Annotated in this window: 198 protein-coding genes, 1 tRNA gene and 2 pseudogenes (1 of these 201 only partly in view); 106 read left to right on the top strand and 95 right to left on the bottom strand. The window is 71.7% G+C overall.

Translation table 11 applies throughout. The features are described 5' to 3' along the window. From ACF062_RS15405 to ACF062_RS15380, 6 genes and pseudogenes are all read left to right on the top strand, one after another. Window positions 1-384, top strand: a pseudogene (locus ACF062_RS15405) (ABC transporter permease); the annotation flags it as partial. Next, a complete protein-coding gene (locus ACF062_RS15400; protein WP_223776370.1) occupies window positions 381-782 on the top strand; it encodes a cytidine deaminase in 402 nt (133 codons plus the stop codon). The pseudogene ACF062_RS15405 and the gene ACF062_RS15400, both read left to right, overlap by 4 nt. Before the next feature lie 136 nt (window positions 783-918). Continuing rightward, window positions 919-2,196 carry a thymidine phosphorylase gene (locus tag ACF062_RS15395; protein WP_392138373.1) on the top strand — a complete coding sequence of 426 codons (1,278 nt, stop codon included), beginning with the start codon at window positions 919-921 and terminating at the stop codon, window positions 2,194-2,196. Between the two features lie 184 nt (window positions 2,197-2,380). Then, window positions 2,381-2,965 (top strand): Uma2 family endonuclease, encoded by a 585-nt coding sequence (locus ACF062_RS15390; RefSeq protein ID WP_392138371.1) that lies wholly within the window; start codon window positions 2,381-2,383, stop codon window positions 2,963-2,965. Window positions 2,966-3,297: 332 nt separating this feature from the next. After that, window positions 3,298-5,199 carry a DUF4157 domain-containing protein gene (locus tag ACF062_RS15385; RefSeq protein WP_392138369.1) on the top strand — a complete coding sequence of 634 codons (1,902 nt, stop codon included), beginning with the start codon at window positions 3,298-3,300 and terminating at the stop codon, window positions 5,197-5,199. A gap of 37 nt (window positions 5,200-5,236) precedes the next feature. Continuing rightward, window positions 5,237-5,605, top strand: a complete 369-nt coding sequence (locus ACF062_RS15380) for an STAS domain-containing protein (RefSeq protein ID WP_392138367.1) — start codon at window positions 5,237-5,239, stop codon at window positions 5,603-5,605. Here the strand turns inward: ACF062_RS15380 and ACF062_RS15375 are convergent. Both ACF062_RS15375 and ACF062_RS15370 read right to left on the bottom strand, forming a co-directional pair. Continuing rightward, on the bottom strand, window positions 5,516-6,499 hold the full coding sequence (locus ACF062_RS15375) for a sigma-70 family RNA polymerase sigma factor (RefSeq protein WP_392138365.1): 984 nt from the start codon (window positions 6,497-6,499) through the stop codon (window positions 5,516-5,518). The two genes, ACF062_RS15380 and ACF062_RS15375, sit on opposite strands and share 90 nt — an antisense overlap. Window positions 6,500-6,638: 139 nt before the next feature. Beyond that, window positions 6,639-7,925 carry an MFS transporter gene (locus ACF062_RS15370; RefSeq protein WP_392138363.1) on the bottom strand — a complete coding sequence of 429 codons (1,287 nt, stop codon included), beginning with the start codon at window positions 7,923-7,925 and terminating at the stop codon, window positions 6,639-6,641. 62 nt (window positions 7,926-7,987) lie between these two features. Between ACF062_RS15370 and ACF062_RS15365 the strand changes: the two genes are divergently transcribed. After that, window positions 7,988-8,947 carry a LysR family transcriptional regulator gene (locus ACF062_RS15365; RefSeq protein ID WP_392138362.1) on the top strand — a complete coding sequence of 320 codons (960 nt, stop codon included), beginning with the start codon at window positions 7,988-7,990 and terminating at the stop codon, window positions 8,945-8,947. Window positions 8,948-8,966: 19 nt separating this feature from the next. Here ACF062_RS15365 and ACF062_RS15360 read toward each other — a convergent pair whose 3' ends face one another. Continuing rightward, on the bottom strand, window positions 8,967-9,728 hold the full coding sequence (locus tag ACF062_RS15360; protein WP_392138360.1) for an alpha/beta hydrolase: 762 nt from the start codon (window positions 9,726-9,728) through the stop codon (window positions 8,967-8,969). Between the two features lie 102 nt (window positions 9,729-9,830). On the opposite strand from ACF062_RS15360, the gene ACF062_RS15355 reads away from it, so the two are divergent. Continuing rightward, complete coding sequence (locus ACF062_RS15355; protein WP_392138358.1) at window positions 9,831-11,000, top strand: adenosine deaminase; 1,170 nt, start codon at window positions 9,831-9,833, stop codon at window positions 10,998-11,000. Between the two features lie 149 nt (window positions 11,001-11,149). Beyond that, window positions 11,150-11,536, top strand: coding sequence for an ATP-binding protein (locus tag ACF062_RS15350; RefSeq protein WP_392138357.1), 387 nt, complete (start codon window positions 11,150-11,152; stop codon window positions 11,534-11,536). Between the two features lie 58 nt (window positions 11,537-11,594). Here ACF062_RS15350 and ACF062_RS15345 read toward each other — a convergent pair whose 3' ends face one another. From ACF062_RS15345 to afsQ1, 5 genes are all read right to left on the bottom strand, one after another. Beyond that, window positions 11,595-11,795, bottom strand: a complete 201-nt coding sequence (locus ACF062_RS15345; RefSeq protein ID WP_356575362.1) for a PspC domain-containing protein — start codon at window positions 11,793-11,795, stop codon at window positions 11,595-11,597. 90 nt (window positions 11,796-11,885) lie between these two features. Continuing rightward, window positions 11,886-12,434: a VanZ family protein gene (locus tag ACF062_RS15340; protein ID WP_392138355.1), complete on the bottom strand. Its 549-nt coding sequence runs from the start codon at window positions 12,432-12,434 to the stop codon at window positions 11,886-11,888. A 51-nt stretch (window positions 12,435-12,485) separates the two neighbouring features. After that, the gene (locus tag ACF062_RS15335) at window positions 12,486-13,097 is read right to left on the bottom strand and encodes a hypothetical protein (protein WP_392138353.1); all 612 of its coding nucleotides are present in this window, start codon (window positions 13,095-13,097) and stop codon (window positions 12,486-12,488) included. Then, a complete protein-coding gene (locus tag ACF062_RS15330) occupies window positions 13,094-14,779 on the bottom strand; it encodes an ATP-binding protein (RefSeq protein WP_392138885.1) in 1,686 nt (561 codons plus the stop codon). The genes ACF062_RS15335 and ACF062_RS15330 overlap by 4 nt, the downstream gene beginning before the upstream one ends. Next, window positions 14,677-15,354, bottom strand: coding sequence for a two-component system response regulator AfsQ1 (gene afsQ1 / locus ACF062_RS15325; RefSeq protein ID WP_030779097.1), 678 nt, complete (start codon window positions 15,352-15,354; stop codon window positions 14,677-14,679). The genes ACF062_RS15330 and afsQ1 overlap by 103 nt, the downstream gene beginning before the upstream one ends. A gap of 214 nt (window positions 15,355-15,568) precedes the next feature. Here afsQ1 and ACF062_RS15320 point away from each other — a divergent pair, with 214 nt between their 5' ends. Further along, complete coding sequence (locus tag ACF062_RS15320) at window positions 15,569-16,309, top strand: SigE family RNA polymerase sigma factor (RefSeq protein WP_392138351.1); 741 nt, start codon at window positions 15,569-15,571, stop codon at window positions 16,307-16,309. Between the two features lie 149 nt (window positions 16,310-16,458). Here the strand turns inward: ACF062_RS15320 and ACF062_RS15315 are convergent, their stop codons facing one another. From ACF062_RS15315 to deoC, 4 genes are all read right to left on the bottom strand, one after another. After that, window positions 16,459-17,097: a uridine kinase gene (locus ACF062_RS15315; RefSeq protein ID WP_392138349.1), complete on the bottom strand. Its 639-nt coding sequence runs from the start codon at window positions 17,095-17,097 to the stop codon at window positions 16,459-16,461. A gap of 95 nt (window positions 17,098-17,192) precedes the next feature. Then, on the bottom strand, window positions 17,193-18,077 hold the full coding sequence (locus tag ACF062_RS15310; protein ID WP_392138348.1) for an aldehyde dehydrogenase family protein: 885 nt from the start codon (window positions 18,075-18,077) through the stop codon (window positions 17,193-17,195). Then, window positions 18,070-19,509: an aldehyde dehydrogenase family protein gene (locus ACF062_RS15305; RefSeq protein WP_392138346.1), complete on the bottom strand. Its 1,440-nt coding sequence runs from the start codon at window positions 19,507-19,509 to the stop codon at window positions 18,070-18,072. The genes ACF062_RS15310 and ACF062_RS15305 overlap by 8 nt, the downstream gene beginning before the upstream one ends. Window positions 19,510-19,512: 3 nt before the next feature. Beyond that, window positions 19,513-20,451 carry a deoxyribose-phosphate aldolase gene (gene deoC / locus ACF062_RS15300; protein WP_320590116.1) on the bottom strand — a complete coding sequence of 313 codons (939 nt, stop codon included), beginning with the start codon at window positions 20,449-20,451 and terminating at the stop codon, window positions 19,513-19,515. 88 nt (window positions 20,452-20,539) lie between these two features. Here deoC and ACF062_RS15295 point away from each other — a divergent pair, with 88 nt between their 5' ends. After that, on the top strand, window positions 20,540-21,175 hold the full coding sequence (locus ACF062_RS15295; protein ID WP_392138344.1) for a PH domain-containing protein: 636 nt from the start codon (window positions 20,540-20,542) through the stop codon (window positions 21,173-21,175). Between the two features lie 17 nt (window positions 21,176-21,192). Here the strand turns inward: ACF062_RS15295 and ACF062_RS15290 are convergent, their stop codons facing one another. The 4 genes from ACF062_RS15290 to ACF062_RS15275 all read right to left on the bottom strand — a co-directional run bounded on the left by ACF062_RS15290 (window position 21,193) and on the right by ACF062_RS15275 (window position 25,820). Next, entirely contained in the window at window positions 21,193-22,398 is a 1,206-nt protein-coding gene (locus ACF062_RS15290; protein WP_392138342.1) for a hypothetical protein, read from the bottom strand. A gap of 147 nt (window positions 22,399-22,545) precedes the next feature. Next, a complete protein-coding gene (locus tag ACF062_RS15285; protein WP_392138340.1) occupies window positions 22,546-24,189 on the bottom strand; it encodes a phospho-sugar mutase in 1,644 nt (547 codons plus the stop codon). Between the two features lie 254 nt (window positions 24,190-24,443). Beyond that, complete coding sequence (locus ACF062_RS15280) at window positions 24,444-25,268, bottom strand: purine-nucleoside phosphorylase (protein WP_320590114.1); 825 nt, start codon at window positions 25,266-25,268, stop codon at window positions 24,444-24,446. A 114-nt stretch (window positions 25,269-25,382) separates the two neighbouring features. Beyond that, window positions 25,383-25,820 (bottom strand): gamma-glutamylcyclotransferase, encoded by a 438-nt coding sequence (locus ACF062_RS15275; protein WP_223776395.1) that lies wholly within the window; start codon window positions 25,818-25,820, stop codon window positions 25,383-25,385. Between the two features lie 119 nt (window positions 25,821-25,939). On the opposite strand from ACF062_RS15275, the gene ACF062_RS15270 reads away from it, so the two are divergent. Together ACF062_RS15270 and ACF062_RS15265 are read left to right on the top strand one after the other, a co-directional pair. Beyond that, the gene (locus tag ACF062_RS15270; protein ID WP_223776396.1) at window positions 25,940-27,388 is read left to right on the top strand and encodes an NAD(P)H-quinone dehydrogenase; all 1,449 of its coding nucleotides are present in this window, start codon (window positions 25,940-25,942) and stop codon (window positions 27,386-27,388) included. 119 nt (window positions 27,389-27,507) lie between these two features. Next, a complete protein-coding gene (locus ACF062_RS15265; protein ID WP_392138338.1) occupies window positions 27,508-28,476 on the top strand; it encodes a DeoR/GlpR family DNA-binding transcription regulator in 969 nt (322 codons plus the stop codon). Window positions 28,477-28,504: 28 nt separating this feature from the next. Here ACF062_RS15265 and ACF062_RS15260 read toward each other — a convergent pair whose 3' ends face one another. The 4 genes from ACF062_RS15260 to ACF062_RS15245 all read right to left on the bottom strand — a co-directional run bounded on the left by ACF062_RS15260 (window position 28,505) and on the right by ACF062_RS15245 (window position 32,476). Beyond that, on the bottom strand, window positions 28,505-29,122 hold the full coding sequence (locus tag ACF062_RS15260) for a TetR/AcrR family transcriptional regulator (RefSeq protein ID WP_392138336.1): 618 nt from the start codon (window positions 29,120-29,122) through the stop codon (window positions 28,505-28,507). Between the two features lie 59 nt (window positions 29,123-29,181). Beyond that, entirely contained in the window at window positions 29,182-29,379 is a 198-nt protein-coding gene (locus ACF062_RS15255) for a hypothetical protein (protein WP_392138335.1), read from the bottom strand. A 2-nt stretch (window positions 29,380-29,381) separates the two neighbouring features. After that, a complete protein-coding gene (locus ACF062_RS15250; RefSeq protein WP_392138333.1) occupies window positions 29,382-30,257 on the bottom strand; it encodes a hypothetical protein in 876 nt (291 codons plus the stop codon). A gap of 443 nt (window positions 30,258-30,700) precedes the next feature. After that, window positions 30,701-32,476 (bottom strand): acetyl/propionyl/methylcrotonyl-CoA carboxylase subunit alpha, encoded by a 1,776-nt coding sequence (locus tag ACF062_RS15245; RefSeq protein WP_392138331.1) that lies wholly within the window; start codon window positions 32,474-32,476, stop codon window positions 30,701-30,703. Window positions 32,477-32,833: 357 nt separating this feature from the next. Here ACF062_RS15245 and ACF062_RS15240 point away from each other — a divergent pair, with 357 nt between their 5' ends. After that, complete coding sequence (locus tag ACF062_RS15240; RefSeq protein WP_392138330.1) at window positions 32,834-33,280, top strand: hypothetical protein; 447 nt, start codon at window positions 32,834-32,836, stop codon at window positions 33,278-33,280. Here the strand turns inward: ACF062_RS15240 and ACF062_RS15235 are convergent. From ACF062_RS15235 to ACF062_RS15220, 4 genes are all read right to left on the bottom strand, one after another. After that, a complete protein-coding gene (locus ACF062_RS15235; RefSeq protein WP_392138328.1) occupies window positions 33,261-33,869 on the bottom strand; it encodes a nucleoside triphosphate pyrophosphatase in 609 nt (202 codons plus the stop codon). The genes ACF062_RS15240 and ACF062_RS15235 overlap by 20 nt on opposite strands. A gap of 43 nt (window positions 33,870-33,912) precedes the next feature. After that, the gene (gene mmpB / locus ACF062_RS15230) at window positions 33,913-34,041 is read right to left on the bottom strand and encodes a morphogenic membrane protein MmpB (protein WP_263303355.1); all 129 of its coding nucleotides are present in this window, start codon (window positions 34,039-34,041) and stop codon (window positions 33,913-33,915) included. Between the two features lie 86 nt (window positions 34,042-34,127). Next, window positions 34,128-34,334 (bottom strand): acyl-CoA carboxylase epsilon subunit, encoded by a 207-nt coding sequence (locus ACF062_RS15225; protein ID WP_392138326.1) that lies wholly within the window; start codon window positions 34,332-34,334, stop codon window positions 34,128-34,130. Window positions 34,335-34,344: 10 nt separating this feature from the next. Beyond that, window positions 34,345-35,928 carry an acyl-CoA carboxylase subunit beta gene (locus tag ACF062_RS15220; protein WP_223776404.1) on the bottom strand — a complete coding sequence of 528 codons (1,584 nt, stop codon included), beginning with the start codon at window positions 35,926-35,928 and terminating at the stop codon, window positions 34,345-34,347. A gap of 124 nt (window positions 35,929-36,052) precedes the next feature. On the opposite strand from ACF062_RS15220, the gene ACF062_RS15215 reads away from it, so the two are divergent. The 5 genes from ACF062_RS15215 to hutH all read left to right on the top strand — a co-directional run bounded on the left by ACF062_RS15215 (window position 36,053) and on the right by hutH (window position 42,158). Next, window positions 36,053-36,922, top strand: a complete 870-nt coding sequence (locus ACF062_RS15215; RefSeq protein ID WP_392138324.1) for a biotin--[acetyl-CoA-carboxylase] ligase — start codon at window positions 36,053-36,055, stop codon at window positions 36,920-36,922. Window positions 36,923-37,193: 271 nt separating this feature from the next. Then, window positions 37,194-38,378 (top strand): adenylate/guanylate cyclase domain-containing protein, encoded by a 1,185-nt coding sequence (locus tag ACF062_RS15210; protein ID WP_392138322.1) that lies wholly within the window; start codon window positions 37,194-37,196, stop codon window positions 38,376-38,378. A gap of 98 nt (window positions 38,379-38,476) precedes the next feature. Further along, complete coding sequence (locus tag ACF062_RS15205; RefSeq protein WP_392138321.1) at window positions 38,477-39,274, top strand: enoyl-CoA hydratase/isomerase family protein; 798 nt, start codon at window positions 38,477-38,479, stop codon at window positions 39,272-39,274. Between the two features lie 60 nt (window positions 39,275-39,334). Then, window positions 39,335-40,498: a diguanylate cyclase domain-containing protein gene (locus ACF062_RS15200; RefSeq protein ID WP_392138319.1), complete on the top strand. Its 1,164-nt coding sequence runs from the start codon at window positions 39,335-39,337 to the stop codon at window positions 40,496-40,498. Window positions 40,499-40,619: 121 nt separating this feature from the next. Continuing rightward, on the top strand, window positions 40,620-42,158 hold the full coding sequence (gene hutH, locus ACF062_RS15195; protein WP_392138883.1) for a histidine ammonia-lyase: 1,539 nt from the start codon (window positions 40,620-40,622) through the stop codon (window positions 42,156-42,158). On the opposite strand, the gene ACF062_RS15190 is transcribed toward hutH, so the two are convergent. Next, window positions 42,155-42,739, bottom strand: coding sequence for an AAA family ATPase (locus tag ACF062_RS15190; protein WP_392138881.1), 585 nt, complete (start codon window positions 42,737-42,739; stop codon window positions 42,155-42,157). The two genes, hutH and ACF062_RS15190, sit on opposite strands and share 4 nt — an antisense overlap. 38 nt (window positions 42,740-42,777) lie before the next feature. Further along, window positions 42,778-43,071: an LPXTG cell wall anchor domain-containing protein gene (locus ACF062_RS15185; protein ID WP_392138880.1), complete on the bottom strand. Its 294-nt coding sequence runs from the start codon at window positions 43,069-43,071 to the stop codon at window positions 42,778-42,780. 128 nt (window positions 43,072-43,199) lie between these two features. On the opposite strand from ACF062_RS15185, the gene ACF062_RS15180 reads away from it, so the two are divergent. The 3 genes from ACF062_RS15180 to ACF062_RS15170 all read left to right on the top strand — a co-directional run bounded on the left by ACF062_RS15180 (window position 43,200) and on the right by ACF062_RS15170 (window position 48,714). After that, complete coding sequence (locus ACF062_RS15180) at window positions 43,200-43,598, top strand: hypothetical protein (protein WP_392138317.1); 399 nt, start codon at window positions 43,200-43,202, stop codon at window positions 43,596-43,598. 295 nt (window positions 43,599-43,893) lie between these two features. Further along, complete coding sequence (locus ACF062_RS15175) at window positions 43,894-45,159, top strand: Ig-like domain-containing protein (RefSeq protein WP_223776410.1); 1,266 nt, start codon at window positions 43,894-43,896, stop codon at window positions 45,157-45,159. 216 nt (window positions 45,160-45,375) lie between these two features. Continuing rightward, window positions 45,376-48,714, top strand: a complete 3,339-nt coding sequence (locus ACF062_RS15170; protein ID WP_392138878.1) for a S8 family serine peptidase — start codon at window positions 45,376-45,378, stop codon at window positions 48,712-48,714. Between the two features lie 10 nt (window positions 48,715-48,724). Here ACF062_RS15170 and ACF062_RS15165 read toward each other — a convergent pair whose 3' ends face one another. Beyond that, window positions 48,725-49,111: a YybH family protein gene (locus tag ACF062_RS15165; RefSeq protein ID WP_392138315.1), complete on the bottom strand. Its 387-nt coding sequence runs from the start codon at window positions 49,109-49,111 to the stop codon at window positions 48,725-48,727. Window positions 49,112-49,136: 25 nt separating this feature from the next. On the opposite strand from ACF062_RS15165, the gene ACF062_RS15160 reads away from it, so the two are divergent. Genes ACF062_RS15160 through ACF062_RS15150 form a run of 3 tightly spaced genes read left to right on the top strand, consistent with a single transcriptional unit; the run spans window position 49,137 to window position 50,851 of the window. Beyond that, window positions 49,137-49,529, top strand: a complete 393-nt coding sequence (locus ACF062_RS15160; protein ID WP_223776413.1) for a helix-turn-helix domain-containing protein — start codon at window positions 49,137-49,139, stop codon at window positions 49,527-49,529. 38 nt (window positions 49,530-49,567) lie between these two features. Continuing rightward, a complete protein-coding gene (locus ACF062_RS15155) occupies window positions 49,568-50,023 on the top strand; it encodes an ASCH domain-containing protein (RefSeq protein ID WP_392138313.1) in 456 nt (151 codons plus the stop codon). A 6-nt stretch (window positions 50,024-50,029) separates the two neighbouring features. Continuing rightward, window positions 50,030-50,851, top strand: coding sequence for an alpha/beta fold hydrolase (locus ACF062_RS15150; protein WP_392138311.1), 822 nt, complete (start codon window positions 50,030-50,032; stop codon window positions 50,849-50,851). Here the strand turns inward: ACF062_RS15150 and ACF062_RS15145 are convergent. Next, entirely contained in the window at window positions 50,833-51,216 is a 384-nt protein-coding gene (locus tag ACF062_RS15145; protein ID WP_356575317.1) for a VOC family protein, read from the bottom strand. The two genes, ACF062_RS15150 and ACF062_RS15145, sit on opposite strands and share 19 nt — an antisense overlap. A 196-nt stretch (window positions 51,217-51,412) precedes the next feature. Beyond that, a complete protein-coding gene (locus ACF062_RS15140) occupies window positions 51,413-52,465 on the bottom strand; it encodes an NAD(P)-dependent alcohol dehydrogenase (protein ID WP_356575315.1) in 1,053 nt (350 codons plus the stop codon). 121 nt (window positions 52,466-52,586) lie between these two features. Between ACF062_RS15140 and ACF062_RS15135 the strand changes: the two genes are divergently transcribed. Both ACF062_RS15135 and ACF062_RS15130 read left to right on the top strand, forming a co-directional pair. Continuing rightward, window positions 52,587-53,516 carry a helix-turn-helix domain-containing protein gene (locus ACF062_RS15135; protein ID WP_392138309.1) on the top strand — a complete coding sequence of 310 codons (930 nt, stop codon included), beginning with the start codon at window positions 52,587-52,589 and terminating at the stop codon, window positions 53,514-53,516. 108 nt (window positions 53,517-53,624) lie between these two features. Continuing rightward, complete coding sequence (locus ACF062_RS15130) at window positions 53,625-53,999, top strand: helix-turn-helix domain-containing protein (RefSeq protein ID WP_392138876.1); 375 nt, start codon at window positions 53,625-53,627, stop codon at window positions 53,997-53,999. A 19-nt stretch (window positions 54,000-54,018) separates the two neighbouring features. On the opposite strand, the gene ACF062_RS15125 is transcribed toward ACF062_RS15130, so the two are convergent. Both ACF062_RS15125 and ACF062_RS15120 read right to left on the bottom strand, forming a co-directional pair. Next, window positions 54,019-54,627, bottom strand: coding sequence for a ClpP family protease (locus ACF062_RS15125; RefSeq protein ID WP_392138307.1), 609 nt, complete (start codon window positions 54,625-54,627; stop codon window positions 54,019-54,021). Between the two features lie 16 nt (window positions 54,628-54,643). Continuing rightward, on the bottom strand, window positions 54,644-55,303 hold the full coding sequence (locus tag ACF062_RS15120; protein ID WP_223776419.1) for a ClpP family protease: 660 nt from the start codon (window positions 55,301-55,303) through the stop codon (window positions 54,644-54,646). Window positions 55,304-55,489: 186 nt separating this feature from the next. Here ACF062_RS15120 and ACF062_RS15115 point away from each other — a divergent pair, with 186 nt between their 5' ends. Beyond that, complete coding sequence (locus ACF062_RS15115; protein WP_392138305.1) at window positions 55,490-55,627, top strand: hypothetical protein; 138 nt, start codon at window positions 55,490-55,492, stop codon at window positions 55,625-55,627. A 198-nt stretch (window positions 55,628-55,825) separates the two neighbouring features. Here ACF062_RS15115 and msrA read toward each other — a convergent pair whose 3' ends face one another. Both msrA and ACF062_RS15105 read right to left on the bottom strand, forming a co-directional pair. Continuing rightward, window positions 55,826-56,530, bottom strand: coding sequence for a peptide-methionine (S)-S-oxide reductase MsrA (gene msrA / locus ACF062_RS15110; protein WP_392138303.1), 705 nt, complete (start codon window positions 56,528-56,530; stop codon window positions 55,826-55,828). A 107-nt stretch (window positions 56,531-56,637) separates the two neighbouring features. Further along, the gene (locus tag ACF062_RS15105; RefSeq protein ID WP_392138301.1) at window positions 56,638-57,756 is read right to left on the bottom strand and encodes a hypothetical protein; all 1,119 of its coding nucleotides are present in this window, start codon (window positions 57,754-57,756) and stop codon (window positions 56,638-56,640) included. Between the two features lie 101 nt (window positions 57,757-57,857). Here ACF062_RS15105 and ACF062_RS15100 point away from each other — a divergent pair, with 101 nt between their 5' ends. Continuing rightward, window positions 57,858-59,021, top strand: a complete 1,164-nt coding sequence (locus ACF062_RS15100) for a cystathionine gamma-synthase (RefSeq protein ID WP_392138299.1) — start codon at window positions 57,858-57,860, stop codon at window positions 59,019-59,021. A gap of 18 nt (window positions 59,022-59,039) precedes the next feature. Here ACF062_RS15100 and ACF062_RS15095 read toward each other — a convergent pair whose 3' ends face one another. From ACF062_RS15095 to ACF062_RS15085, 3 genes are read right to left on the bottom strand one after another with little or no spacing between them, the layout of a single operon-like run. Beyond that, on the bottom strand, window positions 59,040-59,294 hold the full coding sequence (locus ACF062_RS15095; RefSeq protein ID WP_392138297.1) for a hypothetical protein: 255 nt from the start codon (window positions 59,292-59,294) through the stop codon (window positions 59,040-59,042). A 37-nt stretch (window positions 59,295-59,331) separates the two neighbouring features. Beyond that, complete coding sequence (locus tag ACF062_RS15090; RefSeq protein WP_392138296.1) at window positions 59,332-59,814, bottom strand: sigma factor-like helix-turn-helix DNA-binding protein; 483 nt, start codon at window positions 59,812-59,814, stop codon at window positions 59,332-59,334. A 42-nt stretch (window positions 59,815-59,856) separates the two neighbouring features. Beyond that, on the bottom strand, window positions 59,857-60,375 hold the full coding sequence (locus tag ACF062_RS15085; RefSeq protein WP_392138294.1) for a MarR family winged helix-turn-helix transcriptional regulator: 519 nt from the start codon (window positions 60,373-60,375) through the stop codon (window positions 59,857-59,859). 157 nt (window positions 60,376-60,532) lie between these two features. Between ACF062_RS15085 and ilvA the strand changes: the two genes are divergently transcribed. Next, window positions 60,533-61,762 (top strand): threonine ammonia-lyase, encoded by a 1,230-nt coding sequence (gene ilvA / locus ACF062_RS15080; RefSeq protein ID WP_392138292.1) that lies wholly within the window; start codon window positions 60,533-60,535, stop codon window positions 61,760-61,762. Between the two features lie 100 nt (window positions 61,763-61,862). Here the strand turns inward: ilvA and greA are convergent, their stop codons facing one another. Together greA and ACF062_RS15070 are read right to left on the bottom strand one after the other, a co-directional pair. Further along, window positions 61,863-62,360, bottom strand: coding sequence for a transcription elongation factor GreA (gene greA, locus ACF062_RS15075; protein WP_223776428.1), 498 nt, complete (start codon window positions 62,358-62,360; stop codon window positions 61,863-61,865). Between the two features lie 178 nt (window positions 62,361-62,538). Then, window positions 62,539-62,961 (bottom strand): DUF4307 domain-containing protein, encoded by a 423-nt coding sequence (locus ACF062_RS15070; protein ID WP_392138290.1) that lies wholly within the window; start codon window positions 62,959-62,961, stop codon window positions 62,539-62,541. 124 nt (window positions 62,962-63,085) lie between these two features. On the opposite strand from ACF062_RS15070, the gene mca reads away from it, so the two are divergent. Together mca and ACF062_RS15060 are read left to right on the top strand one after the other, a co-directional pair. Then, window positions 63,086-63,967, top strand: a complete 882-nt coding sequence (mca, locus tag ACF062_RS15065) for a mycothiol conjugate amidase Mca (protein WP_223776430.1) — start codon at window positions 63,086-63,088, stop codon at window positions 63,965-63,967. A gap of 19 nt (window positions 63,968-63,986) precedes the next feature. Further along, on the top strand, window positions 63,987-64,238 hold the full coding sequence (locus tag ACF062_RS15060; protein ID WP_392138875.1) for a hypothetical protein: 252 nt from the start codon (window positions 63,987-63,989) through the stop codon (window positions 64,236-64,238). A gap of 152 nt (window positions 64,239-64,390) precedes the next feature. Here ACF062_RS15060 and ACF062_RS15055 read toward each other — a convergent pair whose 3' ends face one another. Further along, on the bottom strand, window positions 64,391-67,597 hold the full coding sequence (locus ACF062_RS15055) for a tetratricopeptide repeat protein (RefSeq protein WP_392138288.1): 3,207 nt from the start codon (window positions 67,595-67,597) through the stop codon (window positions 64,391-64,393). An 83-nt stretch (window positions 67,598-67,680) separates the two neighbouring features. Continuing rightward, a pseudogene (locus tag ACF062_RS15050) lies at window positions 67,681-67,758 on the bottom strand (Uma2 family endonuclease); the annotation flags it as partial. A 181-nt stretch (window positions 67,759-67,939) separates the two neighbouring features. Here ACF062_RS15050 and ACF062_RS15045 point away from each other — a divergent pair. After that, the gene (locus tag ACF062_RS15045; protein ID WP_392138286.1) at window positions 67,940-69,958 is read left to right on the top strand and encodes a thioredoxin domain-containing protein; all 2,019 of its coding nucleotides are present in this window, start codon (window positions 67,940-67,942) and stop codon (window positions 69,956-69,958) included. Between the two features lie 81 nt (window positions 69,959-70,039). Here ACF062_RS15045 and ACF062_RS15040 read toward each other — a convergent pair whose 3' ends face one another. Continuing rightward, entirely contained in the window at window positions 70,040-71,671 is a 1,632-nt protein-coding gene (locus tag ACF062_RS15040) for an MFS transporter (RefSeq protein ID WP_392138285.1), read from the bottom strand. A 107-nt stretch (window positions 71,672-71,778) separates the two neighbouring features. Beyond that, window positions 71,779-72,252 (bottom strand): MarR family winged helix-turn-helix transcriptional regulator, encoded by a 474-nt coding sequence (locus ACF062_RS15035; RefSeq protein WP_392138283.1) that lies wholly within the window; start codon window positions 72,250-72,252, stop codon window positions 71,779-71,781. Between the two features lie 151 nt (window positions 72,253-72,403). Between ACF062_RS15035 and ACF062_RS15030 the strand changes: the two genes are divergently transcribed. Further along, window positions 72,404-73,492: an NAD(P)-dependent alcohol dehydrogenase gene (locus ACF062_RS15030; RefSeq protein ID WP_392138281.1), complete on the top strand. Its 1,089-nt coding sequence runs from the start codon at window positions 72,404-72,406 to the stop codon at window positions 73,490-73,492. A 21-nt stretch (window positions 73,493-73,513) separates the two neighbouring features. Here the strand turns inward: ACF062_RS15030 and ACF062_RS15025 are convergent, their stop codons facing one another. From ACF062_RS15025 to ACF062_RS15005, 5 genes are all read right to left on the bottom strand, one after another. After that, window positions 73,514-73,762, bottom strand: a complete 249-nt coding sequence (locus tag ACF062_RS15025; RefSeq protein ID WP_223776439.1) for an SCO4226 family nickel-binding protein — start codon at window positions 73,760-73,762, stop codon at window positions 73,514-73,516. A 76-nt stretch (window positions 73,763-73,838) separates the two neighbouring features. Beyond that, entirely contained in the window at window positions 73,839-74,582 is a 744-nt protein-coding gene (locus ACF062_RS15020; RefSeq protein WP_392138279.1) for a Mut7-C RNAse domain-containing protein, read from the bottom strand. A 48-nt stretch (window positions 74,583-74,630) separates the two neighbouring features. Continuing rightward, entirely contained in the window at window positions 74,631-75,272 is a 642-nt protein-coding gene (locus ACF062_RS15015) for a TetR/AcrR family transcriptional regulator (RefSeq protein ID WP_392138277.1), read from the bottom strand. Continuing rightward, the gene (locus ACF062_RS15010) at window positions 75,269-75,679 is read right to left on the bottom strand and encodes a hypothetical protein (protein ID WP_392138275.1); all 411 of its coding nucleotides are present in this window, start codon (window positions 75,677-75,679) and stop codon (window positions 75,269-75,271) included. The genes ACF062_RS15015 and ACF062_RS15010 overlap by 4 nt, the downstream gene beginning before the upstream one ends. 191 nt (window positions 75,680-75,870) lie before the next feature. Continuing rightward, window positions 75,871-76,587: a hemolysin III family protein gene (locus ACF062_RS15005; RefSeq protein ID WP_392138274.1), complete on the bottom strand. Its 717-nt coding sequence runs from the start codon at window positions 76,585-76,587 to the stop codon at window positions 75,871-75,873. 294 nt (window positions 76,588-76,881) lie between these two features. Between ACF062_RS15005 and ACF062_RS15000 the strand changes: the two genes are divergently transcribed. Next, window positions 76,882-78,729 (top strand): phosphoenolpyruvate carboxykinase (GTP), encoded by a 1,848-nt coding sequence (locus tag ACF062_RS15000; protein ID WP_392138272.1) that lies wholly within the window; start codon window positions 76,882-76,884, stop codon window positions 78,727-78,729. Between the two features lie 136 nt (window positions 78,730-78,865). On the opposite strand, the gene ACF062_RS14995 is transcribed toward ACF062_RS15000, so the two are convergent. After that, entirely contained in the window at window positions 78,866-79,276 is a 411-nt protein-coding gene (locus ACF062_RS14995; protein ID WP_392138271.1) for a hypothetical protein, read from the bottom strand. Between the two features lie 89 nt (window positions 79,277-79,365). Beyond that, window positions 79,366-80,577 carry a pyridoxal phosphate-dependent aminotransferase gene (locus ACF062_RS14990; protein ID WP_392138269.1) on the bottom strand — a complete coding sequence of 404 codons (1,212 nt, stop codon included), beginning with the start codon at window positions 80,575-80,577 and terminating at the stop codon, window positions 79,366-79,368. 165 nt (window positions 80,578-80,742) lie between these two features. On the opposite strand from ACF062_RS14990, the gene ACF062_RS14985 reads away from it, so the two are divergent. Continuing rightward, the gene (locus tag ACF062_RS14985; RefSeq protein ID WP_392138267.1) at window positions 80,743-81,594 is read left to right on the top strand and encodes a serine protease; all 852 of its coding nucleotides are present in this window, start codon (window positions 80,743-80,745) and stop codon (window positions 81,592-81,594) included. 244 nt (window positions 81,595-81,838) lie between these two features. Here the strand turns inward: ACF062_RS14985 and ACF062_RS14980 are convergent, their stop codons facing one another. The 3 genes from ACF062_RS14980 to ACF062_RS14970 all read right to left on the bottom strand — a co-directional run bounded on the left by ACF062_RS14980 (window position 81,839) and on the right by ACF062_RS14970 (window position 83,270). Beyond that, a complete protein-coding gene (locus ACF062_RS14980; RefSeq protein ID WP_392138265.1) occupies window positions 81,839-82,237 on the bottom strand; it encodes a DUF2267 domain-containing protein in 399 nt (132 codons plus the stop codon). A 94-nt stretch (window positions 82,238-82,331) separates the two neighbouring features. Continuing rightward, window positions 82,332-82,754 carry an Hsp20/alpha crystallin family protein gene (locus tag ACF062_RS14975; RefSeq protein WP_392138873.1) on the bottom strand — a complete coding sequence of 141 codons (423 nt, stop codon included), beginning with the start codon at window positions 82,752-82,754 and terminating at the stop codon, window positions 82,332-82,334. A 138-nt stretch (window positions 82,755-82,892) separates the two neighbouring features. Continuing rightward, window positions 82,893-83,270, bottom strand: a complete 378-nt coding sequence (locus ACF062_RS14970) for a hypothetical protein (protein WP_320590096.1) — start codon at window positions 83,268-83,270, stop codon at window positions 82,893-82,895. Window positions 83,271-83,673: 403 nt separating this feature from the next. Here ACF062_RS14970 and ACF062_RS14965 point away from each other — a divergent pair, with 403 nt between their 5' ends. From ACF062_RS14965 to ACF062_RS14950, 4 genes are all read left to right on the top strand, one after another. Then, window positions 83,674-84,021 (top strand): MerR family transcriptional regulator, encoded by a 348-nt coding sequence (locus tag ACF062_RS14965; protein WP_223776448.1) that lies wholly within the window; start codon window positions 83,674-83,676, stop codon window positions 84,019-84,021. Window positions 84,022-84,315: 294 nt separating this feature from the next. Continuing rightward, complete coding sequence (locus ACF062_RS14960) at window positions 84,316-84,519, top strand: cold-shock protein (RefSeq protein ID WP_030788646.1); 204 nt, start codon at window positions 84,316-84,318, stop codon at window positions 84,517-84,519. 280 nt (window positions 84,520-84,799) lie between these two features. Further along, window positions 84,800-86,320 (top strand): DEAD/DEAH box helicase, encoded by a 1,521-nt coding sequence (locus ACF062_RS14955; RefSeq protein ID WP_392138262.1) that lies wholly within the window; start codon window positions 84,800-84,802, stop codon window positions 86,318-86,320. 96 nt (window positions 86,321-86,416) lie between these two features. After that, window positions 86,417-86,710: an SCO5918 family protein gene (locus ACF062_RS14950; protein ID WP_356575255.1), complete on the top strand. Its 294-nt coding sequence runs from the start codon at window positions 86,417-86,419 to the stop codon at window positions 86,708-86,710. 14 nt (window positions 86,711-86,724) lie between these two features. Here ACF062_RS14950 and ACF062_RS14945 read toward each other — a convergent pair whose 3' ends face one another. After that, window positions 86,725-88,344, bottom strand: a complete 1,620-nt coding sequence (locus ACF062_RS14945) for an amidohydrolase family protein (RefSeq protein ID WP_392138260.1) — start codon at window positions 88,342-88,344, stop codon at window positions 86,725-86,727. Between the two features lie 539 nt (window positions 88,345-88,883). Then, window positions 88,884-90,212, bottom strand: a complete 1,329-nt coding sequence (locus ACF062_RS14940) for an amino acid deaminase (RefSeq protein WP_392138259.1) — start codon at window positions 90,210-90,212, stop codon at window positions 88,884-88,886. 127 nt (window positions 90,213-90,339) lie between these two features. Here ACF062_RS14940 and ACF062_RS14935 point away from each other — a divergent pair, with 127 nt between their 5' ends. The 4 genes from ACF062_RS14935 to ACF062_RS14920 all read left to right on the top strand — a co-directional run bounded on the left by ACF062_RS14935 (window position 90,340) and on the right by ACF062_RS14920 (window position 94,240). Continuing rightward, entirely contained in the window at window positions 90,340-91,431 is a 1,092-nt protein-coding gene (locus ACF062_RS14935) for a sugar kinase (protein ID WP_392138257.1), read from the top strand. Then, window positions 91,428-92,186: an IclR family transcriptional regulator gene (locus ACF062_RS14930; protein WP_356575247.1), complete on the top strand. Its 759-nt coding sequence runs from the start codon at window positions 91,428-91,430 to the stop codon at window positions 92,184-92,186. Before ACF062_RS14935 ends, ACF062_RS14930 begins: the two co-directional genes overlap by 4 nt. A gap of 10 nt (window positions 92,187-92,196) precedes the next feature. Continuing rightward, a complete protein-coding gene (locus ACF062_RS14925) occupies window positions 92,197-92,634 on the top strand; it encodes a RidA family protein (protein ID WP_392138254.1) in 438 nt (145 codons plus the stop codon). Between the two features lie 115 nt (window positions 92,635-92,749). Further along, window positions 92,750-94,240 carry a GntP family permease gene (locus ACF062_RS14920; RefSeq protein ID WP_392138253.1) on the top strand — a complete coding sequence of 497 codons (1,491 nt, stop codon included), beginning with the start codon at window positions 92,750-92,752 and terminating at the stop codon, window positions 94,238-94,240. 194 nt (window positions 94,241-94,434) lie between these two features. On the opposite strand, the gene ACF062_RS14915 is transcribed toward ACF062_RS14920, so the two are convergent. Further along, complete coding sequence (locus ACF062_RS14915) at window positions 94,435-95,778, bottom strand: M14 family metallopeptidase (RefSeq protein ID WP_392138251.1); 1,344 nt, start codon at window positions 95,776-95,778, stop codon at window positions 94,435-94,437. 198 nt (window positions 95,779-95,976) lie between these two features. Here ACF062_RS14915 and ACF062_RS14910 point away from each other — a divergent pair, with 198 nt between their 5' ends. Next, window positions 95,977-97,308 (top strand): Nramp family divalent metal transporter, encoded by a 1,332-nt coding sequence (locus ACF062_RS14910; protein ID WP_392138249.1) that lies wholly within the window; start codon window positions 95,977-95,979, stop codon window positions 97,306-97,308. A gap of 85 nt (window positions 97,309-97,393) precedes the next feature. On the opposite strand, the gene ACF062_RS14905 is transcribed toward ACF062_RS14910, so the two are convergent. Then, the gene (locus ACF062_RS14905) at window positions 97,394-98,401 is read right to left on the bottom strand and encodes a chitinase (RefSeq protein ID WP_392138247.1); all 1,008 of its coding nucleotides are present in this window, start codon (window positions 98,399-98,401) and stop codon (window positions 97,394-97,396) included. 228 nt (window positions 98,402-98,629) lie between these two features. Between ACF062_RS14905 and ACF062_RS14900 the strand changes: the two genes are divergently transcribed. The 13 genes from ACF062_RS14900 (at window position 98,630) to ACF062_RS14840 (ending at window position 109,546) form a co-directional block, all read left to right on the top strand. Continuing rightward, on the top strand, window positions 98,630-99,553 hold the full coding sequence (locus ACF062_RS14900) for a hypothetical protein (protein WP_392138245.1): 924 nt from the start codon (window positions 98,630-98,632) through the stop codon (window positions 99,551-99,553). Between the two features lie 95 nt (window positions 99,554-99,648). After that, entirely contained in the window at window positions 99,649-100,359 is a 711-nt protein-coding gene (cpaB, locus tag ACF062_RS14895; RefSeq protein ID WP_392138243.1) for a Flp pilus assembly protein CpaB, read from the top strand. 10 nt (window positions 100,360-100,369) lie between these two features. Continuing rightward, window positions 100,370-101,995, top strand: a complete 1,626-nt coding sequence (locus ACF062_RS14890) for a CpaE family protein (protein ID WP_392138241.1) — start codon at window positions 100,370-100,372, stop codon at window positions 101,993-101,995. Beyond that, window positions 101,992-102,408, top strand: coding sequence for a TadE/TadG family type IV pilus assembly protein (locus ACF062_RS14885; RefSeq protein ID WP_392138240.1), 417 nt, complete (start codon window positions 101,992-101,994; stop codon window positions 102,406-102,408). The genes ACF062_RS14890 and ACF062_RS14885 overlap by 4 nt, the downstream gene beginning before the upstream one ends. Before the next feature lie 34 nt (window positions 102,409-102,442). Continuing rightward, the gene (locus ACF062_RS14880) at window positions 102,443-103,780 is read left to right on the top strand and encodes a CpaF family protein (protein ID WP_392138238.1); all 1,338 of its coding nucleotides are present in this window, start codon (window positions 102,443-102,445) and stop codon (window positions 103,778-103,780) included. 127 nt (window positions 103,781-103,907) lie between these two features. Further along, on the top strand, window positions 103,908-104,855 hold the full coding sequence (locus tag ACF062_RS14875; RefSeq protein ID WP_392138237.1) for a type II secretion system F family protein: 948 nt from the start codon (window positions 103,908-103,910) through the stop codon (window positions 104,853-104,855). Between the two features lie 28 nt (window positions 104,856-104,883). Continuing rightward, a complete protein-coding gene (locus ACF062_RS14870; RefSeq protein ID WP_392138235.1) occupies window positions 104,884-105,774 on the top strand; it encodes a DUF5936 domain-containing protein in 891 nt (296 codons plus the stop codon). A gap of 236 nt (window positions 105,775-106,010) precedes the next feature. Further along, on the top strand, window positions 106,011-106,229 hold the full coding sequence (locus ACF062_RS14865) for a hypothetical protein (RefSeq protein ID WP_392138920.1): 219 nt from the start codon (window positions 106,011-106,013) through the stop codon (window positions 106,227-106,229). After that, entirely contained in the window at window positions 106,226-106,834 is a 609-nt protein-coding gene (locus ACF062_RS14860) for a pilus assembly protein TadG-related protein (protein WP_392138233.1), read from the top strand. The genes ACF062_RS14865 and ACF062_RS14860 overlap by 4 nt, the downstream gene beginning before the upstream one ends. 25 nt (window positions 106,835-106,859) lie before the next feature. Further along, entirely contained in the window at window positions 106,860-107,450 is a 591-nt protein-coding gene (locus tag ACF062_RS14855) for a hypothetical protein (RefSeq protein WP_392138231.1), read from the top strand. 3 nt (window positions 107,451-107,453) lie between these two features. Then, a complete protein-coding gene (locus ACF062_RS14850) occupies window positions 107,454-108,149 on the top strand; it encodes an OmpA family protein (RefSeq protein WP_392138229.1) in 696 nt (231 codons plus the stop codon). Between the two features lie 87 nt (window positions 108,150-108,236). After that, complete coding sequence (locus tag ACF062_RS14845) at window positions 108,237-109,031, top strand: class I SAM-dependent methyltransferase (RefSeq protein WP_392138227.1); 795 nt, start codon at window positions 108,237-108,239, stop codon at window positions 109,029-109,031. Between the two features lie 50 nt (window positions 109,032-109,081). Next, window positions 109,082-109,546, top strand: coding sequence for a winged helix-turn-helix transcriptional regulator (locus ACF062_RS14840; RefSeq protein ID WP_392138225.1), 465 nt, complete (start codon window positions 109,082-109,084; stop codon window positions 109,544-109,546). A 210-nt stretch (window positions 109,547-109,756) separates the two neighbouring features. On the opposite strand, the gene ACF062_RS14835 is transcribed toward ACF062_RS14840, so the two are convergent. After that, window positions 109,757-110,119: a DUF192 domain-containing protein gene (locus ACF062_RS14835; RefSeq protein ID WP_392138871.1), complete on the bottom strand. Its 363-nt coding sequence runs from the start codon at window positions 110,117-110,119 to the stop codon at window positions 109,757-109,759. A gap of 341 nt (window positions 110,120-110,460) precedes the next feature. On the opposite strand from ACF062_RS14835, the gene ACF062_RS14830 reads away from it, so the two are divergent. Beyond that, complete coding sequence (locus ACF062_RS14830; protein WP_392138223.1) at window positions 110,461-110,937, top strand: hypothetical protein; 477 nt, start codon at window positions 110,461-110,463, stop codon at window positions 110,935-110,937. 46 nt (window positions 110,938-110,983) lie between these two features. Here ACF062_RS14830 and mgrA read toward each other — a convergent pair whose 3' ends face one another. Beyond that, the gene (gene mgrA, locus ACF062_RS14825; protein WP_320590079.1) at window positions 110,984-112,021 is read right to left on the bottom strand and encodes an L-glyceraldehyde 3-phosphate reductase; all 1,038 of its coding nucleotides are present in this window, start codon (window positions 112,019-112,021) and stop codon (window positions 110,984-110,986) included. Window positions 112,022-112,152: 131 nt separating this feature from the next. Between mgrA and ACF062_RS14820 the strand changes: the two genes are divergently transcribed. The 4 genes from ACF062_RS14820 (at window position 112,153) to ACF062_RS14805 (ending at window position 117,133) form a co-directional block, all read left to right on the top strand. After that, complete coding sequence (locus ACF062_RS14820; protein ID WP_223776476.1) at window positions 112,153-112,914, top strand: isoprenyl transferase; 762 nt, start codon at window positions 112,153-112,155, stop codon at window positions 112,912-112,914. A gap of 330 nt (window positions 112,915-113,244) precedes the next feature. Continuing rightward, the gene (locus ACF062_RS14815; protein WP_392138221.1) at window positions 113,245-114,567 is read left to right on the top strand and encodes a PhoH family protein; all 1,323 of its coding nucleotides are present in this window, start codon (window positions 113,245-113,247) and stop codon (window positions 114,565-114,567) included. Window positions 114,568-114,947: 380 nt separating this feature from the next. Next, on the top strand, window positions 114,948-115,685 hold the full coding sequence (locus ACF062_RS14810) for a transglycosylase SLT domain-containing protein (RefSeq protein WP_392138220.1): 738 nt from the start codon (window positions 114,948-114,950) through the stop codon (window positions 115,683-115,685). A gap of 134 nt (window positions 115,686-115,819) precedes the next feature. Next, window positions 115,820-117,133 (top strand): AI-2E family transporter, encoded by a 1,314-nt coding sequence (locus ACF062_RS14805; protein WP_392138218.1) that lies wholly within the window; start codon window positions 115,820-115,822, stop codon window positions 117,131-117,133. 56 nt (window positions 117,134-117,189) lie between these two features. Here ACF062_RS14805 and ACF062_RS14800 read toward each other — a convergent pair whose 3' ends face one another. Together ACF062_RS14800 and ACF062_RS14795 are read right to left on the bottom strand one after the other, a co-directional pair. Further along, complete coding sequence (locus ACF062_RS14800; RefSeq protein WP_392138217.1) at window positions 117,190-117,720, bottom strand: alkyl hydroperoxide reductase; 531 nt, start codon at window positions 117,718-117,720, stop codon at window positions 117,190-117,192. A 15-nt stretch (window positions 117,721-117,735) separates the two neighbouring features. Continuing rightward, window positions 117,736-118,290 (bottom strand): peroxiredoxin, encoded by a 555-nt coding sequence (locus ACF062_RS14795; RefSeq protein WP_127909977.1) that lies wholly within the window; start codon window positions 118,288-118,290, stop codon window positions 117,736-117,738. A gap of 132 nt (window positions 118,291-118,422) precedes the next feature. On the opposite strand from ACF062_RS14795, the gene ACF062_RS14790 reads away from it, so the two are divergent. Continuing rightward, window positions 118,423-119,388: a LysR substrate-binding domain-containing protein gene (locus ACF062_RS14790; protein WP_392138215.1), complete on the top strand. Its 966-nt coding sequence runs from the start codon at window positions 118,423-118,425 to the stop codon at window positions 119,386-119,388. Between the two features lie 36 nt (window positions 119,389-119,424). Here the strand turns inward: ACF062_RS14790 and ACF062_RS14785 are convergent, their stop codons facing one another. Genes ACF062_RS14785 through ACF062_RS14775 form a run of 3 tightly spaced genes read right to left on the bottom strand, consistent with a single transcriptional unit; the run spans window position 119,425 to window position 123,046 of the window. After that, window positions 119,425-121,839, bottom strand: a complete 2,415-nt coding sequence (locus tag ACF062_RS14785; RefSeq protein ID WP_392138213.1) for an FtsX-like permease family protein — start codon at window positions 121,837-121,839, stop codon at window positions 119,425-119,427. After that, complete coding sequence (locus tag ACF062_RS14780) at window positions 121,836-122,522, bottom strand: ABC transporter ATP-binding protein (RefSeq protein WP_392138211.1); 687 nt, start codon at window positions 122,520-122,522, stop codon at window positions 121,836-121,838. The genes ACF062_RS14785 and ACF062_RS14780 overlap by 4 nt, the downstream gene beginning before the upstream one ends. After that, on the bottom strand, window positions 122,519-123,046 hold the full coding sequence (locus ACF062_RS14775) for a PadR family transcriptional regulator (protein WP_223776482.1): 528 nt from the start codon (window positions 123,044-123,046) through the stop codon (window positions 122,519-122,521). The genes ACF062_RS14780 and ACF062_RS14775 overlap by 4 nt, the downstream gene beginning before the upstream one ends. Before the next feature lie 238 nt (window positions 123,047-123,284). Between ACF062_RS14775 and ACF062_RS14770 the strand changes: the two genes are divergently transcribed. Continuing rightward, the gene (locus tag ACF062_RS14770) at window positions 123,285-125,546 is read left to right on the top strand and encodes a transglycosylase domain-containing protein (RefSeq protein WP_392138209.1); all 2,262 of its coding nucleotides are present in this window, start codon (window positions 123,285-123,287) and stop codon (window positions 125,544-125,546) included. Window positions 125,547-125,684: 138 nt separating this feature from the next. Here the strand turns inward: ACF062_RS14770 and ACF062_RS14765 are convergent, their stop codons facing one another. From ACF062_RS14765 to ACF062_RS14750, 4 genes are all read right to left on the bottom strand, one after another. After that, window positions 125,685-127,715, bottom strand: coding sequence for a SpoIIE family protein phosphatase (locus ACF062_RS14765; protein ID WP_392138208.1), 2,031 nt, complete (start codon window positions 127,713-127,715; stop codon window positions 125,685-125,687). Between the two features lie 62 nt (window positions 127,716-127,777). Next, on the bottom strand, window positions 127,778-128,419 hold the full coding sequence (locus tag ACF062_RS14760) for a methyltransferase domain-containing protein (protein WP_392138206.1): 642 nt from the start codon (window positions 128,417-128,419) through the stop codon (window positions 127,778-127,780). A gap of 116 nt (window positions 128,420-128,535) precedes the next feature. Further along, a complete protein-coding gene (locus ACF062_RS14755; protein ID WP_392138204.1) occupies window positions 128,536-129,225 on the bottom strand; it encodes a DUF402 domain-containing protein in 690 nt (229 codons plus the stop codon). 91 nt (window positions 129,226-129,316) lie between these two features. After that, window positions 129,317-130,738 (bottom strand): class II fumarate hydratase, encoded by a 1,422-nt coding sequence (locus tag ACF062_RS14750; RefSeq protein ID WP_392138202.1) that lies wholly within the window; start codon window positions 130,736-130,738, stop codon window positions 129,317-129,319. A gap of 123 nt (window positions 130,739-130,861) precedes the next feature. Between ACF062_RS14750 and ACF062_RS14745 the strand changes: the two genes are divergently transcribed. Next, complete coding sequence (locus ACF062_RS14745; RefSeq protein WP_392138200.1) at window positions 130,862-132,403, top strand: ricin-type beta-trefoil lectin domain protein; 1,542 nt, start codon at window positions 130,862-130,864, stop codon at window positions 132,401-132,403. Window positions 132,404-132,499: 96 nt separating this feature from the next. Here the strand turns inward: ACF062_RS14745 and ACF062_RS14740 are convergent, their stop codons facing one another. After that, the gene (locus ACF062_RS14740; RefSeq protein WP_392138869.1) at window positions 132,500-134,167 is read right to left on the bottom strand and encodes a fumarate hydratase; all 1,668 of its coding nucleotides are present in this window, start codon (window positions 134,165-134,167) and stop codon (window positions 132,500-132,502) included. Window positions 134,168-134,371: 204 nt separating this feature from the next. On the opposite strand from ACF062_RS14740, the gene ACF062_RS14735 reads away from it, so the two are divergent. Together ACF062_RS14735 and ACF062_RS14730 are read left to right on the top strand one after the other, a co-directional pair. Then, a complete protein-coding gene (locus ACF062_RS14735) occupies window positions 134,372-135,067 on the top strand; it encodes a DUF1707 domain-containing protein (protein ID WP_392138198.1) in 696 nt (231 codons plus the stop codon). A gap of 125 nt (window positions 135,068-135,192) precedes the next feature. Beyond that, entirely contained in the window at window positions 135,193-135,564 is a 372-nt protein-coding gene (locus ACF062_RS14730) for a WhiB family transcriptional regulator (RefSeq protein ID WP_223776491.1), read from the top strand. Between the two features lie 79 nt (window positions 135,565-135,643). On the opposite strand, the gene glpX is transcribed toward ACF062_RS14730, so the two are convergent. Next, on the bottom strand, window positions 135,644-136,675 hold the full coding sequence (glpX, locus tag ACF062_RS14725; RefSeq protein ID WP_205039026.1) for a class II fructose-bisphosphatase: 1,032 nt from the start codon (window positions 136,673-136,675) through the stop codon (window positions 135,644-135,646). 173 nt (window positions 136,676-136,848) lie between these two features. Between glpX and ACF062_RS14720 the strand changes: the two genes are divergently transcribed. Further along, window positions 136,849-137,373 carry a DUF4245 domain-containing protein gene (locus tag ACF062_RS14720; protein ID WP_392138196.1) on the top strand — a complete coding sequence of 175 codons (525 nt, stop codon included), beginning with the start codon at window positions 136,849-136,851 and terminating at the stop codon, window positions 137,371-137,373. Window positions 137,374-137,501: 128 nt separating this feature from the next. On the opposite strand, the gene ACF062_RS14715 is transcribed toward ACF062_RS14720, so the two are convergent. The 4 genes from ACF062_RS14715 to ACF062_RS14700 form a co-directional block, all read right to left on the bottom strand. Beyond that, window positions 137,502-138,092, bottom strand: a complete 591-nt coding sequence (locus ACF062_RS14715; protein ID WP_392138194.1) for a malonic semialdehyde reductase — start codon at window positions 138,090-138,092, stop codon at window positions 137,502-137,504. A 123-nt stretch (window positions 138,093-138,215) separates the two neighbouring features. After that, window positions 138,216-138,494, bottom strand: a complete 279-nt coding sequence (locus ACF062_RS14710) for an exodeoxyribonuclease VII small subunit (protein WP_392138192.1) — start codon at window positions 138,492-138,494, stop codon at window positions 138,216-138,218. A gap of 10 nt (window positions 138,495-138,504) precedes the next feature. Then, window positions 138,505-139,713 carry an exodeoxyribonuclease VII large subunit gene (gene xseA, locus ACF062_RS14705; protein ID WP_392138190.1) on the bottom strand — a complete coding sequence of 403 codons (1,209 nt, stop codon included), beginning with the start codon at window positions 139,711-139,713 and terminating at the stop codon, window positions 138,505-138,507. A gap of 183 nt (window positions 139,714-139,896) precedes the next feature. Next, on the bottom strand, window positions 139,897-141,282 hold the full coding sequence (locus ACF062_RS14700; protein WP_392138188.1) for an APC family permease: 1,386 nt from the start codon (window positions 141,280-141,282) through the stop codon (window positions 139,897-139,899). 87 nt (window positions 141,283-141,369) lie between these two features. On the opposite strand from ACF062_RS14700, the gene ACF062_RS14695 reads away from it, so the two are divergent. Together ACF062_RS14695 and ppgK are read left to right on the top strand one after the other, a co-directional pair. Continuing rightward, the gene (locus ACF062_RS14695) at window positions 141,370-142,362 is read left to right on the top strand and encodes a 4-hydroxy-3-methylbut-2-enyl diphosphate reductase (protein WP_392138186.1); all 993 of its coding nucleotides are present in this window, start codon (window positions 141,370-141,372) and stop codon (window positions 142,360-142,362) included. Window positions 142,363-142,384: 22 nt separating this feature from the next. Then, entirely contained in the window at window positions 142,385-143,128 is a 744-nt protein-coding gene (ppgK, locus tag ACF062_RS14690; RefSeq protein ID WP_392138185.1) for a polyphosphate--glucose phosphotransferase, read from the top strand. 58 nt (window positions 143,129-143,186) lie between these two features. Here the strand turns inward: ppgK and ACF062_RS14685 are convergent, their stop codons facing one another. Then, a complete protein-coding gene (locus ACF062_RS14685; RefSeq protein WP_392138183.1) occupies window positions 143,187-143,840 on the bottom strand; it encodes a DUF6542 domain-containing protein in 654 nt (217 codons plus the stop codon). A 225-nt stretch (window positions 143,841-144,065) separates the two neighbouring features. Between ACF062_RS14685 and ychF the strand changes: the two genes are divergently transcribed. Continuing rightward, a complete protein-coding gene (gene ychF, locus ACF062_RS14680) occupies window positions 144,066-145,154 on the top strand; it encodes a redox-regulated ATPase YchF (protein WP_392138181.1) in 1,089 nt (362 codons plus the stop codon). 511 nt (window positions 145,155-145,665) lie between these two features. Continuing rightward, window positions 145,666-145,908 carry an RNA recognition motif domain-containing protein gene (locus ACF062_RS14675; RefSeq protein WP_392138179.1) on the top strand — a complete coding sequence of 81 codons (243 nt, stop codon included), beginning with the start codon at window positions 145,666-145,668 and terminating at the stop codon, window positions 145,906-145,908. A gap of 65 nt (window positions 145,909-145,973) precedes the next feature. On the opposite strand, the gene ACF062_RS14670 is transcribed toward ACF062_RS14675, so the two are convergent. Beyond that, the gene (locus ACF062_RS14670; protein WP_392138177.1) at window positions 145,974-146,144 is read right to left on the bottom strand and encodes a hypothetical protein; all 171 of its coding nucleotides are present in this window, start codon (window positions 146,142-146,144) and stop codon (window positions 145,974-145,976) included. A 505-nt stretch (window positions 146,145-146,649) separates the two neighbouring features. On the opposite strand from ACF062_RS14670, the gene ACF062_RS14665 reads away from it, so the two are divergent. From ACF062_RS14665 to ACF062_RS14645, 5 genes are all read left to right on the top strand, one after another. Beyond that, on the top strand, window positions 146,650-146,961 hold the full coding sequence (locus ACF062_RS14665; protein ID WP_392138176.1) for a hypothetical protein: 312 nt from the start codon (window positions 146,650-146,652) through the stop codon (window positions 146,959-146,961). A 232-nt stretch (window positions 146,962-147,193) separates the two neighbouring features. After that, entirely contained in the window at window positions 147,194-148,573 is a 1,380-nt protein-coding gene (locus ACF062_RS14660) for a hypothetical protein (protein WP_392138175.1), read from the top strand. Window positions 148,574-148,665: 92 nt separating this feature from the next. Then, the gene (locus ACF062_RS14655; RefSeq protein WP_392138173.1) at window positions 148,666-149,625 is read left to right on the top strand and encodes a phytanoyl-CoA dioxygenase family protein; all 960 of its coding nucleotides are present in this window, start codon (window positions 148,666-148,668) and stop codon (window positions 149,623-149,625) included. An 85-nt stretch (window positions 149,626-149,710) separates the two neighbouring features. Beyond that, a complete protein-coding gene (locus ACF062_RS14650; RefSeq protein WP_223776503.1) occupies window positions 149,711-149,953 on the top strand; it encodes a phosphopantetheine-binding protein in 243 nt (80 codons plus the stop codon). Beyond that, window positions 149,839-150,768 (top strand): thioesterase II family protein, encoded by a 930-nt coding sequence (locus ACF062_RS14645; RefSeq protein WP_392138867.1) that lies wholly within the window; start codon window positions 149,839-149,841, stop codon window positions 150,766-150,768. Before ACF062_RS14650 ends, ACF062_RS14645 begins: the two co-directional genes overlap by 115 nt. Here ACF062_RS14645 and ACF062_RS14640 read toward each other — a convergent pair. Then, window positions 150,701-151,945, bottom strand: coding sequence for an MFS transporter (locus tag ACF062_RS14640; RefSeq protein ID WP_392138171.1), 1,245 nt, complete (start codon window positions 151,943-151,945; stop codon window positions 150,701-150,703). The genes ACF062_RS14645 and ACF062_RS14640 overlap by 68 nt on opposite strands. Before the next feature lie 17 nt (window positions 151,946-151,962). Further along, entirely contained in the window at window positions 151,963-153,153 is a 1,191-nt protein-coding gene (locus ACF062_RS14635) for an acetyl-CoA carboxylase biotin carboxylase subunit family protein (protein WP_392138169.1), read from the bottom strand. Between the two features lie 257 nt (window positions 153,154-153,410). Here ACF062_RS14635 and ACF062_RS14630 point away from each other — a divergent pair, with 257 nt between their 5' ends. Together ACF062_RS14630 and ACF062_RS14625 are read left to right on the top strand one after the other, a co-directional pair. Then, a complete protein-coding gene (locus ACF062_RS14630; RefSeq protein ID WP_392138167.1) occupies window positions 153,411-154,217 on the top strand; it encodes a hypothetical protein in 807 nt (268 codons plus the stop codon). An 82-nt stretch (window positions 154,218-154,299) separates the two neighbouring features. Beyond that, window positions 154,300-155,913: an amino acid adenylation domain-containing protein gene (locus ACF062_RS14625; RefSeq protein WP_392138165.1), complete on the top strand. Its 1,614-nt coding sequence runs from the start codon at window positions 154,300-154,302 to the stop codon at window positions 155,911-155,913. Between the two features lie 4 nt (window positions 155,914-155,917). Here ACF062_RS14625 and ACF062_RS14620 read toward each other — a convergent pair whose 3' ends face one another. Continuing rightward, entirely contained in the window at window positions 155,918-157,138 is a 1,221-nt protein-coding gene (locus ACF062_RS14620) for a hypothetical protein (RefSeq protein WP_392138164.1), read from the bottom strand. A gap of 314 nt (window positions 157,139-157,452) precedes the next feature. Here ACF062_RS14620 and ACF062_RS14615 point away from each other — a divergent pair, with 314 nt between their 5' ends. The 16 genes from ACF062_RS14615 (at window position 157,453) to ACF062_RS14540 (ending at window position 175,109) form a co-directional block, all read left to right on the top strand. Beyond that, window positions 157,453-159,948 carry a PEP/pyruvate-binding domain-containing protein gene (locus ACF062_RS14615; RefSeq protein WP_392138162.1) on the top strand — a complete coding sequence of 832 codons (2,496 nt, stop codon included), beginning with the start codon at window positions 157,453-157,455 and terminating at the stop codon, window positions 159,946-159,948. Then, complete coding sequence (locus ACF062_RS14610; RefSeq protein WP_392138160.1) at window positions 159,941-161,155, top strand: hypothetical protein; 1,215 nt, start codon at window positions 159,941-159,943, stop codon at window positions 161,153-161,155. Before ACF062_RS14615 ends, ACF062_RS14610 begins: the two co-directional genes overlap by 8 nt. Then, window positions 161,149-161,946, top strand: coding sequence for an HAD hydrolase-like protein (locus tag ACF062_RS14605; protein WP_392138158.1), 798 nt, complete (start codon window positions 161,149-161,151; stop codon window positions 161,944-161,946). The genes ACF062_RS14610 and ACF062_RS14605 overlap by 7 nt, the downstream gene beginning before the upstream one ends. Further along, complete coding sequence (locus ACF062_RS14600; protein ID WP_392138156.1) at window positions 161,943-163,574, top strand: alkaline phosphatase family protein; 1,632 nt, start codon at window positions 161,943-161,945, stop codon at window positions 163,572-163,574. Before ACF062_RS14605 ends, ACF062_RS14600 begins: the two co-directional genes overlap by 4 nt. Further along, on the top strand, window positions 163,571-164,617 hold the full coding sequence (locus tag ACF062_RS14595; protein WP_392138154.1) for a hypothetical protein: 1,047 nt from the start codon (window positions 163,571-163,573) through the stop codon (window positions 164,615-164,617). Before ACF062_RS14600 ends, ACF062_RS14595 begins: the two co-directional genes overlap by 4 nt. Continuing rightward, complete coding sequence (locus ACF062_RS14590; protein ID WP_392138153.1) at window positions 164,614-165,189, top strand: hypothetical protein; 576 nt, start codon at window positions 164,614-164,616, stop codon at window positions 165,187-165,189. The genes ACF062_RS14595 and ACF062_RS14590 overlap by 4 nt, the downstream gene beginning before the upstream one ends. Further along, a complete protein-coding gene (locus ACF062_RS14585; protein ID WP_392138151.1) occupies window positions 165,186-165,734 on the top strand; it encodes a deoxycytidine triphosphate deaminase in 549 nt (182 codons plus the stop codon). The genes ACF062_RS14590 and ACF062_RS14585 overlap by 4 nt, the downstream gene beginning before the upstream one ends. 1 nt (window position 165,735) lies before the next feature. After that, complete coding sequence (locus ACF062_RS14580) at window positions 165,736-166,695, top strand: fatty acid desaturase family protein (RefSeq protein WP_223776516.1); 960 nt, start codon at window positions 165,736-165,738, stop codon at window positions 166,693-166,695. A gap of 30 nt (window positions 166,696-166,725) precedes the next feature. Next, window positions 166,726-167,790: a DUF6001 family protein gene (locus ACF062_RS14575; protein ID WP_392138149.1), complete on the top strand. Its 1,065-nt coding sequence runs from the start codon at window positions 166,726-166,728 to the stop codon at window positions 167,788-167,790. A 49-nt stretch (window positions 167,791-167,839) separates the two neighbouring features. After that, on the top strand, window positions 167,840-168,412 hold the full coding sequence (locus ACF062_RS14570) for a DUF6031 family protein (protein WP_392138147.1): 573 nt from the start codon (window positions 167,840-167,842) through the stop codon (window positions 168,410-168,412). Continuing rightward, window positions 168,409-169,641, top strand: a complete 1,233-nt coding sequence (locus tag ACF062_RS14565; protein WP_392138145.1) for an aspartate aminotransferase family protein — start codon at window positions 168,409-168,411, stop codon at window positions 169,639-169,641. Before ACF062_RS14570 ends, ACF062_RS14565 begins: the two co-directional genes overlap by 4 nt. Before the next feature lie 12 nt (window positions 169,642-169,653). Continuing rightward, complete coding sequence (locus ACF062_RS14560; RefSeq protein ID WP_392138144.1) at window positions 169,654-170,100, top strand: type II toxin-antitoxin system RatA family toxin; 447 nt, start codon at window positions 169,654-169,656, stop codon at window positions 170,098-170,100. Then, entirely contained in the window at window positions 170,097-171,179 is a 1,083-nt protein-coding gene (locus ACF062_RS14555) for an SDR family oxidoreductase (RefSeq protein WP_392138142.1), read from the top strand. The genes ACF062_RS14560 and ACF062_RS14555 overlap by 4 nt, the downstream gene beginning before the upstream one ends. 33 nt (window positions 171,180-171,212) lie before the next feature. Beyond that, window positions 171,213-172,556, top strand: a complete 1,344-nt coding sequence (locus ACF062_RS14550) for a hypothetical protein (protein ID WP_392138140.1) — start codon at window positions 171,213-171,215, stop codon at window positions 172,554-172,556. Window positions 172,557-172,781: 225 nt separating this feature from the next. Beyond that, complete coding sequence (locus tag ACF062_RS14545) at window positions 172,782-173,675, top strand: phytanoyl-CoA dioxygenase family protein (RefSeq protein ID WP_392138865.1); 894 nt, start codon at window positions 172,782-172,784, stop codon at window positions 173,673-173,675. 66 nt (window positions 173,676-173,741) lie between these two features. Then, window positions 173,742-175,109 (top strand): MFS transporter, encoded by a 1,368-nt coding sequence (locus tag ACF062_RS14540; protein WP_392138138.1) that lies wholly within the window; start codon window positions 173,742-173,744, stop codon window positions 175,107-175,109. On the opposite strand, the gene ACF062_RS14535 is transcribed toward ACF062_RS14540, so the two are convergent. Continuing rightward, a complete protein-coding gene (locus tag ACF062_RS14535; protein WP_392138136.1) occupies window positions 175,021-175,842 on the bottom strand; it encodes a hypothetical protein in 822 nt (273 codons plus the stop codon). The two genes, ACF062_RS14540 and ACF062_RS14535, sit on opposite strands and share 89 nt — an antisense overlap. Window positions 175,843-175,960: 118 nt before the next feature. Here ACF062_RS14535 and argF point away from each other — a divergent pair, with 118 nt between their 5' ends. Next, window positions 175,961-176,944 carry an ornithine carbamoyltransferase gene (gene argF, locus ACF062_RS14530; RefSeq protein WP_392138134.1) on the top strand — a complete coding sequence of 328 codons (984 nt, stop codon included), beginning with the start codon at window positions 175,961-175,963 and terminating at the stop codon, window positions 176,942-176,944. A gap of 65 nt (window positions 176,945-177,009) precedes the next feature. Here argF and ACF062_RS14525 read toward each other — a convergent pair whose 3' ends face one another. From ACF062_RS14525 to ACF062_RS14505, 5 genes are all read right to left on the bottom strand, one after another. After that, a complete protein-coding gene (locus tag ACF062_RS14525) occupies window positions 177,010-177,201 on the bottom strand; it encodes an acyl-CoA carboxylase epsilon subunit (RefSeq protein ID WP_392138132.1) in 192 nt (63 codons plus the stop codon). A 37-nt stretch (window positions 177,202-177,238) separates the two neighbouring features. Further along, window positions 177,239-178,783, bottom strand: a complete 1,545-nt coding sequence (locus ACF062_RS14520) for an acyl-CoA carboxylase subunit beta (protein WP_392138130.1) — start codon at window positions 178,781-178,783, stop codon at window positions 177,239-177,241. Between the two features lie 43 nt (window positions 178,784-178,826). Then, a complete protein-coding gene (locus ACF062_RS14515) occupies window positions 178,827-179,258 on the bottom strand; it encodes a hypothetical protein (protein WP_223776528.1) in 432 nt (143 codons plus the stop codon). A 193-nt stretch (window positions 179,259-179,451) separates the two neighbouring features. Next, window positions 179,452-180,249: an AfsR/SARP family transcriptional regulator gene (locus ACF062_RS14510; RefSeq protein WP_223776529.1), complete on the bottom strand. Its 798-nt coding sequence runs from the start codon at window positions 180,247-180,249 to the stop codon at window positions 179,452-179,454. Window positions 180,250-180,796: 547 nt separating this feature from the next. Further along, window positions 180,797-180,891, bottom strand: a tRNA-Arg gene (locus ACF062_RS14505). A gap of 187 nt (window positions 180,892-181,078) precedes the next feature. On the opposite strand from ACF062_RS14505, the gene ACF062_RS14500 reads away from it, so the two are divergent. From ACF062_RS14500 to fabI, 6 genes are all read left to right on the top strand, one after another. Continuing rightward, complete coding sequence (locus tag ACF062_RS14500) at window positions 181,079-182,071, top strand: DUF2156 domain-containing protein (protein ID WP_392138128.1); 993 nt, start codon at window positions 181,079-181,081, stop codon at window positions 182,069-182,071. Between the two features lie 60 nt (window positions 182,072-182,131). After that, a complete protein-coding gene (locus ACF062_RS14495; protein WP_392138126.1) occupies window positions 182,132-182,296 on the top strand; it encodes a hypothetical protein in 165 nt (54 codons plus the stop codon). 178 nt (window positions 182,297-182,474) lie between these two features. Next, the gene (locus tag ACF062_RS14490; protein WP_392138124.1) at window positions 182,475-183,593 is read left to right on the top strand and encodes a fatty acid desaturase family protein; all 1,119 of its coding nucleotides are present in this window, start codon (window positions 182,475-182,477) and stop codon (window positions 183,591-183,593) included. Beyond that, window positions 183,593-185,041 (top strand): MFS transporter, encoded by a 1,449-nt coding sequence (locus tag ACF062_RS14485; protein WP_392138122.1) that lies wholly within the window; start codon window positions 183,593-183,595, stop codon window positions 185,039-185,041. Before ACF062_RS14490 ends, ACF062_RS14485 begins: the two co-directional genes overlap by 1 nt. A gap of 35 nt (window positions 185,042-185,076) precedes the next feature. Further along, window positions 185,077-185,400, top strand: a complete 324-nt coding sequence (fdxA, locus tag ACF062_RS14480; protein ID WP_356581735.1) for a ferredoxin — start codon at window positions 185,077-185,079, stop codon at window positions 185,398-185,400. Further along, window positions 185,397-186,170 carry an enoyl-ACP reductase FabI gene (gene fabI, locus ACF062_RS14475; protein WP_392138120.1) on the top strand — a complete coding sequence of 258 codons (774 nt, stop codon included), beginning with the start codon at window positions 185,397-185,399 and terminating at the stop codon, window positions 186,168-186,170. Before fdxA ends, fabI begins: the two co-directional genes overlap by 4 nt. Window positions 186,171-186,260: 90 nt before the next feature. Here fabI and serS read toward each other — a convergent pair whose 3' ends face one another. The 11 genes from serS to ACF062_RS14420 all read right to left on the bottom strand — a co-directional run bounded on the left by serS (window position 186,261) and on the right by ACF062_RS14420 (window position 196,980). Continuing rightward, window positions 186,261-187,538: a serine--tRNA ligase gene (serS, locus tag ACF062_RS14470; protein ID WP_392138118.1), complete on the bottom strand. Its 1,278-nt coding sequence runs from the start codon at window positions 187,536-187,538 to the stop codon at window positions 186,261-186,263. A gap of 134 nt (window positions 187,539-187,672) precedes the next feature. Further along, a complete protein-coding gene (locus ACF062_RS14465) occupies window positions 187,673-188,893 on the bottom strand; it encodes a beta-ketoacyl synthase (RefSeq protein ID WP_223776536.1) in 1,221 nt (406 codons plus the stop codon). After that, window positions 188,893-189,126: an acyl carrier protein gene (locus ACF062_RS14460; protein WP_127911495.1), complete on the bottom strand. Its 234-nt coding sequence runs from the start codon at window positions 189,124-189,126 to the stop codon at window positions 188,893-188,895. The genes ACF062_RS14465 and ACF062_RS14460 overlap by 1 nt, the downstream gene beginning before the upstream one ends. Before the next feature lie 76 nt (window positions 189,127-189,202). After that, window positions 189,203-190,225 (bottom strand): beta-ketoacyl-ACP synthase III, encoded by a 1,023-nt coding sequence (locus tag ACF062_RS14455; protein WP_392138116.1) that lies wholly within the window; start codon window positions 190,223-190,225, stop codon window positions 189,203-189,205. Continuing rightward, window positions 190,222-191,205: a VlmB-like protein gene (locus tag ACF062_RS14450; RefSeq protein WP_392138115.1), complete on the bottom strand. Its 984-nt coding sequence runs from the start codon at window positions 191,203-191,205 to the stop codon at window positions 190,222-190,224. The genes ACF062_RS14455 and ACF062_RS14450 overlap by 4 nt, the downstream gene beginning before the upstream one ends. Further along, window positions 191,202-191,756: a flavin reductase family protein gene (locus ACF062_RS14445; protein ID WP_392138113.1), complete on the bottom strand. Its 555-nt coding sequence runs from the start codon at window positions 191,754-191,756 to the stop codon at window positions 191,202-191,204. The genes ACF062_RS14450 and ACF062_RS14445 overlap by 4 nt, the downstream gene beginning before the upstream one ends. Further along, window positions 191,753-192,295, bottom strand: a complete 543-nt coding sequence (locus tag ACF062_RS14440; RefSeq protein ID WP_392138111.1) for a hypothetical protein — start codon at window positions 192,293-192,295, stop codon at window positions 191,753-191,755. The genes ACF062_RS14445 and ACF062_RS14440 overlap by 4 nt, the downstream gene beginning before the upstream one ends. A 21-nt stretch (window positions 192,296-192,316) precedes the next feature. Continuing rightward, the gene (locus ACF062_RS14435) at window positions 192,317-192,799 is read right to left on the bottom strand and encodes a type II toxin-antitoxin system RatA family toxin (protein WP_223776541.1); all 483 of its coding nucleotides are present in this window, start codon (window positions 192,797-192,799) and stop codon (window positions 192,317-192,319) included. A gap of 2 nt (window positions 192,800-192,801) precedes the next feature. Then, window positions 192,802-194,121 carry an aspartate aminotransferase family protein gene (locus ACF062_RS14430; protein ID WP_392138109.1) on the bottom strand — a complete coding sequence of 440 codons (1,320 nt, stop codon included), beginning with the start codon at window positions 194,119-194,121 and terminating at the stop codon, window positions 192,802-192,804. Between the two features lie 42 nt (window positions 194,122-194,163). Continuing rightward, a complete protein-coding gene (locus ACF062_RS14425) occupies window positions 194,164-195,303 on the bottom strand; it encodes an acyl-CoA dehydrogenase family protein (protein ID WP_223776542.1) in 1,140 nt (379 codons plus the stop codon). Between the two features lie 36 nt (window positions 195,304-195,339). Then, window positions 195,340-196,980 carry an aldehyde dehydrogenase gene (locus tag ACF062_RS14420; protein ID WP_223776543.1) on the bottom strand — a complete coding sequence of 547 codons (1,641 nt, stop codon included), beginning with the start codon at window positions 196,978-196,980 and terminating at the stop codon, window positions 195,340-195,342. A 253-nt stretch (window positions 196,981-197,233) separates the two neighbouring features. Between ACF062_RS14420 and ACF062_RS14415 the strand changes: the two genes are divergently transcribed. The 3 genes from ACF062_RS14415 to ACF062_RS14405 all read left to right on the top strand — a co-directional run. Then, a complete protein-coding gene (locus ACF062_RS14415; RefSeq protein WP_392138107.1) occupies window positions 197,234-197,554 on the top strand; it encodes an acyl carrier protein in 321 nt (106 codons plus the stop codon). Window positions 197,555-197,587: 33 nt separating this feature from the next. Next, the gene (locus ACF062_RS14410) at window positions 197,588-203,329 is read left to right on the top strand and encodes an SDR family oxidoreductase (RefSeq protein ID WP_392138105.1); all 5,742 of its coding nucleotides are present in this window, start codon (window positions 197,588-197,590) and stop codon (window positions 203,327-203,329) included. 88 nt (window positions 203,330-203,417) lie between these two features. Further along, window positions 203,418-203,751 carry the 5' end (the start) of a fatty acid--CoA ligase gene (locus ACF062_RS14405; protein ID WP_392138103.1) on the top strand. 1,331 nt of this gene lie beyond the right edge of the window, so only the first 334 of its 1,665 coding nucleotides appear in the window; the start codon lies at window positions 203,418-203,420; its stop codon lies off the right edge, out of view.

Below are 203,751 nucleotides of genomic sequence, written 5' to 3'. Positions count from 1 at the left end.
AGCTACATCGGCCTCGCCGCGATGATCTTCGGCAACTGGATGCCGGGCGGGCTCGCGCTCGGCGCGGGCCTGTTCGGTTACACCGACAGCCTGAAGCTCCGGGGCGGCGGCACGAACGTCCACGCGCTGCTGCTGCTCCTCGCGATCCTGCTGGTCATCGGCGCGGCCTACCTCGCCTGGCGCAAGCGGTACGTCCCCGCGGTGCTCACCGCGGCCGTCTCCGCGCTGATGTTCCTGTGGTACGGCTTGACCGACGAGGTGCCCAACCAGGTCGTCACCGCCACCCCGTACGTGGTGACCCTGCTGGTCCTCTCGCTCTCCGCCCAGCGGCTGCGGATGCCGAAGGCGGACGGAATGCCGTACCGAAGGGGACAAGGAAAGTGACGACTGCCGCCGAGGACACCGACTGGGACGCCCTGCGGGAAGCCGCGCGCGAGGCGATGTCCCGTGCGTACGCGCCCTATTCGGGGTTCCCGGTCGGCGCCGCGGCCCTGGTCGACGACGGCAGGACGGTCTCCGGCTGCAATGTGGAGAACGCCTCCTACGGCCTCGGCCTGTGCGCCGAGTGCGGCCTGGTCTCGCAGCTCCAGCTGACCGGCGGCGGCCGTCTCACCCACTTCACGTGCGTGGACGGCAAGGGCGAGATCCTCATGCCGTGCGGCCGCTGCCGCCAGCTGCTGTACGAGTTCGGGGGAGCCGAGCTGCTCCTGGAGACGTCGTCGGGCGTGCGGACGCTGGGCGACATGCTGCCGGACGCGTTCGGGCCGCAGCACCTGAACTGAACGCGGGCCCCGCACTCCTGAGATCCGGAGAACTCCGATCTTGGGTGCGGGGCCACCTTCATCTCGCGCGTCTATGCGCGTAGAGTCACGAAAGTACTGACGTACGTACGCCGTTGTACTGCTGGAAGGACATGCCATGGACGTCATCTCCGTCATCCGCACCAAGCGTGACCGGGGCGAGCTGAGCGACGAGCAGATCGACTGGGTCATCGACGCGTACACGCGCGGCGCGGTCGCCGACGAGCAGATGTCGTCCCTGGCGATGGCCATCCTCCTGAACGGCATGAACCGCAAGGAGATCGCCCGCTGGACCGCCGCGATGATCGCGTCCGGCGAGCGCATGGACTTCTCCTCGCTGTCCCGCCCGACCTCCGACAAGCACTCCACGGGCGGCGTCGGCGACAAGATCACGCTGCCGCTCGCCCCGCTGGTCGCCGCGTGCGGCGCGGCCGTCCCGCAGCTGTCCGGCCGCGGCCTCGGCCACACCGGTGGCACCCTCGACAAGCTGGAGGCCATCCCCGGCTGGCGCGCGCTGCTCTCCAACGAGGAGATGCTGAACGTCCTCGACGGCGTCGGCTCGGTGATCTGCGCGGCGGGCGACGGCCTGGCACCGGCCGACAAGAAGCTGTACGCGCTGCGCGACGTGACCGGCACGGTGGAGGCGATCCCGCTGATCGCGTCGTCCATCATGTCGAAGAAGATCGCCGAGGGGACGGGCTCGCTGGTCCTGGACGTGAAGGTCGGCACCGGCGCCTTCATGAAGAACCTCGACGACGCGCGTGAACTGGCCGCCACGATGGTGGAGTTGGGCACGGACAGCGGCGTCCGCACGGTGGCCCTCCTTACGGACATGTCGACGCCGCTGGGCCTGACGGCGGGCAACGCACTCGAAGTCCGCGAGTCGGTCGAGGTCCTGGCGGGTGGCGGCCCGGCGGACGTGGTCGAACTGACCCTGGCCCTCGCCCGCGAGATGCTCGACGCGGCGGGCCTGAAGGACGCCGACCCGGCGAAGGCGCTGGCCGACGGATCGGCGATGGACGTGTGGCGCCGCATGATCGCGGCGCAGGGCGGCGACCCGGACGCGAAGCTGCCGGTGGCGCGCGAGCAGCACGTGGTGACGGCGCCGTCGTCCGGCGTCCTGACCCGCCTGGACGCGTACGACATCGGCGTCGCCGCCTGGCGCCTCGGCGCGGGCCGCGCCCGCAAGGAGGACGTCGTCCAGGCGGGCGCGGGCGTCGAACTCCACGCGAAGCCGGGCGACACGGTCGAGGCGGGCGCCCCGCTGCTGACCCTGCACACGGACACGCCGGAGCGGTTCGCGTACGCGCTGGAGTCGGTGGAGGGCTCGTACGACATCGCTCCCGCGGGGACGGACTTCTCGGCGACGCCGATCGTGCTGGACCGGATCGGCTAAGGGGTCGGGGCTGCGGGGCGCTGTGCCGACCGCGGGTCGGTGGGGGCTGGTCGCGCAGTTCCCCGCGCCCCTTCGGGGGCGCCCCCTGGCCAGGGCTTACTCGTACGGGTGAACGGGATCGGTGGACCGCCGCCGGTCCCATACGGCGTGTTGGGATCGGGGCGCGCCGAGAGAGGAGACCGTAATGAGTGCGCTTGCCGCCGATCACGAGGCCGGTCAGGGTTGGGGCGACCTCGTCCGGCTGCGGGAAGAGATGGCCTGGCCCGACGGCAGCCGGGTGGAGATCATCGAAGGGATCGTCACGGTAGCGCCCCCTCCCACCAACCAGCATCATGCGATCGCGAATACGGTGCAGCGCCGCCTCTGCTCCGTTCTGCCGGACGACCGGGGCGTCCATCAGAGGCTGTCCCTCGTCGTGCCGTCCAAGCGCGGCATGTTCATGCCCGACCTCGTCGTGATCCCCGAGACGGAGGTCAAAGGGGCCGGAACGTATGTTCCGGCCCGCGCCGCCGAACTCGTGGTCGAGGTGACGTCACTCCGCAACGGCCGCCACGACCGCGTCAGCAAGCCCGCTGCCTACGCCGCCGCAGGCATCCCCCTCTACCTCCTCATCGACCGCTGGGCCCCCGGCGGCCCCACCACCACCCTGTACGGCGAGCCCGCAGGTGATGGCTACCGGGTCCTCCAGGCCTGCAAGTTCGGTGAGACCGTGCGCCTCCCCGAGCCCTTCTGCCTGGACCTCGACACGAGCGCCTTCCCCCAGGACTGATCAGCGCCGGGCGCCGAACCTCCCGTGATCCGACTTGACCCGTCCCCCGAGGGACGGGTTTAGCGTTCTGGCCCTCGTTCTGCGCGGCGCCACCATCGAGCACGTCTTCTATCCGGTTCTATCCGGTCTTCCCGCCGGACACCCACGCCGACGAGGTGGCGCAGTGGTTCCGGGACCACCGAGACGCCTGACCGGCCAAGGCGGGAAGCACCCGGCGCGCCGGGCCGGTTCTGCCCGTCCGGTCGCGGCTTTCTGCCCTCGCGTACCTGGCCCCGCCGCCCCGCACCCCGTATGCAGGAGGGGAGTCGCAACCTGCGCGGGGAGAGGTCACCTTGCACCAGCACGACCACACCGGAACGACCGGGGCCGAGAAGGGCCGCGGCCCGGCCCGCAGGCCTGCCGCCGGGGGCGCGACGTCGCCGGCGGGGCTCCTCGGTCTCCAGGCCGCCGCCGGGAACGCCGCCGTCGTGCAGATGCTGCGCCAGGCCGCCCACCCATGGTCCCAGGAGGCGCACCAGCACGGCGCCGAGCAGCCGCAGGTGCAGCGCTCCGCCGTCCACGACGTCCTGCGCGGCGCGGGAAAGCCGCTGGACGACGCGGTCCGTACCGACATGGAGTCCCGGCTCGGCGCCGACTTCTCCGACGTACGGGTCCACGACGACGCCGCGGCCAGGGCCTCCGCGGCCGAGGTGGGCGCCCGGGCCTACACCTCCGGCAGCCATGTCGTCATCGGGGCGGGCGGCGCCGATCCGCACACCCTGGCCCATGAGCTGACCCACGTCATCCAGCAGCGGCAGGGCCCGGTCGCGGGCACCGACAACGGCGCGGGCCTGAAGGTCTCCGACCCCTCCGACCGCTTCGAGCGCGAGGCGGAGGCCAACGCCCGCCGCGTCATGACGGGTGCCGCCGCCCCTCGGACCGAGCAGACCCCGGCGCCGGAAGCCCCCGTCGGCACCGGCATCCAGCGGTACGTGTCGGGGAACGTCAAGGGCCTGGCCAACGAGCAGAGCGACGAGCCCTTCTTCCAGTCGCAGTCACCGCAGGGCGTCCTCATCCCGGACCCCGAACGGCTCTCCAAGCACTCGGTGGACCACGTCGGAGGCCGCACGCACGACCCGTTCCGGCAGGACCTGCCCAAGGAGCAGCAGCAGGAGCTGGACCAGAGCGACGGGCCCAAGGGGCTGCCGCTGAGAGTCGCGGGTGACGGCACCCTGGCGGTGCACGACACCGAGCGTGAACCGAAGGAGTTCTACGCGACCGAGGCGGTCCTTGCCGCGAGCAACGCCGCTCTGGCGGGCGTCGACAGCACCTATCACCTTGTGGGGCGCGGCCAGAAGATCACCGTGCAGAACCCGGCGAACCCGGCTGCCTCGGTCAAGCTCGAACGCATACAGCCCTTCCCGGTCGGGACCCCCCCGGAAGCCGTCTCGGGCTTCGCGAACCTGTTGAAGCACGAGTGCATCGACGTGGCCAGAGAACTGATGGGCGGAGGCAAGAAGACAGAGGTCGTCCTTGAAGGCCGGGAGCCCATGCCCTGGCAGGACAGCACGGTCGACTCCGTGGCGAACAACCTCGCCGACCAGGTCGACGCGCCCCAGGGACCGACCCCGCAGAGGTACGGCGGCGCCCTGCGCGACCACCCCGCGGAGATGGACGCGGCAGCCGGGGCACTCGGCGTGAACAAGGCGGCCGCCCCCGTGGTCGGCGAGGGCTATACGACCGTCTCGCTGGGGCAGAGCGACAAACTCGACTACGCCGACTCCGCCACCCCCGAAGCGAGGCCCCAGGACATCTGGGGCTTCCACTTCGCGGGCGTGGCCGCGATGAGCGCCGACGGCCAGGACCGCGTCACCCTGGAGAACTACACGCGGACCGGGAATTCGGGCGACGCGCTTTATGAACTGCTCCCCCGGCTCGTGGAGGAGTTCAAGAAGAAGACCGCCATCCCCCTGCTCCGGCCCGGCGGCAAGACCCCGCCCGAGTCCGCCTTCGAGATGGACCGGCTGAACAAGCTGCTGGCTGGGCTGTCCGGAAGTGCCGCGAAGGCCGCAGAGGAGTTCAAGCGGCTCTCGGAAGCGAAGAACGAGTGGAACAGCAAGTGGTTCTTCCGCATGTACGGCTCCGGGGCGGGCCAGACCTTCCACGAGCAGCAGTACAACAACGGGCGGGGAGATTTCGTGAACCCCCTGACGCTGCGGGTGCGCAAGTCGCGGACGCAGGAGGCCGCCTCCTGAACCGATGAGTTCCGCCCGCTCCGCGAGTCCACCCTGCGTGGCCGATTCCGAAGCGAACCTCATCCATGTCGTGGGGCCCCTGCGCCCGGGCGACGTCCCGTCCCTGTGCGAGCAGGTCACGGCCGCCCGCCACGGGCCCGGCCACGACGTGATCTGTGACGTCGGCGGCGTCACCACCGCCGACCTCGCGACCGTCGACGCCGTCGCCCGGCTGCACCTCGCCGCCCGCAGGGCCGGGGGCCGGATCCGGCTCAGGAACCCCACCCCCGCCCTGCTGGCGCTGCTCGGCCTCGTCGGTCTGACCGAACTGCTCGGGCTAGTCGTCGAGATGGAGGGGCACCCCGAACAGCGGGAACCACCGGGGGGTGTCCAGGAAGCAGTGGAAGCCGGCGATACGGCCCTGTGAGATCTCGATGACCTGGATGCACCACGGCATGAAGCCGCCGTTGTCCGGGTCGGGCTTGTACTGGGCGAAGCCCGGCGTGCCGTTCACGTTCACCGGCAGGAGGCGGCCGTTGGCACAGGCGGCGCCCATCGTGGACATGAAGCCCGTGATGTCCGCCGTGCCGCGCAGCCACAGGTCGAACGGCGGCATCGTCATGACGGCGTCCTCGGCGAGCAGCGCCGTCAGCGCCGCCATGTCGTACCCCTCGAAGGCTGCGACATAGCGCTCCAGGAGCTTCTGCTGCTCCTCGTCGAGCGGATCGGAGACGGCCGTGTCGTCCTCCGGGCGCTCGGCGAGGGTGGCGCGGGCCCGCTGGAGCGCGCTGTTCACCGAGGCGACGGAGGTGTCGATCAGCTCGGCGACCTCACTGGCCTTCCAGGCGAGCACCTCGCGCAGGATCAGCACCGCCCGCTGCTTGGGCGGCAGGTTCTGCAGGGCGGCGACGAACGCCAGGCGCACCGACTCCTTGGCGACGGCGGCCTCCGCGGGATCGTCCGGGGTGGGCAGCACACGGGCGTCCGGCATCGGCTCCAGCCAGGTGTTGTCCGGGCGGGGGGTGAGCGCCGCCTGCGCCAGCGGGGCGGCGGCGGTCAGGTCCATGGGGCGGGCGCGGCGGTTGCCCGCGTTCAGCATGTCCAGGCAGACGTTCGTCGCGATGCGGTAGAGCCAGGAGCGGACGCTGGAGCGGCCCTCGAACTTCTCGAAGCTGCGCCAGGCCCGCACCATCGTGTCCTGCACGGCGTCCTCGGCCTCGAAGGCCGAGCCCAGCATCCGATAGCAGTACCCGGTCAGCTCGACCCGGTATTTCTCCAGCGTGACGTCCAGATCGGTCGTCGTCCCTGCGATGTCGCTCATCCCCACCCACCCCTGCGGCTTCCGAGAAGGGCCCGACAGTGGGGCCCGACACACCGGAAGCTACCGCAGCCCACTGACAACGGCCCCCGGAGTGGGAAAACCCGCAGGTGGAATCAGCGGCAGCGGCAAATGCGGTACCTCAGCAGGAGCGCACGACGAGCCCGCGCCGCCGCTCCGTCCGCGCCGCGTGAGAGCCCCACACCGTCACCGACACGACGCCGAGCACCGCGAGGAGACCGAGCCCCACCGTCCCGGCCCAGCCGCCCGCGTGGAAGGCGACCGCGCCGAGCGTGCCGCCCGCGCTGGACCCCAGGTAGTACGCCGACTGGTAGAGCGCCGATGCCTGCGCCCGCCCGGTCGTGGCCGTACGGCTCACCGACGACGACGCGACCGCGTGCCCCGCGAAGAACCCGGCGGTGATCAGCACGAGCCCCAGCAGGACCAGGACCAGCGAGGACGACAGGGACAGCAGCAGCCCGCCCGCCGTCGTGCCCACCGCCAGGTACAGCGCCCCGCGCCGCCCGAGCCGGGCCACCAGCTTCCCGGCGGCCGCCGAGGAGACCGTACCGACGAGGTAGACGAGGAAGATCGAGCCGATGACGCCCTGGGGGAGCGAGAACGGCGCCTCGGTGAGCCGGTAGCCGATCACCGTGTAGACCGCGCCGAAGACGGTCATGAACAGCGCCCCGATCGCGTACAGCCGGCACAGGAGCGGATCCGACAGGTGCGTACGGACCGTCCGCGCCAGCGCCTTGGGGTTCAGCGAGCCCGGCGTGAAGTGCCGCGGCGCGGGCAGCAGCGCGCGGAAGGCGACCGCGCACAGCACCGCGACGACCCCCACGACGGCCAGCGCCGCGCGCCAGCCCCAGGCCTGCGCCACCCAGCCCGTGATGATGCGGCCGCTCATGCCGCCGATGGAGTTGCCCGCCACGAACATGCCGATCGCCGCGACCAGGGCCTTCGGCCGCACCTCCTCGGCGAGGAACGCCATCGCGGACGCCGGGAGCCCCGCGAGGGCCGCGCCCTGCACGGCGCGCAGCGCGATGAGGACCTCCACCGACGGCGCGAAGGGGACGAGGAGCCCGACCGCCACCGCGACGCTCAAGGACGCCGTCATCATCGCGCGCCGCCCGAAGCGCTCGCTGAGCGCGCTCAGCGGAAGGACGAAGAGTGCCAGTGCGCCCGTGGCCGCCGAGACCGTCCAGCTCGCCGTGCTCGCGCTCGCGCCGAAGTCGGCTGAGACCAGCGGCAGCAGGGCCTGCGTGGAGTAGAGGAGGGCGAAGGTGGCGACGCCCGCGAGGAAGAGCGCGAAGCTCATCCTGCGGTAGCCGGGACCGCCCGGCGTCAGACGGGAATCGGCGACAGGGGACGACGGAGTGAGGGCGACCGCATGGGTGGCGGACGCCCCGCTACTGGCAGGAGGCATGCCACGAACGTACGGCCGGTTTTTTGATGCGTCCAATGCATGGAAACGCCATAATCGTTCCCATGCAGCATCAGCAGAGGTCACAGCCGCGCCTGTCACACGACAGTGACGTGGAGGACATCGTCACGCTGCTCGCGCCACGCCTCGCGTACTTCGCGGGTGTCGCCCGCACCGAGCACGTCACGCGCGCCGCCCAGGAGATGCAGATCCCCCAGTCGACGCTCTCCCGCGCCCTCGTGCGGCTCGAACGGGACCTCGGCGTCGGCCTGTTCACGCGCCGCGGCCGCACCGTCTCGCTCACCCCGGCCGGCCGCACCTTCCTCGCCTCGGTCGAGCGGGCGCTCGGCGAGGTGGAGCGCGCCGCCGAGTCCGTGCGCGCCGACGCCGACCCGGCCTCCGGCAAGGTCGCCTTCGGGTTCCTGCACACCATGGGCTCCGAGACCGTGCCCGGCCTGATCCGCGCCTTCCGCGCCGACCACCCGAGGGTGCGCTTCAGCCTCGTACAGAACTACGGCGAGGCGATGCTGGAGCGGCTGCGCGCGGGCGAGCTGGACCTCTGCCTCACCTCGCCCGTGCCGGACGCCCCCGACCTGGTCGCCCGCCGCCTCGACGAACAGCGCCTGCGCCTCGTCGTGCCCGACGACCACCGCCTCGCCGCCCGCAAACGGATCCGCCTCGCCGAAGCCGCCGACGAGGCCTTCGTGACCCTGGAGCCCGGCTACGGCCTGCGCCGCATCACCGACGACCTCTGCCAGGAGGCGGGCTTCAAGCCCCGCGTGGCCTTCGAGGGCGAGGAGGCGGAGACCCTGCGCGGCCTGGTCGCGGCAGGGCTCGGCGTCGCCCTCCTGCCGCCGCCCGCCGTGCCCCGCCCGGGCGTCGTGGAGCTGACGGTGACGGGCCAGCGGGCGGTCCGCGAGATCGGCGTGGCGTGGCTCGCGGGGCGCCCCGACACTCCGCCGGTCGCGGCGTTCAAGGAGTTCCTGCTGAGCAGGAAGGGAAAGCTGCTGCAGCAGTCGACGTGAGCGTCCCGGCGGGCGGGTCTCACCGACGCGACGCCCGCCCGAAGCCGCAGGCAAGCGGCATGCGCAGTCCCAGCGGCGGCGGCGCCGCGAGCGCGTCCTCCAGCGGCCGCGCGAAGTCCGTGCCGAAGAGCGTGCCCCGCACGAAGTCCGAGGCCAGCGCCTGCACTTCGTCCTGGTGCTGATGGAGCCGGTGGCCGTCCGAGTGCACCTCGAACCGGCACACGTCGCGGTTCGCCTTCTTCGCGCGCTCCGCGAAGCGGAACGACAGCTCCGGGTCGGTCCGCTCGTCGTTCGTGCCGTGCACGATCAGCACCCGCCGCCCCACGAGCTGCTTCACCGGCTCGGGCGGCGCCGCCACATCGTCCTCGGGCAGCCAAGGAGCGATCGCAAGGACGGAGGTGACCGCCGGGTGCCCGCCCGTACGCAGTGCCGCCCGGCCGCCCATGTCCACGCCGGCCAGGCAGACCGGGACATCGCCGTAGCGACGTACGACCTCGTCCGCCGCCCACGCCGTGTCCTCGGCCGGCTGTGCCTGCGCGCCGTTCCAGCCCCGGCAGCGGTAGTGCACGACGTGCGTGGCGAGACCCGCCTCGCGTCCGTCCTGGGCCAGCCTGCGGCCCAGCGCGCGCACCGTCCCGGCCGCCAGCGGCCAGGGTCTGCGGGTGGACGTCTCGCAGCCGCCGGGCAGCAGCAGGACCACACCGCTCACCGCCGAGGGCGCCGTCCCGATCACGCGCCCGAGCCTGGGACCCGCAGGCCCCGCCGTCCCTTGCTGTGCCATGACAGAACAGTGTCAGAAGCCATGGTGTACGCCACCCGTCCGCCGGGTCACTGTTACGTATCGACCCATGAGTTCTACGCGCGTAGGCGTTAGAGTGCCGAAATGACGAGCCAGACCATCACGGGCGGTCACACGGACCGCGACACGCCCAGCGCCGACCAGATCCGCCGCGCCCCCAAGGTGCTCCTCCACGACCACCTCGACGGCGGCCTGCGCCCCGGCACGGTCGTCGACCTCGCCCGCGAGTGCGGCTACGAAGGCCTGCCCGAGACCGACGCCGACAAGCTCGGCATCTGGTTCCGCGAGGCGGCCGACTCCGGCTCCCTGGAGCGGTACCTGGAGACCTTCGCGCACACCTGCGCGGTGATGCAGACGAAGGACGCCCTCAAGCGCGTGGCGGCCGAGTGCGCCGAGGACCTCGCCGAGGACGGCGTCGTCTACGCCGAGATCCGCTACGCCCCCGAGCAGCACCTGGAGTCCGGCCTCACCCTCGAAGAGGTCGTCGAGGCGGTCAACGACGGCTTCCGCGAGGGCGAGCGCCGCGCGAAGGCGAACGGCCACCGCATCCGCGTCGGCGCCCTGCTCACCGCCATGCGGCACGCCGCCCGCGCCCTGGAGATCGCCGAACTCGCCAACCGCTACCGCGATCACGGCGTCGTCGGATTCGACATCGCGGGCGCCGAGGCGGGCTTCCCTCCCACCCGCCACCTCGACGCCTTCGAGTTCCTCAAGCGCGAGAACAACCACTTCACGATCCACGCGGGCGAGGCCTTCGGCCTGCCCTCGATCTGGCAGGCCCTCCAGTGGTGCGGCGCCGACCGCCTCGGCCACGGCGTGCGGATCATCGACGACATCGAGATCGCCGAGGACGGCAGCGTCAAGCTGGGCCGCCTCGCCTCGTACGTACGCGACAAGCGCATCCCGCTGGAGCTCTGCCCGACCTCCAACCTCCAGACGGCCGCCGCAAGCTCCTACGCCGAGCACCCCATCGGCCTGCTGCGCAAGCTGCACTTCCGCGCCACGGTGAACACCGACAACCGTCTGATGTCCGGCACCAGCATGAGCCGGGAATTCGAGCACCTGGTCGGCACCTTCGGCTACACGCTCGACGACATGCAGTGGTTCACGGTCAATGCGATGAAATCAGCGTTCATTCCATTCGATGAACGCCTCGCCATGATCAATGACGTGATCAAGCCCGGCTACGCCGAGCTGAAGTCCGAGTGGCTGTTCCGCCAGACCGTCTCGACCAGCGCTTCTGCCGGTAACTGACGGCGGTTCCGCGTCCTCGCGCGACGCTTCGGCGGCCGGGTTCTTCTCACCCGGCCGCCTTTTCGCCGTCCGGTGCCCGTGATTTGTGGTGTGCGCGGTCGTTGAACCGCGCAGATCCCCGTCATCGACATCACAAGGACGCATTGACGATGAAGCAGTCTGCTGCCAAGACCCTCGGTGTCGCCGCTCTCGGTGCCGCCTTCGCCGCCGCCGGTGCCGGCGCCGCGAACGCCGCCCCCGGCGTCCCGGACGCGGCCGCGGCCCTCGGCCAGGTCGCCTCGGTCCTCCCCCTGGAGCAGGCCGCCAAGACGCTGCCCGCGGGCAGCCCGGAGGCCGTGGCCGCCGGAAAGAGCGTCCTCGCCGGTGGTCTTCAGGCCGCGGGGAACGCCGACAGGGCCCAGGCCGCGGCACAGCAGGCCGACGGCAAGGGCGGCAAGGGCGGCAAGGGCGGCGGCAAGCCGGCCTCCCCGCTCAAGGGACTGCTCGGTGGCGTGCCCATCACGGGCAGCGGCCTCAACGGCCTGCCGCTCGGCTGACCCTCGCGTACACACCGATGGGGCGCCCCTCCACCCGGAGGGGCGCCCCATCGCGTCGTCACCAGGACCGGCGGGCCTTGTCCTCGGAGGGCAGCAGCACCCACAGGGCTATGTAGAGCAGGAACTGGGGGCCGGGGAGCAGGCAGGATGCCACGAAGATGACGCGCATCGTGGTCGCGGAGGTGCCGAAGCGCTGAGCCAGGGAGGCACACACTCCGCCGATCATCCGGCCGTGGGTGGGGCGGGCAAGGGCGGTCATGGCGGGCTCCTTAACGAACCGTGGGGAGAGGCCTCTGCGTGTGCCTCGATGTCTTCACGCTACGGCTACCAAGTACCCCAAAGCATCGCTCTATGGTGCGATCCCGACCCTGGGAATCGTCGGGGTCGCCCCCTGAGGGGCCTCCTCCCGCAGAAGGGCCGTGACGCGTCGCGGATCACCATGGCGGCGGAGCCTCGCCCTGGCCGCGGGCACCACGGCGACATGCGCGAGGGCCACCCCGAGGGTGTTCAGGAGCAGTGAGTCGATGTCGACGACCTGCCCGGGCACCCCGGTCTGGAGCAGTTCGATGCCGAGCGACAGCAGCGCCCCCGCGGCGACCGTGCGCACCAGGGAACCCCACGGCGAGACGACGAGCCGGCCGCCGGCCAGGGGCAGCAGCACACCGAGCGGGGCGAGCAGCAGCAGGGCCTCGCCGATCCGGCGGGCCGCCTGGAGGCCGCCGAGCGCCAGATCCGCCTTGATCCCGGCGAGCGGCCGCAGATTCGCGGCGCTCACCCAGGGCACGTCCAGCGGACGCAGCGTGATCCATCCGACGAGCAGAAGGTGCGCGACGAGGAGGAATCCTCCCGCCGCGCGGAAGCGGATGGCGGCAACGCGGCCGCCCGAGCCATGACGCACGCCCCTCAAGACGTCAGAGGCGGCAGGATCGGTTCCGCGTACCGGCGGCGGTTACCGCTCGGGCTTGACGGTCTTGGCGGGCGGCGCCACCGTGCCGGGCCGGGAGCGGACCTCCGGAGTGCAGGCGTAGCGCCGCAGGGGGTCGTCCGCGGGGCCGCCCATGATCACCGTGTGGTCCTCCGCGGCCGCCGCGCCGCCGGCCAGCGTGCAGACGATCTGGGCGAGCGCGAACGCGGACAGCTCCTCCGGCGGCTCACTGAGGCGCAGCGCGTCCTCGGGGTCGCCCTCGGCGGGACCGGAGACCGTGGTGCCGCCGCGTACGTCCGTGGCGAAGCCCGCGTCCTTCTCGGAGTCCGATGGAGGCGTGGCCAGCTCGTCGAGGAGGGCCTGCGCGATCGCCACGCGGTCGGTGTCCGCCTTCTCCCCGGGGATCCGCACCGTCCGGTCGACCGTCACCAGCTGGGCCGCGCACACCAGGAAGACCTGCGCCGGCACCCCGCTGCCCGACTGCGAGGCGATGCTGGAGCCCGACATGACGCACGGCACCCGCGACGGCGCGGGCCCGAAGTCCGTCGGCACCTCCGTCGACCTGATACCGCACCCGGCGAGCGTGGCCGCCAGCAGGGAGGCGGCCACCGCGCCACGCATCCGTCGCCCGTTCACGCCTGGCCTCCCTCGGTGCAGCCGACGGCGTCATCGCTGTCATGGCCCCCGCCGCCGTCACCCTCACCGTCGCCGTCGCTCTCGCACGGCAGCCACAGCGTGAAGACGGCGCCGCCGTCGGGGCAGTTGGCGGCGGTGATCCCGCCGCCGTGGATGTGCGCGTTCTCCAGGGCGATGGAGAGCCCGAGCCCGCTGCCCTCGGACCGCGGCCGGGACGCGCTCGCCTTGTAGAAGCGGTCGAAGACGTGCGGCAGGACGTCCTCCGGGATGCCGGGTCCGTGATCGCGTACGGCGATGACGAGCCGGGCGTCCGCCAGGCGCACGGAGACCTCCACCGGGGAGCCGCCGTGCTTGAGGGCGTTGCCGATGAGGTTGGCCAGGATGACGTCGAGGCGGCGCGGGTCGAGGCGGGCGGTGATGCCGCGCTCGGCGTCCAGCTCGACCGCGTCCAGCCAGGCGCGCGCGTCGATGCACGCCGTGATCTGGTCGGCGATGTCCACGTCGTCCAGGACGAGGCGCGCGGTGCCCGCGTCGAAGCGGGTGACCTCCATGAGGTTCTCCACGAGGTCGTTGAGGCGCCGCGTCTCGCTCACCACGAGCCGGACGGCCGGCTCGATCATCGGGTCCACGGAACCGGTCTCCGCGTCGAGCTCCTCCTCCAGGACCTCGGTCACCGCGGTGATCGCGGTCAGCGGCGTACGCAGCTCGTGCGACATGTCGGCGACGAAGCGCCGGGACGCCTCCTCGCGGGCGCTCATGTCGGCGACCTTCTTCTCCAGGTTCTCGGCGGTCCTGTTGAACGTCCGGGAGAGGTCGGCGAGTTCGTCGGTGCCTGAGACGCGCAGCCGGGTGTCGAGCTTGCCCTCACCGAGCCTGCGCGCGGCGACGCCGAGCCGGTGCACGGGTTTGAGCACGGTCGTGGCCGCGGCCTGCGCGAGCAGCGCCGAGCCGATCAGCGCCAGGGCCGTGGCGATGGCGAGGGACCAGCCGAGCGAGCTGAGGTCCTTGGCCTCGGGCTCCAGCGACTTCAGCATGTAACCGGTCGGGCCGCCGCCGATCACCGTGGCGCCCCCGATCAGGTAGGGGGTGCCGTGGTCCACGGTCCGCTGCCAGTACAGGTGGTGGGCGGCGTCGTTGCCGGAGGTGAGCGGCTGCTTCTTGAGCACGGCCTTCTGGAGCGCGTCCGGCACCTTGGCGAGGGTGAACGCGTCCAGGTCGGAGTACCCGACGATCCGGCCGCCGTCCTTCTTCTCGGCGACCAGGAGCACGCTGTAGCGCTGGCTGCTGTTCGCCATCTGCCCGGCGGCCGCCTGGAGTTCCTCCTGCGACGGGTTGGGCCGCAGCGCGCCCACCCGGGTCTGCATCTGCTGGCGGAAGTCCTTGAGCGCCGCGTCCTGGGCGCGCGTCAGCACGGCCTCGCGGTTGAGCCAGTACGCGATGCCGGACGCGGAGACGGCGGCGGTGAGCGCCACCAGGCCGAACACCACGACGAGCCGCAGCCGCAGGCTCGTGAAGCGCAGCCCGGCCAGGGCGGCCTTGCGTGCCGCGGGCAGGCCGCGGAGCTTGTCGTGCGCTTTGGTCACTGAGGGGTGTCCAGCCGGTATCCGACCCCGCGCACCGTGCGGATCAGCGTGGGCGACGAGGGGACATCCTCGACCTTGGCGCGCAGCCGCTGCACGCAGGCGTCGACGAGCCGCGAGTCACCGAGGTAGTCGTGCTCCCACACCAGACGCAGCAACTGCTGCCGCGACAGGGCCTGCCCGGGCCTGCGGCTCAGCTCCAGGAGCAGCCGCAGCTCGGTCGGGGTGAGCTGGAGGTCCTCGCCGTTCTTCGTCACGGTCATCGCGGCCCGGTCGATGACGAGCGAACCGAACGTCGCCGCGTCATTGGCCTCCCGCTCCCCGCGCCGCAGCACGGCCCGGATCCGGGCGTCGAGGACCCGCCCCTGCACGGGCTTGACCACATAGTCGTCGGCGCCGGACTCCAGGCCCACCACCACGTCGATGTCGTCGCTGCGCGCGGTGAGCAGAATGATCGGCAGCTGGTCGGTGCGCCGGATGCGACGGCACACCTCGAACCCGTCGATGCCCGGCAGCATCACGTCCAGCACGATCAGGTCGGGCCGCTGCTCACCGAGCAGTTTCAGACCGTCCTCGCCGGTGGCAGCAGTGGCCACCCGGTGCCCCTGGCGCGTCAGCGAAAGCTCCAGGGCCGTCCGGATGGCGTCGTCGTCCTCGATCAGCAACAGGGAAGGCACGGACGTCATTCTGTCCCATGCTCGGCCCCAGTTCGACTGCTGGACCGCTCCCACACCGCACCCTCACGCGCGAAATGGGGCGCCGAACCCCTGTGACAGGCCTGTGACAGTCGGCGGACACCGTCATGAAGTGGGTCCGGCAGAGTTCTGGTCACACGCAAGAAGCACGGAACCAAGACGGAACAAGCCGGACTCCACCGACGGGGGGCGCGAGATGAACACGCTGCACAGCACCAGCTCAAGCGCAGTTGTCACGCGTCTCCACGACGTCGGACGGGGCTCTGAGAAGTCCGGTGCCGTGAGCGGGCGGGGGTGCGCTCGCGGCACCGGGCGTCAGCACACCGCGTACATGACGGTGGTTGACGCGCCGCACGGGGGAAGCGCGTACAGGGAGGGCTCGGGGGAGCGGAAGACCTACTCGGAGACGGTGAACGCCGAAGCGGCGTTCACCGCCTACGTCCAGGAACGCCGCGCCTCTCTGTACGCAACGGCCTACCACCTGACCGGCGACCGCTTCGAGGCCGAGGACCTGCTGCAGAGCGCCCTCTTCTCGACGTACCGCGCCTGGGACAGGATCAGCGACAAGGCGGCGGTCGGGGGCTACCTCCGCCGCACCATGACCAATCTGCACATCAGCGCGTGGCGCCGCCGCAAGCTGAACGAGTACCCGACCGAGGAGCTGCCGGAGACGGTGGGCGACACGGACGCGATGCGCGGCACGGAGCTGCGCGCGGTCCTGTGGCAGGCCCTGGCCCGGCTGCCCGAACTCCAGCGCACGATGCTGGTCCTTCGCTACTACGAGGGCCGCACCGACCCGGAGATCGCGGACATCCTCGACATCAGCGTGGGCACGGTGAAGTCCAGCATCTGGCGGTCGCTCCGTCGGCTGCGCGAGGACGAGGTCCTCAGCTTCGGCCGTGACCAGGAGGAATCCTTCGGCGAGTTGGTCGCCTGAGGATCGGGGGGAAAACGGGGGGAAACAGGGGGAAACACGGGGGCCGTCGCTCCGGGGGGACGCGGCGGAAGCACGGGGGAAACAAGTGGCGGGACCGGAAGGCCGGGGGGTCTTTCCGGTCCTTCTGCTTGTCCGGCTCGTCCGGCCCCTCAGAGGGCGTCGGCGCGTGCCGCGACGCAGCGGCCCGCCGCGGCGGCGGCGACCCGCCCGAGCGCCTCTTCCTTGCCGCAGGGGTGCGCCCCGAGAGCGGCCTGCCGGGCCACGATCGCGCGCTCGGCGCGCATGAGCCGCCATCCCCTGCGCAGGAGGAACGGCACGGACTTGCGGCCTTCCCGCAGATCCCGCAGCAGCCGCCGCCGGAACGTGGTGGAGGGCCGCCCCCGCAGGCAGATCGCGTCGGCGAGCACACCGGCCCGCCGGCACCGCTCCACGATGTCCGCGGCGAAGATGCCCTCCGCGATGAACAGGGGCGTGCGCTCGATGTCGAGCGTCTCCTGCCCGACGCGCGCGCTCGTCGCGATGTCGTACACCGGGACGCGCGTACGCCCTGTGCGGCACAGCTCCTCGATGGCGGCGACGGCGACATCGGCGTCCCACGAGGCGGGGGAGTCCCAGTCGATGTCCGAACTGCCCGGGACCTGCGGCAGCGTGGGGTCGCCGGCTTCCTTGTAGAAGTCGTCCAGGCACAGCACGGGCAGCCCGGCGCGGGCGGCGAAGGACGACTTGCCCGAGCCGGAAGGGCCGCAGAGCAGCACGACGCGGGTGGGTATCGGGGGATGAGAGCTCACGAGAGAACAGTGTGCGGCATCGCGCCGCACGGGGAAGCCCCGGACTCCTGGACGGAGGAGACCGGGGCTTCGGCGCGGCGGGCGGCTGCGGGCGGCTAGTAGGCCGAGCCGGAGGCGCCCAGGGAGCCCGTGGGGTGCCAGACCGTCTTGGTCTCCAGGAAGGCCGTCAGGCGGTTCGTGCCGGGGTCGGCGCCGAAATCCACAGGCTGTGGACGCAGGACGCGCTTCAGGTTGTCGGCGGCCGCGATCTCCAGGTCGCGCGCGAGGTCCGCGTCCGCACCCGTCAGGTCGATGGCGTTGACGTCCTGGTGCGCGGCGAGCGGGGCCGCGATCTCAGCCGTCCTGCCGGTGAGGACGTTGACCACACCGCCGGGCACGTCGGAGGTCGCGAGGACCTCGCCCAGCGAGAGCGCCGGGAGCGGGGCCTTCTCGGAGGCGACGACGACGGCCGTGTTGCCCGTCGCGATCACCGGGGCGAGCACCGAGACCAGGCCCAGGAACGACGACTCCTGGGGCGCGAGCACCGCGACGACGCCCGTCGGCTCCGGCGTCGAGAGGTTGAGGAACGGGCCCGCGACCGGGTTCGCCCCGCCCACGAGCTGGCCGATCTTGTCGGTCCAGCCCGCGTACCAGACCCAGCGGTCGATCGCCGCGTCCACCACGGCGGCGGCCTTGGACTTCGACAGGCCCTCGGCGTCCGCGACCTCGCGCACGAACTGGTCGCGGCGGCCCTCCAGCATCTCGGCGATGCGGTAGAGGATCTGGCCGCGGTTGTACGCGGTCGCGCCCGACCAGCCGCCGAACGCCTTGCGTGCCGCCACGACGGCGTCACGCGCGTCCTTGCGGGACGACAGCGGCGCGTTCGCCAGCCACTTGCCCTTTGCGTCGGTCACTTCGTACACCCGGCCGCTCTCGGAACGCGGGAACTTCCCGCCGACGTACAGCTTGTAGGTCTTCAGGACCGTGAGTCGGTCAGACATCGAGGTACGCCTCCAGTCCGTGACGGCCGCCCTCGCGGCCGTAGCCCGACTCCTTGTAGCCGCCGAACGGCGAGGTCGGGTCGAACTTGTTGAATGTGTTGGCCCAGACGACGCCCGCCCGGAGCTTGTTCGCGACCGCGAGGATGCGCGAGCCCTTCTCCGTCCAGATGCCTGCGGAGAGCCCGTACTGCGTGTTGTTGGCCTTGGCGACGGCCTCGTCCGGCGTGCGGAAGGTCAGCACCGAGAGCACCGGGCCGAAGATCTCGTCGCGGGCGACGGTGTGCGCCTGCGTGACGTTCGTGAAGAGGGTCGGCGCGAACCAGTAGCCCGACGTGGGCAGTTCGCACGCCGGCGACCAGCGCTCGGCGCCCTCCGCCTCGCCGGTGTCGGCGAGCGCGGTGATGCGGGCCAGCTGCTCGGCGGAGTTGATGGCGCCGATGTCGGTGTTCTTGTCGAGCGGGTCGCCGAGGCGCAGGGTCGACAGGCGCCGCTTCAGCGAGTCGAGCAGCTCCTCCTGGATCGACTCCTGTACGAGGAGACGCGAACCGGCGCAGCAGACCTGGCCCTGGTTGAAGAAGATGCCGGTGACGATGCCCTCGACGGCCTGGTCGATGGGGGCGTCGTCGAAGACGATGTTCGCGCCCTTGCCGCCCAGTTCGAGGGTGACCTTCTTGTCCGTGCCCGCGACCTGGCGGGCGATCTCCTTGCCGACGGCCGTGGAGCCGGTGAAGGCGACCTTGTTCACGTCGGGGTGGGAGGTCAGGGCCGCGCCCGCGTCGCCGTAGCCGGGGAGGATGTTGACGACGCCCTTGGGCAGGCCCGCCTGGCGGCAGATGTCCGCGAAGAACAGGGCGGACAGCGGGGTGGTCTCGGCGGGCTTCAGGACGACCGTGTTGCCGGTCGCGAGGGCCGGGGCGATCTTCCAGGCCAGCATCAGGAGCGGGAAGTTCCAGGGGATGACCTGGCCCACGACACCGAGGGGCGCGGGGTTCGGGCCGTATCCCGCGTGATCCAGCTTGTCGGCCCAGCCCGCGTAGTAGAAGAAGTGCGCGGCGACCAGGGGGAGGTCGGCGTCGCGGGTCTCCTTGATCGGCTTGCCGTTGTCCAGCGTCTCCAGGACGGCCAGCTCGCGGCTGCGCTCCTGGATGATGCGGGCGATGCGGAAGAGGTACTTGGCGCGCTCGGCGCCCGGCAGCGCCGACCACTTCTCGAAGGCCTTGCGGGCGGCCTTCACCGCGCGGTCGACGTCCTCGGAGCCGGCCCGCGCGACCTCGGAGAGGACCTCCTCGGTGGACGGGGAGACCGTCTTGAAGACCTTGCCGTCGGCGGCCTCGGTGAACTCGCCGTCGATGAACAGGCCGTACGACGGGGCGATGTCGACGACCGAGCGGGACTCGGGCGCGGGTGCGTACTCGAAAGGAGTGGAGGTCATGGGTCAGTCCACCGTCACGTAGTCAGGGCCGGAGTAGCGGCCGGTGGCCAGCTTCTGCCGCTGCATCAGCAGGTCGTTGAGGAGCGACGAGGCGCCGAAGCGGAACCAGTGGTTGTCGAGCCAGTCCGGGCCCGCCGTCTCGTTCACCAGGACGAGGAACTTCACCGCGTCCTTGGTCGAGCGGATGCCGCCCGCGGGCTTCACCCCGATCTGTACCCCGGTCTGCGCGCGGAAGTCGCGGACGGCCTCCAGCATCAGGAGGGTGTTGGCCGGGGTGGCGTTGACGCCGACCTTGCCGGTCGAGGTCTTGATGAAGTCGGCGCCCGCGATCATGCCGATCCAGCTGGCGCGCTTGATGTTGTCGTACGTCGACAGCTCACCGGTCTCGAAGATGACCTTCAGGCGGGCGGTGCCGCAGGCCTCCTTCACGGCGCGGATCTGCTCGAAGACGGTCATGTAGTCCCCGGAGAGGAAGGCTCCGCGGTCGATGACCATGTCGATCTCGTCGGCGCCGGCCGCGACGGCCTCGCGCACGTCACCGAGCTTCACCTCGATGGCGGCGCGGCCCGCGGGGAAGGCGGTCGCGACGGACGCGACCTTCACGCCGCTGCCCGCGACGGCCTCCTTGGCGGTGGCGACCATGTCCGGATAGACGCAGACGGCCGCGGTGCGGGGCGTCTCCCGGTCGGTCGGGTCGGGGTGGACGGCCTTCGCGCCGAGCGCCCGGACCTTGCCCGGGGTGTCGGCGCCCTCCAGCGTCGTCAGGTCGATCATCGAGATGGCCAGGTCGATGGCGTACGCCTTCGCCGTGGTCTTGATCGAACGGGTTCCGAGCGAGGCGGCACGCGCCTCCAGGCCGACCGCGTCGACGCCCGGCAGCCCGTGGAGGAAGCGGCGGAGCGTGCTGTCGGACGCGGTCACGTCAGCGAATGCAGTGGGCATGGTCACGAGGGGAGCATATCTACGCGCGTAGCTGCTGTACAGGGGTGGGGCCCGGGGCCCCGCGCCGCGCGTCAGGCAGAATCAGGGTATGAGCGACCCTCAGAACCCCGTGGCGGAGCCCGCATACAAGGACCGCGTCTTCCGGTCCCCCGCCGGTATCGCCGGTGGTGTCCTGCTGCTCGCCCTGGGCGCCTGGCTCGGCGTCGACGCCGTCCTGCGCGGCGAGGGCCGCACCCCGTGGCTGGCGCTCGCCGGACTGCTGCTCGCGGTGCCGCTGGTCGTCGCGTACACCGTACGCCCCGCCGTGTACGCCAACGACGACCGGCTGCGCGTGCGCAACCCCTTCCGGACGATCACCCTGCCCTGGGCGTCCATCGCGACGCTCCGCTCCGGATACTCCAACGAGGTCCTCACCCGGGCCGGTGCCAAGTACCAGCTCTGGGCCATCCCCGTCTCGCTGCGCGGCCGCAAGAAGGCCGCCCGCAGGCAGTCGCAGGCCGCCGCCTCCGGGGACCCGACCGGCGGCCGCCCCTTCCTCGACCCCCACGCCCCGCCCTCGCGCTCCTCCGGCGACCAGGCCATGGACGAACTGCGCGAGCTCGCCGAGCGGCAGGAAGCCGCCGAGTCCACGCAGGGCGAGCCCGTGGTGCGCTGGGCCTACGAGATCCTCGCGCCGGCCGCCGCGGGAGCGGTGCTGCTCGCCGTACTCCTCGCGGTGACCTGACCGGGGGACTACAGGGCCTACGGCGGACCGTGCCACCCCAGGAGCATGTGGCCGCCGAACACGGCCGACCCGAACGCCGCCGCCGTCAGCACCGTCGCCGCCACCGTCGTCCTCGCGCGCGCCAGGGCCGCGGCGAGCGGCAGCAGCAGCGGGAAACCGGGCAGCAGGAAGCGGGCCCGCGGGAAGTAGACGCCGCTGCTGCCGAGCACGATCAGCAGGAGCAGGCCGGTGAAGAGCAGCAGGGGAAGCGGCTGGCGGTCGGCCGCCGAGAGTACGTAGAGCACCACCGAGCCCAGCAGTACCGCCGTCACCATCGCGTAGAACAGCGCCGGCCGCTCGGTGACGAACAGCGCCTGCATCCTGCGCACCGTCTCGACGCCGCCGTCCCACTTGTTGTGCCACAGCTTCTGTACGGCGAAATAGCCGTCCCAGCGGCCGAGGCGCAGGCCCACCCAGGTGACGTACGTGAGCCAGCCGAGGGGAGCCAGGAGGGCGCCCAGGAGCGGGCGCGCCGAGAAGCCGCGCCGCAGCGCGAGCAGCGCCGTCACGGAGACCGCCGCGGCCAGGGCCACCCCCGTGGGGCGGGTGAGGCCGGCGAGAGCCGCCAGGGAGCCCGCCCACAGCCAGCGGCCGCTCAGCACCGCGTACAGCGACCACGCGGTGAGCGCCGTGAAGAGGGACTCGGTGTAGCCCATCCACTGCACGAGCGCCACGGGCAGGCTGCCCCAGAGCATCGCGAGGAAGATCCCCGCCCGGCGGCCGTACAGCCGGTCGCCCACCGCGAAGACGCCCCACGCCGCGAGGAAGGAGCAGAGCAGCGAGACGCCGAGGCCCGCCGCGCCGCGCGGCAGGCCGGGGAGCAGGGCGTCGCCCGCGCGCACGAGCAGGGGGTACAGCGGGAAGAACGCGAGGTTGTTCGCGTCGTACGCGGTGCCCAGGGTGTGCGCGTAGCCGTTCGAGGCGATCTTCAGATACCAGTCGCAGTCCCATGACGCCATCAGCAGATGCCGTACGCTGCGGCGCTCGTCGTGCGCCCAGGGGACGAAGACCAGCAGGCCGAGCGTGCGCACGGCCGCGTACGCGAGCAGCGCGGGGGAGGCGTGGCGCAGGGCGCGGGCCGCGCGACGGCGCAGGCCGGGGGGCGGCTGTGCGGTGGTGAGGGGGCGCCGGGACGCCGGGACCTTGGAGGGGGCGGCGGTGGAAGGAATCGGTCCGTACGGCACTGCGGCAGCTCCCCGAACGTGAACGTGCGCTACCGGTCGACCCTTCCTGGGGGACCGGCAGCGCACCGTTCCGCTGCGGCAGCTGCGGGAGTCAAATCACTCGGACGGGTGGGTTTCCGCTCGGGGCGCCCGTCCGGGTGGGTGGCGTCAGATGCCTGCCGCCGCCGACAGGTCCCGCTTGATCGCGGCGAGCAGGTCCGTCGCCCGCGCGCGGGCCGCCGGGAGGTCCGCCTGCCCGGCCACCGGGACCACCACTTCGAGGTAGCACTTGAGCTTCGGCTCCGTGCCGCTCGGGCGCACGATGACGCGGGCGCCGTCGAGGGTGTAGCGCAGGCCGTCGGTGGGCGGCAGCGTGTCGGTGCCCCGCGTCAGGTCCTCGGCCTTCGTCACGGGCAGGCCCGCCAGCTCCGTCGGCGGCTGCTCGCGCAGGCGGCGCATCGCGTCCGCGATCAGGGAGAGGTCCTCCACGCGGACCGACAGCTGGTCGGTGGCGTGCAGGCCGTGCTCCAGGGCGAGGTCGTCCAGGAGGTCGAGGAAGGTGCGGCCCTGCTCCTTCAGCTCGGACGCCAGCTCGGTGAGGAGCAGCGCGGCCGTGATGCCGTCCTTGTCGCGTACGCCCTCGGGGTCCACGCAGTAGCCGAGCGCCTCTTCGTAGCCGTAGCGCAGGCCGTCGACACGGGCGATCCACTTGAAGCCGGTCAGCGTCTCCTCGTACGGCAGGCCGGCCTTCTCGGCGATCCGGCCGAGGAGGGAGGAGGAGACGATCGATTCGGCGAACGTGCCCTGCGCTCCGCGCCCGACGAGGTGGGCGGCGAGCAGGGCGCCGACCTCGTCGCCCCGGAGCATCCGCCAGTCGGCGCCGTCCTTGACGGCGGCGGCGCAGCGGTCGGCGTCCGGGTCGTTGGCGATGATCAGGTCCGGGGCGGGGGTGGTACGGGCCGCCGTGGCGAAGGCCAGGTCCATCGCGCCCGGCTCCTCCGGGTTCGGGAACGCGACCGTCGGGAAGTCCGGGTCCGGCTCGGCCTGCTCGGCGACGAGGGTGGGGGCGGGGAAGCCGGCACGGTCGAAGGCCGCGAGGAGGGTGTCCTTGCCGACGCCGTGCATCGCCGTGTAGACGACGCGGGCGGTGCGGGGGGACTCCGGGGCCAGGACGGCGTCCGTGCGGGCCAGGTAGGCCTCCAGGACGGCTTCGTCGAGGGTCTCCCAGCCGGCCTCGGGGCGGGGGACGTCGTGCAGGCTCGCGACCGCGGCGATCTCGGCGGCGATCTCCGCGTCGGCGGGCGGCACGATCTGGGAGCCGTCGCCGAGGTAGACCTTGTAGCCGTTGTCGCGCGGCGGGTTGTGGCTGGCGGTGACCTCCACGCCCGCGACCGCGCCCAGGTGCCTTATGGCGAAGGCGAGGACGGGGGTGGGCAGGGGGCGGGGCAGGACGGCCGCGCGGAGGCCGGCGCCGGTCATCACGGCCGCGGTGTCGCGGGCGAAGTCGGCGGACTTGTGGCGGGCGTCGTAGCCGATGACCACGAGGCCGTCCGTCCGGCCCTTGGCCTTGAGGTACGCGGCGAGGCCCGCGGCGGCGCGGATGACCACGGAGCGGTTCATGCGCATGGGGCCCGCGCCAAGCTCGCCGCGGAGGCCGGCGGTGCCGAACTGGAGGGTGCCGGCGAAACGTGCGGTCAGCTCGGCGGTGTCCTCGGCGTCGATGAGCTTGGCCAGCTCCTCGCGGGTCTCGGGGTCCGGGTCCTCGGCCAGCCAGGCCTGGGCTCGCGCGATGAGTTCGGAGTTGTCCTGCACGTGTCGTCAGCCTCTCGTTGCGGCGTCGCTTTGGCGGTGCGGAGGGGGGGCTCGGGTATGCCTACCCGGTTGGGCCGTGGGCGGGGCCGTGCCGGTATGTCCGTCCTCGCTATCGGGGCCTGGGAGCCTTGCCGCTTCGGGGGCCCGGGCGGCAGGCCACGTGCTCCGGGCGGACATACCGGCGCGTCCCCTCGCGTCTCTGTCCGGGTGCGGGTGCGGGTGCGGGGCGCCGGGGAGGGCGCCCCGCGGACGCCTCAGATCCGGTCGAGAACCTTGCCGAGGAGCTCGCCCATGCGGGTGGCGCTGTCGCGGCCCGCCTGGAGGACCTCCTCGTGGTTCAGCGGCTCGCCCGTCATGCCCGCGGCGAGGTTCGTGACCAGGGAGATGCCGAGCACCTCCGCGCCGGCCTCGCGTGCGGCGATCGCCTCCAGGACGGTCGACATGCCGACCAGGTCCGCGCCGATCGTGCGAGCCATGCGGATCTCCGCCGGCGTCTCGTAGTGCGGGCCGGGGAACTGCGCGTAGACGCCCTCCTCCAGGGAGGGATCGATCTCCTTGCACAGGGCGCGCAGGCGCGGCGAGTACAGGTCCGTGAGGTCCACGAAGTTCGCGCCGACGATCGGGGACGTCGCCGTGAGGTTGAGGTGGTCGCTGATCAGCACCGGCTGCCCGGGGCGCATGCCCTCGCGCAGACCGCCGCAGCCGTTGGTCAGCACGATGGTCTTGCAGCCGGCGGCCACGGCGGTGCGGACACCGTGCGAGACGGCGGCCACGCCACGGCCCTCGTAGTAGTGGGTGCGGCCCAGGAAGACCAGGGCGCGCTTGTCGCCGATCTTGAAGGAGCGGATGCGTCCGCCGTGCCCCTCGACCGCGGGCGGCGGGAAGCCCGGCAGCTCGGTGACGGCGAAGTCCGCCTCGGGCTCGCCCAGCGCGTCGACGGCCGGCGCCCAGCCGGAGCCCATCACGAGGGCGACGTCGTGGGTCTCGGCGCCCGTCAGCTCACGCAGGCGCGCGGCGGCGGCGTCGGCGGCGGCGTAGGGGTCGCCCTGGATGTCGTCCGGAATAACTGAAGCGTTCACGCCGACGAGGGTAGCGGGTTACGGCCTACGCGCGTAGATGACGATGCTCACGGGAATCCGATCGTTGTCTTGTCGTTTCCCACGAAGGGCGCCCGGCCGCCCTTCGTGGACGCGTCAGCAGGGCCTCTTGCGCAGTTCCATCACGTAGTCGTGCGGGGCCCCCGCCGACTCCGCGGCGTCCGCGAGCTCGCCCAGGTAGCGCGCCGAGGGCAGGCCGCCCTCGTAGCCGTTGAGGACGTACACCCAGGCGGGCTCCTTGCCCTCCAGGGTGTCCACGCGGACCCGCATGCGGCGGTAGATGTCCATGCCCACGCCCTCCCACCGGTCCATGGACTCCTCGTCCATCGGCGCGATGTCGTAGAGGGTCACGAACACCTGCGAGCGAGGGGCCTCGACGATCGTCGCCAGGGCGCCCTCCCACCCCATGTGCTCCCCGCCGAAGGTGAGCCGCCAGCCGGTCAGCCAGCCGGTCGCGCGCAGCGGTGAGTGAGGGGCGCGGCGTGACATGAGCCGCGGATCCAGATTGCCGGCGTACGCGGCGTAGAGCGACATGACGTCGAGGGTACGGCAGCAATCAAGGAGGCAGGTCCGGTAGCGGCAGGACGGTCGGGACGAGGGCGTTCGCACGGACGGAGGCCCCGGCGCGTCCGTACCTTGAAGCGTGCGGGACAATGGAGTACGTGACTCGGATCGTGATCATTGGTGGCGGACCCGGCGGATATGAGGCGGCTCTCGTGGCCGCCCAGCTCGGCGCGGAGGTGACCGTCGTCGACTGCGACGGTCTGGGCGGGGCGTCGGTGCTGACCGACTGCGTGCCGTCGAAGACTCTGATCGCGACGGCCGAGGTGATGACCACCTTCGATTCGTCGTACGAGGAGCTGGGGATCATCGTCGCCGATGACACCCCGCACATCGACAGCCCCGCGCGCGTGGTGGGTGTCGACCTCGGCAAGGTCAACCGCCGTGTGAAGCGCCTCGCGCTCGCGCAGTCCCACGACATCACCGCGTCCGTCACGCGTGCGGGCGCGCGCGTGCTGCGCGGCCGTGGCCGCCTGGCGGGACAGCAGGACATCGACGGGTCGCGGAAGGTCGTCGTGCGGGCCGCCGACGGCAGCGAGGAGACGCTCGTCGCCGACGCCGTGCTCATCGCCACCGGCGGTCACCCGCGCGAGGTCCCCGACGCCCAGCCCGACGGCGAGCGGATCCTGAACTGGACCCAGGTGTACGACCTCGACGAGCTGCCCGAGGAGCTCATCGTGGTCGGCTCGGGCGTGACGGGTGCCGAGTTCGCCGGCGCCTATCAGGCCCTCGGGTCGAACGTCACCCTCGTGTCGAGTCGGGACCGGGTGCTTCCGGGGGAGGACCCGGATGCCGCCGCCGTCCTGGAGGACGTCTTCCGGCGGCGCGGGATGAACGTGATGTCCCGTTCGCGTGCCGCCTCCGCCAAGCGCGTGGGCGACCGCGTCGAGGTCACGCTGGCCGACGGCCGCGTCATCTCCGGCAGCCACTGCCTGATGGCCGTCGGCGCCATCCCCAACAGCAGCGGCATGGGCCTGGAGGAGGCCGGGGTCAAGCTGAAGGACTCCGGTCACATCTGGACCGACAAGGTCTCCAGGACCTCCGCCCCCGGTGTGTACGCCGCCGGTGACGTCACCGGGGTCTTCGCGCTCGCCTCCGTCGCCGCCATGCAGGGGCGCATCGCGATGTACCACTTCCTGGGGGACGCGGTGACGCCGCTGAACCTGAAGACCGTCTCCTCGAACGTCTTCACGGACCCCGAGATCGCGACCGTCGGCTACAGCCAGGCGGACGTCGACGCGGGCAAGATCGACGCGCGCGTCGTCAAGCTGCCGCTGCTGCGCAACCCGCGCGCGAAGATGCAGGGCATCCGCGACGGCTTCGTCAAGATCTTCTGCCGTCCGGGTACGGGCATCGTGGTCGGCGGTGTGGTCGTCGCGCCGCGCGCCTCGGAACTGATCCATCCCATCTCGATCGCGGTCGACAACAATCTGACGGTCGAGCAGATCGCGAATGCGTTCACCGTGTACCCATCGCTTTCGGGGTCGATCGCCGAAGTGGCGCGTCAGCTGCACACCCGGAAGACCGCGGGAGAGGGCTGACCGGCCCGGACTGGCCAGGATGGGCGGCTATACCACTTCCCGTCCCGCTGTGCGAACAACTTCTGTAATTCGGCGCAAACTGCTGAAAGCAGACGGTCGTTGGGGTTACTGTCAGTTTCGTGTTCGCTGCAGAACGTCGTCAATTGATCCTCGAAATGGTGCGGGCCAACGGAGCGGTATCGCTCCGTGAGCTCGCCCGCGTCGTCCAGACCTCCGAAGTGACCGTACGGCGGGACGTGCGCGCGCTGGAGGCAGAAGGACTCCTCGACCGCCGGCATGGCGGTGCGGTATTGCCGGGCGGATTCACGCGGGAGTCCGGCTTTCCGCAGAAATCACATCTCGCGACCGCCGAGAAGACGGCCATCGCCGATCTCGCGGCGGGTCTCGTCGAAGAAGGCGAAGCCATCGTCATCGGCGCCGGTACGACCACGCAGGAGCTGGCCCGACGGCTCGCGCGGGTCCCCCGCCTGACCGTCGTCACCAACTCCCTGCTGGTGGCACAGGCGTTGGCCCACGCCAACCGCGTCGAAGTCGTCATGACCGGCGGCACCCTGCGCGGTTCCGACTACGCCCTGGTCGGCAGCGGCGCCGAGCAGTCCCTGCAAGGGCTGCGCGTGTCCCGCGCGTTCCTCTCGGGCAGTGGCCTGACCGCCGAGCGCGGCCTGTCCACGTCCAACATGCTCTCCGCGAGCGTGGACCGCGCCCTGGTCCAGGCGGCGGCCGAGGTCGTGGTCCTCGCCGACCACACCAAGCTCGGCACCGACACGATGTTCCAGACGGTGCCGACGGACGTCATCACCCGCCTGGTCACGGACGAGCCCCCGGCGCACGACGACCGGGCCGCCACGGAACTCCAGGCCCTGGCCGACCAGGGCGTGCGGATCGCGGTGACGGGCGGATCCGGGACCCCTGACGCCGGACCCGGCGTCGACTCCGTCCCCACGGGGCGCCAGCAGCGCCGGGACGTGCCCCTGCCGGGTCAGCGGCGCAACCACGGGGCGGGTCCGGGTCAGCAGTTGCGCAACGCGCTCCTCGGGGAGCAGCAGGGGGAGCGGGCCGCGCGCGTCGCGGATCTGCGCCGCCGCTGAGCGCCGGGCGGGGCCACGGCGGCGGTACCTACGCCGCCGCGCACCCGTCGGCCTTCAGGCCCCGCAGGGTCAGCGTGAGCAGGCGGTCGGCCAACTCCGGATCGTCCGGGGTCTCTTCGGCCGCCAGCGAGATCGCGTTGGTCAGCTGCAGCAGGTCGGCGATGGAGACGTCGGGCCGCACGGCCCCCGCCTCCTGCGCGCGGGCGAGCAGGGCCGCGCCGGCCGCGCGCATGGGCTTGCTGCACCGCGCCAGGGCCGAAGTGTCGTCGTGCGACGCCGACATGAGGGCGCTGGAGAGGCCGCGGTACTCACCCGCATGAGTGACGATGGCGCGCAGCCACGCCACCAGCGCCGAACAGGGCTTCGGGTCGTCGAGCAGGGCGTGGGAGCGCGCGAGCAGATCGCGTACGGCGTCCTCCCAGACCGCGCTCATCAGCGCGTGCCGGTTGGGGAAGTGCCGGTAGAGCGTGCCGATGCCGACGCCCGCGCGGCGCGCCACGTCCTCCAGTGACGTACCGGTGCCGTGCTCGGCGAAGGCCGCGCGGGCCTCCGCGAGCAACCGGTCGTAGTTGCGGCGCGCGTCGGCACGCATGGCCCGCGCGGACTGCTGCGCCGCTGTCGCCTGCTGGTCCATGCCGGTCGTCATCCCCGCACCCTTCGTGAACGTACGCGTCCTTCAAGGATGCCACTGCCGACGGGCCGCGATCAGTGGCGGTCAGGCCTTCCCGCGCCGGTCTCCCCGCGGCCGAAGAAGGCGTCCAGCTCCGCTCGCGCCCTGCGTTCGCGCCGGTGCGGCGGCAGCCTGCCCCCACACACCTCGCGGACCAGCCACAACACCAGGGGGTACGTGATGAAGGCGCCGACGAGCAGCCCGCTCAGCACCCCGGAGACCAGCTCCTCCATGATCACCAACTCGCCTTCGTGCCGAGCTGCTTGGTGCCGTGCTGCTCGGCGCCGTCGCCGCGGAAGCCCTCCCGGGCGGCGGCGATCATCGCAGCGGCGCCGTCCGGGACCACCGCGCCGTAGCCGAGCAGCCGCCAGCGCGGGTCGACGGCCTCGCTCTCGTAGTACGGCACGGGGCCCGCCGCCGACGGCACCAGGAGCGGCGCGGGCTCCCGGGCGCAGCCGTGGCAGACGGTGACCTCTTCGGCGGCGCCCGCGATCACCGTGCGCGTCCGCCCGCGCTCGTGCAGCGGATTGAACCAGCAGGGCGGGTCGGCCCGCAGCGGCCGCTCGGTCACCAGGGCCTCCAGCGCCCGCAGCCCGATGCGGCTGAACTCGACGGTCGCGACGAGCTCTCCGAGGGCGTACGCGGCGTCGTACGCGGGATCGGGGCCGAGCGGCCCGTCGCCCGCCGGCGGGAGCACGGAGTCGCTCGCCTGGATCGACGCCGAGGTGGCGGACGCGGCCAGCTCCGTACGGAGTTCGGGGGGCAGCGCGCAGCTGTGGCGCAGTGCGGCGCCAAGGGCGGAGGCGTCGCTCAGCAGCCGTGCCCGCGACTCGGCGTGCGGGCGCAGGGCCTCGGGATCACCGTGGGGGTCCGGCAGCGGGGCGTGCCAGTCGGGGGCGGGCAGCGGCAGGGCGAAGGTGTAGGGGCGGCGGCGGCCCAGCGGCAGCCGGGTGAAGCGGCGCAACAGCGCCATGGAGAGGCCCGCGGCCAGCCCCAGGAGGAACCCCGCCGCGTAGCGCTGTCCGGCGTCGGCGGCTGCCGCGAGCCAGGCGGCGCCGGTGCTGACACCTGCGGCGGCCGCCAGCCCCAGTAAGTCCCCTGTACGTGTCACTGAAGCCCCCGTGGTCTTCGGCTCTGCACGGGGAAGGACGTGGGGCGGTGGCGCGGTGGTTGCGGGGCCGCCCCGCCTCCTGGCCCGGCCTTGTCACGGCTCCGCCGAGTCCGTCCTCACGCGCTGCCGGACCTTGCGAAAGGCCAGGTGGCGGTGGTGCTCCTCCTGGTGGGCCGGGTCGCTGCCGGGGTCGGCCAGGGCGTGGACGCCTCCGAGCCGGAGCGCGGGTGAGTCGGACCCGAGTCTGTCGTCGGCAGAGTGTCGGCGCCCTGCCCGTCCGCCACAACCGCAACTCCCGGTCATTCGGCGCGGCAGGCGGCCTTCGCTTGGCTGTCATGACGATGGAGACCGGGCGCGACGGCAGGCGGTTGCGTGCCCGGCCACGCACGCCGGGCCGGGCTGGAGTGTCCAGCCCGGCCCGGCACATGCGGCACCTTCGTGCGTCAGTCCTTGATCTCGCAGATCACCGCGCCGGAGGTCAGGCTCGCGCCCACCTCCGCCGTGAGGCCCTTGATCGTGCCCGAACGGTGCGCGTTCAGGGGCTGTTCCATCTTCATGGCCTCCAGGACGACGACCAGGTCGCCCTCCTTGACCTCCTGGCCCTCCTCGACCGCGATCTTGACGATCGTGCCCTGCATGGGCGAGGCGAGGGTGTCACCGGAAGCGGTCGGGCCGGACTTCTTGGCCGCGCGGCGCTTGGGGCGGGCGCCGCCCGCCGCCGCGGTGCGCGCGATCGTCATGCCGAGGGAGGAGGGGAGCGAGACCTCAAGGCGCTTGCCGCCGACCTCGACGACGACCGTCTCGCGGCCCGGCTCCTCGTCGGACTCCGCGTCCGTGGCGGGCGCGGCGAAGGGCGGGATCTCGTTGACGAACTCGGTCTCGATCCACCGGGTGTGGACCGTGAACGGGTCGCCGGAGCCGGTCAGTTCGGGCGCGAACGCCGGGTCCTGGACGACGGCGCGGTGGAACGGGATGGCGGTGGCCATGCCCTCCACGGTGAACTCCGCGAGGGCGCGGGCGGCACGCTGGAGCGCCTGCTCGCGCGTCGCGCCGGTCACGATCAGCTTGGCGAGGAGCGAGTCCCAGGCCGGGCCGATGACCGAGCCGGACTCGACACCCGCGTCCAGGCGGACACCGGGACCGGAGGGGGCCTCGAACTTCGTCACCGTGCCGGGCGCGGGCAGGAAGTTGCGGCCCGGGTCCTCGCCGTTGATGCGGAACTCGAAGGAGTGGCCGCGCAGTTCGGGGTCGCCGTAACCGAGTTCCTCGCCGTCGGCGATGCGGAACATCTCGCGGACCAGGTCGATGCCGGCGACCTCTTCGGTGACCGGGTGCTCCACCTGGAGGCGGGTGTTGACCTCCAGGAAGGAGATCGTGCCGTCCATGCCGACGAGGAACTCGACGGTGCCCGCGCCGACGTAGCCGGCCTCCTTGAGGATCGCCTTGGACGAGGCGTACAACTCCGCGACCTGCGCCTCGGAGAGGAACGGCGCCGGGGCCTCCTCGACCAGTTTCTGGTGGCGGCGCTGGAGCGAGCAGTCACGGGTGGAGACGACGACCACGTTGCCGTGCTTGTCGGCCAGGCACTGGGTCTCGACGTGCCGCGGCTTGTCGAGGTAGCGCTCCACGAAGCACTCGCCGCGCCCGAAGGCCGCCACGGCCTCGCGCACCGCCGAGTCGTACAGCTCCGGGACCTCTTCGAGGGTGCGGGCGACCTTCAGGCCGCGCCCGCCACCGCCGAAGGCGGCCTTGATGGCGATGGGCAGCCCGTGCTCCTCGGCGAAGGCGACGACCTCGTCGGCGCCGGAGACCGGGTCAGGGGTGCCCGCGACGAGCGGGGCACCGGCGCGCTGCGCGATGTGCCGCGCGGCGACCTTGTCACCCAGGTCGCGGATGGCCTGCGGCGGCGGGCCGATCCAGTTCAGGCCCGCGTCGATGACGGCCTGCGCGAAGTCGGCGTTCTCCGAAAGGAAGCCGTAACCGGGGTGGATCGCGTCCGCCCCCGAGTCCTTGGCCGCCGCCAGCACCTTGGAGATGTCCAGGTAGCTGGTGGCCGGAGTGTCACCGCCCAGCGCGAACGCCTCATCGGCCGCCCGGACGTGCAGAGCGTCCCGGTCGGGGTCTGCGTAGACGGCTACGCTCGCGATCCCTGCATCCCGGCATGCCCGAGCAACGCGGACAGCGATTTCGCCACGGTTGGCGATGAGCACCTTGCGCACGATGGCTCCCTCCTTGAAACAAGCCGAGTTTAGGGACTGCCGACACGGCCTTACGACCCGTCCCCAAGGGTGAGCTTGCCCACACGGAGTGTGATGCGAGGTCCCCTCGTCCCGCGAAAACCCTTGTCGTACCACGGTACGCAGGGTTCCTCCCCGGCAGCGTAGCCGCACGGTGTGGTCAAGGTCTCTGTGAAGCCGCGCTGCGGCAGGGCCGCTTTCTTTGTGGAGTCCCTACGAATGGCCCAATGATTCTTTGCCTGCCGCGCAGCCCTTGTCCCGAGGTTTACCCATGAGTAGCGTTCGCGATGGCTCGACGTACCAGGGGTAACAGCGGGAACGGAAAGAGGGTGGGGCGCCGTGGCGCGCAGACCGGTGGCCTGGGTGGGCGCGATCGTTCTCCTCGCGGAGGCGGTCGGCATCGCGCTGCTCAACTGGTTCCTCGGCCTGGTCGTCGAGAACCAGGGCATGTCGCTGGCCGGCCTCGATCCGCACGCGATGACCGTCTCGACATGGATCGGCGGAGCCCTCTTCGGCGGCTACCTCGCGCTGTGCGGCGTCATCCTGGCCCTCGCGGGCGCCAGGGACCGCGCCCCGGGCCGCTTCGGGAGGCTGCTGCTGATCAGCTGCGCCGTCGTGCACGGCGTCCTCGGCGCCTTCTGCGTCGGCCTGGTGGGCTGGCCCGCGTTCGCCTTCATGATGGCCGTGCTCGGCCTGATCGTCCTCACGCTGGTGGCGTACGAGAAGCGGGCGCGCGAGGGCGGCGCCCCGGCGCCCGCGGCAGGTCCTACGCCCACAATTCCGTGATGCCGACGCCCAGTTGACCGAGCAGGCGGCGCAGCAGCGGCAGCGAGAGACCGATGACGTTGCCGTGGTCGCCGTCGATGCCGTCGATGAACGGCGCCGAGCGGCCGTCCAGCGTGAAGGCACCCGCCACGTGCAGCGGTTCGCCGCTCGCGACGTACGCGGCGACCTCCTCGTCGGAGGGCTCACCGAAGCGGACCACGGTCGAGGCCGTCCCCGACGCGTACGTCCCGGAAACGGTGTCGTAGACGCAGTGCCCCGTCTGGAGGACGCCCGCACGGCCGCGCATGGCCTTCCAGCGGGCGGTCGCCTCCTCGGCGTCGGCGGGCTTGCCGAGCGCCTTGCCGTCCAGTTCCAGGACCGAGTCGCAGCCGATGACCAGGGCGCCCTTGACCTCGGGCCGCGCGGCGACGACGGAGGCCTTGGCCTCGGCCAGGGCGAGGGCGAGCTCGGCGGGGGTCGGCGCGGAGACCTTGTCCTCGTCGACGCCGCTGACGATCACCTCGGGGGCGAGGCCCGCCTGCCGGAGCAGGCCGAGGCGGGCGGGGGACTGGGAGGCGAGCACGAGACGGCGGCGTGGCTGATCACTCATGCCGGTCAGGGTAGCGAGCGCCCCGACGCCGCGCGTGAGGCGCTCAGTGGATGCCGAGCACGAACATCGCGACGACCATGGCCAGGGCGAGGACGAAGCCCGCACGGCGCATCTTCGCCTGCATGTCCCGCATGTCCTTGGGCGGGTTGTTCTCCGGGTCCGACCACAGCATGCCTTCGATACTGCGGCCGGGCGGGCCGGGGCGCCTGAGTACGCGTACTCAACTTCCCCGGCCCGGTGCGTCCGGCCGGGCGGCGGCTAGCCGGGCCAGTACGTGCGGCCCCACGCCGTGGGACCGGGCGCGGGCAGCCGGTGGCGGGCCACCCGCGCGGGGTCGGCCCACGCGGCGGGCGGCGCGGGCGCGCCGGACGGCTGGCCGGCCACCGCCGCGGCGCGCGCCTGGACCACCGCCAGTGCGGCGGCCAGCTCCTCCGGGGTCGGGTTGCCCCGTACGACCTTGATCACTAGGGCTCCTCTACAGGGGGATGTTGCCGTGCTTCTTCGGAGGCAGGGATTCCCGCTTAGTGCGCAGCTGACGCAGGCCCCGCACCAGGTGCGAGCGGGTCTCCGACGGCATGATCACGGCATCGATGTAGCCGCGCTCGGCCGCCGTGTACGGGTTGAGCAGCGCGTCCTCGTACTCCTGGATGAGCTGCGCGCGGGCCGCCTCCTGGGCCGCCTCGTCACCGGCCGCGGCGATGGTGCGGCGGTGCAGGACGTTCACCGCGCCCTGCGCGCCCATCACCGCGATCTGCGCGGTCGGCCAGGCGAGGTTCAGGTCGGCGCCCAGGTGCTTGGAGCCCATGACGTCGTACGCGCCGCCGAAGGCCTTGCGCGTGATGATCGTGATCAGCGGGACGGTGGCCTCGGCGTAGGCGTAGATGAGCTTCGCGCCGCGGCGGATGATGCCCGTGTGCTCCTGCTCGACGCCCGGCAGGAAGCCCGGCACGTCGACGAAGGTCAGCACCGGCACGTTGAAGGCGTCGCAGGTGCGCACGAAGCGAGCGGCCTTCTCGGAGGCGTCGATGTCCAGGCAGCCGGCGAACTGCATCGGCTGGTTGGCGACGATGCCCACCGGGTGGCCCTCGACGCGGCCGAAGCCGGTGAGGATGTTCGGCGCGAACAGCGGCTGCGTCTCGAAGAACTCGCCGTCGTCCAGGAGGTGTTCGATCACGCCGTGCATGTCGTACGGCTGGTTCGCGCTGTCCGGGATCAGCGTGTCGAGGGCGCGGTCCTCGTCCGTGAGCTCCAGGTCCGCCTCCTCGGGGAAGGCGGGCGGCTCGCTGAGGTTGTTCGACGGCAGGTAGGACAGCAGCGACTTGACGTATTCGATGGCGTCCTTCTCGTCGCCCGCCATGTGGTGCGCCACGCCCGACGTGGAGTTGTGGGTGCGGGCACCGCCGAGCTCCTCGAAGCCGACGTCCTCACCGGTGACCGTCTTGATCACGTCGGGGCCCGTGATGAACATGTGCGAGGTCTGGTCGACCATCACCGTGAAGTCGGTGATCGCGGGGGAGTAGACCGCGCCGCCCGCGCAGGGCCCGACGACCAGGCTGATCTGCGGGATGACACCCGAGGCGTGCGTGTTGCGGCGGAAGATCTCGCCGTACATGCCGAGGGCCATCACGCCCTCCTGGATGCGGGCACCACCGGAGTCGTTGATCCCGATGACGGGGCAGCCCGTCTTCAGCGCGAAGTCCATGACCTTGACGATCTTCTGGCCGAAGACCTCGCCGAGTGCGCCGCCGAAGACCGTGAAGTCCTGCGAGAACACGGCCACGGGGCGGCCGTCGACAGTGCCGTACCCGGTCACCACGCCGTCGCCGTACGGCCTGTTCTTCTCCAGGCCGAAGCTGGTCGAGCGGTGCTGCGCGAACTCGTCGAACTCCACGAAGGAGCCCTCGTCGAGGAGCAGCTCGATCCGCTCACGCGCCGTCAGCTTCCCCTTGGCGTGCTGCTTCTCCACCGCGCGGGCCGATCCCGCGTGCTTCGCCTCCTCGATGCGGCGCTGGAGGTCCGCGAGCTTGCCGGCGGTCGTGTGGATGTCGGTCTCGGACATAGGGATGCGGCTCCCTGCCTGCTCAAAGGTGCGTATGGCGGCTTACGGCTGGCTACTGCCCCGTAGCGTATCGGCGCGGATACCGTTCGGCAGTGCGGCGTTTACCACACCTAGGGTGGCTTGCATGACGCCGCCAGATGCTGAAGACAACCGCTGGTCCGACCTCGACCGCCCGCCCCTGAACGCCGCCTCCCTGCGGCGGACGCTGCTGCGGGAGGGCGGGCTGTGGTCCTCCCTGGACGTGGTGCCCCGCACCGGCTCCACCAACACCGACCTGGTGGCACGGGCCGATGACCTGGCCGAGGGAGCCGTGCTGGTCGCCGAGGAGCAGAGCGCGGCGCGCGGGCGCCTCGACCGGCAGTGGTCGGCGCCCGCCCGCTCCGGACTCTTCTTCTCCGTCCTGCTCAAGCCCGCCGAGGTGCCCGTCGAGCGGTGGTGCTGGCTGCCGCTGCTCACCGGCGTCGCCGTCGCCACGGGGCTCTCGCGGGTGGCCGGCGTGGACACGGCGCTCAAATGGCCCAACGACCTCCTGGTGACCGTCGGTGACGAGGAGCGCAAGGCCGGCGGCATCCTCGCCGAGCGGGCGGGTTCCGCGGGGGGCTCCGGCGCCGGCGTGGTCATCGGCATCGGCCTCAACGTCACGCTCCGCGAGGACGAGCTGCCGGTGCCGACGGCGGGCTCACTGGCACTGGCAGGCGCCGCGACCACGGACCGGGACCCGCTCCTGCGGGCCGTGCTGCGCTCGCTGGAGCAGTGGTACGGCGTGTGGCGCGGGGCGGGCGGCGACCCGTCCACATCCCGCCTCCAGGAGGCATACGCGGCGGGCTGCGCGACGCTGGGCCGCCGGGTACGGGCGGAGCTGCCGGGCGACAGGGCGATCGTAGGAGAGGCGGTAGCGGTGGACGGCGACGGCCGCCTGGTCCTCGCCACGGAGGAGGGCGTGCAGGAACCGGTGGGAGCGGGCGACATCATCCACCTGCGACCGGCGACGTAGCCGGCATGGGGTGGGCCCCGCCGGGGAGGGCCCCGCGCGGGGCCGCCTGAGGCGCACCAGGCCCCGTTAGGGGCGCGGGGAACGGCGCGAACAACCACAACGAACCGGCACCCGGCAAGGGGCCCCTTAAGGGGCGCGGGGAACTGCGCGAACAACCACGACGCACCCGCACCCGAGAGGTCACGGGGAGTCGGGAGTGAGCTGCGGCACACCTGCCGTAAAGTTGACGCCGGTCGATACCTGACCGCGGCAGATCGGAAGGGCAGCAGGCGTGACCGTCGACGACACGGGCTCCGGCGCGGGTGCACAGCGCGGCCCCGACGACGGACCCGGCCGCAGCACCGGATCGGCCGGGACGGACGCCCACCAGATCCCCGACGTGGAGGACGAGAAGGCGGACGGCGAGTCCGCGAAGAACCCCCTCGCCCTCCAGCTCGAACAGCTCATCCTCGGCGCCGACCGCCGCTACACCCCCTTCCAGGCGGCGCGCAGCGCAGGCGTCTCGATGGAGCTGGCCTCCCGCTTCTGGCGAGCCATGGGCTTCCCCGACATCGGCCAGGCCAAGGCCCTGACCGAAGCCGACGTACTCGCGCTGCGGCGCCTGGCCGGTCTCGTCGAGGCCGGCCTGCTCAGCGAGGCCATGGCGGTCCAGGTGGCCCGCTCGACCGGGCAGACCACCGCCCGGCTCGCCGAGTGGCAGATCGACTCCTTCCTGGAGGGGCTGACCGAACCGCCCGAGCCGGGCATGACCCGTACCGAAGTCACGTATCCGCTCATCGAGCTGCTCCTGCCCGAGCTGGAGGAGTTCCTCGTCTACGTCTGGCGCCGCCAGCTCGCCGCCGCCACCGGCCGCGTCGTACAGGCCGCGGACGACGAGGAGATGGTCGACCGGCGGCTCGCCGTCGGCTTCGCCGACCTCGTCGGCTTCACGCGGCTGACCCGCCGCATGGAGGAGGAGGAGCTCGGCGAACTCGTCGAGGCCTTCGAGACCACCGCCGCCGACCTGGTGGCCGCACACGGCGGGCGGCTCATCAAGACCCTCGGCGACGAGGTCCTGTACGCCGCCGACGACGCGGGCGTCGCCGCCGAGATCGCGCTGCGGCTCATCGAGACCATGGCCAACGACGAGACCATGCCGGAACTGCGCGTCGGCATCGCCTTCGGGACCGTGACGACCCGTATGGGCGATGTCTTCGGCACGACCGTGAACCTCGCGAGCCGCCTCACGTCGATAGCGCCCCGGGACGCGGTGCTCGTGGACGGCGCCTTCGCAAAGGAGCTGACGCGGACCGGGGACGCGCCCGCCTCCGAGGCGCAGGCCGCGGAGGCGGCGGCCGCGGCGGAGAAGGAGGGCGAGGAGCCGCCCGCGTACCGCTTCGCGCTCCAGCCGATGTGGCAGCGGCCCGTCCGCGGCCTCGGCATCGTCGAGCCCTGGCTGCTGGCCCGCCGTACGTGAGAGCCCGCCGTCTCCCGGGGCCGGGGCCTCTTCCCGGTGCCGGGCGCGGCTGACATGATCCCCGGGTAACGGTCGTTAACCGGCAGGAGGCATCGGTCATGGGTGACGAGCAGCGGTACGGGGAGTACGTGGCGGTCAGGCGGCACGGCCATGTCGCCGAACTGGTCCTGGACCGCCCGAAGGCGATGAACGCCGTCTCCTCGGAGATGGCCCGCTCCGTCGCCGCCGCCTGCGCCGCCCTGTCCGAGGACAGTGCCGCCCGCGTCGTCGTCGTGACCTCCACCCACGAGCGGGCGTTCTGCGTCGGCGCCGACCTGAAGGAGCGCAACTCCCTCAGCGACGCCGAGCTGCTGCGCCAGCGCCCCACCTCCCGCGCCTGCTACACCGGCGTGCTGGAGCTGCCCATGCCCACCGTCGCCGCCGTGCACGGCTTCGCGCTCGGCGGCGGCTTCGAGCTCGCCCTCTCCTGTGACGTGATCGTGGCCGACCCGACCGCGGTCGTCGGGCTCCCCGAGGTCTCCGTCGGCGTCATTCCCGGCGGCGGCGGTACGCAGCTCCTGCCGCGCCGCGTCGGCGCCGCCCGCGCCGCCGAGCTGATCTTCTCGGCGCGGCGCGTGGAGGCGGCCGAGGCGCGGGAGTTGGGCCTGGTCGACCTGCTGGTGGGGGAGGGCGAGGCCCGTGCGGAAGCGCTCGCGCTCGGCGCCCGCATGGCGGCCAACTCGCCCGTCGGCCTGCGCGCCGCCAAGCGTGCCCTGCGCCTCGGGCACGGCCTCGACCTGCGGGCGGGCCTCGAGGTGGAGGACGCGGCGTGGCGCACGGTGGCCTTCTCGGGCGACCGCGCGGAGGGTGTCGCGGCGTTCAACGAGAAGCGGAAGCCCGAGTGGCCCGGGGAGTAGCCAGCCGGCGGGCTTATGCCCCAAAGTTCCAAATTGTCGTAAACCTCTTAGCCTGGAGGGATGGGTGAGGACGTCCGGCTGCGGGCCGTGGTGGAGCTGGCGCAGGCCATGGCCGCCGCGCAGACTCCGCGTGAGTCCTGGCAGGCCGCGGCCCTCGGTGCCTGCCGCGCGCTGAGCGGCAGCTTCGCGGCGCTGTCCGTGTGGGAGCGGGACCTGGGCCAGTTGCGGGTCCTCGTGAACGCGGGCGAACGAACCGAGGACGAGGAGGAGTTCCCGGAGCGGGAGGCGTACCCCGTCCACCAGTTCCCGGAGATCACCGAGTTCCTGCACGAGCGCTGGGCCGGCGGTGGCGAGCCGAACGCCTGGGTCGAGACGGCCGAGGGGCCCAGCGGCGGCCACTGGGCGGGCTACTGCCACCAGCGCGTCTCGGCGCTGCGCCGGCGCGGCCGCGGCTGCTGCGTGGTCGCGCCGATCGTGCTGCACGGGCGCGCCTGGGGTGAGCTGTACGTGGCCCGGCCGGTGGGCGCGCCCGTCTTTGGCCGTTCCGACGCCGATTTCGCGACCGTACTCGCGGCGGTGGCCGCCGCCGGGATCGCTCAGACCGAACGCCTTGAGGAGGTGCGCCGGCTGGCCTTCACGGACGCGCTGACCGGGCTCGCCAACCGCCGCGCGGTGGACCTGCGGCTCGACGAGGCGGTGGAGCGCCACCGCCTGGACGGCGCCGTGGTGAGCCTGGTCGTCTGCGACGTGAACGGGCTGAAGCGGGTCAACGACACCCGGGGGCACGCGATCGGCGACCGGCTCCTGGAGCGCTTCGGCTCCATCCTCTCGCTCTGCGGCGCGATGCTGCCGGGGACGCTGGCCGCGCGGCTCGGCGGCGACGAGTTCTGCCTGCTGTCGGTGGGGCCGGCCGCCGACGAGGTGGTGCGCGTCGCCGATGAACTGTGCCTGCGGGCGGCGGAGTTGGAGCTCGGGGACGGGGTCGCCTGCGGGGTCGCGTCCACCGGGGACCCGATCGGCCCCGTCCACTCGGCCCGCCGCCTCTTCCGCCTCGCCGACGCGGCGCAGTACCGGGCGAAGGCGGCGCGCGCGCAGAAGCCGGTGGTCGCGGGGCGCGAAGGCAGTGACGACCCTGTGGTCCGGCTCGCCGACTCGCCCCCGCGGGTGGCCGAGCCGGGGGAGCGGCGCCGGTTCCGCGGCCGGGGGACCCCGCCCCCGGGGTAAGCGGCCCCGGCGGAGTGCACCTAGTACACCTGTGACGAAACCTGTGACATAACCCGCGCCGAACCCGCCCGTGACACCTGACGATTCAATCCGTACGCTGCTGAATATGGATATGCACAGCGTGGGCACCGTGGCCCTTGGGACGTCCGGGACGAGTGCGGCGGACGTCATCGCCGTCGCGCGCGGCAACGCACGGATCGAACTGACCGACGAGGCACGGGCCGCCCTGGCCGCGTCGCGCGAGATCGTCGACGCGCTCGCGGCCAAGCCCGACCCCGTCTACGGCGTCTCGACCGGCTTCGGCGCCCTGGCCAGCCGCCACATCGGCCCCGACCTCCGCGCCCAGCTCCAGCGCAACATCGTCCGCTCGCACGCGGCCGGCATGGGCCCGCGCGTGGAGCGTGAGGTCGTACGCGCGCTGATGTTCCTGCGCCTGAAGACGGTCTGCTCGGGCCACACCGGCGTACGCCCCGAGGTCGCGCAGACGATGGCCGACGTCCTGAACGCGGGCATCACCCCGGTCGTCCACGAGTACGGCTCCCTCGGCTGCTCCGGTGACCTCGCCCCGCTCAGCCACTGCGCGCTGACGCTGATGGGCGAGGGCGACGCCGAAGGCCCCGACGGTGCGCTGAAGCCCGCGGGCGAACTGCTCGCCGCGCACGGCATCACGCCCGTAGAGCTGCGGGAGAAGGAGGGCCTGGCGCTCCTGAACGGCACCGACGGCATGCTCGGCATGCTGATCATGGCTCTCGCCGACCTGGAGACCCTCTACAAGTCGGCCGACGTCACCGCCGCCCTCACCCTCGAAGCCCTGCTCGGCACGGAGAAGGTCCTCGCCCCCGAGCTGCACGCCATCCGTCCGCACCCGGGCCAGGCCGCCTCCGCCGCCAACATGCTCGCGGTGCTCGCCGGTTCGGGCCTCACCGGCCACCACCAGGACGACGCGCCGCGCGTCCAGGACGCGTACTCGGTGCGCTGCGCGCCGCAGGTCGCGGGCGCCGGCCGCGACACCATGGCGCACGCCCGCACGGTCGCCGAGCGCGAGCTGGCGGCCGCCGTCGACAATCCGGTCGTGCTCCCCGACGGGCGCGTCGAGTCGAACGGCAACTTCCACGGCGCCCCGGTCGCGTACGTCCTGGACTTCCTCGCGATCGCCGCGGCCGACCTCGGCTCCATCGCCGAGCGCCGCACCGACCGGCTCCTGGACAAGAACCGCTCGCACGGCCTGCCGCCGTTCCTCGCGGACGACGCGGGCGTCGACTCCGGCCTGATGATCGCCCAGTACACGCAGGCCGCCCTGGTCAGCGAGATGAAGCGCCTCGCGGTCCCCGCGTCGGCCGACTCCATCCCCTCCTCCGCCATGCAGGAGGACCACGTCTCCATGGGCTGGTCGGCAGCGCGCAAGCTGCGTACCGCCGTCGACAACTTGACCCGCATCGTGGCCATCGAGCTCTACGCCGCCACCCGCGCCGTCGAGCTGCGCGAGGGCCTCACCCCGGCCCCCGCCACGCAGGCGGTCATCGAGGCGGTCCGCAAGGCGGGCGTCGCGGGCCCGGGGCCGGACCGCTTCCTCGCCCCGGACCTGGCGGCCGCGGACGCGTTCGTCCGCTCCGGCGCGCTGCTCGCCGCGGTGGAGCCGGTGACGGGCGCGCTGGCCTAGGCCACGCCCGTGGCGCCATGGTCGAGCGCCTGCCGGACGCGGGACGCCAGTGCGGCCCAGGGCCGGGCGTCGACCACCGGCAGCGCGTGCAGGGCCGCCTGCTCGCCGAGCCAGCAGGAGTACGCGGCGCTGATCCCGGCGCGCTCGGTCTGGTCGCCCTCGTCCGGCTCCCGGCAGGCGTAGTTGGCGGCGATCTGCCCGGGATCGCCCTCGTGCAGGAAGACGGCCCGCACCTCGCGCCCGGCCGCGGCGCCCGCACGCATGGCGCGCGCCGCGGCGGCCGGGGTGAGGTAGTCGCCCTCGATCACGGCGGGCACGTCGACGGTCAGGCGGTTGCGCACGACACCGAGGAGCGCGGGGTCCAGGGCCCGGGCCGTGGCGATCTGGAGTTCCAGGACCCGCGCGGCGGAGAGCTGCGAGACGCCGCCGTCGAAGTGGTGGAGGTCCGGATGCCCCCGCGCCGTGGTGATCGCCCGGACCGCCGCGACGGCGTCGTCGAACTCGACGACGAACGCCTCCGACTCCGCTGCCAGTTGAGCGGCGGCCCGGCTCTTTCCGACGCCGGACGCGCCGCCGAGCAGCAGGATGTCCCAGGGCGCCGTACGCGCGCGGGGCCCGCTCAGAAGGCCGCGCCGCGTGCCTGGCCCGAGCGCTCTCTGCGGACGGAGTAGGCCACGAAGCCCGCCCCGAGGCCGAGGAACGCCGTCCCGCCGGCCACGTACGGAGTCGTGTCGAAGCTGCCGGTGTCGGCGAGGCGCCCGGTGGTCGTGGTCGCGGTCGCATCGTGGTGGGGGGCCGAGTTCGCGGGCCTGTCGTCCCGGGGGGTGTCGTGCGACCCGGCGGAGGTCGCGTTCGCGGAGGGGACGAACCACAGGGCGCCGAGGAGGGCTCCGGCGGCGGTGGCGGTCAGCATCGAACGACGTGCGGACACGGAATCGGATCCCCCTTGTGGCGCTGGCGAATTGGCCGTGTGGGGCGATGGTAATGAAAGGCGCGGGTCGCGGGAAAGTCGCGGGGGGAGCGGGCCTTACGCTCCCTCGTATGACTGGAGACGAGACATCACGGTTTGTGCGACTGCGGGTTGAAATGGTGGTGGAGGTCGAGGACGCCGAACAGCTGACCGGTGCCGCGCTGGCCCGCGTCGCGGAGGACGGGCAGATGCCCGCCGAGGAGCGCGCGCACGCCGAGAGCGCCGTCAAGGAGGACGGTGCGGAGGCGCTCGCCTATCTGGTGGATCCGTTCGACCTGGTCAGCGAGGTGCCCGGGATCGAGCTCACCCAGGCCTCGTGGAGCAGCGAAATGACCGACTACGACCCCGACTCGCCGGACTGGGACCCCGACGAGGATGATGACGACGACGGCGAGAGCGACGGGGACGACGAGTCCGACGCGGAGTACGGCCATGAGGCGATGTACGGCCGCGACGACAGGCTCGCCTAGCCGACGGCGCGATCCGGACCTGGATTAGGGGATCCGGAATCGGGGACCCCGGACAGCAACCGCCGTCCGGGGTCCCGTCGTCTCATCCCCGCACGGTGATCGGTTTTCCCCTCGGCGGTCCCATGCCGCACAGTGGTGGCGGGGACCGGCGCCAGCACCGCGGACGTGGTGTTCCCCACACTCCGCGCGGAAGTGGAACGGGACGAACCGGGCAGGACGTTATGCGGGGTTACGAGGCACTATCGGGGCCGGTCACGGCTGGTTCGGGGATTCGGCAACTATGGAGATGCGTGTGATGACGGACAGTAGGCGTCGCAAGTCGGGGCGTGGGCGCAAGGGCCTGGCGGCCGTGTCCGCGCTCGTCGGCGGCGTGCTCGTGCTCTCGGCGTGCAACGGCGACGACGGGGGCAAGGCCTCCGGCGGCGGCAAGGAGTCGCAGAACCAGGTCGACGAGGCGGCGGCCAAGAAGACCTCCGCCGCCCAGATCCGGATCGCGCCGAAGAACGGCTCCGACAACGCCAGCATCAACAGCGCGGCCAAGGTCACGGTCAGCGAGGGCACGCTCACCTCGGTGGTGATGAAGGCGTCCGACGGTCAGGCCGTGGCCGGTCAGATATCCGCTGACAAGACGAGCTGGAAGCCCGCCGGCCAGCTCGAACGCGCCACGAAGTACAAGATCTCGGCCACCGCCAAGGACTCCGAGGGCCGCAAGGCGCACGAGAACTCGACGTTCACGACCGTCTCGCCGGCCAACAGCTTCATCGGCAGCTTCACGCCCGAGAACGGCTCGACGGTCGGCGTCGGCATGCCCGTGTCGATCAACTTCGACAAGGGCATCACGAACAAGAAGGAAGTCCAGTCCGCGATCAAGGTGTCGTCCACCAGCGGGCAGGAAGTCGTCGGCCACTGGTTCGGCAACAACCGCCTGGACTTCCGCCCGGAGGAGTACTGGCAGGGCAACTCCACCGTCACGCTGAAGCTGGACCTCGACGGTGTCGAGGGTGCCGACGGTGTCTACGGCGTCCAGCAGAAGACCGTTCAGTTCAAGATCGGCCGTAACCAGGTCTCCATCGTCGACGCCAAGACGAAGACGATGAAGGTCACCCGGGACGGCAAGGTCATCAAGACCATCCCGATCTCCGCGGGCTCGCCCGAGAACAAGACGTACAACGGCAAGATGGTGATCTCCGAGATGTTCAAGGAGACCCGCATGGACGGCGCGACCGTCGGCTTCAAGGACAACGACGGCAAGGGCGAGTACGACATCAAGGACGTGCCGCACGCCATGCGGCTGTCCTCCTCGGGCACCTTCATCCACGGCAACTACTGGGGCTCGCCGTCGATCTTCGGCAACGCCAACACCAGCCACGGCTGCATCGGCCTGGAGGACGCCAAGGGCGCGGGCGACAAGAGCAAGCCCGGCGCCTGGTTCTTCGACAACACCATCACCGGTGACGTCGTCGACGTCCGCAACACCGGCGACAAGACCATCGCCCCGGACAACGGCCTCAACGGCTGGAACATGGACTGGGCGCAGTGGAAGGCCGGCTCCGCCGTCTGATCCCACGCGTACGCGCGCACACGCGTACAGTCGTACGACACGACGCGGCCCGCACCCCGGCCAAGGGTGCGGGCCACCGTCATGTCCGGGCAAAAACCCACCGGCACCAACTACCCGCTTTCTCCCCACTATTGAGCAGATGTTCGACTCTCGGCATACTTCGGTGTCCGAGGGGCGGCAGCCCCTTCAACTCCAGGGGGAGACTTGCACAGACAAGTGAAGAGAGCGGGCGGGGCCACCGTCGCCGCGGCCGTCGCCGTGGCGCTCGCGGCGGGCATGACCAGCCCGGCCTCCGCGGACCCGGCGCAGCCGACCGGTGCGCGGGGCGCGGCGGGCAAGTCCGCCGGCACCGACCACGTCACGCTGATCACGGGCGACCGGGCCGTCCTCGACGCCAAGGGCCGCGTGATCGGGCTCGACCGGGCCAAGGGGCGCGAGCACATCCCGGTGCAGGTGCGGCGCAAGGACGGCCACACGCTGCTGATACCCGCCGACGCGCGGCGCCTGATAGCCGACGGCAGGATCGACCAGCGGCTGTTCGACGTCACCGAGCTGAACAACAAGCGCAACCGCGCGGCCCAGAAGAAGGGCCTCAAGGTCATCGTCGGCTACAAGGGAGCCGCGACCGGGGCCAAGGCGGACGTCCGCTCGGCCGGTGACACCACGGTCCGCAGGACCCTGAAGTCGCTGAACGCCGACGCGGTCACCACTCCCAAGCGCGACGCCGCCGACCTGTGGGCCGCGCTCACCAGCGGCAAGGGCGACGCCCGCACCGCCGCGTCCGGCATCAGCCACGTCTGGCTGGACGGCGTCCGCAAGGCGAGCCTCGACAAGAGCGTCAAGCAGATCGGCGCCGACAAGGCGTGGGCCGCCGGGTACGACGGCAAGGGCGTGAAGATCGCCGTCCTGGACACCGGCATCGCCGCCGGCCACGCGGACCTCAAGGGCCAGGTGGTCGCCGAGAAGAACTTCACCCCCGGCACACCCGCCGAGGACGCCGCGGACCGCTACGGCCACGGCACGCACGTCGCCTCCACGGCGGCCGGCACCGGAGCCACGTCGGGCGGCAAGTTCAAGGGCGTCGCACCCGGCGCCAAGCTCCTGAACGGCAAGGTCCTCGACGACAGCGGCTACGGCGACGACTCCGGCATCATCGCCGCCATGGACTGGGCGGCCGCCGAGGGCGCCGACATCGTCAACCTCAGCCTCGGTGGCGGCGACACCCCCGGTGTCGACCCCCTCGAAGCGCAGGTCGACAAGCTCTCCGCGGAGAAGGGCATCCTCTTCGCCATCTCGGCGGGCAACGACGGCGAGCCCGGCTCCGTCGGCTCACCGGGCAGCGCGGACGCCGCGCTCACCGTCGGCGCGGTCGACGACAACGACGAGCTCGCGGACTTCTCCAGCCAGGGCCCGCGGGTCGGCGACGGCGCGATCAAGCCCGATGTGACGGCTCCCGGTGTGGACATCACCGCGGCCTCCGCTCCGGGCAGCGTCCTCGCGAAGGAGGTCGGCGAGAGCCCCGCGGGCTATCTGACGATCTCCGGTACGTCGATGGCCGCCCCGCACGTCGCGGGCGCCGCAGCGCTGCTGAAGCAGCAGCACCCCGACTGGAAGTACTCCGAGCTGAAGGGCGCCCTGACGGCGTCCACCAAGGGCGGCAAGTACACGCCGTTCCAGCAGGGCTCGGGCCGTATCGCCGTCGACAGGGCCATCAAGCAGACGGTCTTCGCCGAGCCGGTGTCGGTGAACTTCGGCACGCAGCAGTGGCCGCACACCGACGACAAGCCGGTCACCAAGAAGGTGACGTACCGGAACACCGGCAAGACCGACGTCACCCTCGACGTCACGGTGAGCGGCACCGACCCGAAGGGCCGCCCGGCCCCGGCCGGCTTCTTCGGCCTCGGCGCGAAGAAGGTGACCGTCCCTGCGGGCGGCACCGCCTCCGTCGACCTGACCGCCGACTCCAAGCGGGGCGCGGCCCTCGACGGCGCGTACTCCGCGTACGTCGTCGGGACCGGCGGCGGGCAGTCCGTGCGGACGGCCGCCGCCGTGGTGAACGAGGTCGAGTCGTACGACCTGACGCTGAAGCTCATCGGCCGGGACGGCGCTCCGGCGACGGCCTACGACCTGGACCTGGAAGGCGTCAGCGGCCCCGCCGCCGACATGTCGTACAACCCGTACGACGAGTCCGGCACCGTCAAGGTGCGCGTGCCCAAGGGCGGCTACATCCTCAACTCGGGCCTGTTCGTCGACCCGACGGACTTCAAGAAGGGCGCCGACTGGATCGCGCAGCCGAAGCTGAACGTCACCAAGGACGCCACGGTGACGCTGGACGCGCGGACGACGAAGCCGGTGGACATCACGGTGCCGGACGCGGGCGCCGAGCTGGGGTTCGCCGCCCCGGACTACACGGTCGACGTCCCGCAGGGGAGCTACAGCTTCGGCTGGTGGCTCGACTCGTACGCCGGCTTCCGTACGAAGCACCAGGGTGCGGCGGTCACCGACGGCTCGCTGTTCCAGCAGTGGGGCGGGCACTGGACCAAGGGTGACGACACCGAGTACGACATCGTCACCGGTGGCAAGGTCAAGCAGGTCGCGACCGGTTACACCAGGCACTTCAAGGCGGCCGAGCTCGCCAAGGTCAAGGTGAACGTCGGCGCGTCGTCCTCGGGCAAGAAGGGCGCGCTGAGCGCCATGGGCAGCCTCCCGGGCAGCACCAGCGGCTCCTCGGTCGGCATACCGCGTCCGCTGCCCACCACCCGGACGCTGTACCTGTCCACCGTGGACAAGGCGAAGTGGAGCCTCGACCTGGAGCAGCAGGCCGGGACCGGCCCGGACGGCTGGCCCATCGTCGACGCGGGCTACACGCTCGGCGCCGCGCAGGCCTTCAAGGGCGGCCAGAGCTACGAGAAGACCTTCAACACGGCCGTGTTCGGGCCGCGCGTCGGAGGCGACCTCGGTGTCTTCCGCCAGGACAACGAGATCGTGGGCTCCCTGCCGCTGTTCGCCGACGGCAAGAACCACCTGGGCTCCTCGCTCTACACGTCGGTGAAGACCACGCTGTACCGCAACGGCACCAAGCTGGGCGAGAACGACGACCCGCTGGTCGGCGGGGCGCCGTTCAAGGTGCCTTCGGGCGATGCCGCGTACGAGCTGAAGACGTCGGTGAAGCGGTCGGTGAAGGTCGCGGCGGCCTCCACCCGCGTCGACGCGAGCTTCAAGTTCCGCTCCAAGAAGGTGGACAGCGCGAAGCTGCCCGTCTCCGTCGTGCGGTTCAGCCCGGCGGTCGACCTGCGCAGCGGGGCGGAGGCCGGCAAGACCCAGTCCGTGCCGGTCACGGTCCAGGGCGCGGCGGCCGGTGCGAACCTCAAGTCCCTGTACGTCTACGTCTCGTACGACTACGGCCAGACCTGGAAGCAGGTCAAGGTCGTCAACGGGAAGATCTCGGTCAAGAACCCCGAGAAGGACAAGGGGATCTCCTTCCACGCCAAGATCACGGACAAGAAGGGGAACAAGTCGACGCTGTCGATCCACAACGCGTACTACGGCAAGTGACCTTGCCCCACTAGCGCGTTGACCGCGGCGCGGCGCCGAAGGGACTGTCGATCACGTATCGCCAGAACCCGTCGGCGCCGCGTCGTGCCACGTCCGTCGCGGTGGAGCGCACCACGCCGTCGCCGATCTCCCAGTCGACGACGAGCAGGGCGATCTCCCCGGCGACGTGCACATGCCGCGGCGTCACGGAGATCGGCAGGCCGAGCGCGAGGAAGGGGCCGTTGGCGGCCGTGATCTCCGCGCTGCCGTGCACGGCGGCTCCGGTGTCGGGCACGAAGGCGGCCCGCTCCTCGTAGAGCTCGCGCACGGCCTCGGCGTCACCGCTGTTGAACCGCTCGGCGAACGCGGCGGGGACGTCCTCGGCGCGGGTGGGCAGGGACGGTGTCGATATCGTCATGGCCCAGACGGTAGGAGAGGGACTCGTGACTCACCGAACGGTAAGCGGCGCGGCCCGAGCCGGCCGCCCGGGGCTCCCGGACGACGCGCGGGCCAGGGTCACGGCCCCGAGCCCGTCCTGTCCCGTGGAGATCACCCTCGCCGCCCTGCGCGGCCGCTGGACGACGCTCCTGGTCCGCGAGCTGCTGCGGCACGAGCGGCGCACGTACAGCGAACTGGCCGCGGCTCTACCCGAGCTGTCCGACAAGGTGCTGACGGACCGCCTCGCCCAGCTCACCGCCGCGGGCGCCGTCGAGCGCACCCGCACTCCCGGCTGGCCCCCGGCGGTCACCTACGAACTCACCCCGCACGGCCGCGCGTTGGGGCCGGTGCTGCAAGCGCTGTGGGACTGGGGCGCGTCCCGCCCGCCCCAGGAGTGAGCCCCAGGATGAGCCGGGCGGGCCATTACTGTGCTCCCATGACCACGTCACCGCAGGGCAGCCAGGACACCCACGACGCGCTCCCCAAGGCGGAGTTCGCCTTCCCCGGACCGCTGCGCGACCAGCTCGTGGCGGCGATCCTGGACGGCTCCAAGACGTCGACGACGGGCCTCCTCCTCGACTACGAACGCGACGGCTACCCGCTCCCGGCCGCCGGCGAGCGCGCGGTCGTCGTCGACTCGGACGACCGGCCCGTGGCCGTCATCGAGACGACGGACGTGCGGGTCGTGCCGCTGGCCGACGTGGACCTCGCCCACGCCGTGGACGAAGGCGAGGGGTACACGACCGTCGCCGCGTGGCGGGCGGGGCACGAGAGCTTCTGGCACGGCGCGGAGCTGCGCGCCGCGCTCGGCGACGACACGTTCACCGTCGACGACGGCACCGAACTCGTCCTGGAGCGCTTCCGCCTCGTCGCCGACCTGCGGGGGGAGTGACCGGCCGTGCCCTTCGCCGAAGCGGCCGACGGCGCCGCGATCCACTATCAACTGCACGGCGCGGGTGAACCGTTGGTGCTGCTCGCCGGGCAGTCCAACAACCACCACTGGTGGGACTGCGTGCGCGACGACTTCGCCGCGCGCTTCACCACCGTCGTCATGGACCACCGCGGCACCGGCGAGAGCGACCGCCCCGACACCGATACGTACAGCACGCCGGGCTTCGCCCGCGACGCGATCGCGGTCCTCGACCACGCGGGCATCGACCGCGCCCACGTCTACGGCACCTCGATGGGCGGCCGTATCGCCCAGTGGCTGGCGGCCGACCATCCGGAGCGCGTCGACCGCCTCGTCCTCGGCTGTACGTCGCCCGGGGCCCCGCACGGCGTCGAGCGCGGCCCCGAGGTCCGGGCCGCCCTGAACCAGGCCGATCCGCACGCCGTGCGCCGCGCCCTGCTGGAGCTCATGTACACCCCGGCCTGGCTCGCCGAGCAGGAACGCGACCACCCGGGGCGGGAGTTCCACACGCTCGGCGACCCGGCCATGCCGGCCCACGCCCGCCGCCGCCATCTGCGGGCCAGCGCCCGCCACGACGCGTGGGAGGCGCTGCCGCGCATCACCGCGCCGGTACTGGTCGTGCACGGCACGGACGACACGTTCAACCCGGCGGCCAACGCCCCGCTGCTCGCCGCCCGCATCCCGGACGCCAGGACGTTCCTCGTCCCGGGCGCCCGGCACGCCTACTTCGAGGAGTTCGCGGACGTGGCGACCCCTGCGGTGCTCGCGTTCCTGGAGGGGAGCGCTCCGTCTCAGCCGCCGCTGCCGTAGGGCCGGGTGAGGATCTCCAGGTTGTGCCCGTTCGGGTCCTCCCAGTAGACGCCGCGCCCGCCGTCGTTCGTGTTGATCTCGCCCGCGCGGTGGTGGTACGGGTCGGCCCAGTAGGCCAGGCCCCGCTCCTCGATGCGGCCGAAGATCGCGTCGAACTCGTCCTCGGAGACCAGGAAGGCGTAGTGCTGCGGCGTGATCGGACCGCCGCTCTCCATGTAGTCGAGGGTCACGCCGTTGGGGATCTCCACGGGGATGAACGGACCGTACTCCGGACCCGCTTCGAGCCCCAGGATGTCGGCGAGGAACTGCGCCGACGCCTTCCTGTCCGTGGCCGCGACGATCGTGTGGTTCAACTCGATGGACATCGTGTGACCTCCCTGCTTGCCGAAAGTCTCGCCGGAACCCCCGTGTCCTGCGCTGACGAGAACCACGGTAGGCCGGGGCGCACGGCGCCCGGATCGGTCACGGGTCCCGGTTCCGCCGCGCCCTGCGGACCAGGCCCCGCGACCGAGGCGTTTTCCGGCCACGAGGACCGTTTGTCACAGCGAGCGTGGAGGACCCTCAGATCGTCGCCGCGTCGATCACGAAGCGGTAGCGCACGTCGCTGGCGAGGACCCGCTCGTACGCCTCGTTGATCTGGTCGGCGCGGATCAGTTCGATCTCCGAGCCGAGCTGGTGCTCCGCGCAGAAGTCCAGCATCTCCTGCGTCTCCCGGATGCCGCCGATCATGGAACCGGCGAGGGTCTTGCCGCCGCCGATCACGGAGAAGAGGTTGAGGGAGACGGGCTCCTCCGGCGCGCCCACGTTCACGAAGGCGCCTTCGGTGCGCAGCAGCCCCAGGTACTTGTCCAGCGGCAGCGGCGCCGAGACCGTGGAGAGGATCATGTCGAAGGACCCCGCCAGCTGCTCGAAGGTGGCGTCGTCGCTGGTCGCGTAGTAGTGGTCGGCGCCGAGCCGCTCGCCGTCGGCCTTCTTGCGCAGGGACTGCGACAGGACGGTCACCTCGGCACCCATGGCGTGCGCGATCTTGACGGCCATGTGGCCGAGACCGCCGAGGCCCACCACGGCGATCTTCTTGCCGGGGCCCGCGTTCCAGCGCTTGAGCGGGGAGTACGTGGTGATGCCGGCGCACAGCAGCGGCGCGGCCACGTCCAGTGCCAGCCCGTCGGGGATGCGTACGGTGTACGCCTCGTCCACGACAATGTGCGTGGAGTAGCCGCCGTAGGTCGGCTCCCCGTCCTTGCCGAGGCCGTTGTACGTGGGGACGTTGCCCTTGACGCAGTACTGCTCCAGGCCCGCCCGGCAGTTCTCGCACTCACGGCACGAGTCGACCATGCAGCCGACGCCGACGCGGTCTCCGACGGCGAACTTGCTGACGCCCGCTCCGACCTCGGCCACGACTCCGGCGATCTCATGGCCGGGCACCATCGGGAAGATGCCCTCGCCCCAGCCGTCACGGGCCTGGTGGATGTCCGAGTGGCAGATACCGGCGTACTTGATGTCGATCAGGACGTCGAACTCGCCGACGGCGCGGCGCGGGACGGTGGTGAGCTCCAGCGGCGCGTCGGGGGCGGGGGCGGCGTAGGCGGAAACGGTGGTGATCTGCTCAGTCATGCCTCCGAGCCTGCCCCCCGCCCGCGACATCACCCAGCCCTCCGTGCTGCCTACGTCCAGCGGTCCTACCACTGGCGGGGACAGGCTCAGGGACATACGACCCGCGGGGCGAGCCGGGATAATGGACCGCATGGACGACACCTCCGAGGGCGCGGCCCCGCACCCGCAGGGCCCGCCGGGCAGGCCCCTGGACAGCCGGGCCGAGCTGAGCGAGTTCCTGCGCTCGCGCCGGGCGCGGCTCCAGCCGCAGGACGTCGGGCTGACCGGCTTCGGGCGCCACCGCCGGGTGCCCGGTCTGCGCCGCGAGGAGCTGGCGCAGCTCGCGGGGGTCTCCGTCGCGTACTACACCCGCCTGGAGCAGGGCAACGGCCGCAACGTCTCCAGCGAGGTGCTCGACGCCATCGCGCGCGCCCTGCGCCTGACCGACGCCGAGCACGCCCACCTCACGCGCCTCGCGAAGCCGAAGGCGCTGAAGAAGAAGCGGGCCGCGCGCCGGCAGCACATGCGGCCCGCGCTCCAGCGGCTGCTCGACTCCATCGACGGCACGCCCGCGTACGTCGTCGGGCGCCGCTCGGACATCCTCGCCTGGAACGCGGCGGCGGCTGCCCTCTTCGGCGACTGGGGCGAGCTCGCCCCCAAGGACCGCAACTGGGCGCGGATCTGCTTCCTCGACGCGCGCGCACGCGACCTCTTCGTCGACTGGGAGCAGAAGGCCTCCGACATCGTCAGCTACCTGCGCATGGACGCGGGCTGCTACCCCAACGACACGGAGCTGTCCGCCCTGGTCGGCGAACTCTCCGTGAAGAGCGACGAATTCAGGCGGCTGTGGGCCACCCATGACGTGCGGGAGAAGGGGCACGGCGTCAAGCGCATGCGCCACCCGCTGGTGGGCGAACTGACCCTGGCGTACGAGACGTTGAGGCTTCCGGACGACTGCGACCAGTCGCTGGTCATGTACCACGCGGAGCCGGGTTCGGCGTCGGCGCAGGGGCTGCGGCTGCTGGCGAGCTGGGGCCGGGACGCGTCGTCGGTGGGCTCGGGCGCGCAGTAGCCGCCCCGGCTGTGGGGGCAGGGGATTTCGCGGGCGGCAGAACGTCCTGCGCTGCCCCGCGACCGGGTTCCCTCCTAGGCTGAGGGGGTGAGCAGCCAAGAGCGGCAGATGCCGAACGACGCCCGCGTCATCCCTCTGCGCCCCGTCAAGGCGGTGCCGGGCCCGGCCCGGGAGCCCGGCCCCGCGGCCAAGGAGCCCCTGTGGCGTGACGTCGTCGGGGACGTCCTGCGCCGCGAGCGCCTCGCGCAGGAGCGCACGCTCAAGGACGTGGCCGACGCGGCCCGGATCTCCATGCCGTACCTCTCCGAGCTGGAGCGCGGCCGCAAGGAGGCCTCGTCCGAGGTCCTCGCGGCCGCGGCCCACGCGCTCGGCCTCGGCCTGACGGACCTGCTGTCGCTGGCACAGGGCCGCCTGGCCGGCCTCCACCCCCGTGTGAGGCCGGCCAGGGCGTCGTATCAAGGGGACGTACGCCTGGCGGCGTGAGGACCGGGCCGGTCGGGCCTCACGCAGCCGCGGGCACGACCCGCCTGCTGAGCACCTGATCGGCGAGGCCGTACGCGACCGCCTCCTGCGCGGTGAAGACCTTGTCGCGGTCCATGTCGGCGCGGAGCGTGGCGACGTCGTGCCGGGTGTGCCGCGCGAGGACCTCCTCCACCTGGGAGCGGATCCGCAGCATCTCCTTCGCCTCGAGGGCGAGATCGGAGACCGTGCCCTGCCGGCCGCGGCTCGCGGGCTGCCCGAGCAGCACGCGGGCGTGGTCGAGCACGAACCGCCGCCCCGGGTCGCCGCCGGCGAGCAGCACGGCGGCCGTGGAGGCGGCCTGGCCCACGCAGAAGGTGGAGATGGGCGCGGTGATGAAGCTCATGGTGTCGTAGATGGCCATGAGCGAGGTGAAGGAGCCGCCGGGCGAGTTGATGTAGATCGACACCTCGCGCTCCGGGGCGGACGACTCCAGATGGAGCAGCTGTGCGATGACGACGTTGGCCACCCCGTCGTCGATCTCCGTCCCGAGGAAGATGATGCGCTCGGAGAGCAGCCGGCTGTAGATGTCGTAGGCGCGCTCGCCCTGCGGGGTGCGCTCGACGACGGTGGGAATCGTGTACTGGCTCATGACGTCCGCCCCTCCCTCAGATCCCGAGCCCGATACGCCGCTTCGACCCGGCGGGCCGCACGTCCTCCAGGGACTCGACCACGCGGTCGACCATCCCGTACTCCTTGGCCTGCTCGGCGGTGAACCACCGGTCGCGGTCCCCGTCGCGGGAGATCGTCTCCTCGCTCTGCCCGGTGTGCTCCGCGGTGAGCCGTTCGATGGTCTTCTTCGTGAACTCCAGGTTCTCCGCCTGGATGGCGATGTCGGCGGTGGTCCCGCCGATGCCGGCCGACGGCTGATGCATCATGATCCGCGCGTTGGGCAGCGCGAACCGCTTGCCGTGCGTCCCGACGCTCAGCAGGAACTGCCCCATGCTCGCGGCGAATCCCATGGCGAGGGTGGAGACGTCGTTCGGGATGAGCCGCATGGTGTCGTAGACGGCGAGCCCGGCGGTGACGGACCCCCCGGGGCTGTTGATGTACAGGCTGATGTCGGTCTTCGGGTCCTCGGCCGACAGGAGCAGCATCTGCGCGCAGACGCGGTTGGCGGACACCTCGTCGACCTGCGTCCCGAGGAACACGATCCGCTGGTTGAGCAGCTGCGCCGCGAGGTGGTCGTCGAACCGGGACGGGGCGGTGTCCCCGTCCTCGCCCCGCGGCCGCACCACCGCGTCCCAGCCACTGCCGAGTACTGACATCGGACCTCCCTGAAGTACCGCGACTCCAACGCCGCGCCGTGCCTTCACTGTTGCCCGCGGACCGGGGCGCTGTCAGAGATCTCGGCTGGTGGCAGATTCGCTGAGGGCAGAGGGGGCGCGGACGTGGCCGACTCGGGCTCGGGCGGGGGCCGTTAGGGTCGTGTCCTCGTGGAGTGGATATCGCCTGTGAGTACGTTGCTGGGCGCGGTGATCGGCGTCGGCGCGACGCTTCTCGCCGACCGGATCCGATGGCGACGTGAGAGCGCGGACCGGGAGACGGCCACGCGGAGACAGCTGTACGCGGAGTACACGGCGGCCGCGTGATGCGGCGGGACCTCGGGGTCGACTGAGGGTTCCTACCAGGTGTACACGTACCGGTTCGCGGGTCGGTCGAACGTGGCGGTCACTCCGTGGGGAGGCAGGGCGAACCCCTCTTCGAGCCACTTGTGTACCGCCGCAGCCAGGCCCTCCGGCTGATAGTCCGTTTCCGGGAACGTGACCCGGCGGACGGTGACCGTGGTGTCAGTTCTGGCCCGGCGCCGGCGCGATGCCCGTCGGGCACGCCCGCCCCCAGTTCGTCTCCGACGGCGTGTCCAGGAGGGCGCCCGTGCCGCCGATGCCGCAGTAGCCGTCCGGGTTCTTGTCCAGGTACTGCTGGTGGTACGGCTCGGCCGGCCAGAAGGGGCGGTTCTCCGCCGGGAGGACCGTCGTCGTGATGGTGCCGTGGCCCGCGGCCGTCAGGACCTGCTGGTAGGCCTCCAGGGACGCCTTCGCGCCGGCCTCCTGCTCGGGGGAGTGCGTGTAGATCGCCGAGCGGTACTGCGTGCCGACGTCGTTGCCCTGGCGGAAGCCCTGCGTGGGGTTGTGGGACTCCCAGAAGAGCTTCAGGAGCGACGCGTACGACACCTTCGACGGGTCGAAGACGACGCGGACCGCCTCCGTGTGGCCGGTCAGGCCGGAGCAGACCTCTTCGTAGGAGGGGTTCTCGGTGTAACCGCCCTGGTAGCCGACGTACGTCGTCCAGACGCCCTCCGTCTGCCAGAACTTGCGCTCCGCGCCCCAGAAGCAGCCCAGAGCGAAGTCCGCGACCTGGAGGCCCTCGGGATAGGGGCCGAGCAGCGGGTTGCCGAGGACCGTGTGGCGCGCGGGGACCTCGAATTCCGGGGTCGCCCGGCCCTTCAGGGCCTGCTCGGGGGTGGGGAGCTCGGGCGTGCGGCCGAAGATCATGTGGGTCTCTCCTCGTGCGGGACCTGGCAGGGGCGCACCCTCACAGGGGTGCGTCAGGGGAACGTGCTCGCGGCCCCCCGCATTCCGGACGGCTCGCGGCCCGCGGCTCAGTGCGGCAGCGTCGCCGGGCTTCCGCCGTTCGCCTCGTACCCCGCGACCGCCAGCGCGCGGTACAGCGCGTAGCTCTCGGCCGGGTCCGTGGTCAGGGTCCAGGGCAGGGCCCCGACGTGGCCGTCCACGTGCACCAGCTGGTTCATGGCCTCCGCCCACCGCTCGCAGTGGACCAGGAAGAAGATCAGCAGATGCCGGACGTGCGCCAGCATCGGGTCGTCCGGGCGCGCGGCGTGCACCGCGAACAGGGCGCCCTCGACGGCCTTGGTGACGACCTCGCTCTGATAGAAGCCGCGGACCAGGTTCACCTCGGGCAAGTGCTCATAGACGGCGAAGAGCGGGAGCGCCGCGAGCAGGGAGGCACGCGGCGCGCGCGCAGCGGCCGCCTCCGCGAAGCCGTACGCGAGGTCGCGCGAGCCGTGCCACTTCTCGCACCAGTAGTGCAGCGCCGCCAGATGGGCGCCCATGTGCGCGGGCGCGCGGTCCAGGATCTTCAGCCACAGCTGCTCGAACTCCTCTCGGGAGTACGAGAGCCCGCGGGCGATCGAGAGCTCGACGATGTACGGAATCGGGTCACCCGGCGCCAGCAGCGCCGCCTGCGCGCACGCCTCCCTGGCCTCCTCCAGAATGATCCGGAACTCGTCCGTCCCCTGCTCCGCCGTGCGCCACGCCTGCTGGACGAGGAACTCCGCGTGCACCGCGGCGCCGCCCGCGTCCTTGGGCGCCTCGGCCCGCCACACCCGCAGCCACTGCCCGCCGGGGCTGCCGCTCACCCCGCCCGGCCGCTGCTGGAGCTCCAGCGAGGCCGCGCCCGCGAAGGCCTGCACGCGCTGCCAGCGCAGCTCACCGTGCGTCTCGGTGCCCGCGAGGAGCTGAGAGGCGGCCTTCCACTCCTGCGTGCGCTGCACGAGGTCGAGCACTTCGAGGAGATCGGCGTCCGCCCCCGGCATGCGGATGTCCAGCTCCTCCTGGCGCAGGAAGCCGTAGTCCGCCGGGTCCGCGGCGTCCGGCGAACCGGGCGCCACCTGCCGGATTCCACCGCGCCTGCGCAGCAGCACGGGCCCGAGGACCGCGCCGATGACGATCACCGCGAACAGGAACCAGAGAATCTCCATGACCCAAGCGAACCAGACGGGTCCGACAATTGGCCAACCTGCCGGGACGTACCCGGACCGACCCGGCGCACCGGCCCCCGCGCGCACTACGCTCAGGCCGCATGAGTGACTCGCACAGCACGCCCAGTACGCAGAGCTTCGAGACCGTGGCGATCCACGCGGGCAACACGGCCGACCCGCTCACCGGCGCCGTCGTCCCGCCCATCTACCAGGTCTCGACCTACAAGCAGGACGGCGTCGGCGGCCTGCGCGGCGGCTATGAGTACAGCCGCAGCGCCAACCCGACCCGCACCGCCCTGGAGGAGAACCTGGCCGCCCTGGAGGGCGGCCGCCGCGGCCTCGCCTTCGCGTCCGGCCTCGCGGCCGAGGACTGCCTCCTCCGTGCGCTGCTCGCCCCCGGCGACCACGTGGTCATCCCGAACGACGCGTACGGCGGTACGTTCCGGCTCTTCGCCAAGGTCGTCTCGCGCTGGGGCGTGGAGTGGTCCGTGGCCGACACCTCCGACCCGGAGGCGGTCCGGGCGGCGGTGACCGACCGTACGAAGGCCATCTGGGTGGAGACCCCCTCCAACCCGCTCCTCGGCATCACCGACATCGCCGCCGTCGCGCAGATCGCCCGTGAGAGCGGGGCCCGCCTCGTCGTCGACAACACCTTCGCGAGCCCCTACCTCCAGCAGCCGCTCGCGCTCGGCGCCGACGTCGTCGTGCACTCCATGACGAAGTACATGGGCGGCCACTCGGACGTCGTCGGCGGCGCGCTCGTCGTCGACGACGAGGCGCTGGGCGAGGAGCTGGCGTACCACCAGAACGCCATGGGCGCCGTCGCCGGGCCCTTCGACGCCTGGCTGGTGCTGCGCGGCATCAAGACCCTCGCGGTGCGCATGGACCGGCACAGCGAGAACGCCACCAAGGTCACCGACATGCTGACCCGCCACGCGCGCGTGACGAGCGTCCTCTACCCGGGCCTTCCGGAGCACCCCGGTCACGAGATCGCCGCCAAGCAGATGAAGGCGTTCGGCGGCATGGTCTCCTTCCGGGTCGAGGGCGGCGAGGATGCGGCCGTCGAGGTCTGCAACCGCGCCAGGCTCTTCACTCTCGGCGAGTCCCTGGGCGGCGTGGAGTCCCTCATCGAGCACCCGGGCCGCATGACGCACGCCTCGGTGGCGGGCTCGGCCCTGGAGGTCCCCGGGGACCTGGTGCGCCTCTCGGTGGGCATCGAGGCGGCCGACGACCTGCTCGCCGACCTCCAGCAGGCACTGGGCTAGGAGCCCCGCGTTAGCCGGTCACCAGCGCGTCAGGGGTGGAGTCGTGTCCGACGGCGGCTCCACCCAGGGCCGGGCGGCGCACGCCCACACCGTGAACGCCACGGCGGCGGCCAGCAGCACCAGCCACAGAAGCCGCCGCAGGGCCCTGCGCCGCCGCAGCGACCGCCCGCCCCGCCGCACCGCCTCGTCGAAGAGCTCCGGCGGCACGGCGGCGGGCTGCGCGCCCTCCAGGATCCGCCGCACGGCGCTCTCCTTGCGCTCGTACTGGCTCATGACGGCACCGCCGGGCACATGAGGCCCCGAGACCTGTTCATGACGGCGCCGCCCCGCTCAGCGCCCGCACCGGCGCCGGGCCGCGCGGCGGGTGCAGGACCGTCGCCATCGCGCGGGCGCAGATCGCCCCGACCCGGTCGGCGGGCAGGCCGAGGAGCGCCGCCGTCTGCTCCTCGGCCACCCCCTCGTACATCCGGAGCACCAGGATCAGCCGCTCCTGGGGGCCGAGCCGCTCAAGCACCCCGCCGTGGCCGCGGTGGCGACGCCAGGCGCCGCGCGCGAAGCGCAGGGCGACCTGCTGGCGGGCGCGGTCGTACGGGTCCTCGCCGCGCAGCCGGTCCCACGTCGCGTACGTATGCGCGAGGGCGGCGGTCAGCAGGGCACGCGCGCGTGGGTTGTCCCGCGGCTGCTCCGCGGTGAGCAGCGTCGCGGCATGCAGGAGCCTGCCGGCCGCGCCCGCGACGAACGCCTCGAACTCCCGGGCACGGCGGGCATCCTGGAACGCCTGCCGTTCTCGCACCGCGCCTCCCGGTCTCATATGAGGCCAGGGGCGGGGCCGGGGTCAAGACTCCGGAGTGGCCGGAACCTCACCGCCGGGTGTCGTGTGTGACGTCTGGCGCGCGGAGAGGGCGGAGTTGAAGCGTGTGAGGAGCGCGCAGAAGCTCTCGCGCTCCTCCGGCGCCCAGTCCTGCGTCAGCTCGGCCATCAGCTCGCGGCGCGAGGAACGCACCTCGTCGAGCCTGGCCTGGCCGCGCGGCGACAGCTGGAGCACCACGGCACGGCCGTCCTCCGGGTGCGAGGTGCGCTTGACGAGCCCCGTGTCGACCAGCGGGGCGACCTGCCGGGTGACCGTCGAGGAGTCGATGCCCATACTCGCGGCGAGCGCCTTGACGCCCATCGGGCCTTCCTTGTCGAGGCGGTTGAGCAGCAGATACGCGGCGCGGTCCATGGAGTTGCGGACCTGGCCTACGCCGCCGAGGCGGGTCTGCTCCGCACGGCGGGCGAAGACCGCCACCTGGTGCTGCAGGCTGTCGAGGAGGCCGGGATCACTGGCGGTCGTCATGTCCGGAGTTGTGGGCATGGCCGGGGGCTCACTTCATGCGAGGGCGGTGGGTTGGGGGACAGGGTACGCGGCCACGGCGCGGACCGTACCTGCGCTGCGCAAACCTACGCGCAGAACGGTCTCGTCCCTTGGTCACCGCGGGAGCGCCCGGGCGCGGGCTGCGAGACTTGAGGCCATGGACTACCGCACGCCTCACTCCCTGCCGACGGTCACCCTCGACGACGTGCGCGGCGCGCGGAAGATGCTCTCCGGAGTGGCGCGGATGACGGCGATGGAGGGCAGCAGGCACCTGTCGCGGCTGGTCGGCGCCCCGGTCCACCTCAAGTGCGAGAACCTCCAGCGCACCGGCTCGTTCAAGCTGCGCGGCGCGTACGTACGGATCGCGGGCCTGCTCCCCGAGGAGCGCGCGGCGGGCGTCGTCGCCGCCAGCGCGGGCAACCACGCGCAGGGCGTGGCGCTGGCGTCCTCGCTCCTAGGCGTGCGCTCCACGGTGTTCATGCCGGCCGGCGCGCCGCTGCCCAAGGTCGCGGCCACCAGGGACTACGGCGCCGAGGTGCGCCTGCACGGCCAGGTCGTCGACGAGACGCTGGCCGCCGCGCAGGAGTACGCGCGCGAGACCGGCGCGGTGTTCATCCACCCCTTCGACCACCCCGACATCATCGCGGGACAGGGCACGGTCGGCCTGGAGATCCTGGAGCAGTGTCCCGAGCTGCGCACCCTCGTGGTCGGCGTCGGGGGCGGCGGCCTCGTGGCGGGCATCGCGGTGGCGGTCAAGGCGCTGCGTCCGGATGTGCGGGTGGTCGGTGTGCAGGCCGCCGGGTCCGCGGCGTACCCGCCCTCGCTCGCCGCCGGGCACCCGGTGTCGATCGACAACCCCGCGACCATGGCCGACGGCATCAAGGTCGGGCGCCCCGGCGACGTACCGTTTCAGCTGATCGAAGACCTGGTCGACGACATCGTGACGGTCTCCGAGGACGAGCTGTCCAGCGCCCTGCTGCTCTGCCTGGAGCGCGCCAAGATGGTCGTCGAACCGGCGGGCGCCAGCCCCGTCGCGGCCCTGCTGAGCGAGCCGGAGTCGTTCGAGGGCCCGGTGGTCGCGCTGCTCTCGGGCGGCAATGTGGACCCGCTCCTGATGCAGCGCATCCTGCGCCACGGCATGGCGGCGGCGGGCCGCTACCTCTCACTGCGGCTGCGCCTGACGGACCGCCCCGGCGCCCTCGCCACGCTCCTCGGCGAGCTGACCGTGGTCGACGCCAACGTCCTGGACATCAGCCACGTACGCACCGACCCGCGCCTCGGGCTCACGGAGGCCGAGGTGGAGCTGCACCTGGAGACGAAGGGGCCCGAGCACTGCGTCGAGGTGGCCACGGCGCTGGGCGACGCGGGGTACACCGTCATCGGCTGATACGCCGCGGGCCCCCGGCACCTGATGAAGGTGCCGGGGGCCCGCGGCGGCCGAGCGGAGGAAGGATCCAGCCCCGCTGTCAGGACCGGCTCCGGTACGGCTAGCCCTGGTACGGCTTGGCTTCCAGGATCTTGACGGAGGCGAGCTTGCCGTTCGGCAGCTCGTACTGCGCGTTCTCGCCGATCCTCTTACCGTTCACGCCCGTGCCGAGGGGAGACTGCGGCGAGTACGTCTCGATCTCCTCGCTCGCGTACTCCCGGGAGGCGAGCAGGAACGTCAGGGTGTCGTCCTCGTCGCCGTCGAAGGCGATGGTCACGACCATGCCCGGCGCCACCACGCCGTCGGCGGCCGGAGCCTCACCGACCTTGGCGGTCTCCAGGAGCTGGGTCAGCTGGCGGACGCGGAGCTCCTGCTTGCCCTGCTCCTCCTTGGCCGCGTGGTACCCGCCGTTCTCGCGCAGGTCCCCCTCCTCACGCGCTGCCGCGATCTTGGCTGCGATCTCGGTGCGCGCGGGACCAGACAGGTACTCCAGCTCGGCCCTGAGCTGGTTGTACGCCTCCTGGGTCAGCCAGGTGACGTTCTCGCTGGTCTGGGTCACAGGTGCTCCTCGTAGGTACTGGGAATACAAAGCATCGCCCTACCCAGAAGGATGTTCCCTCACGGGTGGGCGAAACCACGAGCCTAACAATTCAGGCGCGCCCGGGGGAGGACATAAGCCATCAGAAATACGTCAACGCAGGTGAGGCCCGCAAAGCCCGGCTGTGTGTCGGCCGGTGTCAGTCGGAGTGGCAGCCGAGGAGCTCGACGCTGGTCGCCTTCGACGTCGTACGGAGCGTGACGACCTTGTCGATGCGGTCCGCGCGCTGGTCGAAGCGGAAGTCCGCGCGGCCGACCTCGGCGCCGGACTCGGCCTGCGAGCGCAGCGTGCAGTAACCCTTGGCGTCGGCGTCCTTGCGTACTTCGAGATGTGCCTTGACCGTGCCGGCCGAAACGATGTCGAACTTGATGACCTCGCCGCTGACCTTCGTACCGTTGATGTAGTCGTAGCCGAACCATCCGACGACGCCGAGCAGGACGACGCCGAGCACCGAGCCGACGATCTTCAGCTTGCGGTCGGCGGCCTCGTCGGCCGTGCGGGAGCGGCCGTACCGCCCCGGGGGAAGCCCTTCGGAAACCCCTTCTGAAGGCTTCGAACCCACCGCCGCCATGATCGTCCTCCAGGAACAGGGGATGCCGGAATTTTCCGCCCCCCGGTTCCGTCACTATAGAAGCCGCGTGTTGCGCCGCATCACCGAGGGCGCCCGATTACTTGAGGATCGAGTCTTGACTGAGCAGCTTCGACTGATGGCCGTGCACGCCCACCCCGACGACGAGTCGAGCAAGGGCGCGGCCACCATGGCCAAGTACGTGTCCGAGGGGGTGGACGTGCTCGTCGTGACCTGCACGGGCGGGGAGCGCGGCGACATCCTCAACCCGAAGCTCCAGGGTGACACCTACATCCAGGAGCACATCCACGAGGTGCGCAAGAAGGAGATGGACGAGGCGCGCGAGATCCTCGGCGTCAAGCAGGAGTGGCTCGGCTTCGTCGACTCGGGGCTGCCCGAGGGCGACCCGCTGCCGCCGCTGCCCGAGGGCTGCTTCGCGCTGGAGGACGTCGACAAGGCCGCCGGTGAGCTGGTGCGCCAGATCCGTTCCTTCCGTCCGCAGGTCATCACGACGTACGACGAGAACGGCGGGTATCCGCACCCCGACCACATCATGACCCACAAGATCACGATGGTGGCCTTCGAGGGCGCGGCGGACCCCGAGAAGTACCCGGAGAGCGAGTTCGGCCCGGTCTTCCAGCCGCAGAAGCTCTACTACAACCAGGGCTTCAACCGCCCGCGCACCGAGGCGCTGCACCAGGCGATGCTCGACCGCGGCCTGGAGTCGCCCTACGGGGACTGGCTGAAGCGGTGGGACGAGTTCGAGCGGGTCGAGCGCACGCTCACCACGCATGTCCCGTGCGCCGACTTCTATGAGATCCGCGACAAGGCCCTGATCGCGCACGCCACGCAGATCGACCCGGACGGCGGCTGGTTCCGCGTCCCGATGGAGCTCCAGAAGGAGGTCTGGCCCACAGAGGAGTACGAGCTCGCGAAGTCGCTCGTCGATACTTCCCTCCCCGAGGACGACCTCTTTGCGGGCATCCGCGACAATGCCTAGCGTGAACGCACATCTGGCAATGACGCATCTCGTCCCTCTTGCCAAGGAGGTCGACGACGACAAGGTGACCCCCGGCGTCCTCGGATTCATCGTCTTCGCGGTGATGGCCCTGGCCGTCTGGGGCCTGATGAAGTCGATGAACCGGCACATGGGCAAGGTCGACTTCAAGGAGCCGGAGATCCGCTCGGAGTCGGAGCCGGAATCCGCGTCGCCGGGCAAGCGGGTCGGCGCGGCGAGCGGCGGGGACGCGGGTCCCGAGACCAAGGGCTAGCGCGCGCGACACCGCAGGAGGAGGGCGGAGGCGAATCCTCCGTCCGGCTTCCGGCTTCCCGTTGCCCGGATGTGAGGCTGCGGCCGGTCCGGGGCGCGGGGAGCGTGCGCAGAGCCGTCCCTTGCCGCGCCCGCCCGCGGCCCTCGGCGTCCCTACGGCACCTCCACCCCCATCACCTCCCGCGCGTGCCGGTTCGGCACCATGCCGAGGCGCCAGGCCTGCCAGCCCGTCTCCAGGTCGGCGCCGCGCTCCAGGAGCAGGCCGTACGCCTCCACGTATTCGGTCAGCTTGCCGTCGCGGGTCGGGTGGTCGGCGCGGGCCAGTTGGCTCAGCTCCTCCTGGGCCACCGCCGTGCCGATCTCCCAGCCGCCCGGCGAGGCGTACGGCAGCAATGTGCAGCGCAGGAAGCGGGCCCAGTCGCCGCCGCGCCGGTCGCCGTACGAGGCGAAGAGCTCGGCGGCCTCGTCGCACAGGGCGAGCGCCTGCTGCGTGCGGTTGTTGCCCGCGTCGACGACCACCAGCTCAAGGCACGTCCAGGCCTCGCCGTGCGCGACGCCGATCCGCTGGAAGTCGGCGCGGGCGTCCACCAGGAGCTGGCGGGCGAAGCCGGAGTTGCGCAGGGAGCCGGTCTGGGCGGCGCGCTGGTCGCGGGTGACGCGGGCGGAGTGGTGGCGGGCGCACGCCAGGCCGTACACGTCCCGCATCCGGGAGAACATCGTGCGCGCCCGCTCCAGGTCCCGCACCGCCATATCGAGGCTGCCGGTCTCCTCCAGGGCCTGGCCGAGGTAGTACAGGGACCAGGCCTCGCCCCGCGCGTCCTCGTTGTCGCGGTGCCGGGACACGGCCTGGCGCAGGCCGTCGGCCGCGGGCGAGGGGTCGCCGTCCACCAGGCGGGCCCGCGCGAGCTGCGTCATGGCCCAGGCCTCGCCGCGCTGGTCGCGCGTACGTCCGTACAGATCGAGCGCGTCGCGCAGCGCGGTCTCGGCGCCCGGTACGTCGCCCATGCGCAGGCGGAGCTGGCCGAGCTGGAAGTGCGTCCACGCCTCGCCGTGCACGGAGCCGCTCCGACGGTGCAGGGTGAGCGCCTGGTCCAGCATGTCGAGGGCGTGCGCGAGGTGGGCGCGGTCCCGCTCCACCGCGGCGAGCGCGTGCAGCGTCCAGGCGCGGTCGCCCGCCAGCTCGTCGGCGGCCTGGAGTTCCAGCGCCTCCGTCAGCCGGGCCGCCGCCTCCGTCAGATTGCCCTGGTGGTGCAGCGTGATGCCGAGCGAGCCGAGCGCGCGGGCGGCGGCGGCGTCCTGGTGGGCCTCGAAGTAGAGGTCGACGACGGAGTTCAGCGTCGTACGCGACTGATCCAGCTCGCCGAGCTGACGGGCCGCGATGCCCGTGCGCCACTGCACGCTGCGGCCGAGCAGCCCCTGGTCGATCGCCTGGGTCAGTTCGTTGATCTCGCCGAGGCGGTAGAGGTCACCGCGCAGCAGGCAGTAGTCGCACAGGGCGCCCAGCAGATTGAGCACGGCCCGCTGGTCGACGCCCTCCGCGTGCCGCAGGGCCGCCGTGATGAACGTCGACTCGTCGTCCAGCCAGCGCAGCGCCGCGTCGAGGGAGGCGAAGCCGTGCTGCCCGAACTGGTCCGCGCGGGTCGAGGTCTTGCCGTCGACCAGGCGGATCACCGTGTCGGCCAGCTCGCCGTAGCTGGCGATGAGCCGCTCCTGCGCGGCGGTGCGCTCGGCGGGCTCCTCCTCGTCTAGGAGGCGGGAGTGGGCGAAGGAGCGCACCAGGTCGTGCAGGCGGTAGCGGCCGCCCCGGAGCCGGTCGACCAGGCCCGCGCGGGAGAGCGCGGTGAGCTGCCGGCCCGCCTCATGCTCGTCGGTGGCGAGCAGCGCCGCCGCGGCGGCAGGGCCCAGCGAGGCGCGCCCGGCGAGCGCGAGACGCCGCAGCAGCCGCCGGGCGGTCTCGGGCTGGTCGGTGTAGCGCAGCCACAGGACGCGCTCGACGGGACCGGCCTTCTCCAGGGGGCCGTACGCCGTCAGGTCGGCGGCCAGCCGGCGCGGCGAGCGCGGGCCCAGCGAGGAACCGGCGGCGCGCAGCGCGAGCGGCAGGCCACCGCACAACTGCCGTACCTCCTCGGCCGATTCGGCGTCGTAGGGACCGGAGAGGTCCTCGGCGGACTCCCGCAGCAGCTCCTCGGCGCCCGCCTCGTCCAGCGCCTCGACGGGGAGGCGGTGCACCCAGGCCGACAGGTCCGCGGGGAGTTCGAGGGGCTCGCGGGCGGTGACGAGGACGAGGCTGTCGGAGCGCTCGGGGATCAGGGTGCGGACCTGCTCGGCGTCGCTGGCGTCGTCGAGGACGATCGTCACCGCGATGCCCGTCAGGTACTGGTGGTAGAGCTCGCTGAGCCGCTTGACCTGCTGTTCCTTCGAGGACCGCTCGCGGAAGAGCAGCTGCTCGCGCGGCGCGCCCAATCGATTCAGCAGGTGCAGCAGGGCGTCCCGCGTGGACAGCGGCGCCTCCTGCGGGGCGTCGCCGCGCAGATCCACCACGCACGCGCCGCGGAACTGGTCCCGCAGATCGAGCGCGGCCCGCACCGCGAGCGACGACCTGCCCGAGCCCGGCGCGCCGTGCAGCATGACCACCGTGGGCCGCGTCTCGGTGCTGGCGCGCGCCGCGTGCACCCACTGGGCGATGCGCGCCAGCTCGGTCCTGCGCCCCGCGAACGGCCCCTCGACCTCCGGCAGTTGGGCGAACGACTGCTCCAGTACGGAGCGCCTGCGCGCCGCCGCGCTCTTGTCCGTGCCGCGCAGCCGCGGCGCCGCCTTCTTCGTCGCCGTGCCGGTCGACGCGGCGAGGACCCGCTGCTGGTCGAGGAAGGGCCGGATGCCCCGTACCTCCAGTGCCGTCAGCCACTGGAGGCGCAGCTGTTCGGGGCCGCCCGGCTGGCTGAGCGCCCCGGCGCGGCGGCTGGCCGCCGGCAGGTGGGAGGCCGTCACCTTCGCGACGGTCGCCGCCGCGCCCGCCACGGCCACGACCGCGCCGGTGGCCAGGGCCGTGCCGGCGCTCGTGCCGAACGACAGGTCGGAGACCCCGGCGGCGACGGCGGCGACCACCGCCACCAGCAGGGGAGTTCCGGCGCCCTCGCGCGCGTACCGCTGTCCGAAGGTGAGCTGGCCCGCGCCCGCCTCGTCGAGGGCCCGGGTGTACGCCTCGTACTCCTCGGCGGCCGTCTGCGCCATGGCGTCGAGGGCCCCGCGCGCCCGCGAGAGCAGTACGCCCCCGTCCACGCGGCCGCCCGAACGCCGCACCTCCTCCTCCACCGCCCGTGCCAACAGCCGCTCGGCCTCGGCCTGATGGCTGTCCCGCATATGGGTTCCCCCTCCGAGAGCAACAGTTTCCTGCGGCCCCAAGTGTCCTGCGTACGGGGCGTCGGCGCGAGGGAGTCGGTGGATCAGGGGGCGGCCGCCTTGATCGTTCCGGTGAGCTTCTCCCCGTCCCTGTAGATCTTGGTGGCGGGGTCGAGGACGTAGTGGCATCGGCCAGGATGCGGGCGAGGCGGTTGTGCCGCGGCGCCACCATCTCGGCTGTCATGGCGTACCTCTTTCGAGGAGCCTTGAGAGGTCCGGCGCTGCCGGGCTTGAGCCCAGTGGGCGAGGCAGCGCCCGTGCGGGCCCACCGGCGCGGCCCGGCATTGTGAGAGGCTGGATCGTATGAACCGGCTGGCTGGTGTGACCTCGCCTTATCTGCTTCAGCACGCTGACAATCCGGTCGACTGGTGGCCTTGGGGACCGGACGCCTTCGAGGAAGCGCGACGGCGTGACGTACCCGTGCTGCTGTCCGTCGGCTACTCCGCGTGCCACTGGTGCCACGTCATGGCGCACGAGTCCTTCGAGGACGCGGCGACGGCCGCGCTCATGAACGAGAAGTTCGTGAACGTCAAGGTCGACCGCGAGGAGCGGCCCGACGTCGACGCCGTCTACATGGAGGCCGTGCAGGCCGCGACGGGCCAGGGCGGCTGGCCCATGACCGTCTTCCTCACCCCGGACGCCGAGCCCTTCTACTTCGGTACGTACTTCCCGCCGGAGCCCCGGCACGGCATGCCCTCCTTCGCGCAGGTGCTCGACGGCGTCCACCGCGCGTGGACGGACCGGCGCGGCGAGGTCGACGAGGTCGCCGGCAAGATCGTGCGCGAGCTGGGGGAGCGGCAGCTCACCCACGGCTCCGGCGAGAAGCCCGGCGAGGACGAGCTGGCACAGGCACTGCTCGGCCTGACGCGCGACTATGACGCGACGCACGGCGGCTTCGGCGGCGCACCCAAGTTCCCGCCGTCCATGGTCATCGAGTTCCTGCTGCGGCACTACGCCCGCACCGGCTCCGAGGGCGCGCTCCAGATGGCCGCGGAGACCTGCGAGCGGATGGCGCGCGGCGGCATCTACGACCAGCTCGGCGGCGGCTTCGCCCGCTACTCCGTCGACCGCGAGTGGGTCGTGCCGCACTTCGAGAAGATGCTGTACGACAACGCCCTGCTGTGCCGTACGTACGCCCATCTGTGGCGGGCCACCGGCTCGGACCTCGCGCGCCGCGTCGCCCTGGAGACGGCGGACTTCATGGTCCGCGAACTGCGCACGAACGAAGGCGGGTTCGCGTCCGCGCTGGACGCGGACAGCGAGGACCCGGCCACGGGCAAGCATGTCGAGGGCGCGTACTACGTGTGGACGCCGCGGCAGTTGCGGGAGGTGCTCGGCGAGGCCGACGCGGAACTGGCGATGTCCCGCTACGGCGTGACGGAGGAGGGCACCTTCGAGGAGGGCGCCTCCGTGCTGCAACTCCCCGCCCTGGACGGCCCCCTGGCGGACGCCTCCCGGCTCGCCTCGATCCGCGAGCGGCTCCTCGCCGCCCGTGCCGAGCGGCCCGCGCCCGGCCGTGACGACAAGGTGGTCGCCGCCTGGAACGGCCTCGCGATCTCCGCGCTCGCCGAGACCGGCGCGTACTTCGACCGGCCGGACCTCGTCGCGGCGGCCGTGGGCGCGGGCGATCTTCTCGTACGCCTCCACATGGACGCCCGCGCGCGGCTCGCCCGCACCTCCAAGGACGGGCAGCCCGGCGCCAACCAGGGTGTGCTCGAGGACTACGCCGACGTGGCGGAGGGCTTCCTCACGCTGGCCTCGGTGACGGGGGAGGGGGTGTGGCTGGAGTTCGCGGGCTTCCTGCTCGACCACGTCCTCGCCCAGTTCGTGGACGAGGAGAGCGGGGCGCTGTACGACACGGCCGCCGACGCGGAGCGGCTCATCCGCCGGCCGCAGGACCCCACGGACAACGCGGCGCCCTCCGGGTGGACGGCGGCCGCGGGCGCACTCCTCACCTACGCCGCGCACACCGGCGCCGCACCGCACCGCACCGCGGCCGAGCGCTCCCTCGGCATCGTCAAGGCGCTCGGGCCCCGCGTGCCGCGCTTCATCGGGCACGGCCTCGCGGTCGCCGAGGCGGCGCTGGACGGGCCGCGCGAGGTGGCGGTCGTCGGGGAGATCCTCGGGGACCTGCACCGCACGGCGCTGCTCGGCGCGGCGCCGGGCGCGGCCGTCGCGGTGGGGCGGCCCGGCTCCGGCGAGCTGCCCCTGCTCGCGGACCGCCCCCTGGTCGACGGCAACCCCGCGGCCTACGTCTGCCGCGGCTTCGTCTGCGACGCCCCCACCACGGACCCGGCGGAACTGGCCCGGCTGCTGTCCTGAGGGGCGTCGGCGGGGCGCCCGGCGGGAGCGGTGTCCGGGCACCCAACAGCCCCGGCCCACGCGCACGGCGCCGCGTCCCGCTCAGTGCTCGGCCGCGCCGCCCACCGCCCCGCGCCGCAACCCCACCGCCGCGAGCACGGCGCCCGCCACGCACAGCACGCCCGTGACGAGGGCCGCGGTGTGGACGCCGTTGATGAACGCCTGGCCGCTGCCCTCGGTCACCGCCGCCCGCAGAGGCGTCGGCATGTCGCCCGAGGCGGGCGAGATGCCCATCGCGACGGCGTCCTTGGCCTTGCCGAGGCCCTGCGCCACTGGTCCCGGCACACCCGCCGAGGTCAGCTCCCCGGTCAAGGTGGCGCCGACGCGGCTGCTGATCAGGGAGACGAGTACGGAGGTCCCGAGCGCGCCGCCGACCTGGAGCGCGGTGGCCTGGAGGCCGCCCGCCACCCCCGCGTCCTCGACGGGCGCGTTGCCCACGATCGCGTCGGAGGAGGCCGCCATCACCATGCCGACGCCGAGGCCGAGCGCGATGAACGGCGGCCACATCGCGGCGTACGAGGAGTGGACGCCCCAGCCGAGCACCCCGAAGGAGGCGGCGGCCTGGAGCACCATGCCGAGCGGCATCGACAGCCGGGCGCCGAACCGCTCGGTGAGCGCGGCGCCCAGCGGCGAGGCGACGACGGAGGCGAGACTCAGCGGCAGGGTGCGCACACCCGCCTCGACGGGCGTGTAGCCGCGCACGTTCTGCAGGTAGAGCATCACGAAGAAGATCACGCCGAGCAGCACGAAGAAGTTGACGGCGGTGATGATCGTGCCGATGGTCAACGCGGGGTTGCGGAAGAGCCGCATCGGCAGGAGAGGGTGGCCCCTGTCCGCGCCGGACCGGGCGTTCGGGGAGGGGCGGCCGAGGCGCGTCTCGTACCACCCGAAGGCCAGCAGGACGACGAACCCGGCCGCGAGCGTGCCCAGCGTGGTGCCCGAACTCCAGCCCCACGTCTCGCCCTTGACGACGCCGAAGACGACCACGAGCAGCCCGAGGGCGAGCAGGACGACACCGGGGATGTCGAAGCGGTGCCGGTCGGCGGCGTTCTTGCTCTGCGGCAGCACCAGCGCGCTGAAGACGAGCGCGATGACGCCGATGGGGGCGTTGATGTAGAAGACCGACTCCCAGCTGACGTGTTCGACGAGCAGCCCGCCGACGATGGGGCCGAGCGCCGTGGACACGGACGACACCATCGCCCAGATGCCCACCGCCATGCCGAACTTCTTCGGCGGGAACACCGCCCGCAGCAGGCCGAGCGTATTGGGCATCAGCAGCGCGCCGAAGAATCCCTGTACGGCGCGGAAGGCGATGACGCCCTCGATCGACCCGGCCAGGCCGATGGCGACCGAGGCGAGGGTGAAGCCGACGACACCGACCAGGTAGAACGTGCGCCGCCCGAAGCGGTCACCGAGTTTCCCGCCGAGGATCAGCGCGGCGGCCAGCGCCAGCAGGTACGCGTTGGTGACCCATTGCAGGTCGGAGGTGGAGGCGTGCAGGTCCCGGCCGATCTCCGGGTTGGCGATCGAGACGACCGAGCCGTCCAGACCGACCATGAACAGGCCGAACGCGACAGCGACGAGCGTCAGCCAGGGCCTGCCGCGGCGCCCCGCCGGAGCGGGTGGCGGGCCGGCTGCGGGCAGGGGTGAGTGGTCCACGAAAGTGGCGGGCATGGAGGTGCCTTGCTTCCTGGGAAAGGGGAGTGAGGTGCGGGGCGTACGGCCACATGACCGCACGCCTGGCCGGCCGCACGGCTACCGGCGCGGGTACGCCGAAGCCGTCAGAGGGCGGCCGGCTGGATGTGCCGGGCGAGGCCCCTGAGGGCGCCGAGGGCCGAGCCGATGGCGTCCAGGTCCCCGTCGGTGAGGGTGTGCAGCGCCTCGATGACGTACCCGTCCATGAGGCTCATGGCCTGGTCGAGCCTGCGCCGCGCCTCGGCGGTGAGGTGCAGCCGGGCGATCCGCTTGTCGGCCGGGTCCTGCCCGCGCTCCAGCAGCCCCTGCCCGGCGAGCTGGGTGACCAGGGCGCTCACGTTGTTCGGCTTCATCAGCAGCGCGTCGGCCGCCGCCCGTACGGTGACGCCGTCCCGCTCCCCGACGAGGCGCAGCAGCGCCAGTTGCCCCTCGGGCAGCCGGGGGTGCGGGAAGTCCTGGGCGAGACGCCGCTCCAGGGCCCGGTGCAGCGCGGGCAGGACGGAGGACATCGCTGAGGCGATGTCCTGGATGTCCTGCTCGGACGCGCTGGGGGTGGGCATGCCGACAGGGTACGTATGAGGGGATACCTATGTCAACATACCTAATGTGGGTTCGGCTGCGGACGGCCGGGTGCGAGGATGTGGCGGCGCGGGGAACTCCGCGCGCGGTGACATGAGTTGACAGTACGGGACCGACGACTCAGGGGTACTCATGCGCATGCAGGCAGCACTGGTGGAGACCCCCGGCGGGCCCTTCACCGTCCGGGACGTGGAGATCGAGGCGCCCCGGCCGGACGAGATCCTGGTCAGGATCGCCGCCGCGGGCATCTGCCACACCGACCTCAGCACCCGGCAGGTCTGGCCGCGCCTGCCCATGGTCTTCGGCCACGAGGGCGCCGGTGTCGTGGAAGCCGTCGGGGACGCGGTGACGACCGTCGCGCCGGGCGACCACGTCTGCCTCAGCTACCGCAGCTGCGGCGCGTGCGGCCAGTGCGCCGCCGGGTACCGCTCCTACTGCGAGGCGGGCATCGGCGCGCTCAACGCCGCGGGCGCGCGCCCCGACGGCAGCACCGGTCTCTCCCGTGGCGGGTCCCCGGTCTTCGGCAACTTCTTCGGGCAGTCGAGCTTCGCCACGTACGCCCTCGCCTACGAGAGCAACACCGTCAAGCTCCCCGTCGGCTTCCCTGCCGCCCTCGCCGCGCCGCTCGGCTGCGGCGTCCAGACCGGGGCGGGCACGGTCCTCAACGTCCTGCGGCCGCGGCCGGGCTCGGCCCTCGCCGTCTTCGGCGCCGGGGGCGTCGGGCTGAGCGCGGTCATGGCGGCCGTCGCCGAGGGCTGCCAGGTGATCGCTGTGGAACCCGTCGCGTCCCGGCGCGCGGTCGCCCTCGGGCTCGGCGCCGCCGCGGCCATCGACCCGGCGGCCGTCGACGACGTCGCGGCGGCCGTCCGGGACGTCACCGAAGGCGGGGCGCACCACGCGATCGACACCACGGGCCTGCCTGCCGTGGTATCGACGGCGACCGCGGCGCTGCGGGAGCGCGGGACGCTCGCGCTGGTCGGGATCGGCGCGCAGGCCGAGTTCGACATCATGACCGTGCTGACGAAGGGCCTGAGCATCCGTGGCGTGATCGAGGGGGACGCGGTGCCGTCCGAGTTCATCCCGCGCCTCATCGAACTGCACGGTCAGGGCCGCCTCCCGGTCGAGCGGCTCATCACGGAGTTCCCCTTCGCCGACATCGAGGCGGCGGCGCGGGCCGCGTCCTTTGGTGAGGTGATCAAGCCGGTGCTCACCTTCGGCTGAGCCGAGCCGCGGGCCGGCGGGTCAGACCATGAGCGGCACCGGGTGGATCTCGTCCGCGGCGTGCCCGGCCCGCTCGTGGATGCGCTGAACGGCGTCCGCGGACGGCGCCTCGGACAGGCAGAAGACGTCTCCGGACGCGGGGTCGGCCCACGCGTGCTCGAAGCTGACGCCCTCCTGGTCCTGAATCGCCAGGTCGGCGGCGTGGGCCTCCCTGAGCTGGTGGGCGGTGATGTCCTTCATGCCGTGATGGACATCCATGAACTTGGCCATCGGACTCACTCCTCGGCAGGCGTACGTGCCCCTCTTCCATGGTGCTCCCGCAGCCGTGCCGCCTCCACTCCGGCGGTCACGCCTGCGCGCCGACCGGCCCGCCGAACTCCGCCACCGCCTGCGCCACGATCGCCTCCAGACGGTCATGGTGGGCGCCGCGCCAGTACACGCGGGCGCACTCCCCGCACTGGGCGAAGACGTCGTACGTGCCGCGCGTGCCGCCCTCCAGGAGGTCCGCGACCTCCTCCTTGGTCGCCGTGCGGAGGGTGCCGTTGCAGGCGGTGCAGCGCGTCCAGGGGACCAGGAGCGGGGTGAAGCGGCCGAGGACGTCGCGGAGTTGGTCGTCGGGGCGGTCGCTGTAGACGTACGCGCCCGCCCACAGTTCCCGGCGCCGCAGCAGGCCCCGGTCGCGGCTCAGCAGGACGCGCCGCTCGGCCGCGGAGCGCGCGGCGAGGGCGGGGTCGCCGATGTCCGTGCTCTCGTACGCCGCGTCGACGCCGAGGAGACGCAACCGCCGTGCCAGCGTGCCGAGATGGACGTCGAGGAGGAAGCGGAGTGGGGCGCCGGGCACCCGCTGAGGGCGGGGCACCGCACGCACGGCGACGGTCTCGCCCGCCGCGGGGACGTGCCCGGGAGCGACCTTGCGGCCGTCCACCACGAGCGCGCCGACCTCCGTCAGGGGCACCCCGAGGGACTCGACCACGTGCCCGAGCGTGGACGCGCCGTCCGTAACGGCCTTGGTGGGGCCGCCCCTTCGCTCCTGCGGGACGAAGGTGGTGAGCTCGGGGTCGAAACTGACGAGGATCTCCGGACCGTTCATGCGGTCAGGATGGCATGCCGGGGGCGGCCGGGGCCCGGCCCGCCGTCCTCACCTGCCGCCGGTCTCCGCGAAGCCGCTCACCAGCATGTCCAGCGTGCGGTCCACGAGCGTGGCGAGGTCGTCCCGGTGGTCGCGCTCCGCCCAGTACGCGGCGGTCTCGGTGAGCGCGCCGATCAGGCCCATGGAGAAGGCCCGCACCTCCAGCTCGCCGGGGTCGCGCCCGGTGCGCTCGGCGATGACGCGGCAGAGGATGCCGCCGGTGACCGACATGCTCTCCAGCATCCGCGCCCGCACGGCGGGCACCTCGATCATCAGCTTCGTCCGCAGCCTGGAGATCTCCGGCTCTTCCGCGAGGCCGGGGCCCATGGCCCGGTGGAGCACCTGCCGCAGCGATTCGACGACCGGCTCCCCGGCGGGCCGTCGGCGCAGCTCGCTCTCCAGGAGCGGATCGAACTCGTCGGTGAGGACGATGTCCTCCTTGGTCGGGAAGTAGCGGAAGACCGTGGAGGGGGAGACCTCCGCCGCCTCGGCGATCTGCTCGACCGTCGTCGCCTCGTACCCCTGCTCGCGGATCAGCCGGTACGTCGCCTCGCGGATCGCGACGCGGGTCTTGAGCTTCTTCCGCTCGCGCAGCCCCAGCTGCGGGGCGGACGCGGGAAGGGAGGTGCGGGCGGCCGTCATGACGTTCATTCTCGGGCATCCGCCGGGGCCCTGCCCATGTCGTCCGGGTCCTGCCCCGGCCCGTCGCCCGCCTTCGGCGGCAGCGCGGCGACGAGCAGCGCCATCACCAGGGCGGCGACACCGCTGACCAGCAGTACGAGGCCCATGCCGTGGACGTACGCGGCGTCGGCGGAGTCGGTGAGGCGCGCACTGCCGAGGCGGTCGGCGACGGCGTGGGCGGCGACCACCGACTCCCCGGCGGCGTCACCGGCGGGCCTCGGCAGCCCGTCGGTGTCCAGCCCACGTGTGTAGGCGAAGGCCAGGAGCGAGCCGAGCAGCGCGATGCCGAGGGCGCTGCCCACCTGCCGTACGGTCATCATCAGCCCCGAGCCGGAGCCCGCGCGCTCCACGGGCAGCGCCCCGAGCGCCGAGTCCATGGACGGCACCGCAGCACGGCGAGGGCGAGCGGCCATGACGAGGGCGGCGCCCGCCCCCATGACGGCGCGCACTCGTCATGTCGAAGCCGAGCACCAGCATGCTCGCGACCAGGGCGGCCAGCGCCCGCGAAAAGGTGGCCGCGGCTCAAGAGCCGCGGCCACCTTGATGGCGGAAGGAGGGAGGGGTCGGATCACCCGTGGCGGTAGGCCACGAGCGAGATGCCGACGTAGTGCACGGCGAAGGCCGCCAGCGTCAGCGAGTGGAAGACCTCGTGGAAGCCGAAGAAGCGGGGGGAGGGGTTCGGCCGCTTGATGCCGTAGATGATGCCGCCCGCGCTGTAGAGCAGCCCGCCGACGACGACCAGGACGAGCACGGCGACGCCGCCCGTCCGCATGAAGTCGGGCAGGAAGAAGACGGCGGCCCAGCCCATCGCGATGTAGCACGGCGTGTAGAGCCAGCGCGGGGCGCCGACCCAGAAGACGCGGAAGGCGATGCCCGCGACGGCCGCGCCCCAGATGCCCCAGAGCAGCCACTGCCCCTTCGCGCCGGGGAGCAGCAGCATCGTCAGCGGGGTGTACGTGCCCGCGATGATCAGGAAGATGTTGGAGTGGTCGAGTCTGCGCAGGACGCGGTCGGCCCGCGGGCTCCAGTCGCCCCGGTGGTAGAGCGCGCTGACCCCGAAGAGGAGGCAGGCGGTGAGGGCGAAGATGCCGCAGGCGATCCGGCCGCGGGTGGAGTCGGCGAGCGCGGTCAGCACGAGCCCGGCCACGACCACCGCGGGGAACATTCCGGCGTGCAGCCAGCCGCGCATCTTCGGCTTCACGGGGAGCGGCATGTCCTGCGGGGACGGGACGAGGGAGGGGGCGCCCTCGGGTTCCGGGATCGCTTCGGAGACGGAGGCGGTCATGGTCGGCATCGTACCTACGGGCCCGTAAGTCGGGCATCAACCGGAGGGGGCGTCAACCGGAGCAGCGCCTGTCAGCAAAACGGGCGGAAATCCGCTCTCGTACCCGAAGCCGTACAAGTGGCGATCCTCACGCCGCTCAGGTGTGAGGTCCTCTGGACAGATGCGCGGCGGCGTCGGATGATCAAATGAGTGCGGTCGGCACCGGATGAGCGCCAGAGGATTCACACGTGAAGCGTCCGGGTCGCAGCCCCCACGGGGCATACATCCTCAAAAACCCCTCGATTAGGAGCAATCGTGGCGCGCGACATCGCGGCTCCCAGCACCGTCCCGACCAACACCGTCCCCACCCGTCACAAGGAGCTGGTCTCCTGGGTCAACGAGATCGCCGAACTGACCCAGCCGGACAGGGTGGTCTGGTGTGACGGCTCCGAGGCCGAGTACGAGCGCCTGTGCGAGGAGCTCGTCGCCAAGGGCACGTTCAAGAAGCTCGACCCGACCCTGCGCCCCAACTCCTACTACGCGGCCTCGGACCCGACCGACGTCGCGCGCGTGGAGGACCGCACCTTCATCTGCTCCGAGAAGGAGGAGGACGCGGGCCCGACCAACCACTGGAAGGCCCCCGCCGAGATGCGGGAGATCTTCCGGGGCACCGACGGCAAGGGCGGCGTCTTCCGCGGGTCGATGAAGGGCCGCACGATGTACGTCGTGCCCTTCTGCATGGGCCCGGTCGGCTCGCCGCTGTCCGCGATCGGCGTCGAGATCACCGACTCGGCGTACGTCGCCGTCTCCATGCGCACCATGACCCGGATGGGCCAGGCGGTCCTGGACGAGCTCGGCGAGGACGGCTTCTTCGTCAAGGCCGTTCACACGCTCGGCGCCCCGCTGGCCGAGGGCGAGGCCGACGTGCCGTGGCCCTGCAACTCCACCAAGTACATCTCGCACTTCCCCGAGGACCGCGAGATCTGGTCCTACGGCTCGGGCTACGGCGGCAACGCGCTGCTCGGCAAGAAGTGCTACGCCCTGCGCATCGCCTCCGTCATGGCGCGCGACGAGGGCTGGCTGGCCGAGCACATGCTGATCCTCAAGCTCACGCCCCCGCGCGGCGAGTCCAAGTACGTCGCCGCCGCGTTCCCCAGCGCCTGCGGCAAGACCAACCTCGCCATGCTGGAGCCCACGATCTCCGGCTGGACCGTCGAGACCATCGGCGACGACATCGCCTGGATGCGGTTCGGCGAGGACGGCCGCCTCTACGCGATCAACCCCGAGGCCGGCTTCTTCGGCGTCGCGCCCGGCACCGGCGAGCACACCAACGCCAACGCCATGAAGACGCTGTGGGGCAACTCCGTCTTCACCAACGTCGCGCTCACCGACGACGGCGACGTCTGGTGGGAGGGCATGACGGAGGAGACCCCGGCCCACCTGACGGACTGGAAGGGCAACGACTGGACCCCGGAGTCCGGCACCCCCGCGGCGCACCCCAACGCGCGCTTCACCACCCCGGCCGCCCAGTGCCCGATCATCGCGCCCGAGTGGGAGGACCCGAAGGGCGTGCCGATCTCGGCCATCCTCTTCGGCGGCCGCCGCGCGAGCGCGGTCCCGCTGGTGACCGAGTCCTTCGACTGGCAGCACGGCGTCTTCCTCGGCGCCAACGTCGCCTCCGAGAAGACCGCCGCCGCCGAGGGCAAGGTCGGCGAGCTGCGCCGCGACCCGTTCGCCATGCTGCCGTTCTGCGGCTACAACATGGGCGACTACATGGCGCACTGGATCGACGTGGCCAAGGACAAGGACCAGTCCAAGCTGCCGAAGATCTACTACGTGAACTGGTTCCGCAAGGACGAGAAGGGCCGCTTCGTGTGGCCGGGCTTCGGCGAGAACTCCCGCGTCCTGAAGTGGATCGTGGAGCGCCTGGACGGCAAGGCCGAGGGCGTCGAGACCCCCATCGGCATCCTGCCGACGGTCGACGCGCTCGACACCGAGGGCCTGGAGCTGGCCGACGCCGACCTGAAGTTCCTGCTCACGGTCGACAAGGAGGTCTGGCGCGACGAGGCCTCGCTGATCCCCGAGCACCTCAACACCTTCGGCGACCACACGCCCAAGGAGCTGTGGGACGAGTACCGCGCGCTGGTGGAGCGCCTGGGCTGACCCGGTCCGCACATCCCGGAGGGGCCCCGCACAACGGCGTGCGGGGCCCCTCCGCGTACGTACCCGGTGGCCCACGCCCGGGCGGTTTGCTGGTGGCACCCGGTCCGTGGCCTCCCCGGCCGCGGACCGGGGCCGATCAGGAGGCGCCGACCAGGCGCGTGGCGTCCGCGTGGGCGTCCATGCGCTCGGCGGCCAGGATGGCCGCCGCGGTGTCGGCGCGAGAGGCCGCCACGACCAGGGCGCGGCCCGCGAGGGCGTGGGCGCGCTGGTGCAGGGCGGTCAGATGCGGTTCGTGGATGGCGGTGGCGACCGACGAGCGCGCCGGCTGTGCGCCGCCCCTCAGTCGCGCCACCTCGGAGGCCAGCCGCTCGGCGGCGGCCTCCAGGTCGGCGGCGGGGGCGAGGGCGCGCAGCTCGTCGGTGACGGCGAGGAGCGCCGCGAGGTGCCCGGAGAGCTGGATGTCCAGCTCCTCCTCGCGGGAGCGGTGCGGGAAGTCCGCGTCGTCGGCCATCGAGTGGACCGACTTGGTGCGGATCGGCTCGTACATGGGTGGCCTCCAAGCGGTATGGGGACCATCCTACCTTAGATTTTGTCTAAAGTTGAGTCGCGTCCGGGGGGCCGGTGCGGGCGCCGGTGTCAGGGCTGGCTGTAGCCGTCGAGGAAGTTCCCGATCCGCCTGACCGCCTCCGCGAGGTCGGTCGCCGTAGGCAGTGTCACGACCCGGAAGTGGTCGGGCTCCGGCCAGTTGAAGCCGGTGCCGTGCACGACCATGATCTTCTCGGCGCGCAGCAGGTCGAGGACCATCTGCCGGTCGTCCTTGATCTTGAAGACCTTCGGGTCGAGCCGCGGGAAGAGATACAGCGACCCCTTCGGCTTCACGCAGCTCACACCGGGGATCTGCGTCAGCAGGTCGTACGCGGTGTCGCGCTGCTCCAGGAGCCGGCCGCCCGGCAGCACCAGGTCGTTGATCGTCTGGCGCCCGCTCAGCGCCGCGACGACGCCGTGCTGACCCGGCATGTTCGCGCACAGCCGCATGTTGGCGAGGATCGTCAGGCCCTCGATGTACGAGGAGGCGTGCGCCTTCGGGCCCGAGACCGCCATCCAGCCGACGCGGTAGCCCGCCACCCGGTACGCCTTCGACATGCCGTTGAAGGTGAGGGTCAGCAGGTCCGGGGCGATGGCGGCGGTCGGCGTGTGCGTGACGCCGTCGTAGAGGATCTTGTCGTAGATCTCGTCCGAGCAGACCAGGAGATTGTGGCGGCGCGCGATGTCGGTCAGACCGCGCAGCATGTCGTCGCTGTAGACGGCGCCGGTCGGGTTGTTCGGATTGATGATCACGATCGCCTTGGTGCGGTCGGTCACCTTGCGCTCGATGTCGGCGAGGTCCGGCATCCAGTCGGCCTGCTCGTCGCAGCGGTAGTGCACGGCGGTGCCGCCGGACAGGGAGACGGCCGCGGTCCACAAGGGGTAGTCGGGCGCCGGTACGAGGACCTCGTCGCCGTCGTCGAGCAGGCCCTGCATGGCCATCACGATCAGCTCGGAGACGCCGTTGCCGATGAAGACGTGCTCGACGTCGGTCTCGATGCCGAGGGTCTGGTTGTGCATGACCACCGCGCGGCGGGCGGCGAGCAGGCCCTTCGCGTCGCCGTAGCCGTGCGCGGAGCCGACGTTGCGGAGGACGTCCTCCAGAATCTCGGGCGGGCACTCGAAGCCGAAGGCGGCCGGATTGCCGGTGTTGAGCTTGAGGATGCGGTGGCCTGCCGCTTCGAGCCGCATCGCCTCCTCAAGGACGGGGCCCCGGATCTCGTAACAGACGTTGGCGAGCTTCGTCGACTGGATGACCTGCATGGCGGCGAGCTTACGGGGTGTTCCGGCGGCGGTTTGGCGAATATCGCCCCGAGCGCCCCCGCCGGGGGCGGTCTTGTTCTCGGGGGCGCGGACCCCAACAATGCGCATGACAACCCGAACGACCTTCGGTCACCCAGTCATCAGTCATCAGAGGGGACCCCCCACATGAACAAGCCTCTCGTCGGCGTGTGCCTCGCCGTTCTGCTGTGCGGAGCGACGGCAGCGCCCGCGACGGCCGCCGGTGCCGAACGGGCCGTGGCGCCCGCGGTCGCGGCCGTCGACCTCGCCGGGACGGTGGCGCTCGACAACTGTTCCGGCTCCGTCGTGCGCGTCCCCGGCTCGCAGCCCGGCGACCCCGCCCTCGTCCTGTCCAACGGCCACTGCCTGGAGAGCGGCTTCCCCGCCCCCGGCGAGGTCGTCGTCGACAAGCCCTCCTCGCGCCGCTTCACGCTCCTCGACGCCTCCGGCGGCAACCTCGCCACGCTCCGGGCGAGCAAGATCGCGTACGCCACCATGACCGACACGGACATGTCGCTCTACGAGCTCACCAGCACCTACCGCGACATCGAGAGCAAGTACGGGGTCAAGGCGCTGGAGCTGGACACGGCGCGGCCCGCGCAGGGCCGGGCGATCACGGTCGCCTCCGGCTTCTGGAAGAAGCTCTACAAGTGCGGCATCGACGGCTTCGCGCACCGCCTCAAGGAAGGCAGCTGGACCTGGAAGGACTCGGTCCGCTACACCCCCGACTGCAAGACGATCGGCGGCACCTCGGGCGCCCCGGTGATCGACGACGCCACCGGCAAGGTCGTCGCCGTCAACAACACCGGCAACGACCGCGGCGGCCGGTGCACGGACAACAACCCCTGCGAGGTCGACGAGACCGGCAAGGTCACCGTGCGCGAAGGCATCAACTACGGGCAGCAGACCTACACCCTCGTGCCCTGCGTCGGCACCGGCAACAAGATCGACCTCGGCCGGGCGGGCTGCACCCTGCCGAAGCCGGCCAGGGGCCGCTAGGGCCTGTCTGACCATGCCCGCCTGCCTCGCGACGCCATGCACGCACTCTCGCCGCGCCGGGCGCAGAGCCAAGTACATCCAGTACGAGGCCCTACGCCCGGCACGCCGAGAGCACGCACCTGACGCCGCGAGGCCGCCCTCCGGGCGACGACGGGAATGGTCAGACAGGCCCTAGACGCCGCCGCGGGTGCCGTCCCCGCACCCCGGGCCCCGGGATCCGGGAACGGCACCCGCGCGGCCCGCCTCAGGCCGCCTGCGCCAGCTCGGCCCTGCCGAACAGCAGGGCGTACCCCGGCGGCAGCCGGTCCAGCAGGCGGTCCACGAGCTCGCCGTCGACCGCCTGTGCCAAGGCGGTGAGGACGGAGCTGACGTCCCATCGGGCGGTGGCCGGCGTGGCGCCCTCCAGGCGCAGCGCCACGCTCTCGACGAACTCAGGTGCTGTGAGCCGCCGTGTCACGGGCACCTGGTCCGCGATCACCCTCGCCGCCTCGACCGGCAGCTGGGCCGCCAGGTCGACGCGTTCGTCCCCGACGACATGGCCGCCGAGGGCGGACAGGACGGTGCGCGTCACGCGCTCCGCCTCCGCGGCGGTGGCGTACTGCCCGGATTCCCTTACCGCCTCGATGAGTTCGCTCCATCTCATCGTGCGTTCTCCTCCGTCTTCTCTTGTGGACCTTCGGTTGTCGACCTTCTCTTGTCGACCGGCCGCGCTCACCACGCGGCCGTCTCTCGCATGGTCAGCCGCTGATCTGCCGGCGTCCGCTGTCGCCGCCGCTGATCTGGATCTTGCGCGGCTTGGCCTGCTCGGCCACCGGGATCCGCAGCGTCAGGACGCCCGCTTCGTACGAGGCCTCGATCCGCTCGGTGTCCAGGGTGTCGCCGAGGAACAGCTGGCGGGAGAAGGTGCCGGTGGGGCGCTCGCCCGCGATCAGCTCCACGCCCTCGGGGGCGGGGGAGCGGCGCTCGGCACGGACGTTCAGTACGTGGCGTTCCACGTCCAGGTCGATCGACTCGGGGTCGACGCCCGGCAGATCGAAGTGGACGACGAACTCGTCGCCCTGCCGGTAGGCGTCCATCTGCATCCCTGCGGGACGGGCGTTGTTGAAGACCTGCTGGGCGAGGCGGTCGACCTCACGGAACGGGTCGGTACGCATGAGCATCACGGGTCACTCCCTTCGTCAGGTGCTGGGTGCGATGCCCTACGGATTTCTATATAGCTCGAAGGAGAAAAATTGACAAGGCCGGACTCAGGTCCGGTTCCGGGCAGAGCGCGGAACCGGACCCGGGCCCGGCGCGGGTCAGTGGTCGGAGTAGCTGAGGTCGCCCACGCTCCAGGCGCTCACGTCCTGGAGGGCGATGCGGTACATCCCGCCCGTCTCCGGCAGGCCCAGGGTGCCCTGGAGGATCCGGGCCAGGTGGAAGTGGAGGTGGGTGGGGGGCGTGGTGTCCCGCGGCGGGTCGTCGGGTGCCTCGTCGGTCTCGAATACGGAGGCGAACGGGCCCAGCTGGGCGGAGTCCTTCAGGACTTCGGCGACACGCCGCCGCCACAGGGCTTCAGGGGCCAGCCGTCCGGTGATGACGGCACCGGCCACGACCACGGTGAGGGACATCTGATTGCTGTGCTCGGACTCCACCAGGGTGGCGATGTCTACGAGCAGTTCGTCAGGCTTCGACATGACTGGTGAGCCTACCGACGACAGGGGGCGCGTGGGTCCTTGGATCCCTCCTCCTCCGCTCCCGAAAATCTATCGCGACGGAAGTAGACATGCGTAACCGCCGTTGTTAGAGTTCTTGGTGTAGTCAAAGACGTTGGAAGCCGTTACAGGCAAGGAAGTGCAAGAAGGGAGTGGGACGCCATCAGGATCGCCCGGACGAGGCACGGCATCGCCCGGGTACCGCAGGCCCCGGATTGGAAGGTGGTCCCCGGTCACGCATTCACGATCCCCGCACCCCCGCTCAGCAGGGCGGCCGTGCGGTCACAGAGAGCCGGCACACAGGGCCGGTAGATGGTGTTGAAACCCCTCGGGGCCTGGTGCCGTACGGCACCAGGCCCCTCGACGCGTTCCAGAAAAGGTGCAAATGCCCCCAGAGACCCTCACGCAAGGCCCCGATCGGTTCGATGACGACGACTATCCCGCCTACACGATGGGCCGGGCCGCCGAGATGATCGGCGCCACGCCCGGCTTCCTCCGGGCCGTCGGCGACGCCCGCCTGATCACTCCGCTGCGCTCCGAGGGCGGCCACCGCCGCTACTCGCGCTACCAGCTGCGCATCGCCGCGCGCGCCCGCGAGCTCGTGGACCAGGGCACGCCGATCGAGGCGGCCTGCCGGATCGTCATCCTCGAGGACCAGCTCGAAGAGGCCCAGCGCATCAACGAGCAGCTGCGCGGAACCCGTGCCAGGCCTGAGGAGGCGCCGTCGTCCTGAGGGCGCCGTCGTCGGATATCTGTGACGGCAAATGCAGAATTTCGCGTGATGCGCGATGAGGGTTTATCCGCCGACCGGCGGAGCGGTAAGGAAAACCCTGCGCCGTCGGCGAGGGCGTGCTACTGTCGATATCAGTTGCAGTTGTGGTTCCCAGAGACTTCAAGTGCTCAGTCGGCGTTATGTGTCGGCGGGGCACTTTGTATTGCCGGGTCATTCCGGACGGGGTAATCATCGCGGCGACGCGGAGTTCACACAGTGTGAATTCCACGGGCACTGCCCCGAAGGAGATATGACATGGCTACTGGCACCGTGAAGTGGTTCAACGCGGAAAAGGGCTTCGGCTTCATCGAGCAGGAGGGCGGCGGCGCCGACGTCTTCGCTCACTACTCGAACATCGCCACCCAGGGCTTCCGTGAGCTCCAGGAGGGCCAGAAGGTGACCTTCGACGTCACGCAGGGCCAGAAGGGCCCGCAGGCCGAGAACATCGTTCCCGCCTGACGCTGACGCGCACTTCGTAGCTGGGGCCCGCACCTTGGGTGCGGGCCCCGGCTCGTTTTGTTTCCGGGAAATGAACGCATTTCCCCTGTGATCCGACGTGACGACGACAGTCCGGTGAATCCACCCGGGGTCCGTCCGTCTCTTTTGACCGGCCGGTCACGGAATATTCCGGCGGCCGGGTTTTTGTTTCTTTCCCCCCCGGCCGTTCCTGCAATTCTGGGCACTGGAGTCAGTGCTGCCAAGAATTCCTCGATACGCGCCGCATCGAGGAAGGTTCTTCATGAACCGCTCAACTCGCACGAACGGCCGACACGCGGGTGGCCCCCGCTCCTCCGGCGGCTTCCGCGCCCCGGAGGGCTCCCGCTCCGGCGGCGGCCCCCGGCCCGGCGGCTCCCGCTCGGCCGGCCGCCCCTACTCCAAGGGACCCTCCCGCCGCCCGGCCGCGCTCCAGGGAGAGTTCGCCCTCCCGGTCACGGTCACCCCGGCCCTGCCGCCCGTCGAGGACTTCGCCGCGCTCGGCCTGCCGAACGGCGTCGTGGAAACCCTGACCCGTCTCGGAGTCACCGAGCCCTTCCCGATCCAGGCGGCCACGCTGCCGAACTCCCTCGCGGGCCGCGACGTCCTCGGCCGCGGGCGCACCGGATCCGGCAAGACCCTCGCCTTCGGCCTCGCCGTACTGGCCCGCACCGCCGGGCAGCGCGCCGAACCGCGCAGCCCCCTCGCCCTGATCCTCGTACCCACCCGCGAGCTCGCCCAGCAGGTGACCGACGCCCTCACCCCGTACGCCAAGGCGGTGCGGCTGCGCATGGCCACGGTGGTCGGCGGCATGTCGATCGGACGGCAGGCAGGCGCCCTGCGCGCCGGCGCCGAGGTCGTCGTCGCGACACCCGGACGGCTCAAGGACCTCATCGAGCGGCGCGACTGCCGGCTCGACCAGGTCGCCATCACCGTCCTCGACGAGGCCGACCAGATGGCCGACATGGGCTTCCTGCCGCAGGTCACCGAACTCCTCGACCAGGTAAGGGCCGGCGGCCAGCGAATGCTGTTCTCCGCCACCCTGGACCGCAACGTCGACCTCCTCGTCCGCCGCTACCTCAGCGACCCGGTCGTCCACTCGGTCGACCCCTCGGCCGGTGCGGTCACCACGATGGAACACCACGTGCTGCACATCCACGGCGGCGACAAGTACGCCGCCACCACGGAGATCGCCGCCCGCGACGGACGCGTGATCCTCTTCCTGGACACCAAGCACGGAGTCGACAAGCTCACCACGCACCTGCTCCAGAGCGGGGTACGGGCCGCCGCCCTGCACGGCGGCAAGTCGCAGCCCCAACGCACGCGCACCCTCGCCCAGTTCAAGTCCGGTCAGGTCACAGCGCTCGTCGCCACCAACGTCGCGGCGCGCGGCATCCACGTCGACGACCTCGATCTCGTCGTCAACGTCGACCCGCCCGCCGACCACAAGGACTACCTCCACCGCGGTGGCCGTACCGCCCGCGCCGGTGGCTCCGGCAGCGTCGTCACGCTCGTCACCTCCGCGCAGCGGCGCGACATGAGCCGTCTGATGGCCGCCGCCGGGATCACGCCGCAGACCGCGCAGGTGCGCTCCGGCGAGGCCGAACTGACCCGCATCACCGGGGCCAAGGCCCCCTCCGGCGTACCGGTGACCATCGCCGCCCCGCCGAAGGAGAACTCCCGCCGCGGCGCGCCCGCCCGTGGCCGTCGTCCCCGCGACGGCCGGGCCCGCCGTGCCTACGCGGCCCGTACGCAGGGCGGCGAGGGGCAGGGTACGGCAGCCTGAGGGTGAGCGGCTCTGTTCGCTTCTCGCCTCTGCTCTCGTCTCCCGTTCCCGTCTCGTCGTCTCGTCCCGTTCCTCTCCCGCTCCTTGTGAGGCACCATGCGCTGTGTCATCGCCCGCTTCCCCTTCGACCTGTTCAAGAGTGAGGTCGAGCAGGCCATGAAGGGCGTCAAGCCCGAACCCGTCACCGGCGAGTCCGTGATCATCGGCCGCCGCCACTACCCCGTCAAGCAGGTCGGGGAAGTCATCACGCGTCAGGACCGCCGCGACTTCTCGGCGCAGGAGGTGACCCGGGCGCTCAGCGGCCTCGGCTTCACCTGCCGTGCCGCGCCCGCGCCCGAGCCCGTCGTCACCGAGCCGGCGCCGCAGGCCTGGCCGACGTCCCTCGTCTAGCCCCGGCGGCCGGTTCAGGGAGCCCGGCGTACGGCGCGTCCCGCGAGGACGTCCGTGCGCCGGCCGTCCCGCATCACGAACCGGCCGTCGATCAGGACATGCGGGATACCGGTGGGCAGCGTGCGGGGCGCCTCGAAGGTGGAGCCCGCCGCGACGGTCTCCGGGTCGAACAGGACCAGATCGGCGCGGTATCCCTCACGTACGACACCCCGGTCGGGCAGCCGCAGCCGGGCCGCAGGGCGTGAGGTGAGGTGTGCGACGGTCTCCTCCAGGGACAGCACGCCCAACTCCCGCGCGTAGCGCCCCAGATACTGCGGGAACGTGCCGTACGCGCGCGGATGCGGTTTGAAGCCCTGAAGGATGCCGTCGCTGCCGCCCGTGTGCACGCGGTGGCGCATGATCGCCCGGACGTTCTCCTCGTGGCCCACGTGCTGGAGGATCGTCGAGCCGAGGCGGTCGTCGATGAGCAGGCGCCGGGCGGTGACCCATGGCTCCTCGCCGCGCTGGGCCGCGGAGTGGGCGATCGTCTTGCCGACGCAGGAGGCGAGCCCCGGGTCGGAGACACCGGAGATCTCGATGGTGTCCCACTCGATGGGTACGCCGTGACAGCCGTCGGCGCCGATGACCTCCATGTGGTGGCGGATCTTCTCGGCGGTCGCGTCGTCCCGGAGCCGCGCGAGTATCGCCTCCGGCCCGCCCTCGCTCGCCCAGCTCGGCAGCATCGCCACGAGCGTCGTGCAGCCGGGGGTGTAGGGGTACGTGTCGAGGGTGATGTCCGCGCCCCGCGCGAGCGCGTCGTCGAGGAGAGCCAGCAGATCCGGGGCCTTGCCCTTGTTCACGCCGAAGTTCATCGTCGCGTGGGCGAGGTGCAGGGGACAGCCCGCGGTGCGGGTGAGGTTCACCATCTCCTCGTACGCCTGGAGGGCACCGGCGCCGTAGCTGCGGTGGTGCGGGCAGTAGTAGCCGCCGTGGGCGGCGACGACCCCGCAGAGTTCCGTGAGCTCGGAGTCGTCGGCGTACATGCCGGGGGTGTAGGTGAGCCCCGACGACATGCCGACGGCGCCTTCGCTCATGCCGTCGGCGACGAGCTGCTTCATGCGGTCCAGCTCGGTGGGGGTGGCGGGGCGGTCGTCCCAGCCCATCGCGTACATGCGGACGGTGCCCTGAGGGATGAGATACGCGGCGTTCACGGCGATGCCGTGGCCGCCGTGCGAGCGGTCCAGGCGGTCCAGGTACTCGCCGACCGTGCGCCAGTCGAAGTCGATGTCGCCGCCGTCGCCGTTCCAGCCGGTGATGGCCTGGCGGACCTGGGCCAGCGTGCGGTCGTCGACGGGGGCGTAACTCAGGCCGTCCTGGCCGATGACCTCCAGGGTGACGCCCTGGGCCGCCTTCGCGGTGTGCGCGGGGTCGCGGAGCAGGGCGAGGTCGCTGTGGGCGTGCATGTCGATGAAACCCGGGGCGAGTGCGAGGCCGTCGGCGTCCAGGGTCTTCGCGGCGGTGGGGCGTGGGCCGCCGCCGGTCTCGTCCTGCCGGTGGATCTCGGTGATCCTGCCCTCGTGTACGGCGATGTCGGCTCGGTAGGAGGCATGTCCGGTGCCGTCGATGACGCGGGCGTCTCGGATCACCAGGTCCATGGGGGGCCTCTCTCGGTTGTCGTGGGTTTCCGTCGGCCTTCGGCCGGATTGCTTTCCCACCCGCCTGCCCGTGTGGGTTCGTTGGTGGGTGCGGGTGGCTCCCGTGGGGGGCGGGGTTGTTTGGCGGGTGCTGGGCGTGGGTGTTCTTCACGGCCTTCGGCCGGATTGGTCCCACCCGCCCGCCCGTGCGGGTTCGTTGGCGGGTGCGGGTGGCCCCGGTGGGGGCCGGGGTTGCTTGGCGGGTGCTGGGCGTGGGTGTACTTCCCGGCCTTCGGCCGGATTGGTCCCACCCGCCCACCCGTGCGGGTGCGTTGGCGGGTGCGGGTGGCCCCTGTGGGGGCCGGGCGCCGTCGGCGGCTGGCGGCGCCAGTCGCCCGTCGCGGAGCGGCGGTTTAGGGGATGGCCGCCGGGGTTCGGGTGGGTGGGTGGGAGACGTCCGTCGCGGAGCGGCGGGCTGGGGGATGGCCGCCGGGTTTCGGGCGGGTGGGTGGGAGAGGAGCCACGGGGAGGGGATACCGCCGGGTTCCCCTCACCGCCTCTCAGAAGAACGTACGGATGTAGTCCGTGACCGTCCCGTCCGCCTCCACCAGAGGAATCAGCTGCCACTTGTCGAACGCCGTGCACGGGTGCGAAAGCCCCATCCCCAGCCAGTCCCCCACGGCCAGCTCCGCCTCCGGCCCCGTCCGCACCCACCCGTGCTGATCGGACAGCCCCGTCACCGTGACCCCGGCCGCCACCCGCTCCACGCCACCGCGCCGCACGACCTGCGCCTCGGGCAGATCCAGGTCGTACGCCGCATCCCGCTTCCCCGCGTTGACGAACGCCTGCTCGGCGGACGGCTTCGACACCACCTGCGCCCACAGCCGGAGAGCCGGTTCGAGCGCACCCTCCTGCGGGACGCGGTTGAAGGGCGTGAGGTTCCGGTAGTGACCATCGTCATGGGAGACGTACGCTCCCGAGCGCAGCAACTTCAGTACCGGCACGGACAGTTCGGGAAGCTCCGCGAAGACCGACGCCACCGCGTCGAACCACGCGCTGCCGCCCGCGCTGACCACGACCTCCGGCAGATCCGCGAACCGCCCCGCCTTGTCCAGCTCGACGGCCAGCGCGGTCAGCCGCCGCAGCCACGCCGTGACCCGCTCCGTGGTGGCCTGCGGCACCTCGCCCTCGTACCCGGCGACGCCCACGAGCCGCAGCGTGTCCGCGCCCGCGACGGCGTTGGCGATCTCGAAGCACTCGGCCTCGGTCCGTACGCCGGTCCGCGCCTCGTCACCGGCGGCCAGTTCCAGCACGACGTCGACGGGCCGGCTCGCGCCCGCCTGGCTGAGCGCGGCGTGCATCAGCTCGACGCCGCGTACGGAGTCGACGTAACAGATGAAGCGGAAGGACGGGTCGGCGTCCAGCTCGGCGGCGACCATGCGCAGCGCCGCCGCGTCGACCAGCTCGTTCGCGAGGAAGATCCGCGAGGTGCCGAACGCCCGCGCCACGCGCACCTGATGGGGCACCGCCAGCGTGATGCCCCACGCCCCGCGCTCCATCTGCCGGGCGAAGATCTGCGGTGCCATCGACGTCTTGCCGTGCGGCGCGAAGGTCAGGCCGTGCCGCTCGGCGTACGTCTCCATGAGCGCGAGGTTGTGCTCAAGGCGCTCGGCGGAGAGGGCGAGCACGGGGGTGGTGAAGCCGCCGGTGAAGAGGTTCCTGCGCTGGGCCGCGAGCTCGCCGACCGTCAGCCCGTCGGCGTCCGGGGGGAGGCCCTTGAAGCGGTGGTCGACCCGCTCGTCCGCAAGCGCGGCCAGCGGATCGCCAGCCGGCGGACCGGTGGTCGATGCGTCCGAGGAACGGTCGGCGGCGGGGTTGTCGGCGGCCATGGGCGCCTCCTCCAGTGGTGCGTTGCAGCATCTGCAACAGTCATTGCGTATGTCGCTGACTGCTGTCTAACATCCGAGCCAACCCCGGGTCAACGGATCCGGAGAGACGGTTGAAGGGCTGGAGATCGTGACCGCACAGACAGCCGCAAAGGCCGTCCCAGAGGCCGCCGCGCAGGCGATCGTGGACGTCGTGGCACTCGGCGAGTCCATGGTCACCTTCCGGCCCACCCGCCCCGGCCGCCTCGCCGATGTCCCCTCCTTCGACCGCGGGATCGGCGGCGCCGAGTCGAACGTCCTGTGCGCGCTCGCCGCCGCCGGACACACCACCCGCTGGGTCAGCCGCGTCGGCGCCGACGGCTTCGGCGACCACCTCGTCCAGACGATCGCCCGCTACGGCGTCGACACCTCCGCCGTCGGCCGCGACCCGCACCGCCCCACCGGCATCTACTTCCGCACCGCCGACGACCGCGACACCGACGCCCACGAGGTCGTCTACTACCGCGCGGGCTCCGCCGCCTCCGCCATGGCGCGCGGCTCCGTCGACGAGGACGCGCTCGCCGCCGCCCGCGTCCTGCACCTGTCGGGCATCACCCCCGCCCTCTCCGCCGACTGCCTCGACCTCGTACGCCACCTCTGCGCCCGGCGCCCGGACCGCGGCGCCCACGCCCCCCTGATCTCCTTCGACGTCAACCACCGCCCCGGGCTCTGGAAGGACGCCGGCACCGGCCCCGACGTCCTGCTCGGCCTCGCGCGCGGCGCCGACCTCGTCTTCGTCGGCGAGGAAGAGGCCGCGACCGCCTGGGGCGTGACCGGCGGCCCCGACGCCCTGCGCGCCGCCCTGCCCGAACCCGCCACCCTCGTCGTCAAGCAGGGCAGCCGCGGCGCCACCGTCTTCCGCCACGGCGAGGGCCCCGTATTCCAGCCCGCCCTGCACGTCGACGTCGTCGCGCCCGTCGGCGCCGGGGACGCCTTCGCCGCCGGGTTCCTCTCCGCCACCCTGCGCGGTCTGCCCGCCGCGCGGCGGCTGCGCCACGGCCATCTCATGGCCGCCGCCGCCCTCACCGACCCCGGCGACCTCGCGACGCCGCCCGCCCGCGCACACGCCGACCGCCTCGCCGCCCTGGACGACGCCGCCTGGGAGACACTTCGTCTCGGCCCCGGCTGGACGGCGAACGCCCAAGAGCACGGCGGGGCCGAGGAGGAGGTACGTACCCCATGAGCCAGACCGTCGACCGCGCGCTCTCGATCCTGCCGCTGCTCGCCGAAGGTCCCGCCGACCTGGGGCAGGTCGCCGACCGGCTCGGCGTCCACAAGTCCACCGCGCTCCGGCTCCTGCGCACCCTCCACGAACACGGCCTGGTCTTCCGCCAGTCCGACCAGCGCTACCGCCTCGGCGCACGGCTGTTCGCGCTCGCGCAGGAGGCCGTGGAGAACCTCGACGTGCGCGAGATCGCCCACCCCCACCTCCTCGCCCTCAACGAACGCTGCGGCCACACGGTGCACCTCGCCGTCTACGAGGACGGAGAAGTCCTCTACATCGACAAGGTCGAGAGCCGCTACCCGGTGCGCATGTACTCGCGCATCGGCAAACCGGTGGCGATCACGGTCGCCGCCGTCGCCAAGCTCCTCCTCGCCGACTTCCCGGAAGCCGAGCGCCGCGCCCTCGCGGAGAAGCTCGACTACCCCACCTACACGTCCCGTTCGACACCCAACGCCGCCGCTTTCCTGCGGGAGCTGGAGAAGGTGCGCGAACAGGGCTGGGCCACCGACCTCGGTGGCCACGAGGAGTCCATCAACTGCGTCGGGGCCCCCATCCGCGGCGCGGACGGACGTGTCGTCGCCGCCATGTCGGTCTCCGCGCCGAATGTCGTCGTCACCGCCGAGGAACTCCTCGCACTGCTCCCGCTCGTACGCCGTACGGCGGAAGCCATCAGCCGGGAGTACTCCGGCCACGCCCCCCTGAAAGAAGCCTGAAGGACACCTCATGCCCGAGAACACCAGCAACACCGGCTACCTCGTGAAGACGGCCCTCACCCCGGCCACCCACACCACCCCGCCCGCGAAGTTCTCCCACGGCGTCAGGAAGGGCAACATCCTTCAGGTCGCCGGCCAGGTCGGCTTCCTCCCCGCCGAGGAGGGCAAGGCCCCCACCCCGGCCGGCCCCACCCTGCGCGAGCAGACCCTCCAGACCTTCGCCAACGTCAAGGCGATCCTCGAAGAGGGCGGCGCCACCTGGGACGACGTGATGATGATGCGCGTCTACCTCACGGACGTGGACCACTTCGCCGAGATGAACCAGATCTACAACGAGTACTTCGAGGAGCAGGGCCTCAAGGCGCCCGCCTCGGCCCGCACCACCGTCTACGTGGGCCTGCCCAAGGGCCTGCTCATCGAGATCGACGCGCTCGCCGTCCTCGGCTGAGACGGATCAACTCCCCGCAAGCCGTACGTCGTCACGGCACGGCGCCCCGTCCGAACGGGGCGCCGTGCCGCGATCCCCCCTGCCACGAAAGCCCCATGCACTTACGAGGTCAACGATGTCCCCGTCCCACACCGCCGTGCTCGCGGCCGCCCCCGCCGTAGAGCCGCCACCCCACACGGGTGGCGTCCTCGCCCTGATCGACGGCACGGCGGGCCTGCTGACCGTCGCCGCGCTCGGCATCGTCCTGCTGCTCTTCCTGATCATCAAGGTCAGGCTCCAGCCCTTCGTGGCGCTGCTCGCGGTCTCCATAGCCGTCGGCCTCTCGGCGGGCCTCTCCGTCACCGAACTCTTCGGCACGGTCCAGAAGTCCGACGCCGTCTCGGTCATCGAGTCGGGCATGGGCGGCATCCTCGGGCACGTGGCGATCATCATCGGCCTCGGCACGATGCTCGGCGCGATCCTCGAAGTCTCTGGCGGCGCCGAGGTACTGGCGTCGCGGCTCCTGGGGTTGTTCGGCGAGAAGCGCGCCCCGCTCGCGATGGGCCTCACCGGCCTGATCTTCGGCATCCCGGTCTTCTTCGACGTCGGCATCTTCGTCCTCGCGCCGATCGTGTACGCCGCCGCCAAGCGCAGCGGCAAGTCGATCCTGCTCTACTGCCTCCCGCTCCTCGCGGGCCTGTCGATGACCCACGCCTTCCTGCCCCCGCACCCGGGCCCGGTGGCCGCCGCCGGCCTGCTCAAGGTGGACCTCGGCTGGGTCATCCTGATGGGCGTCGTCTGCGGCATCCCCGCGGTGCTCGCCGCCTGGGTGTACTCGGCGTGGGTCGGCAAGCGCATCTTCGTACCCGTTCCGCAGGACATGGTCGAGGCGGCCGACGAGGCGAAGGCGGCGGTCGTCGCCGAGCAGCGGGCGGCGGGGGTGACCCCGCGGGAGAAGCCGGTGCCGCTGGGCGTCGTCTTCACGATCATCGGTACGCCCCTGTTCCTGATCCTCCTCGCCACCTTCTCCTCGATCGCCTTCGACCCCTCGACGCTCCGGTCGGTCATCGAGTTCTTCGGCAGCCCCTTCGTCGCCCTGACGATCGCGCTCCTGATGGCGTACTACTTGCTGGGCATCCGACGCGGCTGGTCCCGCAAGTCCCTTGAACGCGTGTCGACTTCGTCCCTGAAACCGGTCGGCAACATCCTGCTGGTGGTCGGCGCGGGCGGGATCTTCGGCGCGGTCCTCAAGGCGAGCGGCGTGGCCGCGGCCCTCTCGGACACCTTCCAGGACGTGGGCCTGCCGATCATCGTCCTCGCCTACCTGCTCTCCCTGGTCCTGCGCGTCGCCCAGGGCTCGGCGACGGTGGCGATCGTCACGACGGCGGGCATCGTCGCCCCACTCCTGGCCGAGGGCGACTACTCCCAGGCCTTCGTGGCCCTCGTCATCATGGCGATCTCGGCGGGCTCCATCTTCGCCTCGCACGTGAACGACGGCGGTTTCTGGATGGTGGCGAAGTACTTCGGCATCAGCGAACGGGACACCCTGAAGACGTGGACGGTCCTGGAGTCGGTCCTGTCGGCAGCGGGCTTCGCGGTGGCGGCGGTGGTGAGTTTGTTCGTGTAGAACCTTGCGCACGGCTGACGGGGCGGGCTCGGCCATGACTGCCGGGCCCGCCCTCACGTCGACGCCAAGGCAACACGTGGAGGGGCTGCTCCGCTGCGGTGCGGGGCGCGATGACGTCCCGGTAGTGGCGGTCGAGGGCGAGGCCCCGGGCCCCTCTCAAGGGACCCGGGGCCGCAGTCGGCCGAAAGTGGGCGTCAACTCGTGCAGTACTGCTGCTCCTTGCCAATGGACCGGTACATGCAGTCCGCGTTCTCCAACAGTTGCAGCACCGCGTCACGGTTCCGCGAAGTCTCGCGCTCGATCACCTCGTCGGGCGGGTAGAAACCGCCGCCGCCCGCCGATGACGGGTACATCTCGAAGGTGTAGCTGAAGATCTTCTGGGCGCCCCACAGCCAGTCGTCGATCGAGCCGTCCGTGATGTAGAGGTCGCTCGCCTGCTCGGGCGTGTAGCCGTTGCTCGCGGCCATCTTCCTGCCGACGGTCGCGTGGGCGTCACGGTCGTCCTGGGTGAGGCCGGCGGCCGTGTCGGCGTACGTGTAGCCGTACGGCCACAGGATCAGCTCGCTGTACGTGTGGAAGTCGATGGCCGCCCTGATCTGCTGCTTGCCGCCGATGACCCGGCTGCGTACGAAGTCCGCGACGACCTTGACCTCGGGGGCCGACTCGGCGGCGCGGCCACGGTAGGTGTCCGAACCCGCGGAGCCGGACGAGCCGCCGCAGCAGCCCCACTTGTAGGCCCAGTTGCGGTTCAGGTCGGTGCCGATGCTCGTCGAACCGCTGTTGGGCTGGCGGTTCTTGCGCCAGCTGCGGTAGGAACCGGTGGCGATGTCGTACTCGCCGCCGTCCGGGTTCATGTCCGGCACGATCCAGATCTCGCGCGAGTCGACCATCTTCTTGACCCGGGCGTCCGTGGCGTAGTCGTCGCCCAGCTCGCGCAGCAGGTACAGCGCCATCTCCACCGTGAGGTGCTCGCGGGCGTGCTGGTGGTGGGTGAAGAGGACCTCGGGCTCGGCCTCGTCGGTGGCGACGTTGTCGCTGATCTTGATGGCGACGATGTCCCGGCCCGCGTAGGACTTGCCGATGACCCGCTTGCTCATCAGGTTCGGATGGGCCGCGATGCGCTGGTCGATCGCCGCCGTCATCTCGGCGTAGTTGTGGTACCTGGCGTCGGCGGGCGGGAAGTCCTTCGGCTCCACCGCCTTTCCGTCCGTACGCTTCGGCGGGCCGGCCAGGGCCTTCAGTTCGTAGCCCGCCGCTCTGAGCCGGGCGGCCTCCCTGCCGTCGGCCGAGACGACCACCGCGCGGGCGTCGACCTCGTCGATGGCGACGCCGGTGCGCGCGAGCGCGGTGCGCGCGGCGCGGTCGTCGGCCAGGGGTATCTCGTACTGCCGTGTCGTTTCGGTGTCGTCCGCCGTGGCCGCCGTGCCGCGTCCGGCCGGGTCGGCCGGTGCGGCGTTGGCGGTGAGAGGTGCCGCCACGGCGAGGGCGAGCAGGGCCGCGAGGGCGGCGGATCTCCTGCCGCGTATGCGGAGTCGCATGAAGTCTCCTCAGGGGTGGGGGGTGGTTCAGTGCGACGCGTGGGGTGCGGGATGCGGGGTTGCGTCCCGGCGGTGCGGGACGTGGGTTCGGGGTGCGTGGTACGCCGCCTCATCGTCGGGGCATGGCATGCTCCCGTCAACGACCTTCTTCGGCCAACCCCCTTGTGCCGTGCGCCGCGATGCGCTTTCTTGATCGGCATGGCTGAAACCACAGGCAGTGGCACCACCGCCGACGCGTCGGCACCCCAGCCGCGCAAGTCGAGCTGGAAGTACATCGGCCCCGGCATCGTCGTCGCCGCGACCGGCGTCGGCGCGGGCGACCTCGTCGCGACCCTCATCGCGGGCAGCAATTTCGGCTACACCCTGCTGTGGGCCGCCGTCATCGGCTGCGTCGTGAAGATCTCGCTCGCCGAGGCCGCGGGGCGCTGGCACCTGTCCACCGGGCGCACCCTCTTCGACGGCTGGGCGAGCCTCGGCCGCTGGACGACGTGGTTCTTCGTCGTCTACGTCGTGATCTGGGGGTACGTCTACGGCGCCGCCGCCATGTCGTCGTCCGGGCTGCCCCTCCAGGCGCTCTTCCCCGACGTCATGGAACTCAAGTGGTGGGCGATCCTGACCGGACTCGTCGGCCTGGTCTTCGTCTGGTTCAACAAGTACGCCGTCTTCGAGAAAGTCATGACGGTGCTCGTCGGCATCATGTTCGTCGTCACCGTCTACCTCGCGATCCGCGTCACCCCGCACCTCGGTGACGCCTTCGCCGGACTGCTGCCGGTGCTGCCCGACGAGAAGGACTCCATCCTCAACACGCTCGGCCTGATCGGCGGCGTCGGCGGCACGATCACCCTCGCCGCGTACGGCTACTGGGTCAACGCCAAGGGGTGGACCAACACCGGCTGGATGAAGGTGATGCGGCTCGACAACCGCGTCGCGTACATCACCACCGGTGTCTTCGTCGTCGCCATGCTCTTCGTCGGCGCCGAGCTGCTGCACTCCGCGAACGTCGCCATCGCCAGCGGAGACAAGGGCCTCGTCCAGCTCTCCGGCATCCTGGAGAAGGAGTACGGCACCGCCACCGCCAAGCTCTTCCTGATCGGCTTCTTCGCCACGTCGTTCACCTCGCTGATCGGCGTGTGGCACGGCGTGAGCCTGATGTTCGCCGACTTCGTCGAGCGCTACCGCAAGCAGCGGGCGGGCGCGGACTCCGCCTCGCTCAGCGGCGAGGAAGTGGCCTCCGGCGCCCGCGAGAAGTCGGTGCCCTTCCGCGCGTACCTGCTCTGGCTGACGTTCCCGCCGATGATCCTGCTCTTCCAGGGGCAGCCGTTCCGGCTCATCATCATCTACGGCGTCCTCGGCGCCGCCTTCATGCCGTTCCTGGCGCTCACGCTGGTCTGGCTGCTCAACTCCTCCCGTACGCCCAGGGAGTGGCGCAACGGCTGGCTCAGCAACGGCATGCTGACCATCGCGGGCCTGCTGTTCCTCGTGCTGTGCGTCAAGCAGATCTCGGACCAGGACTGGGGCAGCTTCTTCTAGGCGTAGGTGCAGGCGCGGTCGTAGCCGGGCGCCGCGGCGCCGCCGGGGGAGCGGCGGCGCTGCGGCCCTCATCGGCCGGCCACGGCTACGGCAGGCCGTGGACGTGCGCGCCCACCGACCTGGACCAGGCGCTGCCCGCCGTGGCGTCCCAGTTCGTGGACCACGTCATCGCGCCCCGGATGGCCGGGTACGTCCTGGACGGCTTGAAGGTGCCGCAGCCGGTGCCCTTCGCCAGGCAGTCCAGGGCCCTGTTCACGATGTCCGGCGGGACGTATCCGCCGCCGGCCGCGCGCGGCGACGCGGGGACGCCGATGCCGACCTGGGAGGGCGCGAGACCGTTCTCCAGCTGCACGCAGGCGAGCGCGGTGAGGAAGTCGACGGTGCCCTGGCTGTAGACCTTGCCGTCGCAGCCCAGCATCGAACCGCTGTTGTAGTACTGCATGTTGACCACCGTGAGGATGTCCTTCACGGCGAGCGCGGTCTTGAAGTACGCGTTCGACGGCGACTGCATGTCGATGGTCTGCGGCGCCATCGTCAGCACGAGGCCCGGCCCCGCCTTGGCCGAGAGGGACTTGAGGGCCTGCGTCATGTACGTCGCGTTGAGGCCGTTCTCCAGGTCGATGTCGACGCCGTCGAAGCCGTACTCCCGCATGAGCGCGTACACCGAGTCCGCGAAGGCGCCGGCCGACGCCGTGTCGTTGACCGTCACCGCGCCCTTCTCGCCGCCGACCGAGATGATCACCGACTTGCCTGCCGCCTGCTTGGCCTTGATGTCGGCCTTGAACTGCTCGACGGTGTAGCCGCCGAGGCCCGCCGAGTCAAGGTTGAAGGTGACCTTGCCCGGCGTCGCGGTGGCGTCGGCGAAGGCCACGGCGATGATGTCGTACTCGTTCTGCACGGCGCTCAGCTTCTGCACCTGGGCGCCGTTGTCGAAGTTCTGCCAGTAGCCGGTCACCGCGTGCCGGGGAACGGCGCGCGTCCCGGCGTCGGCGGTCGCGGCTCCCGCGGTGAACAGGCCCGTGGCGGTGAGAGCGAGTGCGGCGAGGGCGCCGGCGACGGCGCCCGTCCTTCTCCTGGGGGGTGTGCGGTCCACTGCTGCCTCCGGTGGGGGGAGAGGTGCTTCGGAACGGTGGCCACCGCTGGTGCTTGGTCGTACAAGCTGGTCCAGACCAATTGAGTTGTCAAGGCCTCAAGCATCACCGGATGCCCGGACGAGTGGCCGGAGAGGACGCCCCACCTCCGCATGAACACGGGGAAGTTGGGTGTTGAGGCACCCATGACGTGGATATGGTGCTGAGGCAGGAGTGCACGAGGACCGGGGGTGTACGCGTTGCCGACCGCCATAGCCGTCACCGGCCCCGATCTCGTGCTGCCCTCGCCCGACCGGCACACTCCCTCGGCCGCCGTCCTCCAGTGCGCCGTGCGGTCCCCGCGGGCGTACTCGCTGGACCAGGCGCTCACCGAGATGGACACGCTCATCGAGCACCACGGCTACGTGATCGTCCTGTGCCCCGCGTCGGCGCCCGCGGCGGTCGCCCACCGGCTCCACGCCGTCCGCTCGGTCCTGGAGAGCGACCGCATCGCCGTCGTCCGCACCGAGCTGCCGCCGCTCGGGCTCGCCGTACTCGCGCTCCAGTTACGGCAGTTGTCGGTCTGCGACTTCAGCCCCGGCGTCCTCGCCTCCGCCGCCCGGCTGCTCTCCCACTACATCTACGCGGGCGCCCTGCTCGGCTCCGTCACCCGGCTCGACCGCGTGCCCGTCACCCTCCAGTCGCACGCCAAGTCCTGGCTGCCCGGCGCCCAGTTCGCGGTCCTCGCCACGCCCAGGCCCGAGCTGGTGAAGGTCCCTGGCGGCGACGGGGCGGGCCTGACCGGTCCAGGATTCAGTACGAGGATGCTGTACGCGCCCGGCCGGCTGGCACCCGGCTGGGTCACCGACTCCCTGGCCCCCGCGTGGCACGTCCAAGGCGTCGCCGAGGCGCGCCTGCCCGCCGAGTCGGCCCGCTGGTGGGCCACCGGCAAGCTCGTCGAGTTCGCCGCCGCCATCCCCGACATCTCCGTCCTCTACCAGCTGGTGTCCTCCGTCCGCCGCGACGACTGCCACTGGTGCGGGCTCGAACTCATCGGCGACCGCTGCGCGTTCTGCGCGGCGCCGCTGCCCGCCGCCCCCGATGACCGGCCCGGCCGGGCCGACCGCGTCCTCGCGGCGCGCGGTACGACCGCCCTGCCCCGAGGCGCGACCTAGCCCGCACTCCCGACCGTACGCGACCCGACGACCGATCATGCGCCACTTCGCTCACTGTCCGTAGCCAACCGCACTCGATCGAGGTAGTCCGGCCCATGAACTCACGCCAGCGCCGCGGCGTCATCCTGCTGGTCCTGTCGGTCCTGTGCGCCCTCGGTGCCTTCGCGGGCGTCCTCTCGGTGATCCGTGACGTGAACTCGAAGGTGGGCCCCGAGGTCGCCGCGTACAAGCTCAAAGGGGACATCGCGCCCTACAAGGAGCTGACCGCCGGGCAGTTCGAGAAGGTCGAGATGCCCGAGCGGTGGCTGTCCGAGAACGCCGTCACCGACCTCGGCGAGATCCGCGGCAAGATCGCCGTCACCCAGCTGCGCAAGGGCTCGCTGCTCCAGTCCGACATGATCGTGAAGCGGCCCGAACTCGGCCCGGGGCAGCAGGAGATCGCCATCATGATCGACGCGGCGACGGGCGTCGCGGGCAAGATCACGCCCGGCGCGACGGTCAACATCTACGCCACCTTCAAGGGCGAGGCCGACAAGGCGAAGGACCAGTCGAAAGTCATCGTGGAGGGCGCCAAGGTGCTCGACGTCGGCAAGCTGACCCCGCTCGAACCCGACCAGGACGACCGCACGCGCCGCAGGGCCTCCGAGGCCGTCCCGATCACCTTCGCCCTCGGCACGGCGGACGCACAGCGCGTCGCCTACGCGGAGTCGTTCGCCACGCATGTCCGCCTCGCCCTCATCGGCGAGGGCGGCGACCCGACCGTGCCGCCACGGGATCGTACGTACACCCTCGACGAGGACAAGTAGGAGGTCTCGTATGGCCACTCGGATCCTGCCCGCCGTCGGGGACATCGAGGCCGCCCGCGCGCTGTCCACCCTCACCGGACAGCTGCCCGACGCCGAACCCGCCCTGCCCGTCGGCGACTCCACCGCGCTGCTCGACACCCTCGCGCGGCTCGCCGCCGAGTCGGTCGACGAGCTTCCGGAGGTCGTCCTCGTCCACGAGCGGATCGGACCGGTCCCCGCGCTCGACCTCATCCGCGACCTCGTCCTGCGCTTTCCCGCCGTCGGCGTCGTCCTGATCACCGCCGACACCAGCCCCGGCCTCCTCACGGCCGCCATGGACTCCGGCGCGCGCGGCATCGTCGGCCTCCCGCTCGCCTACGACGCCCTCGCCGAGCGCGTCCAGGCGGCCGCCGCCTGGTCCTCCGGGATGCGGCGCCACCTCGGCAGCGGCGGCGGCCTTGAGCTGTACGGCGGTACGGGCGGGCCCGGGGTGCCCGGCGGCATGGGCACGATCGTCGCGGTCAGCGGGGCGAAGGGCGGCGTCGGGACGACCCTGGCGGCCGCGCAACTGGCCCTCGCCGCCCAGGCTTCGGGCCGCTCCGTCGCCCTCCTGGACCTCGACCTCCAGTCCGGCGACCTCGCCTCGTACCTGGACGTGCAGTTCCGTCGCTCGGTCGCCGACCTCGCCGCCATCACCGACATCACGCCCCGCGTCCTCCAGGACGCCGTCTACACCCACGAGACCGGCATCGCCATGCTCCTCGCCCCCGCCGAGGGCGAGCGCGGCGAGGAGGTCACCGACCGGGTCGCCCGCCAGATCCTCGGCGCCCTGCGCGCCCGCCACGACGTCGTGGTCGTCGACTGCGGCGCCTACGTCACCGCGGCGAGCGCCGCCGCCGTGGAACTCGCCGACCACGCCCTGCTGCTCCTCACCCCCGACGTGGTGGCGGTACGGGCCGCCAAGCGCATGGTGCGCCTCTGGGACCGCCTCCAGATCCGCAAGGCCGAGGAGACCCTCACCGTCGTCAACCGCCACGGCAAGGGCACGGAGATCCAGCCGTCCCTGGTCGAGCGCGTCACGGGCACCCGGGCGGCCCGCACCACCGTGCCCGCCGCCTTCAAGGAGCTCCAGGCCGCCGTCGACGCGGGCCGCGTGCAGGACCTAGACAGCCGCTCCTCGGTGAAGCAGGCGCTGTGGGCGCTGGCGGGCGAGATCGGCCTCGTCGACGCCAAGGCCGCGGGCGCGGCGAAGCGCGCCGGTCTCGGCCTGCGGCGGCGGGCGGCGACGGGCGACCGGGGCGCCGTCACGCTCGAATTCGCCGGGATGTTCCCCCTGCTGCTCGCCGTCATGGCGATCCTGTGGCAGTGCGCGCTGTACGGCTACACGTACTCCCTCGCCGGGAACGCCGCGGACGAGGCGGCCCGGGCGGCCACGGCCGCGTACGCGATGAGGGAGGGCGGCGCCGGGGCCTGTTCCGAGGCGGCCAAGGAGCATCTGCCGGCCGCCTGGCAGGACGCGGAGGTGTCCTGCACGGACGAGGGCCCGGTGTGGAAGGCCCACGTATCGGTGGACGTGCCGGTGTTCTTCCCCGGCTTCGACGCGGGGTGGCGCGTCGACGGGGAGGCGGGCGCGGCGAAGGAGGGGGAGGACGGGTGAGGGCGCCGAGGTTTCCCGCGGGCCGGGGGCGGAGCCGTGGCCGTGGCCGCCGCTGGGACGACCGCGGCGTCTCGATCCTGGAGTTCGCCGGGTTCCTGCCGGTCCTGCTGCTCGTCGGCCTCGCCGCCATCCAGCTGGGCCTCGTGGGATACGCCGCGAACCAGGCAGGCTCCGGCGCCCGCGCGGCGGCCCGCGCGGCCTCGCAGGGCGACTCCGGGCAGGCCGCGGGCGCGGCGGCCATGGACGGCGGGCTCAGCTCCTCCATCACGGTCGGCGGGGGCGGCGACACCACCACCGCCACGGTGAAGGTCGACGTACCGCTCCTGCTCCCCTTCGTGGGCAGCGGCTGGAGCGTCACCAAGGAAGCGACCATGCCCAACGACGACGACGCCACCGCGGACGGAAGCGGCTGAAGTCACCGACGTACGAAGGAGGCTGAAGGACGCCATGAGCCTGCGCGACCGCGTGGCCCCGATCCACCAGAGCGAGCCGAGCCGTGACGACGGCCTCGTCGCCGTCTACCGCTCCAAGCTCCTGGAGGAGATCGACCTCGCCGAGATGTCCTCGCTCACGGCCGCGGACCGCCGCGTCCGCCTGGAGCGCGTCCTCGGCCACATCATCAGCCGCGAGGGCCCCGTCCTCTCCACCTCCGAGCGCGCCCAGCTGATCCGCCGCGTCGTGGACGAGGCGCTCGGCCTCGGCGTCCTGGAACCGCTGCTCGCCGACACCTCCATCACGGAGATCATGGTCAACGGCCCCGACTCCGTCTTCGTGGAGCGCGGCGGACGCGTGGAGCAGCTCCCGCTCCGCTTCGCCTCCGACGACCAGCTGATGCAGACCATCGAACGCATCGTCTCCACGGTCAACCGCCGCGTCGACGAGTCGAACCCCATGGTCGACGCCCGCCTGCCCACCGGCGAGCGCGTCAACGTGATCATCCCGCCGCTCGCCCTGACCGGCGCCACCCTCACCATCCGCCGCTTCCCGCGCGCGTACACGCTCTCGGAACTGATCGGCCTCGGCTCGCTCGACGAGCACATGCTGATGCTGCTCGCCGCGTTCGTGCGCGCCCGCTTCAACCTCATCGTCAGCGGCGGCACGGGCAGTGGCAAGACGACCCTCCTCAACGCGCTCTCCGGCCTGATCCCCGCCCACGAACGCATCATCACCATCGAGGACTCCGCCGAACTCCAGCTCCAGCAGGACCACGTCGTGCGCCTGGAGTCCCGGCCCGCCAACGTCGAGGGCAAGGGCCAGATCACCATCCGCGACCTCGTCCGCAACAGCCTGCGCATGCGGCCCGACCGCATCATCGTCGGCGAGGTCCGCGGCGGAGAGACCCTCGACATGCTCCAGGCCATGTCGACGGGCCACGACGGCTCGCTGGCGACCGTCCACGCGAACACGGCGGAGGACGCGCTCATGCGCCTCCAGACCCTCGGCTCCATGTCGGAGGTCCAGATCCCCTTCGAGGCGCTGAAGGACCAGATCAACTCCGCCGTCGACGTCGTCATCCAGCTCGCCCGGCACAGCGACGGCTCCCGCAAGATCTCCGAGATCGTGCTGCTCGTCTCGCACGGGCGCCAGCAGTTCCGCATCGCCCCGGTCACCCGCTTCGTGCCGCACCCGGTAGGAGCCGACCGCGTCGTGCGCGGCCGCTTCGAACACCTGCCGCTGCCACGCGAGAGCGCCGACAAGCTGTACGGGGCGGGGGAGCCGGTGCCGCCGGCGTACGGGGTGGCGCGGACCGCCGACGTACTCGACACGAGGGAGGCGATGGGATGAGCGGGCGGAGATCACGCGGGGCGGGACTTCGCCGGGCCGGAGTTCGCCGGGCGGGACCGTGCGCGGCGGGACTGTGCCGGACGGGTCTTCGCCAGGCCGCGCGTTGCCGGGCGGAAGGTGGCCCACGATGACCGATCCCGTGCTGCTCGCCCTGGGGGCCACCATCCTGACCGGCACGCTCGCCGTCGCGGGCGTCCACTCCTACGCGTCGGGCCGCGCCCAGCGCCAGGCCCTGGTCGACCGGCTGGCGCTCGGGCCCGGCACGGGGGACGGCGGCCCGCCCGGCCGCGCACGCCGTTTCGTGGCAGTCGACCGCCGCCTGCGCCGCACCCGCCTGGGCCGCGCCATCCACCTGCGGCTGTCCTCGACGGGCCTGGATCTGACCGCGGGCGAGTTCTTCACCTACGTCGTCGCCGTCGTCGCGGTGCTCTGGCTGCTGGCGGCGGCCACGCTCGCGCCCTTCTTCGGCCCGATCGCGGGGCTGGTGGCGGTATGGGGCGCCGTCGCCTTCCTCAACTGGCAGCGCCAGAAACGCATCGAGGCTTTCATCAACCAGCTCCCCGACGTCGCCCGCATCCTGGCCAACGCGACGGCGGCCGGTCTGGCCCTGCGCACCTCCCTCGCGATGGCGGCGGAGGAACTGGAGGCCCCGGCCGGCGAGGAACTCTCCCACGTCGCCGACCAGCTGACCCTCGGCCGCTCCATCGACGACACTCTCGGCGAACTGGCCGAACGCCTCCCGTCCCGCGAGCTGGTCGTCCTCGTCACGACGCTCGTCCTGTCCAACAAGGCGGGCGGCACGGTGGTCAACTCCCTGCGCAACCTCACCCAGACCCTGGAGGACAGGAAGGAGACGCGGCGCGAGGTCCGCACGATGCTCTCGGAGGTCCACGCGACGGCGTTCACGGTCCCCCTGCTCGGCCTCGGCTCGCTGCTCCTGATCAACTCCTCCAACGAAGGAGCCCTGGAGCGCGTGACCGGCTCCCCGGTGGGCCAGACGCTGATCCTGATCTCCCTGGGGCTGTACGGGATCGGCTTCTTCGTCATCCGACGCCTCGGCAAGATCGAGGTCTAGAAATGCCGGTACGGGAAGAGGAGTCACGTTGCTGGGCTTGCTGCTAGCGGTCGCGATGGGCCTCGCCGTGGCCGGAGTCTGCCAGGGCGTCCGCATGTACCGCGCGGACGCGAAGCTGCCCGCCGACCTGGCCGTCGCCCTGGAGGTCGGCGCCACCCGCGTCTCGGCGACGGGCTCGGCGGTGGACCGGCTCGGCATGCGCCTCGCGCCCCTCGTCCTGCGCCTGATGGGCCGGCGGCGGGTCGACGCCAAGCGCCGCCGGATCGACATGGCGGGCAACCCCGGGGGCCTGACCATCGACCGCTACGGGGCACGGCGGGCGGTCTACGGCATCTTCGGAGTCGTCCTCGGCCTGGTGTTCCTCGTGAACGGCTCCCCGCTCTTCAGCCTGCTCACCCTCGCCTTCGGGGCCACGGCGGCGGACGCACTGATCTGGCAGGCGATCCGCGAACGCCGCGAGGTCATCGACCGCACGCTCCCCGACTTCCTGGACGTCCTCGCCGTCGTCGTCTCGGCGGGCCTCGGCTTCCGGCAGGCGCTGGACCGGGTGGCGGAGCGGTACGAAGGGCCCTGGGCGGACGAACTGCGGATAACGCTGCGTCAGATGGACATGGGCGTCAGCCGCCGCCAGGCCTTCGACGAGCTGCGTCGGCGGAACGCGTCGGAGCAGGTCGGCCAGTTCGTCTCGGCGCTCCAGCAGGGCGAGGAGCTGGGCTCGCCCATCGCGGAAACGCTCATCCAGCTCGCCACGGACATGCGGCGCACGGACGCCCAGAATTCGCGCCGCAGGGCCGCGAAGACCATTCCCAAGGCGACGATGGTGACGCTGGTCTTCATGCTGCCGGCCACGATGATTTTGATCGCGGCGGGCATGTTCCTCGGCTCGGGGTCGGACTTCGGTTCGATTCTGGGGCGCTGATCTGGGCGCCGATGAAACGACGTCCGTCAACTGTGCGAAAGCCCTTCGCGGGTGCAATGTGGTGTGGGACAGTCGGGGTTGAGTTCACGGGTCGCGGGAGGGGGCTTCGTGCATGGTGATCTCACCGAGAGGGAAGAGAATCCGCCAACTTGCGGACGAGCGGCGCCCGTCGGGGCGCCGGTCCCGCAGAGTTGTTGCCGGCAGTCGTCGAATCGGGTGGGAGAGAAGGGGCCGTCGTGCTGAAGGAACGCGCGCTCAGAGTCTGGGTCGACTGGACGGTGACTGTCGCTTCGCGGATCCGGGGGAGGGGGCGGGACGCGGGGGCGGGGTTCGTGGAGTATGCGGGGCTGATGATTCTTATTGCGGGGATCTATACGTTGATCGACGGCCTGGCCCTCGACAACAAGATCTCCACGGCAATCGGCAATGCGGTGAGCGACGTCGTCGGAGGGTGACGCGTAGCCACTTGCGGAGCGACTTAGGGCAGACCCTCCCCATTTACATCTGGCTCACGGGGATTCTGCTCTTTGTTGCGTTCGCCTTCTTTGCGTTCGCCCAGGCTGCATCCGCACGTAACGGAGCCCAGTCGGCGGCGGACGCGGCTGCGTTGGCGGCAGCCCAGGACTCCCGGGACGAGCTGGTCGAAGGGCTGGGCCTGTCCATCGGCGAGGGAGACGACTGGCTCGACTGGCTGGCAGGTGACAAGTACACCGGCGCCGGATCGCAGGGAGCCGCCGATGCGCTGGCCGCGCAGAACGATTCGACGGTCACTGGTCTTTCACCTGCCGAGGTGAACGGCTTTCCCGGCTTCCGGGTAGAGGTCCGAACCAACTACACCGTGGGCGACTCGATCATTCCGGGTACCGAGTCCAAGCATGCGAACGCCGAGGCCACCGCCATCATCAAGCCGCGTTGCGATGTCGATCGATCAGCGGACCCCGAGAAGGTCGTGGAATTCGACTGCGACGGCGAAGAGTCCTTCGAGATCGATCCGGACGACTTTGAACGGGGTGATCTTCCGGATGCCTCCGTCCTCTTCTCTGTCCATCTGGCCGGCTGACCGGCGAAAGAAGGAAGCGGTAGTGATGAGTATTCGGCTTTCCATGCCGGCCCGCAGGCCAATGGCTGCTGTGGTGATCACGGCCGGGCTGGTCCTCACCGTCGTCGGCTGCGGCGGAGGTGGGGACGGAGACGAGCCCGACAAGACATCCAAGTCGACCGCGCCTCCCGATAGAGGTGACGGTAAGGACAAGGGTTCCCAGGAGCCTGCGGAGGACCGGACGCTGGCCGAAGCCAAGGGTGACGGGGTGACCCTCGTGATCACTTCAGCGAATCGTGACGAAGGTGGTTTCGTCACGGTCTCAGGAAAAGTGACCAACACGTCGGGTGGCCTGTGGACGGGCGGCCAATGGCGTGGTGACGAGAAAGAGCTGCAGAAGAACGGCGGATCTGTCGCCGGGGCGAGCCTCGTGGACGGTGAGGGAAAGAAGAGATACCTGGTCCTGCGGGACACGAGTGGGCGGTGCCTTTGCACCAAGTTTGAGGGCGGTCTCGATTCGGGGCAGACCGTCGACTGGTTCGCCCAGTTCCCCGCACCCCCGGATGGCATCGACAAGGTCACCTTCCAAGTGGGGTCGATGCCCCCCGCCCCCATAGAACTCTCCGAGGGTGAGTAACCCATGACCCGCCCCCACCTCCGCACCGCCACCGCCACAACCACCCTCACCGCCCTGCTCCTCCTCCTCGCCCCCACCCCCGCCTGGGCCGACGGCGGCGACCCCACCGCACCCCCCGGCAGCACCACCACCTCCCCGCCCCCCGAGGTCGACTCCAACAGCCCGGGGCTGAAGCTCGCCGACGGGGCCACGCTCGCGCCCGCCAAGGTGCTGGACATCAAGTCCGTCGTCGAGGACCTCGGCGGTGAGGAGCGCCGCGAGGACACCAACACGGACGTGAAGTTCGCGCTCCAGGCGGAGGTCCTGTTCCCCAAGGACAGCGCGAAGCTGAACCCGGAGGCGAACGCCCGCATCAAGGCCATCGCCGAGGAGGCCAAGGCGCAGAAGGCCACGGATGTCAGGGTCTTCGGCTTCACGGACAACCTCGGCTCATACGGCCACGGCAGGAAACTCTCCCGCGAACGCGCGGAGGCGGTGCACGACGAGCTGGCGGGGCACCTCGGCCCCGAGGTCACCTTCTCCGTGCGCGGCTACAGCGAGGACTACCCGATCGCGGACAACGCCTCCGAGGAGGGCCGCAAGAAGAACCGCCGAGTCGAGGTCTCGTTTCCCCGAGGAGCAACAGGCACAGGCACCGACACCAGCACCGGAAGCAGCACAGGCACAAGCACCGGCACCGGCACGAACGCCACCGACTGAACACGTCCCCGAAGCACTGCCGACGGAGGACCCCGCCAGGCCGAGCGCCCACGTGTGCAGGAACGGCCCCAGTGCCAGGATTGCCGCATGAGCAACAGCCCCGACGACCCCGCACGCCCCGCTCCCCACACCTTCGACGACCTCGTCGCCGAGGCGGAGGCCGCGCCCACCGCCGGCTGGGACTTCTCCTGGTTCGAGGGACGGGCCACCGAAGCGCGGCCCTCCTGGCGCTACGCCGAGGCCATGGCACAGCGCCTCGCGCGGGCGGAGGCCTCGCTCGACATCCAGACCGGCGGCGGCGAGGTGCTGGCCCTGGCCGCCACCCTGCCGCCCCTCGCCGTCGCCACGGAGGGCTGGCCCGCGAACGTCGCCAAGGCCACCGCGCTGCTGCACCCGCGAGGCGTGGCGGTGGTCGCCTCGCCCGAGGACGCCCCGCTGCCGTTCGCGGACGGCGCCTTCGACCTGGTCACCAGCCGCCACCCCGTGCGGGCCCGCTTCGGTGAGATCGCCCGCGTCCTGCGCCCCGGCGGCACGTACTTCGCGCAGCACGTCGGGCCCGCCAGCGCCTTCGAGGTCGTCGAGTACTTCCTCGGGCCGCAGCCGGCGGAGGCCAGGAACGGCCGCCACCCCGACCTGGAGCGCGCCGAGGCCGAGGCGGCGGGCCTGGAGGTCGTGGACCTGCGGGCCGAGCGGCTGCGGATGGAGTTCTTCGACGTCGGAGCCGTCGTCCACTTCCTGCGCAAGGTGGTGTGGATGGTCCCGGACTTCAGCGTGGAGAAATACCGTCCCCGGCTGCGCGAGCTGCACGACCGGATCCGGACCGAAGGCCCCTTCGTGGCGCACAGCTCCCGCCACCTCTTCGACCTCCGCAAGCCCGTATAGCCGCACAGTCGGTACTGTCATTCCGGTAAATGACTGCGTGACAGGAGGAGTTGGCCGTGCGCAAGGAACGAGAGCCGTACGCCTGCGGGCTCGACGCCGCCGTGGACGTCGTCGGCGGCAAGTGGAAGCCCATGATCCTGTGGGCCCTGTACGCGGGCCGGACGCTGCGCTTCGGGGAGCTGAGGCGGCACATCCCCGGTGTCAGCGAGAAGATGCTGATCCAGCAGCTGCGCGAACTGGAGTCGGACGGCATCGTGCACCGCGAGGTCTACCGCGAGGTGCCGCCGAAGGTCGAGTACTCGCTGACCGACCTCGGCCAGTCCCTCAACACGGCCCTGCTTCCCCTGGGGTTGTGGGGCGACCAGCACATGGAGCAGATCGTGGCCGGCAAGGCGAACGGCAGCGCCGACGGCAGCAACGGCACCAACAACGGCGCCAACAACGGCACCGGCAAGGGCAGCGGCACCGGCACCGACGAGACGGACACGGCCAATAAGGCGCAGAACGCCGCCTGATGGGGCGTTCCGGGCAAGGCCCGCCCACGCATCACCCGCATCCCACCGCCCCTCGGGCCCCAGAATCGAAGCCTTGATTCCGCATCGTTATCAATACTGGCTCGATCTGTCCCTGCCCGTCACGTAAGTTCAGACCAAGGCTAATTCGCGTGAGCAAAGCTACGCGTGCGGTGCCGCGCGGTGGAGGGGGCCGCGCGGCACCGCGAGCCGTCATCCCGCGCCGTGCACGACGATCCGCGCACCCCGGCGTACGCCCCACTCGGCCAGCGACCCGGCAGCCGCCTCGATCACATGCCGGGCCCGCGGGCGCGGCACCCCGATCCGGCCCGGCGGCATCGTCCGCACGGACAGCACACGCCACTCGCGGTCCAGATACGCCACATCAACGGCGAACCGCATCCCCACGGTGTGCACGCCACGCGCCGGCGTCAGCAGCAGCGCCCCCGTCACACCCGCACGGCCGAGCAGCCCCCGTCGCCGCGCCCGCGCCGATCCCGCGATCTCGAGAGGGATCTCCGAGGCATCCGCGGAGATCGCCCGGCCGGGCTCCGGGGACGGGCCGAAGACCTTCATCGTCGCCATCCGGCGAAGTTAGCGGCGCGCACACCCGGCGCGTCAAGCGCGCGAACGCCTGCGGGGTCCCCCGTGTGGAGTACGGCCGCGCCCGGCCGAAATCCGCCGCAGAACCCGGGATTCCGGCCCCAGAACGGGCTCGCGCAGTCGTCGCATGGTCTCGGAGAGTAGTTGTGGCACGCCGATGCACGCGAAATCCCTTACGAAGGGTTATGGTGGAAACCCCCCCTCGGGCCGGTCCGTCTCCCCCCCACGGACCGGCCCGTTTTTTGTGCCCGCGTTCAGGCCGGGGGTCCGTGGTGGTGGCGGCGCCAAGATCACGCGCCGTTATGGTCAGGTACATGTCTGATCAGCTCCCCCCACCGCCCCACGCCCCGAACCACCCGCAGGCAGGCCTCCCCACCTACCCGGGCCCCGCGCAGGACCCCGGCCACGGCTACGGCCCGCAGACCCCGCAGCGGATGCCCGGCGTCGTCCGCGCCGCGCAGATCATCACCTGGGTCCTCGCCGCCCTCACCGTCCTCGGCTCGGCCCTCGCGGTCGCCGTGGTCAACCCCGAGACGGGCGGCGCCGCCCTCGGGGTCAACCTCTGCCTCCTGGTCACGGCCGGCATGGCCTTCCGCTTCGGCAGCGTCGGCAACGGCATCCGCGTCACCTGCATCGTCCTGATGAGCGTGCAGACAGCGCTCGGCCTCGGGGGAGCGGCGAACGGCAACCCGGTGGGGCTGCTGCCCCTGCTCGGCGCCATCGCCGTCGTCGTCCTGCTCTCCCAGGGCGCCGCGGGCGCGTGGTTCAAGCGCCCGCGCGCCCACGGCTGACCCGGCGCGCCCGCCCCGTACGCGGCTGACGCGCCGAGCCGACGCGTCAGCCGCGCCCCGCCCAGATGTTCGTGCCCGGCGTCGACACCGCGAAGGTGTCGATCGCCGCGAGCTCCTCGTCCGTGAGCTTCGGCCCGGCCAGCGCCGCCACGTTCTCCTCCAGCTGCCCGACGCTCGACGCGCCGATCAGCGCCGAGGTCATCCGCTCGTCCCGCAGCACCCAGTTGAGGGCGAGCTGGGCGAGCGACTGGCCGCGGGCCGCCGCGATGTCGTTGAGGCCGTTCAGCCGGCGCACGACCTCGTCGCTCAGCAGATCCGGGTCCAGGGACTTGCCCTGCGTGGCGCGCGAACCCTCCGGGATGCCCTTCAGGTACTTGTTCGTGAGCAACCCCTGGGCGAGCGGCACGAAGGAGATGCAGCCCATGCCCGCCTCCTCCAGCGTGTCGAGCAGGCCGTCCTCCTCGGTCCAGCGGTTGATCATCGAGTACGACGGCTGGTGGATGAGCGCGGGCACACCCATCTCCCGCAGCAGCCGCGCCGCTTCGGCGGTCTGCTCGCTGTTGTACGACGACACACCGACGTAGAGCGCCTTGCCCTGCTGGACGGCGGAGGCGAGCGCGCCCATCGTCTCCTCCAGCGGGGTCTCCGGGTCGAAGCGGTGGGAGTAGAAGATGTCGACGTAGTCGAGACCCATCCGCTCCAGCGACGCGTCCAGCGACGACAGCAGGTACTTGCGGCTGCCCCACTCGCCGTACGGGCCGGGGTGCATGAGGTAGCCGGCCTTGGTCGAGATGACCAGTTCGTCGCGGTACGAGGCGAAGTCCTGGGCGAAGATCTTGCCGAAGTTCAGCTCCGCCGAACCGGGCGGCGGGCCGTAGTTGTTGGCCAGGTCGAAGTGCGTGACGCCCAGGTCGAAGGCCCGGCGCAGGATCGCGCGCTGCGTGTCCAGGGCCTTGTCGTCACCGAAGTTGTGCCAGAGCCCGAGGGAGACCGCGGGCAGCTTCAGTCCGCTGCGCCCCGTGCGCCGATACTCCATCGCGTCGTAACGGCCCTCGGCCGCGCGGTACAGAGACGTGTCGTTCATGGAGATGAAGCTACTTCAGCGACCGGGACCCGACTTCGGCGGGCGGCCCGTGCGGCGGTAGGGTGTCGCCCTCGGGGACTGCCCTACGCACACCCCTTGAGGACCACCATCTGCTGGAGGGGCTGACAGACGTGAACCTGCGCGACCTGGTGTACGGACTTTACGCACGCCGGGTGGAAGGCCGCCTCGACCACGACCAGGTGCCCAAGCACATCGGGGTCATCCTCGACGGCAACCGCCGCTGGGCCAAGGCGTCCGGCGGGACCACCGCACAGGGCCACCAGGCCGGCGCGTACAAGATCGAGGAGTTCCTCGGCTGGTGCGCCGAGACCGACGTCGAGGTCGTCACGCTGTGGATGCTCTCCACCGACAACTTCGACCGGCCGGAGTCGGAGCTCACCCCGCTCCTCGGCATCATCGAGGCCACGGTCCGCTCGCTCGTCGCGGACGGCCGCTGGCGCGTGCACCACGTCGGCGCGCTCGACCTGCTGCCCGCCCGCACCCAGGCCGTCATGAAGGAAGCCGAGCAGGCCACCCACGACAACACCGGGATACTGGTCAACGTCGCCGTGGGCTACGGCGGCCGCCAGGAGATCGCCGACGCGGTCCGCTCGCTGCTCCTGGAACACGCGGACAAGGGCACCAGCCTGGAGGAGGTCGCGGAGAGCGTCGACATCGACCTCATCTCCAAGCACCTCTACACCAGCGGCCAGCCCGACCCCGACCTGGTGATCCGCACGAGCGGCGAGCAGCGCCTGTCGGGCTTCATGCTCTGGCAGTCCGCCCACTCCGAGTACTACTTCTGCGAGGTCTTCTGGCCGGCCTTCCGCAAGGTCGACTTCCTGCGCGCGCTGCGTGACTACGCGGCCCGCCACCGCCGCTACGGCGGCTGACCCGCACCCACCCCCTGAGGCCCGGGTAACCCGGAGTTAACCAACGCGTCGTCATATGCCCTGGCATGGCGGCGCTCGTTGGAGGGAATAAGCCTTCCAGGTCGACGTCCGAGCAGTATCCGAAAGGGACGTCGTATCTCAGCGGGCGGCATGGGCCGTCCGCCCGGGAGGCCCTTTGCACCAGGACGACCGTGTGCGCAACGCGGGCGACGTGGAGGGCCGGCGCTCGGCCCGCGCATCGCGGCCGCGTCCGGTCCGGTTCACATCCGCCGGCCCGCCCGGCATCCCTCCCGTCGCTCCGCGACCTCATCCGAGGGGGTACGTCCTTCCGTGGTGACCAGCACAAAGCGCCGCATGCCCGACAGGCGCACCTATGTTCTCGACACCAGCGTCCTGCTGGCCGACCCGAACGCCCTGACCCGCTTCGACGAGCACGAAGTCGTGCTGCCCGTCGTCGTGGTGACGGAGCTGGAGGCCAAGCGGCACCATCCGGAGCTCGGCTACTTCGCCCGGCAGGCCCTGCGCCTGCTGGACGACTTCCGGATCCGGCACGGCCGCCTGGACGCCCCGATCCCCATCGGGGACCTGGGCGGCTCGCTGCACGTCGAGCTCAACCACTCCGATCCCGGCGTGCTCCCGGCCGGCTACCGGTTGGGGGACAACGACTCACGGATTCTCGCGGTGGCCCGCAACCTCCAGGCCGAGGGGTACGACGTCACGGTCGTCTCCAAGGACCTGCCGCTCAGGATCAAGGCATCCTCGGTCGGACTGCTCGCCGAGGAGTACCGCGCCGAACTCGCCATCACGGACTCCGGCTGGACCGGCATGTCCGAGCTGGCCCTCTCCGGCGAACAGGTGGACCTCCTCTTCGAGGAAGACCAGCTGTACGTCCCCGAGGCGGCCGACCTGCCCGTGCACACCGGCCTCACCATCCAGTCCGCGAAGGGCAAGGCCCTCGGCCGCGTCACCGCGGAGGGCAACGTCCGTCTCGTACGCGGCGACCGGGAGGCCTTCGGCATCAAGGGGAGGAGCGCCGAACAGCGGATCGCGCTCGATCTGCTCCTCGACCCCGACGTCGGCATCGTCTCCATGGGCGGGCGCGCCGGAACCGGCAAGTCGGCGCTCGCGCTCTGCGCGGGCCTGGAGGCCGTCCTTGAGCGCCGCCAGCACCAGAAGGTGATGGTCTTCCGTCCGCTGTACGCGGTCGGCGGGCAGGAGCTCGGCTATCTGCCCGGCAGCGAGGCCGAGAAGATGGGTCCGTGGGCGCAGGCGGTCTTCGACACGCTCGGTTCGGTGGCCGGGAAAGAGGTCATCGAGGAGATCACGGCGCGCGGCATGCTGGAGGTCCTGCCTCTCACCCACATCCGCGGCCGCTCGCTGCACGACGCGTTCGTCATCGTGGACGAGGCCCAGTCCCTGGAGCGGAACGTCCTGTTGACCGTGCTCTCCAGGATCGGGGCGAACTCCCGTGTCGTACTGACCCATGACGTCGCCCAGCGCGACAACCTCCGCGTGGGGCGGTACGACGGGGTGGTCGCCGTCGTGGAGAAGCTGAAGGGCCATCCGCTCTTCGCGCACGTCACCCTCACGCGCTCCGAGCGCTCGCAGATCGCGGCCCTGGTGACCGAAATGCTGGAGGACGGCCACATCTGAGTCAGTTCACGGCAAAAGCGCGGTAGTTGGCGCCGTCCGGCGAAGCGAAGGAGCCTAGCCGGGCGGCGCCGTCGTGTGCGCCTGTTTCCGGAAAACTCCTGGGGTAAACGGCGTGTGAGCTTTCCCACGCAACGGAGAATTGCCTTGCGGTGTCCGGCTGCGGCAGAGTCTCAGTCCTGTCAGGCCCCGCATGCGACACACGTGTACCCCCAGCGGTACGGCACAACAGAACTTCATAGTGGCCGTCGCATGCCGCCCGAGCACCACGCGGCGCTCCCGTCACGGGAGTTGCCCACCGGGCCCGTGCCTCCCGTGACCGATCGCAAGCGGAGGCCAGCGCCAGGGGCACGATTGCGTCCGCGAGGTCACCTATGCGGGCGATGCTGGAAGGAAACCGTGTGAGCCGGATTTCGGTCCGGGGATTCGCCGTGGCTTCTGCCACCGCGGTCACCACCGTCGGAGCTGTCGTGGGTGTCGCCTCGGGCAACACCCAGCCCTCGAACACGAACGACTTCGAGGCAGCGGCGAGCGACGCGACGCTCCTCGCAGAGATCCCCGCGGGTCAGCAGGCCCAGGTCCAGACCGCGTCCCTGACGCAGCAGGCCGACGCGCAGGCCATGGCCGCCGACACCGTCGCGAAGAAGACCGCCGCGGAGGAGGCCCGCAAGCAGGCCGCCGCCTCGGCGATCGAGAAGCAGCAGGCCGCGGAGAAGGCGGAGGCGGCCAAGAAGGCCGCCGCCAAGAAGGAGCGCGAGGAGAAGGCCGAGACCAAGGCCAGCCGCTCCTCCGCGCGCGACGCCAAGGATTTCGCTCCGCAGAGCTCGTACACGGTCGCCCAGGTCCAGGCGATGGCACGGCAGATGGTCCCCAGCGGCCAGTTCCAGTGCTTCAGCAACATCGTCAACCACGAGTCCACGTGGAACTACAAGGCCACCAACGCCTCTTCCGGCGCCTACGGCCTCGTCCAGGCGCTGCCCGCCTCCAAGATGGCCTCGGCGGGCGCCGACTGGCAGACCAACCCGGCCACGCAGATCAAGTGGGGCCTGAACTACATGAACGACCGCTACGGAAGCCCGTGCGGTGCCTGGGAATTCTGGCAGACGAACCACTGGTACTAGGCCACACCCCGGCCCTGCCGCGCTCGACTCGGCAGACCCCTCACCGTCCTACGGTGGGGGGTTTCTGCCGTGTACGGTCGGTGTGGACGGCTCCCGGGGGAGTGGTGGGGAAAGACGGGGGTAGAGGACGGATCATGTCGCGAGTGCCAGGGTGGCTCGGCAGGCTCGGTGCCGGACTGAGCGAGATGAGCGAGCGGTTGAACGAGCAGCGGGCCAAGGACGACGAGCCGGACGACGAGCCGGACGACGTCGCGGGCGTGGAGCCCGACCACGTGCCTCCGCCGCCGGCCTACGCGCCCGCCGTGGCGGCCAGACCCGACCCCGCGGCGGCCGTGCCGTGGGGGATGCGGGTCGCCGCCGAGGCCGCCTGGCGGCTGCTGATCCTCGCGGGCACGCTCTGGGTCCTGATGAAGGTCATCAGCGCGGTCCAGCTGGTGGTGCTCGCCTTCGTGGCCGCGCTGCTGATCACCGCGCTGCTCCAGCCCACGGTGGCCCGGCTGCGGAGGGTCGGTCTGCCGCGCGGGCTGGCGACGGCGGTCACGGCGATCCTCGGCTTCGTCATCATGGGCCTGGTCGGCTGGTTCGTCGTCTGGCAGGTCATGGAGAACGCCGACGAGCTCTCCGGTCAGGTCCAGGACGGCATCGAGGACCTGCGCAAGTGGCTGCTCAACAGCCCCTTCCACGTGACCGAGGACCAGATCAACGACATCGCCACGAGCCTGCGCGACGCCGTCGGCGCCAACACCGAGGAGCTCACCTCCGCCGGCCTCGAAGGCGTGACGGTCATCGTCGAGGCGCTGACCGGCATCCTGCTCGCGATGTTCTCGACGCTCTTCCTGCTCTACGACGGCAAGCGCATCTGGCAGTGGTTCCTGAAGCTGGTGCCCGCCCAGGCCCGGCCCGGCATCGCGGGGGCGGGGCCGCGTGCCTGGCGCACCCTCACCGCGTATGTGCGCGGCACGGTGATAGTGGCCATGATCGACGCCATCTTCATCGGCCTCGGCATCTACTTCCTCGGGGTGCCGATGGCGGTGCCGCTGGCCGTCATCATCTTCCTGGCGTCGTTCGTGCCGCTGGTCGGCGCCGTCGTCTCCGGGGCCCTCGCGGTGGTCGTCGCGCTCGTGACGCAGGGCGTGTTCACGGCGGTGATGGCGCTGGCGGTGGTCCTCGCGGTGCAGCAGATCGAGGGGCACATCCTGCAGCCGTTCATCCTCGGCCGCGCGGTGCGGGTGCACCCGCTGGCGGTGATCCTGTCGGTCGCCGCGGGCGGCATGGTGGCCGGGATCGGCGGGGCCGTCGTGGCGGTGCCGCTGGTCGCCGTGACGAACACGGTGGTCGGCTATCTGCGGGCGTACTCCCGCGAGGCCGCGCTGAAGGCGGCGCGGGAGCCGCAGCCGCAGGGGGCGACGGTGTCGGACGTGTCCGCATCGGATCCGCCGCCGCAGTAGGGCGGGCATACGAAAAGGGGCCCGGAACCAATGGTTCCGGGCCCCTTTCCCATGACCTAGGCGAGGTGCGCCTCGGAGTCCAGCGTGACGCCCACGGCCTGGATGACCGCGGCGATCTTGACCGCCTCCTGGATGACCTCGCGGTCGACACCGGCCTTGCGCAGGACCTGCTCGTGCGAGTCCAGGCACTGGCCGCAGCCGTTGATCGCGGAGACCGCGAGGGACCACAGCTCGAAGTCGACCTTCTCGACGCCCGGGTTGCCGATGACGTTCATCCGCAGACCGGCGCGCATCGTCCCGTACTCCGGGTCGGAGAGCAGGTGACGCGTGCGGTAGAAGACGTTGTTCATCGCCATGATGGCGGCGGCCGACTTGGCGGCGGTGTAGGCCTCGGGGGAGAGGTTCGCCTTCGCCTCGGGCTCCAGCTCGCGCAGCACCTTCGGGGAGCGGGACGCGATGGCGCAGGCCAGCACGGTGCCCCAGAGCTGCTGCTGCGGGAGGTCGCTGTTGCCGATGACCGAGCCGAGGTTCAGCTTCAGGTCCTTGGCGTAGTCCGGTACGGCGGACTTGAGTTCGTCGAGTGCCATGTCAGAGCCTTCCGTTCACTCGCCCGAGAGCAGCGCGACCGGGTCGAGGGTCTCGTCGCCCTTGCTCCAGTTGCAGGGGCAGAGCTCGTCGGTCTGCAGGGCGTCGAGGACCCGCAGGACCTCCTTGGGGTTACGGCCCACGGAACCGGCGGTCACCATCGTGAACTGGATCTCGTTGTTCTGGTCGACGATGAAGACGGCGCGCTGCGCGAAGCCGTCCTCGCCCTCGATGCCGAGCGCGCGCATGAGCTCGTGCTTGGAGTCGGCCAGCATCGGGAAGGGCAGGTCGGTCAGGTCCGGGTGGTCCTTGCGCCAGGCGTGGTGCACGAACTCGGAGTCACCGGAGAAGCCGAGGATCTGGGCGTCACGGTCGGCGAACTCGTCGTTCAGCTTGCCGAAGGCCGCGATCTCGGTCGGGCACACGAAGGTGAAGTCCTTGGGCCACGCGAAGACGATCTTCCACTTGCCCTCGTAGGTCTTGTGGTTGATCTGCTCGAACTCCGCGCCCTTCTCCAGGGAGACACAGGCGGTCAGGTCGAACTCGGGGAACTTGTCACCGACAGTGAGCACACGTACTCCTTGCGACGAGGTAAATCCCTTTTGGGGACTTTCCTGCGGGTTGGACGGATCTCGATGGTGGCACAGGGTGCATTGATTAGGGAAATAGCTAGACTGGGTCAAGTTGATCGGAGGTGGTTATCAGTGAGGGCCATAAATAGGGGAAAGCTCCCTGGCAAGCAGAGCAACGGCAAACAGCCCAGCCTGGCGCAGCTGCGCGCGTTCGCCGCAGTGGCGGAACATCTGCACTTCAGGGACGCGGCCGCGGCGATCGGAATGAGCCAGCCGGCCCTTTCCGGCGCCGTCGCGGCCCTGGAGGAGGCACTCGGTGTCCAGCTCCTGGAGCGCACCACGCGCAAGGTGCTGCTCTCCCCGGCCGGGGAACGCCTCGCGGTGCGGGTCAGGGCCGTCCTCGGCGAGGTCGAGGCGCTCCTGGAGGAGGCCGACGCCGTCAAGGCGCCGTTCACCGGGGCGCTGCGGCTCGGCGTGATCCCCACCGTGGCGCCGTACCTGCTGCCGACGGTGATCGCGCTGGTCCACGAGGAGTACCCGGACCTGGACCTCCAGGTGCACGAGGAGCAGACCTCCTCGCTGCTCGAAGGGCTCGCGGCCGGGCGGCTCGACCTGCTGCTGCTCGCGGTGCCGCTCGGCGTGCCGGGCGTCACCGAACTGCCGCTCTTCGACGAGGACTTCGTACTGGTCACGCCGCTCGACCACTGGCTCGGCGGACGTGAGGGCATCCCCCGCGAGGCGCTGAAGGAGCTGAACCTGCTGCTGCTCGACGAGGGGCACTGCCTGCGCGACCAGGCCCTGGACATCTGCCGCGAGGCGGGGCGCGCCGACGCCCCCGTCGCCACGACCGCCGCCGGGCTCTCCACCCTCGTCCAGCTGGTCGCCGGCGGGCTCGGCGTGACGCTGCTGCCGCGCACCGCGGTGCGCGTGGAGACCAGTCGCAGCAACCAGCTGCTCACCGGGTACTTCGCCGACCCGGCACCCACCCGGCGGATCGCGCTCGCGATGCGGACGGGCGCGGCGCGCGCCGCGGAGTACGAGGAGCTGGCGCGGGCCCTGCGCGGGGCCGTGCGGCCGCTGCCGGTGCGGGTGGTGTGATCCCGCACCGGCAGCGTACGACGGGAAGCGGCCCGGCTACTCGGTCCGCAGGCCCTCCGGCCGCATCATGCGCCACAGCGGCGGCAGGCTGAGCAGGGTCACGGCCGCGACGAGGACGGCGCCCGCGCCGGTCAGGGGCACGAACTTCCACCAGTCGGTGACCGACTTGTCGATCATGCGGACCATGACCCAGCCGAGGCCGAGGCCGCCCGCGACGGCGAGTGCCAGGCCGACCGCGACCGGGATCGCCGTCTGCCACAGGACCGACCACGCCATCGAGCCGCGACGCGTGCCGAAGGCCGTGAGCACCGCGAGGAGCCGCTTGCGCTCGCGCAGTTGTTCCAGCATCGACACCAGCATGGACGCGGCGATCAGCGTCATCGTCGCCAGGGCGCCGACCTGGAGACCGGTCTGCACGGTCGCGTACTGCTGGTCGCGCTCGACCGCGCGCAGGGTCCGCACGTCCAGGAACGGGTCGAGGCGGGCCGCGGTGTTGCGGACGTACTCCTCGGCGTCCGGGGTGTCCGGATCGACCTGGATCATGGCGCTCGTCGAGGCGTCGACCAGCTTGGACTTGTCGACGGCGCCGGGGGTGGCGTAGACGCCGTCGTGCAGGTCGCCGCCCGGGTCGGGGCGGGCGGTGACCACGCGGGCGTCGGCGGGCAGCGTCCACAGGACGTGCTTGTGGCCGGGCTCGTCCCAGCTGATGGGGTTCAGGTCGAGCGGCTTGCCCGGGCGGGCCGACTCGTCGACCCAGCTGTTCATCTGCTTGTCCCTGGTGTGGACGACGAAGGTGTCGCCGTCCTCGCACCGGCTGATGCGGGCCAGTTCGCGCAGGTTGGCGCAGGTGCCGACCGTCAGCTCCGTGGTGGGACGGAAGTCGTCGGACTTCTTCAGCCGGCCTGGTTTGACGGCGTACGTGGAGACCGTGGCGATGACCCGCTTGACGCCCTTGGTGGTGCGGAAGCCGTCGATCATCTTGTCGGCGAGCGCGGCGTCACCGATGTCGGCGCGCACCGAGATCTTGGCGCGGGCGGTGTCCGCCCCCGTCATCCGGTTGAAGTCGTCGTGCATCGCGCCGAACAGCATCTGCAGGGCGACCGCGCCGGCCACCGCCACCGTGATGCCGCTCACCGCGCGGGCCGCCGTGCCGCTGCTCAACTGGAGCCTTCGCGTGGCCAGTTGCCAGGGAACAGGGCCGCCGCGCAGCCGGGACACGGTCGCCTCGACGAGCCAGGGCAGCAGCGCCGCCAGGCCCACCAGGGTGAGCGTGGCGCCCGCGCCGATGGCGTACACCGGCGGCGCGTAGTCACCGCCGACGCGGCCCGCGGCCAGCAGGATGCCGAAGCCCGCGAGCGGCATCAGGACACGCCACCACAGCCGCCGCTTGCGGACCTTGGTGCTGCGCATGACGCCCAGCGGTTCGATGGACACGGCCCGCAGCGAGATCAGCGTCACGACGACGGCCGTGACCGGGACGGCCACCAGGACCAGCGCGGCGAGGGAGGCCACCGGCGTCAGGTCGGCGGGGAAGGCGCTGATCTGCCACATGTCGATGGTGCCGATCAGCTGACGCAGCCCCAGGAAGAGGGCGCCGCCGACCGCGAGGCCGAGCAGCGCGCCGCACAGGGCCTCGCCCGCCGCGATCCGGCGCACCGCGCGGGCGTCCGCGCCGACCAGGCGCAGCGCGGCGAGACGGCGGTCGCGCCGGTCGCCGCCGAAGCGGACGGCCGTGCCGATGAAGATGACGACCGGTGTCAGCAGGACCACGCACATCAGGACGACGAGCACGACAAGGAGCGGATCGAAGGGTTCCGCGGGCGTCTCGTAGCCGAACTCCGACACGCGGTGGCCGCCCTTGGCCTGGGTGAGGGCGTCGGAGCCCGCGTAGAAGTAGCGCTCCTGGGGGTGGACCAGGCCCGCGTCGCCGATGGTGCCGACGATCCGGTAGCCGCTGAACCGGTCCTTCAGCAGGGCGCCGTCGGAGCTGTTCAGGAGGTCGCGCAGGGCGGGCGAGACGACCATCTCGCCGTCCGCCGGGATCTTCTCCAGGCCGGGCGGCAGGACCGGGCGGTCGCCCTCGGCGCGCAGGACGCGGCCGCCGACCGTGGAGTCGCGGAAGTCGGTCGGGGCATCGCGCTGGAGGACGGTCGACTCGCTCCGCTTGACGCGCTTGCCGGAGAAGTCGTCGCCCGAGCGGGCCGCCGTGTGGTTCTCGCGGTTCTGGAGCAGGTTGGGCACGGAGGAGGCGCCGAGCAGCAGCGCCACGCCGAGCCCGACGCCGACGGCGGTCAGGAGCGTGCGGGTCCAGCCCTCACGGCCGCCGCCGACGGCGAAGCGTATGCCCATCCCGAGGTCGCGGAGCCAGGCGCGGACGCCGGTGGGCGCGGTGTGCCCGGCGTCCGGCGGCCCGGGCCGGGTGTCGGCCCTGGCGCGGGTGTCGAGGCTCATACGATCCGCTCCATGTCGCGCGACCTGCCGTCGCGCACGACGATCTCGCGGTCGGAGTAGGCGGCCACCCGCGTCTCGTGGGTGACGAGGACGACGGCGGCGTTGGTGGAGCGGGCGGCGTCGGTCAGCAGCTCCATCACGCGCTCGCCGTTGAGCGAGTCCAGGGCACCGGTCGGCTCGTCGGCGAAGATCACGCGCGGCCCGGTGGCGAGCGCGCGGGCGACGGCGACGCGCTGGCCCTGGCCGCCGGAGACCTCGCCGGGCCGCTTGGCGGCGACGTCGTCGACCTCCAGGCGCTCCATCCAGGTGCGGGCGGTCGCCTCGGCGTCCTTGCGCCTGGCGCCGTTCAGCCGCAGCGGCAGGGCGACGTTCTCGACGCAGGTCAGTTCCGGCACGAGCTGGCCGAACTGGAAGACGAACCCGAACTCGCTGCGCCGCAGGGCGCTCAGGGCGGCGTCCGGCAGACCGGTCAGCTCACGGCCGTCGTACGTGATGGAGCCCTCGTCGGGACGCACGATCCCGGCGAGGCAGTGCAGCAGGGTCGACTTGCCGGAGCCCGAGGGGCCCATGACGGCGACGACCTCGCCGGGGTGGATCGAGAACGACGCGTCGGTGAGCGCCGTGGTCGGGCCGTACGCCTTGCGCAGCGCGTGGGCCGTGAGGAGGGAACCGGCGGGGGTCATGCGGGGCGCACCTCCTGGGCGAGCTTGCCGAGGCGTGCGGCGGCCAGCTCGAGCCAGCGCAGATCGGCTTCGAGGTGGAAGAGCGCGTGGTCGCAGATGAGCTGGTCGGCGAGGTCGCCCTTGCGCTTGCGGTCGGTCAGGATGCGCATCAGGCGCAGGTGCTCGGCGCGCTGCACGTCGAGGAGTTCGGCGGCGTCTCGGCCGGTGAGGAGCGCGAGGACGACCTTGGTGTAGAGGGTCGACTGGAGGTAGGGCTCGGGCTTCTCCGGGGTGGCGAGCCACCGCTGGACATCGGTGACGCCGGCCTCGGTGATCGCGTACCGCTTGCGTTCGGGACCGCCGCCCGCCTCGATGCCGTCGACCTCGACGAGGCCGTTCTTCAGCAGCCGGGACATGGTCGAGTAGACCTGTCCGTAGTGCAGGGGCTTGTCGTGCCCGAACTTCTCGTCGAAGGCGCGCTTGAGGTCGTAACCGTGCCGCGGGCCGGACTCCAGGAGCCCCAGAAGGGTGTGGCCAATGGACATACGGAGCACTGTACACGGCGTGTATACGTGCGGTGTATACGTCCGGTGCGGCGATCGTTTGTGCGACGGCCGGGCAACCATCGGGGGCTCCCGGACGTCGGTTCCTAAGGGGCAGGTGCTCATTGTCACGTCCGCAAAAGGCCGGATCGGCAGGAGTTTGTCCCAGGGTGCGGTGTTAGCTTCATGAGCTGACTCGACGTACGCATGTGGACTAGACGGAAGCGGAGCACTCTCAGTCATGGGCCGAGCCGAAGAACGACAAGCGCGGCAGCGCGGTGCCCGCCGGGCAGCGCGCGGGCGCCCGTCCGGCGGGGGCAAGCCCAAGCGCACCGGCATACGCCGCTTCTTCACCTGGAAGAAGATCTTGGGGACGTTCTTCGGGTTCATCCTGCTCGGCATGGGTGCCTTCGTCGTGCTCTACCTGGTGATCGACATCCCCGAGGGCAATGCCGCGGCGAAGAGGCAGAGCAACGTCTACAAGTACAGCGACGGGACGATCCTGGCGCGGGACGGCAAGGTCAACCGCGAGATCGTCGACCTGGACAAGGTGCCCGAGGAGGTCCAGAAGACCTTCGTCGCCGCCGAGAACAAGTCCTTCTACAAGGACCAGGGCGTCGACTTCAAGGGCACGGCGCGCGGCGTCCTCAACACGCTGACCGGCAAGGGCAAGCAGGGTGGCTCGACGATCACCCAGCAGTACGTGAAGAACTATTACCTGACGCAGGACCAGACGGTCAGCCGCAAGCTGAAGGAACTGGTCATCTCGCTGAAGGTGGACCGCGAGAAGAGCAAGGACGACATCCTCGCGGGCTACATCAACACCAGCTACTACGGCCGCGGCGCCTACGGCATCCAGGCCGCCGCCCAGGCCTACTACGGCGTCGACGCCAAGGAGCTGGACGTCGAGCAGGGCGCCTACCTCGCCGCCCTGCTCCAGGCCCCCAGCCAGTACGACTGGCAGGCCGCGACGCCGACCGGCAAGAAGCTCGTCAAGGCCCGCTGGAACTACGTCCTCGACAACATGGTCGAACAGGACTGGCTGGACGCCGGCAAGCGCGCGGACCTGAAGTTCCCCAAGCCGGACGACCCCAAGGCCCCGCCCGGCCGTGAGGGACAGATCGGCTACCTCGTCGACGAGGCCAAGCGCGAGGTGCTGCGCAACAGCGGCCTGTCCGAGGCCGAGTTCGAGGCCGGCGGCTACACCGTCACGCTCAACATCGACCCCAAGAAGCAGAAGCAGCTCGAGAAGGCCGTCGACAAGGAGCTGAACGACAAGCTCGACCGGAAGAAGAACAAGGCGGACGCCCGGGTCCAGGCGGGCGCGGCGTCCGTCGACCCGAAGACCGGCAAGGTCCTCGCCATGTACGGCGGCGAGAACTACGTGAAGCACTTCACGAACAACGCCACCCGCCGCGACTACCAGTCGGCGTCCACCTTCAAGCCGCTGATCCTCGCCGCGGCCCTGGAGCACGGCGCGACGACCCAGGACGGCAAGCCGATCACCGCCGGCACGGTCTACGACGGCACGAGCAGGCGCCCGGTCAAGGGCGGCGACGTCGCCTTCGCGCCGCCGAACGAGGACAACGTCGACTACGGCCCGGTCACCGTGCAGAAGGCGATGAACAAGTCCGTCAACTCCGTCTTCGCGCAGATGGGCGTGGACGTCGGGATGCCCAAGGTCATGGAGATGGCGAGCACGCTCGGCATGGACGTCAAGGGCCTGCCCGCGGTGCCCGCCCAGACTCTCGGCTCCATGGGCGCGAGCCCGCTGGAGATGGCGGGCGTGTACGCCACGCTCGACAACCACGGCAAGAAGGTCACCCCGGCCCTCGTCGGCTCCGTGGAGCACAAGGACCGCACGGTCGACCTGCCCGACCCGATCGGTGACCAGGTCGTCAAGCGCACCACCGCCGACTCGCTGACCTCCGTCCTGACCGGCGTGGTCGACGACGGCACCGGCAGCGCCGTGCGCCACCCCGTGCAGGACGTGGCCGGCAAGACGGGTACGTCCGACGACAACAAGTCGGCCTGGTTCACCGGCTACACGCCGAAGCTGGTCACCTCCGTGGGCCTCTTCGGCGAGGGTGCGCCCAACACCAAGGAGAAGGGCCAGCAGGTGTCGATGAAGGGCGCCGGCGGCCGGGCGCGCGTCGACGGCGGCAGCTTCCCCGCCCAGATCTGGGCGGCGTACACCTTCGACGCGATGGGCGCGCCCAGCAGGTTCGACCTCGACACGGACATGGGCGCGGCCATCGCGCCGCCCCCGGAGCCGACGCTGTCGAAGGAGCCCAAGGAGCCGTCGAGCACGCCGACGAAGCCGGAGAAGGACCCGACGTCCAAGCCGCCGTCGCAGTCCCCCTCGCAGTCGCCGTCGTCGTCCCCGCCGACCACGCCGCCGACGCAGACGCCGACGTCGAAGCCGCCGACCCAGGAGCCGGACCCCACGCACACGATCGAGATCCCCGAGGATCCCGACGACCGCGCGCCCGGCCGCGACTGAGGCCCCGCGCCCCTGCGCGATACGGCGGAAGGCGCCCCGAACCCCATGGGTTCCGGGCGCCTTCCGCCGTCTGCGGGTCCTGGGGCCTGTCTGACAATTCGCGTCGTCGCCCGGAGGGCGGGAATTGTCAGACAGGCCCTAGTTCCGGTTCAGCTCGAACCAGACCACCTTGCCGGTGCTCAGGCGGGTGGCACCCCACCGCCGGGCCATCTTGTTGACCAGGTACAGCCCGCGGCCGCCCTCGTCCGTGGCGCGCGCCTGGCGCAGGCGAGGCAGCTGCGGGACGTCGTCGCCGACCTCGCAGCGCAGGACGTCGGTACGCAGCAGCCGCAGGGTGATCGGCCGCGACGCGTACCGCACGGCGTTGGTGACGACCTCGCTGACCAGGAGCTCCACCGAGTCCGTCAGCTCCTCAAGGCCCCAGCGGACCAGCGCGCTGCGGGCCAGGCGGCGGGCGCGGGACGGCGTCGCGTCCTCCGGCTCCAGGAACCAGTACGCGACGTCGCTCGGCGCGATGCCGTCGAAGCGGGCGGCGAGCAGCGCGATGTCGTCGTCCCGGTCACCGGGGCCGAGCATGTCGAGCACCTCGTCGCAGAGCGCCTCCAGCGGCGGCGGATGGTCGGGGCCCGTCAACTGGGCGGTGGCCGCGAGGCGCTCGCGCAGCTGCTCTATGCCGGTCCACACGTCCCGCAGCCGGGACTCGACGAGCCCGTCCGTGTACAGGAGCAGCGTGGCGCCCGCCGGGGCGTCCAGCTCCACGGCCTCGAAGTCCACGCCGCCGACGCCGATGGGGGCGCCCGGCGGCACGCGCAGCACCTCGGCGCGGCCGCCCAGGTGCAGCAGGACGGGCGGCGGATGCCCGGCGTTGGCGATGGTGATGCGGTGCGAGACCGGGTCGTAGACCGCGTACAGGCAGGTCGCCATGCGGTCGGAGCCGAGCCGCTGCGCCTGCTCGTCCAGGTGGTGCAGGACCTCCTGGGGTGGCAGGTCGAGCCCGGCGAGGGTCTGCGCGGTCGTCCGCAGCTGGCCCATGATGGCGGCCGAGGTCATGGAGTGCCCCATGACGTCGCCGACGACCAGGGCGACGCGGCTGCCCGGCAGCGGGATCGCGTCGTACCAGTCGCCGCCGACCCGGGCCGTCTCGGCGGCCGGCAGATAGCGCGAGGCGAGCCGCACCCCGGTCGGGCGCGGCAGCGTCTCGGGCAGCATCGTGCGCTGCAACTCGTCGGCGATGTACGCCTCGCGGCCGTACAGGACGGCCTTGTCGATGCCGAGCGCGCTGTGCGTGGCCAGCTGGGCGGCGACCAGCAGGTCGTCGGCCTCGAACGCGGGACGGTCCGGGCGGCGCAGGAACACGGCCGCGCCGATCACGCGGCGCCGGCCCCGCAGCGGCGCGAGGATCGCCCGCCGGCCGGTCGGCACGGTCCGCCCCTCGCCCAGCAGTTCGGGCAGGGCGGCCCGCGCCGCCGCCGAGTCCGCGAAGACCGGGCGCACCCCGCGCAGCACCTCGGCGAGCGCGCCGCCGTGCCGCACCTCGCAGAGCTCGGCGGTGCCCATCACGTCGGTGATGTCGGGCTGCACCACCTGGAGCGAGGGCAGTGTGCCGCCGTCGGTGTCCGGTTCCTCTGCGCCCTCCTCGATGGAGCGCAGCCGGTCCGTGCGGCGCAGGCGCAGCACCAGCGGACCGGTCGGTCGCTCGTCGCCCACGGGCAGCGGGTCGCGCAGATAGACGAGGATCGCGTCGGAGAACGTCGGGACCGTCGCCCGGCACAGCCCCATCACGATCTCGTCGAGGTCGATGCCGCGCGCGATCCGCCGGGTCGCGGCGCCCACGAACCGAAGCCGGTCGCCGTCGCGCCGCATCGCCGTGGGGCCGGAGCCCGGCGGCCGCGGCCGGCCGGTGCGTCGCTCCTCACCGTCCGGCGGTCCCGAGGGACCCGGCTGCGCGGGCACGCCGTCGGGTGCGGGGCGCGGCCTGCCCGGGTCGGGCTCGGAGGCGGACGGCTGGGAATGCTCACTGGTCGGCGGCACCGATGCTCCCGGGGATGTGTCACGCGCGCCCTGCGGCGTCTGAGGGGAACGCAGCAGCGCCCCGCGGGGATCCGCGGGGGCGGTCGGCCGGGCAGCTGGTGCCTTGCGACCCTCGTGGGGGGTGAGGTGCTCCGTCACGCGTTTCGAATCCGTCCGTCCGGGGCTGCGCGCCGTGCGCGCCGTCCAGCGTTGCACGTCGCTCAGCCGCGTCGGCAGTGCAGAAAGATCTGGTGCTCGGGTGGTACGTCGCTGCTCGCGGGGGCGTACGAGTACGCGTCCTCGCCGGTGATCTCGAAGCCCGCGTCCCGCACGACCTGGCGCAGCTCGTCCCGTAGGTATCCCGATACCCGGATCGTGTGCCCCAGGAACGGAATCGCCGCGTCGTCGAGGTCGGCCTCGACCATGGACAGCTCCATCAGGCCGCCCGGCCGCAGCAGGCCGTGCAGCCGCCGCAGCGCCCCCGGGATCTCGGGGCGCGGCAGCATCAGCAGGGCGAAGAAGCAGGCGATGCCGTCGAACCGGCCGATTCCGGCCGGGCCGTCGGCCGTCAGGTCCGCGATGTCGATGAGCCGGAACTCCGCCGTCGGGACGTTCTTTTCGGCCAGTTCGAGCATGCCCGCCGAAATGTCCGTGCCGAGGACGGTGTGGCCCTTCTCGGCCAATTGCAGAGCGGTGGGCAGTCCGGTGCCGCAGCCCACGTCCAGGACCCGGGAGCCGGGTGCGAGCGCGTCGGCCAGGTGGCGCCCCGCGGCGAGCTGGCCCTCCTTGTGCGGGAAGGCGTCGTCGTAGTGCCGCCCGATGGCGTCGAAGGCCTCGGCCTGGCCCCTGCGGTCCTCGCTCACGTTCTGCCGCCCCTCGATGACTTCCTGTCAGACAGCGCGCAGACCCCCGGAGTTGCTGCTGTGCGCCCTTGCGGAGGACGATCCTACGTTTGAACCACGGGAGCGCATCAAGGGTCTCATGAGGACACGCGCGCGGGGGTACGGTCCCAGTCATCCGGAAGGGGCGGTACGACCCAGGACGGATCGGGACGCCAGTGCTGCCAGCCGTCCGAAAACGGTGGCCCCCAGGCCTCGATCACGTCAAGGGCGGCCCGGCCGGCGGCGCGTACGTCAGCGGCCTTTTCGGGGTCCATCAGGCCCACCCGCAAGGCCTCGGCGAACTCGTCCTCGTCGTGCCACCGCCAACTGCCGTCGGGCCGCACGGAGATGTCCAGAAAGTGATCCTCGGAATCCACCCCGCCCGCCCAACGGGTCCGCGGCTCCTCCAGGTTCACGTACCAGTTCTTGAACCGCCAGCCCGGCTCCCAGAACAGCCACACCGACCACGGGTCGCCGGGGCGCGCGAGCTTCAGGACGCCGGTACCGAACCAGTGGTCCCTGCGGACCGCGCGCGGCTTGGTGTAGCGGGTGGCGAGCGGTTCGCGGTGCAGGGGGGTCCCGTCGGCCAGCACCGGCTTCACGCATTCGGTGCCGGGCGCCATCCACACGGCGAGGAGCTCCGCGGTGTCCCGTACGACGGTGACGGGACGGCAGATGTGCACGTGCTCCCCGGCGTTCTCCCGGTAGCGCCACAGGATGTGGTCACCGGGTGCCCACCGGGCCGCTGGGCCGCCTGCCGTCGCCGTCTTCCCGTCGAGGTCTGTCATGGACAGATATTAGACGCCCCTCCTGTCCCGGGAGGGGCCGTCGCGGGGGATGCCCGCAGGGGATGCCTGCCGGGGATGCCCGACGCGGACGCTAGGGGTGCGTCATGCGCAACACGTCCAGCGCCGCGTCCAGTTGCTCCAGCGAGAGGTCGCCCCGGTCGACGTAGCCGGCCTCCAGGACGACCTCGCGGATCGTCTTGCGCTCGGCCAGGGACCTCTTCGCCACCTTCGCCGCCTCCTCGTAGCCGATGTACTTGTTCAGCGGCGTCACGACGGAGGGCGAGGACTCGGCGTACTCCCGGGCCCGTTCGCGGTTGGCGGTGATGCCGTCGACGGTGCGGTCGGCGAGCAGCCGAGAGACGTTCGCGAGCAGCCGGATCGACTCCAGGACGTTCTTGGCGATGACCGGCAGCATCACGTTCAGCTCGAAGTTGCCGGCGGCGCCCGCCGCGGCGACCGTGGCGTCATTGCCGGTCACCTGCGCGGCGACCATCAGCGCGGCCTCCGGGATGACCGGGTTCACCTTGCCCGGCATGATCGACGAACCGGGCTGGAGGTCGGGGAGGTTGATCTCGGCGAGGCCGGTGCGCGGGCCCGAGGCCATCCACCGCAGGTCGTTCGCGATCTTCGTCAGGCCGACGCCGATGGTCCGCAGCTGGCCGCTGGTCTCGACGACGCCGTCCCGCGCGCCCTGCGCCTCGAAGTGGTCGCGCGCCTCGGTCAGCGGCAGCCCCGTGGCCCGCGCGACCTCGGCGATGACGGCGGCGGAGAAGCCGGGCGGTGTGTTGATGCCGGTGCCCACGGCCGTGCCGCCGAGCGGCAGTTCGGCCAGGCGCGGCAGCGAGGCCTCCAGGCGCTCGATGCCGTACCGCACCTGGGCCGCGTACCCGCCGAACTCCTGGCCGAGGGTGACCGGCGTCGCGTCCATGAGGTGCGTACGCCCGGACTTCACGACGTCCGCGAACTCCTCGGCCTTGCGCTCCAGGGCGGCGGCGAGGTGCTCCAGGGCCGGGATCAGATCACCGGTGACCGCGCCCGTCGCCGCGATGTGGATCGAGGACGGGAAGACGTCGTTCGAGGACTGCGAGGCGTTCACGTGGTCGTTGGGGTGGACGGGGCGGCCGAGGCGCTCGGTGGCGAGCGTGGCGATGACCTCGTTGGTGTTCATGTTGGACGAGGTGCCGGAGCCGGTCTGGAAGACGTCGACGGGGAAGTGCGCGTCCCAGCGCCCCTCGGCGACCTCGGCGGCCGCGTCCGCGACGGCCTCGGCGATGTCCTCGTCCAGCACCCCGAGGCCCGCGTTGACCTTGGCGGCGGCCGCCTTGATCTGCGCGAGGGCGGCGATGTGGGCACGCTCCAGGCGCTGTCCCGAGATGGGGAAGTTCTCCACCGCGCGCTGGGTCTGCGCACGCCACTTGGCGTCGGCGGGGACCCGTACCTCGCCCATGGAGTCGTGCTCGATCCGGTACTCGCCGGTGTGGTCGCCGGTCGCGTGGTTGGCGTCGCTGGTCATGCCCTTGAACCTACCTCTCCGTCCAAACCCCGTGAAAAGTTGAGCACTTGTCTTGTTCCGGGTATTCCCAAGCCTGCTACCCACCAGTAAAAACCCTGGGTAACACCACACCGGGGAGGCGCAATGAAGCGCATCAGACGCAGCGGACGACGGGCTCGGCTGCGAGGTCCGCTCGCGGCGGCCGTCGCGATGGCGGCCGTACTCGGCACAGCGGCGGCGATACCCGCCCAGGCGGCGGACGGAGGCGGGTCCCGGGTGTCCGGGGCGGCTCCCCTCCCGCCCGAGCTGGAGAAGATCCGGGCGGCCGAGGCGACCGCGCTCTACGGCAGCCCGGCCGAACGCCCCATGGCCGAGCGCAAGACCGGCCTGATCTCGCTCGGCGACAGCGAGATCTCCGGGGAGGGCGTCGGCACGTACGAACCCGGCACCGACGGCCCCGACAACTGGTGCCACCGCTCGCCGGACGCCGCGATCCACCGCACCGGCATCCCCGCCGACGTGACGTACAACGTCGCGTGTTCGGGGGCGCAGACCGTCAACATCAGGATCGGCGGCCAGAAGCAGTACGCCGACGAGCTGGTGCAGAGCGACAACCTCGCCGTCAAGGCGCGCAACACGCGGATCAAGACGATCCTGCTCGTCATCGGCGCCAACGACGACCTCCAGTTCGCCCCGGTGATGACGGACTGCGTGACGCGCTATCTGCTCAGCCAGGGCGCCTGCGCGGGCAAGTACCACGACGGCTGGCAGGCGCGCGTCGACGCGCTCGTGCCCAAGGTCGAGCAGTCCATCCGCGACCTGAAGACCGTCATGAAGGACGCGGGCTACCAGGAGGGCGACTACCGACTCGTCGCCATGGGCTACCCGAGCCCCATCGGCCCCGACTTCCGCGACAACCCCAAGTTCCCCGGCAAGCTCGCCTGCGGCGGACTCGGCTACGACTCCGACACCGAGTGGGGCCGCGACTACGCGGTGCCGACGTTCGAGAAGGGCATGCGCAAGGCCGCGAGGAACGCGGGCGCGACCTACCTCGACAACTCCCGCCTCTTCCACGGCCACGAGGTCTGCATGGAGGACACCTGGGCGCGCGGGCTCTACGTAGACGTCTCCAACCCCTTCCCGCCGGACTCCAACTCCGTACGCCAGTCCTTCCACCCCAACGCCCGCGGCCACGCGGCCTTCGCGTCCTGCCTGACGCAGCTGCACGAGTCCGGCTACCGCGAGGCCAGTTGCGCCGACCCGGCGAGCACGGGCAGCCCGAAGCTGTACGAGGGTGCCTGGGACGACGTGTACAAGCCCCTGAAGAACGAGGGCACCGGGACGTGTGTGGATGTCGACGCGTCCAAGAGCCGTAACGGGACGAAGGTGCAGGGGTGGGAGTGCACCGGCAACCGCAACCAGAGCTGGTGGTACGACGACACGCGGCGGTCCCTGCACACGGGGCTGACCCAGGACCGCTGTCTGGACGTGCCTGACGGCGCCTACAGGGAAGGTGCCGCCGTTGTGCTGTGGAACTGCCACGGGGGCGGCAACCAGAAGTTCGTCCGTGAGGCGGGGACGGTGCGGCCCGCCGCTGCGGACGGGCTCTGCCTGACCCTGGCCGGGGCCAAGGAGCCGCTGCGGCTTCAGAAGTGTGCGGGGGCTGCGAACCAGCGGTTCGCCTAGGAGCCCGCCTTCGCGGGAACTGCGCGTCCTTTCACTGCGAGTGCGGCGTGGCTGGTCGCGCAGTTCCCCGCGCCCCTGACGGGGCGCACCCCCGTACTACGCCAGGCCCGGGCCCCGCACCGGGATGTGTGTGAACGTCGGCTCGGGGGCCGGGTTCTGGAAGAAGTCGTTGCCCTTGTCGTCGACGACGATGAAGGCCGGGAAGTCCTCGACCTCGATCTTCCAGACCGCCTCCATGCCGAGTTCCTCGTACTCGACGACCTCGACCTTCTTGATGCAGTCCTGGGCGAGGCGCGCGGCCGGTCCGCCGATGGAGCCGAGGTAGAAGCCGCCGTGCGCGTCGCACGCGTCGGTGACCTGCTTGGAGCGGTTGCCCTTGGCCAGCATCACCTTGGAGCCGCCCGCCGCCTGGAACTGCTCCACGTAGGAGTCCATGCGCCCGGCCGTGGTCGGGCCGAAGGAGCCGGAGGCGTACCCCTCCGGGGTCTTGGCCGGACCCGCGTAGTAGACCGGGTGGTCCTTCAGATACTGCGGCATCTCCTCGCCCGCGTCGAGCCGCTCCTTGATCTTGGCGTGCGCGATGTCGCGGGCGACGACGAGCGGGCCGGTGAGCGACAGGCGGGTCTTGACCGGGTACTTGGTCAGCTCGGCGAGGATGTCGTCCATCGGCTGGTTGAGGTCGATCTTCACGACGTCACCCTCTTCGGAGAGGTGCTCGTCGGTCGTCTCCGGCAGGAAGCGCGCCGGGTCCGTCTCCAGCTGCTCCAGGAAGACGCCCTCGGCGGTGATCTTCGCGGTGGCCTGGCGGTCGGCGGAGCAGGACACGGCGATGGCGACGGGCAGCGAGGCGCCGTGCCGGGGCAGGCGCACCACGCGCACGTCGTGGCAGAAGTACTTGCCGCCGAACTGCGCGCCGATGCCGATCTTCTGCGTCAGCTCGAAGACCTTCTCCTCGAGCTCCTTGTCCCGGAAGCCGTGGCCGGTGGCGGAGCCCTCGGCGGGCAGCTCGTCCAGGTAGTGCGCGGAAGCGTACTTCGCGGTCTTCAGGGCGAACTCGGCGCTGGTGCCGCCGACGACGATCGCCAGGTGGTACGGCGGGCACGCCGCCGTACCGAGGGAGCGGATCTTCTCCTCCAGGAACTTCATCATGGAGGCCTCGTTCAGGACCGCCTTCGTCTCCTGGTAGAGGAAGCTCTTGTTGGCCGAGCCGCCGCCCTTGGCCATGAAGAGGAACTTGTAGGCGCCGCCGTCGGTCGCGTACAGCTCGATCTGGGCCGGCAGGTTGGAGCCGGTGTTCTTCTCCTCCCACATGGTCAGCGGGGCCATCTGGGAGTAGCGGAGGTTCAGCTTCGTGTACGCGTCGAAGATGCCCTGGGAGAGCGCCTTCTCGTCCTCACCTTCGGTGAGGACGTTCTGCCCGCGCTTGCCCATGACGATCGCGGTGCCGGTGTCCTGGCACATGGGGAGCACGCCGGCCGCCGCGATGTTCGCGTTCTTCAGCAGGTCCAGGGCCACGAACTTGTCGTTGGACGACGCCTCGGGGTCGTCGATGATGCGCCGCAGCTGGGCCAGGTGCGCGGGCCGCAGGTAGTGCTGGATGTCGTGGATCGCCTCGGCGGCGAGCGTGCGCAGCGCCTCCGGCTCGACCTTGAGGAACGTCCGCCCGTCGGCCTCGAAGGTGGAGACACCCTCGGAGGTCACCAGCCGGTAGGGGGTGGTGTCCTCTCCCAGGGGGAGCAGGTCGGAGTACTCGAACGCCGGGATGGGCGGGCGGGAGCTAACAGACATTGCGGCCATTCCTCATTCGGCAGACAGCGGCGCGGCCTCCATTGGCGACGCGGCAACCAGCGTAGAACGCGCGCCTCGGACCGGGCCTGTGAGGTAAGGCTCAGTAGGCCGCCGGTGCCGCGTCACGCGGTTGTCCACAGGGGGTAGTCGCGATCTATCGCGTTTGGGTACGCTGATGGTGTGGACCTCGAAAAGCGTCTCCCGCAGCCCGCTCCCGCCACGGCCGAGGAGTCGGGGTCGCTCCGCGCCTCCGACGCCGACCGCGACCGCACGGCGGACATCCTCCGCGAGGCCATGGCCGAGGGCCGCCTCACCGCCGAGGAGCACGCGGACCGCATCGAGGGGGTCTACGGCGCCAAGACCTTGGGCGAGCTGGAGCCGCTGATCGCGGACCTCCCCGCCGCCCACGGCCGGACGGCCGGCCCGTCGTCGGGGTACGCACCCGCGCCCGCCCCCGGCAGGCCCTCACCCGGCGCGGTGCCCCCGGTCGCCGACGAGAACCTGGTCGCGGTCCTCAGCGGCTCCGTCCGCAAGGGCCGCTGGCGCGTGGGTCGCCGCACCCATGCGTACGCCATCTTCGGCAGCGTCGAGATCGACCTGAGCGAGGCGATCTTCGAGCATCGGCAGGTGCTCATCAAGGCGGTCGCGATCTTCGGCTCGGTCGAGATCCGCGTCCCGGAGAACGTCTCGTTGCGCGGCAGCGGCGCCGGCGTACTCGGCAGTGTCGAGGTCGACACGCTCGACTCCCCCGACCAGGACGCCCCGGTGGTCTTCGTCGACGGCACGGCGATCCTCGGCAGCGTCGAGGCGCGGCCGAAGCGCGGCAAGCTCGTCCGTGACCTGCACGGCAGGCTGCGCAAGCACCTCGGGCACTGACGGTCCGGGCCCGGCCGGGGGCGCGTGAACTGCCGTGCGTCGGAACTCAGTGCATAGGCGCGCACACAGCGGGTAGAGCTTGCTGCATCGTCTCTCGCTCGCGAAGCCGTCGTCAGGAGTAGACCGTGCAGCAACCGTCGCGTCAGTCCCTGCAGGTCGCCGCTGTCCCGGCCCAGCGGGGGGTGCGGGATCGGACCGATGACGCCCCGTGGCACACGGAGGCCGTGTGCCGCCGCGACGAAGCCGGACTGTTCTTCGCCCCGTCCAAGGAGCCGACGGCGGCCAGGCTCTCGCGCGAGGAGGCGGCCAAGCGTGTCTGTGCCCGCTGTCCCGTGATGGTCGAATGCCGCGAGCACGCCCTGCTCCAGCCGGAGCCGTACGGCGTGTGGGGCGGTCTCACCGCCGCCGAGCGCCGCGTGGTCCTGGCCCGCCGCCGCAGGCGCGACCTGGAGCTTCAGAAGGCGGCACACGCGGCGGGAGTCGCCGCCGCGGGATAGGCCACGGTGTACGACGAAGGGGGCGTCCCCCGCACGGGACGCCCCCTTCGTCGTACGAACTGTCCGGTCCGGACCGCTCCTACTTCGCGCGGTCGAAGTCGATCGCGCTGTAGGCGCGCAGCTTCGAGAGCCGGTGGTCGGAGTCGATCTTGCGGATCGTGCCCGACTTGGAGCGCATGACCAGCGAGGACGTCGAGGCGGTGGCCGCGCGGTAGCGCACGCCCTGGAGCAGCTCGCCGTCGGTGATGCCGGTCGCGACGAAGAAGACGTTGTCGCCCTTGACCAGGTCGTCCGTGGACAGGGTGCGGTCCAGGTCGTGGCCCGCGTCGATGGCGCGCTGCCGCTCGGCGTCGTCCTTGGGCCACAGCTTGCCCTGGATCACACCGCCGAGGCACTTGATCGCGCAGGCCGAGATGATGCCCTCGGGGGTGCCGCCGATGCCCATCAGCAGGTCGACGCCGGTGCCTTCGCGCACGGCCATGACCGAGCCGGCCACATCGCCGTCGGAGATGAACTTGATGCGGGCGCCGGTCTCGCGGATCTCCTTGACGATGCCCTCGTGGCGGGGGCGGTCCAGGATCATGACCGTGACGTCCTCGGGCGAGGAGTTCTTGGCCTTGGCGACTCGGCGGATGTTGACCGAGGCGGGCGCGTTGATGTCGACGTAGTCCGCGGCCTCGGGGCCGGTGACCAGCTTGTCCATGTAGAAGACGGCGGACGGGTCGAACATCGCGCCGCGGTCGGCGGCGGCCAGCACGGCGATGGCGTTCGGCATGCCCTTCGCGGTCAGCGTGGTGCCGTCGATCGGGTCGACGGCGATGTCGACCTCGGCGCCGGTGCCGTCGCCGATGCGCTCTCCGTTGAAGAGCATCGGGGCTTCGTCCTTCTCGCCCTCGCCGATGACGACGACGCCGTTCATCGAGACGGTGTGGACGAGGGTCCGCATGGCCCTGACCGCGGCGCCGTCCGCGCCGTTCTTGTCGCCGCGGCCGACCCAGCGGCCCGCGGCCATGGCGGCCGCCTCGGTGACCCGGACGAGCTCCAGGGCGAGGTTGCGGTCGGGAGCCTCGGGGGAGACCTCTAGCTCGGACGGGAGATGATGCTCGGTCATCGGAGCGCACCTTTCTGCTGATACGACGACGGCCGGATGAGGGTATGGGGCGACTCTATCCGTAGGCCGACAAAATGAGCAGTGGGCCCCACGCATGAGCGGGCCGGGTGGCCCGCGGTGGCCTGGGGAGGCCTGGGGGAAGGTGCGCGTCCGCGGCCTGAGACCATGGGGGCGTGGCAGGCAGACAAGGCAATCAGACCGTCAAGAACATGCTGTGGTCGCTGGTGGTGATCGTCCTGGTCGCGGGCGTCAGCTACATCTTCGTCCCGCATGACGAGTCCAAGACCCCCGTCAAGCGGGTCGACTACCGCGTGGAGCTCGTGACGGCCCGGCGGGCGGCGGCCTACCCCGTGGCGGCGCCCGAGGGCCTGGCCAAGGAGTGGAAGCCGACGTCCGTGCGGTTCAACGCCGCCGAGCACGACAGCTGGCACCTGGGCTTCCTCGACCCGGACGGCGAGTACGTGGTGATCAAGCAGTCCACCGACAAGCCGGCCCAGTTCATCGAGAAGGCCACCCAGGAAGCGGTGCGGACGGACACCGTGGACAAGCTCGGTGGCCGGGACTGGCGGCGGTACGAGGGGTCGACGTACGACGCCCTGGTGAGCACCGAGAAGGGCGCCACGACGGTCGTCGCGGGCACGGCCTCGTTCGGACAGCTCACGAAGATGGTCGAGGCGCTGGAGATGAAGACGGCGTGAGCGGCCGGTCGTGAACGCGTGCGGTCGTGAGCGCGTGGGACGCCTGCGCGCGCGACACGTACGCGAAGGGCCCCCGGCGGTGTGCCGGGGGCCCTTCGCGCAGCTGCTTTCGGCGTGTGCGCCGTCGCTCAGACCGTGGTGACGACGTCCTCGTAGGCCAGGCGCGGGGAGCGCGGGAACCAGGCGTCGTCGCCGGGCTTGCCGATGTTGACGATCATCAGCGGGGTGTGGTCGTCGTCCAGGAACTCCTTCTGGACGCCCGCGAAGTCGAACCCGGTCATCGGGCCCGCGGCGAGACCGGCGGCGCGCACGCCCACGATGAAGTAGCCGGCCTGGAGCGTGGCGTTCACCAGCGCGGCCTGCTCTCGGGCCGGGCGCTCGGCGAAGAAGACGTCCTTGGCCTGCGGGAAGTGCGGGAACAGCGCCGGGAGCTCCTCGTGGAACTCGTTGTCGGCGGAGAGGATCGCGACCAGCGGCGCGGTCGCGGTCTTCGGGCGGTTGCCCTCTGCCATGTGCTGGACCAGGCGCTCGCGGGCCTCGGGGGAGCGGACCAGGGTGACGCGCAGCGGCGACTGGTTGAAGGCGGTCGGGCCGTACTTGACCAGGTCGTAGATCGCCTGGACCTGCTCGTCGGTGACCGGCTCGTCGGTGAAGGTGTTCGCGGTGCGGGCCTCGCGGAAGAGCAGGTCCTGGGCGGCGGGGTCAAGGGCGAGAGACATGGATCAACCTTCTCGATACGTACGTGCTGTGGATCAGCTGGCACAGCCGACCCTACGACAAGTGACGTTTAAGATTCAACCAAAGTCTGCCCGTCGTGATCCGCTTCACAGGGCTTGGTGCGTTCAGCCCGCTGTGTCCCCGGTGTCAGCGGTGTCCATTTCGTCCCCGGTGCTCTCGCCCGCGAGGGCCGCGTCCAGACGGGCCCGCGCGCCGTCCAGCCAGCGGCGGCACACCTTCGCCAGCTCCTCGCCGCGCTCCCACAGGGCGAGCGACTCCTCCAGCGTCGTGCCGCCGGTCTCCAGGCGGCGTACGACGTCGATCAGCTCGTCCCGCGCCTGCTCGTACCCGAGCGCGTCCGCCGGGCCCGTGGCCTCGCCGGCCTCATCCGTCTTGCTGGTCATGCGCCCCACCCTAAATGTCGACTCGTACGGTGAATTCGCCCTCGGCGACCCGTGCCCGCAGCTCCTCGCCGGCGCTCGCGTCCCCGGGGGCCCGGACGACCGCGCCGTCCGCCTTCTGCAACACCGCGTACCCCCGCTGGAGCGTCGCCGCGGGGGAGAGGGCCACCACGCGCGCGTGGGTGTGCGTCAGCTCGGAGGCCGCCCGGTCCAGCAGGTGCCCGACCGTGCGGCGCGCGCGGTCGGTGAGCGCCGCGACCTGCTCCTCGCGATCCTCGACCATGCGGTGCGGATGCTCCATGGAGGGCCGGCCCAGGGCGTGCGCGAGCCCGCGGTCCTCGCGGTCCAGGTAGGCGTCCAGGCACCGCCGGGCGCGGTCGCGCAGCCAGCGCACGCGCTCGTACTCCTCGCCGACGTCCGGTACGACCTTCTTGGCGGCGTCCGTGGGCGTGGAGGCCCGCAGGTCCGCCACGAGGTCGAGCAGCGGGCTGTCCGGCTCGTGCCCGATCGCGGAGACCACCGGCGTACGGCACGCGGCGACCGCCCTGATCAGCTGCTCGTCCGAGAACGGCAGCAGGTCCTCCACGCTGCCGCCGCCCCGCGCCACGATGATCACGTCGACCTCGTCGAGCGCGTCCAGATCCTTGACGGCCTGGACGACCTGCGGCACCGCGTGCACGCCCTGGACGGGGACGTTGCGCACCTCGAAGCGGACGGCGGGCCAGCGGTGCCGGGCGTTCTCCAGGACGTCGCGCTCGGCGGCCGACGCGCGGCCGGTGACGAGCCCGATGAGCTGGGGCAGGAAGGGCAGCGACGTCTTGCGCTCCGGCGCGAAGAGGCCCTCCCCGGCGAGGCTCTTCTTCAGCTGCTCGATCCGCGCCAGCAGCTCACCGACGCCGACCGGCCTTATCTCGGCGGCCCGCAGGGACAGCTGCCCCCGTGGCGCGTACCACTCCGGCTTGGCGTGGACCACGACGCGGGCGCCCTCCGAGACGACGTCCGCCACGGCGTCGAACACCTGGCGGTAGCACGTGACGCTCACCGAGATGTCGTGCGACGGGTCGCGCAGCGTCATGAAGACGACGCCGGCGCCGGGCCTGCGGGACAGCTGGGTGATCTGCCCCTCCACCCACACGGCACCGAGCCGGTCGATCCAGCCGCCGATGAGCCGCGACACCTGCCCCACGGGGAGCGGGGCGTCCGCGGACGTGTTGAGAGCCATGTCGGCGAGCGTAGCGGGAGGGTGCGACAACCCGGGCGCCGCTTGCCCGGAAGCCGACGGGGCGGGGCGAACAGGCGGTGACGGACGCCCGGCGGGGAGTGGCGGCCTGGTACGCGGCGGGAGGCCGCGGCCTGGTGCGCCCGGCGACGGGCACGTCGTGGACGCCCGCCGGGAAGCCGCGGCCTAGTACGCCCCGCGACGGGCACGCTGCACGCCCAGCACCACCAGCCCGACGCCCAGCCACACCGCGCCCACCACCTGCGCCGACCCCGACGCCTCCCAGATGACGGCCACCACGATCACCGCACCCAGCACCGGAACCAGCAGATGCCGCCACCAGCTGAACCCGTCCTCCCGGTGCCGCACCGCGAACCACCCCACCACGCTCGCGTGCAGCAGCAGGAACGCGGTGAGCGCCCCGATGTCCACCACCGAGACCAAGTGGTCCATGCCGTCGTCACGCCGTGCCGCCCACACCGCCGCGACCAGCGTCACCACGGCCGCGCACAGCAGCGCGATCCGCGGCGTACCCGAGTCCGTCCGGGACAGGGCCTTCGGCAGCCGCCGGTCCCGCGCCATCGCGAACAGCAGCCGCCCCGCCGCGGCCTGCCCCGCCAGCGCCGCGAACGCCGCGCCGATCGCCTTGCTGACGGCCACCAGGTCGTGCAGCCACGTCCCGGCCGCCGAGTTCACGGCGTCGTAGAAGGCCGTCCCCTGCTTGCCCGGCTCCGCGGCAAGCTCGGCCGACGACAGCGGCTCCAGGAGCGCCACCAGATACGTCTGCGCGATGAACAGCACGCCCGCGAGCGCCAGACAGAACAGCACGGCCCGCGCGACCTTCGCCGAGCCGCCCGTCACCTCCTCCGCGAAGGAGGCGATCGCGTCGAAGCCCAGGTACGACAGGACGGCGATCGACACCGCGCCCACCACCGCCGAGAGCGCGAACGCGCCCTGCGAGCCGTCACCCGTCAGTGGCGAGAGCCAGTCCCGCTGGGCCCCGTGCCGCACCAGGACGACCACGGCCGCGACGACGAAGACGACGAGAACCGCGATCTCCATGGCGAGCACCGCGAAGCCGACCCGCGCCGCCGTCCGCACGCCCCACAGGTTGAGGGCGGTCGTGATGAGCACCGCCAGCGCCGTCCACACCCACCGCGACACCGAGGGGACCAGCGAGTTCATCGCGATCCCGGAGAACAGATAGGCGACCGCCGGGATCAGCAGATAGTCCAGCATCGCCATCCACCCGGCGATGAACCCGGGGCCCTTGCCGAGCCCCACGCGCGCGTACGCGAAGACCGACCCCGCCTGGGGGACCACCCGCACCATCTGGGCGTAGCTGAAAGCGGTGAACGCCATCGCGACGGTGGCGATCAGATAGACGAGGGCGACGGCGCCGTGCGACTTCGCGTCGAGCGTCCCGAAGACACCGACCGGGGCCATCGGGGCGATGAAGAGCAGGCCGTAGACGACGAGGTCCCGGAAGCCGAGACTGCGCCGCAGCCCTGTGCCCTCGGCGGGCCCGGGGCCCGAGGAGTGGGCTCCCGTGGGGACGGACTGACCGGACATCGTGCCTCCGTGATCAACGCGGGAGATCAACGCAGCCTCCAGTCTCCCCAACCGGGCGATCTTTGACGCGCTGGACGCGGCCTTACGATGGGGGGCATGACTGCAACGCCTGGCTCCCGCCGTGTCCTGCTCGCCGCTCCCCGTGGCTACTGCGCGGGCGTGGACCGTGCCGTGATCGCCGTCGAGAAGGCCCTGGAGCAGTACGGGGCCCCGATCTACGTACGCCACGAGATCGTCCACAACAAGTACGTCGTGCAGACGCTGGAGAAGAAGGGCGCCATCTTCGTCGAGGAGACGGCGGAGGTCCCCGAGGGCTCCATCGTCATGTTCTCCGCGCACGGCGTGGCCCCCACCGTCCACGCGGAGGCCGCCGAGCGCAAGCTCGCGACGATCGACGCGACGTGCCCGCTGGTCACCAAGGTTCACAAGGAAGCCGTGCGGTTCGCCAAGGAGGACTTCGACATCCTCCTGATCGGCCACGAGGGCCACGAGGAAGTCATCGGCACCTCCGGTGAGGCGCCCGACCACATCACGCTCGTGGACGGCCCCGAGGACGTCGCGAACGTCGAGGTGCGCGACCCCGACAAGGTCGTCTGGCTCTCCCAGACCACGCTCTCCGTCGACGAGACGATGGAGACGGTCGACGCCCTGAAGAACAAGTTCCCGAACCTCCTCTCGCCGCCCAGCGACGACATCTGCTACGCCACGCAGAACCGCCAGATCGCGGTCAAGAAGCTCGCCGAGGACGCCGACCTCGTCATCGTCGTCGGCTCCAAGAACTCCTCGAACTCCATCCGCATGGTCGAGGTCGCCCTCGACGCCGGCGCCCCCGCCTCCCACCTGGTGGACAACGCCGACGAGATCGACGAGGCCTGGCTGGAGGGCGTGACCACGGTCGGCCTGACCTCGGGCGCCTCCGTGCCGGACGTCCTGGTCGACGGCGTCATCGAGTGGCTCGCCGAGCGGGGCTACGGCGACGTGGAGACGGTGAAGACCGCCGAGGAGTCGATCACCTTCTCGCTGCCGAAGGAACTGCGCAGGGACCTGCGCGCGGAGGCGGCGGAGCTGTCACAGCGCTGACCGTCGCCGTAACGTGGGGGCCATGCAGATCTTCGGTGTGGACATCGGCGGATCCGGGATCAAGGGCGCGCCCGTAGACCTGGACCGCGGAGACCTGACGCAAGAGCGGCACAAGGTACTGACCCCGCATCCGGCGACGCCGGACGCGGTGGTCGAGGGCGTGCGCGAGGTGGTGGAGCACTTCGGCTGGACGGGGCCCGTAGGGGCCACGTTCCCCGGCGTGATCACCGACGGCACGGCCCGCACGGCCGCCAACGTGGACAAGAGCTGGATTGGTACGGACATCCGCAAGCTGGTCTCGGACCGGCTCGGCGGCGTCCCCGTCACCGTACTGAACGACGCCGACGCGGCGGGCGTCGCGGAGATGCACTTCGGCGCGGGCCAGGGGCGCACGGGCACGGTCCTGATGCTCACCCTCGGCACGGGCATCGGCAGCGCCCTGTTCACCGGCGGCCGCCTGGTGCCGAACACGGAGCTCGGCCACCTCGAACTGCACGGCCACGACGCGGAGAAGAAGGCCTCCTCCAAGGCGCGCGAGGACGAGGACCTGAGCTGGGAGCACTGGGCGCGGCGCGTGCAGAAGTACCTCGCGCACGTGGAGATGCTGTTCTCGCCCGAGCTGTTCATCATCGGCGGCGGTGTGAGCCGCAAGGCGCACAAGTTCCTGCCGCTGATCGAGGGCATCGAGGCGGAGATCGTCCCCGCTCAGCTCCAGAACAACGCGGGGATCGTGGGGGCGGCGATGGGGGCGGCGGGCGAGGCGTAGGCCTCCGGCGGTGTTCCGGGGGCGCCCCCGGGGCGTTCCCGGCGGTCAGGCCCGGCGGTCAGGCGGCGGAGACGCGCTTCCCGTCGGGCTGCCGGGGCGCCGGCCGCGGAGTCCTGCGGCGCTCGGCCATCAGCCGGATCTTGCGCACGGTCACGATGAGACCGGCGACGAGCGTGCCCCCGTAGAGCCATCCGGCGTGCAGCGCCAGCGCGGTCACGAGTCCCATGAACTGCCCGCCGAACCCCTCGGCGCCCCCCGAGATCGGCATGATCCCGGCGGCGAAGGCGATCGGCACGGCCACCGGCGCGGTGACCAGGTCCGCCGGGCGCACCCACAGCGCGGTGAGCGCGGCCACGGGCAGGAACAGCACGCCGTACGCGACGAGGGAACTGTCGAGCAGCAGCCTCAGCAGGCAGGCGAGGACGAACATCACCGCGGCGCAGAACAGGCCGCTGCCGAGCCCCGTCAGGCGCGGGTTCGGCATCCGCCGCACCCTGCGGTACAGGGGGGAGCGGCGCAGCGCCTGGACGAACGGCGGGACGGAACGGCGCGGAGGAGGCGTGGCCCGGTACACCGTGCCGGGCTCGGCGGCCCTGCCCTGAGGGGGCAGCGGCGAGTTCCGGCGGGGCCGGGCCGCCGCGGCGGCCTTCGGTTCGGCCTTCGGTTCGGCCTTCGGTTCGGACTGAGGGGGACGCGTCCTGTGTTGCTCCACTGGACCAACCTAGGTCGGCTGCCGCGCGGAAGCCGCTTCGGGACACGCCCTTTGGGTGACCTTGGCCATGCGTTCGACAGGGCGGGGGCCGGGCGGACGGCCGTCCGGAGGGGCCGGTGGCGGCACGCCGTAGACTGGTGGATCGGCCCACGTACGAAGCGCACGCACCAAGCGCGGGTACGAAGGGACCGCCCCACCCAGCCCTGACGTACGGGAAGTCGCAACGTGTCGCTCACGATCGGAATCGTCGGTCTGCCCAATGTCGGCAAGTCGACCCTGTTCAACGCCCTGACCAAGAACGACGTGCTGGCGGCCAACTACCCGTTCGCCACGATCGAGCCGAACGTCGGCGTGGTCGGCGTCCCCGACCCCCGCCTGACGAAGCTCGCGGAGATCTTCTCCTCGCAGAAGGTCCTCCCGGCGACGGTCGACTTCGTCGACATCGCGGGCATCGTGCGCGGCGCGAGCGAGGGCGAGGGCCTCGGCAACAAGTTCCTCGCGAACATCCGCGAGTCGGACGCGATCTGCCAGGTCATCCGTGCCTTCAAGGACGAGAACGTCGTACACGTCGACGGCAAGGTCTCGCCCAAGGACGACATCGAGACGATCAACACCGAGCTGATCCTCGCCGACCTCCAGACCATCGAGAAGGTCCTGCCGCGCCTCCAGAAGGAGTCGCGCATCAAGAAGGACATCGCGCCGAAGGTGAAGGCGGTCGAGGAGGCCAAGGAGATCCTGGAGCGCGGCGACACGCTCTTCTCGCAGGGCATCGTCCAGGGCTCGGGCAACGAGGAACTCCTCCACGACCTGCACCTCCTCACCACCAAGCCGTTCCTCTACGTCTTCAACGTCGACGAGGACGAGCTGACGGACGACGACTTCAAGGCCGAGCAGAGCGCACTGGTCGCCCCCGCGGAGGCGATCTTCCTCAACGCCAAGCTGGAGTCGGACCTCGCGGAGCTCGACGAGGACGAGGCCCTGGAACTCCTCCAGTCGGTGGGCCAGGAAGAGCCCGGCCTCGCCACCCTGGCCCACGTCGGCTTCCGCACGCTGGGCCTGCAGACGTACCTGACGGCGGGCCCCAAGGAGTCCCGCGCCTGGACGATCAAGCAGGGCGCGACGGCCCCCGAGGCGGCCGGTGTCATCCACACCGACTTCCAGAAGGGCTTCATCAAGGCCGAGGTCATCTCCTTCGAGGACCTGGTCGAGACGGGCTCGGTCGCCGAGGCCCGGGCGGCGGGCAAGGCGCGCATGGAGGGCAAGGAGTATGTGATGCAGGACGGGGATGTGGTGGAGTTCCGCTTCAACGTGTAGCGGGTGACATGGCACCACATTGCTGATCTGGCAAACGTGCAGGTCAGGAGGGGTCCACTCTTGCGGGGGTGGACCCCTGGCTTTTTACCGTGCTGGATAGGTGCTGGATGATCTGACACCTCGTCACCTGTCGTCACCCCTCGCCACCCGCGCCGTGCTGGATCGGTGCTGGACGCGGAGGGTGTTCTGCACGTCGAAGATCTCGCGGACTCCCACGACCTTTGACCGGCCTAGGTCATGTCCGATGGGTCGTGCGGCGTCGCGCCTGGCGGCTCGTTTCGCGAGCCTCGCCGTGAATCCTGAGCGGATTCCCATCCGTCCTGGTGAGTCGCGCAACGGCTTCTCTCCTGTTCGCCAAAGGGGTCGAATCACGCTTTCGAGTGACTAAGGCATCTTCATGCGCATCTCCGGGCAGTCATGCGCTGATTCGTACCAGATGACGCGTCAGTCTGGCTGGGATGTGTGGCCGTTGAGCCCCTCCTGGGTGTCCATCGATTGAGGGAGAGAGACCATGGACGTGAAACTGCGGGTAGACAACCTGGCGCAGGAGACAACGGATATTTCCCTGCAGAAGATTTTCGGACAATACGGTCAGGTTCTGCACAGCCTCGTCATGCTTGACCGCGACACTGGCCAGTCCCGGGGCTTCGGGTTTGTCACCATGACTGATCAGCGGGAAGCCGATCGAGCGATCGAAGGTTTGGACGGCACAGAGCTGGACGGCCAGCAGATCACGGTCAAATTGACGCGGTGAGGCCCCCGCCTTAACTGCCCGGACCGATGCGCGCGATTCCCGGTCACACGACCCACCGGACAGCCCTAGAGGCCGCCCACCGTCGCGAGGTGACGCCGTACGGCGTCGGCGGGCTCACCGTAGAAGTCGACGCGCGGGGCGGCTTGGAGGATCTCCGCGCAGGCGACGAGCTGACCGAGGCGACTGGCCGGGGAGTCAAGAACGTCGGCCAACTCCTTCCCGACGCGGTGAGCCACGTCCGGAACATGAAGCGAGTGCAGGTAGAGACAGGTGGCGTCGTAGCCCGTGTTGACGGGCTGGGCGCGACTCTCAGGTCAGATGCCGGCCGGACAGATCCGTGACGGGCTGACCGGTGAGGGATTGGGCGATCTGCAGGGGGGGGCGCCGTCGAGGTGACGGAGCAGGGTTTCGACGGGGACGGGTTCGGCTCGGGCGGGAACTCCCAGCTCGGTCGCCAGGTTCGCAATCCCCGCGTGAAGTGCTCCACGAGGGGTCAGGAGCTCGTGCTTCACGGCGAGCTTCAGGAGTTCCGTCACCGTGGGTGCCTCACGCCCGTAGGCGAGCAGGATCATTCTCAGCGATGCCAGGCCGCACGCCCGGTTGGACCATTCGAGCCTGTCTCCGAGTGCCCACCCGCCGTGCTGATCCCATTCGGCGGGGTCGATGAGCCAGGGCCCTGGGCACTCCCGACTCACCCTTCCGTCCACCGCGGAGAATGAAGAGCGCGTAAGGAACCGCCTCGTGCGGGCGTGGGCCTGTTTCAACGCGGCGGTGTGGCTCGACCCCGGGGGCTGGGAGAGCCGGGTTGCCCTCGCGCTGGCTCAAGGCCGTGTCCTGGCGCTCGCCCACCTGGTCTGGGGCGAAGACGCCGCCCAGATGCTCGAACTGGACCAGGGATACACGGGTTCCTGTGCCGCCCTGGGGCGCACGCTGCTGGGCTTTGCGGTGGATCACACCGTGAACCACGGGCGGTTGACCGGGAAGCGGCTGGTCAGGGCCTTCGGCACGGGCGAACCGAACTGCTTCGGCCGCTGGCCCCTGGAGCTCGGGTGAGGTCGAAGGACGCGCGACGCGTCAAATGGACCGTGTATTTGTGTGTCTGTCGTGGATTCATGCGTCTCGCTCAGTGAGACCTGCGGCCAATCCCTTGCGGCCACATTGCGGCAGCATTAAGCTGCGACCTTATTGATCGCTGATATTGGTGCGTTATTGCTGTTTCGGGAATCTTCGCGTTTGTTCTGTTGGCTGATCGATAGGTATTCGGGCGCGCGCCGGGGGTATGTTCGTGCAAAATTCCGGAGAAGAATCCGCGGGCGGCGAAGGTCCTGCCGCCGGTATATCCCTGCTGCTCCTCGGGTGGAGTCCCGAGCAGGCGCCGATCGGGCTTGCCGGGCTCGGGGCGCTTGTCACGTGTGTGGCCAGTTCGGCCGAGGCGCCGGCGGCGCGGGCCTCGGGGGTGTTGGCGCGGCTGGTCGTCGTGCCCGACCCCGCCGATGTGGAAGGCGTGGTGTCCGGTCTGGCGCGGGCGGGGCTCGCGCCCGGTGACTTCTCCCTGGTCTGCTCCGCCCATGAATTCACGCTCGTCGCCGCCTCCGTCGTGGCGGTGCTCGGTGGCGCCGCCTCCCTGCCCGTGCCGGTGGCCGTCGCCCTGCGGGACAAGTACGTGCAGAAGGCGCGGCTGCGCGACGCCGGCGTGACGGTCGCGGACTTCGCCACCGCCGACACGCCGCTCGCCGTGACCGATGTCGCCGACCGGCTCGGCGGCTACCCCGTCGTCGTCAAACCGATCGCTGGCGCCGGTGCGCTGCACACCGCCCGCCTCGACTCCGCGGCCGAGGCCGAGAAGTGGGCGGACGGCGCCGAGGTGCTGCCCTGGCTCGTCGAGCGGTACGTCAGCGGCGCCGAGGTGCACATCGACGGCTTCGTCCGCGCGGGCGAGGTCGGCTTCCTGAGCGTCGCGCGCTATCTGACCAACCTCATCGAACTGCACGACGGCGAGGCCCTGGTCGGCTCCGTGGCGGTCCGGCCCGGCGAGGAGCCCGGTCTGTACGCGCGCGCCGGGGACCTGGTCCGCACCTCGCTGCGCGCCCTCGGCCACGCCGACGGCGTCTTCCACCTGGAAGCCTTCGAACAGGAGGACGGCTCGCTGGTCTTCGGGGAGTGCGGCGGCCGGGTCGGCGGTGGACGCGTTGACCACATGGTGGAGCGGACGTTCGGCGTCGACCTCCACCAGCAGTGGGTGACCTCCGTGCTCCAGGTGCCCGCCGACACCGTGCCGCAGACCTCGGAGACCGGTTCCTACGGCTGGGTGCACCTGTCGGCGCCCCCCGGCCGCGTCCTCTTCGTACCCGGGCGCGAGGAAGTCCTCGGCCGCGAGGGCGTGGTCGAGGTGGAGCTGCGGGCCAAGGCCGGGGACGTGGTGTCCGCGCGGCGCCCCGACTCCCGTACGCGCGCCGCCCGTGCCCTGGTGACCGGCCGCGACGTCGGTGAGGTACGGGACCGGATCGCCGCGCTGGAGAAGTGGTTCCGCGGCCGTGTCGAAGTGGAGCGTGACGGTGACGGGGATTCCGTGGAGGGCGTCGCCTCAGTCGTCTCCTCGGGCGCCTCGGTCAGCACAGTCAGTTCAGTCAGCACAGTCAGTTCAGCCGGCTCGGTCGGCTCTTAGGGACGTTCTCGCGTTTGTTGTTTTCAGTCCGTGTCGTGCCTGCCGCGATTTCCCTTCGTACGCCATCGGTGGAGAAAGGCGAGGTTCAAGCCATGTACCAGGACGGACGGGCCGTGCCCGAGGAACGTCAGGCGGAATTCTTCCGCCTTTTCGGTTTTCTTCCGCTTCCGGGATTCTTCGACGCCGGGGAAATGGCGACGATCGACGCCGAATACGCGTTGGGCCTGGAATCGGCGCAGCAGGTGTACGCGAAGGGAGCCTTCGGTGTCCGGCTCCAGCTGACCTGGTCGAACATGCGGCCCGAGACGCCGTTCCTCGCCGACGCGCTGGAGTACGACAAGCTCCTGGCCGCCGCCGAGCGGCTGCTCGGGCCCGGTGCCGTGGGCGCCACGACCAACGGCAACGTCTACTCCGGCAACCAGACGGAGTGGCACGCGGACAAGGCCGTGCCCCACTTCCGCTCCGTCAAGTTCGTCACCTACCTGGATCCGGTCGCCGAGGACAGCGGCGCGCTGCGCGTGCTGCCCGGCTCGCACCGCAGCCCCTGGCACGAGGAGCTCCAGCCCATCGGGGCGAAAGCCAACCTCAACACCGCGGGCAACCCCGACGACGAGGTCGCCGCCGGGGCCCGCTTCCCGGTCGCTGACGTGCCCGCGTACATCTGCGACTCACGGCCCGGTGACGTCTTCGCGTTCGACCTGCGGACCTGGCACGCCTCGTGGAACGGGTTCCCGAACCGGCGCATGGTCAGCTTCACCTACTTCGACACGCCCCGCGACGACGTCGAGCGCGAGGCGCTCCGCAAGGTGGCCAAGCTGGTCGGCCAGGAGGGCATGTACCGCGAACTGCGGCGCCAGCGGGACTGGATGGACGAGGGCGTGAAGCCGAGCCGGATCCCGCAGCGCGAACGGCAGTACTCGGCACAGTGGCTCGCGAACGAGGAGGGCAGCGCCACCCGCGCGCGGTGGATCGACGAGCTCCGCGACTGGGGGATGATCGCCGGTCCCGCGCCCGCCAAAGCCGCTCCCGCCGCCACCACCGCGCCCTCCTGAGGCTCGCCCGCCCCACCCCCACCGACCGACCGGCCCGGCTCCCCACGCACGGCGCCCGGATCGCACACAGAGAAAGAAGGCACTCATGGACATGGTCACCGAACTCAAGAAGGCCCTCTCCGAAGCCGCCGAGGTCCCCGTCGAGTCCCTCAAGGACGACGTCGCGCTCGCCGAGCAGGGCATCTCCTCCTTCCAGGTGGTCACCGCGTACGTCTGGCTCGAGCGGGAGCTGGACATCTCCTTCCAGGGCGACCAGCTGCCGGACGCCTCCACCGCCACCATCGAGGAGGTCGCCAAGTCCATCGAGGCGATCCGTACGAGCCGCTGAGCCGGGCGACGCACGGAGCGGCGCCGGACGCCGTACGGCTGTTCTGCTTCCCGCACGCCGGGGGCTCCGCCTCCTTCTTCGCGCCGTGGCGGGAACCGCTGCTGCCGGACATCGACGTCTGCCCGGTGCTGCTGCCGGGCCGGGAGTCCCGGAGCGCGGAGCCCCCGCCCACCGAAGCGCGCCACGTCATCGAGGAGTTGGCGGGAGAGCTCGCCCGCCGTGAGGATCTCGCGGAACGGCCGTACGCCTTCTTCGGGCACAGCCTCGGCGCGGCGATCGCCTACGACGTGGCGTGCGCGCTGGAGGCGGCGGGCCGGCCGGGGCCCGGGGTGCTGATCGTCTCCGGGCGCCGTTCCCCCTACGCCCCGCGCCGCGTCGTACGCAGCCACACGCTGGACGACGACGCGTTCGTGGCGTCGCTGGTGCGGCTCGGCGGGGTGCCGGCGGAGTTCCTGGGCCGCAGGGAGACGTACAAGTTCTTTCTGCCGCTGCTGCGCGCCGACTTCGCGCTGGACGAGAGCTACCGGCCGGGGTTCGCGCCGCCCGGTGTCCGCTGCCCCGTGCTCGCGGTCACCGGCGCGGACGACCCGCTCGCCGCCCCGGGGGATCTCGCCGGGTGGCGTGAGACGACCCGCGGGGAGTTCTCCTCGCGGTCCTTTCCCGGCGGCCACTTCTACCTGCGCGCGGCCGCCGACGAGCCGCACACCGCCGCCCCGGACGGCCTCCTCGCCACGATCCGCGCCGTGCTCAGCCCGACGCCACCTCCCGCCGCCCGGCCAGATGGCGGGCGGCCAGCCGCGCCGCAGGACCCGTGAGCAGTCCGGTCGCCGCGAGGACCAGGCCGAGCACCCACCAGCCGCCCGGCGCGAGGTCCAGGCAGAGCCACGTCAGCAGGCCCGGGGTGACCGCCTGCGACGCGGACACCCCGAGGGAGAAGACACCCTGGTACTCGCCGTGGGCGTGTTCGGGCGCCAAGTGGTACGAGAGCTCGAACGACGCGGCGGCGTGCCACAGTTCGCCCAGGGTGAGCAGCGCCGTCAGGCCGAGCAGCGCCGCCGCCGCGGCCCACGGCGCGAGGTCCCCCGTGGCGGAGAACCCCACGCAGGCGGCGAGGAACGTGAATCCGGCGAGCCGCATGGTCCGGGTGCCCGCGCGGACGTCGACGACGCGCTGCCCGACGCGCACCTGGAGGAGCACCACGAGGAGGGTGTTGAGCAGCAGGGTGGCCGCGACCATGGCGCGCGGCGCGTTCGTCCGCTCCACCACCCACAGCGGCATCGCCACCATCAGTACGCCGTACTGGAGGGTCATCAGGCCGTTGAGGGCGGTGACGCCGAGGAAGGGGCGGTTGCGCAGCACCGACAGTTTCGACGCGCCCGGCGGCGCGGGCAGCGGGGGGTAGGCGGGCAGCCCGCGCACCAGCAGCGCGGCCACGAAGAACGTCGCGGTGTCGGCGATGATCACCGCCAGGTACGCCTCACGGGTGTCCACCTGCACGGCCACGCCCGCCAGGGCCGCGCCCAGGGCGATGGCGAGGTTCGCGGCGGCCCGTGAGTACGCGCGGAGCCTGAGCCGGTCCTCGCCGCCCGCCCGCGCCATCAGCACCCCGCGCAGGGCCCGTCCGCCCTGCATGCCGATGGCGGTGACCGTGGCCGCCACCGCGAGCAGCGGCACCGACCTGACCACCGTCAGGGAGAGGGTGGCGAGGCCCTCGCAGATCAGCAGGGCCGCCGTCAGGCCCCGGGGCCCGAAGCGGTCCGCGAGCTTGCCGACGACCATGCCGGACGGCAGGGCGATCAGTCCGGCGACCGACAGGGCGAGGCCGACCTGCGCGGCGGGCAGGCCCAGGCTGCGGGTCAGATAGAGCAGTCCGGCGGTGAGGTAGAGGCCGGAGCCGAAGGAGTCGACGGCGATGAAGCCGACCAGGATGCGCTGCGGCCGGGTCGGCGGCAGCGCGAAGTAAGCCTTCCACGAAGCGAACCTGCTCGGCACGGTGTGTCCCTTCGGTGTCAGACCGGTGCGTGCAGGCTCTCCATGCGGGCCTCGATCTCGGCGCGGCCCGCGCCCTCCACGACGAAGCTCAGCCCCGCGTCCACCGACGACGACGCGGTGTCGGACCGGCGCGTGCCCTTGGCGAGGGCCACCCACGCGGGGGGCGCCGCCGCGTCGTACTCCAGCGGGGCCGCGGTCTCCAGGAGCCAGCCGGACTGCGGTCCGACACGCTCCAGGTACGTCGTGCCGCGCAGCAGCCCGGCGCTGAGCAGACAGGCCGCCCACGCCTGGTCGACGCCGTACGTGTGGCGCATGGACTCCTTGACCAGGGCGCCGCCGCCCCGGCAGGCGATCTCACCGGCGAGGAAGCGGCCGTCCGGGGTGCGGTACAGCTCCAGGTGCAGGATGTTGGGCCGGTGCGCCGCGCCGACCCGGGCGGTCAGCTCCTCGGCGTAGCGGCGCAGGAAGCGGTGGTCGGGGGAGTCGGCGTCGACCATGACGGAGCCGACGTTGTGCCGCGCGAACAGGTGCGGCGGGTGGAGGTAGCGCGAGGGCGACACGAGGATCGGGGCGCCGTCCCTGACCAGGATGTCCACGTGGTAGACGTCGCCCTCGACGAAGCGTTCGAGGATCAGCTGGGAGCGGTGCAGTTCGGTGAGCAGCTCGGGCCGCTCGGCGAGGCGTTCCACCGCCTCCGCGGGCGTGTCCAGGACCAGCACGCTCACCGAGCCCGAGCCGTCGCGCGGCTTCAGGACGACCGGCCCCCACTCCTCGCAGGCCGCCAGGACGTCCTCGCCGCTGCTCGGCGCGCGGTACTCCACGGCCGGCACCTCGGCGCCGTCGACGTGGATGCCGGCGAAGAGCTTCTTCATCAGCACCTTGTCGCGGTAGAGCACGGCCGCCGACGACGTGGTGCCCTCGATGCCGAAGAGCGTGCGGGCCTCGGCGGCCCTGAGCACGTCGGCCTCGGCATTGGAGAAGATCACGTCCGGCTTCCACTCGGCGCACACCTCGTGGATGCGGCGGGTGGTCGCGGGCGCGTGGTAGTCGTCGAGTACTTCGCGCCGCACACCGCGCGCCACGGAATCGTCGGGCCGTGCCGTACCGGCCCCGGTGATCATGCGGACCTCGACGTCGGGCGCGGCTTCCTGGAGCCAGGACTCGAACGGCGCGACGGAACTGGGCTGTTGCAGGACTAGGACGCGCATCTGGCAAATCCCCCGGCGAAGAACGATGGGCCGCTCGACGCGTGACCAACTGCCTCATATGCGCCGAAATACTCGGTCGGTAGACCGCGTGGGTCAGAGCGAGACTGAATGATCTTGCGGTTCTCGTCAATACCCCGAGGCCCAACGCCTCACCATGTGAGACGAATTGGGGAAGTGAATCAGGCAGTGCGGACGGCGGGCGGGGCCTTGAATGGGAAGCATTGATCTCGCTCTTTCCGCGTGCCATTCTCCTGTCCGTGATGATTCAGGCCGCCTGCGCGGCTGCGCTGCTCTGCCTGATCGAGGGGAGCGAGGCCACGGCCCTGCTCTCCCGGCGGCGGCCGCGGCCGTGGGGGCCGGTCTGTGCCGCGCTGGCCTCGGCCCTCGGCGTCCTCGCCGTGCTCGTCGGGCTGGTCTCCGTGTCCGCCGCGCTGCCACCGCGGGCCGTGCGGCTGGTGGCGGCGACGGCCGTCCTGCTGATCGGCCTCCAGTGGCTGGTCCGTGCGGTGCTGCGGCTGCTCGGCCCGCCGCGCCCGGATGACCGTACGGCGTTCGCGGTCGTCCTCGCCGCGGCCGTCGAGGCCGTCCTCGCGTGCGTCGCGCTGGCGGCCTCGGTGGACGCCTCCGTGCCGCTCTGGGCGGCGTGCGGGGTGGTGTTCGTCGCCCTCGCGGCGCTGGGCGGCCTTGCCGCGCGCCGTGCGCTGCCCGGTCCGCCGCAGCGCGTCCCCAAGGCCGTGCTCGCCCTCGCGCTGACCGCCACCGGGGCGGGCGTCGCGGGCCCGGTCGGCTGGTGGGCGACCGCCGCGGCGGCCACCGTCGTCACGCTCGCCGTGCTCTTCCTGCGGGGGCTGCCCTCCGCACATGAAGCCCCCGAAGCGGCCAAGGACGTCTCGGGCGTACGAGGGTTCCTGCTCGGTGACACCGCCGTCACCTGGCCCGCCGCCGCCGGTTTCACGGCACTCGCGGTCGTCGTGGCCGCGCCGTGGCGTCCGGTGCTGCTCGCGCTGCTGGTGGCCGCGGTGCTGCTCGCGGCGACCGGCAGGCGGACCCCGGGGCGGCCCTGACCTCCGGCACGGGAAGACGAGAACCCCCCGCTCACCGGCGCGGAACGTGCGCGTTCGCCGCCCGCAGGAAAGGAAACGCGTCATGCCGCCAGGCCCCGCCGCACCACCCACGGAGACCGCCGCGCCCCGCGATGTGGTCCACGCCGTTCGCGCGTACGCCGCCGAAGAGCCGGACCGGCCCGCGGTCAAGGACGCCGGAACCTCGCTCTCGTACGCCCAACTGCTCGCCCGCGTCGAGACGTCGGCGGGCCACCTCGTCCGCGCGGGCGTCACGCCCGGTGACCGCGTGGGCATCCACCTGCCCAACTCCGCTGATTACATCGTCGCCATCCTCGCCTGCATGACGGTGGGCGCGGTCTTCGTGCCCATCCCGTACGGCGACCCCGAGGAGCGCATCCGGGGGATCGCCGGGGACTGCGATGTCACCCTCACCGTCGTCCCCACCGGGCACGCGGTGCCGGAGGCCGCGCGGCGGACGCTACGGCCGGTCGGTGCGGGGGAGTTGATGATCACCGAGGACACCGAGGACACCGAGGACACCAAGGACACCGAGGGCGCCGAGGACACCGAGCACGTCGAGAACGCCGGGGGCGTCGGGAACACCGAGGGCTACGGGGACGATCGTGACGGCGAGGACATCGTGTACCTCGTCTACACCTCCGGCACCACCGGCAGGCCCAAGGGCGTCATGGTGCGCCGCGCCGGGCTGCGCAACTTCGTCGCGAACACGGTGGAGGTCTTCGAACTGACGCGGGACACAAGGGGGTTGTGCGTCTCGCCGTTCCACTTCGACGGCGCGTTCGGCAGCATCTTCTCCGTCCTCTCCGTCGGCGGCTCGCTCGTCGTGGCCGGGCACGGGCCGCTGCTGCCCGGCGACTTCTTCCGGCTCCTGCTGAGCGAGGGCATCACGCACACGTCGTTCTCCCCGAGCCTGCTGCGCCTGCTGACCTCGGGCCGCGACCTGCCGAGGCTCGCGGAGTCGCGGCTGCGCACCGTCGGTCTCGGCGGGGAGGACTGCACGCCGCAGCAGATAGCCAAGCTGCTCGAACACCGCCCGGGGCTGAGGGTGTTCAACCGGTACGGGCCCACCGAGACGACCGTCGTGGTCGCCACGCACCTGATCACCCGCGAGTGGTGCGCATCCGGCCGCAAGATCCCGCTCGGCGCCCCGGACCGCGGCGTCGGCTTCCACCTCGTGGACGCCGAGGGAAACCTCGTCACCGAGCCGGACACCCCCGGCGAGCTGTGCGTCAGCGGCGTACAGGTCATGGCCGGGTACTGGGGAGCCCCCGAGGTGACCCGGCAGGTGCTCCGCGACGACCTGGTGCCCGGCACCACCGTCTACCGCACCGGCGACCTGGTGCGGCGCACGCCGGACGGGCTCTACGTCTACCTCGACCGCGCCGACAACGTGGTGAAGCGCAACGGCAACCGCATCTCCATGACCGAGGTCACCGCCGCACTGCTCGACGTGCCCGGCGTCGAGGACGCGGTGGCCCTCGTCGACCGGCCGGACGGCCGCACGCTGATCCACGCCTTCGTCGTGGCACCCGGCCTGGACGCAGCGCCCGTACGCAAGGAACTGCTGCTGCGGGTGCCCGCCTACATGAGCCCGGACTCGCTCCACGTCGTCGCCGAGCTGCCTCGGCTCAGCGGCGGCAAGCCGGACGCCCGCCGCCTGCGCGCACTCCTGTGAGGCGTCACTCCGTCTCCAGGACGAACTCGTCCATCAGGCGGTCGATGAGCGCGGGCACCTCGGCCCGGTCCTCCGCCGCGAGGAAGACGCGGACCGCCGCCGTGCCCCGCCGGAAGTCGCCCACCACGTCGCCGGCCGAGACGAACGACTCGGCCTCGACGACCCGCGGCAGCGCCGTGAAGTCCGACGCGGCGCTGACCGCGGTGACCTTGCCGGAGCGCAGCGGCAGGTCGACGAGGACGACGGTGCGCGGGTCGGTGACGGGGGCGACGCGCGGCGCGCGGCCCGCGGAGGTGTCGGTGAAGGCCTGCCACAGGTCGACGCCGTGCTGGAGCCGCACGAGGTCGGTCACGCCGTCGCCGCCGGGCCGGCAGGCGATCTCACCGATCAGCAACTGGTCCCCGCTGCCGATGACTTCGAGGTGCGTGACGCCCGAGTCGAGGCCCAGTGCCTCGGCGGCGCGGCGGTGCAGTTCCTGGATCCGGCCGTACTCGGGGGCGTCCGGGGAGAGCGCGATCGAACCGGCGACCGCGCCGAACTGCTCCTGGAGCGGCGGGACGAGGTAGTGCGAGACACCGGAGAAGAGGACCTTGCCCTCGTGGAGGACGCCGTCGCAGTGGTACTCGGTGCCGATCTCGATGAACCGCTCGACGATCAGCGGGAAGCCGGCCGACCGCAGGCCCGCCGCCTCCTCGGCGTCGGCGAGGGCGAGCGCCTGCTCGGGCGAGCCGACCACGAAGGTGTTCTGGCTGCCGCCGCCGAAGACCGGCTTGACGACGACGGGCCCGCCGCCCAGCTCCGCCTGGGCGCGCGGCAGTTCGGCGATCGTGGGCACCGAGACCCAGTCGGTCACGGGCAGCCCGGCCGCGCGCAGCGCCCGCTTCATCGCGTGCTTGTTGCTGAACCGCATCGCGGTGTCGAAACCGATGCCCGGCACCCCGAACCAGGTGCGGACCAGGCCGGCCACCGGGACGCTCCGCTCGGCCGGTCCGATGACGCAGTCGATGCCCCGCTTCTCGTACACCGTGCGCGCGGCCTCACGTACCTGGTCGAAATGGTAAAGAGTGTCCACTAGGTGTACATCGGCAATTCCTTCGTAACGGTGGGCGAACATCGGCATGGTAATGACCGAGACGGTGGCGAATTCGGAGAGCCGGGCCAACTCCCGAGGGGGGTAGATCTTCGCCGCGTTGATCAGAACGGCGTGCGGGCGGGCGTCGGTCATTGTTTCCCCCTGTGGAAATGAGACGGGCCTTCGGCCCTTGCAAGTGCGCCAGGCGGCGGGATCCGCATCGTTGATCGTGGCCGCCGCCAGCGCAAGACGCGGCCGCGAAGTCTCGGCATACGAGACGCCGCCGGAGTTATGGCCAAACCTTTACAGCTCACCGACTTGTGTCCCGGCTAAGCGCCTTGCGGGTCGACCTTTCACCGTGTCACTTTGTGAGACGCCGTGCACAAGGGGTTGATCTTCGTTCATCAGACTGACATATTCACCTCGCGGCATGGATATGCGCTGGACGAATGGGGCGGGGAGTTCGGATGATCCTGACGGGCAGCGAGATCGCGCGCGAACATGCCGCGGGCAGAATCACCATTAGTCCTTTTGAACCCTCGCAGGTGAACCCGAACAGCTATAACTTCCGGCTCGGCAAGCAGCTGCGCGTGTACACCCGGATGCCGCTCGATCCCCGGTCCCCCAATGAGTACGAGGAACTGGAGATCCCGGACGAGGGCTACGTCCTGGAGCCCGGCCGCCTCTACCTCGCGCACACCGAGGAGGTCCTGGGCGGCCGCTGCTACGCGCCGACGTTCGCCGCCCGCTCCTCCGTCGCCCGGCTCGGCCTGTTCATCAACCTCTCCGCGAGCCTCGGCGACATCGGCTACGAGGGCCAGTGGACGCTCCAGCTCTACTCGATGAACCGGGTCCGTGTGTACCACGGCATGAACATCGGCCAGATGATGTGGTGGCGCCCGCAGGGAGACGTCCAGTTGTACGACGGCAAGTACCAGGGCTCGGTCGGGCCGCGCGCCAGCGACATCCACCGGGACTTCGAGAAGAAGCTGGCCCGCCACCGCCTGCCCGGCCTGGAGATGACCCCGGACCCCACCCAGGTCGGCGCGAAGTTCGCGTCCCTGGCGACGGCCTCCGCGTCCTACCCGGTGCCGACCGCCTTCGCGATCCCCGCCCCCGAACTGGCCGCGGCGATCGACGCCGACTCCCGCGCCCGGCTCGGCGAGCTCTTCAGCGAACTGCGGGCCACCGTCGGCGCGTTCTTCACCGAGTCCATGGACCGCATCGGCGAGATCGTCGCGCACACGCACCTGCCGCAGGAGACCGAGCGCCTGATCACCGAGCGGCTCAAGGACCTGTTCGGGGACAGCCTGGCGGGCCGTACGTTCGCCGTACGCTCCTCGGGCCTCGACGAGGACACCGCCGAAGGCAGCCTGGCCGGCGTCCACCAGAGCCTCCTCGGCGTCGAGGGCGTGGCGGGGGTCATCGCCGCCGTCGAGGAGTGCCGGCGCTCCTACTACGCGCCGCCCGCCGTCGCCGCCCGCCTGCGCGCCGGGGACTTCGACCCGCTGCCCCGCTTCGCCGTCTTCGTCCAGGAGATGGTCGACCCGCGCCTGGCCGGCGTGGCCTTCACCGGCCTGGACGGTGACGAGCGGGACGTCACCGTCGAGTATGTCGAGGGCCTGGCCGAGGAGTTGGTGTCCGGCACCGTCGAACCGCTGCGCGCCTCCAGCGACCCCCGCGTCCTCGCCGGGCTGCCCGACGAGCACCGCGACGCGCTGACCGACGTCGTCCGCCTCACCCGCGCGCTGCGCGCCGAGCGCGGCCACGACGTGGACGTGGAATGGGCCGTCGACGCCTCGGGCGTACGCGTCCTCCAAGTGCGTCCGGTCACCGCCCGGCGCACCGTCGCCGCCACCACGCCCGCCGGTGAACTGTGGACGGCCCGCCTGTACTTCGACGAACTCCCCGCCGGGGCACGGCTGCACGACGTGGAGGAGGTCTACGCCGGCTACACCGCCAAGCGCGGCCCGGCCCACCGCCTCGCCGCCGCCCACGGGGTGCCGGTCGGCGCGGGCTGGGTGGTCGGCTTCTCGCCCCGGGCGCTGCGCGGCCCCGAGGTCGCCGCGCGCCTGGCCGCGACGCTCGCCGAGGGGAACAGCGCCGAGTGCGTCCTGGACTTCGGCGACACGCTGCGCCAGATCGTCGTCCCCAAGGACCAGGTGGTGGCCAGGCTCCTGGACGTCACCGGCGGCGGCTCCGCCGGGAGCGGCGAACACACCGTGCTCATACGGGACTTCGTCCGCGGTCAGCTCGGTGTCATCTCCCGGTCGGCTGGCGACGGACTGGTCGTCGAGTACACGCCGGACGGGCTGCTCGCACTCAACCGTGGCACCGCCGGCGCCCAGGCGGTCGTCGTCGACGCGGACGGCGCGGTCACCGCCCCCGACGACGCCGAGCCGGTGGTGCGCCACCTCGACACCGTGCGGCGGCTGACCACCGCAATGCAGGAGAAGTACGGTGACGTCACCCTGGAGTGGGTGCTCGACGACGGCGCCCTGCTCTTCGTCGACTACTCCGTGCTCGGCAGCGACAGCGTCGTCGTGGGCGCCGCGGGCGCGTCCATCTCACCCGGCGGCGCGAGCGGCCCGCTGCTCACCCTCGACGACGACGAGATGCTCGCGCGCCTCTCGGTCGGCCCCGCGGTGAGCATCGACAAATCCCGTGACGTCTCCGAGTACGAGGGTCTTTCCCGCCTCATCGACAAGGTCTCGGCGCTGCCGGAACCGCCGGTGATCCGGGTCGCCCGCCCCTACGCCGTGCTGTCCGTGCTGCTCGACCGCGCCGCCGGGTTCGTCTTCGACCAGGGCTCCGCCCTGTGCCACCTCGCCATCCTGCTGCGCGAGGCTGGGGTGCCCGCCGTGGCGGCCGCGGGCCTCGCCGCGTTCCCCGACGGGGCGCAGGCCGTCATCGCCGACGGCTCCGTCACCGTCGCCTCGGTCGCAAGGAGCAAGCATGTCTGAGAACCCCACGGCCACCGGAGACGGCGAGGCGGCCTGGATCGCCGTCGGCGGCATCCACCTCCTCAACGGCACGGCCCCGCCGCGCGAGCGCGAGCCGGTCGCACTGGTGCGGGTCCCGGCCGTCGAGACCGTCCGCCCGAGCAACACCGTCGTCGTGCACTGGGACCGCGTCGGCCGGTGCGAGGCCTTCGCCCCCGCCACCGGACGCACGGCCCGGCTCACCGGCGCCGCGCTCTTTCCCGACGCCGTCGCCTGCCCCGACCTGGCCGCGCTCGCGGCGGACAGTGCCTCCGCGCTCGTCCCGCTCGCGTACGTCAGCGGCTCGCCCGAGGCCGGCTACCACGTCTACACCCAGGTGCGCTTCCTCGCCGAGGACGCCTGCTTCGTCCGCGTCACCCCCGAGCCGGTCGGCGCGGGCCCCGTCGGCGCGCTCGGCTGGCTCGCCCCCGGGCTCGACGCCCACGCCGAGCACGCGCTGTTCCTCAACAACCACCAGCGCTACTACCGCAAGTGCTTCCCCGGCCAGGAGCTGGAGTACAAGTACACGCTCGCCCCCGCCCCGGACATCTGGGCGCTCACCGTGGAGCTGAACCGGCGCATCCAGGCGGGCGGCCTCCCCGGCTTCGTCCCCGAGTACCGCGACGAGTTCCAGGCCTGGGACTACGCCAACCACCTCTTCGAGGTGACAGGACCCGAGGCCGAACGCGGCTACGTGTCGTTCATCCCCACCACCGACGGCAAGCAGCTCATGAAGCGCAAGTGGTACGCCGAGGACTCCTTCTCCCGGCGGGAGGAGCACACGTACGGACTCACCGTCGAGCCCGCCGGGTACGGGCAGTACATCCGCTCCGAACTGGGCGTCGAGATGCGTCCGTTGCCGCCCTTCCGGCGCGTGCGCTACGACGTCAACTTCGAGTCCGTGCGCACCGGCCACGTCTACGGCATCTTCTTCGACCACTGCTCGCTCTACGGCGCCCGTGACGTGGTCCTCTCCCAGTGCGAGCTGGAGTACCTGCGCACCCGCAGCCCGCTGGAGCCCGACGAGGCCGCAGCCCTGGAGGAGATCGAGACGCTCGCCCAGTGGCTGGAGGGCTACCTGACCGAGCACGGCCTGCCCGCCGAGCGCTCCTTCTACTCCAAGCGCACCTTCCTCCAGGACGCGGTGGCCGCGCGGCCCGAGCTGGCCGGGCTGGCGGAACGATGCTGACGGGCGGGGCCCGCGGCGCGCTGATCGACCTCGACGGCACCGTCCACGCGCGCGGCGCGCTGCTGCCGGGCGCCGCCGGGGCCATCGACGAGCTGCGCGCGCAAGGCGTCCGGCTGCGCTTCTTGACCAACACCGACTCCAAGACGCCGGAGACCATCCGCGCCGAGCTGGCCGCACTCGGCCTGCGCGTGGCCGCCTCGGAGCTGTTCACCCCGGTCGCGGCGGCGGAGCTGCTGCTCGCCGCCGAGGACGCCGACCCCTTCCTCGTGGTCGGCGAGGAGGTCGGGCCCGTGCTCGCGAAGTTCGTGCGCGGCGGCCCGCCCACCCATGTCGTGGTGGGCGACTGCCGGGACGTCCTGGACTACCCGCTGCTCGACGCCGCCTTCCGCGCCCTGCGCGCCGGCGCCGGACTGATCGCGCTCCAGCGCGGCCGGTACTTCAAGCGGGCCGACGGCGACCACCTCGACACGGGCGCGGTCGTGGCGGCCCTGGAGTACGCGGCGGGCACCTCCGCGCGCCTGGTGGGCAAGCCGTCCACCGACTTCTTCGCGCTCGCGCTGCGCTCGGCCGGCTGCGAGGCGGCCCAGTGCGTCGTGGTCGGCGACGACGCCACCACCGACATCGCGGGCGGCCTCGCCATCGGCGCGCGCACCGTGCAGGTGCGCTCGGGCAAGTACGCCGACCAGCGCGCCGCCGGGGAGGGCCCGCGGGCCCACGACGTGATCGACGGCATCGCGGACCTGCCCGCGCTGCTGGCGGCCGCCGGACCGCTCCCGCAGGGGGCGAGTTGACCGTCTACTGGCTGGTCTGGGACGCCGCCGCGCACTGGATCGTGGACCGCCTGGACGCGGAGGGCGAACTGCCCCACGTACGGAGGCTGCGGAGCCGCGGCGTGTGGGCCGCGGCCCGGCCGCCCGCGCCCAACTGCCAGACACCGCCGTCGCTCGCCACCCTGTTCACCGGCGTCTGGCCGCGGGAGCACGGCGTCACCGGCTTCCGGGTGCCGAGCCCCACCGGCCCGGGCGCCTCCGTGTCCGGCTTCGCCCGCTCGGCGTGCCTGCGGCCCGCGGTGTGGGAGACGGCGGGCCGCGCCGGGCTGCGCACCGCGGCCGTGCACGCGCCGTGGATCGCGGACACCGTCACCGCCGGGGGCGAGCCGCCCGCCTGGCTGGACGGGGCGATCGAGGCCTTCAGCACCCGCCTGGCCCGGCACGGCACGTACGAGGTGGGCGCGGCACCGCTCACCTTCGCCGTGGCGCACCACACGCTCACGGCGGCCGCCGACGCCACCGGGATCCGGGTGCGCGGCGCCCACGACGAGACGTACGTCGAGGACGACTGGACGGCGCTGACCCTGGGCGACGGCGTCGGCATCTGGCTGCGGCAGGCCCGCGCGGGCGGGCGGCGGCTGCTGCTGCACACCGGTGCCTGGGTGCCGCGGACCGTCGGGCACGACCCGGTACTCCTCACGGAGCTGGGTGCGGCCCCGCTCTTCGCCGGGGAGGGGCTCGGTTCGTGCTATCGCAGCGGGATGTTCGGGCCGCGCCTCGTCGACGGTGGCGCCGGCACCGCCGAGGAGCTGTTCCTGTCGTCGGTGGACCGCGTCGGCCGGGGCTTCGAGGCCACCGTGGCCCGCGTCCTCGCGCACCACCGCAGCGACCTCGTGGTGATGTACCTGCCGTCCACCGACGACGTCGGGCACGAACTGCTCGGCTGGTGCGACGCGCGCAGTGACGCCCACCGCCCCGACGTGGCGCCCGAGATGTGGCGGCACATCGCCCGCTGCTACCGGCACGCCGACGCGGTGCTCGGCCGCGTCCTGGACCGGGCGGGGCCGGGGGACACCGTCGTCCTCGGCGCCGACCACGGCATGGCGGGCACGGCCTGGACACTCCACCCCGATCAGCTGCTGCTCGACGCGGGCCTGGCCGTCAGCGACGGCGCGGGCCGTGTCGACCCGGCCCGCTCGGCGGCCTACTACCACCCCGTGAACAACGGCTCGGTGTGGATCAACGGCAGCGCGGGGTACGGAGGCTCGGCCTCGCCGGACGAGATACGCGACCTCGCCCGGCGGGTGGAAGAGCTGTTCGCCCCGGTGCGCGCGCCGGGCACGGGACGGCACCTGGTCCACGAGGTACGGCCGTCGCCGGACGGCCGCGTCGTCGACCTGCTCCTGGACGCGGACTGCCTTCCCTCGGCCTCGCTCGACCGCGCGGGGCGGCCGGTGAGCCCCGCGGCCAAGCCAGGCGCCCACATCACCAACGCGGGCGACGACCGCCTGCACGCCGTGTTCGCGGCGGCGGGCCCGGGCCTCGCACGCGGCGAGGACCTGGGCGTGATCGACAACACCTGGCCGGCCGAGCTGGTTCTCGAGCACCTGACGGCCTCCCTTCCCGACCGGACTGCGAGACGCGTATGAACCTCCAACTCCAATTCATCGGCACCACCGTCGAGTTCCGGGTCGACGCCGCCGCGCGGCAGGCCTTCGAACCGGTCCGCCGGTTCTTCCGCCATCTGCTCACCGACGGCCCGCGCCGCGAGCCCACCTACCGGATATCCGTGCGCCCCCTGGAGTCCGTGCGCGAGGCGCCCGAGGGCGAGCCCGTGGTCGTACGGCGCAGCAGCGCCCCGGAGTTCACGTTCGACGCGCTGCTCTCGCGCCGCGGCGACCGGCTGGTCTACCGCAACGACAAGACCGTCCTGAACGTCCCCGTGGACGCGGCCGCCGACCGCGACTTCGAGATCGCGATCTGCGAGGCCTCCGCCATCCAGATCATCGACTTCGTCCGCGACCTGGTCATCAGGACCGAGGAGACGGCGGGCACCGTCGTCCTGCACGCCTCCGCCGTACGCCGCGACGGCGAGGTCTACGCCGTCGCGGGCCCCAAGGGCGCGGGCAAGACGACGACGCTGCTCTCGGTCCTCGAACACGGCGGCTGGGACTACTTCTCGGGCGACAAGCTGTTCTGCCGGCCCGACGGCGACGGCGGCATCACGGTCCACGCCTGGCGCGACTACCCCTACGTCGGCGTCGGCACCCTGCGCCGCCACCCGGAGCTCGCCCGCAAGGTCGAGGACGGCGCCGACCCGGCGCTCGGCGAGCGCGCCGACCGCCACAAGGTGCTCCTCGACCCGGACGCCTTCGAGTCGTGGATCGGGGCCGAGTTCGACCCGGCGCCGCACCGCCTCGCCGGCATCCTGCTGCCGCGCGTCGTGCCCGGCGAGCCGCTGCGGGTGAGCACGGTGACCGGGCCGGGGGCCCGCTGGTCCGCCCTCAACACCATCGTCGACCGCTCCGTCGACACCACGTTCTTCGGCTGGCAGCACTACCTCGTGCCGGACTACCGGGAGTTCTACGCGACCCTCTCCGCCCTGCGGCCGCTCCTGCCGGGACTGCACATGATCCGCCTCACCGGGACGCTCGACGTCGACCTGGACGCCGTGCTGAAGGACGCCTCGTGAGCGCGGCCGGCGCCGCCGGGGCGCTGCGCGTCGCCGTGATCGGGCTCTCCGGATCCGGGAAGTCCACCTGCGCGGGGATCGTCAGGGAGTGGGCCGCCGAACGCGGCCTCACCGTCACCCGCGTCCCCCTCGCGCGGCCCCTGTACGCCATGCAGGAACGGTTCTACGAGGCCGCGGGCGTCCCCCTGCGCGAGGGCGCCCAGGACCAGGTGCTCCTGGAGGCGATCGCCACCCAGCTGCGCCGCATCAACCCGCGCTCCCTCGTCGACGACTTCCTCGCCCGCGCCGACGCCGCCGCGCGGGACGGCGCCGACGTACTGATCAACGACGACCTGCGCGACCCGCACACCGACGCGCCCGCGCTGCGCGCCGAGGGCTTCCGCGTGGTGCGCGTCAGCTGTGACGAGGCGGTGCGGCAGGTCCGCCTGAAGCGGCGCGGCGACCTCTCGCGCGCCGACGGGTCCACCTCGGCCATCGACCGGATCGAACCGGACGCCGTCCTCGACAACAGCGCAGATGATCTGTCCGCCTACCGCGCCGCCGTGCGGGACCTGATGGGGAGTTGGCTGTGATCCTGACCGGAGCCGAGATAGCCCGCGCCGTCGCGGCGGGGGAGATCCACATCGACGACTTCAGTCCGGCCCGCCTGGAGCCCAACAGCTACGGGTTCCGCCTCGCGCCGGAGATCCTCTGCTACGAACAGGCCGAGCTCGACAGCTTCGAGCAGCCGAAGGCCACCCAGCTCACCATGGGCCCCGAGGGCCTCGTCCTGGAGCCGGGCCGCTTCTACCTCGGCGGCACCAAGGAGGCCATGGGCAGCCCGCACTACGCGGCGACCCTCTACGCCTGCCGTTCGGTGTCGACGCTCGGCATGTGGATCCAGTTCTCCGCGCCGCTCGGCCACAGCGGGGCGATCTTCCCCTGGACGCTGGAGATCAGCGTCGCCAACCCGCTGCGGGTCTATCCCGGCATGACCGTCGGCAAGCTGTCCTTCTGGTCCATGCAGGGCGAGCCCTACCAGTACGTCGGCAAGTACTCCGGGTCGACCTCGGCGGTCGCCTCCCGGCTCAGCGAGGACACGGCGCCCACCGGGCTCCCGGTCGGGACGGCTGCCTGACATGGCCGAGGCCGTGCGGGGCAGCCGCCTCCTCGACAAGGACCTGCTGCGGGAGCTGTCCCGGCGCCGGCCGCTGCGCGCCGCGCTCGCCGTCGCCCGGCAGTGGGCCGTGATGGCCGCGGCCGGGGCGGGCGCGGTGTGGTGGGGGCAGTGGTACGGCTACGTCATCGCCGTCGTGGTGATCGCCACCCGCCAGCACGCGCTCGCCGTCCTCATGCACGACGGGGCGCACCGCTCCCTGTTCGCGAACCGCAGGGTCAACGACCTGGTCAGCGATCTCCTGCTGGCCTTCCCGCTGTTCATCAGCACGAGCCTGTACCGGCGCCACCACCTCGACCACCACCGCTACCTGAACACCGAGCGCGACCCGGACCTCGACACCGAGGCGCTCGCGCACACCTCCAAGGACTGGGTGCGGCTGTTCGCCGGGGACGTCACGGGCGTCAACCTCCTCAAGACCGTCGACACGCTCGACCAGTTCTCCCTGCTGCCCGTGTTGCGCGGCGACCGGACGGTGACCCGCGCCATGGGGCGCGGCCGCCGCAACCTGTTCCTCGGCTACCTCCTCGTCCTCGCCGCCGTGCTGACCCTCACCGGGGGCTGGCTCACGTACCTGCTGCTGTGGGTCCTGCCCTCGCTGACGGCGCTCAGCATGATCCTGCGGCTGCGGGCCGCCGCCGAGCACGTCGGCTGCGACCCGGACGGCGGCGTGGGCGGCACCAGGACGGTCCTCGCGAACCCGGTGGAACGGCTCCTCTTCTCGCCCTGCCGCATCAACTACCACCTGGCGCACCACCTCTATCCGAGCGTGCCGTTCTACAACCTCGGCCTGCTGCACCGCCGGCTCATGGAGCACCGGGACGTCCGCGAGCGCGCCCACGTCTCCCGCTCCTATCTCTTCGGCAGGTCCGGCGTGCTGAGCCACATCGCGCAGGCCCGCCGGGACCGCGCCGCCGCCTGAGCCACGACCGCTTCCCACCACGAGGAACCCATGCCGAACCCGACACTTCCGCCCGGCGCCCCCGAGCGGCTCGCCGCCGCCCGGCTGCGCAACGTCGACACCTTCCTGGCCGGCCGCGGCCTCGACCGCGAGGGCCTCGACGCGCTGATGCGCGCGAAGACGGGGGAGGCGCGGCACCTGCTGCTCACCAGCTCGCCCGTGCACGGCATCGCCAACTCCACCAGCGACATCGACTTCATCCGCGTCGAGGACCACGCCGTCGAGGGCGCGCGGATGGCCACCCAGCTCTTCGAGCAGGGCCAGCACCTGGAGGCCGTCTCCTACGGCCCGGACGAGGTCGCCGACGCCCTCGCCGACCTGTCCGCCGCGGCCGCGCTCGACCCCGTCGGTGTCACCGAGGCCCACCGCGGCTGGGACAAGGGGCACGAGCTGCGCCGCAAGTACCTGGAGCGGCTCGTCAACGGCGTCGCCCTGGACGGCACGTCGCCCTACCTGGAGCACCTGCCGGCCCTCGCCCGCGTATGGAAGTGGTCCTCGCTGCACACCGCCGTCCGGCACGTCTTCCACCTGCGGCTCGCCGAGGCCGCGGGCGAGACGCGCGGCAGCGCCGGCTACGCCTTCGGGGCCCTGCTGCACCTGGCCGACGCCGCCCTGTCCCACGCGGGCGACGTCTACTCCAACCGCAAGTGGTACCTGCTGCGCTGGCAGCGGTTCCTGGACAGCGGCGCGGCCGACGGCACGCCCCTCGCGCAGCTCGCCGAACGCCTCACCGCGCTCGACCGGCTGCTCGGCGCCGCCCTGCGCGGCGAGGCGGCGGGGCCGCTGGCCCCCGAGTTCGGGGCGGTGCTCGAAGAGGTCTTCGCGATCGCGGGGGAGGGCCACGCGCCCGCCCTGCGCCTCGAACCCGCCGCCGACGTGACGCGGTTGCCGTTCCTGCCCGGCGCGGCCATGCTCGTCGGCCGCACCGCGCAGTTCCTCACCGGGGAGCTGCCCAAGGGCCCGGTCGCCGTCACCCGCGACACCGCGCCGCCCGGCGAGGCCGCCGACGTCCTGAGCGCCTCCCGTTCCGGCGCGCTGCGCCTGCTGCCCGCCTGAACCGCACCGCGGTTTCCCTCGCCGAACCGGCGGAACGAACAGGAGAATCATGCAGTCGTCCCACGAGACCGCGGATCCGCTGAGCCGCGTACGCCTCTTCCCCTCGGCGCGCTCGGGCCGCGGGCTGCCCGCCGCGCGCGCGGTCGAGGCCTGGGCCACCGCCGCCTGGCTGCTCGCCGTCGAGGGGCGCGCCTACCTGGAGGACCTGGAGGGCGGCACGGACCAGCCGCAGCTGCGGCGCGTGGTCCGCGTCAAGCTGCTCGAACTGCTGCTGGACATCGACACCAGGCTCTCGGGGGCCGTGCCCGTCGCCGAGGAGCACCAGCTCGCGCTGGCCCTGGAGTACGGGCTGCACGACCTCGCCGACCTCGAAGGCCCGTCCCTGATCGAGGTGTTCGCGCTCGCCGACGACGCCGATCACGCCGACGCGGCCGCCCCGGGCGACGGTGAGGTGCCGCGGCTGTGGGAGCGCCTGTGCGCCGAGTTCCCCGGTGAACTGCCCGACCCGCTCCAGGCCTCGGGCCAGCGGGAAATCCTGCGCGCCCTGCGGAACTGGTCGAAGCTGTGCACGGCGGCCGGCACCGACGCGGCGTTCCTCGAACCCTTCCTCAAGGACGCGTGACCACCGTGGCCGCACCGGGGTTCGTCGACCGCTACGCCGCCACGTTCGGGCGGAACAAGGCGCTGCTGCTGCGCATGTCGGGCCTGACGGCGGGCGAGGCGCGGGCCGAGGGCGCCTGGATCACCGACGACCGAGGCCGGCGCTGGCTCGACTTCGGGTCGTTCGGCGTCCATCTCATCGGCCACCGCCATCCCGAGGTGACCGCGGCGGCCCAGGAGCAGCTCGGCCGCATGGGTCTGTCCGGCAAGATCCTCGGCAACTCCGCGGCGACCGCCTGCGCCGAGGCGCTGATCGCCGCGACGCCCACCGGCCTCGACCGGGTGTCGTTCGCCAACACCGGCTCCGAAGCGGTGGAGATGGCGATGAAGATGGCGGCGCTCGCCACCGGCCGCGCCGAGTTCGTCGCCCTGCGCGGCTCCTACCACGGCAAGACCGCGGGCGCCCTGCACCTGTCCGACTCGATGGCCGGCCGTTCCCCGCTGCCACTGGCCGCGCCCGTGCACTTCGTGGAACCGGGCGACGAGCACGGCGTGCGGGCACTGCTCGGCACCGGGCGCGTGGCGGCCGTCTTCGCGGAGCCGGTGCGGGGCGAGGGCGGGATCCGGCCGGTGGACCCGGCCTACCTGGCGTTCCTGCGCGAGGAGACCGAACGCACCGGGACGCTGCTCGCCCTCGACGAGATCCAGACAGGGCTCGGGCGCTGCGGGTACCTGTGGCGCTCGGCCGGTGACGTACGGCCGGACCTGCTGCTCGTGGGCAAGGTCCTCGGCGGCGGCCTGCTGCCGCTGGCCGCCGTCGTCCACGCGTCGGGCCGGATCAAGGAGTCCTGCGCCGACCCCGTCGTGCTCGCCTCGTCCTTCGCGGGCGGCGCGCTCGCAGGCGCGGTCGGCCGCGCCGTCATCGACGTGGTGTCGCGGGAGGCGTTCCTGTCGGGCGTACGGGAGAGGGCGGCGCACGCCCGCTCCCTGCTGGCGGAGCGGTTCGCGGCGGACCCGAAGATCGCGGCGGTCCGCGGTGAGGGCCTGATGATCGGGCTTGAGGCGGCGGACGAGTCCATCGCGGGCCATGTGGTCCTGGAGGCCGCCAAACGCGGCGTCCTGATCAGCTTCTGCCTCAGCAATCCGCGCGTCCTGCGCGTCTACCCGACCGCGGGGATCGACAAGTCCGACCTGGAGGACGGCATCGGCCGCCTCGCCGAGGCCCTGGCCGCGTCCCCGGCAACCACCTAGAAAGGCCCTGTCATGCCCACCGTACGCACCTCCGTGGACATCCCCGGAGTCGGCATCGACCACGTGTGGAACGTCGTCTGCGACTTCGAGAAGCACCCGGAGTACATGGCGGACGTCCTGGAGATCCGCTACCTCGAACGCGACGCGGCGACCGCGCTCAGCTCCTGGCGCGTCCTGCTCAACGGCAGCGAGCTCACCTGGGACGAGAAGGACTACTTCCACCCGCCGCACCGCATCGACTTCGACCAGACCGAGGGCGACCTGGAGGTCTTCCGCGGCTCCTGGACGCTCCAGGAGACCGAGGAGGGCGTCAACGTCGTCCTGGAGATCGAGTTCGACCTCGGCATACCCTCGCTGGCCGCGGTCCTCGACCCGGTCGGCATCCAGGCCATCCACAGCAACTCGCGCAGCATGCTCGCCGCCATCAGCGAGCGCCGTCCCGAACCGGCCGCCGGATGACCGCCGACCGCGTCCTCGTCACCGGCGCGGGCGGCGCCGTCGGCAGCGCGTTCCTGGCCCGGCTCGCCGAGCGCGCCCCCGCGGCCGGACTCGTCGGCGTCTTCAGCGGCGAGGCCAGCCGCGACGCCTACCTGGAGCGGGCCCCGCGCGCGGTCACCGACGTGCTGCGCCCCGTGGTGTGCGATCTCACCGACGAGGACGCGACGCTCGCGCTCACCGGCGGGCTCGGCCGCGGCCGCCGCACGGTCCTGGTGCACGCGGCGGCCAACGTCAGCTGGTCGGCGAGCCCCGAGGCGGCCCGCCTGGGCAATGTCGCCGTCACCCGCAACACGGCCCGCCTGGCCCGCGCGCTCGGCGACACCCGCTTCCTGCTCCTGTCGTCCGCGTACACGGCGGTCGACGACTGGGAGTACCGCAACACGTACGAGGAGTCCAAGGCCGAGGCCGAGCGGCTGCTGAAGCGGGACTTCGCGGACCTCGATCCGTCGGTGTTCTCGTGCAGCCTCGTCGTCGGGCACAGCGGCACCGGCGCGATCTCCCGCTTCCACGGCATCTATCCGCTGCTCGGACTCGTCGAGCGGTACGAGCCGCCGTTCCTGCCCGGCGACCGGGACGGCCTGATCGACATCGTCCCGGTCGACTGGGTGGCGTCGGAACTGTGCGCCATGACCGAGGCCCTGCTGGCCGGCGGGCCCGCGCGGGACGTGGTCGCCTCGGCGGGCGAGGCCGCGCCGCGCCTGAGCGACCTGGTCTCCGCCGTCGTCACGGTCCTCAACCGGGCCCGCCGCGAGGAGGGCCGCCCCGAACTCGCCGACGTACCCCTCGTGCCCTACCGGCGCTGGGACTTCCTGCGCCGCTCGGTCGACGCCTGGAAGGTCACCGAGATCCGGCTCCCCAACCGGCAGTTCCTGGACCGGCTGATCGGCATCTACCGCCCCTACTTCGAGAACGCCCGCGTACGCATGCCCGAGAACACCACCTGCCCGGCTCCCCACTGGAGCGGCTACGTGGACGGCGTCGTCGAGTACTGGCGGACCGCCAACGTACGGCGTCCGCCGCGGGTCGCCTCCGCCTCGTGAGCAGCGCCCGCACCGCAAGCAGAGAGGGAAGAGATGGCCCCTGAGAGCACCGTGCCCGTCCCGCCCGGCGAACTGGAGCGCCGCCGCGCCACGTTCGCGCGGATCCGCGCCGAGCGCGACGCGGCCATGGCCTATCTGCGCGCCAAGTTCCCCGAGGAGAAGGAGTACCTGGACCGGGCCCGCGACGAGGTCCGCGACGTCACGGTCGTCCTCGGCAGCCCGCGCGGCGGCACCAGCGTCTTCAAGCAGGTACTCGGCGAGCTGCGCGGCGCCCTCGCGCTGCCGGGCGAACACCGCCTGCTGTTCACCCTGCTCGGCCTGAACCACCCCGACCACGGCGGTTCGGACGAGGGCGTGGAGAGCGGCGTGCTCGACGCCGGGCAGCGCACGTTCCTGCTGCGCAACCTGTTCTTCGAGTGCCGCGGCGCGGACATCCCCGAGCCGACCCCGCTGGAGTGGGAGCGCTACGCCTGGGACTGGGCGCTGCGGCTGCGCGTCCAGTGGCCCGACACCGTCGACGCCCCGCTGGAGGAGCTGGTGGCGGTGGTCAGGGACAGCGTGCTCGGCGCACGCCGCGGCCCCGAGCCCGCGTTCGACGTCCTGCGAGGCCTGCGCGCCCACGGCCTGCCGGTCGACCCCTACCGCTACGACCTCGACGAGGCCCTCGTCCGCGAGGCGTTCCCCGACGTGCCCGTGCCCAAGGGGCCGCCGGGCGGCTCCATCGTGGAGATCTCGCCGTTCCTCGCCCTGCGCCCGCAGCGCCGCCCCCGGCTCGGCGAGGAAGGCCGGGTCCTGGTGATCAAGGCGTCCAGCGACGCCTACCGCATCCCGCTCCTCCACCATCTGTTCGACGGCTGGAACCTGCGGGAGCTGCACCTCACCCGCAACCCGCTGGCCTCCGTCAACGGCCTCATCGACGGCTGGGAGCACCGCTCCTTCTGGCAGCACGACCTGTCGTCGTACGGCACCGCCGCCGGGCTCCGCGCGGACTGGAACTTCGACCTGTGCGAGGGCTGGCAGGACCTGGTCCACGGCCCGCTGGCCGAGCTGTGCGCCCGCCAGTGGTCCGACCCGCACCGCCGCATCCTGCGCCACACCACGGACCCGCTCCGGCTGCGCTTCGAGGACTTCCAGGCCGGCGGCACCACTCGCAGGAGCCTCGTCGAGACGGCCGCGCGGGGCATGGGGCTGCGCCTGGACGCCGACCGGTGGGGCGCCGTGGACGAGCCGCGCCGGGTCAACGCCACCTCGGCCCCGGCCGGCGCCCGCTGGCGCCGCGAGCGCCCCGAGCTGGCCCGCCTGCTCGACATCCCCGAGGTCGCCGAGGTCTGCGGACTGATCGGTTACGACGTACGCGACTGGGAGCGCTGGCCCTAGGGCCTGTCTGACAACTCCCGCCTGCCTCGCGACGCCATGCACGCACTCTCGCCGCACCGGGCGCAGAGCCAAGTACATCCAGTACGAGGCCCTACGCCCGGCACGCCGAGAGCACGCACCTGACGCCGCGAGGCCGCCCTCCGGGCGACGACGCGAATTGCCAGACAGGCCCTAGGGGCGCCACGGACCGGACAGCAGTGGACAGGTGAAAGGACTCAAGTGACCATGGTGACCGCCCAGCAGGCCGACTTCTTCCGGCTCTTCGGCTTCCTGCCGCTCCCCGGACTCTTCGACGCCGGCGAACTCGCCGTGATCGAGAAGGAGTACGCCGTCGGCCACGCCGAGGCGTCGAAGGTCTACTCGGCCGCGCTCGGCGTACGCGGCCAGATGAGCTGGTCGAACATGCGCGACCAGACGCCGTTCCTCGCCGGTGCCCTGGAGACGGAGAAGCTGCGCACGGCCGCCGAGGCGCTGCTCGGCCCCGAGGCGGTCGGCGTGATGTCCAACGGGAACGTCTTCTCCGGCAACCTCACCGAGTGGCACGCGGACACCAGCGTCCCCGGCTTCCGCTCCCTGAAGTTCGTCGCCTACCTCGACCCGGTGGACGCCGACAGCGGCGCCCTGCGCGTGCTGCCCGGCTCGCACAAGGACCCCTGGCACGACGAGCTGCTCGCCATCAGCGTGAAGGAAAGGCTGAACACCGCGGGCAACCCGGAGAGCGAGGAGAGCGGCCGGACCGGCTTCCCGGTGGACGCCGTGCCCGCCCGCGTCTGCACGTCGAGACCCGGCGACGTCTACGCCTTCGACCTGCGGACCTGGCACGCCTCGCTCAACGGCTTCCCGAACCGCCGGATGTGCAGCTTCACCTACTTCGGCGCCCCGCGCGACGAGGCGCAGAGCGCGGCGGTGCGCTCCGTCGTCAAGCAGTTCGGCAGGGAGGCGCAGTTCCGCGAGCTGCGCAGGCAGCGGGACTGGATCGCCGCGGGCGCGCGGCCCAGCGGCATCCCGCGCCGCGAGAGCCAGTACTCGCCGGGCTGGCTCGCGGGCGCCGGGGGCAATGAGCACCGCGCCCGCTGGATCGAGCAGCTGCGCGCGTGGGGGATGGCGCCCGCGGCCTGAGCGCGCCGGGGCCGGGCGGCCGCGCCGCCCGCCCCGCACTCCCACCACCATGAACGGAGACCCCTGATGTTCGCCTCGCTGACCGCGCGGCTGACCGCCATCGGCCGGCACTACCGGCTGCCCGACGAGCGCCCGCACCGGGTCCTCGTCGGCTTCATCCTGGTCAACACCTTCGGCCAGGGCATGTACCTCACCGCGGGGCTGCTCTATCTGACCCGCAGCGTGGGGTTCTCGGCCGGCGAGGTGGGGCTCGCGCTGACCGTCGCCGGGGTGGTGGCGCTGCCCTCGAACGTCCTCATCGGCAGGCTCTCCGACCGCACGGGGCCACGCGGCCTCGCCATGCTGCTGCTCGCCGTCGAGGGCGTCGCCATGCTCGCGCTCGCCGTGGTCGCCACCCTGCCCTGGCTGCTGGTCGTCGCCACGGTCGGGGCGGTGGGCCTCCAGGGCAGCCGGACGCTGCGCGCGGTGCTGATCGGCCGGGCCGGGGGCGCTTCGCGGGTGCGGCTGCGCTCGTACATGCGGGCCGCCTCCAACCTGGCCATGGCGCTGGGCGCCGCGGCGGGCGGCGTGGCGCTCCAGCTCGACAGCCGGCCGGCCTATCTCGGCGTGGTGGTCTTCAACGCCGTCACCTTCTTCGTCGCGGCGGCCGTGCTGACCCTGCTGCCCGACTATCCGCCGGTGCCGGTGGAGGCGTCGAGGGCGAAGCTGCCGGTGCTGCGCAACCGCCCCTTCATGGCGGTGACCGCCCTCAACGCCGTGATGACGCTCCAGTACTCGGTGCTCACCGTGGCGCTGCCGCTGTGGATCTCCGAGCGGACCGAGGCGCCACGGGCCATGGTGTCGGCCGTGCTGGTGGTCAACACCGTGCTGGTCGTCCTGCTCCAGGTGCGGGTGGGGCAGCGGGTCGCCGACGCGCGCAGCTCGGCCCGGGCGATGCGGGGGGCCGGGGCGGTCTTCATGGTGACCTGCGCGGTGTTCGCGACGACCGGCCACCTGTCGCCGCTGTGGGCGTCGGTGGTCCTGGTCCTCATGATGGTGCTGCACACCTTCGGCGAGCTGTGGCACGCGGCGGCCGGGTTCGAGCTGGCGTACCACCTGGCGCCCGAGCACGCCCAGGGCGAGTACCAGGGCATGTTCTCCTTCGGCGTCAGCGGTGCCATGGCCGTGGCGCCCGGCTTGCTGACGCTGCTGTGCATCCAGTGGGCGCCGCAGGGCTGGCTCGTGCTCGGCGGGCTGCTGCTGGCCGCCGGCCTGCTGACCGGCCCCGCCACGCGCGCGGCGGTGCGCCACGCGGAACGCGCGGAACGCGAGGAACGCGAGGAAGGAGTGCCCGGCGGTGAGCGGGCTACGGCCGGGCCGCCGCCGGGCCCTGGCCCGAGCCCGTCCGCAGCGCCTCCACCCCCGCCCGTGCCTCCACGTCCTCGACGGGGATGAGGGCCAGCGCCCGGTCGCACAGCGCCGCCACGGAGTCCGCCGCCTCGGAGCCGGCCGCCTCGGAGTCCTGCCCCGCGTCCGCGTCCGCGCCCGTCAGGAACCGCTGCTGCTGGAGGGCCTGGGCCAGGGCCTTGCAGGTGTAGCCGAGGCCCGGCCCGGCACGCAGCTCGGCGGCTTCGCGCAGATAGCGCTCGGCGGTCCGCAGGGCGTCCCGCGGCGCGGGCAGCCCGGCCAGGGCGGCCCGGGGGCCGAGGCTGAGCCAGAGCCGGTGCTCCTCCGCCCACAGCTCCCCGGCGCGGGAGAAGGGGTCCAGGTGCAGGGTGCCGAGCCGGTAGAGCACCTGCCCGGCGAGCTCGTCGTCGCCGAGGGCGCGGGCGGCGTCGAGGGCCGCACGCCCGGCGCGGACCCCGGAGGCGAACAGCTCGCCGTCGGGCCGGTGGATCACGCAGAGGTGCACCAGCTCCGTCCAGGCGGACCGGCAGCGGGCCACCTCGCCCGGCGCGGCGGTGTCCGGCAGGGCCTCGGTCGCCGCGGCGAGCAGCCTGCCGAGCAGCAGGGCCCGCTCCCACAGGTCCTCCTGGCGCGCCAGCCACTGCGCGGTCCGGAACCAGTTCACCAGCTCGGCGGCACCGAGGGCCCCGGAAGCGGTCAGCGCGGCGGCCGCGCGCTCGCCGTCCGCGGGGCCGGTACGCCCCTCCGCGACATCCAGGGCGAGCTGTTCGAGAGGGTGCACGGTGACCTCCGTCGCGCGCGGTTGACCGATGAACGCTGCATGTTAATGTAACAGTCTGCATGTTTATCGATCCAGTGACTGTGACCGTCGATGCTGGTCAGACTTCGGAGGTAGTGCCGTGACGATTTCGGGCCTCAAGGGGCGCAGCCTGCTGTCCCTGCGCGAGTTCAGCGGCGACGAGATCCGCGAGCTCCTCGGCAAGGCGGCCGACCTCAAGGAGCGCACCGCCCTGGGGGAGAACGTCCCCGCCCTGGCAGGCAAGAACATCGCCCTGATCTTCCTGAAGCCGTCCTGCCGTACGCGCGTCTCCTTCGTCGTCGCCTCGACGCAGTCCGGCGCGCACCCGGAGATCTTCAACCGCGAGGACATCCGCTTCGGCATCAAGGAGTCCGTCCGGGACATCGCGCGCGTCTTCGGCCGCGTCTTCGACGGCGTCATGTTCCGCGGCTTCGAGCACGCCACGGTCGCCGAGTTCGCCCAGTACGCAGGCGTCCCCGTGTGGAACGGCCTGTGCGACAGCTACCACCCCACCCAGGTCCTCGCCGACCTCCTCACCCTGCGGGAGAACTTCGGCGACCTGGAGGGGCTGCCGCTGACGTACGTCGGTGACGGCCGCAACAACATGGCCGTCACCCTCGCCATCGCCGCCGCCAAGCTCGGCCTCGACCTGCGCATCCTCGCGCCCGCGCCGCTCCAGCCCGCCCCCGAGGTGATCGAGGAGCTGCTCGCCGGGCGCGAGTCGGAGCAGGCCCGGGTGCTGGTCACGGACTCGCCCGAGGAGGCGCTGCGCGGCTCGGCCTGCGTCTACGGCGACGTCTGGGTCTCCATGGGTGAGGAGGACCAGACGCGGGAGCGCATCGACCTGCTGCGCGGTCTGAAGGTGACGAGCGACCTCATGGCACTGACCGGCCGCGAGGACAGCATCTACCTGCACTGCCTGCCGGCCTTCCACCTCCTGGACACGGAGACCGCGATCGCGAACCCCGACATCTGCGAGGTGGACGACGACGTCTTCGAGGGGGAGCAGAGCCGGGTCTTCGACCAGTCGGAGAACCGCATGCACACCGCCAAGGCCCTGATGCAGCTCACCATCGCGGGCTGACCGCGACAGCGAAGCGCCCCCCTGGCCGGCCAGGGGGGCGCTTCGCTGTCGCGGTGCCGTCCGGCTCAGCCCTGCCAGCTGTGCGGGGCGTGGAAGTCGTCGCGGCGCCAGGCCGTCGTGGGCGCAGGGGCGCCGGTGGCCGCCCTGGGCGGAGCGGCGGCGAGGGAGAGCAGGAGCACCGTGACGGCCGCCAGCTCGGCGTCGGTGACCTCGCCCTTCTCAATGCGGATGTCGGCTGCGCTGTCGGCCGCGGGCATGGGACCTCCGGTCGTGTGGGGCGTACGGGGGGGGGCCTTACTGCGGGGGGTTGCCGTGTTTGCGGGCGGGGCGGTCGGCGTGCTTGTTGGCGAGCATCGCGAGGGAGTTGATGAGCACCTCGCGGGTCTCGGCGGGGTCGATGACGTCGTCCACCAGGCCGCGTTCGGCGGCGTAGTAGGGGTGCATCAGCTCGGCCTTGTACTCCTTGACCATGCGGGCGCGCATGGCCTCGGGGTCCTCGGCGGCGGCGATCTGCCGGCGGAAGATCACGTTGGCCGCGCCCTCGGCGCCCATGACCGCGATCTCGTTCGTCGGCCAGGCGTAGGTGAGGTCGGCGCCGATGGACTGGGAGTCCATGACGATGTAGGCGCCGCCGTAGGCCTTGCGCAGGATGAGCGAGATGCGGGGCACGGTGGCGTTGCAGTACGCGTAGAGCAGTTTGGCGCCGTGGCGGATGATGCCGCCGTGCTCCTGGTCGACGCCGGGCAGGAAGCCCGGCACGTCAAGCAGCGTCACGATCGGGATATTGAAAGCGTCGCACATCTGGACGAAACGTGCGGCCTTTTCCGACGCCTCGATGTCCAGGACACCGGCCAGGGCCTGCGGCTGGTTGGCGACGATCCCCACCACCTTGCCGTCCAGGCGGGCCAGCGCGCAGATGATGTTGCGCGCCCAGCGCTCGTGGACCTCCAGGAAGTCACCGTCGTCGACGAGCTCCTCGATGACGCGGTGCATGTCGTAGGGGCGGTTGCCGTCCACGGGGACCAGGTCGAGCAGCGCCTCCCCCGAGCGGTCCGGCGGGTCGTCGCACTCGTGCGCCGGGGGGTTCTCCCGGTTGTTGGACGGCAGCATCGACAGCAGATAGCGCACTTCTTCGAGGCAGGTCTCCTCGTCGTCGTACGCGAAGTGCGCGACGCCCGACGTCCCGGCGTGCACGTCGGCGCCGCCGAGGCCGTTCTGGGTGATCTCCTCACCCGTCACCGCGCGGACCACGTCCGGCCCCGTGATGAACATCTGCGAGGTCTCGCGGACCATGAACACGAAGTCGGTGAGGGCGGGCGAGTACGCCGCGCCGCCCGCGCACGGGCCGAGCATCACGCTGATCTGCGGGATGACACCGGAGGCCTTGGTGTTGCGCTGGAAGATGCCGCCGTAGCCCGCGAGCGCCGTGACGCCCTCTTGGATACGGGCGCCCGCTCCGTCGTTGAGGGAGACGAGCGGGGCGCCCGCGGCGAGGGCCATGTCCATGATCTTGTGGATCTTCGTGGCGTGCGCCTCGCCGAGCGCGCCGCCGAAGATGCGGAAGTCGTGGGCGTAGACGAAGACCGTGCGGCCCTCGACCGTGCCCCAGCCGGTGACCACACCGTCCGTGTACGGCCGCTTCGCCTCCAGGCCGAAACCGGTCGCCCGGTGCCGACGCAAGGGTTCGACTTCGCGGAACGAACCCTCGTCCAGGAGCAGTTCGATCCGCTCCCGCACGGTGAGCTTGCCCTTGGCCTTCTGAGCGGCGGTGGCCGGTTCGCCGGGTCCTGCGTGCACCCGCTCCCTGATGGCCGCCAGCTCCGCGACGTGCAGTCTCATCTCTCCCCTTACCGGTCGCCGTCACCGGGGACGCCGCGTGTGGTCAGTTGGTGAGCTTGCGCAGGCCGTTGATCTGGAGCACGGCGAACGCGCCCACCACGAGGGCCTGCATCGGGATCCACACCGTGCCGATCGTGTTGGGGTCGAACCAGCCGAACAGCGCGGTGGCGATGCTGGCGACGGCCCACAGCAGATTGGCCTCGATGACGAGCTTGGTGGCGGCCGCGGACGGCACCTGCTGGGCGGCGAGTACGCCGACGAGCACGCCGTAGACGGTGAGGAAGACGCCGATGCCGCGCAGGAGACCGGCGTCCATGTCGAGCAGGTCGCCGACGGGACCCGCGGCGATCAGGTAGATCAGGCCGTTGCCGGCCGTCACGGCGGCGTCGAGGCCGAGGAAGAGACGCAGCGGGCGCGCGGCGGACGAGTTCGTGGCCGCGGTTCCAAGCGTTGCGGAGGTCTGGCTCGTGGTCATGAAATCTCCTGGTGGATACGGTGGTCGGGGTTCATGCGCGCCGCGCGGGGCGCGTACGAGGGAGCCGCGCGGAGGGCGGGCGCCCGCTGTTTCCGTACCGATGGTGGCAACCGGCGCTGACCGGGCGCTGACGCCTTCCCTCCGGGGAGGTCGAGTGGCTGCGCGGTGGCCGCGGGTGCGCGGCGTCACCGGCTCAGGCGGGCTGGAGCAGCGTGGCGCGGGCGCCGGTGCCGGCCAGGGCCGGGTCGTGCGCGAGGATCGCGTGCTCGACGTGGCGCAGCGCGGGGGACGGGTCGATGCCGAGCTCGTCGGAGAGGTGCCGGCGCATGTTGCGGTAGACGTTGAGGGCGTCGGCCTGGCGGCCGGAGCGGTAGAGGGCGACCATCAGCTGCTCGCAGAAGCGTTCCCTCAGCGGGTGGTTGCTGTGCGCCTCATGGAGTTCGGCGAGCATCGCCGCGTGGTGGCCGAGGCGCAGCTCCGCCTCGAAGCGCAGCTCCATGGCGCGCATGCGGTATTCCTCGTAACGGGCGCAGGCCAGCTGGCAGATGGTGCCGCCGGGAAAGTCACCGAATACGGGGCCGCGCCACATCGCGAGCGCCTGACCGAGCAGTTGGGCCGTGGCGGCGGCGTCCGCGGGGCCCGCGGCCTCGGCCTGCCGGACGGCCTTGGTGAATTCCGCGGCGTCGAATTCGCCCTCGTGAATGGTGAGCCGGTATCCGGAAGGGTGGATCGTCACACGGGAAACCGAGAGGTCGGGCTCCAGGCTCTTCAGTTTGCGACGGAGCCGGCTGATGTGCGCCTGCAGAGCATTGGCCTGCTTGTCCGGGACGGAATCGCCCCACATTTCCTCGACGAGGCTCTCTCCCGAGATCGGGCGGCCCTCGCTGACGAGCAGTGTCTGGATGAGATTGCGCTGAAGATCTCCCGAGATCTCCGCGAACCCTAATGCGGTGCGGATCTGCAGTGCTCCGAGAATCGAAAAGCTCAGCATGCCGTTTCCCCCTTGGCTTTCGTTGCTGCAACGTCGGGGCGGTTCACCTTCCGGGTCGCCAGGGCCATCGGTGCTGCGGTGTGGGGGACCGCGGGTGGAGGTCGGCGTGGCGATCTCTGGGTGTCCCCGACCGGGGGAGTCAGCGGGCGCACCCACTGGTTCCCTTCCAGCGAAGACCCTCTCACGGTATCATTCCTTTGGGAAGGTATTTTTTTGAACGAGCGGTGCCGGACCGTTGAATACCGGCTTGACCTGCTGGTTCTTCCCGGAAAAGAGTGACACGCCGTCGGACGCAGGCCCGCCCCGGCAGGCCGAACCGCTCTCGCGGGGCGCCGGGGCGGTCGCTTCACCGGGGCGGGGGAGGCCCGGCGAAGTGGATGTGGAAGTCGTAGTTCCGCTGGCGGAGAGGGCAGGATTCGAACCTGCGTGGGCCGCGAGCGACCCGACCTTGGACTGAAGCCCGAGATCCCCGATAAACCACTCCGGGCACCTCTCCTGGTGGTGCGGGCACGATGGTACGTGCCTGCGGCACGGTGTTCTGTGCCTGCGGAGAGGGCAGGATTCGAACCTGCGTGGGCCGCGAACGACCCGACCTTGGACAGAAGCCCGAGATCCCCGATAAACCACTCCGGGCACCTCTCCGTGTTCCCGGCCCGGTCTCCCGTGCCGTTCACGAGAACAACATTGCCAGGCCCTTCTGACAGTTCGCTGACGCCACCCTGACATGCGCTGCCGCGCCCGCCCCGTGAGCTTTCCGCCCTTCCCATCAAAGGGGCGGCGGTGCTCTACTCTCATCGACCGCAACGGCTTTTCGAAAGGGATACGGATCATGACCGTGACCGTAGTGGAAAATCCGATTCTCAAGGCTGTGAGCAGCTATACGCGGGCCGAGAACCCCAGCGCGTTCCTCGCGCTCAACAGCGGCAACAGCACCTACGCCAGGCCCGGTTCGGACGGCGTCGTCGTCTACCGCAGGACCGGCCGGTTCGCCGTCCAGTTCGGCGGGCCCTTCGCCGCCCCCGAGGAGTACGACACCCTCCTCGACGGCTTCCGGGACCACGTGAAGGAGCAGGGGCTCACGCACGTCGGCGTCCAGCTCCAGCGCGACGACGCCGAGCGGTACGCGCGCCGCGGCTTCACCGTCAACCAGATCGGCGCCTCCTGGGCCGTGAGCCTCGCGGAGTTCACCCTGCGCGGCACCCGCTTCATGCAGCTGCGCAACAAGATCTCCCGCGCCTACCGCAACGGCCTCCAGATCCAGGAGGTCAAGGCCGATGCCTGGCAGGACGCGCTGGAGACCATCGACGGCGCCTGGCTGTCCAGCAAGGGCGCCGCCCGCCCCCTGGAGTTCCTGGTCGGCGAGATCGGCGGCGAGGCCCAGGAACACCGGCGGCTGTTCGTCGGCACGATCAACGACGCCCCGGTGGCGTACATCTCGTACTCGCCGGTCTTCGGCGAACGCGCCGGCTGGATGCACGACCTGAGCCGGCGCGTGCCGGACGGGTCGCCGGGCCTGATGGAGGCCATCAACGCACACGCCATCGAGGTGTTCCGCGGCGAGGGCGTCCCGTGGCTGCACTTCGGCTTCACGCCCTTCACCGGCCTGGACGCGGCCCACGAACTGGACGGCCACAGCCCGGCGTTCCAGTGGTTGATGCACGCCCTGTGGGCCGAGGGCGCCGCGCTCTACCCGGCTCAGACGCAGCTCTCGTACAAGCACAAGTGGGCGCCCGACGCGGTCATCCCGGAGTACGTCGCCTTCGACGGCCCCGCGTCACTGGCCTCCTTCGCCCACATCTTCCGCGCGTGCAATGCCTTCTGATGGGCAGTCAGTGCCCGTCCCAGCCCGTAAGCCGTAATCGACCCACAGGAGTGGACGACGATGAGTGACTCCGCCGAGAAGACCGAAGCCCTCCAGCACGCCATGGTGGAACAGCTCATGGCTGTCATCGCCGCCCCCGACGACGAGGACGTCGCCCGCGCCGCGGACACCGTGGTCCGCGACCTGGACGCCCTGCTGCGGGCCGAGCCCACCCCCGCGGCCTGAGCGCGCGCGACGTGGCGCGCGGCCGTGCCGAGCAGCACCGATCAGCTCAGCATCAGCGCCACATCAGCGCCTCACGGAACGCTGCACACACGTTCGCCCGGCGTCCGTCCGGTGGGATACCCGACGCCGGGCGGGCGCCGCCGCCCGGTTCGGGCACTTCTTCCGAGGAGAGCTTCGTATGCAGCGTCCAGACGTCCAGGGGACCGGTGTCGCCGTCGCCCGGCAGCACCCCGCCGTCCCGCAGCACGCCGCCGCCCCGCAGCGCACCGGGGCATCCGCCACGTTCTCCGAGCTCCTCAAACGCGTCAAGGCGGAGGGGCTGCTCGACCTCGACCCGCGGTACTACATAGGGCGCCTCGCCCGGAACACCACGCTGCTGGCCGCCGGGCTCACCGCGTTCTTCCTGGTCGGCGACTCGTGGTGGCAGCTCGTCGTGGCGGTGTGGATGGGCCTCTGCGGCGGCCAGTCCTCCTTCATGTGGCACGACGCGGGCCACAAGGCGATGTTCCGCGACAAGCGGGCCGCGTCCGCCGTCGGCTACTTCCACGCCAACTTCGTCAACGGGGTCAGCTTCGGCTGGTGGGTCAACCACCACAACCGCCACCACAGCAACCCCAACCACCTGGACATGGACCCGGACATCGGCCGGCGCACCGCGATCTTCGACATCAAGCAGTACGCGACCCGCACCCGGCGGCAGCGCTTCATCGTGCGCTACCAGAGCGTGCTCTTCTTCGTGCTGCTCGTCCTCGAGTCGTTCAAGATGCACAAGACGGCCGTGAAGTCGATCAGCCAGGGCCTCACCAAGCGCCCCGTCCTGGAGTCCACGCTGCTCCTCGCGCGCGCCGCGATCTATCTGACCTGCGTCTTCACCGTCCTCTCGCCGGTCCTCGCGGTCGCCTTCATCCTCGTCCAGCAGGCCACGCTCGGCGTCTACTTCGGCATGATCTTCGCCCCGAACCACAAGGGCATGGACGTCCGTGACGGCGACGAGGAGACGCTGGACTGGCTGGAGCGACAGGTCCTCACCTCCCGCAACATCCGCCCGTCGTGGTTCATCGACTTCCTGTACGGCGGCCTCAACTACCAGGTCGAGCACCACCTGTTCCCGGCCATGCCGCAGAAGAACCTGGGCCGCGCACGGGAGCTGACCCGCGAGTACTGCGCCGAGCGCGGCGTGCCGTACCACGAGGTCGGCTTCTGGGCCTCCTACCGCGAGGTGGCCTCCTACCTGCACGAGGTCAGCGCGCCGGTGCGCCGGGGTGAGGTCGACGCGCACATCGAACGGGCCGCCTGATGGTCGACACGGCCACCAGACCGGCGGCCGGCGGCACGGCCGCCGGGCCCGCCACCCCTGCCACCGCGGCTTCCATCGGTGCCAGGCTCGACCGGATGCCGATCACCCCGACGCACCGCAGCGTCACCGCGGTCATCGGCGTCGGGCTGCTCTTCGACACGTTCGAGAACAACCTCTCCGGCACCATCGCCAAGGTCCTCCAGGACGACTTCGCGTTCGGCGCCACCCAGCTCAAGCTGGTGCTCGCCTCCGCCTTCATCGGCCAGTTCATCGGCTCGCTCGTGCTCGGCAAGGTCGCCGACCGGTACGGGCGGCGCCGGGCGTTCCTGATCAACCTCGCGATCTACTCGGGGTTCTCGCTGCTCGGGGCCTTCTCGCCGAACGCGGCCTGGCTGATCGTGACCCGGTTCTTCGCCGGCGTCGGCATCGGGGCCGAACAGTCGCTCTCCGACTGCTACTTGTCCGACGTACTGCCCGCCAAGAAGCGCGGCAGGTTCATCGCCTGGGCCTACACCCTCGCCTTCTGCGGGGTGCCCGCCGTGGGCTTCGCCGCGCTGTGGCTCGTCCCGCTGACCCCGCTCGGCATCGACGGCTGGCGCTGGCTCTTCGTGATCGGGGCGCTCGGCTCGGCCGTGGTGTGGGTGCTGCGCAGGCGGCTGATCGAGTCGCCCCGCTGGCTGGCCACGGTCGGCCGCGAGGACGAGGCGGACGCGCTGGTCTCCCGCATGGAGGCCGAGGTCCCCGGTGGGGCGGCTCCGGCGCCCACCGCGGCCCCGGAGGCCGCCGCCGAGCCCGCCACGGCGAAGAAGACCGCCCCCGCGACGGAGACGGCGCCGGCCACCCGGCTCCGCGACATCTTCCAGCCCCACCTGCGCCGCCGCACCGTCATGCTCTGGATCTTCTGCTCGCTGTCGACGGTCGGCTACTACGGCTTCGGCACGCTGGCGCCGCAGATCCTGGCCGCCAAGGGATACGGGATCGTCGCCGGGATCGGCTTCACCGCGGTCTGCTTCCTCGGCTACCCCGTCGGCTCCGCGCTCACGGTGCCGATCATCGACCGCTTCGACCGCAAGAAACTGGTGGCCGCCTCGGCCGCCTCGATGGTCGTCGCGGGGCTCGGCTTCTCCTTCGCGGGCACACCGGCGCTCATCATGGTGTTCGGCTTCGTCTACACCGTGTGCAGCAACATCTTCTCCAACGTCAGCCACGTCTATCTCGCCGAGCAGTACCCGACCGCCATCCGCGCGGCCGCGTCCGGCGCCGCGTACTCGCTGTCCAAACTCAGCGCCGCGGCCCTGCCGTTCGTGCTGCTGCCGGTCCTCCAGTCGTACGGTCCCGGCGCCCTGTTCGGCGTCATCGCCGCCGTGATGGCCGCGCTCGCCACGACGGTCCTCTCGCTGGGGGAGCGCACCACCGGCGCCTCGGTCGACCGCGCGCCCACCGACTGACCCCACCGTCCCGCCGACCTGATGAGGAACGCCTCATGGCCTATGTCATCGCTCAGCCCTGCGCCGACGTGAAGGACATGTCCTGCGTCGACGAATGCCCCGTGGACTGCATATACGAGGGCGGCCGCGCCCTGTACATCCACCCCGAGGAATGCGTGGACTGCGGCGCCTGCGAGCCCGTCTGCCCCGTGGAGGCCATCTACTTCGAGGACGACGTGCCCGCCGGGTGGGGCGACCACCGCGGCTCCAACGCCGCCTTCTTCGCCGCGCTCGGCTCGCCCGGCGGCGCCGCCGCGCTCGGCGCGCAGCCGCACGACTCCGCCCTGGTCGCGTCGCTGCCGCAGGCGGTGGCGTCATGAGCGGGCTGCTCACGGGCAAGCGCGTCCTGGTGACGGGCGTCCTCACCGAGGCGTCCATCGCCTTCCACGCGGCGCGCGTCGCCCAACTGGAGGGCGCCGAGGTGGTGCTGACCGGCTTCGGGCGGCTCTCCCTCATCGAGCGCACCGCCGCCCTGCTGCCGAAGCCGGCCCCGGTCGTCGAGCTGGACGTCACCGACCCGGCGCACCTGGACGGCCTCGCCGGCCGCCTCCGTGAGCATGTCGGCGAAGCGGGCGGCCTCGACGGCGTCGTGCACTCCATCGCCTACGGCCCGCCCGGCGCCTTCCACTTCCTCGACGGCGCCTGGGAGGACGTGTCGACCGCCGTGCACGTCTCCGCATACTCCCTGAAGTCCCTGACCACCGCCTGCCTGCCGTTGATGGAACCGCGCGGCGGCTCGGTGGTGGGCGTCACCTTCGATGCCACCGTGGCCTGGCCGAAGTACGACTGGATGGGCGTCGCGAAGGCGGCTCTGGAGTCCACCAGCCGCTACCTCGCCCGCGACCTCGGCCCTCGCGGCGTCCGCTGCAACCTCGTCGCCGCCGGCCCGCTGCGCTCCATGGCGGCCAAGTCCATCCCGGGCTTCTCCGAGCTGGCCGACGACTGGCACACCCGCGCCCCGGCCGGCTGGGACCTCACCGACCCGGAGCCCGCGGCCCGCGGCATCGTCGCGCTGCTCTCGGACTTCTTCCCCCGCACGACGGGCGAGATCGTCCACGTCGACGGCGGCGCCCACATGATGGGCGCGTGACCCGGCGCCCGCGAGGCCACAGCGGTGGGGGGAGTTCAGGTGATCACCTGAACTCCCCCCACTTTTCGTGCCGTCGAAGGACCCGATCGGTCACTCGGTCGTGCCGGCGGGCAGGATGCGGCGGAATCCCGCGTACGGGACGAGCGCCTCGGGCAGCTCCACCGAACCGTCCGGCCGGACGCCCTGCTCCAAGAGCGCGGCCACCGTCCGGCCGATGGGCAGCGCCGAGCCGTTGAGGGTCGCCGCGGGCTCCTTGCGGCCGTCCGCGGTGCGGTGCCGGATGCCGGCGCGGCGGGCCTGGAAGGTGCCGCAGTCGGAGACCGAGGAGATCTCGCGGTAGGAGCCGCTGCCCGGCAGCCACACCTCGATGTCGTACGTCATCCGGGCCGAGAACCCGAGGTCGCCCGCGGGCAGCAGCACGACCCGGTAGGAGAGTCCGAGGCGCCGCAGGCACTCCTCGGCGTGGCCCAGCATGAGTTCCAGCTGCGCCTGGGCGTCCTCGGGGGCGCAGACGCGGACCAGCTCCACCTTCTCGAACTGGTGCAGCCGCAGGATGCCCCGGGTGTCCCTGCCGTATGCCCCGGCCTCCGCGCGGAAGCACGGCGTGCGCGACGTGAACGCGTACGGCAGCTCGCGGGCGTCCAGCGTCGCTTGCGCGAGCAGGTTGGTCAGCGGGACCTCGGCGGTGGGGATCAGGAACAGCTCACGGTCGCCGACCCGCGTGGCGAACAGGTCCTCCGCGAACTTGGGGAGCTGGCCGGTGCCCGTCATCGTGTCGCGGTTGACGAGGAACGGCACCGAGTGCTCGGTGTATCCGTGCTCGGCGGTGTGCAGATCGAGGAAGAAGTCGGCGAGGGCCCGCTCCAGGCGGGCCCCGGGGCCGCGGCTCACGGTGAAGCGGGCGCCGGAGAGCCGGGCCGCCGCCTTGCCGTCGAAGATGCCGAGCCGCTCCCCGATGTCGGCGTGGTGCCGGTCGCCGGCCGCCGCGCACGGGGGCGGGCCGCCGCGGCGCACCTCCACCGCCTCCTTCTCGGAGTCGCCGTCCGGCACGGTGTCGAGGGGGATGTTGGGGATGGCCAGGACCAGGTCGGCGAGGCGCCTGCCCGCCTCCTTGGCGGCGCCCTCGGCCCGCTGGACCTCGGCGCGCAGCGCGCGGGCCGCCTCCTTCTCCTCCTCGGTGGGCGGTCCGGCCCTGCGCTCGCGCGCGGCGCGGTTCATCTCGGTGCGCAGCCGGGTCACCTCGGCCTGGGCGTCGGCCCGGCCGCGGTGGGCCGCCTCCAGCGCGGCCACGTCCAGGTCGTGGCGGCGGCGGGCGAGGCGGCGCACCGCGTCGGGTCCGGACGCGATCAGTTCGCGCGGATCGTGCATGGCTTCTCCTGGGGTCTGCGGTGCGTGGCGGGGGAGATGCGCCGAGCCGCCCCCCTGGCGGAGGGGCGGCTGCGGCTCCTGCCGGGGCAGGGCGGGGGAGACGGGCGGGGCTGGGAGCGGGTCCGCTCCGGTGTTCACGCCGGGGCGAGGGCCAGGACGGTGTTCTGGCCGCCGAACCCGCAGGAATTGCTGAGCGCCAGGTCGATGGGCATGGAGGTCGCCGAGTACGCCAGCTTGATGTCGACCTCCGCGCCCGGCATGACCAGGTTGGCGATGGGCGGCACCAGTTCGTGCTCGATGCTCAGCAGCGTGAACGCCGCCTCCACCGCGCCCGCCGCGCCGAGCAGATGCCCGGTCACGCCCTTGGTCGAGGTGACCAGCGGATCCCCCTGGAGGGTCCGTTTGATCATCCGCGCCTCGGCGACGTCGTTGAGCGGCGTCGAGGTGCCGTGGGCGTTCACATGCTGTACGTCGTCCGGATCCGCGCCGGCGTCGGCGAGGGCCGCGCGGACCGCCGCCTCCACCCCGGCGCCGTCCGGATGCGGCGACGTCATGTGATGGGCGTCCGCGGTGGCGCCGTAGCCGATGATCCGGCCGTGCTGGTGCGCCCCGCGGGCCCGGGCGTCCTCGACGCGTTCCATGACGAGGATCCCGGCTCCCTCGCCCGCGACGAAGCCGTCCCGTTCCGCGTCGAAGGGACGCGAGGCGAGCGTCGGGTCGTCCTCGCGCTTGGACAGGGCGCCCATCTGTGCGAACCCGGCCATCACCAGCGGCGTGATCATGGCCTCGCTGCCGCCCGCGAGGACGACGTCGCAGCGGCCGAGCGCCAGCAGGTCCCGGGCCGTGCCGATGGCCGTCGCCCCGGAGGCGCAGGCGGTGGCCACCACCAGGTTGGGTCCCGTCGCCCCGAACTCGATGGCCGTCTGACCGGCCAGCATGTTCGGCAGCTGCATGGGCAGCAGCAGCGGCGAGACCCGGTCGGCGCCCTTCTCCAGCAGGGCGCGGTGCTGTTCCTCGACGGTGCCGGGGCCACCGTCCGCGCAGCCGAGCACCACCCCGACCCGGGCGCCGTCCCAGGTCAGCGGGTCGAGCCCGGCATCCGCGATGGCCTCGCGTGCCGCGACCAGCGCGAACTGCACGAACCGGTCAAGCCGGTGGGCCCGGCGGGCGGACAACAGCGCTTCCGGGTCGAAGCCGGGCACGCGGCAGGAGATCCGTACCGGATTGTCCGCCAGTACGGGATCGAACGCCGCGCCCGATCGGCCCTCGCAGACCGCCGCCCAGCTCGGCCCGACCCCGATACCGCCCGGGGTGACGAGACCGAGCCCGGTGACGGCGATGTCGATGCCGGCCATCAGACCTTCGCGCTCCTCGTCTCCATGAGTTCCACCATGTCGGCCACGGTCTCGGCCTCCAGGAGGTCGTCGTCGCTGACGTCTATGTCCAGTTCGGACTTGAGCAGCAGCGACAGCTCCACCACGGCCAGCGAGTCCAGCTCGATGTCGTCCCTGGTGGCCTCGGGCGTGATGGCCTCGGGCGACACCTTGAGCTTGTTGGACAGGATTTCCTTGAGCTGCTCCAGCATCATGACGATCCCTTTCGGAAGGCGTACGCACTGTGCGGCGTACGGGTCTTGAGGAGGTACCGCCGGGCGCCGGTGGGCGTCAGACGGACTGCACTTCGGGCCAGACGAGCGTCGTGGCCCCCCAGGAGAGCCCGCCGCCGAACGCGGTGAGCAGCACCCGGTGCCCGGCGTCGAGCCGGCCGTCGGCCGCGGACTGGGACAGGAGCAGCGGGAGCGAGGCGGCGCCGGTGTTGCCGACCTGCTCGATGTTGCTGAGCTGCCGCTCGGCGGGGATGCCGAGGCGTTCCGCGACCGAGTCGAGGATGCGGGCGTTGGCCTGGTGGGCCGCGAACCGGTCCACGTCGTCCAGGCGCCAGCCGGACCGCTCCGCCGCCTCCCGGGAGGTGGCGGTCATCCGCTCCACCGCGTGCCGGTAGGTGTCGCGGCCGAGCATCCGGAAGTACTGGTCGCCGGGCTCGCCCGGGGTGCCCGACGAACGCTGCCGGGAGCCGCCGGCCGGCACCTCGATGAGATGGCTCAGCTCGCCGTCGCTGCCGAGCACCAGCGGCCCCACCGCGCCCGGCTCACCGGCGTCCCCGGCCCGCAGGACCACGGCCCCCGCGCCGTCCGCGAAGATCACCGCGGTGGTGCGGTCCTCGGGGTTGACGATGGTGGTGAACGCGTCGGCCGCCACGAGCAGCACCCGCTCGGCCATCCCCGAGGCGATGAGCCCCGAGGCGCTGGCGAGCCCGTAGAGGAAGCCGGAGCAGACGGCGGCGACGTCGAACGCCGCGACGTGGCCGAGGCCGAGCCGGGCGGCCACCGTCGGCGCGGTCGCCGGACACGGCTGGTCGGGGGTGGTGGTGGCCAGGACGACGGCGTCCACCTGCTCGGTGCTGGCCGATTTCAGGGCGCGCTGGCCGGCCTCCACCGCCAGGTCGGAGGTGGCGGTGCCCGGCGAGACCATGTACCGCTCGGCGATCCCGGTGCGGGAGCGGATCCACGCGTCCGAGGTGTCGAGGCGCTGCGAGAGCTCGTCGTTGGTCACCTTGTTCGGCGGCACGTACGAGCCGATGCCGCAGACCACCGCCGACCGGCCCGGCGGCGGGGCCGCGCCGCTCATGCGCCCGGCCCCGCGCTGCTGAGGACCTCCACGGGCAGCCCCATGTAGGCCATGCGGGACTCGGCCATCTCGTCGGTCCACTGCTCGGCCATGTCGTAGCGCTGCTCGGGGGTGGTGTCGAGCATCCGTACGCCGGGCCAGATCTCGTAGTCGCCGATTCTGTCCGCGTGGTCGGCCATGCCCTTCTGGAACAGCTCCTCGCGGTGGATGACGAACTCCCGGTCGGGGATCTCGTCCCACAGCTTCACCCCGGCCCGCAGGATCTCCATCAGGCGCGGGCGGTACTCGGGGTGGGCCACGACGTGGTCGCGCAGGATGGTGCTGGCCACGGTGAGGTGGCGGATCTCGTCGATGGCGGTGCCGCGCGAGATCTCCCCGGTGGCCGGGGACAGCGGCGTCCACTTGCGCTCGCTCAGCTCGGCGGCCGGGGCGAGCACGCCCTCGATGACGATGGCGAAGACGGCGACGCCGCCGGCGAAGTCGGCCTGGTCCCGCACGATGTCGAGGGTGAAGTCGACGACCGGGTCCAGGACCCGCTTGCGGTAGTCCGCGGCCATCTCGTCGATGTCCTTGAGGAGGGTGTCCGCGGGGTGCCCGAGCTCCACCAGGTGATTGCGGAAGACGCGGGCGTGCCGGGCCTCGTCGATGAGCTGGGTGGCGTAGAACTCCATCTCGGGCACGCCGGGCGCGAGCGCCACGTAGTGACCGAGGAGGCGCGTGGCGATCTCCTCGGAGAGGCCGCGGAACCCGAACTCCAGGACCAGGGCGTCACGCAGCGGCCCGGGCGCCTTCAGGAAGTCGGGGACCGTCGCGTTCGCGTGGTGCCCGGTCTCGCCGCGGTCGCGCAGGGTGCCCTGGGCGACGGAGGTGAACCAGTAGGCGAGGTCGCAGTCGTCGGGCCCGAGGGTGAGTTCCTTCGCGCCGTCGAGCAGGCCGGGTGCCTTGTCCCAGTCGGCCTCGGGGGCCACAGAACCGGTCATGATGCCGATGTCTCCTTCGTGGTGCGGGCGGGATGCAGGGCGCCGGTGACCAGGCCGCCCGCGTAGCTGAACAGCGGCGGGCCGCTCTCGGCGGTGGCGCGCACGACGTAGCCGAGCAGCACCTCGCCGTCGCCCGCGCGGTGCGAGGAGTGGAGCCGGCAGGAGTAGTGGGCGAGCGCGCCGGTCAGCCGCGGGGCGCCGGCGTAGGAGTCCGCCGTCCACGGCATGCCGTCGAACTGCGCGCTGCCGTCGGGGCGGTCGCTGTCCGCGAACCAGCGCGCCAGGCCGCCCTGTCCGCCGTCCAGCACGTTGACGACGAAGCGCCCCTCGGCCGCCGCGAGCCGCGCGAACGACGAGCCGGGCCGCAGCGCGACCCCGATGAGCAGCGGTTCGCGCGAGACCAGGGTGACCGTGCTCGCGGTGGTGCCGTGCAGCTGACCGGCGTGGCCGACGGTCAGCACCGACACCGGCGAGGCCAGGTGGTACAGCGCCCGGCGGCGCTCCGCCGGGTCCTGGCGCACCGGGCGGCGCAGCGTGGTGAGCGTGCTCATCGCAGGGCCTCCTCACGGGCCCGTGCCGCGGGCCGCGGCAGCTTGACGACGTGTCCGACCGGCTCCGGGTCGTGGGCGTGGCCGGCCGGCTTGGGGTGGGCGATGCCGAGGTCGTCCAGGAGCCGCAGATAGCCGCTCTGGCGCACCGGCTCGAAGGGCAGCGCGAAGGACTTCATGAAGTTGCCGAAGAGGCCCCGGTCGCCGAAGAGGTGGAAGGGCAGCACGAGCAGCGCCCACTCGGGACCGATCAGCCAGCACCACAGCGCGGCCACCGCGGCCTGTGTGATGAGGCTGTGCATCACGTTGTAGAGGACGTAGTAGACCTTGGAGATCGGCTTCCCGCCGCTGCGCTTGAAGGCGATGGCGCCGGGGATGTAGCCGATCAGGTCGATGTAGAGGAAGAGCGCGACCGCCGGGATCCAGCGGATCTCGCCGATGTGCGCGATGAGCAGCCCGGTGGTGACCGCGAAGCCCACCAGGTACTCGGCGCGGTGCAGGGAGAACGTCTTCGGTGTCTCGAAGGGATTGGCCTGGTCCATGGTCAGCTCCTGGCAGAGGTCTCAGGCGCCGACGGCGGCGGGCTCGGAGAGCTCGATGCCGCCCGCTATGCGCGTGCCGGGGAACAGGCCGGTCAGCGACCAGGCGACGGTCTCCTTGATGACCCGCTCGGCGATCGGGTCGAGGATGCCCTCCAGGCTCGGGATGCCGAAGTCGAAGTCGGCGTCGAAGCGGACCGCGACGTCGTCACCGGCCTGCGTCAGCGCCCAGGTGCCGGTGAACGAGTCGAAGTCGCCGTCGGACTGCTCGAAGCGGATCTCACCCTCCTCCGGCAGGAAGACGTCGTCCTCGGTCCAGCGCAGCAGGCCGCTGCGGAAGTGCAGCTCCCAGCTCGAACTGCACTTGGCCTCGGGCAGGGTGGCGTGCACCGTGGTGGAGTTCACGTGGGGCGCCAGGTCCGGGTACTTCTCCCAGCGCATCACGGCGTCGAAGACCGTGGAGACCTGCTCCGCGGGGACCACTGCTTCCAGTTCTACGTGCCGCACGATCAGTTACCGCCTTCCGGCATGGTGGCCGCACCGCTGACGAGGTCGCGGGTGGCCAGGTCGAAGGAGTTGAGGAGGAACTCCACATCGGTGTCGCTGAGGACGGCGGGCGGCGTGAACCGCACCACCGAGCTGCCGTTCATGGAGTGGTTGGCGACCACGCCGTGGTTGAAGAGCTCGATCAGCAGCTCGCCGGCGAGACCCGCCTCGACGAGCTCCACGCCGATGAGCAGGCCCTGCCCGCGCACGTCGACGACGAGTTCGGGGATGTTGCGGTACGCGATCTCGGCGATCCGCGGCAGCAGCGCGGCGCCCAGGTCGGTGGCCCGGGTGACCAGGCGGTCCTCCTTCATGGCCCGCACCGCGCCCTGCACCGCGGCCATCAGGACGGGCTGTCCCGAGAACGTGGCGGTGTGGACGTAGGGGTCCTTGTCGAAGGGGCGGAACGCCTTGCGGGTGGCGATGGCCGCGGAGACCGGGAGCACGCCGCCGCCGAGCGCCTTGCCGGCGAGCAGGACGTCGGGGCGTACGTCCTCGAAGTCGGCGCCCCACCACTCGCCGAGGCGGCCGAAGCCGGACTGGATCTCGTCCAGGATCAGGAAGCCGTCGTGCTCGCGGACCAGTTCCTCGACGCGCCTGAGATAGCCCTTGGGCGGGATGATGACGCCGCCCTCGCCCTGGACGGGCTCCAGGATGACGCACGTCTCGCCGGGGTGGGCGGCGAGCTCCGCCGCCAGGGCGTCGGCGTCACCGAACGGCAGGTGGTGGAAGTCGGGGATCAGCGGCCGGAACGGCTTCTGGTAGACCTCCTTCGCGGTGGCGGAGAGGGCACCGAGGGTCTTGCCGTGGTAGCCGCCCCGCATGGAGACGGTGCGCTTGAAGCCACCGGCGCGGGCCAGCTTCAGGCCGGTCTCCACGGCCTCGGCGCCCGAGAGGCCGAAGTGCACGCGGTCCAGGCCCTGCGGCATGACGGAGACCAGGGCCTCGGCGGCGCGGGCCACCGTCGGTTCGAGGAGGATGCGGGTGGCGGTGGGGTGCGTACGGAGCTGGCGCTCCACCTCCTCCATCACGATGGGGTGGCGGGCGCCCATGATGAACACGCCGTAGCCGCCCGCGTTGAGGAAGCGCTCCCCGTCGCTCGTGGTGAGCCAGGCGCCTTCGGAGGCCACCTCCATGTGGCTGCCGAACAGCTCGGCGAGGGTGGCCCGGCCCTTGCTCAGGTGGGCACGGTACAGCCCGAGGACCTCCGCCTCGGTGTCGGCCACGGAGGCCGCGGGGGCCGCGCCTGCCGCGGAAGCCGGGTTTTCCTGGATTACGGTCACGGATCTCTCACTCCAAAGAAGCGGTGCGGTCGAAGGCGGCGGTCAGGCGAGGACCAGCGGGCCCCCGTCGAAGTAGCGCAGGAGCGGCTCGGCGGCGGCGCCCCGGCCCGGCGGGTGGAAGGCGAGCGCGGTGGACGCGGCCGCCGCCTGGGCGTGGCCGGAGGAACGGATGAAGTCCAGGCCGCCGAGGAGCTCCAGGGAGCGGGCGGTGACGCGGGGCAGCGCGTTCTGCACGGCGTAGCGGGCGACGAGCACCCGGGCCACCGACGCCTCGTCGCCCGGCTCGGGGCCGATCGCGCGGGCCACGCCTTCGAGCAGCGCGAGGGCGGCCTCCAGTTCGACCGCGAGGGCGGCCCGCTCCTGGATGCTGCCGCGCTCCCGCTCCTGGACCTGCTCGACCAGGGCCGCGGCGCCGCCCAGGTACCCGGCGGTGATGAGCATCTCGAACCAGACGAACCCGGCCGTCTGGAGGTCGTCCAGGCGGCGCGGATCGTCCGCCCCGGCGCGGACGACCATGTCCTTGGGGACGAAGACGTCCTCCAGTCGCACCTCGTCGCTCTCGGCGCCGGCCAGCAGATCGTTGCCCCAGAAGGGGTGGACGGTCAGGCCGGGCGCGTCGGAGGGCACCAGGGCGAGCGCCAGCTCGGGGTCGCCCTCCAGGCCGTGGATGGCGATGCTCGCGGTCAGCATGCTCATCGACGCGGACAGGCTGCACGGCTTCTTGGAGCCCGACAGGAGGTAGCCGCCCTCGACCGGACGGGCGGTCACCGAGGGGGTGAGGATGTTCTGCTCGGTGCGGCCCTCGGCCCAGCCGGAGGCCATCACCAGCTGGTCCGGGACGACGCGGCGCAGCAGGTCGCTCTGCGCGTCGGTGAGCCGGCCCTCGGCGACGGCCAGCGAGTAGAGCATGGCGACGGTGAAGTGGTGCATGGACACGGCCGCGACGAGGGACGGCGAGAGGGAGCCGAGGGCCAGCTGGGTGTGGAGCGCGTCCAGCGGTTCGGCGCCGTGACCGCCGTACTCCTCGGGTATCAGCAGGCCGACCCCGCCGTGGATGCGGAAGAGGTCGATGATCGGGCTGCCGGGTTTCTCCCGCTCGGCGTAGGGGATCTGCTCCAGTTCCTTGAGCAGACCGGGGTGGTAGCGCTCGCAGACGGCCCGAGCGGCATCGAGGGAACGCACGTCACAACCTCCGTGGGTCGGGTGGGATGGGTGCCGTCAGTCGTCGAAGGCGCCGAAGACCGCGTCGTAGGGGCTGACGTCGCGCGCGATGCTGACGCCCTGCACGTGGGAGGTCTTGAGCATCGGGTAGTTGGCCTCGCCGAAGGCCCCGCCGGTGCGGCCGGTGCCGCCGTGGCTCGGCAGGTACGGCAGGAACCCGATGTGGGAGTCGTTGACCTTCAGCAGACCGCCGTTGACGACGCGCCGCACGAAGGTGTCGATGACGTGGTCGGAGCGCGACCAGAGGGAGTTGCGCAGCCCGTACTCGTTGGAGTTGACGAACCTGAGGAAGTCCTCCAGGAGGGCGTCGTCGTTGTCCGCCTCCGGCACGATGACGGGGATCAGCGGGAAGAACGTCTCCTCGCGTACGACGTCGTAGGTGCGGGCCCGGTCCAGGCCGTCGACGCGGACGACGGTGGGCTGGAGGAAGACACCCGTCTCGGAGGGCGTGCCGTCGAGCTCGGTGCGGTTGCCGCCGGTGACGAGCTCCGCGCCGTTGTCCAGGGCCTGGCGGAGGAGCCGGAAGAAGCGTTCGCTGCGGCGCACCGGCGAGAGCAGGACGTCCTCCTCCTCGGGGAAGCCCGGCTTGATGGCCTTGACCTGCTCCTTGACCTCGGCGATGAGCTGGTCGGCGACGGCCGGGTGCACCAGGACGTAGTTGGGCACCATGCAGATCTGGCCGGAGCCGAAGAACGACTCGGTGATGGCCTCGGCCGCCCACTTCACGTCGGCGTCCTTCCACACCACGATGCCGTCGTTGCCCGCGAGTTCGAGGATCGGCTTCTTGCCGTTGGCGACGCAGGCCTGCTCGAAGCGCAGGCCCTCCTGGCTGCCGCCGATGTAGAAGATGTCGTTGATCAGCGGGTCGGCGACCCAGCGGTCCAGGGTCTGCTTGGGGTTGGAGCACACCGCGTTCAGGACGCCCGGCGGGGCGTCGAACTCCTCCAGGAGCGGGGCCACGATGTCCCGCAGCAGCCACATGGTGGACAGCGCGATGCTGCGCGGCGCCCGCACCACGACGGCGTTGCCGGCCATCAGGGCGAGGACGGAGAGCGCGGCGCTCGGCAGCGGGGCGTTCTGCGGCGGGTTGAAGGCGACCACGCCGTCCGGCTGGCGCTGGAGGATCAGCTTGCGGCCGCCGTACTCCTTCTCGACGCGCATCTGCTTCGTGTACCAGCGCAGGCTGCCGGGGGCGTAGATCTGGAGCAGGCAGCTCAGCTCCCAGCGGGCCAGCTTCACCGGGTGCGACTCGGCGACCAGCATCTCCAGGAACTCGTCCTGGTGCTTGATGAGTTCCTCGCGGAAGCGGGTGCCGAGCCGCATCCGCCGCTCCTGCGGGACGGCCGCCCAGTCCGGGGCCGCCGCGGCGGCCGCCTGCGTGGCCAGGTCGATGGCGGAGTCGTCGGCGATCGCGCAACGCCCCACCACATAGGGGTGGTTCGCCGCGTCGGATTCGGGGTCCTGTTCCAGCGTGCGCTTGAGGCTCACGCTGGTGAAGACGTCTTCCAGCAGGGAGCGCCCGCTGACGGTGTAGACCCACCCGTCACCCGCGACGTCCTTGCCCGCGATGTAGAGGTCATAGCTCTTGAGTCCGGAACGTGCCGGAGCACTTTCCTCCTGTATGGCGCCGCGCAGCATTATCAGCCTTTCGGGGTGGGGGTTCTCCGAGTGGATTCCGATCTGGTCAGCTCTTGTTTCGAAGCATCTCGATCGTGGCAGCAGGATCTGACCTGCCGCTGACGCCGTACTGATTGCGGCTTCCGCGCTGTTTGAGCCAACCCTGTGTCCGGTCTTCGGAAGAAAGACTGAGTGGCGTATGCATGGGGTACGCGCGCGACGTCAGTGAGGCGTCAGCCGTCATTGATTTCATGGCTCCATGTCTCCCGTACACATGACACTTCAGCAATTCCGGGAACTGCCCCGGCCGGAACTCGCGGAAGAAATGGAGCGGCTCCTCGTCAGTCAGTTCAGGGCGAGCCTGCTCATGGACGAGACCGAGGAACTCCCGCTGGACATCAGCTACTTCGACCTCGGTCTCACCTCGCTGAAGCTGACGCAGATGAGGCAGACCCTCGAAGGCATCCTGGAACTCTCCATCAACGCCAACGTGCTCTTCAACGAGCCCACGGTCGGCCGGCTCCTCGACTATCTCGTCGACGCGGTGACCGATCCGGCGCGTGTCGCGACCGGCGCGATACCCGGCAGCAACTGATCCACCAGGGACCGGACGACAAGGAGACGCTCAATGCCGCACGAGGAATCAGAGAACAACCAGGTGTCCGGCCGGGCGCCCGAACCGATCGCGATCGTCGGCGTCGGCCTGCGATTCCCCGGCGGCAGCAATTCGCTCGATGAATTCGACGCCTTTTTGCGCGAGGGGCGCTCCGGCATCGGGCCCATTCCGGGCGACCGGTGGGACGTCGACGCCTTCACGCCGCAGGGCCCGGACGACAAGGGCAAGATCCACACCACGTCCGGCGGATTCCTCGACCGCATCGACCGGTTCGACGCGGCCTTCTTCAACATCTCCCCGAAGGAAGCGCAGTACATGGATCCCCAGCAGCGCATGCTGCTGGAGACCGCCTGGCAGGCCCTGGAGCACGCCAACATCGACCCCACGCCGCTGCGCCGCGGCAACGGCGGCGTCTACATCGGCGCCAGCTCCATCGACTACGCCCTGGAGCTGGACTCCCTGCCGTACGAGGAACTGGACGGCCTGCTCGCCTCCGGCATCACCATGTTCCCGCTGTCGGGCCGCCTGTCGTACTTCCTCGGCTGGCGCGGCCCGAGCATGAGCATCGACACCGCGTGCTCGTCGTCGCTCGCCGCCCTGCACGTCGCCGTCCAGGGGCTGCGCGCCGGCGAGACCGACATCGCGCTGTGCGGCGGCGTCAACGCCCTGCACCACCCACGCATCCCCGTGATGTTCTCCAACGCGCAGATGCTCTCCCCCGACGGGCAGTGCAAGACCTTCGACGAGTCCGCCGACGGCTACGCCCGCGCCGAGGGCTGCGGCATCCTCGTACTCAAGCGCCTCACGGACGCCACCCGCGACGGCGACACCGTCCTCGCCCTGGTCAAGGGCACCGCCGTCGGCCAGGACGGCGACAGCGCGGGCCTGACCGTGCCGAACGGCCCCGCCCAGGAGAAGGTCATCCGCAGTGCGCTCGCCGCCGCCGCGCTGGCCCCGGAGGACATCCAGTACGTGGAGGCGCACGGCACCGGCACCCCGCTCGGCGACCCCATCGAGTTCGGCGCCATCGGCGACACCTTCGCCGACTCGCACACCAAGAGCGACCCGCTGCTCGTCGGCTCCGTGAAGACCAACCTCGGCCACATGGAGCCCGCCTCCGGCATCGTCGGCGTCATCAAGGCGGTCCTCCAGATCAGGTCCGCCACGATCTACCCGCACCTCAACCTCGACACCCCCTCCGGCCGCATCCCCTGGGACCTGTACCCGGTGCGCGTGCCCACGGCCCGCGAGCCGTGGAAGGCGCCGGTGCGGCGCGCGGTCGTCAACAGCTTCGGCTTCGCGGGCACGATCGGCGCGGTCGTCCTGGAGCAGCCCCCGGCGGCGGCGACGGATGGCGCCGCCGCGCCCGGCGAGGCGCCCGCGACCCCCATGTTCACGCTCTCCGCCAAGACGGCCGCCGCCCTCGGCGAACAGGTCGAGAACTACCGGAAGCTGCTCGACGCGGACCCCGCCCCGCCGGTCGACGCGCTCTGCTACACCGGCAACGTCGCCCGCACCCACCACCCGTACCGCCTCGCGGGCCCGGCCGCCGACCGCGCCGCCCTCACCAAGCTCCTTGACAAGGCCGCGGACCGCGACCACCAGGGCCCCGCCGGCATCCGCAAGGTCGCCTTCATGTTCAGCGGGCAGGGCTCGCAGTACGCGGGCATGGGCGCCCATCTGTACGAGGGCTTCCCGGTCTTCCGCCGCCACGTCGACGAGTGCGACCGGCTGTTCACCGCCGTACTGGGCCGCTCCATACGGGACTTGGTCATCGGCACGGCCGAGGACCCCGAGTCGATCGACCGCACCGAGTACACCCAGCCCGCCCTGTTCACCCTGGAGTACGCGCTCGCCCAGCTGTGGATGTCCTGGGGAGTGCGCCCCAACGTGCTGATCGGGCACAGCATCGGCGAGGCCGCGGCCGCCGCCGTCGCCGGGCTCTTCAGCCTCCCCGACGCCGTGACGCTGGTGGCCGCCCGCGCCCGCCTCATGCAGGCCGTGCGCGCGAAGGGCGGCATGGCCGCGGTCGCCGCCCCCGCCGAGGACGTCCTGCCGCTCCTCGAAGCCCATCCGGACCTGGCGCTCGCCGCGGCCAACGCCCCCGACCAGTGCGTGATCTCGGGCGGCGCCGAGGCGCTCGCGCAGGTCACCGCCGAACTGGCCGGGCAGGGCCTGCGCGTCGACCGGCTGGCCGTGTCGCACGCCTTCCACTCGCCGCTCATGGCCGAGGTGTACGACGACTTCCGCGCCGCCCTGGACGCCATCACCTTCCACGAGCCGGCCATCAGCCTGATCTCCAACGTCACCGGCAAGCTCGCGCGGTTCGCCGAGATCGGCACCGCCGACTACTGGGTGCGGCACATCGGCCAACCCGTGCAGTTCCTCGCCGGTATCCGAGCGGTCGCCAGGCGCGGGCGCCACGCCCTCGTCGAGATCGGCCCCTCCACCGCGCTCACCGCCCTCGCCCAGCGCTCGCTGCCCGTCCAGGACCATTTGTGGCTGGCCAGCCTGCACCGCCGCGACCGGGGCGGCGACACCACGCTGCGTGCGCTCGCCGAGTACTACACCGCCGGTCTGCCCGTCTCCTGGTCCGGCTACCACGAGGGCCGCGCCGTCCCGGCCAAGGTCGCGCTGCCCACCTACGCCTTCCAGCGCAAGCGCTACTGGCTGCCCTCCGCCACCCCGCGCAGGGGCGGCGCCCAGGGCGGCGCGGCGCACCACCCGCTGCTCGGCACGGAGGTCGCGTGCGAGGGCGCCGTACGCGAGTTCACCGCGGAGTTCACCGTCGAGGAGCTCGGCGCCCTCGCCGACTTCGCCGACGGCGACCGTACGACGCTGCCCGCCGGCGCCTATGTCGACCTGCTGCTCGCGCTCCAGGACGCCGTCCACGGCCACACCCGCGCCGCCGTCCGCGAACTGCGTCTTGGCGAGCCCCTCACCCTGAAGGCCGAGACGCCCCGCACGCTGACCACCCGGCTGCGGCCGCGCCCGGACGGCGGCGCCGACGTGACGGTCCTGACCGCCGCGGAGAAGGACGGCGGCGGCGAGCGGGAGGAGCGGGTGCACGCGAGCGCCGTGCTCACCGCCGGGCCGGAGCAGTCCGTGGAACTCACCGAGCCGGAGCTCACCGGCATCGTGCCCGGCCCCGCCACCCTGGAGAGCGACGCCGAGGACCTCTACACCGACCTCGCGTCGGTGGGCCGCCCGCACGGCCCGCGCGCCCGCGCCCTGGCCGCGGCGGCACGTCACCAAGGCGGCGTGTTCACCGCCGAGTTGGAGTGCGGCGGCACCACCGCCGTCGAGCAGGTGCCCGCCGGGCTGATCGAGGCCGCGCTGGAGGCCGCCGTCGCCCTCGACCCCGAGGGCCCGGTCTTCCTGCCCCGGCGGATCGCGTCCGTACGCCACTTCAAGAAGCCCCGGGGCGAGCGCCTGAAGGTCGTCGCCCGCGTCGCCACGGAACAGGACAGGCGCCTCGCCGACATCCTCGTCCTGGAGAACGGCAACCCCGTCCTCGAACTCGGCGGGGTCACCCTGGCCCGCCCCGAAGGCCCCGCGGGGCAGCGGCAGTTCCTGCACCGCTCCGAGTGGGTGCGCCGCGCCCTGCCCGCCGTCGCCTCGGGCACCGCCCCCCGCCACGTCCTGCTCCTCGGCCGCCCCGAAGTCGCCGGTACCTCCGAAGGCGCCGAGGCCACCGGCGGCGACGGTCTGCGGGTCACGCCGGTCGCGGACCCCGCCACGCTCAAGACCGCCCTGGAGGACACCTCCGTCACCGACGTCTGCTGGAGCTGGCGGCCGCTGCCCGGCGCCATGTCCGCCGCGTTGTACCGCGCCGAGTGCGAGCACAACTACCGTGACCTTCTCGCCCTGCTGACGGCCCTGGACGCCGCCGCGCAGCAGCGCCCGCCCCGGCTCTGGCTGGTCACCGAGGGGGCCCAGAAGCTGCCCGGCGACCGGCCCGGCGACGGCGCCCACCTCGGCGCCGCGACCCTGTGGGGCTTCGGCCGGGTCCTGCTCACCGAGTCCCCGCAGTACCGCGCGACGCTGGTCGACATCGAGCCCGGCGGTGACCTGACGGCGCTCCTCGACGAGTTCCGCGCCGAGGCACCCGGTGAGTTCCAGGTCGCGCACCGCACCGGCACGCGCCACGTCCGCAGGCTGCTGCCCGGCGACGCCACCCGCACCTGGCCCGGCGGCTTCGCCCTGCGCACCCCCGGCTCCGGGGACCTCTCCGACCTCTCCCTCGCGCCCGTCGAGGACCGCGCGCCCGCGGCCGGTGAGGTCCAGGTGCGGGTCGCCTCGGTCGCCCTCACCGCCGAGGACGCCCGGACCGCCCTGGACGGCGAACAGTCCGGCGGGGCCGGTCCCGTGCTCGGCTCACTGGCCGCGGGCACGGTCGTCGCGGCGGGCGCCGAGGCCGCGTTCACCGCGGGTGACGAGGTGTACGTACGCCATGACGGCGCCCTGCGCGCCACCCTCACCGTCCCGGCCACCGCCGTGGCGCTCGCCCCCGGCGCGGCGCGCGGCACGGCGCGGGGCGGCTCCCCGGCCTTCCGCCTGGAGGAGATCGGCGAGGCGCTGCGCACCGCCGCCTGCGGCTCCCGCGCCGAGGTGTGGGTGGACGTGCCCGGCGGCCCGGAGACGGCGCCCGCGCCGGTCCGCGTCCGCCCGGACCGCACCTACCTCGTCACCGGTGGCCTCGGCGGCCTCGGCCTGGTCACCGCCCGCAAGCTGGTCGAGCTCGGCGCACGGCACCTGACCCTGGTCAGCCGTGGCGGCCGGGCCACCGAAGAGGCCGCGCCGGTCCTCGCGGAGCTGTCCGAGCGGGCGGAGGTCGCCGTCGTACGGGCCGATGTGAGCGACGCCGAGGACGTGCGGCGCCTGGCCGCCGAACTCGCGGCGGGACCTCACCCCGTCGGCGGCCTCGTGCACGCCGCCGGTTCCTTCGACAAGAAGCTGATCGCCGAGCTGACCTGGGAGTCGATCGACGCCCAGCTCGCCCCGAAGGCGTACGGCGCCTGGCTGCTCCACGAGGCCGCCGAGGAGCACTTCCCCGAGCTGGAGTTCTTCGTGACGTACTCCTCGATCGCCGCCGTCCTCGGCGGCGCGACGCAGGGGCACTACGCCGCCGCGAGCGCCGGGCTCGACAGCCTCGCCGAGTGGCGCGGCCTCAAGGGCCTGCCCGGCCTCTCGGTCAACTGGGGCGCCTGGGCCAGGGTCGGCATGTCCGCCCGGCTGGATGAGCAGCTGGCCCAGGAGATCGACCGCAGCGGTGTCCGCTTCTTCTCGCCGACCAGGGCGCTGGACACCCTGGCCAGGCTCTGGCACCGGGCCGGCAGCCGCCGGGTGGTGGGGGAGTTCGACTGGGGCCGCTATGTGTCGGGCGGTGTCGTGGACGACGCCTTCTACGACCGGCTCGCCCGGCAGGACCAGGGCGGCGACGGCGGCACCGGCCTCGACCTCGCCGCGCTGAGCGCACTGCCGAAGCCGGAACGCACGGCCCTGATCGCCTCGGCCGTGCGCGAACAGGTCGCCGACGCCCTGCACATGGACGCCGAGGACGACCTCGACCCGAACGCCGAGTTCGTCTCGCTCGGCCTGGACTCGCTGATGGCCCAGACCGTCAAGGGCGGCCTGGAGTCGCTGTTCCGGCTGCCGCTGCCCGCCTCGCTGACCTTCGACCACCCGACGGTCCGCCGGCTCACGGAGTTCCTCGACGGACGCCTGGCCCCGGCCACCCAGCAGCACCCCTGACCGTCCCCGTACGACAGCAGCCACCCCCCACGGCATCCACTCACCTCACGACACCCACCGAGATGTCCCACGCAGCGGGGAGACCACAGTGAGAGACCACACCACCAGCGGCTGGACGCTGACCCGGAGCTCCAGGGTCCACGCGGGCGCCCGGCCCGAGCACGCGGCGATCATCTGCGAGGACCGCACGACGACGTACGGGAAGCTGCACCGGGACAGCAACCGCGCGGCCCACGCCCTGCGCGACGTCGGGATCGGACACGGTGACCGCGTCGCCTACCTGGGCCGCGAATCGGAGAACTACTACCTCACGATCCTCGCCTGCGCGAAGGCCGGCGCCGTCCTCGTCCCCGTCAACTGGCGCCTGACCGGCGCCGAGGTCGACCACATCCTGCGGGACTCGGGCGCCGTACTGCTCTTCG

The organism is Streptomyces sp. NPDC015345 (genome assembly GCF_043078805.1).
GTDB lineage: Bacteria > Actinomycetota > Actinomycetes > Streptomycetales > Streptomycetaceae > Streptomyces.
Note: the sequence above shows the minus strand (reverse complement) of the source record. Positions and strands in the feature narration are given on the sequence as shown.

Coding starts and splice junctions, on each gene's coding strand:
- ACF062_RS15370 (WP_392138363.1), bottom strand. CDS start 7,925: ATGCCTCCTGCCAGTAGCGGGGCGTCCGCCACCCATGCGGTCGCCCTC.
- ACF062_RS14715 (WP_392138194.1), bottom strand. CDS start 138,092: ATGTCTCTCGCCCTTGACCCCGCCGCCCAGGACCTGCTCTTCCGCGAG.
- ACF062_RS15365 (WP_392138362.1), top strand. CDS start 7,988: ATGCAGCATCAGCAGAGGTCACAGCCGCGCCTGTCACACGACAGTGAC.
- ACF062_RS14450 (WP_392138115.1), bottom strand. CDS start 191,205: ATGACCGGTTCTGTGGCCCCCGAGGCCGACTGGGACAAGGCACCCGGC.
- ACF062_RS15390 (WP_392138371.1), top strand. CDS start 2,381: ATGAGTGCGCTTGCCGCCGATCACGAGGCCGGTCAGGGTTGGGGCGAC.
- ACF062_RS14620 (WP_392138164.1), bottom strand. CDS start 157,138: ATGACCGACGCCCGCCCGCACGCCGTTCTGATCAACGCGGCGAAGATC.
- ACF062_RS14625 (WP_392138165.1), top strand. CDS start 154,300: ATGCCGCCAGGCCCCGCCGCACCACCCACGGAGACCGCCGCGCCCCGC.
- ACF062_RS15145 (WP_356575317.1), bottom strand. CDS start 51,216: ATGTCCATCGAGTTGAACCACACGATCGTCGCGGCCACGGACAGGAAG.
- glpX (WP_205039026.1), bottom strand. CDS start 136,675: ATGACCGAGCATCATCTCCCGTCCGAGCTAGAGGTCTCCCCCGAGGCT.
- ACF062_RS15215 (WP_392138324.1), top strand. CDS start 36,053: ATGACGCCGCCAGATGCTGAAGACAACCGCTGGTCCGACCTCGACCGC.
- ACF062_RS14990 (WP_392138269.1), bottom strand. CDS start 80,577: ATGCAGGTCATCCAGTCGACGAAGCTCGCCAACGTCTGTTACGAGATC.
- ACF062_RS15140 (WP_356575315.1), bottom strand. CDS start 52,465: ATGACTGAGCAGATCACCACCGTTTCCGCCTACGCCGCCCCCGCCCCC.
- ACF062_RS14525 (WP_392138132.1), bottom strand. CDS start 177,201: ATGCCCGCGGCCGACAGCGCAGCCGACATCCGCATTGAGAAGGGCGAG.
- ACF062_RS15235 (WP_392138328.1), bottom strand. CDS start 33,869: ATGAGTGATCAGCCACGCCGCCGTCTCGTGCTCGCCTCCCAGTCCCCC.
- ACF062_RS14520 (WP_392138130.1), bottom strand. CDS start 178,783: ATGAGACTGCACGTCGCGGAGCTGGCGGCCATCAGGGAGCGGGTGCAC.
- ACF062_RS14575 (WP_392138149.1), top strand. CDS start 166,726: ATGCCGAACCCGACACTTCCGCCCGGCGCCCCCGAGCGGCTCGCCGCC.
- ACF062_RS14920 (WP_392138253.1), top strand. CDS start 92,750: ATGTCCCCGTCCCACACCGCCGTGCTCGCGGCCGCCCCCGCCGTAGAG.
- ACF062_RS14410 (WP_392138105.1), top strand. CDS start 197,588: ATGCCGCACGAGGAATCAGAGAACAACCAGGTGTCCGGCCGGGCGCCC.
- ACF062_RS14610 (WP_392138160.1), top strand. CDS start 159,941: ATGTCTGAGAACCCCACGGCCACCGGAGACGGCGAGGCGGCCTGGATC.
- ACF062_RS14880 (WP_392138238.1), top strand. CDS start 102,443: ATGAGCCTGCGCGACCGCGTGGCCCCGATCCACCAGAGCGAGCCGAGC.
- ACF062_RS14595 (WP_392138154.1), top strand. CDS start 163,571: ATGAACCTCCAACTCCAATTCATCGGCACCACCGTCGAGTTCCGGGTC.
- ACF062_RS15155 (WP_392138313.1), top strand. CDS start 49,568: ATGACCACGTCACCGCAGGGCAGCCAGGACACCCACGACGCGCTCCCC.
- ACF062_RS14775 (WP_223776482.1), bottom strand. CDS start 123,046: ATGTCCATTGGCCACACCCTTCTGGGGCTCCTGGAGTCCGGCCCGCGG.
- ACF062_RS15125 (WP_392138307.1), bottom strand. CDS start 54,627: ATGAGCCAGTACACGATTCCCACCGTCGTCGAGCGCACCCCGCAGGGC.
- serS (WP_392138118.1), bottom strand. CDS start 187,538: ATGCACGATCCGCGCGAACTGATCGCGTCCGGACCCGACGCGGTGCGC.
- ACF062_RS14975 (WP_392138873.1), bottom strand. CDS start 82,754: ATGCTCATGCGTACCGACCCGTTCCGTGAGGTCGACCGCCTCGCCCAG.
- ACF062_RS15005 (WP_392138274.1), bottom strand. CDS start 76,587: ATGACCGCCTCCGTCTCCGAAGCGATCCCGGAACCCGAGGGCGCCCCC.
- ACF062_RS14650 (WP_223776503.1), top strand. CDS start 149,711: ATGGACATGGTCACCGAACTCAAGAAGGCCCTCTCCGAAGCCGCCGAG.
- xseA (WP_392138190.1), bottom strand. CDS start 139,713: ATGGCTCTCAACACGTCCGCGGACGCCCCGCTCCCCGTGGGGCAGGTG.
- ACF062_RS14925 (WP_392138254.1), top strand. CDS start 92,197: ATGCCCGAGAACACCAGCAACACCGGCTACCTCGTGAAGACGGCCCTC.
- ACF062_RS14945 (WP_392138260.1), bottom strand. CDS start 88,344: ATGGACCTGGTGATCCGAGACGCCCGCGTCATCGACGGCACCGGACAT.
- ACF062_RS15100 (WP_392138299.1), top strand. CDS start 57,858: ATGAGTGACTCGCACAGCACGCCCAGTACGCAGAGCTTCGAGACCGTG.
- ACF062_RS14835 (WP_392138871.1), bottom strand. CDS start 110,119: ATGAAGGTCTTCGGCCCGTCCCCGGAGCCCGGCCGGGCGATCTCCGCG.
- mgrA (WP_320590079.1), bottom strand. CDS start 112,021: ATGAACGACACGTCTCTGTACCGCGCGGCCGAGGGCCGTTACGACGCG.
- ACF062_RS15010 (WP_392138275.1), bottom strand. CDS start 75,679: ATGGACTCGGCGCTCGGGGCGCTGCCCGTGGAGCGCGCGGGCTCCGGC.
- ppgK (WP_392138185.1), top strand. CDS start 142,385: ATGCAGATCTTCGGTGTGGACATCGGCGGATCCGGGATCAAGGGCGCG.
- ACF062_RS15295 (WP_392138344.1), top strand. CDS start 20,540: ATGAGCGACCCTCAGAACCCCGTGGCGGAGCCCGCATACAAGGACCGC.
- ACF062_RS14965 (WP_223776448.1), top strand. CDS start 83,674: ATGCCCCCAGAGACCCTCACGCAAGGCCCCGATCGGTTCGATGACGAC.
- ACF062_RS14550 (WP_392138140.1), top strand. CDS start 171,213: ATGGCCCCTGAGAGCACCGTGCCCGTCCCGCCCGGCGAACTGGAGCGC.
- ACF062_RS14750 (WP_392138202.1), bottom strand. CDS start 130,738: ATGACCAGCGACGCCAACCACGCGACCGGCGACCACACCGGCGAGTAC.
- ACF062_RS15205 (WP_392138321.1), top strand. CDS start 38,477: ATGGGTGACGAGCAGCGGTACGGGGAGTACGTGGCGGTCAGGCGGCAC.
- ACF062_RS14910 (WP_392138249.1), top strand. CDS start 95,977: ATGGCTGAAACCACAGGCAGTGGCACCACCGCCGACGCGTCGGCACCC.
- ACF062_RS14805 (WP_392138218.1), top strand. CDS start 115,820: ATGTCGCGAGTGCCAGGGTGGCTCGGCAGGCTCGGTGCCGGACTGAGC.
- ACF062_RS14415 (WP_392138107.1), top strand. CDS start 197,234: ATGACACTTCAGCAATTCCGGGAACTGCCCCGGCCGGAACTCGCGGAA.
- ACF062_RS14830 (WP_392138223.1), top strand. CDS start 110,461: ATGTCTGATCAGCTCCCCCCACCGCCCCACGCCCCGAACCACCCGCAG.
- ACF062_RS14445 (WP_392138113.1), bottom strand. CDS start 191,756: ATGAGCACGCTCACCACGCTGCGCCGCCCGGTGCGCCAGGACCCGGCG.
- deoC (WP_320590116.1), bottom strand. CDS start 20,451: ATGCCCACTGCATTCGCTGACGTGACCGCGTCCGACAGCACGCTCCGC.
- ACF062_RS14985 (WP_392138267.1), top strand. CDS start 80,743: ATGAACAAGCCTCTCGTCGGCGTGTGCCTCGCCGTTCTGCTGTGCGGA.
- ACF062_RS14695 (WP_392138186.1), top strand. CDS start 141,370: ATGGGGGGCATGACTGCAACGCCTGGCTCCCGCCGTGTCCTGCTCGCC.
- ACF062_RS14800 (WP_392138217.1), bottom strand. CDS start 117,720: ATGGCACTCGACGAACTCAAGTCCGCCGTACCGGACTACGCCAAGGAC.
- ACF062_RS14850 (WP_392138229.1), top strand. CDS start 107,454: ATGACCCGCCCCCACCTCCGCACCGCCACCGCCACAACCACCCTCACC.
- ACF062_RS15305 (WP_392138346.1), bottom strand. CDS start 19,509: ATGACCTCCACTCCTTTCGAGTACGCACCCGCGCCCGAGTCCCGCTCG.
- msrA (WP_392138303.1), bottom strand. CDS start 56,530: ATGATCTTCGGCCGCACGCCCGAGCTCCCCACCCCCGAGCAGGCCCTG.
- mmpB (WP_263303355.1), bottom strand. CDS start 34,041: ATGCTGTGGTCGGACCCGGAGAACAACCCGCCCAAGGACATGCGGGAC.
- ACF062_RS15310 (WP_392138348.1), bottom strand. CDS start 18,077: ATGTCTGACCGACTCACGGTCCTGAAGACCTACAAGCTGTACGTCGGC.
- ACF062_RS15320 (WP_392138351.1), top strand. CDS start 15,569: ATGAACACGCTGCACAGCACCAGCTCAAGCGCAGTTGTCACGCGTCTC.
- ACF062_RS14510 (WP_223776529.1), bottom strand. CDS start 180,249: ATGCTGAGCTTTTCGATTCTCGGAGCACTGCAGATCCGCACCGCATTA.
- ACF062_RS14560 (WP_392138144.1), top strand. CDS start 169,654: ATGCCCACCGTACGCACCTCCGTGGACATCCCCGGAGTCGGCATCGAC.
- ACF062_RS14970 (WP_320590096.1), bottom strand. CDS start 83,270: ATGTCGAAGCCTGACGAACTGCTCGTAGACATCGCCACCCTGGTGGAG.
- ACF062_RS14490 (WP_392138124.1), top strand. CDS start 182,475: ATGCAGCGTCCAGACGTCCAGGGGACCGGTGTCGCCGTCGCCCGGCAG.
- ACF062_RS15105 (WP_392138301.1), bottom strand. CDS start 57,756: ATGGAGATTCTCTGGTTCCTGTTCGCGGTGATCGTCATCGGCGCGGTC.
- ACF062_RS15030 (WP_392138281.1), top strand. CDS start 72,404: ATGCGCATGCAGGCAGCACTGGTGGAGACCCCCGGCGGGCCCTTCACC.
- ACF062_RS15175 (WP_223776410.1), top strand. CDS start 43,894: ATGACGGACAGTAGGCGTCGCAAGTCGGGGCGTGGGCGCAAGGGCCTG.
- ACF062_RS14950 (WP_356575255.1), top strand. CDS start 86,417: ATGCGCTGTGTCATCGCCCGCTTCCCCTTCGACCTGTTCAAGAGTGAG.
- ACF062_RS14845 (WP_392138227.1), top strand. CDS start 108,237: ATGAGCAACAGCCCCGACGACCCCGCACGCCCCGCTCCCCACACCTTC.
- ACF062_RS14605 (WP_392138158.1), top strand. CDS start 161,149: ATGCTGACGGGCGGGGCCCGCGGCGCGCTGATCGACCTCGACGGCACC.
- ACF062_RS14540 (WP_392138138.1), top strand. CDS start 173,742: ATGTTCGCCTCGCTGACCGCGCGGCTGACCGCCATCGGCCGGCACTAC.
- ACF062_RS14745 (WP_392138200.1), top strand. CDS start 130,862: ATGAAGCGCATCAGACGCAGCGGACGACGGGCTCGGCTGCGAGGTCCG.
- ACF062_RS14890 (WP_392138241.1), top strand. CDS start 100,370: ATGGCCACTCGGATCCTGCCCGCCGTCGGGGACATCGAGGCCGCCCGC.
- ACF062_RS14755 (WP_392138204.1), bottom strand. CDS start 129,225: ATGACAGACCTCGACGGGAAGACGGCGACGGCAGGCGGCCCAGCGGCC.
- ACF062_RS14555 (WP_392138142.1), top strand. CDS start 170,097: ATGACCGCCGACCGCGTCCTCGTCACCGGCGCGGGCGGCGCCGTCGGC.
- ACF062_RS14515 (WP_223776528.1), bottom strand. CDS start 179,258: ATGACCACGAGCCAGACCTCCGCAACGCTTGGAACCGCGGCCACGAAC.
- ACF062_RS14875 (WP_392138237.1), top strand. CDS start 103,908: ATGACCGATCCCGTGCTGCTCGCCCTGGGGGCCACCATCCTGACCGGC.
- ACF062_RS15345 (WP_356575362.1), bottom strand. CDS start 11,795: ATGACCGCCCTTGCCCGCCCCACCCACGGCCGGATGATCGGCGGAGTG.
- ACF062_RS14615 (WP_392138162.1), top strand. CDS start 157,453: ATGATCCTGACGGGCAGCGAGATCGCGCGCGAACATGCCGCGGGCAGA.
- ACF062_RS15040 (WP_392138285.1), bottom strand. CDS start 71,671: ATGCCCGCCACTTTCGTGGACCACTCACCCCTGCCCGCAGCCGGCCCG.
- ACF062_RS15200 (WP_392138319.1), top strand. CDS start 39,335: ATGGGTGAGGACGTCCGGCTGCGGGCCGTGGTGGAGCTGGCGCAGGCC.
- ACF062_RS15350 (WP_392138357.1), top strand. CDS start 11,150: ATGAAGCAGTCTGCTGCCAAGACCCTCGGTGTCGCCGCTCTCGGTGCC.
- ACF062_RS15130 (WP_392138876.1), top strand. CDS start 53,625: ATGCCGAACGACGCCCGCGTCATCCCTCTGCGCCCCGTCAAGGCGGTG.
- fdxA (WP_356581735.1), top strand. CDS start 185,077: ATGGCCTATGTCATCGCTCAGCCCTGCGCCGACGTGAAGGACATGTCC.
- ACF062_RS14675 (WP_392138179.1), top strand. CDS start 145,666: ATGGACGTGAAACTGCGGGTAGACAACCTGGCGCAGGAGACAACGGAT.
- ilvA (WP_392138292.1), top strand. CDS start 60,533: ATGGACTACCGCACGCCTCACTCCCTGCCGACGGTCACCCTCGACGAC.
- ACF062_RS15275 (WP_223776395.1), bottom strand. CDS start 25,820: ATGTCGCTCTACGCCGCGTACGCCGGCAATCTGGATCCGCGGCTCATG.
- ACF062_RS15395 (WP_392138373.1), top strand. CDS start 919: ATGGACGTCATCTCCGTCATCCGCACCAAGCGTGACCGGGGCGAGCTG.
- ACF062_RS14545 (WP_392138865.1), top strand. CDS start 172,782: ATGGTGACCGCCCAGCAGGCCGACTTCTTCCGGCTCTTCGGCTTCCTG.
- ACF062_RS15260 (WP_392138336.1), bottom strand. CDS start 29,122: ATGACGACCGGCATGGACCAGCAGGCGACAGCGGCGCAGCAGTCCGCG.
- ACF062_RS15060 (WP_392138875.1), top strand. CDS start 63,987: ATGACGCATCTCGTCCCTCTTGCCAAGGAGGTCGACGACGACAAGGTG.
- ACF062_RS14995 (WP_392138271.1), bottom strand. CDS start 79,276: ATGTACGAGCCGATCCGCACCAAGTCGGTCCACTCGATGGCCGACGAC.
- ACF062_RS15035 (WP_392138283.1), bottom strand. CDS start 72,252: ATGCCCACCCCCAGCGCGTCCGAGCAGGACATCCAGGACATCGCCTCA.
- ACF062_RS15135 (WP_392138309.1), top strand. CDS start 52,587: ATGGACCGCATGGACGACACCTCCGAGGGCGCGGCCCCGCACCCGCAG.
- ACF062_RS15180 (WP_392138317.1), top strand. CDS start 43,200: ATGACTGGAGACGAGACATCACGGTTTGTGCGACTGCGGGTTGAAATG.
- ACF062_RS15055 (WP_392138288.1), bottom strand. CDS start 67,597: ATGCGGGACAGCCATCAGGCCGAGGCCGAGCGGCTGTTGGCACGGGCG.
- ACF062_RS15185 (WP_392138880.1), bottom strand. CDS start 43,071: ATGCTGACCGCCACCGCCGCCGGAGCCCTCCTCGGCGCCCTGTGGTTC.
- ACF062_RS14955 (WP_392138262.1), top strand. CDS start 84,800: ATGAACCGCTCAACTCGCACGAACGGCCGACACGCGGGTGGCCCCCGC.
- ACF062_RS15220 (WP_223776404.1), bottom strand. CDS start 35,928: ATGTCCGAGACCGACATCCACACGACCGCCGGCAAGCTCGCGGACCTC.
- ACF062_RS14960 (WP_030788646.1), top strand. CDS start 84,316: ATGGCTACTGGCACCGTGAAGTGGTTCAACGCGGAAAAGGGCTTCGGC.
- ACF062_RS15085 (WP_392138294.1), bottom strand. CDS start 60,375: ATGCCCACAACTCCGGACATGACGACCGCCAGTGATCCCGGCCTCCTC.
- ACF062_RS14855 (WP_392138231.1), top strand. CDS start 106,860: ATGAGTATTCGGCTTTCCATGCCGGCCCGCAGGCCAATGGCTGCTGTG.
- ACF062_RS14930 (WP_356575247.1), top strand. CDS start 91,428: ATGAGCCAGACCGTCGACCGCGCGCTCTCGATCCTGCCGCTGCTCGCC.
- ACF062_RS14460 (WP_127911495.1), bottom strand. CDS start 189,126: ATGATGCTGGAGCAGCTCAAGGAAATCCTGTCCAACAAGCTCAAGGTG.
- ACF062_RS14500 (WP_392138128.1), top strand. CDS start 181,079: ATGACCGTGACCGTAGTGGAAAATCCGATTCTCAAGGCTGTGAGCAGC.
- ACF062_RS14940 (WP_392138259.1), bottom strand. CDS start 90,212: ATGGCCGCCGACAACCCCGCCGCCGACCGTTCCTCGGACGCATCGACC.
- ACF062_RS15025 (WP_223776439.1), bottom strand. CDS start 73,762: ATGGCCAAGTTCATGGATGTCCATCACGGCATGAAGGACATCACCGCC.
- ACF062_RS14440 (WP_392138111.1), bottom strand. CDS start 192,295: ATGGACCAGGCCAATCCCTTCGAGACACCGAAGACGTTCTCCCTGCAC.
- ACF062_RS14580 (WP_223776516.1), top strand. CDS start 165,736: ATGGCCGAGGCCGTGCGGGGCAGCCGCCTCCTCGACAAGGACCTGCTG.
- ACF062_RS15045 (WP_392138286.1), top strand. CDS start 67,940: ATGAACCGGCTGGCTGGTGTGACCTCGCCTTATCTGCTTCAGCACGCT.
- ACF062_RS14770 (WP_392138209.1), top strand. CDS start 123,285: ATGGGCCGAGCCGAAGAACGACAAGCGCGGCAGCGCGGTGCCCGCCGG.
- ACF062_RS14570 (WP_392138147.1), top strand. CDS start 167,840: ATGCAGTCGTCCCACGAGACCGCGGATCCGCTGAGCCGCGTACGCCTC.
- ACF062_RS14785 (WP_392138213.1), bottom strand. CDS start 121,839: ATGAGCCTCGACACCCGCGCCAGGGCCGACACCCGGCCCGGGCCGCCG.
- ACF062_RS15015 (WP_392138277.1), bottom strand. CDS start 75,272: ATGAACGTCATGACGGCCGCCCGCACCTCCCTTCCCGCGTCCGCCCCG.
- ACF062_RS14420 (WP_223776543.1), bottom strand. CDS start 196,980: ATGCTGCGCGGCGCCATACAGGAGGAAAGTGCTCCGGCACGTTCCGGA.
- ACF062_RS15270 (WP_223776396.1), top strand. CDS start 25,940: ATGGAGTACGTGACTCGGATCGTGATCATTGGTGGCGGACCCGGCGGA.
- ACF062_RS14485 (WP_392138122.1), top strand. CDS start 183,593: ATGGTCGACACGGCCACCAGACCGGCGGCCGGCGGCACGGCCGCCGGG.
- fabI (WP_392138120.1), top strand. CDS start 185,397: ATGAGCGGGCTGCTCACGGGCAAGCGCGTCCTGGTGACGGGCGTCCTC.
- ACF062_RS14980 (WP_392138265.1), bottom strand. CDS start 82,237: ATGAGATGGAGCGAACTCATCGAGGCGGTAAGGGAATCCGGGCAGTAC.
- ACF062_RS15355 (WP_392138358.1), top strand. CDS start 9,831: ATGACGAGCCAGACCATCACGGGCGGTCACACGGACCGCGACACGCCC.
- ACF062_RS14915 (WP_392138251.1), bottom strand. CDS start 95,778: ATGCGACTCCGCATACGCGGCAGGAGATCCGCCGCCCTCGCGGCCCTG.
- ACF062_RS15375 (WP_392138365.1), bottom strand. CDS start 6,499: ATGAGCGACATCGCAGGGACGACGACCGATCTGGACGTCACGCTGGAG.
- ACF062_RS15165 (WP_392138315.1), bottom strand. CDS start 49,111: ATGACGATATCGACACCGTCCCTGCCCACCCGCGCCGAGGACGTCCCC.
- ACF062_RS15020 (WP_392138279.1), bottom strand. CDS start 74,582: ATGAACGGTCCGGAGATCCTCGTCAGTTTCGACCCCGAGCTCACCACC.
- ACF062_RS14700 (WP_392138188.1), bottom strand. CDS start 141,282: ATGTCCGGTCAGTCCGTCCCCACGGGAGCCCACTCCTCGGGCCCCGGG.
- ACF062_RS14710 (WP_392138192.1), bottom strand. CDS start 138,494: ATGACCAGCAAGACGGATGAGGCCGGCGAGGCCACGGGCCCGGCGGAC.
- ACF062_RS15360 (WP_392138360.1), bottom strand. CDS start 9,728: ATGGCACAGCAAGGGACGGCGGGGCCTGCGGGTCCCAGGCTCGGGCGC.
- ACF062_RS14655 (WP_392138173.1), top strand. CDS start 148,666: ATGTACCAGGACGGACGGGCCGTGCCCGAGGAACGTCAGGCGGAATTC.
- ACF062_RS15095 (WP_392138297.1), bottom strand. CDS start 59,294: ATGAGCCAGTACGAGCGCAAGGAGAGCGCCGTGCGGCGGATCCTGGAG.
- ACF062_RS15255 (WP_392138335.1), bottom strand. CDS start 29,379: ATGGAGGAGCTGGTCTCCGGGGTGCTGAGCGGGCTGCTCGTCGGCGCC.
- ACF062_RS14780 (WP_392138211.1), bottom strand. CDS start 122,522: ATGACCCCCGCCGGTTCCCTCCTCACGGCCCACGCGCTGCGCAAGGCG.
- cpaB (WP_392138243.1), top strand. CDS start 99,649: ATGAACTCACGCCAGCGCCGCGGCGTCATCCTGCTGGTCCTGTCGGTC.
- ACF062_RS14810 (WP_392138220.1), top strand. CDS start 114,948: ATGCTGGAAGGAAACCGTGTGAGCCGGATTTCGGTCCGGGGATTCGCC.
- ACF062_RS15120 (WP_223776419.1), bottom strand. CDS start 55,303: ATGTCAGTACTCGGCAGTGGCTGGGACGCGGTGGTGCGGCCGCGGGGC.
- ACF062_RS14465 (WP_223776536.1), bottom strand. CDS start 188,893: ATGGCCGGCATCGACATCGCCGTCACCGGGCTCGGTCTCGTCACCCCG.
- ACF062_RS14635 (WP_392138169.1), bottom strand. CDS start 153,153: ATGCGCGTCCTAGTCCTGCAACAGCCCAGTTCCGTCGCGCCGTTCGAG.
- ACF062_RS14455 (WP_392138116.1), bottom strand. CDS start 190,225: ATGAGCGGCGCGGCCCCGCCGCCGGGCCGGTCGGCGGTGGTCTGCGGC.
- ACF062_RS14495 (WP_392138126.1), top strand. CDS start 182,132: ATGAGTGACTCCGCCGAGAAGACCGAAGCCCTCCAGCACGCCATGGTG.